The sequence below is a fragment of the Nocardia spumae genome (assembly GCF_020733635.1).
GTDB lineage: Bacteria > Actinomycetota > Actinomycetes > Mycobacteriales > Mycobacteriaceae > Nocardia > Nocardia spumae.
This window is the reverse complement of record NZ_JAJFZL010000001.1, coordinates 864450-1095135: the sequence shown is the minus strand read 5'-3', so window position 1 is coordinate 1095135 and position 230686 is coordinate 864450. Positions and strand designations below refer to the sequence as shown.

Genomic DNA, 230686 nt, shown 5'->3' with positions numbered 1-230686 from the left:
ACTCGATCTCACCGAGTTCGATACGGAAGCCGCGGACCTTCACCTGATCGTCGGCGCGACCCAGGTACTCGAGCTCCCCGAAGCGGTTCCAACGCGCCACGTCGCCGGTGCGGTAGAGGCGAGTTCCGGCCTCTCCCAGCGGATTCGCGACGAACCGCGCGCAGGTGAGGTCGGGCCGCCCGAGGTAGCCGCGCGACAACTGCGGTCCGGCGACGTACATTTCACCGGCGACGCCTACCGGAACCGGGTGCAGCCGGTCGTCGAGCACATAGACGCTCAGCCCGGAGATCGCCCGGCCGAGGACCGAACCCGTTGCGGTGGAGATGGTTTCGGTGTCCAGCACCCGATGCGAGACGTGCACGGTGGTCTCGGTGATGCCGTACATGTTGACCAGCCGCGGGGAGCCCACGGTGTCCGGCCCGTGGCCGTCGCCGTGGCGCGCCACCCAATCGGACAGCCGCCGCAGTTCCAGCGCCTCACCACCGAACACCACGTAGCGCAGCGCCAGCGGCGCCACCACGTTCGGCCGCGCCTGCGATACCGCGGGCGCGGCATTGCGATCGGCCTCGGCCAGCTGGTAGAAGGCCGACGGCGTCTGGTTGAGCACCGTCACGCGCTCGTCGCGCAACAGCTCCAGGAACTGCTCGGGCGAGCGCGAGGTGTAGTAGTCCACGACCACGAGGCGGCCGCCGTACAGCAGCGGGCCCCACAGCTCCCAGACGGAGAAGTCGAAGGCGAACGAGTGGAACAACGTCCACACGTCGTCGGCGTCGAAACCGAACTCGCGATCGGTATTGGCGAACAGCCGCACCACATTCCGATGTTCGACCGCCACGCCCTTGGGCCGGCCGGTGGAGCCGGAGGTGTAGATGACGTAGGCGACGGTGTCGGCGGTCAGCGGTGCGATTCGGTCCTCGTCGGTGACCGGGGTCTCCCCCGCGTCGACCATATCGGGGACGTCGATGCCGTAGTCGTCCATCAGGATCGTCGGCAGGGTGGCGATGATCTCGGCCGGTCCCTCCTGATCCACCTCGACGCTGCTGTCGACGATGAGCGCCGCGGGCCGGGAGTCGCCGAGGACGTAGGCGATGCGATCGGCCGGGTAGGTCGGATCGATCGGCACGTAGCCGGCGCCGGATTTGACGACCGCCAGCAGTGCGACCACGAGATCGGCCGAACGCGGCAGCATCACCGCCACCAGACGGTCCGGTCCCACCCCTTCGTCGATCAGGCGGCGCGCGAGCTGATTGGCCCGCTGATCCAGCGACGCGTAGGTCAGCCGGTCGTCGCCCGAGGTCACCGCGATCCGCTCCGGGTGGGCCGCCGCGACCGCGTCGAACAGATCCGACAGGGTCGTGGACTCGTCCGCGAACCGGCCGGTGGTGTTGTCGCGACCGGAGGACACCCAGCGATCGGCGACATCGATGCGTTCGGCCTCGCCGAGCAGGTCGATATCGCCCACAACGGCCGCCGGGTCCTCGACCACGGTGTGCAGAATGCGCACGAATCGGTCGGAGAACGCGGTGATCGTCTCCGGGTCGAACAGTTCGGTGGCGTAGCTCCACAGCAGGTTCAGGCCACCGGTGACGCCCTCACCGCCGGTGAGGCCGCCCGCGGCGACCGCGCCGACGGTCAGCTGCAGGTCGAATTTCGCTGTGCCCGCGTCGAATTCCACGACGTCGAGGTTCAGTCCGGGCAGTGCGACGGTGGTCGCGTCCGCCTGGCCGGTGGCCTCGAAGGTCAGCGCGACCTGGAACAGCGGATGGTGTGCCTGCGAGCGCGCCGGGCTGAGCACGTCGACGAGCCGTTCGAACGGCACATCGGCGTGGGCGAAAGCGGCAAGATCGGTCCGGCGGACCTCGTCGAGTACCTCGGTGAAGTTCGCGTCCGAGCGCACCGGCGTACGCAGCACCAGGGTGTTGACGAACATGCCGACCAGATCGTCGAGCGCCGCCTCACCGCGGCCCGCGATCGGCGTGCCGATGGCGATGTCGTCGGTGCCCGACAACCGCGCCGCCCAGGTGGCCAGCACGGCGTGCATCAGCATGAACAGTGTGACGCCGCGGACGCGGGCCAGCTCCGCCAGCGCGGCGTGCAGTTCGGCGTCGATCGAGAAGCTGTGCGTGGCACCGGCGTTGGTGGCGATTTCGGGCCGGGGCCGATCGGCGGGCAGTTCGAGCTGATCGGGCAGATCGCGCAGCTGCCGGCGCCAGTAGTCGATCTGGCGCGCGGCCGGGGACTGCGGATCGTCCTCGTCGCCGAGGACCTCGTGCTGCCACAGCGCGTAGTCGGCGTACTGCACCGGCAGCGGCGACCAGACCGGCGCCTCGCCGCGCGTCCGCTCGGAGTAGGCCGAGACGATATCGCGCAGCAGCGGCCGCAACGAGAAGCCGTCGGAACTGATGTGGTGCATGACCAGCACCACGATGTGGGACTCGCGGTCGAGTTCGAGCAGCGTGGCCCGGAACGGGATCTCGGTGGTGACGTCGAAGAACACGCCGACGAGTTCGGCGATACGCGCGGCCACGTCGGCGGTGGCCACCGGTTCCGGAGTCAGGTCGAGCGCGACCTGCGACACCGGCAGCACCTGCTGGTAGCCGACACCGGCGACGGCCGGATACACGGTGCGCAGCACCTCGTGCCGCGCCAGCACATCGGCCACCGCGGCGGCGAGTGCCCGGGCGTCGAGTGCACCGGTCAGCCGGATCGCGACCGGGATGTTGTTCACCGCGGTGCGATTGTCGAAGCGGTTGAGGAACCACATGCGCTGCTGCGCCGGCGACAACGGCACCAGCGCCGGGCGGGGCCGCGGCGCCAGCGGGGTCCGCCCGCCCTGTCCCGCATGGGTTTCCACGCGCGCGGCCAGTGCGGCGACGGTGGTCGCCTCGAACAGCGTCCGCACCGCGACCTCGGTGTCCAGGGCCGCGCCGAGGCGGGCGGCGACCTGGGTGGCGATCAGCGAGTTGCCGCCCAGTTCGAAGAAGTCGTCGTCGAGACCGACCCGCTCGAGCCCCAGCACCTCGGCGAGGGTGTCGGCGACGGTCTGCTCCACCGAGGTGGTCGGCGCGCGGAACACCTTCGCCTCGAAGGTCGGCGCGGGCAGGGCGCGACGATCGAGTTTGCCCGAGGCGTTGAGCGGCAGTTCGTCCAGTACGACGCAGGCGTTCGGCACCATGTAGGCCGGAAGTTGCTGCGCCAGCGCCGCTTTCACCGCGTCGATATCGATGGTCGTGGCGGCCGGGACCAGATAGGCCACCAGCTGATCGCCGAGCCGATCGTCGGAACGCACCACCACGACGGCCTGGGCCACCGCGTCCACCGACGTCAGGGCGGCCTCGATCTCACCGAGTTCGATGCGCTGACCGCGCAGTTTCACCTGGAAGTCGGTGCGGCCCAGGTAGACCAGCTCACCGCCGGCACCGGTACCGCCGTTGGCGGCGGCCGGACTCCAGTACACGAGGTCGCCGGTGCGGTACATCCGCTCACCGGAACCGAACGGATTGGCGACGAAGCGGTCCGAGGTCAGATCCACCCGGCCGACATAGCCGTGCGCCAGCTGTGCGCCCGCCAGATACAGCTCACCCGAGACACCGGCCGGAACCGGCCGCAGCCGCGAATCCAGCACGTAGACCTGGGTGTTGAACACCGGGGCGCCGATCGGCACCGTCGTGGTGTCGGTGTCGACCACCTCGTGATAGGTGACGTCGACCGCCGCCTCGGTGGGACCGTAGAGGTTGTGCAGCCGAGCTCCGGTCAGCGCGCGCAACTGCTGCGCGGTCTGCGCCGGCAGCGCCTCACCGGAGGCGAAGACATTGCGCAACGTGCTGTCGGCGCCGGCGTCGGCGCCCAGTGCGGTCAGGTAGACCGCCAGCATCGACGGCACGAAGTGCGCCACGGTGACGCCCTCGGCCGCGATCAGTTCCGCCAGATACGCGGGATCGCGATGGCCGTCCGGCTTGGCCACGACCAGCCGCGCGCCGATCTGCAAGGGCCAGAAGAACTCCCACACCGACACGTCGAAGGTCGCCGGCGTCTTCTGCAACACCACATCGAAGGCGGCCAGCCCGTACTGCGCGTGCATCCACACCAGGCGGTTGACGATCGCGGAGTGCGGTACGGCCACACCCTTCGGGCGGCCGGTCGAGCCCGACGTGAAGATCACGTAGGCGGTGTTCGACGGCAGCAGCGGCGCCACCCGATCGTCGTCGGTGATCGGATCGCCCGAGTACTGCGACAGATCCAGCTCGTCGACGGCCGTGACCACCGTGGCGGCGGGCAGTTCGGCGAAGGCGTCCGCGATCCCGTCACCGGTCGAGGTGAGGATCATTGCCGGGCGCGCGGTCTCGACGATGTAGGCGATGCGCTCGGCCGGGTGATCCGGATCCAGAGGCAGATAGGCGCCACCGGCCGCGCTCACGGCGTAGATCCCGGCGACCAGATCGATGGAACGCCGCATCCCCAGCGCCACCACCGATTCCGGCCCGACGCCGGCGGCGATGAGCCGGCGCGCCAGCCGGCGCACCCGATCGGCGAATTCGGCGTAGGACAGACTTGTCCCCTCGAAGGTGATCGCGGTCGCCTCGGGCGTCCGCGCCACCTGCGCTTCGAACAGCGAGATCAGCGTTTGCGCGGCATCCTCGGAGCTGCGCGGCAACGCCGCATCGATCTCGAACGCGGTCTCGTTCCAATGCCGCACGAGCAGTGCGCGTTCGGCCGGATCCAGCAGTTCGATCTCACCGATCACGATGGCCGGATCGGCGGCGACCGCCTCGAGGACGCGCACCAGCCGCGCCGCGAAGGTCTTGGCGAACGTGGCGTCGAAAAGATCGGTGGCGTAGACCAGTTCGGCATCCATGCCGACCGCGTCGGCGCCCGGCTCGGTGCTGTCGGTCAACGTCAGCTGCAGATCGAACTTGGCGGTCGGCGGATCGATCCGCAGCTCCGACACCGTGAGACCGGGCAGCTCCAGCGCGCTCGGACCGGTGTTCTGGAAGGTCAGCATCACCTGGAACAGCGGGTGCCGTCCCTGCGAGCGAACCGGATTGAGCACCTCGACCAGGCGCTCGAACGGCACACCCGCGTGGGCGAACGCCGCCAGATCCTGCTCGCGCACCGACGCCAGCAGGTCGGTGAACGAGGCCGCCGCGTCGACCTCGGCCCGCAACACCAGGGTGTTGACGACCATGCCGACCAGATCGTCGAGCGCCTGTTCACCTCGTCCCGCGACCGGAATACCGATCGCGATGTCGTCGGTGCCGCTCAGCCGCGACAGCAGGGTGGCGAACGCGCCGTGGACCACCATGAACAGCGTGGTCTGCTGGGCGCGGGCCAGACCGCTCAGCGCCTCGACCAGATGGGCGGGCACCTGGAAGCGGTGGGTGCCCGCCGCGTAGGACGCGACCGCCGGGCGGGGCCGGTTGGACACACGCAGCTCGTCGGGCAGGCCGGCGAGGGTCGTGCGCCAGTAATCGAGTTGGGTGGAGATCAGCGACCGCGGATCCTCCTCGGATCCGAGGACATCGCGTTGCCACAGTGCGTAATCCACGTACTGGATCGCCAGCGGCGGCCAGTCCGGCACGGTGCCGGCGGTCCGCGCCAGGTACGCGGTCATCAGATCGCGTACCAGCGGCCGCATGGAGAAACCGTCCGCCGCGATGTGGTGCGCGACGACGACGAGAATGTGGTCCTCGGCGCCGCGGCTGTAGATCCGCATCCGCAGCGGCGGTTCGGTGGTGACGTCGAAACCGCGCTCGGCGAATTCGGCGACGGAGGCGACGAGTTCACCACCGTCGCGCTCGTCCTGGAGATCGATCACCTCGATCTCGGGCACGGCCCGCGCCGCCGGCAGCACCTGCTGGTAGCCGACGCCGTCATGGGACGGGTAGACGGTCCGCAGCGATTCGTGCCGCGAGACGATATCGGCCACCGCACCGCGCAGCGCGGCGGCATCCAGCTCACCGCGCAGTTGCACGGCGATCGGAATGTTGTTCGCGGCCGAGTCGGTATCGAAGCGGTTGAGGAACCACATCCGCTGCTGGGCCAGTGACAGCGGCGGGCGTTCCGGCCGCGGGCGCGGCGACAGTGCCTGCCGGGCACCGGTACCGGTCTGCAGGCCGACCAGTGCGGCCAGTCCGGCCACCGTGGACGCCTCGAACAGCGCGCGCACGCCGACCTCGGTGCCCAATGCGGCACCGAGCCGGGCGGTGGCCTGGGTGGCGATCAGCGAGTTGCCGCCGAGGGCGAAGAAGTCGTCGTCGGCACCGACCCGCTCGACACCGAGCAGATCGGCGAAGATATTCGCGACCAGTTCCTCGATCGGCCCGGCCGGGGCCCGGAACTCCTGGGCGGCGAATTCGGGTGCCGGCAGCGCCCGGCGATCCAGCTTGCCCGCCGGAGTCAGCGGGATCTCCGCCAGCACCACGAGCGCGGTCGGCACCATGTAGGCCGGAAGCCGCTGCGCCGCATACCCCGACACCGCGTCGACGTCGACGGTCTGCCCGGGCGCCGCACGCAGGTAGGACACCAGCACGGTCGCACCGCTGTCGGCGCGATGTCCGACGGTGACCGCGAAATCGACGGACTCGTGACCGGTCAGGGTGGCGTCGATCTCGCCGAGCTCGATCCGGAAGCCGCGGATCTTCACCTGGAAGTCGTTGCGGCCCACGTACTCCACGACGGCCGCGTCGGCGGCATCGCGCCGCCAGCGCACCACGTCACCGGTCCGGTACAGGCGGGTGCCCTCCGGACCGTACGGGTCGGCGACGAACCGCTCGGCGGTCAGCCCGGCACGCGCGTGATAACCGCGGGCCAGCTGGATACCGGCGACGTAGAGCTCACCGGCCACGCCTTCGGGGACCGGCCGCAACCGGCTGTCGAGGACCAGGGCCCGCATACCGCGGACCGGCCCGCCGATGGTGACCGGATCGCCGGGCCGCAGCGCCGCACTGATGTTGGTGGCGACGGTCGCCTCGGTGGGACCGTAGGCGTTGTGGAAGCGGCGTACCACCGCGGGCCCGGAGCCGTTGGATCCGCCCGCGGTCGAACTGCGCGGCAGCACAGACCATTTCGCGACCAGATCCGCCGACAGCGCCTCACCACCGGCGATGATGACCGACATTCCGGCCAGCGCGGCGGGGTCCAGGGAGGCCAGCACCGACGGAGTGATCAGGCCGACCGTGACCCGCTCGCGCGCGATCAGCGCACCGAGTTCGTCACCGCCGTAGGTGCCCGGTGGCACCACCACGAGCCCACCGGCCGAACCGACGGCGAGCAGCAGCTCGAGGACCGACGCGTCGAACGACGGCGAGGCGAAGGCCAGCGCCCGGGTGTGCGAGTCCAGCCCGTAATGCTCCACCTGCGTGGTGCTGAAGTTGGCCAGACCGGCGTGGCTCACCACCACGCCCTTGGGCCGGCCGGTCGAACCGGAGGTGTAGATGACGTACGCGGCGTGCTGGGAGCGCAGGTCGTTGCGCCGGTCGCGGTCGCCGATCGGCTCCGCCGAGTACTGCGCGACCTCGGCCGCGAAGTCGGGATCGTCGAGCGCCAGCCAGGCGCCGGCCGCCGGGGCGGGCAACGCGTCGAGCTCGGCGCGCACCGTCACGCCCAGCAGCGCACCGGAATCGGAGACCATGTGCGCGATGCGGTCGGCCGGATAGGCCGGGTCGACCGGCAGGAACGCCGCACCCGTGCGGGCCACCGCCCACAGCGCCAGCACCGATTCGATCGATCGCGGAATCGCGACCGCCACCGTGACCTCGGGGCCGGCGCCCTGGGCGATCAAGGCGCGGGCCAGGCGGTTGGCCGCCGCGTCCAGCTCGGTATAGGTCAGCGACCGGCCGTCGAAGATCACGGCCTGACCGTCGGGATTGGCCGCCACCGCGGCCGCCATGATCTCCGGCAGCGTCGCCGGCGCCACCGCGGTCCCACCGCTGCGCTCGAGCAACTGGGCGCGCTCACGCTCGGACAGGATCTCCAGATCGCCGACCGGCGCGCTCGGCCGGTCGGTGATGGCCTCGAGCAGTCGCACGAATCGTTCGGCGATCACCGCGACCGTCGGCTCGTCGAAAAGGTCACGGGCGAAGGAGAATTCGGCGAGCATGCCGGTCTCGCTCACCGTACCGGCCTCGCGCAGGGTCAGGGCCAGATCGAATTTCGCGGTCTCCACATCGAAATCGACGGTGGTGACCCGCAATCCGGGTAGTTCGAAATTGCGCTCGGGCAGATTCTCGAACGACAGCGCGACCTGGAACAGCGGATGCCGTGCCTGCGAACGCGCCGGGTTGAGCACCTCCACCAGCCGCTCGAACGGCACATCCGCGTGCGCGAAGGCCTGCAGATCGGTATTGCGCGCGGTGGCCAGCAATTCGGCGAAACTGGTACCGGCGTCGACCGTCGTGCGCAGCACGAGGGTGTTGACGAACATGCCGATCAGATCGTCGAGCGCGGCCTCACCACGACCGGCGACCGGGGTGCCGATGGCGATATCGGAGGTGCCCGAGATACGGGAGAGCAGTACCGCCAGCGCGCCGTGCATGACCATGAACAGCGAGGCGTTGTGCCGGCGGCCCAATTCGGCCAGCCGCGACTGGATCTCGGGTGAGATCACGAAGCTGTGCATACCGCCGCGATAGGTGGCCACCGCGGGACGCGGCCGATCCGAGGGCAGCGTCAGCTCGTCCGGCAGATCCGCGAGTTCGGCGGACCAGTACTGAATCTGCTTGGAGATCAGCGAGTTCGGATCGTCCTCGGCGCCCAGGGTTTCACGCTGCCACAGCGCGTAGTCGGCGTATTGCACCGGCAGTTCGGCCCAGGCCGGCTGTTCCCAGCTCGTCCGCGCGGCATAGGCGACCATCACGTCGCGGGCCAGCGGCCCCATCGACCAGCCGTCGGCGGAGATGTGGTGCACCACCATGCCGAGCACGTACTCGGACTCGCTGACCTCGAACAGGCTCGCGTGCAAGGGCACTTCGTTGGTGACGTCGAATGCCATCGACGCCAGCTCGATCAGGTGCTCGATCAGATTGGCCTCGGTCACCGGGACCGGGGTCAGGTCGGGCACGATCTGCGCGGCGTCCAGCACCACCTGCACCGGCGCGCGGCCGGTCTCGGGGAAGACGGTCCGCAGCGATTCGTGCCGGTCGATCACATCGATGACCGCGACCTGCAGGGCCGCCACATCGAGCTCACCGGACAGCCGGATCGCGACCGGGATGTTGTTCACCGCCGACGTGGTGTCGTACCGGTTCAGGAACCACATGCGCTGCTGCGCGAGTGAGAGCGGCACCTCCGGCGGACGCTGGCGGGCCACCAGCGCCTTGCGCGCGCCGTCTCCGGCCCGGCTCTCGACGCGGGCCGCGAGCGCGGCCACGGTGGGCGCCTCGAACAGCATCCGCACCGGCACCCGGGTGTCGAGCGCGATACCCAGGCGCGAGGCGACCTGGGTGGCGATCAGGGAGTTGCCGCCCAGTTCGAAGAAGTCGTCGTCCACACCGACACGCGGCAGATCGAGGACGTCGCCGAAGATCTGGGCGACGATCTCCTCGATCGGGGTGGACGGTGCCCGGAAGGCGCGGATCTCGAACAGCGGCGCGGGCAGCGCCCGCCGGTCCAGCTTGCCGTTGACGGTCAGCGGGATCGCGTCCAGCACCATGAACGCCGAGGGCACCATGTACGCGGGCAGCTGCTCGCCGGCGCCGTCGCGGACGGCGTCGGGGTTGAGCTGATACCCCGGTTCCGGCACCACGTAGGCGACGATGCGCTGACCGCCGGGCTGATCCTCGCGCACGATCACCGCGGTCTGGGCCACACCCGGCTGCGCCAGGACGGCGGCCTCGATCTCGCCGAGTTCGATGCGGAAACCGCGCACTTTCACCTGGTCGTCGGCGCGACCCAGATATTCCAGCTCGCCGAAGCGGTTCCAGCGCGCGAGGTCACCCGAGCGGTACAGCCGCGAGCCGGGCTCATCGGCACCGGCCAGCGGATTCGCCACGAATCGGGCCGTGGTCAGATCGGGGCGGCCCAGGTAGCCACGCGCGAGTTGCGCACCGGCGACATACATTTCGCCGACCACGCCGACCGGCGCCGGCCGCAGCCGGTCGTCGAGCACGTAGACGCTCAGGCCGCCGATGGCGCGGCCCACCACACTGCCCGCCGCGTTCTCGATGGCCTCGGCGTCCAGGCGCCGGTAGGTCACGTGCACGGTGGTCTCGGTGATGCCGTACATGTTCACCAGCGCCGGCGACGAATCGCCGTGCCGGGCAACCCAATCGGAGAGCCGGCGCAGTTCGAGCGCCTCGCCGCCGAACACCACGTAGCGCAGCGCCAGCGACTCGGCCGAATCGGTGTTCCGCTCGACCTCGGCCAGCTGATAGAAGGCCGACGGGGTCTGGTTGAGCACCGTGACGCGCTCGCGCCGCAGCAGATCCAGGAACTGTTCCGGTGACCGCGAGGTGTAGTAGTCGACGACCACCAGCGTGCCGCCGAACACCAGCGGCCCCCACAACTCCCACACCGAGAAGTCGAAGGCGAAGGAGTGGAACATCGTCCACACGTCGTCCGGCCCGAAACCGAAGTCGGCATCGGTATTCGCCAGCAGCCGCACCACATTGCGATGGGCGACCGCCACACCCTTGGGCCGGCCGGTCGAACCCGAGGTGTAGATGACGTAGGCGACATTGTCGGGCCGCAGCGGAGCCGGCCGGTCGGCGTCGGTCACCGGCGCGTCGGCGCCGGGCTCGGCCGCGTCGACATCGGATAGTTCGGCCAGCGTCAGGACCGGCACACCGACCGGTGGCGCGACCTCGACCGCCGGGTCCACGATCACCCCGGACAGCCGGGAGTCCGACAGGATGAAGGCGATGCGGTCCGCCGGATAGGTCGGGTCGACCGGGACGTAGCCCGCACCGGACTTCACGACGGCCAGCAGCGCGACCACCATTTCCAGCGATCGCGGCGCGATCACCGCCACCAGCGATTCGGGGCCCGCTCCCCCGGCGATCAACCGGCGGGCCGCGATATTGGCCCGGCGATCGAGTTCGGCGTAGGTCAGCGTCTGCCCGTCGAAGACCGCCGCGGTGCGCCCGCCGTGTTCGGCGACGGCGGCGTCGAACAGATCCACCAGGGTCGCGGCCGGATCGGCGAACCGGCCCTCCGCGCGGTCGGGCGCCGAGGACACCCAGGTGCTCGAGACATCGGTGCGTTCGGCCGCGCCCAGCAGATCGATGTCACCGACGGCGATCGCCGGATCGGCGGCGACACTGCTCAGCACGCGCAGGAACCGCTCCGCGAAACCTTCCACGGTGACCACGTCGAACAGATCGGTGGCGAAGTCGACCGCGCCGGCGATACCACGGGCTTCGCCGCGGCCGCCGCGCTGTTCGGTGAGCGTCCACTGCAGATCGAACTTGGAGATCGGGATCTCGAGTTCTTCGGCGGTGATGGACAAGCCCGGCAATTCCAGTGCGCCGTGCGACATCTCCTGGAACGACAGCATCACCTGGAACAGCGGATGCCGCGCCTGCGAGCGCGCCGGGTTCAGCAGGTCGACCAGGCGCTCGAACGGGATATCCGCGTGCGCGAACGCCGACAGATCGTTTTCCCTGGTGCGGCTCAGGAAATCGGTGAACGACTCGGCGCCGTCGACCTCCGACCGGAGCACGAGCGTGTTGACGAACATACCGATGAGGTCGTCGAGGGCCTGCTCACCACGACCGGCCACCGGAGTGCCGACGGCGATATCGCTGGTACCCGACAGCCGCGCCAGCAGCATCGCCAGCGCGCCGTGCAACACCATGAACAGTGAAACACCCTGGGCCCGGGCCAGACTCGACAGCCGCGCGTGCAGCTCCGCGTCGATATCGAAGGCGATACGGCTGCCGCGGAAGCTCTGCACCGGCGGGCGGGGCCGATCGGTGGGCAGATCCAGCTGATCCGGCAGACCGGCCAGCGACGCACGCCAGTAATCGATTTCGCGCGCGGCGACCGAGCCCGGATCATCCTCGTCACCGAGCAACTGTCGCTGCCACAGCGTGTAATCGATGTACTGCACCGGCAGCGGCGCCCACTGCGGCGCCGCACCGGCGGTACGCGCCAGATAGGCGGCGGCCACATCGCGCGACAGCGGCCCGAAGGAGAATCCGTCGGCGGCGATGTGATGGACCACGAAGGCCACCGCGTAGTCGTCGACGCCCGCGTCGGAATCGGTGATCCGGTAGATGCGCACCCGGATGGGCAGCTCGCGCGACACGTCGAAGCCGTTGGCGGCGAATTCGGTGAGCGCACCCTGCAATTCGGACGCCGCGATGGGCGCGACCGGAATGACGAAATCGACCTCGTCGATCGGCACGACCTGCTGGTAGCCACCGTCACCGGATTCGGGGAAGACGGTGTGCAGCGACTCCTGCCGCTGCATCACATCCAGCAGCGCCTTGCGCAGCGCGTCGATGTCGACGGTGCCGTGCAGCCGCACCACGAACGGCAGGTTGTAGGTGGGCGCACTCGGATCGAACTGGTTGATGAACCACATCCGCTGCTGCGCCAGCGACAGCGGCACCGGATCCGGCCGGTGCTGCGCGACCAACGGCGGGCGAGCGGCGGACTCCCCCTCGGTGCCGGGTTCGGTGGCGGCCTCGGCCCGCGAGGCGATACCGGCCACGGTCGGCGTCTCGAACAGGGCCCGCACTCCGAGTGCGATACCGAAGGCGGCCGAGATCCGCGCGACCACCTGCGTGGCCACCAGGGAGTTACCGCCCAGATCGAAGAAGTTGTCGTCGGCGCCGACGCGCGGCTGGCTCAGCACATCGCCGAAGATGCCGGCGACGATCTCCTCGGCCTGGGTCCGCGGGGCGCGGAAGCCGGTGGCATCCGCGCTGAACACCGGATCCGGCAACGCTTTTCGATCCAGCTTGCCGGAGGTGTTGAGCGGGAAGGCGTCCAGCACCATGATCGACGCGGGCACCATGTAGCTGGGCAGGTGCTCACCGACGAATCGGGTGAGTTCCGCGGGCTCGACCGAATATCCCGGCGCGGGAACGACATACGCGGCCAGCTGCTGACCGGTCGCGGTCTCCGCGACCAGCACCACGGCCTGGCTGACGGCGGGATGAGCCAGCAGATCGGTCTCGATCTCACCGAGCTCGATGCGCTGACCGCGGAATTTCACCTGGAAGTCGGTGCGGCCGATGTATTCGAGCACGCCGCCATCGGTCCACCGCACCAGGTCACCGGTGCGATACATGCGTTCGCCGCGGTCGGAGAACGGATCGGCCACGAACCGGTCCGCGGTCAGATCGGCGCGGCCGCGATAGCCGCGGGCCAGCTGACGCCCGGCCAGATACAGCTCACCGGGCGCCCCGATCGCCGCCGGGCGCAGACGCGAATCCAGCACGTAGACATCGACATTCCATTCCGGAACACCGATCGGAACCGTGACGGTATCGGACTCGCTCACCTCCCATACGGTCACCGAGACCGCGGCCTCGGTGGGACCGTAGAGGTTGTACAGGCCCGCCTCGGGATTGACGGCACGGAACATCGCGCCCGTCTCCGGCGGCAGCGCCTCACCGATGACGAACACCGCGCGCAGCGAATCACATTGCCCGGCAGTCACATACGAGAGGAACACCGTGAGCATCGAGGGCACGAAGTCGGTGACGGTCACCGCGTGCCGTTCGATCATCTGCGCGACGTAGACCGGGTCGCGATGCCCGTCCGGAGCGGCGACGATGAGCTTCGCACCCGCCAGCAGCGGCAGGAAGTACCCCCACAGGGAGACGTCGAAGGTGGTCGCGGTCTTCTGCAGATAGACGTCGTCGGCGGTCAGGCCGTATTCCTGCAGCATCCACAGCTGCTGGTTGACGATGGCGTCGTGGGTGACCGCCACGCCCTTGGGGCGTCCGGTGGATCCCGAGGTGTAGATGACGTAGGCGGTATGCGCCGGGAGCAGGGGTGCGCGCCGGTCGGCGTCGGTCACCGGGGTCTCGGCGACATCGGCGGTGTCGAGCGTGTCGATCCGCAGCTGCCGCACCGAATCCGGCAGTTCCACCCGATCACCGGAGGTCAGGACGCAGACCGGAGCCGCGCTGTCGAGGATATAGGCGGTGCGTTCGGCCGGATGGTCGGGATCGATCGGCACGTACGCGCCACCGGCCCGCAGCACCGCGTGCATACCCACCACGAGGTCCAGCGACCGCCGCATACCCAGTGCGACCAGCGATTCCGGACCCACACCGTCGGCGATCAGAATCCGCGCCAGCCGGTTGACCCGGGCACCGAATTCCGCGTAGGTCAGTGCCTCGCCGTCGAATTCGACCGCGATGCGATCCGGGGTGCGCGCGATGGCGGCGTCCAGCAGCGCCGGCAGCGTGGTCGAGGGGACCTCGTGCGGATTCGAACTCCAGTCCTCGACGGTCCTGCTCAGTTCCGCGGCGGTGGTGATCGGCAGGGCCCACGGCCGGTCCTCGGCATCCGCGCGCAGCAGCCGATCGAAGAATTCCAGGAAGCGCGAATGATGCTGTCGCGCTTCGTCTTCGCTGTAGAGGTTGGGGTTGGTCTCGAAGTCGATGCGGCTGCGCGCACCGCCCTCGCTCTGATAGAAGTTGACGCCCAGATCTTCGATCGAACCAGTGGACAGCACGTGCACCCGGCCCGGAATCCGGTCCAGTACCAGCTCGTCCTGGAACAACATGATGTTGACCCACGGACCGAAGAACTCCTTGGTGACGACGCCGTCACCGGTTCCGGCCGCCAGACTCGACGCGGCGCTGTCGCGACGGATGTCCTCGTGGCGATAGCGCTGGTGACGCAGTGCGCCGGACACCTCGACCTGCACCGACTTCAACAGGTCGGTCACGGTGGAGTCGTGGCCGACATGCAGTCGCAGCGGCACGATATTCGAGGTGGCGCCGCCGGAACGGCGCATCACCGCGGTGGTGCGCGCGGTGACCGGCAGGCTCAGGATCACGTCCTCGACGCCGGTCCACTGCGCCAGATAGGCGGCGAAGCCGGCGATGAGCAGTGCCGCCGGCGACGAGTCGTGCCGGCGGACGGCCTCGGCGAGCAGGTCGTTGCGGCTATCGGACAGTGCCGCGCCCACCACGGTGTTCAGGGGCGCCGGGGCGGCATTGCGGCCGGTGAGGCTCGAGCCCTCCTCCAGACCGGCCACTCGCTGTGCCCAGTACTGCTTGTCGTTCTCGAAGCGAGTGCTGTCGCGATAGGCGAATTCGGACTCGACCAGTTCCACCAGACCCGATGCCTTGTTCGGCTTGGGTTCGGTGCCGGACCGATAGGCGGTGTAGAGCTCCGCGATCCGGTTCATGTTGTTCATCGCGCCGAAGCCGTCGAGCACGATGTGATGGGCGCGCGAGTACCAGAACCAGCGCTCGTCGGTCAGCTGCAACGCGGCCGAGCGGACGAGGCGATCGGCGACGATATCGAGCGGCCGGCCGTAGTCGGCACGCATCCACGCGTGGGCGGCGGCCTCCGGATCGGACTCCGAACGCAGGTCGATCAGTTCGACCTGATCGGTTCCGAGGTCGTGGTCGACGAACTGCATCGGCTCACCGTCGCGTTCGACGATGCGCACGAAGCCCGAACCCAGTTCGTGGGACGCGTCCTGGCTCGCCCGCGTCAGCAGCGCGACGTCGATCTCCCCCGGGAGGTCGACGTACTGGGCGATCGTGATCGGCACCTGGGGGTCCAGGTGCTGGGCATACCAGATTCCGAGTTGCGCCGGCGACAGCGGGAACAGTTCATTCCCGGACTTTGCCGCGGGCGTTACCTCGCCGCCAGCTTCGCCGTTGCCGCCGAAATCCAGCCGGTCCAACCCGTAACCTCACTTCCGGAACGCCACGCAGCGCTCCCCGATGGCACACCGATACCGACGCTCACCTCATCCGAGCGTGGCGCCGGTGTTCGGGGCTCACTTCGATTGCAATCAGACAACAAAAATGTTCATAGGACCTATCCGTCCGTCGGGCCGATCTTGTTACATGGGCCCGACCACACCCGCCGACCACGGATCGGCCTCATTTCGCGATTCGCTGATGAACACCGAACCAATCTACCGCCCACTACCGACAATGACCCAAGAAGCCCGATAGCGCTCCGACATCAGCGCAGCACGAAGTTGCACCGGCCACATCGGCGCGGATCAGCGGCCTGACCCGGCGCCTGTCTACATGGCCGAACGTGTTTCACATTCCCGCCCCTGGGAAGTGACGGCGTTCCCGGCTCGGGTCGTACAGATGGGATTGCGCGCAGTCGATCGCCGGGGCCAGCGCGCGACCCACCAGCACCACCGCGGCCTGCCGCAATCCCGCCGCCTCGACCTGGTCGGCGATATCGGACAGGGTCCCGCGCAGCACCAGCTGCCGCGGCTGGCTCGCGCGGTAGACCACCACCACCGGGCAGTCGGGCCCGTATTCCCCCGACAGTTCCGCGGCGAGCTCCCGGATCCGGGTGATCGCCAGATGCAACACCAGGCTGGCTCCCGTCCGCGCGAAGTTCGCCAGCGCCTCCGACTCGGGCATCGCGGTGGACCGGACCCGCGTGCGCGTGAGCACCACCGACTGGACCACTTCGGGCACCGTCAGTTCACTGCCCAGCACCGCGGCCGCCGCCGCGTAGGCCGGTACCCCCGGAGTCACATCCCAGGCGATGCCCCGGGCATCCAGCCGCCGTGTCTGCTCGGTCAACGCCGAATAGAGGGAGGGATCACCCGAACACAACCGGGCCACATCCTTGCCCTCGGCATCCGCCCGCGCGCAGTGCTCGACGATCTCGTCCAGATCCAGGCCCTGGGTGTCGATCAGCTCGGCGTCCGGCGCGCAATTGCCCAGTACCCCCGGATCCAGATAGGTCCCCGCGTAGAGGCACACCGGCGACTCCCGCAGCAGTCGCACCGCCCGCAGGGTCAGCAGATCCGCAGCGCCGGGACCCGCTCCGATGAAGTGCACGGTCATGGATGGAGTGTAGGAAGCGGGAAACGCGGCGAACCGGTCAGCCCAACCGGTCGGCGTCGAGGACCGGCGGGCCCCGGCCCGGCGGCCTGACGGCCCGTTCGACTCACCTTCGCGCACGTATCCGCGTTCTTCGGCGGGCACGAAGGCGACCGAATCCAGCGCCGAGTCGCCGTGCCCGTGCCCCGTGCCCCGTGCCCCGTGGTGCAAGGCAGTATCGGGCTCCGATGGGTGAGCCGTCGAGTGGCCCGACATCGCGTTTGCACCACATCCGTTGTGCATCAATGGTTTTCGCGAAGAAATACGCTCGGCGGATCGGTCCTCCCGCCGCGCCCCCACATCCGCCGAAAGCCGCTGGATCGGATCGGATTCGCCGGCTCCATCGGGGTCCGCCCGGCGTAGGGTTGACCCCGGGGTCCACTCAGATTTCCGAAGGTGACCACGATGACGAAATTCGTTCAGACCATCGAGTTCACGACCTCACGGCTCGATGAATTCAATTCGACTCTCGATCGGTGGCTCACCGCCACCGAAGGCACGCGCGCGGCGACCCACAGCATGGAGACCAAGGATCGCGATCGCGACAACACCTATATGCAGATCGTGGAGTTCCCCTCCTACGAACAGGCCATGGCGAATTCCGCGCTGCCCGAGACCACCGGCTTCGCCGAAACCCTGGCCGCCCTGTGTGACGGTCCGGCCGTCTTCCGCAATCTCGATCTGATGCGCGAAGACGACATGTCGTCGCGACCGGGCACCTCCCTGCTGGTCAAGAACTTCGATGCCGCCGACGAGACGCGGGAATTCGAATCGGGCAGCGGCCGCCTGCAGGTCGTGCAGGCGCCCGCGGGTGCGGTCGGCCGGGCTGTCTTCGAGCCCGGATGGCGCTGGTCGACCCACGTCAAGCCGATAGCCGGCACCGATAGTTGCCAGGCTGCCCACCTCGGATACTGCGTGTCGGGGCGGATGCGCATCCGGATGGACGACGGCACCGAGAGCGAGGTCGGCCCCGGCGACTACATGGAATGCCCGCCCGGCCACGATGCCTGGACCGTCGGCGACGAAGCCTGCGTGATGATCGACTGGGCCGCGGCGGCGGACTACGCGCGGCGCGGCTGAGACCGCCGCGGCTACCCCGTCATATCCAATCCGCCGAGGATCTTGGTGGGCCGGACGCGGACCACCAGCTCGCCCGGGACCGCGTTGCGCCGGCCGAACTCCTCGGCCCGGTCGGGGCCCATGTAGCGCGCGGCGATGGCGGTGGCGGTGCGCAGGAGTTCGGCCGGATCCTCGGAGAGGGTGGCGACGCCTTGGACCTGGAAGTAGGCGTACGGCGGCTGTTGGAGGTCGACACAGATCGAGACCCGCGGGTCGCGAGCGACGGCCTTGCCCTTGGCCGTGGTCTTACCGGTGTTGAAGACCAGATCGTCGCCGTCGACGATGAACCACACCGGATTGACGACCGGACGGCCGTCGGAGGCGACGATCGCGAGTTTGCCGGTCCGGGTGCCGGCCGAGAGGAATTCGCGCACTTCGGGATCGGTGATGGAAGGCATGTGCACACCCTAGGAGGCGATCCGCCGGATTTCCGGGACCTCGCGCGCGACGGCCGGGCTCAGATGGCGCCGCGTTCGCGGGCCCGGGCCACCGCCGAGGTCCGCGATTTCACACCCAGCTTCGAATAGATATGCACCAGATGGGATTTCACCGTCGTCTCACTGAGGAACAGGCGTTTGCCGATATCCCGGTTGGAATGGCCGTCGGCGACGAGTCGCAGCACCTCGATCTCCCGCGCACTCAGGGTGGCGTCCGGTTTACGCACGCGGGTCATCAATCGCGAGGCCACCGAGGGCGACAGCACGCTGTCACCGGCGGCCGCGCCTCGGACCGCCGCCAGCAGTTCCGCGGGTGGGGTGTCCTTCAGGATGTACCCGCAGGCCCCGGCCTCGATGGCGCCGAGGATATCCGCGTCGGTGTCGTAGTTGGTGACCACCAGGACATTCGGCGGATCGGGCAGCGCGCGCAGGGCCGAGGTCGCGTCCACCCCGGATTTGCCGGGACCGAACCGCAGATCCATCAGCACCAGGTCGACGGGGGTGGTGGCGCAGAAGGCCACCGCCTCCTCGGCGGTGGCGGCCTCACCGGCGACCGTGATGTCCTCACCGGAGTCCAGGAGCGCGCGTAGACCGGCGCGCACGATCGCGTGGTCGTCGGCGAGCAGCAATCGGATCACGACAGTTTCTCCCGCGAAAGCTGTTCGGCCGCGTCGGATTCCGGTGACCGGGTATCGAATACCGGCCCCTCGGGATTCTCACCGGCCGTATCGTGCAGCGGGAACGAGACCGTCACCGCGGTATGCCCGGGTTCGGATTCGACATCCATCATGCCGCCCTGCTGCTCCACCCGGCTGCGCATGGCATTGAGCCCGAACGTGCCGCGCCCGAACACCGCGGGATCGATACCGACGCCGTCGTCGACCACGTCCAGGTGAACCGCGTCGTCACCGTAGGTGAGCGTGATCCGCATCCGGTCCGCGCGAGCGTGCCGGACCACATTCGACACCGCGCCCTGCGCCACCCGCACCAGCGCTGCTTCGACGGGCATCGGCAGCCGCATGGGCGTGCCCTCCACCACGGTGCGGGCGCTGAGGCCGGGCGCCTCGGCGCGGCGGGCGATGCGGTCGAGCGCGTCGCTGAGCGACTGACCTTCCAGTACCGCCGGCGTGAGCTCGCCGATCAGCTGCCGGGTTTCGGCCAGATTGTCGGCCGCGGTCTCGCGGGCGAGTCGGATCCGCTGTAGCGCGGGATGATCCGGGGCGTCACGTTCGGCGGCATGGAGCAGCAATTGAATACTCGACAGCCCCTGGGCCACCGTGTCGTGGATCTCCTGCGCCAGCCGTTCCCGTTCGGCCAGCTTTCCGGCGGTGCGTTCCCGCTCGGCGAGAGTCGCTCGGGCGGCGAGCAATTCGTCGATCAACCGCTGCCGATCGGCGGCCTCCCGGAACAGCGCTCGATAGCCCAGTCCGATCGCGATCGCCACGATCGCGCCCAGTACCGGCCCGGCCACCCCCGCGACCGACCAGCCCTGGTGCAGCCCGTACCCCACCACCGAGACGGCGGTCGCGGCGATCACCGCCGCCAGCCCCCACATCCGCGGCAGCAGATGCAGGTACAGGAAGAACAGGCCGAAGACCAGGTAGACGGCCTCGGGCGCGAGCGGGATCAACGCCAGCCACAGCGCCGTCAGTCCGGCGAGCCAGAACCGCGCCGCGACCGGACGTCCGCGCAGCAGACCGCCCGCGAAATAGACGATGAGGAACAGCACCGCGAGCACGATCACCGGCACGGTATGCGGCGATCCTTCACCGGCGGGCACGATCGCCCGCACCACCACGACCACCGCGAGCGCCGTCATCAGCACGTGCAGGCCCACCTGCAGTGCGGCGAAGACGGGGGTGAGTGGAGAGCGGTGCACACCGCCAGCTTATGCGCGGGCGCCCGACCGGCATCGTTCGAAAGTTGGAACCGCGCGTCGGCCGGAGGTTCGGCACGCCCGGAACGGTGACCGCGCCGGTGCGACCGGCGTCACTACCCTTCTCGACGGCATAGTTATATGATTCTCATATCTTATGAATTAGATATCTAATACCTCGAAGGAGTCCTGATGATCGTTGTCATCGGCGCGACCGGAACGATCGGACGCGAAGTCGTCGCCCTGCTCGCGAACACCGGCGCGGCCGTCGGCGCGATCACCCGCACGCCGGCGGCCGCGCGCCTGCCCGCCGGGGTGCGGGTGATCGAGGGCGACCCCGGTGCGCCATCGATTCCCGAGACCGCCTGGAACGGCGCCGAGGCGGTACTGCTCAGTTCCCGGGCGCTGGTCACCACGGCCCCGGAGCTACTCGCGGCCGCCGCCCGGCACGGCGCGCGCCGGGTCGTGGTGGTCTCGGCGTCCTCGGTCGAATATCCGGTCGGGGAACCGCGATTCAGGGCCGGGTTCGAGCGGGTCGAGCGCGCTGCGACGGAGTCGGGTCTGGCGTGGACGCTGTTGCGCTGCACCGACTTCGCCGCGAACGCTCTGAGCTGGGCGCCGCAGATCAGGGCGGGAGACGTGGTGCGGGGCGCCTACGGCGCGGCGGCCGCCTCCCCGATCCATCAGCGAGACGTGGCCGAGGTGGCGGTCCGCGCCCTCACCGAGGACGGGCACGCGGGACGCAGCTATCTGCTGTCCGGGCCGCGATCACTCACCCAGCGCGCACGAGTGCGCCTCATCGGCGATGTCATCGGCCGCGAGCTGTCATTTCTCGAACTGCCTCCCGGCCGGGTGCGCGCCGCGATGTCGGCCCAGGGCCTACCCGAGGAGATCGTGGCGCGCGCCCTCGGATCCCTGGCCGGCTACGCGGAAACCCCCGGTCCCACCACCGACACGGTGGCCCGGCTGCTCGGCCGCCCCGCGCTCGACTTCACCACCTGGGCCGAGGACTACGCCTCCGCCTTCGAATCCTGAAAGGTCTGTCATGTCCATAGATTTCGCCGTCATGTACGCGACGCACGACGCATTCCGCCGCGATCTGGCCAGGCTCGCCACCGCTGCCGGACAGGGCGAGACCGACCGGCCGGGCGTCCGCGCCGGCTGGGAGAACTTCACCCGTCAGCTCGACGTGCACCACACGGTGGAGGACGCCGTGTTGTGGCCGCGCGTGCTCACCGCACTCACCGATCGTCCCCGCGACCGCGAGTTGATGGCGGCGATGGAGGCCGAACACGCGGCGCTGCATCCGGCCCTCGACAGCGTCGAGGAGGGATTTCGCCGGCCGACCCGCGACCTGGCGGAACGAGTCGACACGCTGGCCCGCATCCTCGGCGACCATATGGAGCACGAGGAGAGCAGTGCCCTGCCCCTCATCCAGGAGGTGCTCACCACGAAGGACTGGGGCGACTTCCGTGGTGCGATGGCACGCAAACAAGGTCCTTCGGGTGCCGCGGTCTATGTCCCGTGGGTCCTCGACGGCGCCACCCCGCGACAGCGGCACACCTTCCTCGCCGCGATGCCGCGACCGGTCTCGATGATCAACACGGCGCTGTGGGAGCGCCGCTACCGAAACCGGAACTGGTGGCGGTGAACCGGGCCGGCGACCGACCATGATCGTGGCCGCTTCCGCCCGCCCCCGGCATCCATCGAAAGGCGGAGTCCGCGACCCACCGTCGGTGGCCGGGAACGGTCCACGAGGGCGATGTCGCGGCGCGGGCGAATCGCCACAGTGGAGATATGTTCGTTGCACTGCGAGATCTGCGAGCCGCCCGCGGCCGGTTCCTGCTCATCACCCTGGTGGTCGCCATGGTGGCGCTGCTGGTGAGTTTTCTGAGCGGTCTCACCGCCGGACTCGCGCATCAGAATATTTCCGCGCTGGACAAGCTGTCCGGCTCGGCGGTGGTGTTCGCCGACACCGGCGCCGACCCGTCGTTCGATTCCTCGGCACTGACCGGCGAACAGGTCCGGGCCTGGCAACAGTCCGGAGCCACGGTCGAGCCGGTCGGCATCAGCCGGGGCCAGGCCACTCGCGACGGGGTCGCGCCCACCTCGGTGGCACTGTTCGGCGTCGACGGCCCGGCGTTCGGCGCGCAGCAGCCTGCCGCGCCAGGCACGGTGATCCTGAGCAAGGCCGCCGCCGATCGGCTCTCCGCCGCGCCCGGTGAGCGAATCGCGCTGGGTGACCGGAGCTTCACCATCACCGGGATCGGCGACGACGACTGGTATGCCCACACCCCGGTCGTCTGGACAGCACTGTCGGATTGGCAGCAACTCGCCCCGCGTGGTGGTGCGGCCACCGTTCTGGTCGCATCCGGCACCTACGACACCGAGGCGGTGAACCGGGCCGCGCACACCCGCACGACGAGCGTCGACGGCTCCCTGCAGGCGATCGGGTCCTATCAGGCCGAGAACGGTTCACTGACCCTGATGACGGTGATGTTGTTCGTGATCTCCGCCTTGGTGATCGGGGCCTTCTTCACCGTGTGGACCATTCAGCGCACACCGGATATCGCGGCGCTCAAAGCACTGGGCGCCACCACCGGATCGCTGATCCGCGACGCCCTCGGGCAGGCGCTGATCGTCCTGCTCATCGGCGTGGGCGTGGGGGTGGGCGTGACGGCGCTGGCCGGCGTATTCATCGGCGGCAGCGTGCCGTTCGTTCTCACCGGCGCGACGACGGTGGTACCCGCACTGGCACTGATCGGCCTGGGGCTGGTGGGCGCGGTGTTCGCGCTGCGCTTCCTGGCCACCACCGATCCGCTCACCGCACTGAACCAATCCCGTTGATTTCGGTTATCGCCCAGGAGTTTTCGATGTCCAGCCCACTGCTGTCCCCCGCTTCGACGCACACCCCCTCGAAGCCCGTCGCGCTCACCGTCACCGACCTCACCCTCACCTATCCCGACGGCGACGGCCGCATCACCGCACTCGACCGGGTGGAATTGGCCGTACGCGGCGGTGAGATCGCGGCCATCACCGGACCGTCCGGCTCGGGCAAATCCAGTCTGCTGGCCACGGTGTCGACCCTGGTGCGCCCCGATTCGGGCCATATCGTGCTCGACACCGGCAGCGGCAGTGTCGATCTGGCCACGGCGAGCCGCCGCGAGGCCACGACCCTGCGCCGCGAGCGGATCGGCATCGTCTTCCAGCAGCCCAATCTGATCCCCGCCCTGACCGCGATCGAACAGCTCGAGGTCATGCGACATCTGGGTGGGCATACGATCCTGTCACCCCGGCTGCGGCGCCGGACCCGCTCGCAGGCAATGGATTTGCTCGCCGCCGTCGGCCTGAGCGGTCAGGAGCACAAGAGTCCCGCGCAACTGTCGGGTGGACAGCGTCAACGCGTGAACATCGCGCGCGCTCTCATGCACGACCCGGACCTGCTGGTGGTCGACGAACCCACCAGCGCCTTGGACCAGGAACGCGGCGCGGCGATCATCGACCTGATCCTCGACGTGGTCCACGAACACAACGCGGCGACCCTGCTGGTCACCCACGACCGCTCCCACCTGCACCGGATGAACGCGGTCTACCGCATGGTCGACGGGCGACTGTCGCCGGAGGAGAACACCCGGCCGGCGGCGTGACCGCCGCGCCGATCGCGCACACGTCGCCGACGTCCGGGATCCTCCCGCGTTCCCTACTTCCGCGCCGCCGGAACCCGCACCGCCGCATACCAGCTCAGCAGGTCCGGGTTGTCGACCGCGCTGCGCTCGACGACCCGGTCGGCGTCCGCACCCTGGAACAACTTCTTGATCGGGACCTCGAGCTTCTTCCCGGTGCGGGTGTGTGGGATACCGGGGGCGACGATGATCTCGTCGGGCACATGCCGGGGTGACACTTCGCGCCGGATGGTGTCGGAGATCCGCTGTTTCACCTCGTCGGTGAGGTCGTAGCCGGGGGCCAAGGTGACGAACAACGGCATCCAGTAGCCACCATCGGGTTGTTCGGCGCCGATCACCAGCGCCTCGGCGATTTCCGGAAGCTGCTCCACCGCTTGATAGATATCGGCCGAACCCATGCGGATACCGTGGCGGTTCAGCGTGGAATCCGAGCGTCCGTGCACGACGATACTGTCGTGATCGGTGATGGTGATCCAGTCACCGTGCCGCCACACACCGGGGAACATCTCGAAATAGGCTGCGCGATAACGGGAGCCGTCGGGATCGTTCCAGAACGACACGGGCATCGAGGGCATGGGCGCGGTGATCACCAACTCCCCCACCTCGTTTCGCACCGGGCGCCCCGATTCGTCCCAGGCATCCACCGCCGCGCCGAGATAGCGCGCCGACAACTCACCCGGCCAGACCGGGACGGTGGGCGCACCGCCGATGAAGGCCGACACCACATCGGTTCCGCCGCTGATCGAGTTCACCTGCACCCGTTCACCGACGTTGTCGCGCAACCACAGTGCCGAGGAGGGCGGCAGCGAGGATCCGGTGATACCGACCGCGCGCAGTGCGGACAGATCGTGCTCGTCGCGCGGCACCGCACCGGCCTTGATGCAGGCCAGCACGTATCCGGGACTGGTGCCCAGTACGGTCGTGCGGGTGCGCGCGGCGAGATCGAACAGCGAATCCGGATGCGGATAGGTGGGGCTGCCGTCGTAACAGACGATGGTGGCCCCGACCAGCAGGCCGGCGACCTGGAAGTTCCACATCATCCAGCTGGGGCTGGTGTACCAGAAGAACACGTCGTCGCGACCGATATCCGATTGCAGCGCAGCGGCTTTGAGATGTTCGAGCAGAACGCCGCCGTGGCCGTGCACGATGCCCTTGGGCAAACCGGTGGTTCCGGAGGAGAACAGAATCCACAGCGGATGCGCGAAATCGACCTGCTCACCGCTCAATTCGGTGCCGTCGGGTGTCGTCACCGCCACCCAATCCAGCGCACCGGGCACCGCCGCACCCAGCCGGGACACCACCACGGTGGCCCGCACGGTCGGCAAACCGTCCCGCAGCGTCGCGATGTCCTCGGTCTTGGCGTGCGCCTTCCCGCCGAATCGGTAGCCGTCGGCGGTCACCAGCACGGCGGGTTCCAGCTGTCCGAGCCGGTCCAGTGCCGCCTTCGCGGAGTAGTCCTGACCACAGGCACTCCACACCGCGCCGATCGCCGCGGTGCCGAGGAAGGCGATGACGGCCTCCGGGATATTCGGCAGGTAGCCGACGACCCGGTCGCCGCGGCGCACACCGAGTTCGCGCAGGGTGGTGGCGAACGACGCGGCGCGTCCCAGCAGCTCGGCCCAGGAGATCTCGGCCAGCCCGCCGGCCTCGTCCGCGTAGACGATCGCGGGCCGATCGGTGCGGGCCTGCCCCGCGATCCGATCGACGTAGTTCAGTCGCTGCCCCGGAAACCATTGCGCACCGGGCATCTCGGCGCTCGCCAGCACGGTCTCCGGTGCGTCACCGAGGTCGAAGTACTCCCAGACCGCACCCCAGAATCCGGCCGGATCGCCGACCGACCATTCCCACAGCGCGTGGTAGTCGTCGAATTCGCGTCCGATCCGCCGACCGGCGAAGCGGGCGAAATCGGTGACCCGCGCCGCCGCCACGTCCTCCGCGCTGGGCTCCCACTGCGGTTGCGTCATTATTCTCCTACCGCCGTCAGCGATGTCTCCGGCCGGTGCAGGTGCCGGATGCGCTGGATGAACAGATATATCCGGTGACTAGCGGGTCCACGGTCGTGGGCCCGCTACCGGACCCCGCCGCGTTGCAGGATCCGCTCCGCGTGCCGGATCACCGGCCCGTCGACCATGCGTCCCTCGAAACTGAACACCCCGCGATTGTTGGGCACCTCGGCCAGCACTCGTCGAGCCCAGTCCAATTCGTCGTCGGTGGGCGTGTAGGCCGCGCGGATCACGGCGAGTTGCTTCGGGTGGATCGCCACCTTCACGTCGTAGCCGACCGCGACGGCCTCGTCGGATTCCGCCCGCAATCCGTCCAGGTCGGCGATATCCAGATACACCGAGTCGAGCGCGACCTTACCGTGCGCCTTCGCCGCCAGCAGTGCCGTCGTGCGGAGGTGACGCGCCACGTCGCGATAACCGCCGTCGGCGCGACGGCTCGAAATGCCGCCCAGACCGGCGACCAGATCTTCCGCACCGGCCATCGAGGCGATGGTATTCGGCGCGGCCATGACCGCTTCGGTGCGCAACGCGCCCAGCGGCGATTCGAACAGCGCGACGACCTCGTAATCCGACAACATCGACAGTTGTTCCGCCGATTCGCATTTCGGCAGCATGACGCGGCGATAAGACGTCGAGGCCAGCGCGGTCAGATCGGCGTCGAAGTCGTGCGTCCCGGCCGCGTTGACCCGGACCACGGTCCGCTCCGGGTCCAGCGGCGTGGCCATCAGCACCTCGCGCGCGGCCTCTTTGTCACCGGCGCCGACGCCGTCCTCCAGATCGATGATCACCACATCGGCCGCCGCGGCGGCCTTCTCGTAGCGCTCACCGCGGTCGGCCGGGCAGAACAACCAGGCCGGTCCCGGGATTTCCCAGCTCATGTCCTACTCCTGCCCGGCCGGCCGCATCCGGACCAGGGTTTTGCGCACCGCCGTCGCCACCACGTCGCCGTGTTGGTTGCGGCCGGTGTGCGCGAAGGTCGCGATACCCTCGCCAGGCCGGCTCTTCGACTCGCGTTTCGCCGTCACCAGGGTCTCGGCGTAGAGGGTGTCACCGTGGAACATCGGCTTCGGGAAGGCGACCTCCGAGAAACCCAGATTGCCCACGATGGTGCCCTGGGTCAGCTGCGCCACCGACAGGCCGACCAGAGTCGAGAGGGTGAGCATCGAATTGACCAGCCGCTGGTTGAACGGCGGCAGCGCGTCGGCGAAGGCCGCGTCCAGGTGCAGTGCCTGGGTATTCATCGTCTGCGTGGTGAACGCGACGTTGTCGGCCTCGGTGATGGTGCGGCCCGGCCGATGTTCGTACAGCACACCGGTTTCCAGTTCCTCGAACCACAATCCGCGCTGTACCACCCGGCGCACGGGCTCCATCTGCTCGCTCACAGTCCCAGCTCCCGTCCGATCAGCATCAGCTGAACCTCCGTAGTGCCCTCACCGATCTCGAGGATCTTCGAGTCCCGGTAGTGCCGGGCGACAGCGTATTCGTTCATGAAGCCGTAGCCGCCGAAGATCTGGGTGGCGTCACGGGAATTGTCCATCGCGGCCTCGCTGGCGACGAGCTTCGCGATCGCGGCCTCCTTCTTGAAGGGCTTGCCCGCCAGCATCAACGCCGCCGCGTCGTAGTAGGCGGTGCGGGCCGCGTGGGCCCGCGCCTCCATCCGCGCGATCTTGAAGGCCACCGCCTGATTGCGGCCGATGGCGCGGCCGAAGGCTTCCCGCTCGCCGGCATAGCGCACACTCTCGTCCACGCAGCCCTGCGCGGCACCGACCGACAGCGCCGCGATCGCGATCCGGCCCTCGTCGAGAATTCGCAGGAAGTTGGCATAGCCGCGGCCGCGCTCACCGAGCAGGTTCGCCTGCGGCACACGGACATCGGTGAGACTCAGCGGATGGGTGTCCGAGGCGTGCCAGCCGACCTTGTTGTAGGCGGGTTCGGCGACGAAACCCGGAGTGTCGGCGGGGACGAGGATCGTGGAGATCTCCTTCTTGCCCTCGGTCCCACCGGTCACCGCCGTCACGGTCACCAGCCGGGTGATATCGGTGCCGGAGTTGGTGATGAACTGCTTGCTGCCGTTGATGATCCACTCGTCACCGTCGAGTACCGCGGTGGTTCGGGTGCCACCGGCGTCACTGCCCGCGCCCGGTTCGGTGAGTCCGAAGCCGGCCAGCGCGCGTCCGGAGGTCAACTGCGGCAACCACTGCTGCTTCTGCTCCTCGTTGCCGAATCGGTAGACCGGCATGGCGCCCAGCGAGACACCGGCCTCGAGCGTGATCGCCACGCTCTGGTCGATCTTGCCGAGTTCCTCCAGGGCCAGGCACAGGGCGAAGTAGTCGCCACCCATGCCGCCGTACTCTTCCGGGAAGGGCAGGCCGAACAGCCCCATATCGGCCATTCCGGCTACCACCTCGTACGGGAACGTGTGGTCGGCGTCGTGTTTCGCGGCGACGGGCGCCACCACCTGGTTGGCGAAATCGCGGACGGTCAGCGCCAGGTCCCGATACTCCTGCGGCAGGGTGCCGGTGGACAGGAAATCACTCACGAAACTACCTCTTTCTGCTCGGTATCCGCCGCCTGCTCGGCATCGGCCGGGGCGGGCTCGGCGGCGATCCGCGCCAGGACCTGTTCGACTTGCACCTGATCGCCGGCCGCCACCAGCAGCTCCACGGTCCCGGTGACCGGCGCGGTCAGCGTGTGTTCCATCTTCATCGCCTCGACCACCACCACCGGGGTGCCCGCGGCCACCCGGACGCCCGGTTCCACGTGCACGGCGATCACCGAACCCGGCATGGGACTGACTATTTCGGCATCGGTGACCTGATCGTCGGCGCCGCGCACGCTGGGTTCGGCGACCTCGCGTACCGCGGCCACACCCCCGGCACCGGCGACCCAGATCGGACCGTCCTGCTCGGCGACCCGATAGCGCAGCCGGATGCCGTCCAGCGTCATGGTCAGCACCGCACCGTCCAGATCGGCGATCAGCGCTCGCGGGTCACCGTCGTCCACGGCGACGCGCGCATCACCCGGGGTGCCGGTAATCGCCACGTGCACAACGCGATCGCCGCCCTCGAGCCGGTGCACCGTGGGGGCGGCGGCGCCGATGCGCCAGCCGTCGGGTACCTCCCACGGACCGCGCGGCGCCGCCGGCCACGTGCGCGACCACCGCGATACCGCCGCCGCGACGAACTGATCGTCGGTGACCGGGGCGGGACGGAAATCTCCGGCGCGCCGGTCCAGGAGGCCGGTGTCGAGAGCTCCGCGCCGCACATCCGGATCGGCCAGCAGGAACCGCAGGAAATCGGTATTGGTGCGCACCCCCAGCACCTGGGTTTCGGCCAGCGCCTGATCGAGCCGGGCCAGCGCGGACGCGCGATCGGGACCGTAGGCGATCACCTTCGACAGCATCGGGTCGTAATCGCTGCCGATCACACTGCCCCGGTGCAGGCCCGAATCCACCCGCACCCCGGTGCCTTCCGGTTCGGCCAGTGCCAGGACCGTGCCTCCGGTCGGCAGGAAGTCGCGACCGGGATCCTCGGCGTACACCCGCGCCTCGACGGCGTGACCGGTGAGCCGGATATCGTCCTGTCCCACCGCGATCTTCTGCCCCGCGGCCACCCGGACCTGGCATTCCACCAAATCCACCCCGGTGACCAGCTCGGTCACCGGATGTTCCACCTGCAGCCGGGTGTTCATCTCCATGAAGAAGAACTCGTCCGGCCGATCGGCGGAGACGATGAATTCGACCGTGCCCGCGCCGACGTAGTCGACACTGCGCGCGGTATTGCAGGCGGCGGTGCCGATGCGGGCGCGTGTCTGCGGATCGAGCAGCGGCGAGGGCGCCTCCTCGATGACCTTCTGGTGACGGCGCTGCAGACTGCATTCGCGTTCGCCCAGATGCAGAACGTTGCCGAAGCGGTCGGCCAGGATCTGCACCTCGATATGGCGTGGCGTCGCGACGAATCGTTCCAGGAACAGGGTGTCGTCACCGAAGGCCGCGGCGGCCTCGCGGCGCGCGCTCACCAGCGCCGCCGGCAGCTCGGCCGGATCTTCGACCCGGCGCATACCCTTGCCGCCGCCGCCCGCGGACGGCTTGACCAGTACCGGATAGCCGATGTCGGTGGCAGCGGCGATCAATTCGTCATCGGTGAGGCCCGGCCGGGCGATGCCCGGAACGACCGGGACGCCGAAGTCGGCGACCGCGGTCTTGGCCGCGATCTTGTCGCCCATCACCTCGATGGCGCGCACGGGCGGGCCGAGGAAGACGATGCCCGCCCGCTCCAGCGCGGCGGCGAAGGCCGAATTCTCCGACAGGAAGCCGTAACCCGGATGTACCGCCTGCGCGCCGGTGCGCAGTGCGGCGTCCACGACCCGGTCGATATCGAGATAACTCTGCCGGGCCGGCGCCGGCCCCAGCCGCACCGCGACATCGGCCTCGGCCACGTGCCGGGCCCCGGCGTCGGCGTCGCTGTAGACCGCGACCGAGCGAATGCCCATCTCGCGCAGGGTCCGGATCACTCGCACGGCGATCTCGCCGCGGTTGGCGACCAATACGGTGTCGAAAGGCACCGGGTGGGATTTGTTCAGCACTGTGATCACATCCGGAATACGCCGTAGGAAACGGGTTCGAGCGGAGCTTGCGCGCAGACCGACAGCGCCAGCCCGAGCACGGTCCTGGTGTCGGCGGGATCGATCACGCCGTCGTCCCAGAGCCGGGCGGTGGAGTAGTAGGGATTGCCCTGGTGTTCGTACTGCTCCCGGATCGGGGCCTTGAACGCCTCCTCCTGCTCGGCGGACCACGCGTCGCCGAGTTGATCGCCGCGCACCGTCGCCAGGACCGAGGCGGCCTGCTCGCCGCCCATGACCGAGATCCGGGCGTTGGGCCACATCCACAGGAAGCGTGGCGAATACGCCCGCCCGCACATCGAATAGTTGCCCGCGCCGTAGGAACCGCCGATCACCACCGTCAGCTTCGGCACCCGCGCGCAGGCCACCGCGGTGACCATCTTCGCGCCGTGCTTGGCGATTCCGCCGGCCTCGTAGTCGCGACCGACCATGAAGCCGGTGATGTTCTGCAGGAAGACCAGCGGGATCATCCGCTTGTCGCACAATTCGATGAAATGCGCGCCCTTCTGGGCGGATTCACCGAACAGTACGCCGTTGTTGGCGACGATGCCCACCGGATGCCCGTGGATACGCGCGAATCCCGTGACCAGGGTGCGGCCGTATTCGGCCTTGAATTCGTGGAATTCGCCACCCCCGGCGGAGCCGGGAGATCCACCACCGTCGACGATCCGCTTGATGACCTCGTGCACATCGTAGGGCGTGCGCAGGTCCACCGGAACCACGTCGTAGAGCTCCGACTGCGGGGCGATCGCCTCTACCGGTGCGGAGATCTCCCACGGGCTGGGCGATTTCGGCGCGAGGGTGCCGACGATACGGCGCACGATGCGCAGCGCGTCCTCGTCACTGTCGGCCAGATGATCCGTGACACCGGAAGTGCGCGAATGCAATTCGCCGCCGCCGAGTTCCTCCGCGGTGACCACCTCCCCGGTGGCGGCCTTCACCAGCGGCGGGCCGCCGAGGAAGATCGTGCCCTGATTGCGCACGATCACCGCCTCGTCACTCATCGCGGGCACGTAGGCGCCGCCGGCCGTACAGGAGCCCAGCACCGCCGCGATCTGCGGGATGCCCTGGGCGCTCATGGTCGCCTGGTTGTAGAAGATCCGGCCGAAATGCTCGCGATCGGGGAAGACGTCATCCTGATGCGGCAGATGCGCACCACCGGAATCCACCAGGTAGATGCACGGCAGGTGATTCTGCAGCGCCACCTCCTGGGCACGTAGATGCTTCTTGACGGTCATCGGGTAGTAGGTGCCGCCCTTGACCGTCGCGTCGTTGGCGACGATCACGCATTCGCGCCCCGAGACCCGGCCGATCCCGCCGATCACCCCGGCGCCCGGGCACTCGCCGCCGTACATCCCGTCGGCCGCCAGTGGGGACAGCTCGAGGAACGGGCTCCCCGGATCGAGCAATCGATCCACCCGCTGTCGCGGCAGCAGTTTGCCGCGCGCCACATGGCGCTCGCGGGCGCGCTCGGGCCCGCCCAGCGCACTCGCCGCCAATTTCTCGCGCAGCTCGTCGAGCAGCGCCAGATGTGCCGCCCGATTTCCGGCCCGCACGTCCTGCGTAACGGTCATCACGCCATCCTGCCCATTCGGTTAGTGGCCAATAACTGGAATCCAAGATAATCTTGACTAACTGAAATGTCCAGAGACGCCGACAGGAGGGGTGATGGACGGCAGTGAGACGATCGCCCCCACGCGCCGCGAACAGCTCAAGGCGCAGCGGCGGCAGCAACTGCTCGACGCCGGCGCGCGATTGATCGCCGACCGCGGATTCCCCGGAGTCCGGCTCGACGATCTGGGCGCCGCGGCCGGGATCAGCGGTCCGGCCGTGTACCGGCACTTCCCCAACAAGGAGGCGGTGCTGGTGGAGCTGCTGGTCGGGATCAGCACCCGGCTGTTCGAGGGCGGGCGGGCGGTCGCGGAGCGGGCCGAATCACCACGGCAGGCGCTGTCGGGATTGATCGAATTCCATCTCGACTTCGCCCTGGGCGAGCCGGAGCTCATCCGGATCCAGGACCGCGACCTGGAAAGTCTGCCCGAGGCCGCCCGGCGGCAGGTGCGCCGGCTGCAGCGACAGTACGTGGAGATCTGGGTCGCGGTATTGCGCGAACTTCATCCCGATCTGGCCGAAACCACCGCCCGGGTGATGGCGCACGCCACCTTCGGCCTGATCAACTCCACCCCGCACAGCGCCTCCCCCACGCTCGCCGGACGCGCCCGGCCGATACTGCGCGAGATGGCCTGGGCCGCGCTGAGCTGAGCGGTCAGTCCCGGCGCAGTTCCTGATCGGCGGTGGCCAGGACGAAGTGCAGGCCCAGATAGACCGCCGGGAGCAGCGCCATCGTCCACGCGGTGCCGAAAAGCGGTGTGGCGATCTCGAATTGGGATTGCCAGCGCACCCTGGTCCCGGACGGATGTTCGTCGAAGGTGACGGTGCCGTCCTGATGGCGCAGTGGCGGAAGCGATTTCAGCACTCGATAACGGAACAGCCGCGGCGGATCGTAATGGGTGACCTCCTCGGTGAGCCGCAGCAGCGGGGTCACCAGCAGCCGGACCGCGCCGACGCCGTGCTCGGACACATTGCCCGGGCGCACCGGGGTCACCCGCCGGATCGAGGGAACGCGCTGATAATTGGTGGCGTCGGTGAGCCAGTCGAAGACGTCTGCGCGAGGTGCCCGGATGATCCGTTCCAGGTCCAGCGTGCGCATCGAGTTCCCTTTCGCTGCCGCGTGGTCGCGTCCGTTCCGAAGGGCGCCGGTGCCGATCGGTTTCGAGTCGCAGCGAACCCTACGGCTCGATCGCCGCCCACTGCCAGACAAGAGAGTCGAAACGATGCTATTTCGATACACGTGAGCAATCTGGACACCCGCCCAAGCGGAAAGGGGGCTGGACAGTACTCGATGCCGGTCGGTATCCCCTTGCGGCATAGTATTTTTCGACCGGTTCGCCAGACCAGCGGAAGCCGCCCGCCGGAAGATTTCCGGCCTCCGATCCGGCGGGGCCGTGGGGCCCGACGCCGGACGGGGCGGCTTCGATGGAGCGATCGAGCGGGCGGGCACCGTGCCGCACACCACAGCGCCGGACCGGCCTCGTGGAACCGGCGGTAACACCGAGCAGACGGAAATCATCCGGTGGCTACCATGGCTTTCATGAGTGCCGAGGAATGCCGCCGCACCACAGACAGGCCGGAACCGTGAGCGTAGAGCGTGGCACCGCACGCCCCGCAGAACAGGCGACAACAAATCCGCCGGAGCGGGTGATTCGCCGGCGGCCGAAGAATCGGCGCGCCCAGATCGCCGCGACCTCGGCGGCGGCCTTCGGTTCCCTCGGCTACCACGGGGTCAGCATGGAGGATATCGCCTCGCGACTCGGCATCTCCTCGGCCGCACTGTACCGGCACTATCCGAGCAAATACGCGCTGTTCCGAGAGGAATTGCTGCGTCTGGCCGCGGTGACGGTCGAATCGACCACCGTCCGGCCCGAGGATGCCGAGCTGCCGGCCGAGCAGCGGCTGGCCCACGTACTCGACGCCATGATCGCGGCGACCGTCGCCAACCGGCCGACGGTGACGCTGGTGCGCTGGGAGGGGCGTTACCTCGAGGACGACGATCGGGCGACGCTCAACGAGGGTTTCACCACCTCCATCCGAGCGTTGTCGGACCTGATGGGTGAGCTGCGACCGGAGCTCGCGCACCGGGACCGGCTGGTCCGGGGCGTGGCACTGCTCAGCATCGTCAGCAGTATCGGCGACCACCACGCCACGCTGCCGGTGAAATCCCTTACCGCAGTGCTCGAGTCGGCGGCATGGTCGGTGATCCGGGCCGATCTCCCCGAGTTCGCGCCGGCCGCCCCCGCCGACCGCGCCGCGGAGATTCCCCGGTCGTTCAAACACGAACTGCTGCTGAAGAAATCGGTGGAACTGTTCCACGAGCGCGGCTACCCCAACGTGAGCGTGGAGGACATCGCGACGGCCGCGGATCTGTCGGCCGCCTCCGCGGTCTACCGGTACTACCGCAGCAAGAGCGATCTGCTGGCCGCGGCCTTCCGGCGAGCGGCCGACCGGGTGTCGGGGGCGATCGGTCCCGCGACCGCGTCCTCGGCCACCCCCGCCGAGGCACTGTCGAAACTCATCGACCTGTACGTGGCCGGTTCGTTCGCCGAACGGGAGCTGACCTTCGTCTACTACGCCGAGTTCAGCCACGTCCCCGCCGAGGAACGCACCGTACTGCGCAATATCCAGCGGCTGATCGTCGCGGAATGGGTGAAACTGCTGGTCGCGGTGCGTAATGATCTCACCGAGGCGCAGGCGCGCATCCTGGTACAGGCGAGCTTCGGCCTGGTGGTGGATCTGGGCCGGGTCTTCGGTGACGACGAGGGCATGTGCCCGCCCGATCAGGTCGTCGCACTGATGGAGGTCGTGCTGTTCGGTACGCCGCCCAGCGCGTAGTCCGGTCAGCCGTTCATACGCGGCCAGGGATACAGGGCCAGGTGGATCAACAGGATCGCCAGCAGTCCCAGGATGATCGCGGCGACGAATCCGGCCCGGCGCTCGAGGTAGCCGATGGTCCGGAACAGGGTGGGGAACGCCACCTCCCGCGCGAAGAACATCGACAGCACACTGGGCACGATCACCCACATGACGGCGATGGTGCCGTACAGCACGTAGGCGCCGGTGAAGACGCCCGGATCCATGGCGCGGGCACCGGCGGCGAAAGCGACCGCGGCGGCCAGCGCGGCGCACGCCAGGACCAGATAACCGCCCATCCCCTCGGTCCGCACGGCATCCGGGTCCGGCGTCACCCGGCCGTTGGCGGTGGTCTGCCGTCCGGCGAGCGCGGCCGGCACCCGCGGCGGCATCGCCAGCTGCGGCAGTGAGTAGTAGCCGAGGACGACGATGACGAACACCACCACCAAGCGCACCCAGGAATGCTCGGACTCGAGGTGGCCGATCGTCGCCGAGATCGTCGGCCAGTCCGCGAAATCGAAGACCGCGGCCAATTCGGGGACGGCGATCACCGCTCCCGCCAGGCCCCACATCAGGTATCCCCAGAACTCCGCGGACCGCCCGGCGACGGCCGGCGCCCCGATTGAAACCTCCGCCATACTCCCGGTTTACCACCGTGGCGACGGTCACGTCGGCACAGCGGAGCGGGTGCCTGTCAAGCCGGGCGGAGCATCGGCGGGTGCAACACCTCCGCGGGCCCGGCACGATAGAGCTTGGCCGGCCGGCCGCCGTCGCGGGTGGTGGTGGCACCGGTAGCGACGACGAAACCCGGTGTGGTCGTGACCTTGCGATGAAAATTGCGTGGATCGATCGCGGTACCCCAGACCACCTCGTAGACCCGGCGCAACTCCGCCACCGTGAACTCACGCGCGCAGAACGCGGTGGCCAGTGGGGTGTACTCGAGTTTGGCGCGGGCGCGCTCGACACCGTCGGTGAGGATGCGGCGGTGGTCGAAGGCCAACCGACCGCGCTCGGCGAGCAGCTGCTCCACCGCCCAGATTCCCGCCGCCGTCGCTTCCGAACCCGCTTGCGGTGCGGGCAGATTCGGCACCAGGGCCAGGTACGCGGTGCTGATCACCCGCCCCCGGGGATCACGACCGGGTTCACCGTAGGTCGCCAGCTGCTCCAAATGCATACGATCCCCGCGCAGTCCGGTCTCGTCCCGCAATTCCCGTACCGCCGCCGCCGACAGACTCTCCTCCGGACGAACGAAACCTCCCGGCAACGCCCATCTGCCGCGAAAAGGCGCATACAACCGCTGAACCAACAGCCCGCACAACGTGTCGTTGGCAGTGTGCCGCGCGCCCAGGGTCAGAACCACCAAATCGACCGCAACCGCTGCGTTGAGGCGAAAACCACTGCCCATAACGGCATTGTAATCGTCAGGGTGACGATAAAAACGGGCGGTAGTTCGTGGTATCGGCACGCGCGTAACACCGCGGAGAATTCGCGCCGGCATTCCCGGTGGCAGCGCGGACAAATGGAGGTATGACCTTATCCGTCCACGACCACCGAACGCCCGCTCACGCCGCGACGTGCCGAGGCGGGGGTCGGAGGACACGTCGCGGCGCGCGGTATTCACTTGGCTTGCAGGCGCATGGCTTCGATCAGCGAATTCGGTCGCATATCGGTCCAGTGTGATTCGACGTAGTCGAGACAGAGCTGACGCAGGCAAGGACCGTGAGCGATCGTCCATCCGCTCGGGACGGCGGCGAACACCGGCCACAGCGAGTGCTCGCCTTCGGAGTTGGTCAGGACATAGAACTCGGCGTCGTCATCGTCGAATGGATTGCTCATTCGAATACCTTTCTTGCGGAACGATTTCCGGGTGCGCGCGAGCAACCGCAGCCTCCGGTGGTGCGGGCCCGCGACGGTGGGGCCCGCACCGCGATCAAGCGCCCGGTGTCACCGATATCGCCGATCCGGTGGCGAGGAGGTTGGCGAGCGCCGTGAAGATACTGCCGAGGCCGGAGCTTCCGGTATCCATGCTTCGAATGTCCTTTCTGCTGGGGGTGATTACTTCGGGGTGTAGGCGATGCTCGATCCGGAGCTGAGGAAAGTCAGCACCTGGGTGAGAATTGCGGCGTAGTCGACAGTGCCATCCATAGTTCTTCCTTCTTTCTTTCACGGTCGCGAACCATCGGCGCCCCGACCGGGCGCCCGAGGGCCGCACGGAACCTGCTCGGTTCCGGGCTCGGTCGGCGAATATCGCTGGTGATTACGATGTTTCGCCGGGTTCGGGTGTCGGACTCCGATTCCCGATATCGGTCAGTACCGCGCCGATGCGCCGCAGGGCGGCCGCGGAGGTCATACGCCAATGGGTCGCCGGTAGGCGGTGGAGCCGGATCGAACCGGTCACCGCCGCCGACCAGGTTTCCGCGGCAGGTTCACTGGATTCATCCCGCGCCGCAACGAAATACGTGAGATCGCCGCGGTAGCGCGCGGGGCGGTAGCGAGTCGCCAGCTCGACCGATCGCAGGGCCGCGTCCAGGATCGCGGTGATGCGGTCCGGACCGAGAGCGGCGAACGGTTCGGGCAGCCGGCCCACCAGGGTCGTGACGTCGGCGGCATCGAGGTCACCGAACTCCGCGGCGTCCTCGCCCAGCAGGCCACCCACCAGTTCCGGCAGTGCGACCGGCTCGGAATCGTCGACCTCGCCGAGCCGGCTGTCCATGACCGCCAGCAGCGCGACCTCGTCCCCCTCGTCCTGTAACCGCACCGCGACGGCATGCGCCAGGACACCGCCCAGCGACCAGCCCAGCAGGTGATACGGCCCGTCCGGCTGAACCGACCGGATCGCGTCCACATATCGGCGCGCCCACTGTTCGATATCGCCGGGCAGCTCCTGCTCACGCAGTGCGGGCGATTGCAGGCCGTAGAGCGGCCGGTCGACCGAGGCCGCCAGACCCGCGAACGACCACGCGATACCGCCGACCGGATGCACACAGAACAGGGGTTCGCCGACGCCCTCGCGCCGCAGCGGAAGCAGGATGTCGAAGGCGGATTCCGGATCGATTCCGGGGCCCGCGGCCAGCTCGTCGGCCAACGCGGCCGGTGTGGACGCGGTGAACAGCGCCGGCACCGGAACCCGTCGTCCGAGCGCCGTGCTCAGCCGGGTGGCCAGGGTGGCCGCCAGCAGTGAGGTGCCGCCGAGTTCGAAGAAGTTGTCGTCGAGCCCGATTCGCTCCAGCTCGAGCACCTGCGCGAAGACACGGCACACCACCGTCTCCGATTCCGTACGCGGAGCGCGGAATTCCCGAGTCCGGTGCGGCGGCGCCGGCAGGGCGCGGCGGTCGAGTTTGCCCGAGGCGCCGACCGGCAGCTCGTCCAGGACCACCACGGTGGCGGGCACCATATAGGCCGGGAGCCGCCGCGACAGGTCGGCGCGCAGCCGATCGCCATCGACCACCTGCTCGCCCGCGGCGACCACATAGGCCACCAGCCGCTGCTCCACCGCATTCGTACCGCGCACCACGGCGACCGCGTGCGCTACCTCGGGCCGGTCGGACAGCGCCGCCTCGATCTCCCCCGGCTCGATGCGCAGACCGCGCAGCTTCACCTGGAAATCCGATCGACCGCGATATTCCAGTTCCCCGTCGGCATTCCACACGACGAGATCGCCCGTGCGATACATCCGCCCACCGGTGCCGAACGGGTCGGCCACGAAGCGGTCCGCGGTCAGATCGGGCCGGCCGAGGTAGCCGCGGGCCAGCTGGGTGCCGGACAGGTAGAGCTCGCCGACCACACCCGCCGGGACCGGCCGCAATCGCGAGTCCAGCACGTAGACCCTGGTATTGCTGACCGGGCGGCCGATCGGCACCGTCACGGTGTCGGTATCGCGGACCTCGTGGTGGGTGACGTCGACCGCCGCCTCGGTGGGTCCGTAGAGGTTGTACAGCCGGGCGCCGGTGCGCGCCCGCACCTGCTGGGCCACCGTGGACGGCAATGCCTCACCGGAGGCGAAGACCCGGCGCAACGAGACACAGTCGCGCATATCGGCCTCCGCGAGGAATGCGGCGAGCATGGCGGGCACGAAATGCAGAGTGGTCACCGACTCGGCCGCCACCACCCGGGCCAGATAGTGCGGATCGCGATGGCCCTGCGGTGCGGCCAATACCAGGCGCGCGCCGACCTGCAAGGGCCAGAACAACTCCCACACCGAGACGTCGAAGGTCACAGGCGTCTTCTGCAGGACCACGTCGCCGGCGGTGAGTCCGTACTCGGCCTGCATCCACGCCAGGCGGTTGACGATGGCGCGGTGCGCGACCGCCACCCCCTTCGGACGTCCGGTGGATCCGGAGGTGAAGATCACGTACGCGATATGGTCCGGCCGCAACGGAATTCGCCGATCCGCGTCGGTCACCGGATCGTCGCGGAACTCCGTCGGATCGAGTCGATCGATCGCGATCGCACGATCGTCCACCAGCGATTCCGCGTGCGCCAGTACGCATTCCGGTTGGGCGGTATCGAGAATGTGGCGGATGCGCTCGCGCGGCTGCTCCGGGTCGATCGGCACATAGGCGGCGCCGGCCTTGATCACCGCGTAGATCGCGATCAGCAGATCGGCCGAGCGCGGCAGGGCCACCGCTACCCGCTGGTCGGGTCCGATACCGCGCGCGATGAGGTAGCGCGCCAATCGGTTGGTCCGGGCGTCGAAGTCGGCGTAGGTCAGCGTGGACGCCGCCATCGCTGCGCCGCTGCGATCCTCGGCGAGGGCCACCGCCTCGGGGTGGGCGGCCACGGCGGCCGCGAACAGCGCGGTGAGGGTGTGCGGATGGTCACCGTCGCCGGAGGGCAGCGCCAGTTCCCGCGCGGTGGCGTTGTACTCGCTCAGCAGGCGGTGTCGTTCGTCCGCGTCCAGGACGTCGATATCCCCGATCGCCGTCGTATCGTCGGCGCACACCGCGTCCACGATCCGCAGGAATCGCTCGATGAAGCGCTGCACCGAGGTCGAGTCGAACAGATCCGTGGCGTAGGTGACGGCGGCGGAGATGCCGGCGGGCGCACCCGCCTCGTCGTAGGTGTCGGTGAGATACCAGTGCAGGTCGAACTGCGTAGTCCGGGTATCGACTTCGAGTTCGGTGGCCGCGACGCCGGGCAGGCGGACCGGCGTGCGGGCCAGGTTCTGGAACGACAGGCCCACCTGGAACAGCGGATGCCGGGCGGTCGAGCGGATCGGATCGAGCAGTTCGACCAGCCGCTCGAACGGCACGTCGCTGTTGGCGTAGGCCGCCAGATCTCCCGCACGCACCTGATCGAGCAGATCGGCGAAGGAGTCCCGCGGTGCGACTCGGGCGCGCAGTACCAGGGTGTTGACGAACATGCCGATCAGATCGTCGAGCTCGGCCTCGCCGCGGCCCGCGATCGGGGCGCCGACCGCGACATCGTCGGTTCCGGACAGGCGCGCCAGCAGGATCGACAGCGCGGCCCGGACGACCATGAACAGTGAGGCGTGCCGGTCCCGGGCCAGCCGGTGCAGCCGCTCGTGCCGCCGCGCGGAGATCTCGAACGCGACGGCCCGCCCGCGATGCGACCGCACCATCGGCCGCGGCCGGTCCGTCGGCAGCTCCAACTGTTCGGGCATCCCGGCCAGTGCGGTGCGCCAGTGCCCCAGCTGGCCGGATACCAGCGACCGCGGATCGTCCTCGGCGCCGAGCAGCTCCCGCTGCCACAGCGTGTAATCGGCGTACTGCACCGGCAGCGGCGCCCACCGCGGCACCGTGCCGGCGGTGCGGGCGGCGTAGGCCACCAGCAGATCGCGGGTCAGCGGAGCCGTGGAGGCACCGTCGGCGCAGATGTGATGCATCGAGAGCACGACGATGTGCGCGGGTTCGGCCGCGTCGCTCACCCGCAACAGGGCCGCGCGCACCGGAATCTCCCCGGTCACATCGAACGGACGCGAAAGTATCCGCGCGACCGTCGATTCCACCCGCGCCTCGGTGACCGCACGGATGTCGAACTCCGGTTCGGCCGTCGGCAGGATCCGCTGGACCGGCCCCTGCTCGGATTCCGGATAGATCGTGCGCAGCACCTCGTGCCGATCGATCACATCCGACAACGCCCGCCGCAACGCGGCGGCATCCACCGCGCCGTCCAGCCGGACCACGAACGGCACGTTGTAGGCCGCCGATTCCGGATCCATCCGGTTCAGCAACCACATCCGCTGCTGCGCGAACGACAGTGGAAGCCGTCGCGGCCGTGCTCGGGTGATCAGTTCCGGGCGGCCGCCGCCGGTGTGGTCGGCGAGGGTGTCGGCGAGCGCCCGGACCGTCGGCGCGTCGAAGACGACGCGTACCGGTATCCGGGTCCCCAGCTGGGCACCCAGCCGTGCCACCACCTGGGTCGCGATCAGCGAGTTACCGCCCAGTTCGAAGAAGTCGTCGTCGGCGCCGACACGCGGCGCCCCGAGCGCCTCGGCGAGCACCGTGGCGACCAGGCGCTGCTGCGGGGTGGCCGGTTCGGTGTAGGGCCGCGCCTGGAATCGCGGTTCCGGCAACGCCTTCCGATCCAGTTTGCCGACCGGAGTCAGCGGCACCTCGTCCAGAACGACGATCGCGGCGGGCACCATATGCGACGGCAGACTCCGCGCGGCATACACGGTCAGTTCCCGCGGATCGACCGAGGAGCCCGGTACCCCACGGACATACGACACCAGGGCGGTGGCGCCCGCGGGGGTCTCCCGGCCCAGCGTCACCGCGAAGTCGATCTCGTCGTGACCGGTGAGCACCGAGTCGATCTCCCCGAGTTCGATGCGGAAGCCGCGGACCTTGACCTGGAAATCGGTGCGGCCCAGATATTCCAGCTCCCAGTCGCCGGTACCGCCGACGATCCAGCGGACCAGATCGCCGGTGCGATACATCCGGGTGCCGGGCGTGCCCCACGGGCACGCGACGAACCGTTCGGCGCTCAGGCCGGGCCGGCCGTGGTAGCCGCGGGCCAGGGCCTCGCCCACCACGTACAGCTCGCCCGCGACACCCGGTGCGACGGGCTGCATCCGGGCATCCAGCACCAGTGTGGTGGATCCGGGCACCGGGGTGCCGATGGTGATCGGCACCCCCGCGACCAGAATCGCATAGGCGGAGGAGATGGTGGCCTCGGTCGGACCGTAGCTGTTCACGAAGCGGCGGCCGGGCTGCCATTTGGCCAGCAGCTCCGGTGTCGTCGCGTCGCCGCCGGCGCCCACGACCTCCAGATCCGGCAGCCCGGCCGGATCCACGGTCGCCAGCATGGCCGGAGTGATCATGGTGTGGGTGACGCGTTCGGCGCGCAGCAGATCCGCGAGCTCCTGGCCGCCGAGCACCGACGGCGGCGCGATCACCAGGGTGGCGCCGCTGCCGAAGGTGATCAGCCACTCCTCGAGCGATTGATCGAAGCTCGGCGAGCAGACGTGCAGGAAGCGGTGTCGCGGTTCCACCCGGCACAGCCGGGTAGCGTGCGTGGCCAGGTTGGCCACCCGCCGATGGGTCACCGTGACGCCCTTGGGCAGTCCGGTCGAGCCCGAGGTGTAGATGGTGTAGGCGGCATGGCCGGGACGCAGCGGGCGCAGGCGTTCCGCGTCGGTCACCGGATCGGCCGGCCGCTCGGCGCACGCTCGCGCGACGGCGGGTGCGTCGAGGGCCAGCCATTCGGTGTCGGCCGGCAGCGTCGCGGCGAATTCCGTGGTGGTGACGCCGATCACCGCACCGGAGTCGGTCACCATGTGCCGGACCCGGTCGGGCGGATAACTCGGATCGACCGGGACGTAGGCGCCACCGGCCTTCGCCACCGCCCATACCGCGGCGATCATCTCGTAGGAGCGCGGCAGCGCGATCGCGACCGACCGCTCCGGGCCGACACCGGCGTCGATGAGCACCCGGGCCAGCCGAGACGATTGCCGATCCAGCTCCCCGTAGGTCACCTCGCGGTCGGCGATGCGGACCGCGACCCGATCGGCGCCGAAACGCAGGCCGCGGGCGAAGATCTCGGGCAGCAGGCCGTCGTCGATCACCGGCCCGCCGTCCATCGTGGTGAACCGCTCGTACTCCACGTCCGACAGCAGCGGCAGCGCGCCGACGGCCAGCTCGGGTGTGGCCACGACGGCCTCCAGCAGGCCGATGAAGCGACGGGCGAAGGTCTCGACGGTGGCGTGGTCGAACAGATCACGCGCGTACGACAGATCCGCGAGCAGACCTTCCTCGGTTTCCTGCACGGTCAGCGAGAGATCGAACTGTTCGGCGTCGAAATCGAAATCGACCGCCTCCGCCCGCAATCCGGGCAGTTCGAATCCGCGTTGCGGCAGGTTCTGGAAGGTCAGCATCACCTGGAACAGCGGGTGGCGCGCGGTGGACCGCTCCGGATTCACCAGTTCCACCAGACGTTCGAACGGCAGGTCGGCGTGGCCGAAGGCCTGTAGATCGGTTTCGCGTGCGGCGGCGAGCAATTCGGTGAAGCCGGCCCGGCCGTCGACCCGGGTGCGCAACACGAGGGTGTTCACGAACATGCCTACGACGTCGTCGAGTTCGGCCTCGCCGCGTCCGGCCACCGGGGTGCCGACGGCGATGTCGTCGGTGCCCGACATGCGCGCCACGAACAGTGCCCAGGCGGCGTGCACCACCATGAACAGGGTGGCGTTGTGGTCGCGGCCCAGTGCGGTGAGCTCGGTGCGCAGCTGCCGCGAGAGCGGGAACACCACGCGTCCGCCCCGAGCCGATTGCACGGCCGGACGCGGGCGGTCGGCGGGCAGATTCACCTCGTCCGGCAGGCCGGCCAGGCGGTCCCGCCAGTACCGGGCCTGCGTCGAGATCAGGCTCTGCTCATCGTCTTCGGAGCCCAGCACCTGTCGCTGCCACAGCGCGTAGTCGGCGTACTGCACCGGCAGCGGGGACCACCGCGGGGCGGCACCGGCACTGCGGGCGGCGTAGGCCAGCATCACATCGCGGGTGAGCGGGCGCATCGACCAGCCGTCGGCGGCGATGTGATGCACCACGAACACGAGGACGTGATCGGTCTCCGAAATGCGCAGCAGGGCAGTGCGGATCGGCGCCTCGGTGGTGACGTCGAAGCCCGCGGCGGCGAGTTCCGCGATCCGCGCGGGCACCTCGCCGGCGTCGATCGGTTGTGGCGGGAGATCCACCGCCACCTGCGAAACCGGCACGATCCGCTGCACGACGCCGTCGGTGGTCTGCGGATAGACGGTGCGCAGGACCTCATGGCGCCCGAGGACGTCGACCATCGCCTCGCGCAGTGCGCTCACCCGCAAATCGCCGTACAGCCGCACGGCGGCCGGGATGTTGTACGCGGCCGATTCCGGTTCGAACTGGTTGAGGAACCACATGCGCTGCTGTGCCAGCGACAGCGGCAGCGCCTCGGGCCGGACGCCCGCGGTGAGGGCGACCCGGTCGCCGGCGCCGATGTGGCTGTTCAGGCGCACCGCCAGCGCGGCGACGGTCGACGCCTCGAACAGCAGCCGCACCGGAATCCGGGTGTCCGATGCGGCGCCGAGCCGGGCGGCGACCTGGGTGGCGAGCAGCGAATTGCCACCGAGGGCGAAGAAGTCGTCATCGGCGCCGACCCGCGGCGCATCCAGCACCTCGGCGTAGATCCGCGCGATCGCCTGTTCCGCCGGGGTGGCCGGAGCACGGTAGGCGGCGGCCGCGAATTCCGGGCGCGGCAGGGCGGCGCGGTCGAGTTTGCCGTTCACGGTCAGCGGCAACGCGTCGAGCACGACGAACGCCTCCGGAACCATGTACGACGGAAGTGTCCGCGCCAGCGCGGTTCTCACCTCGGCGACGTCGACCTCGGCAGCGGCGGGGACGAGGTAGGCGACCAGCCGATCGGCGGTGCGCGGATCCGCGACCGCGAGCACCGCGACCTGGGCGAGGGCGGGCAGGGCACGCAGCGCCGCCTCGATCTCACCGAGTTCGATCCGGAAGCCCCGGACCTTCACCTGGAAGTCGGTGCGGCCCCGATACTCGAGTTCGCCGGCGGCGGTCCAGCACACCACATCGCCGGTGCGGTACATGCGCGTCCCGGGCGCGAACGGATCGGCCACGAACCGCTCGGCGGTCAGCTCGGACCGGCCGTGATAACCGCGCGCCAGCTGCGCACCGGCCAGATACAGCTCACCCGGTACACCCACCGGCACCGGCTGCAATCGTGAATCCAGCACGTACACCGCGCTGTTCGCCTCGGGGCGGCCGATCGGCACGACCGCGGTGTCGGCATCGCCGACCGCATGCGCCGTGATCGAGACCGCGGCCTCGGTCGGACCGTAGAGGTTGTACAGGGCGGCGGTACTGCCGCGCCGCATCCGCTGCGCCGTCGCCGCGGGCAGCGCCTCACCGATGGCGAGGACCCGCCGCAACGATTCGGGCAGGCGACCGTCCGCCACGGTGAGCAGGGCGTCCAGCATCGACGGCACCGCGTGCAGGGTGGTCACGTGTTCACGCGCCATCAGCTGGTGCAGCTGGACCGGATCGCGATGCGCGTCCGGCCCGGCGACGACCAGCCGTCCTCCGGCGACGGCGGCGGACCAGAACTCCCACACCGAGAGATCGAAGGTGGCGGCGGTCTTCAGCAGCACCGCATCATCCGCGCCGAGGCCGAATTCCGCTTTCTTCCACAGCAATTGGTTGGTCACCGCGCCGTGGCCGACGGTGACACCCTTCGGGCGTCCGGTGGATCCGGAGGTGAAGATGACGTACGCGGGATGCTGCGGACGCAACGGCGCGCGGCGGTCTCGATCGTCGACCGGCTCGGCGGACAGCCCGGCCGGGTCCACGGCGCCGAGATCGACGATCGGGAATCCCGTGCCACGCACCGACTCCGCGGCCGATCCGGCGGTCAGCACGCACAGCGGTTCGGCCGTGCGCAGGATGTAGTCGACGCGTTCGGCCGGCTGATCCGGATCCACGGGCACATACGCGCCACCGGCGACGCTCACCGCGTACATGGCGACGATCAGTTCCCGGGACCGGCGCAGTGCCAGCGCGACCCGCGTCTCCGGGCCCACGCCCAGCGAAATCAAGTGTCGCGCGAGCCGATTCACCTCGGCCGCGAGCTCGGCGTAGGTCACTCGCGTGCTGCCGTCGCCATCGATGATCAGTGCCGGCGCCGCACCGCGCACACGCACCGTGGTGTTCCACAGTTCGGGCAGGGTGGTCGCGGCGATGGTCGCGTCGCCGGTGTCGTTCCAGGTCTCCAGCATCCGGACGCGCTCGTGCGGCGCGAGCAGATCGATCGCGCCGATCGCGGTGGACGGATCCGCGCACACCGCCTCCAGCAGCCGGACCAGCCGGGCGGCGAAGCCGTCGACGGTGGCGGCGTCGAACAACGCGGTCGCGTAGGTGATCGAGGCGGCCATGCCGAGGGGAGCACCGGATTCGTCGTAGCGATCGGTCACGACCAGATGCAGATCGAACTGGGAGACCGCGGTGTCGAAATCCGCCGCGCCGACGGTCAGTCCGTCCAGGGCGAATTCCGCGGCCGCCTGGTTGTGGAAGGAGAAACCGACCTGGAACAGCGGATGCCGTGCGGTCGACCGGACCGGATTGAGTACCTCCACCAGTCGTTCGAACGGGATGTCGGCATGGGAGAAGGCGGCCAGGTCGCCATCGCGCACGGCCGTGAGCAGGTCGGCGAATCCGGTGGCCGGGTCGACCCGGGTGCGCAGCACCAGGGTGTTGACGAACATGCCGACCAGATCGTCGAGCGCCTTGTCACCGCGGCCCGCGATCGGGGTGCCGACCGCGATATCGGTGGTGGCCGACAGCCGCGCCAGCAGGGCCGCGTAGGCGGCGTGCACCACCATGAACAGGGTCGCGCCCCGGCCGCGACCGATCTCGACCAGCCGGGCGTGCAGCGCCGCGTCCACAGTGAAATCGACGCTGTCACCGGCGGTGGAGACCGTGGCGGGGCGGGGTCGATCGGTGGGCAGCGCCAGCTGATCGGGCAGCTGGGCCAAGGTCTCGGTCCAATACCCGAGCTGGCGTGCGGCGGTCGATGCGGGATCGTCCTCCGCGCCGAGCACCTCGCGTTGCCACAGCGCGAAATCGGCGTACTGGACCGGCAGCGGCGCCCAGCCGGGTGCCGAACCGGCTCGCCGGGCGGCGTAGGCGGTCATCACGTCACGGGCCAGCGGGACCAGCGAGGATCCGTCGGCGGCGATGTGATGCACGGCCACGACCAGCACATGTTCGGTGCCGGGTGTGTCGGTGAGGGCGAACAGCCGGGCCCGCAGCGGCACCGCGGTGGTCACATCGAAGGCGGTGGTGACGAATTCCGACACCGCCGCGACCACCGCGTGCCCCGGCAGCGGCACCGGATCCAGCCGTGGCACCGGAGCGTCGGCCACCGGCAGCACGACCTGCACCGGACCGGCATCCGTCTGCGGATACACGGTGCGCAGCACCTCGTGCCGGGCGACCACATCGGCGACGGCCGCCGACAGCGCGGCGCTGTCGAGATCGCCGCTCAGGCGCATGGCCAGCGGGATGGTGTAGGCGGCGGACTGCTCGTCCATCCGGTTCAGCAACCACATGCGCTGCTGGGCCGGCGACAGCGGAGCCGGACCGTCCATCGACCGCGGGGTCAGGGCCGGCCGTGCCGGCGCACCGTCGGCCGCCGCGATCGCGGCGGCCAGGGCCGCGACGGTCGGATGTTCGAAGATCGTCCGCACCGGCACCGCGCGGTCGAAGGCCGCACCCAGCCGGGCCGCCAATCGGGTTGCGGTGAGCGAGTTTCCGCCGAGGGCGAAGAAGTCGTCGTCCACTCCCACCCGACGGGATTCGGCGAGGCCGAGCACACCCGCGACGATCTCGGCGACGGTGGCCTCGACGGCCGTGCGCGGCGCCCGGAACTCGGCGATCCGGAATACCGGTTCGGGCAGGGCCTTGCGGTCCAGCTTGCCGGTCGGCGTGAGCGGAATGTGGTCGATCACCATGACCGCGGCGGGGATCATGTAGGCGGTCAGGCTCCGGGCGGCATGATCCACCAGGGCCTCGACATCGACGGTATGTCCCGGCGCGGCAACCACATACGAGACCAGCGCGGTCTCCCCCGAGGCGTCACGATGGCCGATGGTGGCGGCGAAGCCGACCGATTCGTGCGCACCGAGCACCGCGTCGATCTCCCCCAGTTCGATGCGCAGGCCGCGCACCTTCACCTGATGGTCGGAACGACCCACGTACTCGATGACGTACTCGTCGTCGCGCCGCAGCCAGCGCACCAGATCGCCGGTGCGGTAGAGCCGTTGTCCGGCTGGACCGTACGGATCGGCGACGAACCGGTGCGCCGTCAAGGCCGGGCGGGCGTGATAGCCGCGCGCCAGACCGGGCCCGCGCAGATACAGCTCACCGGTGACCCCGACCGGCACGGGACGCAACCGCTCGTCCAGCACCACCGCCGACATACCGTCGATCGGGGCGCCCATATCGAGCGGGTCGCCGGGCCGTTTCACCGCGCTCACGGTCGCGAAGACGGTGGTTTCGGTGGGCCCGTAGGTGTTGTGGAATTCGCGATCGCCGGCCCAGCGCTCCACGAGGTCGGAGGCGTAGGACTCGCCGCCGACCGTGAGCCGCCGCAGCCGCGGCAGCACCGCCGGATCGAGAGTCCGCAGCACCGACGGGGTGATGAAGGCATGTGAAATACGCTGGGCGCGTAGCAGTTCGGTCAGTTCCGCGCCGCCGTACACGCCGACCGGCGCGATCACCGCGGTGGCCGCACCCGCGAAGGCCATCAGCAGTTCCAGCATCGAGGCGTCGAAGCTCGGTGAGGAGGCGTGCAGCACCCGGGCGTCCGGATCGACGCGGTAGTGCCGACGATGCGCGGCGACGATCGCACCGACGCCGGCGTGGCTCACGACCACGCCCTTCGGCGTGCCGGTGGTGCCGGAGGTGTAGATCATCCACACCGGATGCTCCGGACGCACCGGGCGCACCAGTTCGTGTTCCGCGATCGGATCGGCGGACACGGCACGCAGCCGCGCGGCCGTTTCCGGATCGTCGAGCACCAGCCGCCGCGCCGTCGCGGGCAGGGCATCGGAGTCGTCGACGGTGGTGATACCCACGGCCGCACCGGAATCGGCGAGCATATGCGCGATCCGGTCCGCCGGATAGTCCGGATCGACCGGGAGGAAGGCGGCGCCGGACTTCGCCACCGCCCACCACGCGACGATCCACCGGAGGGAGCGGGTGATCGCGATGGCCACGAAATCCTCGGCGCCGACACCGGATTCGATCAGAACCCGGGCCAGCCGAGTGGATTCGGCATCCAGTTCGGCATAGGTCAGCTCGTGGCCGCCGTCCGACAGTGCGATCCCGGTGGGGTTGTGCCGGACCGTCTCGGTGAGGAATGTCGCCAGGGTGCCCGGCTCGGTGCGGAGACGCGGGCGGATGCCGAGCAGGGCTGTGCGTTCGGCCGGTGACAGCAGTTCGATCTCACCGATCGGCCGCTGCGGTTCGGCGACGACGGCACCGATCACCCGGCCCAGCCGGCGCAGGAGCCCGGCGGCGGTGGCGGGATCGAACAGATCGGTGGCATAGGTGAGTTCCAGCGGCAGGTGGCCGTCGGCATCGAGTACGTCCGACACCGTGAACTGCAGATCGAATTTGGCCACCGGGCGGTCGAATTCGACCGGTTCGAGGATCAACCCCGGCACCGCGTGGGTCCGGGCGCCGAGGTTCAGATAGCTCAGCGAGACCGTGAACAGCGGATTCCGGGCCGCGGTGCGAGTCACGCCGAGGGCGTCGACGACCCGGTCGAACGGCAGGGCCGCATGGGCGAGGGCGGCGAGATCCACTTCACGGGTGTGATCGAGCAGCGCGCTGAAGCTCTGCTCGGGGTGCGGCCGGGTACGCAGGGTCAGCGTGTTGACGAACATACCCACCAGATCGTCGAGCGCACTGGCCCCGCGCCCCGCGACCGGGGTGCCGACCGCGATATCGTCCGCGCCGGACAGCCGGCCCAGCAGGACTGTCAGCGCGGCGTGCCACACCATGAACGGGGTCGCGCCGTGCGCCGTGGCGATGCGCTGGACGGCCGCGGCCACGGCACCGTCGATCCGGCCGCGCTCCACCGCCCCCTGGCGTGATGCCAGCGGCGGGCGCGGACGATCGGTCGGCAGGGCGAGTTCGGTGGGCAGCTCCGCCAGAGTGCGGGTCCAGAAGTCCAGCTGCTCGGTTTCCACCGCGTCCAGTGATTCGCGCTGCCACAGTGCGTAATCCGCGTACTGCACGCTCAGGTCCGGCCAGTCCGGCGCGGTACCGGCGCGACGGGCCAGATAGGCGGCGATCAGATCGCGCACCAGCGGATTCAGCGAGTATCCGTCGGCGCTGATGTGGTGCACGACCACGACGAAGACGTGGCTGGTCTCGGATTCGCGGATCAGCAGCGCCCGCACCGGGGGTGCGACCGTCACGTCGAATCCGCGCCCGGCGAATTCGGCGATCGAGGCCGAATCGGTCAGCTCCGCGAATTCGACGCCCGCCCGCTCCGGGGTCAGCACCACCTGTGAGGGCGAACCCTCGGCATCGAGCGGATAGTGGGTCCGCAACACCTCGTGCCGGGCGACCACATCGGCGAAGGCGCCGCGCATGGTCGCGGCGTCCAGATCGCCGAGGATGCGGACCGCGACCGCGATATTGTCGGCGGCCGAATCCGGATCGAGCCGATTCAGGAACCACATACCCTGCTGGACCGGTGCCAGCGCCACGGTGTCCGGCCGCTCACCGGCGACCGGTCCGGCCAGTTCGGTGCCCGCACCGTCGCCCGCGCCGTTCATCGCCACCGCGAGGCCCGCGACGGTCGGATGTTCGAACAGGGTGCGCACCGGGATCCGGCGGCCGTGCCGCTCCCCCAGCCTCGCCAGTACCCGGGTCGCGACGAGCGAATTACCGCCCAGTGCGAAGAAGTCGTCGTCGGCGCCGGCCCGCTCGATGCCGAGAACCTGCGCGAAGACCTCGGCGACCAGTCGTTCGTCCGCGGTGGCCGGTGCGCGGAAGTCACCACCGCCGAATACCGCCGCCACTCGCGGGTCGGCCGCATCGGGCAGCGCCGCCCGGTCCAGCTTCCCGGAGGCGTTGAGCGGGAACGCGTCCAGCACCACCACCGCGGACGGCACCATATATCCGGGCAGATCCGCGGCGGCGGCTCGCCGCACCCGGGCTTCCAGGTCGGGTGCGGTCGCGGTCACGGTCACGAATCCGATCAGATGGTCACCGCCCGGCCCCGGCACCAGCCGCACCGCGGCCGCGGCGATACCCGGCACCGCGGCCAGCACCGCTTCGATCTCACCGAGTTCGATGCGCTGACCACGGAACTTCAGCTGGAAGTCGGTGCGGCCCAGATACACCAGTTCCGGTGTGGCGCCGCTGGTATCCCAGCGCGCCAGGTCACCGGTGCGGTACATGCGCGACCCGTGCTCGTCTCCCGGCGCGCCCGAGGTGAACGGGTTCGCGACGAACCGGTCGGCGGTGAGGTCGGCGCGGCCGTGGTATCCGCGAGCCAGCTGGGCGCCCGCCAGATAGAGCTCGCCCGCGACGCCGGGCGGGGTGGGCCGCAGCCGCGAATCGAGGACGTAGACCCGGCTGTTCCATTCGGGGCTACCGATCGGCAGCGCGGGACGGTCCACCACACCGGTCACATCGCGGTGGGTGATGGACACCGCCGCCTCGGTGGGTCCGTACAGGTTGTGCAGCCGCGCGGAGCTGATCACGCCGAACGCCCGCACCGTCTCGGCGGGCAGCGCCTCACCGATGACGAACACCCTGGTCAGCGATCGCACCTGGGCGGGCTGGGCCTGGGCGGCGAACACGCTGAGCATGGACGGAACGAAATCGGTGACCGTCACCCCGTTGTCCGCGATGACCTCGGCCAGATATCCCGGGTCGCGGTGACCGTCGGGGCCGGCCAGCACCAGAGTGGCGCCGATCCGCAGCGGCAGGAAGTACCCCCACAGCGAGACGTCGAAGGTGGTGGCGGTTTTCTGCAGGTAGACATCCGCCGCGGTGAACCGATATTCGGCCTGCATCCAGGTGGTCTGGTTGACGATCGCGGCGTGTGAGACCGTGACGCCCTTGGGTTTTCCGGTCGATCCGGACGTGAAGATCACATATGCCGGATGGGCCGCGTACATCGGGGTGTGGCGCTCGTTCACCGCGATCGGATCATCGGCGTACGCGTCCAGGGCGACGGTGTCGACCAGCACGACCGGACCGTCGAAGGGCACGGTCGCGCCGGTGGCCGACAGCAGCACCGCGGGCCGGGCGGTATCGAGGATGTGGGCGATGCGCTGCGCCGGGTGATCCGGATCGATCGGCACGTAGGCCCCACCGGCCTTCAGCACCGCGTACATCGCCACGACCAGCTCCGGTGAGCGCCGAATCGACAGGGCCACCAAGGATTCCGGTCCCACTCCGGCGGCGATCAGATGCCGGGCGAGGCGATTGCTGCGGCTGTCCAGCTCGCCGTAGGTCAGGACGGCCGGCTCGGAACCGTCGTCGGGAACGTAGCGCACCGCGACCAGCTGCGGGGCGACCGCGGCCTGGGCCTCGAACTCGTCGAGCAGCAGTTCCTCGCCGAAACCCCGGTGCGCCGAGGCATTCCATTCGGTGAGTACGCGCTCGCACTCCCCGGGGGCGAACAGATCGATATCGCCGACGACGCGCTCCGGATCCTCGGCCACGGCGGTGAGTACGGCGAGGAAGCGGGTGGCCAGGGCCTCGGCGGTCGACGGATCGAAAAGATCTGTCGCATAAGTGAATCCGATCTCCCGCTCGGTGACGGTGACCTGCAGGTCGAACGGATTCACGGCGGTGTCCAGGAGCACCTCCCCGACGGACAGGTCGCCGAGTTCCAGCGCTACCGGCGCCAGATTCTGGAAGAACAACGCCACTTGGAACAGCGGATGGTGGGCCTGGGAGCGCGGCGGGTCGAGGACCTCCACCAGTCGCTCGAACGGGATGTCGGCGTGGCCGAAGGCGGCCAGATCGCGTTCGCGAACCTGCCGCAGCAGCTGCGAGAACCGCTGTGCGCCGGTCACTTCGGTGCGCAGCACCAGCGTGTTGACGAACATGCCGACGAGCTCGTCGAGCACGGCCGCGCCACGTCCGGCGACCGGGGCGCCGACGGCGATATCGCCGGTGCCCGACATCCGCGCGAGCAGGACCGCGAGCGCGGCGTGCACCACCATGAACGGCGTGCACTCGTAGCGGGCGGCCAACTCCTCGAGCCGGGCGCGCAACCGCGCGTCGAAGTCCACCGTCGCGGTGGCGGCGGCATGGCCGGCGACGGCAGGGCGGGGCCGGTCGGTGGGCAGTTCGAGCCGGGTCGGCAGGCCGCGCAGCTGATCTCGCCAGAAGCGCAGCGCTGCCGCGGCCGGGGACTCCGGATCGGATTCGTCACCGAGCACCTCGCGCTGCCACAGTGCGTAATCGGCGTACTGCACCGCAAGCGCGGGGAGGGCCGGCGCCGCGCCGGTACTGCGTGCGGCATAGGCCGCGGCGAGGTCGCGGGCCAGCGGCGCCATCGAGAAGCCGTCCGCCGCGATGTGATGGACGACGAGGACGAGGATGTGCTCATCGGCCGCACCGGTGGCCAGCACGCCCACCCGCAGCGGGACCGCGGTGGTCACATCGAAGGGTGCGGCCACGAATTCGCCGACGACCGTGGCGATATCGCCGCCGTGCAGCCGCGACAGCACCGGCACGTGATCGGCGGGCTGGATCTGCTGGTAGCCGATGCCGCCGATATCCGGGTAGACGGTGCGCAGCGTCTCGTGGCGCGCCACGGTATCGGCGAGGGCCGCCGCCAGGGCGCCGAACTCGAGCGTGCCGGTCAGTCGCAGCGCGACCGGGATGTTGTGCACACTCTGGTCGGGGTCCAAGCGGTTCAGGAACCACATGCGCTGCTGGGCCGGCGAGAGCGGGACGAGGTCGGGGCGGGGGCGCGCGACCAGTGGCACGCCGGTGCCACGACCGGCGAATTCCGCTATGCGCGCGGCGAATCCGGCGACGGTCGGAGCGTCGAAGATCAGGCGCACGGGCAGGTCGGCGTCGAATTCGGTACCCAGCCGGGCCGCGACCCGGGTGGCGGTCAGCGAGTTGCCGCCGAGAGCGAAGAAGTCGTCGTCGAGCCCGGCGCGGTCGAGCCCGAGCAGTTCGGTGTAGGCCGCGGCGACGGCCTGCTCGGCGCGCGTGGTGGGGGCACGATAGGTCAGCGGGAGGAAGACCGGCTCCGGCAGGGCCTTGCGATCCAGTTTGCCGGAGGTGTTGAGCGGCAACGCGTCCAGCGTGACGATCAGGGCGGGGACCATGTACTCCGGTAGTCGCCGGGCGCATTCGGCCCGTAGCCGGTCGCTGTCGACACGGCGGCCGGACTCGGCCACCACGTAGGCCACGATCCGATCACCGGTGCCGTTGTCGTCGCGCACCACAGCCACCGCCGCGGCGATACCGTCCTGTTCACGCAGGGCGTTCTCGATCTCCCCGAGTTCGATGCGCAGACCGCGCACCTTCACCTGGAAGTCCGATCGGCCCACGTACTCCAGCTCACCCGTTGCGCGCCACCGGGCGATATCGCCGGTGCGGTACATGCGCGCGCCGGTATGGAACGGATCGGCGACGAAACGATCGGCGGTCAGATCCGGCCGGGCGAGGTATCCCTCGGCCAATTGGGCGCCGGCCAGGTAGAGCTCGCCGGTGACCCCCACCGGGACCGGACGCAAGCACGAATCGAGCACGTAGACGCGGGTATTGGCGACCGGGCGGCCGATCGGCACGGTCACCGAGTCGGCGGCGGTCACCTCGTGGAAGGTCACATCCACCGCGGCCTCGGTCGGACCGTACAGATTGTGCAGGGCGGCCCCGCACAGTTCGCGCCAGCGCGCGGCGGTGGTCACATCCAGTGCCTCGCCGGAGGTGAAGACGCGGCGCAGCGCGGTGGGCGCCGCCGCCGTCCGATCGAGCAGCGCGCTGAGGTAGACGGCGAGCATGGACGGCACGAAATGCGCCGTCGTCACCGACTCCTCCACCATCAACCGCGACAAATACCCCGGATCACGATGACCATCCGGACGCGCCACCACCAACCGCGCACCCACCTGCAACGGCCAGAACAACTCCCACACCGACACATCGAAAGTCACCGGAGTCTTCTGCAACACCACATCATCGACACCCAAGCAGTACTCCGACTGCATCCACACCAAACGATTCACAATCGCCCCGTGACTCACCGCCACACCCTTCGGACGACCCGTCGAACCCGACGTGAAAATCACATACGCCACATGCTCGGACCGCAACGGACACAACCGCTCCGCATCGACCAGCGGACCATCGGCGAAACCTGAGAGATCCAGCCCGTCCACAGCGATCACGGGCAGACCGTCCGGGAAATCGATCACCGGCACCGCCGAGGTGGTCAGCACACATTCCGGCCGCGCGATATCGAGGACGTAGCGCACCCGCTCCACCGGATGCTCCGGATCCAACGGCACATACGCCGCACCGGCGGCCAGGGCCGCGTACATGCCGACAACCAGCTCCCGGGATCGCCGCATATGCAGCGCCACCAGCGATCCCGGACCGACACCGCACGCGATCAGGTGCCGGGCCAGCCGATTCACCTCGGCGGCGAAGTCGGCGTAGGACACAGTCGTCCCCTCGAAGGTGAGGGCGGGGGCGTGCGGCGAGCGCGCGGCCTGAGCGTCGAACAGGCCGGGAAGGGTTGCGGTGCGGTCGATCTCGGTTTCGGTGGCATTCCAGATATCGAGCACCTGCAGGCGTTCCGATACCTCGAGCAGGTCGATGTCACCGAGGCGGATATCCGGATCGGTGGTCACCGCCGTCAGCAGCCGCAACAGCCGGCGGCCGAACCCGTGCACCGTGTCCTCGTCGAAAAGATCGGTGGCATAACGCAATACCGCGTGCAGGACGCGGCCGTCCGGACCGTCGATCTCCGACAGCGCCAGCGCCAGGTCGAATTGCGCGCCCGGATTGGCGAGCGGATGGTCCGACACGTCGAGCCCCGGCAGTCGCAGGGCGGTCTCGGCGCGCTGCTCGAACGACAGCAGCACCTGCACGATCGGCGCATAGGCCGCCGACCGCTCCGGATCGAGTTCCTCGACCACCCGATCGAAGGGCAGATCGGCGTGCGCGAAGGCCCGGACGTCGTGCTCGCGGACCTGGGCCAGCAGCTCCCCGAACCGGTCTCGTGCGCGCACCCGAGTGCGCAGCGCCAGTGTGTTGACGAACATGCCGACCAGGTCGTCGAGGGCCTGTGCGGAACGGCCGGCGATCGGCGTGCCGATGGCCAGATCCTCGGTACCGGAGAGCTTGGCGAGTACGGCGGCATAGGCGGCGTGCACCACCATGAACAGCGAGACTCCGGTGCGCCGGGCCAATGCCTCGAGCGCCGCGGTCAGGTCGGCCGGCACGCGGAATTCGACGGCCGCACCCGCTCCGGAGGCGACCGCCGGGCGCGGGCGATCCCCGGGCAGGTCGAGCACCGCGGGCAGATCGGCCAGTTCGTCACGCCAGAAATCGATCTGCCGGGCGAGCCGTGATTCGGGATCGTCGGCCCGGCCGAGTACCTCGTGCTGCCACAGCGCGAAGTCCGCGTACTGCACGGGCAGCGGCTGCCATGCCGGGGCGGCACCGGCGCGGCGCGCCGCGTAGGCCGTCATCAGGTCGCGGGCCAGCGGCCCGGTGGACACGCCGTCGGCGGCGATGTGGTGGGCGACCACCAGCAGAATGTGCTCGGTCGGTGCGATCCGGAACGCGTCGACGCGCAGCGGAATATCGTGGCGCAGATCGAAACCCCGAGCCGCGGCGGCGGCGAGTTCGAGGTCGGTATCGGTGGCGTCGACCGTGCGCAGGGTCAGCGCGGCGCACTCCCCGATCGCACGGATGCGCTGGTGCGGTCCCCGGGCGTCCTCCGGGAAGACCGTGCGCAATGACTCGTGGCGGGTCAGCACATCGGTCACCGCCTCCGCCAGCGCCACCTCGTCGAGTTCACCGGACAGCCGCAGCGCGAACGGAATGTTGTACCGCGCCGAGCCGGGATCGATGCGGTTCAGCAACCAGATTCGGGTCTGTGCCGGCGACAACGGGATTCGCTCCGGTCGCGGGCCCGCGACCAGCGGCGCGACGGTCGTGCCCGGCGCGGCGTCGGCGATCCGGGCCAGCAATGCGGGGGTGGGCGCACCGAAGATCTCGGCGACGTTCAGGTCACAGCCGAGGGCGGCGTTGACCCGCGCCACCACTCGCATGGCCGACAGCGAGTTACCGCCCGCGGCGAAGAAGTCGTCGTCCGCGCCGATCCGCTCGCATCCGAGCAGCTCCGCCATGACGGCGGCGACCACGGCCTCGGCGCCCTCGGCCGGGGCGCGATAGGCAGAGCTCTCCCCCGGGTCGACGGCCGGAAGCGCGGCGCGGTCCAGTTTGCCGGAGGCGTTCACCGGCAGTTCGGCCAGCACCGTCACCCCGGACGGGACCATATAGGCCGGGAGTGCACGACCGGCGGCGGTCAGGACGGCGGCCGGATCCACGGTGGCGGCGGCCGGCACCACATAGGCGTGCAGGCGGGAGTTCTCGCCCGTCCCGGCCACCACCACGGCGGCCTGCGCGACCCCCTCCCGGCCGGTCAGCGCGGCTTCGATCTCGCCGAGCTCGATCCGGAGCCCTCGGAGTTTGACCTGGAAGTCGTTGCGGCCCAGATATTCCAGTTCGCCCGCGCGGTTCCACCGCACGAGGTCGCCGGTGCGGTACATGCGCAGGCCGGGATGGTACGGATCGGCCACGAAACGATCGGCGGTCAGATCGGACCGGCCCAGATATCCCCGCGCGAGCTGGCCACCGGCCAGGTAGAGCTCGCCGGAGACGCCGATCGGCACCGGCCGCAGCAGCGAATCCAGCACGTAGACCCGGGTATTGAACACCGGGCGGCCGATCGGCACGGTCACGGAGTCGGCGGCGGTCACCTCGTGGAAGGTCACATCCACCGCGGCCTCGGTCGGACCGTACAGATTGTGCAGCGGACCGCCACCGAGTTCCCGCCACCGAGCCGCCGTCACGGCGCCCAGGGCCTCGCCGGAGGTGAACACCCGCCGCAGCGAGGAGGGGATCTCGGCGACCGCGCTGAGGTAGACGGCGAGCATGGACGGCACGAAATGCGCCGTCGTCACCGACTCCTCCACCATCAACCGCGACAAATACCCCGGATCACGATGACCATCCGGACGCGCCACCACCAACCGCGCACCCACCTGCAACGGCCAGAACAACTCCCACACCGACACATCGAAAGTCACCGGAGTCTTCTGCAACACCACATCATCGACACCCAAGCAGTACTCCGACTGCATCCACACCAAACGATTCACAATCGCCCCGTGACTCACCGCCACACCCTTCGGACGACCCGTCGAACCCGACGTGAAAATCACATACGCCACATGCTCGGACCGCAACGGACACAACCGCTCCGCATCGACCAGCGGACCATCGGCGAAACCTGAGAGATCCAGCCCGTCCACAGCGATCACGGGCAGACCGTCCGGGAAATCGATCACCGGCACCGCCGAGGTGGTCAGCACACATTCCGGCCGCGCGATATCGAGGACGTAGCGCACCCGCTCCACCGGATGCTCCGGATCCAACGGCACATACGCCGCACCGGCGGCGACCACGGCGTGAATGGCGACGACCAGCTCGAGCGATCGCGGAATCCGCACGGCCACAGTCGTATCGGGGCCCACGCCGCGGCCGATCAGATAGCGCGCGAGCCGCTGGACCCGTCGATCGAATTCCCGATACGACAGGCTGACCCCGTCGAAGGTCACCGCCGGGGCGGCCGGGCGCCGGGGCCGGCCCGCCGACAGCTCGGGCAGGGTGCGCGGCTCGACCGGGTAGGCGGTGGTATCGGCCAGCAGCCGATCCCGCTCCGCCGGCGCCATCAGTTCGATGTCGGCGACGCGGATGTCGCCGTCGGCGGTCAGCGCGGTCAGGATGCGTTCGAAGCCGTCCAGCAGCGCATCGATGGTCTCGGGGTCGAACAGATCCGCGGCATAGTGCACGTGCAGATCGATGCCGGCGAGAGTGCCGTCGTCGGTATAGCATTCGGCGGCCGTCCAGTGCTGGTCGACCGGGATCGGCGCGGCGGCGGCGTCGACGGCGGCGATCCGCAATCCCTCGAGCCGCAGTTCGGCGCGAGTCTGATTCTGCAGCGTCAGCGACACCTGGTACAGCGGCGCGTGTGCCTGGGAGCGAACCGGATTCACCGCGTCGACGAGCTGCTCGAACGGTACCGCCGCGTGATCGAACGCCGCCAGGTCCACCGCGCGGACCCGATCCAGATGCTCGGTGAGCCGGTCGCCGCCGTGTACCGGGGTGCGCAGCACCAGCGTGTTGACGAACATGCCGACCAGATCGTCGAGCGCCTGATGGCCGCGACCGGCGACCGGCGCGCCCACGACGATGTCGTCACTGCCGCCGAAGCGCGACAGCAGCACCGACAGCGCCGCGTGCAGCACCATGAACGGAGTCGTCCGGCCGGTGGCGGCCAGATCGTGAATCCGCTGCTGCAGCGCGGAACTCAGATGTGCGGTCCGCGCGGCGCCACGCTGGGAGGCGATCGCCGGGCGCGGGCGATCGGTCGGCAGTGCCGACAGCTCCGGGGCGCCGTGCAGCTGCGCACGCCAGAATTCCAGTTGCCGAGCCGATTCCGACTCCGGATCGGCGACCGATCCGAATGTGCGCCGCTGCCACAGCGCGTAGTCCGCGTAGTGCAGCGGCAACGGCTGCCAGCCGGGCGCCGTACCGGCACTGCGGGCCTGATAGGCGGTGGCGAGGTCCCGGGTCAGCGGGGCGAAGGACCAGCCGTCCGCGGCGATGTGGTGCACGACGAACAGCAGCACATGGGTCTGTTCGCGAGGATCGGCGTCGGGGGCGGGCCGTACCCGCAGCAGGCGGATCCGGACCGGCACCTCGGTCGTCACATCGAACCGGTGGTGCGTCGACTCCGCGGCCAGCGCCTCGATATCGGTGGGATCGACCTCGACGACATCGAGTGCCGGAGCCTCGGCCGCGACGACGACCTGTGTTGCCACACCGTCGGATTCGGGATAGCGAGTGCGCAGGGTCTCGTGCCGGGCGATGACATCGCCGAGCGCGGCGCGCAGCGCGACCGGATTCAGATCGCCGGTGAGCCGCAGGGCGAAGGCGATGTTGTAGCCGCCACCCCGGGTGTCCAGACGGTTCAGCATCCACATGCGCTGCTGCGCGATGGACAGTGGGACGATCTCCGGTCGCGGTGTGACAGCCGTCGGCCCGGAATCCCCGAATCCACTGTCCGACAGTGCGATCCGGGTGGCGAGCGCGCGCACTGTGGGCGCGTCGAAGACCGCGCGCACCGGGACCGCCGTCGCGGTGTTCCGACTCAGACGGGCGGCGAGCCGGGTGGCGATCAGCGAATTGCCGCCGAGGGCGAAGAAGTCGTCGTCCGCGCCCACCCGCGGGGCATCGAGCAGCGCGGCGAAGGTCCGCGCGACCAGGACTTCGGCCGGACCGACGGGGGCGCGATACCGCGCGGGTGCCAGGACCGGTTCCGGCAGCGCCTTGCGATCCACCTTGCCGACCGGGGTCAGCGGAATCTTGTCGAGGACGACCAGGGCCGCGGGCACCATGTGCGAGGGCAGCCGCCGCGCCGCGAAGTCGGTGAGGTCGACCGGATCCAGCGCGCGCCCGGGCTTCGGCAGCACGTAGGAGACCAGCATGGTGCCGCGGGTGTCGTGGTCGCGGCCCATGGTGGTCGCGAAGTCGACGTCGGGGTGCGCACCGAGCACCGCGTCGATCTCGCCCAGTTCGACGCGGAAGCCGCGGATCTTCACCTGGAAATCGGAACGCCCGACGTATTCCAGTTCCCACGTGCCGGATTCGACGGCCGGTCGCGCCGGCTCGGCCACGCGCCAGCGCACCACGTCACCGGTGCGGTACATCCGGCTACCGGGCGCACCCCAGGGGTTCGGGAGGAACCGATCGGCCGTGAGGCCGGGCCTATTGCGGTAGCCGCGCGCCAGGCCGCCGCCGGCCAGGTACAGCTCGCCCGCGACGCCGGGTGGCACCGGCCGCAGCCGGTGATCCAGTACCAGCGCCGACATGCCGTGCACCGGGGTGCCGATGGTGATCGGATGTCCCGCGCGCAGCACCGCGTAGGAGGAGATGATCGTGGTCTCGGTGGGCCCGTACCCGTTGAGGTAGCGGCGGCCGGGCTCCCATCCCGCCAGCAGTTCGTCGGTGGTCACATCGCCGCCGACCGAAAGGACTTGCAGCTGCGGCTGTTCAGCGGGATCGAGGGTGCCCAGCACCGCCGGTGTGATGATGGCGTGGGTGACCTGTTCGGCGCGCAGCAGCGCGCCAGTTCCTGTCCGCCGATGATGCGCGCGGGCACGATCACGAGCGTCGCGCCGGTGGCGAACGCGCAGATCCACTCCAGCACCGACGGATCGAAGCTGGGCGAGCAGATGTGCAGCATCCGATCGTCGGCACCCAGCCCGTACCGCTCGATCGCGTGCCGCGCCAGACCACCGAGCCCGCGATGAGTGACGGTGACGCCCTTGGGCATTCCGGTGGATCCGGAGGTGTAGATGACGTAGGCGGGATGTGACATCCGCAACGGGGAGATCCGTTCGGCATCGCCGACCGGTCCGGCCGGCAGCGCGGCGAGCTCGGCCTCGGTGGCCGGTGCGTCCAGTACCAGCCACCGCACATCGTCGGGTAGCCCGTCCGCGTAGGCGGCGACGGTGATGCCGATCCGCGCCGCCGAGTCGGTGACCATGTACCGCACCCGATCCGCCGGATAGGTGGGATCGACCGGCACGTGCGCACCACCGGCGTGTGCCACCGCCAGGACCGCCGCGACCATCTCGTAGGACCGCGGAAGTGCCAGGGCCACCAGCTGTTCGGGGCCCACCCCGAGTCCGATCAGGCGGCGGGCCAGGCGGGTGGAGTAGTCGTCGAGTTCGCCGTATCGGATCGAGCGGCCCTCGTAGCGGACCGCGATCCGGTCCCGCCCGGCGGCGCGCCCGGCGGTGAGCAACTCCGGTAGCAGCGCGGTCGCCATGACGTCGTCGGCGTGCACCCGGGTCAGGCGGGTGTACTCGTCCTCGTCGAGCAGCGACAGATCACCGACGGCGGTATCGGGCGCCGCGACCAGTTGCCGCAGCAGACCGGTGAAGCGGCGAGCGAGGCGCTCGACGGTGTCGTGATCGAAAAGATCGTGGGCATAGGAGAATTCCGCGTCGAACCCGGTCGCCGTCTCGCGCACGGTCAGGGACAGATCGAACTTCGCGGTCCCGGCATCGATGTCGACCGCACCCACGCGCAGACCGGGCAGCCGCAGATCCCCGGTGGGCAGATTCTCGAAGGCCAGCGCCACCTGGAACAGCGGATGCCGCGCCGTGGATCGCTCCGGATCGAGCAGTTCCACCAGCCGCTCGAACGGCAGGTCTGCGTGAGCGAAGGCACGCAGGTCGGCGTCCCTGGTGGTGTCGAGCAGTTGCGTGAAGCTCGCGTCGCCGGGCACCGCGGTGCGCAACACGACGGTATTGACGAACATGCCGATCAGGTCGTCGAGTTCACGCTCACCGCGGCCGGCGATCGGCGATCCGATCGCCAGATCCTCGGTGCCGCTCATCCGGGCCAGGAAGATCGCGAGCGCGGTGTGCACAGCCATGAAGGTGGTCGCGTGCCGGCGCTGGGCGAGTTCCCGCAACCCGTCGCGGATCTCGCTGTCGAGCTCGAATCGCACCCGTCCGCCCGCGTAGGAGGGACGCATCGGGCGCGGCCGGTCGGTGGGCAGATTCAGCTCGTCGGCCAGCCCGGACAGTGCCGAACGCCAGAAATCCGCCTGTGCGCTGATGACGCTGCCGGGATCGGATTCCGACCCCAGCACCGAACGCTGCCAGCTGCTGAAATCGGCGTACTGCACCGGCAGCGGAGTCCACCGCGGTGCGGCGCCGTCGCGTCGGTGACCGTAGGCGGTCATCAGATCGCGGGTCAGGGGTGCGATCGACCAGCCGTCGGCGGCGATGTGATGGGCGACGAAGACCAGGACGTGCTCGGGTTCACCGTCGCCGGGGCCGGAGTCGAGGCGCAACAGCGCGATGCGCACGGGCGGCGCGGTGGTGACGTCGAATCCCGTCGCGGTCAGCAGGGCGATCCGCGCCGGAAGTTCGCCCGGCGCGATCACCAGGGGTTCCAGATCGACCGCCACCTCGGCGGCGGAGACGACTTCCTGGGCGGGGCCGTCCTCGTATTCCGGGTAGCGGGTCCGCAGGGTTTCGTGACGTTCGATCAGGTCGCCGACCGCCGCCGCCAGCGCCTCGATATCGAGCACGCCGTGCAGTCGGACCGCGACCGGGATGTTGTGCACCGCGGAATCGGGGTCGAAACGATTGAGGAACCACATCCGCTGCTGCGCCAGCGACAGCGGAATACGCGCGGGCCGAACCTGTTTCACCAGCGCCGGGCGGGCTCGCTCGGTATCGCCATCGAGGGCGGCCGCGAATCCGGCGACGGTCGAGGCCTCGAACAGCGTCCGCACCGGGACGCGGGCCTCGATGACCCGGCCGATCCGGGCGCTCACCTGGGTGGCGTCGAGCGAGCTGCCGCCGAGGGCGAAGAAATCGTCGTCCCGGCCGATCCGCTCCACCCCGAGCACCTCGGCGAACACCTCGGCGACCCGTTCCTCCAGCGGGGTGCGCGGGGCCCGGAATTCCGCCGCCGCCGGCACCGGCAGCGGCAGGGCCGCACGATCCAATTTGCCGCTGCTGTTGAGCGGGAACTCGTCGAGTTCGACCACCGCGGTCGGAATCATGTACGCGGGCAGCACCGCGGCGAGTCCGGCGCGCACCGCCTGCGCGTCGAGTTCGGCGCCCGGCGTGCGGATCACGTATCCGGCCAGGTGGTCACCGCCGGCACCGGTGATCAGCCGCACGGCGGCCTGGCCCACACCCGGTGCGGCCAGCAGCGCGGTCTCGATCTCGGGCAGTTCGATGCGCTGGCCCCGGAACTTCACCTGGAAGTCGATGCGGCCCAGATAGTCGAGCTCACCCTCGGCCGTCCAGCGCACCAGATCGCCGGTGCGGTACATCCGCTCCCCGCCGAAGGTGAACGGATTGGCCACGAATCGGTCGGCGGTCAGATCGGGGCGGCCGTAATAGCCGCGGGCGAGCTGGTTTCCGGCCAGATACAGTTCGCCCGGCACCCCGATCGGCACCGGGTGCAGCCGGGTGTCGAGGACGAAGACCTGTGAGTTCCATTCCGGCTCGCCGATCGGCACGGTGCGCACATCCGCATCGGTGACCTCGTGGCAGGTGATCGAGACCGCGGCCTCCGTCGGACCGTACAGATTGTGCAGTGCCCCATCGCATCTATCCGCGAACAGTGCGGCGGTCTCGGCGGGCAGCGCTTCACCGACCACGAATGCCGCACGCAGCGTGGTCAATTCGCCGGCCTGGACGTGGTTGAGGAAGACGGTCAGCATCGACGGCACGAAGTCGGTGAGAGTCACTCGCTCGGCGGCGATGGTCTCCGCGAGATAGCGGGCATCGCGATGGCCGTCCGGGGTGGCCAGGATCAGCGCGGCACCCGCGCGCAGCGGGAGAAAATAGCCCCACAGCGAGACATCGAAGGTGGTCGCGGTCTTCTGCAGGTAGATATCGGTGGCCCGCACGCCGTATTCGGCATGCATCCATTCGAGCTGGTTGACGATCGCGCGGTGGCTCACCGCCACACCCTTGGGCCGTCCGGTCGAACCGGAGGTGAACAGCACGTACGCCGGATGGTCCGGATGCAGGATGCCGCGGCGTTCGCCGTCGGCGATCCGGCCCGCCGAGTAGGCCTCGAGCTCCAGTTCGTCCAGATGGTGCACCGCCGCAGGGATCGCCGCCGGTGGTTCGAAGCCGGCGGCGCGCGTGGTGAGCACCGTGTGCGGGCGGGCGGTGGCGAAGATGTGGCCGATGCGCTCGGCCGGATGCGAGGGATCGACCGGGACATAGGCGCCGCCCGCGCGCAGCACCGCGTACATGCCGACGACCAGCTCGAGCGAGCGCGGCATCGCCAGCACGACCAGGGTCTCGGGTCCCACACCGCTCTCGATCAGCAGCCGCGCCAGCCGGTTCACCCGCTCCGACAGCTCCTGATAGGTCAGCGCGGTCTCGCCGAACACCAGCGCCCGGTTGCCGGGGGTGCGCCGAACCTGCATATCGAAGCCGTCGTGCAGGAAGTCGTCGGTCACCTTGTGGCCGCTGGCATTCCAGCTGGAGGTCACATAGTCGAGTTCGCCCGCGTCCAGCAGTTCCAGATCCCCGACCGGCCGCGCCGGATCGGCGAGGGCGCCCCCGAGCAGCCGCAGGAATTTGGTGGCGAATTCCGCGACGGTCGGCTCGTCGAACAGATCTGTGGCATAGGTGAATTCGGCGCGGTAACCGTCGGCTCCGGTGGCCGGGGTGGAGATCGTCAGCTGCAGATCGAATTTGGCGAAGCCGGGATCGAAGTCCACCAGTTCGGTCGTCAGCCCCGGCAGTTCCGGCACGCCGACGCCGATGTTCTGCATGAACAGACCGACCTGGAACAGCGGATGCCGCGCGCGGGAGCGCGCCGGATTGAGCACCTCGACGAGCCGCTCGAACGGAATCTCGGCATGGGCGAAGGCATCCAGATCGCGCGCGCGGGTGGCACGGACCAGATCGCTGAAACCGCTGCCGCCGTCGACCCGGGTGCGTAACACCAGGGTGTTGACGAACATGCCGACCAGATCGTCGAGCGCGCGTTCGCCGCGACCGGCCACCGGTGTGCCGATCGCGATATCGGTGGTGCCCGACAACCGGGCGAGCAGTACCGACAGGGCCGCGTGCAACACCATGAACGGCGTCGCCCGCAGTTGTTCGGCGAGGGTGTCGATCGCGGCGCGCAGACCGGCGTCGATGTCGAAGGCGACGGTCGCCCCCCGGTACGACGACTCGGCCGGGCGCGGCCGATCGGCGGGCAGATCCAATTGCGCGGGCAGTTCGGCCAATTCGCGCTGCCAGAAGCTCAGCTGCCGGGCCGCCTCGGAATCCTGATCGGTGTCCGCGCCCAGTACTCGCTGCTGCCACAGTGTGTAATCGGCGTATTGCAGCGACAGCGGCTCCCGGTCCGGGGCGGCGCCGCGGATGCGGGCGGCATAGGCGTCGACCAGATCGCGCAGCAGCGGCCCCATCGAGACACCGTCGGCGGCGATGTGGTGGACCACGAGTACGAGGGTGTGATCCTCGGTATCGGTGCGCAGCAACCGGACCCGCACGGGGATCTCGGTGGCGACATCGAAACCGGTCGCGGCCGTGGCGCATACCTGCGCGACGAGGTCGTGCGCGGCGACCGGCTCCGGCACCAGTCGCGGTTCGGCGACCGGGCGGATCACCTGCGCGGCGCCGTCGGCGGTCTGCGGGTACACCGTGCGCAGCACCTCGTGCCGGGCCGTCACATCGGCGACCGCGGCACGCAGCGCGGGCACGTCGAGACGGCCGCGCAGCCGTAGCGCCACCGGAATGTTGTCGACCGCGGCCGCACCGGTGTCGGCGCCCGCGCTGTTGGCCAGGCGGTTGAGGAACCACATCCGGCGCTGTGCCGCGGACAGCGGCACCGTCTGCGGCCGTGCCACGGCGACCAGCGGCGGGCGCACCCTGCTGGTGCCCGCCAGGGCGGCCAGGCCGGCCGGGGTGGGGCGATCGAAGAAGTCACGAACATCGACGGTGATGTCGAGCGCGGACGCGATCCGGGCGATCGCCCGGGTGGCGAGTAGCGAGTTGCCGCCGAGGGCGAAGAAGTCGTCGTCGGCGCCCACGGCGTCGATACCGAGCAGGCCGGCGAAGATCTTCGCCACCGCCCGTTCACCCGGCGTCGCCGGCTCGCGGAATTCGTCCGCACCGCCACTGAATTCGGGTTCGGGCAACGCCTTGCGGTCCAGCTTTCCGTTGGCGTTGACCGGCATACGGTCCAGCACGACGAGCAGGGTGGGCACCATGTACTCGGGCAGCCGCGCCGCGGCGGCGCCGAGGATCGCGCCGGTGTCGAGTGCGCGGCCACCGCTGGCCACCACATAGCCGATGAGATGGTCTCCGGTGCCGTGCCGGTGCAGTACGACCGCGGCCTGGGCGACCGCGTCGTGGGCCACCAGCGCGGCCTCGACCTCGCCGAGTTCGATCCGCAATCCGCGCAGCTTCACCTGGAAGTCGCTACGGCCCAGATACTCCAGTTCGCGCGGGCCGCCGTCCACACCGCTGTTCCAGCGCACCAGATCGCCGGTGCGGTACATGCGATCACCGGGCGCGCCGTGCGGATTGGCCACGAACCGCTCACCGGTCAGCGCCGGTCGGCCGAGGTAGCCGCGGGCCAGCTGCACGCCCGACAGGTACAGCTCGCCGACCACGCCGTCCGGCAGCGGTTCCAGATTGTCGCCGAGTACGAGCAGATCGGTATCGTCGGCCGCCGCGCCGATCGGCACCGAGTCCACATCCGCCGCCGTCACCTCGTGCGCGGTGACATCGACCGCGGCCTCGGTGGGGCCGTACAGATTGTGCAGGCAGGCGCCGCTCACATCGCGCAGCGCGGCGCCCGTGGCGGCGGGCAACGCCTCACCGGAGGCGAATATCGTGCGCAGCGAATCGATCTCGGCGCTCGCCCCGGCATCGGCGACGGCGGCGGCGAAGACCGACAGCATCGACGGTACGAAATGCGCGATCGTGACCTGCTTGTCGGCGACGACCCGGATCAGATACGCCGGATCCCGATGTCCGTCCGGCGCCGCCAGCACCAGCCGGGCGCCGATCTGCAGGGGCCAGAAGAACTCCCACACCGACACGTCGAAGGTGAACGGCGTCTTCTGCAGCACCACATCGGTATCGCACATCCGATAGCACCGCTGCCGCCACCGCAGGTTGGCCACGATCGCCCGATGCGAGACCGCGACCCCCTTGGGCCGGCCGGTCGAACCGGACGTGAAGATCACGTAGGCGAGGCTGTCCGGATGGGCCGGTACGAGGTCGTCGGCCCGCGCCACCGGCGGCTCTTCGGCGGCGTCCCAGTCGAATTCGTCCAGTCGCAGGACCGGCACGTCCCCGAAGGCCGGACCGGTCGCGGTGGTGAGCACCGCCACCGGCGCCGCCACGTCGAGCACATAGGCGATGCGATCGGCCGGATGCCCGGGATCGATGGGAACGTAGGCGCCACCGGCCTTGTGGATCGCGTACATGCCGATCACCAGTTCCGGTGATCGCGGCAGGGACAGGCCGACGAGGGCATCCGGGCCGACGCCGAGCCCGACCAGGTGCCGGGCCAGCGTGGTCGCGCGCGCGTCGAGTTCGGCGTAGGTGAGCGTGCGATCCTCGAATTCGACCGCCACCGCATCCGGTGTGCGAGTCACCTGTTCGGCGAACAGCGTGGCGAGGGTGTCGGCGGGAGCCAGACCGGGAGTCAGCACGTCGGCCGCCGCGACGAGCGCATCGTCGAGCAGCTCGGAGACGGCGGCGGTCAGGGCGCCGTCGCCTGCCTCCAGCAGGTCCGGAAAACGACCCGAGACGACCACCTGTACCAGCGCATCCGGGGTCAACGCGGCGCCCATGGCGGTGGCCAGAGCGGTCAGCTCCGCACCCAGTTCGGCGTAGGTGACCACCGACTCCCCGTGACGGACGGCGATGCGCTGCGGTTCCAGATCCGCGACCACCTCGATCAGATACGGCAGATCCGCGATCTCGTACGCGCCGCGCAGGACCGGATGCTCGGTGGACCGGACGGGTGTAACCGACTCTGCATGCGTCATCAGTGGGTTCCTTCCGTGGTGATCACGCCCTGCGCGCGCACCTGCAGGGCCTCGAGCATGGTGGTGAGCCCACCGGCGCCGGCGGCGAGAACGCCGGGCAGCAGTCCGGCGAGTGCGACATTGATCAGCGCGTCCGTGCTGGCGCTCGCGCCCATGGCCCGACCGACGGTGACGAGCTTGTGGTGCAGTTCGGCGAATCCGACGCCGCGACCGCCGAATTCGACGGCGACCGTATCGGGCGCGGTCCCGGCCGCGGCGGCGATCAGATCCACCAGGTCGTCCGGCAGCCGGGACGGTGCGCCGTTGCGGGCGGGCCGCCGCTCCCGTTCGGCTTCGGTGCGAATATCGATGGCGCGCACCGTGATCGACGGATCCGCCGCCACCGTCGCCAGTACCGACCGCAGGCGCTCGGCGAACAGGGCGACCGTGCGCTCGTCGAAGATGTCGGTGGGATAGCAGAACTGCATCCGCAGCCCGGCCGGCCTGCCCTCGGTGTCGAACTCCTCGAGCGCGGTCAGCTGCAGATCGAATTTCGCCTCGGGCAGCGCCGGTTCCAGGGTCTCGACCCGCAGCCCCGGCAGCGTCACCGCGGTGGTCGGCAGATTCTGGAAGGTGAACAGCACCTGGAAGATCGGGGCGTAGGCGCTGGTCCGAGTCCGTCCCAGGGCCTCCACCACGCGCTCGAACGGCACCGCGGTCCGGCTCAGCGCGGCGAGGTCGTCCTCCCGGACGCGTTCGAGCAGTCCGGCGAAGGTGAGGCGGCTGTCGATCTCGGTGCGCAGCGCCACCGTATTGACGAACATGCCGACCAGATCGTCGAGTTCTCGTTCTCCGCGTCCGGCCACCGGCGCGCCGATGGTGATGTCGGACTGCCCGGACAGCTTGGCCAGCAGCACCGCGAAGGCGGCGTGCACCGTCGAGAACAACGTGGTCCCGTGCCGGCGCGCGACGGCCGTCAACCGGTCGACCAGCGGTGCGTCGAGCGCGAAATCGACAGTGGCGCCGCGCATCTCGCGGCGGGCCGGGCGCGGGCGATCGGTCGGCAGCGACAGCTGCTCGGGCGCGTCGGCGAGCCGGGCGCGCCAGTAGTCGAGCTGTTCGGACAGCATGCTGCCGGGGTCGGTGTCGGCGCCCAGCACCGTGCGCATCCATTCGCTGTAGTCGGCGTACTGGATCGGCAGGGCGTTCCACCGCGGTGCGGTACCGGCCAGCCGGCTGGTGTAGGCCGCGATGAGATCGCGGGTCAGCGGCCCCATCGAATAGCCGTCGGCGCTGATGTGGTGCACCACCACCACGAGAATGTGCTCGTCGGCGGCCACCCGCAGCAGCCGCACCCGAATCGGCGGAGCGGTGGTGATGTCGAATCCGGTGGCGACGACGGCGGCGATCTGCTCGTCGACCTCGCTGCGCGCCACCGTGATCGGCTCGAGATCCAGCGGCAGTTCGTCGACGCCGAGGATCTCCTGCACGGGCCCCTGCCAGGTGTCCGGATAGCGGGTGCGCAGGATCTCGTGCCGGTGCAGCAGATCCGACAGCGCGGTCCGCAGGGCCTCCGCGTCGAGGTTCCCGGTCAGGCGCAGTGCGACCGGGACGTGATAGGCCGCCGAGTCCGGGGTCAGCCGATTCAGTACCCACATGCGCTGCTGCGCCATCGACAGCGGCACCGCGCCCAGATCGGCCCGGGCCCGCAGCGGCGGATAGGCGTCGCGGTCGGCCGCGTCGATCCACCGGGCGAGCGCGGCGACCGTCGGCTCGGCGAAGATCACCGCCACCGGCACCCGCACCCCCGAGGCCGTACCCAGCCGGGCGGCCAGGCGTGCGGCCGACAGCGAGTTGCCCCCGAGTTCGAAGAAGTCGGTCTCGGCCCCGATCCGGAGATCGGCGTCGGCATGCGCGGCCCGGATACCGATGACATCGGCGAATTCCGCCGCGACCGCGCGCTCGGTCGCGGTCTGGGGTGCCCGGAATTCGCTCTCCGGCAGCACCGGCGCGGGCAAACGAGCGCGATCGACCTTGCCGTTCGCGTTCAGCGGCAAGGCATCCAGTACGACGACCACGGCCGGCACCATGTACGCGGGCAGCTCGGCACCCAGTTCGCGGCGCAGTCCGGCCGCGTCGGCATCGCCCCCGGGAACCGCGGCATAGGCGATCAGCCGGGATCCGCCCGCACTGCCGGTATGCGCCACCGCGACCGCCGCCTCGACCCCGGAGCGGCGCAGCAAAGCCGCCTCCACCTCACCGAGTTCGATCCGGAAGCCGCCGATCTTGACCTGGAAGTCGGCCCGCTCCAGATACTCGAGCGCTCCGTCCGGACGCCGGCGCACGATATCGCCGGTCCGGTACATGCGGCCGCCGTCGAACGGGTCGGCGACGAAGCGCGCCGCCGTCAGCGCCGGCTGCCGCTGATATCCCCGAGCCACCTGGTCACCGGCCACATACAGTTCGCCGGGCACACCCGGCGGCACCGGCCGCAGTCGGCGGTCGAGCACGTAGGCGCGGGTATTCCAGACCGGCGCGCCGATCGGGACCACCGCATCCGGATCACCGCCGACCCGGTGCGAGGTCACCGACACCGCGGTCTCGGTCGGGCCGTACAGATTGAACAGCGTGGCACCGCTGCGGCTTCCGATCTGCCGCGCGGTCTCCTGCGGTAGCACCTCGCCGATCGCCAGGACGGCGCGCAGTTCCCCGGGCAGTTCGGTATCCCCGGCCAGCAGCATGCCGAGCAGAGAGGGCACGGCGAACAACAGACTGACCCGATGCTGCCGCACGAGCGCGCGCAGCCGGTCCGGATCACGTTCGCTCCCGGGTTCGGTGACGACCAACGCGCCACCGCTGATCAGCGGCGACCAGAATTCCCACACCGACAGGTCGAAGGTGGCCGGCGTCCGCAGCAGCGCCCGATCGGCGGCACCGATTCCGAATTCCGCTCGCAGCCAGAGCAACTGGTTGACCACCGCGCGGTGCGACACCGCGACCCCCTTGGGCCGGCCGGTCGAACCCGACGTGAAGATCACATACGCCGTATGCGCGGGCCGCAGCGGCATCGTCCGTTCCGCGGCGGTGATCGGCGCACCCGAGTACCGCGTGTAGTCGGCGCCCGGATCGACGATCTCGATGCCCGCTCGCGATCCCGGCAGCTCGCCGCCGCCGAGCACGCAGATCGGATCCGCGGTCTCGACGATCCGCGCGATGCGATCCGCGGGATGGCCGGGATCCACCGGGACGTAGGTGCCACCGGCCTTGACCACCGCGAACATCGCGACCACCAGATCCACCGACCGGCGCAGCGCCAGCAGCACCGTGCGGTCCGGCCCGACTCCCTGTGCGATCAGATGGCGGGCCAGCCGGTTGACCCGGGCATCGAGATCGCGATAGCTGATCTCACCGCGCCCGGAACCGGTTTCGTCGACGAGGGCGACCGCCGCCGGACTCCGGTCCACCTGCGCGTCGAGCAGATCGGCCAGTGTCAGATTCGGCACGGGCCGCCGAGTGCGGTTGACGTCCTCGATCACGAACCGGGTCTCCCGCTCGCCGAGCAGGTCCAGATCGCGGATCCGGGTTTCCGGCGTGGCCGCGACGGTGTGCAGGATCCGGCCCAGTGCCGCGGTGATGCGCTCGGCGGTACCGGCGGTGAACAGATCCGTCGCGTAGCCCAGCGCCAGCTCGATGCCGGCGGGGGCGCCGGAGTCGGTGTGCTGGTCGACGGCGAACAGGTGTAGATCGAATTGTGCGGTCTCGCTGTCGGATTCGACCTCGGTGATGGTCAGCCCGGGCAGTCGCAAGGTGGCGCGATCGTGGTTCTGGAAGGACAGGCCGACCTGCACCAGCGGATGGCGCGCGGTCGAACGCCGCGGATTCAGGATCTCGACGAGCCGCTCGAACGGCACGTCGGTATGCGAGAGCGCGGCGATATCGGCGGAGCGCACCGACTCCAGTACGACCTCGAACGGCGCGTCGACATCGACCACCGTGCGCAGCACGACGGTGTTGACGAACATGCCGATGACCTCGTCCAGTGCGGCATCGCCGCGGCCGGCCACCGGGGTGCCCACCGCGATGTCACCGGTATCGCAGAGCCGGGCCAGCACGGCCGCGAAGGCCGCGTGCACCACCATGAACACCGTCGCACCGTGGGCGCGGCCCACCGCCGCCAGCCGCCGGTGGGTGTCCGCGTCCAGGGTGAATTCGACCCGGCGGCCACGCAGGCTCTGCTGAGCCGGACGCGGATGATCGGTCGGCAGATCCAGCTGATCGGGCAGTCCGGCCAGCGTGTGCCGCCAGAACGAGATCTGCTGGGCCGCCAGTGAATCCGCATCGGATTCGGCACCGAGCAGCCGGTGCTGCCACAGCGCGTAGTCGGCGTACTGCACCGGCAGTGGCGACCAGCCGGGCCGGATATCGCGGAGCCGGGCGTCGTAGGCGCGCATCAGATCGGCGACGAACGGGACGATCGAGGAGCCGTCGGCGCAGATGTGATGCAGGACCACCGCCAGGACGTGGTCGTCGGCGGCGAGTTCGAACACCCGCATCCGCACCGGAACATCGGCGGTGACGTCGAATCCGAGGCCGATCAGCTCCCGGATCCGATCCGGCAGCTCACCCTCGGTGACGGGAACCACGGCACCGTCGAACCGCACCTGTTCGGCGGGCAGGATCACCTGTGTGGGCGCACCGTCGATATCGGGATACACGGTCCGCAGGGATTCGTGGCGCCGCACCACATCGCGCAGCGCCTCGCCGAGCACGCGCGGATCCAGTTCGCCCGACATCCGCAGCACCAGTGGAATGTTGTAGGCGGCCCGGGTGTGATCGAACCGGTTGAGCAGCCACATACGCTGCTGCGCCGGGGACAGCGGCAACCGTTGCGGCCGCGCGCCGGCCGCGAGCACCGGCCGGTCCTCGCCGGACAGTGCCGCTACCGCGAGATCGCGCACACGGGGGTGTTCGAACAGCATCCGCACCGGGACGGTCACGCCGAGCGCCGCGCCGAGGCGGCCGACCGCCTTGGCCGCCGCCAGCGAGCTGCCGCCCAGGGCGAAGAAGTCGTCGTCGGCGCCGACCGCACGCTCGGCATCGATATCGCCGAGCACCTCGGCGAACACATCGGCCACGATCTGTTCGGCGGCGGTCTCCGGCTTGCGGTACACCGCCTTCTCGAACTCCGGTGCGGGCAAGGCCGCCACATCGAGTTTTCCGTTGACGGTCAACGGAATGCGCTCGACCGCGACCACGGCGGCGGGAACCATGTGCTCGGGCAGCCGCTGCGCCACGGCCCGGCGCACCCGGCGCGGATCGAGGTCGGCGGAACCGACCACGTATCCGACGATGCGGGCCTCGTCCCCGTCGGCGCGGACCACGACCGCCGCCTCCGCCACGGCCTCCACGGCCAGCAGCGCGGTCTCGATTTCGGCGAGCTCGACCCGGAAGCCACGCAGATTGACCTGCTGGTCGGCGCGCCCCAGATATTCGAGTTCACCGGCCGCGGTCCAGCGGGCGAGATCGCCCGAGCGGTAGGCCAGCGATCCGGCGGCACCGTAGGGATCGGCGACGAACCGCCCGGCGGTCAGTCCGGGCCGCCTCAGGTAGCCGCGCGCGAGTTGCCTGCCGGAGACATAGATTTCGCCCGGCACCCCCACCGGCACCGGCCGCAGCCGCGAATCCAGCAACCGTACGGTCAACCCCGGTAGCGCACCGCCGATGACACTGGCCGCGCCGGTGCGCGCGTCGATCGGGCGGAACGAGACGTGCACCGTCGTCTCGGTGATGCCGTACATATTGACCAGTCGCGGCGCGTCCGGATAGCGAGAGAACCAGTCCCGCAGCCGCGCCGGCTCGAGCGCCTCACCACCGAAGATCACGTATCGCAGCCGATGATCGGCCGGCGGTTGCGCCAACTCGGCGCTGACCAGCTGGTAGAACGCCGACGGCGTCTGGTTGAGGACGGTCACGCCCTCCGCGATCAACAGCTCCCGGAACTGCTGCGGCGAGCGGGAGGTGAAGTAGTCGACCACGACCAGGCGGCCGCCGTGCAGCAGCGCGCCCCACAGCTCCCACACCGAGAAATCGAAGGCGTAGCTGTGGAACAGTGTCCACACGTCGGAGGCGTCGAAGCCGAACAGGTCACGCGTATTGTCCAGCAGGGACAGCACATTCGCGTGCGGAATCTGCACGCCCTTGGGCCGTCCGGTGGAGCCGGAGGTGTAGATGACGTAGGCGGTGTGGTCGGGGCGCAGCGGCGCCCGGCGGTCGGCATCGGTGATCGGCGCCGGGTCCAGGTCCTCCCAGTCCAGGCAGTCGAGGTCGATCACCGGCCCGCCGAACCAGCCGCGCGCCGGGCCGCCCGAACCGGTCACCGCGCAGATCGGCCGCGAGTCCGCGACCACGTATTCGATGCGGTCGGCGGGATACCCCGGGTCGACGGGCAGATATCCGGCGCCGCTGCGGACGACCGCGAGCAGGGCCACGATCAGATCCGCGGTGCGCGGCAGCGCCACGGCCACCAGGCTTTCCGGTCCCGCACCGGCGGCGATCAACCGGCGCGCGAGCCGGTTGGCGCGATCGGACAGCTCGCCGTAGCTGACGGTCGTCTCACCCGCGCGCACCGCGATCGCCGCCCGATCGGCGCGGACCACGGCCTCGAAACGCTCGGCGATCGTGGTGATTTCGGCGTGATCGACGCCGGTCGCCGACCATTCGTGCAGGGCGCGATGCTGTTCCTCGGCACTGAGCAGCTGGATATCGCCCACGACGACGGTGTGATCGTGGCTCACCGCGGCCAGCACCTGTTCGAAGCGGCGGGCCAGATCGGCGATGGTGGCCGGGTCGAACAGATCGGTGGCGTAGGTGATGTCGACCGTCATACCGCCGAGGTGGCCGTCGCCGTCGACGGCTTCGACGACGGTGAACTGGAGATCGAATTCGGCGGCCGCGGCGTCGACCGTGGCGCCGGTGACCTGCAATCCCGGCAGTTCGATCGCCGGCAGTGCGAAGTTCTGGAAGGTCAGCGCCACTTGGAACAGCGGATGCCGATTCCCGGAGCGGGCCGGGGCCAGCATCTCCACGATCTGCTCGAACGGCACATCGGCCTGCGACAGCGCCGAAATATCCTGAGCCCGAACGGTATCGAGTACAGCGTCGAAATGGTCGCGGCTGTCGATCTCGGTGCGCAGCACGAGGGTGTTGACGAACATGCCGACCATCGGGTCGAGTGCGGGTTCGCCGCGTCCGGCGACCGGTGTCCCGATCGCGATATCGGCGGTGCCCGACATCCGCGCGAGCAGTACGGCGAGCGCGGCGTGGACGGTGCTGAACAGCGTCGTCTCGTGTTTGCGGGCCAGTTCGGCCAGCTCGCTGTGCAGATCGGAGTCGATCTGGATGCGGTGCTCGGCGCCCCGGTGCGACGGTGTCGCGGGCCGCGGCCGATCGGCGGGCAGCGCGAGCTGGTCGGGCAGTCCGGCCAGGTGCGCCCGCCAGAACTCGCGCTGCCGATGCAGCTCCGATTCGGGATCGGCGGGATCGCCGAACACCTCGGCCTGCCACAGCGTGTAGTCCCGGTACTGGGCCGGCAACGGCTGCCATTCGGGTTCGACGCCGTCCAGGCGGGCGGCGTACGCGGTCATGAGATCGCCGGCCAGCGGGCCGAGGGAGAATCCGTCGGCGCAGATGTGATGCAGTACCAGCAGCAGCACATGATGATCGGGCGCCAGCTCGAACAGTGCGGTGCGCAAACCGGTTTCGGCGGTGAGGTCGAATTCGGCGGCGCAGAGCGCGGCGACCCGGTCGTCGAGCAACTGCTCGTCCACCGGCTCCGGCGACAATGCCGGAAGATGACCGGCCGCGGGTTCGACGATCTGGATCGGGCCGTCGGCGGTGTCGGGATACCGGGTGCGCAGGGTTTCGTGCCGTGCGATCACATCGGCGAGCGCGGCGCGCAGTGCGTCGATCCGCAGTTCGCCGCGCAAACGCAGGGCCAGCGGGATCAGGTCGACCGACGCCGCGGTCCGCTCCTGCGCCCGGTACCGGTTGAGGAACCAGATCCGCCGCTGTGCCGCCGACAGCGGCACCCGCTCCGGATGCGGGCGGGCGGTGAGCGGCGCCCGGGCACCGGATCCCGCGCGCCGCTGCGCCTGTGCCGCGAGTTCGGCCACCGTGGACGCCTCGAACAGCAGCCGCACCGGCAGCTGGGTGTCGAGCGCGGCGCTGATCCGCGCGAGTACTCGCGTGGCCAGCAGCGAATTGCCGCCGAGATCGAAGAAGTCGTCGTCACGGCCCACCCGCTCGGCGCCGAGCAGATCGGCGAAGACAGCCGCGACCAGCGCCTCGGTGGAGGTGGCCGGAGCCCGGTATTCGCGGGCCCGCCAGACCGGATCGGGCAGACCGGCGCGATCGAGCTTGCCGGAGGCATTGAGCGGGAGCGCGTCCAGCACGACGTAGGCCGCGGGCAACATGTACGCCGGTAGTCGCTGTGCCAGCGCGGCTTTCACATTGTCCAGGTCGAGGTCGGCGTCCTCGGCCGCGATCGGATAGGCGACCAGTCGATCACCGGTGTGCGGATCGTTGCGCACGACCACCACCGCCTGGGCGATATCCGGCTGCGCGGTCAGCGCGGCCTCGATCTCCCCGAGTTCGATGCGCAACCCGCGCATCTTGACCTGGAAGTCGGTGCGGCCCAGATAGTCGAGTTCACCGTGAGCGGTCCAGCACACGAGATCGCCGGTGCGGTAGAGCCGTTCGCCGGAGCCGAACGGATCGGCCACGAACCGTTCGGCGGTGATGCCGGGGCGAGCGAGGTATCCCTGGGCCAGTTGCCTTCCGGCCAGGTACAACTCACCGGCGACACCGGCGGGCACCGGTCGCAGCCAGGCGTCGAGCACATAGACCCGGGTATTGAACACCGGGCGGCCGATCGGCACGGTCACGGTATCGGCGTCGGTCACCTCGTGGCTGGTCACATCGACCGCTGCCTCGGTGGGGCCGTACAGATTGTGCAGGCGGGCTCCCGTCGCGGTCCGCAGTCGCCGGGCCGTGTCCACCGGCAGCGCCTCACCGGAGGCGAACACCAGCCGCAGGGTGCCGGGCCGCGCGTAGTCCAGGAACAACGCCAGCATCGACGGCACGAAGTGCAGCACCGACACCCGCTCCGCGCGGATCAGTTCGGCCAGGTAGGCCGGATCGCGGTGGCCGTCCGGACGCGCCACCACCAACCGCGCACCCACCTGCAACGGCCAGAACAACTCCCACACCGACACATCGAAAGTCACCGGAGTCTTCTGCAACACCACATCATCGACACCCAAGCAGTACTCCGACTGCATCCACACCAAACGATTCACAATCGCCCCGTGACTCACCGCCACACCCTTCGGACGACCCGTCGAACCCGACGTGAAAATCACATACGCCACATGCTCGGACCGCAACGGACACAACCGCTCCGCATCGACCAGCGGAGCGGGCGAGTAGTCGCCGGTATCGATGAGATCCAGATCGAGCACGGCCTCCGGTCCCGCCGAACCCTCCGGATCGATATCGAGTCCGTCGGTGGAGCGGGTCAGGACGCAGACCGGCCGGACGGTGTCGAGCACCGCTCGAGTCCGGTCGACCGGATGATCCGGATCGAGCGGCACATAGGCCGCTCCGGTGGCGATCACGGCATACAGGGCGACCACCAGCTCATCGCAACGCCGCATACCGACGGCCACCGTGCGGCCCGGCCCGACGCCGATCGAAATCAGCAGTCGCGCCAGCCGATTCACCCGGGCCGACAACTGCGCATAGGTCCATTCGGCCTGCTCGTAGCGCAGGGCCACGGCATCGGGACCGCGCTGTGCCTGTCCGGCGAACAGGTCGGCCAGGGTCGTCTCCGGGACCGGGTGGGCGGTGTCGTTGCGGACCACCAGGGCCTGGGCCCGCTCCTCGTCCGACAGCAGCTCGATGGCCCCGATCGGCTGATCGGGCCGGGCGGCGACGGTGTCGAGCAACGCGGCCAGCCGACGGGCGTAGGCCGCGATCGCCGGCTCGTCGAACAGGTCCGTCGCGTACTCGAAGCAGGCCGCCGCTCCACCGTCGGCCCGCTCCTCGACGGTGAGGTGCAGATCGAATTTCGCGGTGCCGGAATCCAGTTCGATCGTCGAGGCCCGCAGTCCGGACAGCCGCGGCTCACCGGCCGCGGGACCGCGCAGATCCAGCATCACCTGGAACAGCGGATGCCGGGCCGCCGAGCGCAACGGGTTGAGGACCTCGACCAGTCGCTCGAACGGGACATCGCGATGGGCGAAGGCACGCAGGTCGCCGTCACGGACCGCGGCGAGCAGTCCCGCGAACGACAGTTCCGGCGCCACGTCCGTGCGCAGCACCAGTGTGTTGACGAACATGCCGACCAGATCGTCGAGGGCGGCCTCACCACGTCCGGCGACCGGGGTGCCGATCGCGATATCGCGCTGACCGGACAGTTTGGCCAGCAGCACCGCGAAGGCCGCGTGCAACGCCATGAAGAAGGTGCCCTCGGACCGTTCCGCCTGTGCCCGCAGCGCGGTGACCGTCTCGGCCGGCAGTGCGAACGAGTACCGGGCACCGCGTCCCGTCGCCACCGCGGGCCGGGGGCGATCGCCGGGCAGCGCCAGCACATCCGGCAGTCCGGCCAATTCGTGCTGCCAGAACCGGATCTGCTCGGCGATCGGCGAATCCGGATCGTCCTCCGCACCGAGGACTGCCCGCTGCCACAGCGCGTAATCCGCGTACTGCACGGGCAGCGGCAGCCACTGCGGTGCGGCACCGGCGGTCCGGGCGGCGTAGGCGCTCATCAGATCCCGCGTCAGCGGTGCGATCGACCAACCGTCGGCGGCGATGTGGTGGATCGACACGACCAGGATGTGCAGATCGGAGGCGCAGCGCAACACGGTCATCCGGATCGGCGCCCGCTCTCGCACCACGAAGGATTCGGCGGCCAGATCGCGCAGCAGCCGCGGCACATCTGCCTCGGTCACCACCTGCGGCGTGAGGTCGATCCCCACCTGGTCGGGGTTCAGGATCTCCTGCCGCGGCACGCCGTCGGCGGCCGGATAGCGGGTGCGCAGGGCCTCGTGCCGGGCCAGCACATCGTGGACGGCGGCCGCGAGTGCCGGGCAGTCGAGTTCACCCTGCAGCCGCAGCGCGGTGGTGAGATTGTCGACCGCCGATGCGGAGTCGAACTCGTTACGGAACCACATCCGCTGCTGGGCGTAGGACAGCGGCAGGATCTCCGGGCGCGGCCCGGCGGTCAGGGCGCGGCGGCGGCGCGGCGCCGAATCACGGAGCCGCCGGGCCAGACTCGCGACATCCGGATGTTCGAACAGCTCGCGCACGGCGACCTCGCGGTTCAGCGCATCGGCCAGCCGAGCCGCCACCTGCGTCGCGACCAGTGAATTGCCGCCGAGGGCGAAGAAGTCGTCGTCGAGCCCGATCCGCTCCACCCCGAGAATCCGGCCGAAGACCTCCGCCACGGCGGATTCCTCGGCGGTGGCCGGTGCGCGGAAAGTCTTGGCCGCCAGCACCGGATCGGGCAGGGCGGCGCGGTCGAGTTTGCCGGAGGCGGTCAGCGGCAGGGCGGCCAGCGCCACATAGGCCCCCGGCACCATGTAGGACGGCAGCCACTCCCGCAGCCGCTCCTCCACCAGGGCCCGCGGCTCACCGTCGCACACCACATAGGCCACCAGCAGGTCGCCGGTCCGATGGTGGTACACCCGCACCGCCGCGGCGTCGACCCCCGGCGTCGCCAGCAGCGCCGCCTCGATCTCACCGAGCTCGATGCGCTGACCACGCAATTTCACCTGGAAATCGCTGCGGCCCAGATATTCCAGGTCCCCGGACCGCATGCGGCGCACCAGATCGCCGGTCCGGTACATCCGCGCCCCGAACGGCCCGAAGGGATCGGCGACGAAGCGCTCGGCGGTGGCCGCGGAGCGCCCCTGGTAACCGCGGGCCACCTGGCTACCGGACAGATACAGCTCGCCCACGACGAGATCGGGCACCGGTCGCAGGTGCCGATCGAGCACCAGGACATGGCTGTCGCGCACCGGTTTACCGATGGGTGCGGGTCCCTGCCGGTCCGCCCCGACCGGCGCGTGCGTCGCGTGCACGGTGAATTCGGTCGGGCCGTACAGGTTGTGGACCGCGGCCGCGCTCACCGCGGCGAAGGCCCGAACGACCGCGCCGTTGAGTGCTTCGCCCGCGACGAAAACACAACGCAGCGACCGGATATCGGCCGGGTCCACCGCGGTGGCGAAGGTGGCCAGCTGGGACGGGACGAAGGAGGTGGCGGTCACCCCGTGCCGGGCGATGGTAGCGGCGAGATAGGCGGCGTCGCGATGACCGTCGGGTTCGGCGACCACCAACCGGGCGCCCGCGCACAACGGTGCGAACAGCTCCCACACCGAGACGTCGAAGGTGGCGGGGGTCTTGAACAGCACTACATCCCGCTCGTCGATCCCGTACTCGGCGGTGATCCAGGCGATTTGGTTGTCCATCGAACCGCGCTGCACCGCAACGCCTTTCGGCAGTCCGGTGGACCCCGAGGTGAAGATGAGATACGCGGTGTTCTCCGCCCGCACCGGGGCGATCCGGTCGGCATCGGTCAGCGGGGCGCCGGAGTACTCGGCGATCTCGGGCGCATCGATGGCGATCCGCTCGAGATCCAGTTCCGGTGCGGCGCCGTCGGTCAGCATGCAGATCGGCCGGGCGGTGTCGGTCAGCTGCCGCAGCCGGGCCGGCGGCTGGTCCGGATCGATCGGCACATAGGCACCGCCCGCGGCGAGTACCGCATAGGCCGCGATCACGAGATCCGCGGACCGGCGCATCCCCAGTACCACTGGGACTTCCGGCCCCACCCCCGCCCGCACCAGATGCCGGGCCAGGCGATTGATCCGCGCGGCGAGCTCCGCGTAGGTGAGCTGCCGGTCACCGTCGATCACGGCCACGGCGGCGGGATGTGCGCGCACCTGCCGCTCGAACAGATTCAGGACCTCGTCGGCCGGCGCCGCGGCACCACGGAATCCGGATTCGATCGCGCGCCGCGTCTCTACCTCGTCGAGCAGGGACAACTCACCCACGGGACGAGCGGGATCGGCCACCGCGCCGGTGAGCAACTGCCGCCACCAGCGGGCGTAGCCCACGACGGTGTCCCGGTCGAAAAGATCTGTGGCGTAGGTGAACTCCGCCGCGATCCCCGCCGGTGCCGGACCTTCCCCGGGACCGGCACCGGCGAAGCTTTCGGTGACCGAGAGTTGAAGGTCGAACTTGGTCACTCCCGTGTCCAATGTACTCGTCCGCACGGACAATCCGGGTAACTCGACCGCGACGTGCTGAGTGTCGGCCACCCCCAGCATCACTTGGAACAGCGGATGGCGAGCCCGCGACCGCACCGGGTTCAGGGCCTCGACCAGCTGCTCGAAGGGCAGATCCGCATGGGCGAAGGCGCCCAGATCGGCGGTCCGCACCTGGCGCAGCAGATCGGTGAACGGCATGTCGGGCGCGACGCGTGTCCGCAGCACCAGCGTGTTGACGAACATGCCTATCAGATCATCGAGTTCGCGATGGCCACGCCCGGCCACCGGGGTGCCGATGGCGATGTCGTCGCCGCCCGATACCCGCGCCAGCAGCGCGGCCAGTGCGGCGTGCAACACCATGAAGGTCGAAACACCCTGGGCACGGGCGAGTTCGGTGACCGCGTGATGCAGCTCGGGGTCGAGCTCGAACCGGTGCACCGCGCCCCGGCCACCGGCGATCGCGGGACGCGGGCGATCCGCGGGCAGGTCGAGCTGGTCGGGTATCCCGTCCAGCGTCTCCGCCCAGTAGGCGAGCTGCCGCGCCGAGGCGGACTCGGGATCGGCGGGATCACCGAGCCGATCCCGCTGCCACAGCGCGTAATCGGCATACTGGACCGCCGGCGCCGGCGCGATGGTATCGACACCCGACCGGCGGGCGGAGTAGGCGGCGGCGACATCGCGCGCCAGCACCGGCAGCGACATGCCGTCCGCGGCGATGTGGTGCAGAACGACGGCCAGAGCGTAGTCGTCGGCGGAGTCGCTGATGTCGAATATCACCGCCCGCAGCGGAATCTCACGGGCGAGGTCGAATCCCGTGGTCGCGAAACGCGCCAGCTCGTCGTCGAGCTGTTCGGCGGCAACGGGTTCCACCGCGAAGGTCTCCGGTCCGACCTGTGCCGCGGGCAGGATGCGCTGGCATGCCATGGCATCGGCGTCGGCCGGGAACACCGTCCGCAGCACCTCGTGGCGGGCCACGACATCGGCGAGGGCGCCGCGCAGAGCCGCGGTGTCGACCGCCCCCCGCATCCGGACCACGAACGGCATGTTGTAGTCGGCGCTGTCGCCGGCCAAGCGATTCAGGAACCAGATGCGCTGCTGCGCCGGTGACAGCGGCAGCAGCGGTGGGCGCGGACCGGCGATCGGTCCCACACCCTCGGACATATCGTCGGTCTCGAAGGCGCGGTCGATCAGTTCGGCCAGACCTTCGACCGTGGTGGCCTCGAACAGCTCCCGCACTCCCAGCCCGCAGCCGAGGTCGGCGTTGAGCCGTGCGGCCACCTGGGTCGCGATCAGCGAATTGCCGCCCAGCGCGAAGAAGTCGTCGTCGAGCCCGACCAGTTCGCGGCCGAGCACCTCGGCGAAGACGGCGGCGACCGCCCGTTCGGACACCGATGCCGGATCGCGATAGGTCCCGGCGCTGCGTTCGGGCGCGGGCAACGCGGCGCGGTCGAGTTTGCCGGAGGCGTTGACCGGCAACGACTCCAGCAGCACGTAGGCCGCCGGCACCATATATCCCGGCAGTTCGCGGGCGGCCGCACTGCGCACCCGCGCGACATCGACCGCACCGGAAGTGGTTTCGACCAGGTAGGCCACCAGTTGCGCGCCGGTGCCGGCATCGTCGCGGACCACGACCACGGCGCGGGCGACACCGGCCACCAGGCCCAGCACCGTCTCGATCTCGCCGAGTTCGATCCGCAGTCCGCGCAGTTTCACCTGGAAGTCGGTGCGCCCCAGATATTCCAGCTCACCGTCGGCCGTCCAGCGGACCAGATCACCGGTGCGGTACATCCGCGCACCGGGACCGGCCTCGGAGGCACTGCCCGCGAACGGATCGGCGACGAACCGTTCGGCGGTCAGCTCCGGCCTCCCGACGTAGCCCCGGGCGAGCTGAACCCCCGACAGATACAGCTCACCCGGAACGCCGACGGGCACCGGCCGCAATCGTGCGTCGAGCACGTACAGCCGGGTGTTGAATACCGGTGCGCCGATCGGCACCCCGGTGGTATCGAGCGGTCCCACCCGATGCGCGGTGACATCGACCGCGGCCTCGGTGGGACCGTACAGATTGTGCAACTCCGCCCGGGGAGCGGCGGTCAGCATGCGCTGCGCCAGCGGCCCCGGCAACTCCTCGCCGGAGGTGAAAACCCGTCGTAGCGACGACGGTTCGGTATCGGCGCCCGCCCCGGCGAGGTGGGCGGCGAGCATGGACGGAACGAAATGCACGGTGGTGACGCCGTATTCGGCGATCACCGCGCGCAGCCGGGCCGGATCGCGGTGCGCGTCCGGCGCCGCGAGCACCAGGCTCGCGCCGATCTGCAACGGCCAGAAGAACTCCCATACCGAGACGTCGAAGGTCGCCGGTGTCTTCTGCAACACCACATCGTCGACGGCAAGCCGGTAGGCACTCTGCATCCACACCAGCCGGTTGACGATGGCGGCGTGCGAGACCGCCACCCCCTTCGGCCGCCCGGTCGATCCCGAGGTGAAGATGACATAGGCCGGATGGGCCGGGCGCAGCGGCGCGATTCGCTCGGCATCGGTGACCGGATCCGACGGCAGCGCCGACAACTCCAGCTCATCGATATCGATCCAGTCATCGGGCCCGGCGCCGTGATCGCGAGTCGTGGTCAGCACGCAGACCGGTCGTGCCGTGTCGAGGACGTAGCCGATGCGCTCGGCGGGATGGTCGGGGTCCAGCGGCACATAGGCCGCTCCCGTCGCGAGCACCGCGTACATCGCGACCACCAGTTCCGGCGAACGTCGAATATGCAGTGCCACCGCGGTTTCCGGACCGGCGCCCCGCGCGATCAGATGCCGGGCGAGCCGATGCACATCGGCGGCGAACCCGCCGTAGCTGCGGATAGCCGGGCCGCGCAGGGCCACCGCCTCGGGCGTGCGCGCGACCTGCCGCTCGAACAGCGAGACCAGGGTCGCGTCCGGACCGGCCAGTTCGTCGATATCGGCCTCGGTGGCGTTCCAGATCCGCAGGCTCACCTCGTGTTCCAGATCGGTGGTCACCGCCACCGCGGACAACGGACGGTCGGGGTCCAGCGTGACCAGCCGTTCCAGGAACCGGACGAAGCGTGCGTGATGGCGGGCGATGTCGTCGGTGCCGTAGAGGTTCGGGTTCGCCTCGAAGTCGACGTGGACCCGGTCGCTGTCGCCGTAGTAGATATTGAGGCTCATATCCTCGACCGGCCCGGTCGAGAGCACGTGGTATCGCCCGACGGTGTCGCCCAGGGTCAGATCGCTGCGGAACAGCATGATGTTGGCCAGCGGCCCGAACAGCGCGCGCCGGGTGGCCAGACCTTCCATCCCGGCGTCGCGCCGGATGTCCTCGTGCCGATAACGCTGATGACGCAGCGCCCCGGCGACCTCGACCCGGGCCTGCTGCAACAGCTCCGCCCAGGTGGCGTCGCCGGTCTGCAGCCGCAGCGGCACGATATTGGACAGCATCCCCGCCGAACGCCGCATGACCGCGGTGGTCCGGGCGGTGACCGGCAGGCTCAGCACGGCCTCGTCGCGACCGGTCAGCCGGCCCAGATAGGCCGCGAAGGCCGCCAGCAGGACCACCGCCGCCGACGAGTCGTGTGCGGTGGCGAGGTCGTTCATCAAGGTGACGACCCGATCCGGGAGTCGGCGGCCGTAGACTAGATTGCCCGCGGCACGGGGCGCGCTGCGGCCGTTGAGAGTGGTAGTGCCGTCCAGATCCCGGACCCGTTCGGCCCAGTGCTGCCGGTCGGATTCGAACCGGGTGCTGTCGCGATAGCCGAGTTCCCCCTCGACCAGCGATTCGAGGCTGCCCGCCTTCGCCGGCTCGGGGTCGAGTCCGCGCAGTGCGGCGGTGTAGCGCTCGGCGACTCGCATGGTGTTGGTGAGCGCGCCGAATCCGTCGAGCACGATGTGATGGGCCCGCAGATACCAGAACCAGCGCCGGTCGCCGACCCGCAGGACGGCCCCGGCGAAGAGGCGGTCGGTCAGCAGGTCCACCGGTGCGGTGTAGTCGGCGCGCATCCACTCGTGCGCTGCGGCGACCGGGTCGCCGGCCTCGCGCAGGTCGATCGAGACGATGTCGACCGGCAGCCGCGGATCGACGACCTGATACGGCTCACCGTCCTGTTCGCCGAGTCGCACGACCGTGGATCCGAATTCCCGGGCGGCGTCGACGGAGACCTGCTGCAGAACCGCGATATCGAGGTCGCCGTGCACGTCGACGTACTGGGCGATATTGATCGGGGTCTGCGGATCGAGCAGCTGCGCGTACCAGACACCGAGCTGCGCGGGTGTCAGCGGGAACGGCGACGAACCCCCCGGGGTTTCGGTGTGTCGTTCATCCGGACCGGAACCGCTCAACTCCGAACCCACCACCAGAGCCTCCTCGATTGACGAAATACCCAGCGACCGAACGCTTTTCGAGCAGCACGAAATAAGCCCCGGACACTGCGCGAATGCGCGTGCGGCGGCGTGGCCCCGGATGGTTCGGCGAATACACCACACGCGACAGCGTGGGTGCGAGAATCGAAATAGATTGTGTCTCAGTATTTTCGGTGAACCCTGATGGTCACCGGATCATCCTCGAACTCGACGTCCTCCAACATCACGGCCCGCGAGTTCCGCGGCCTCATCTCCTGCATCTCGTCGGTTGCGCCTCGCGCACCGTGTCATGCAGCGAACACTAGGCCGAAGACTAATAAAAAGGAATGAGATCCTTCAAAAAATATCGGACTAGCGTCCAACTTCTCGACATCCGGACAGAGATGTGCCCGAAACCACACTGTGACCCAGAAGTGTGAGCCGTAACACTTTCAGACGCGGAGCCTACGAGCCGAAACGTTGCATCTGCGTTGCATCGGCGCCGATGCGGCGATCGAGCACCCGGATCTTGGCCTCGATCTGGGCGTACAGCGCGGAATCGCGATCGGCGGTCGCCCGATAGGCCACCCAGGCGGCGGCGTCGTCACGCCCCTCGGCGCCCGAGGTCCACCGGCTCAGGACCGCCGCGTCACCGGATCGCAACACAGCGGTCCGCAACCGGACCCGCAATTCATCGCGAATGTCTATCACTCCCGGTGCGGTCGAGCGCGGGAGCACGGGACCGGTGTAATGGCGGACCGCGCTGTGCACATCACCGGAATCCAGCGCCGCCCGCAGCGCCTCCACATCGGTGGACACCGGCACCCGCAATCGATAGGGCCGTGAGCCGAAGACGTCGGGACCGACCACGGAACGCAATCGCGACATGGCCGCCCGGATGGTGGCGTTGTCGAGATCGGTGTCGTCGAGCAGCAGTGCCAGATGATCGGCCGACAGCCCCTCGGAATGTTCGGCCAGCAGCAGCAGGATCTCGGCGTGCCGCTGCGACAACGCGATTCGCTCACCATCGACCGACAACTGCGGCTGCCCCAGCCCCAGCACCTCCAGCGCCAACCGGCCGGCGGGCCGCGGCGCCGAATGGCCGGGCACCGCGCGACGATGTGCGCCACGCTGTTCGGTCCGCACCGCCGACAGCACCAGATCCATCTCGGCCGCGGTGGCCGCGGCCTTCACCAGGGCCAGGATCTCCGGCCGGGCGACGCGCACCCCGCCCGCGATCATCAGCACCCCCACCAGACGCCCGTCCGGATCGTGCACGGGTGCGGCCGCTCCGGTGATCTGATGCATCCGGTGCAGGAAGTGTTCCGGCCCGTGGATCCAGGTGGCACGGCCGGTGCGGACCACCAGGCCGACGGCATTGGTGCCGATGCGGCGCTCGGACAGATCGTCGCCTTCCCGGAGGCCGACCTCGGCCGCCGCTTCCACCCGGTCCGGGTTGCCGTGTACCGACAGCACCCGGCCGAACTGATCGGCGATCACCACGATCAAACCGATTCCGGTCGCATCCTGCAGCAGTAGTTTGTCGACCAGCGGCATCACCGCGGCAATCGGATGGTTGTCGCGATAGCGCTGCAGATCGGCACCGCGCAGACCGCGGCCGTCGAGAATGTCCATGGGATCGACCCCGCCGCGCACACTGCGCAACCAGGACTCCAGAACCAGCGGACGCAGCAATCCGGGCAGCTGATTGAGCTGATCGCCCCCGACGCTGAGGTAGCCGTGGGCCTGAGCGGCGTAGGCTTCCAGCGCACCGAGCTGTGTCCCGGGCTCGACCCTGCGCCCTGGACGATTATCGCCTGTGAGATTGCTGACCATTTGCCTTTCTTTCCCGTCCCACACTGTACCGGCGGGTCGGGAACGGCATGGGTGAAGCTTCCGCTTTGTCCGGCAGGTCACACCGTGCCGGGATCACGGCGAAATGTGAGGTAGGCGGCATCCGGCGGTGGGCTGTGACGCCCGCCATCAATGCCGGGGGACCGCCGGCCGTAGCGCCGCCACATTGCGGGCGCGGATGGCGCCGGACCACAATCCGGTCCCGTAGGCGATGTCGTCGAGCCGCTTGCACAGCAGATAGCGGAAGGGATCCAGGCCGCCGGTATCGCGATGGGTGAACCAATCGGCCAGCCCGTCCGCGATCGCCAGAGCCACCGCCAGCCGCCGGATCCGGCGCGAGGCGATCATCGCCAGCACGGTCACCGGCCAGTAGTGCCGGCACAGCGCCGAGACGATGCGCCACACCCCCGCGGAGAAGCCGCGAGCCAGATGTATCGCCGCCACCCGGGTCGGGTTGTCGAGTTCGGCGAAGACGCGCCGCAGCCGGATCAGGGCGGCCACCAGGGTGGCGATACCACCCAGCATGCCGGCCCGCGAAGCGGTGGCCAGCAGCGCCGTCGCGGCGACCGTCCAGAACGGCACCGACAGCGGCGCCACCATCCCGGCGTGCCGCCGGGCCAGCGGGGCCGCGCCCGCGCCGTGAGATACCTTGCGTCCGAACCACTTACCGAACGAGGCCGGCTGGTCACAGGCCACGTGCGCGGCGGGTTCGTAGCGCAGCCGCCAGCCGGCGCGCTCGAGTCGCCAGCACAGATCGATATCGGCGGCCGACCGCATCTGCTCGTCGAAGCCCCCCTCGGCGAGCAGTGCGTGCCGCCGCACCAGCAGCGCCGCCCCGGGTGCGTAGGACACCGCGCCGCGGGAACTGACGGCGGTTTCACGGCGGCCGAAATCCAGCGAGGAGCGCGCACTCTCGTAGCGGCCCAGCACACTCGTATCCGGTTCGCGCGCCACGATGCGTGGCGCGACCAGCGCCACCTCGGGATCGCTGAAATGGCCCAGCATCACCTCCAGCCAGCCCGCGCGCGGCACCACATCGGAGTCCAGGAACGCCACGAACTCCGTTGTGGCGGCATGTAACCCGGCATTACGGGCGGCGACCACCCCCTGGCGGGAATCGTGCCGCAGCACGGTCACCCGGCAGCGTCCGCCGGTGCGCGGAATCCGGACCGGACGGTCGGAACCGTCGTCCACCACCACGACGCTGTGCCCACGCAGCGTGGACAGCAGCCGGCGCAGCCCCGCGGCGTCGTTGCAGTGCGGCACCACGACGGTCACATCCTCGGGCGCGGGCAGCAGGCGTGGACGCGGGTTGGCCACCCCGGAGTCGAGCAGCCGTCTGGCAACCACCGCGGACTTGGGGTCCGTCACTTCGAGATACCCGTCACCGATCAGGGCGGCCGCATCCGGAGCAAGTTTCAGCAACCTCGTCGGCGAGCCACCGACCAAGAGCCGTCCACCGGAGTAGGTGCGCACCCGAGGATCGATTCGCACCCCGAACCCGTTGGGCAGTCGATCATGGCGCATTCCAGGAATGCTATGCGCTAACCGCCCTCCGGACATCCCCTGTCGAAAAAAACGGGCCGAATTCGATACGAAATCGACCGCTATCCACAGCGTCCGGCGTTGCCGCTTGTCAATGACGGTGTACGGAATCTAGCTATCGCACGGCAACATTCGATCACCGGGCGACCGACCGAATCACACGACGCTCTGGCTCATCGTTGGCTAACCCTCGGTTCGAACGACGGTGCACGCACCCACCGCTCACCCCCCTGTACCGGACCAGCACGGCGAACAGGCACTCTAGACTGCGGAAGACAAGCACGTTGAACAGCAGGTGACGGGTGTCCGTCGGGCGGGCTGCGGCAGTTCTCGAGGTGGCATGGGAGTAGGACGGATGCAGACGAGCGGGGGCGGCAACACACTCTCGGAAGCCGAGATCGTCGAGGCCGCATTGCGCGTGGTGCGCGCCGACGGAGTGGAGAAGCTGTCGATGCGCCGGCTCTCCCGCGAACTCGGCGTCTCCCCGATGGCGCCCTACTACTACGTCGCCGACAAACGCGAACTGCTGGATCTGGTGGCCAGTGCGGCGCTGACCGGGGTGCGCACCCCGCCACCGGAGTTCGGCACCTGGCAGCAGCGACTACGCGAACTCATCGACCAGATCGACGAAAAGCTGCGCAAACACCCAGGACTGGGCGATGTGCTGATCGAACAGACACTAGGAAAACAGCTCGACCTGATCGCCGCTGTGATGGAGATCCTGTCCGACGCCGGCTTCGACGATCGCAATGTGCTCGCGGCGTATGCCACGATTCACACCTATCTGTTCGGCCGGGCGCGGGTCAATCCGCGAGACCGATCCGCACTGGTCGACATGCCGCTTCCCGAGCCGGTCGAGCGGGCCGTCAAGCATATGGGCGATCTGCGCGGCAAGTACTCCTACGACTTCGGCATGGAGGTGCTGATCGCCGGCCTGGAGGCCCAGCTTGTCCGGCAGCGGGACGGGCACGTATCATAAATTAGAACATGTTCTAGTTTCCATGCTCTGATGTCGCTGCACGCTCGGCCCGAGAGGACACCATGACCACCGTCGATCCCGTCGTACCGCACAGCTCACGATCGGCCGTGCTGCGGGTCGCCGCTGTCGTCAACGAGACGGCCGACGCCTGCTCGCTGGTCTTCGACGTGCCGGAGGAGCTGCGCGAACGGTTCGCCTACTCACCCGGCCAGTTCCTGACACTGCGCATTCCGAGCGATCGCACCGGTTCGGTCGCGCGCTGCTATTCCCTGGCCAGCTCGCCGCACACCGATAATCAACCCAAGGTCACCATCAAGCGCACTGTCGACGGCTACGCGTCGAACTGGGTGTGCGACAACGTCAAAGCCGGCGACGAGATCGAGGTGCTGCCGCCCTCGGGCATCTTCACGCCGAAGGATCTCGACGAGGATCTGCTGCTGTTCGCGGCCGGTAGCGGTGTCACCCCGGTGATGTCGATCCTGAAGTCCGCGCTCGCGCGCGGCAGCGGCCGGATCGTGCTGGTGTACGCCAATCGGGATGCCGAATCCGTCATCTTCGCCGAGGAACTGCGCGAACTCACCGACAAGAATTCGCAGCGGCTGGTGGTGGTGCACTGGCTGGAACCCCTGCAGGGCCTCCCCACCGCCGATGGCCTGGCCGCGCTGTGCGCGCCCTACACCGGCTACCGCGCCTTCATGTGCGGCCCCAAGGCGTTCATGGACCGGGTGCACGACGCCTTGGCGCAGCTGGAGGTGCCGCGCAACCGCACGCACGCCGAGGTGTTCAACTCGCTGTCCGGCGACCCGTTCGCCGACACCGCGCCGGCCGAGGTGAGCGAGGAGGAGTCCGCCGACGCCGCCACCGTCGAGGTCGAACTCGACGGCGAGACCCACTCCATGCAGTGGCCGCGACGCCAGACCCTGGTCGACATCATGCTCGCCAAGGGACTCGACGTTCCGTACTCCTGCCAGGAGGGCGAATGCGGCTCCTGCGCCTGCACCGTGCTGGAAGGCAAGGTGGAGATGGACAATTCGGAGATCCTCGACCCGGAGGACATCGAGGCCGGATACATCCTCGGCTGCCAGGCGCATCCGGTCACCGATCATCTGAAGATCCAGTTCTGAGTTCTCGTGTTCTATCGCCGAGCGCGATAGGCCGCTCGCACGGTGGGGTCGAGGTGCTCGGTCGCGTAGCTCAGCGCGGTGCGGCCCATGTCCTGGGCGTGCTCGTCCAGGAAACCCGTCAGCAGGGTGCGGTCGATGCGCTTGCCCACCTCGCGCAGCATCCAGCCGACCGCCTTCTGGATCAGATCGCGCCGGTCGTGCAGTAGCCGCTCGCACAGTTCGACGGTCGTGGAGGCGTCTCCGGCCTTGATGAACGCGAAGGTGGTCAGCAGCGCGACTCGGCGCTCCCACAGCGAATCCGCCTGTGCCAGTTCGTCGAGCAGATCACGCGGCCGCTCCAGCAGCCACGGCCCGAGGATGTTCTCGGCCGATACATCGACCAGATCCCAGTTGTTCACCCGGCCACCGCGCACGGCGGTCAGATACATGTCGACGAGTTCACGCTGGGCCGCCTCGTCGCGGGTCCGCGGTTTCCCGGCTTTCGTCATGGCATTGTTCGCGATCACCAGCGCGACGAAGCGGCACTCGTGCACCTCGCTCGCCAGCAATGTCTCGATCTCCGGGAGCGGCAGCGCCGCAAACCGTTTGGCAATGGCCCGCGACTTCGGCACGGTGACGCCGACGAAGACATCACCTTCGCCGTATTCACCGGGCCCGGTCTTGAAGAAGCCCCGCAACACGGCCACCCGCTCCGGATCCGCCGCCTCGTCCACGGCCCGTGCCACCTCGGCAGCGGTATATCCGGCGGTCATGAGCGCACCCCCGCACCGTCACCGATCGCGTCATCCGTCTCGACCACGCGGAGAGTATCGCGCACCGGACGCAGCCGAGCCTCGAATGCCACCCCGTCGGTTGCGCGACACCACGCCCGACTCGGTCCGAGCGGACCCCTCGGGCCCCGGCCGGGCATGCACCGAGACGCTGACCGCAGGATCGTCCCTCCGCATCGAGCGGTATGACGGCGAGCGCGCCCCGCGGGCAACGTGCGGGGTAGGGATTACGCCGTGGGTGTTTCGGTGCGACTGATTGCGCGGGGGATCGCGAGGGTGGCCAGTTTGTCGGGGTTGCGGATGCCGTAGCCGTTGATGATCTTGTCGTCGGCGATGTCGAAGACGAGGAGGGCTTCCAGTTTGTCGTCGATATAGCACGCGAGTGCTGGTTGGCTGTTGCAGTTCATTGTCTCGATGCGTACCTGCGGTCGCCGCTGCGCGTATCGGAAGACCGCCATGAGAATCGCACCCACCCGTTCGGCGCCGGCGATGACCAGGTCCGGCAGCGCGGTCACCTTGCCGCCGCTGTCGGTAGTCCAGGTGATATCCGGCGCGAGCATCGACAGTAAACCTGTCATGTCCCCGGTGGTCGCGGCTGTTATGAAGCGTTCGGTGACCGCTGCGGTTCGAGCGGTATCGACCGGGGCGTACCGCTTGCGGCGGGCTTGCACGTGGTTGCGGGCGCGACGGGCCGTCTGATGCACGGCGTCGACGGATTTGCCCGTGGCGGAAGCGATTTCGTCGTAGTCGAAGCCGAAGACCTCGCGCAGCACGAAGACCGCCCGCTCGGTGGGGGTGAGCGTTTCCAGCACCACCAGCATCCCCATCGAGACCGACTCGGTGAGCACCACATCGCTCGAGGCGTCGCCGTCGGCGAGCAGCAGCGGCTCGGGCAACCACGGGCCGACGTACTCCTCGCGGCGGCTGGCACTGGCCCGCAACACGTTCAGAGCCTGCCGGGTGACCATTTGAGCCAGATAGGATTTCGTGTCACGGACGGTGGACAGGTCCACCCGCCGCCACCGTAGATAGCTGTCCTGCAGCACATCGTCGGCTTCGGTTGCCGAGCCGAGGATTTCGTAGACTATGGTGAACAGCAGCGGTCGCAGGTGCAGGAAACGCTCGGTGTGCTCGTCGGTGGCGGTCACGGCCGCGCGCCCCCCTCCGGTGCGGCTCCGCGCAATTCCCTGCGCCTGCCCAAGCCCATGAAGGAGGGGATCGCGCCGGGCTTGCGGGCCTCCTTGCGGATGGTCCCGATCGGGCCCGCGAGTCCCACCCGCTCCTTGATCCGCCCGGCCACGCGCCCGCCGATGTACATCGGCACGGGTGTGTCGTCACGACGGCTGAACTGCATCGCACCCGCGCGGCTGCCCAAACCTACGGTGCACGCTACGAAGGCCACGTCCAGCACGCTGGGTTCGGACCCCGCGATGCGGGCCAGCACGTTGTCGGCGGCCTGGGCGCCCAAGGGCTGGGCGGCATAACAGCTCATCCGCAGCGGCCGGCCCGAGGGCGCGACCGCGTCCCCGGCGGCGACGATGCGATCGTCGTCGATACTGGTCAGCGTCTCGTCGGTCAGTAGCCTGCCCAGTTCGTCGGTGCGCAGCCCGCTCCGCGATGCCAGCTCGGGCACCCCGAATCCGGCGGTCCAGATCGTGATCGCACTGGCCAGCACATCGCCGTCGGACAATACGACCCCGCCACGCCGCACTTCGCTCACCCGCGCCTGTTCGCGCACCTCGACTCCGTTCTCGGCCAGCCACTTCGCCACCGACCGCCGGGCCGGATTCGAGAAGTTCGCTGCCAAAATACCGCCTCCCACGACCGTGACGGCGCGGCCATGCTCGACGAGTTCGGCGGCGGTCTCTATCCCGGTGAGTCCGCCGCCGACGACGACAATCGGTGCCTGCGCGGGCACCTCCCCCAGCGCGGCGCGCAGCCGCTGGGCGTGTTCGAATTCGGCGATCGGATAAGCGAACTCAGCCGCGCCAGGCACCGACTCGGGCACCACGGCCGTGCTACCGACCGCGTAGACCACATAGTCGTACCCGAGCGCGCGCCCCGAACCCAGTTCCACCCTACGGGCGACGGTATCTATGCGGACAGCACGATCCACGACCAGCCGCACACCCGCGCCGAGCAGCGTGTCGTAACCGACAGCGGCCTCATGAGTACCGGTCACGAACTGGTGCAACCGCATCCGCTCGACGAACTCCGGACGCGGGTTGACCAGCGTGATCTCGATATCGCGACGCAGCCGCAGCCGATTGGCCGCCACGGCACCGGCGTACCCGCCGCCGATAACGACAACCTTGGTCATGGCGTTGAAATCAGTCATGCCCTCGAGACACGCCGCACCTCCCGGATCTGACATGGAGTGACACACGTCACATATATGACCCGCACCGCTAGGTCGCAGACCGGGACAAGGCGCAGTGCATCGACGAGCCGGCTCGGACTCTGCGAATTCACCATCGAGACTGGCAACCAGAAGGGCCTCCTCCCAGTCGCGCAGCTGTGCCCGGCGCCAGCCAGCACTCCCGCGACCAGTGAAGGTCGGACCGTGCGGATCAGATCAGCTGAAGCTCTGTGATGCGCGCATCCAATCGATCGCTCCGAGTACACGACCGGATTCGAACGCCGCCGCACTCGCGGGCAGTTCCCCGGCCCGGCAACTGTTGTAGACGGTGACCGCGCCCGTCCCCGCAGTGGGGCGGCCCAAGGCGTCGATCCGCCGGAGTGTCTGCCCCGCAACGGCTTCCGCACTGTCGAACAGCCGGACACCGGCGGGCAGCGCGCTCACGATCGAATCCAGGACCAGCGGATAGTGGGTGCAACCGAGCACGATCGCCTCGGTGTCGTCCGGGGTCTGCGCCGCGGCGCGCGCGATGGCCTCCTCGATGGCCGGCAGATCGCCGCGGTCGATGGCGTCGGCGAGGCCGTGGCAGGCCACCCCGGTCACATCGGCCTCCCCACCGAAACGCGCGATCAGATCGGCCTGATAGCGGCTGGTGGTGGTCGCCGCGGTGGCCCATACGGCCACCGATCGGCACGCGGCCGCGGCGGGTTTGATCGCCGGCACCGTACCGATGACCGGCACCTGGGGACCGACCTCGGCACGCACATGTTCGAGTGCGGTGACACTGGCGGTATTGCATGGCAACACGATCGCCTCCGCGCCCAGCCCCAGCGACCGCCGGGCGGCCGCGAGCACGCGATCGATCACCCACTGCTCGGGTTTCGGACCCCACGGCGCGCCGTCGGGATCCAGTTGCAGCAGCAGATCGAGGTCGGGGCGCAGCTTGCGCAGCCACGCGCCGGTGGGCAGCAACCCCAGTCCCGAATCGATGAGCGCAACGATCACGGGCCAACTGTATTACAGCGGGTCCGGCCGCCCGTCCAGTCGTCGGGCCGCGCCCTAGTTGACCGTCGCCGCCCTGCTGTTGGCCGCGAGTTCGGCCCGCATCTTCATGACCTGACCGGTGCGCCCCCCACCGACCACGGCGGTCAGCACGCCATTGTCGAAGTAGTGAGCCAGAAATTTGCGGCCGTCGTCCTCGAGCACGCGGATCTCGTCGGCCCCGGCCGGAGTGCCGAGCACCTGGATCTTCACGTCGTACTGGTCGCTCCACACGTACGGCACCCGGGCCGCGACCGGGATCTCGCCACCGAGCAGCGCGGTCGCCAGCAGTTTGGCCTGCTCGCCCGCATTGGTCCAGTGTTCGACCCGCTTGTGCCGGCCGTTGTCGTGACGCCAGGCCGCGACATCGCCCACCGCCCAGACACCGTCGACCGTGGTGCGTCCGACCTCGTCGGCGAGCACGCCTCCCCCGGCCCGCGGCTCCGCCAGCGGAATACCGGAATCGGCGAGCCATTCGGTGACCGGTGCGGATCCGACGCCGATGACGACCAGATCGGCACTCACGACGCTCCCGTCGGCGAGCGTCGCGCCGGTGACGGCGCCGCCCGCGGCCTGCAGCGAGTCGAGCCCCACACCGCACCGCAGATCCACACCCTCCTCGCGGTGCAGCCGGCCGACCAGACGGCCGACGGTCTCACCGAGAGCGGCGGCCAACGGGGTGGGCTGCGGCTCCACCAGCACGACCTCCACACCGCGCGAACGGAAGCTGGCGGCCAGTTCACAGCCGATGAACCCGGCGCCGACCACCAGCGCGCGCCGCGCGCTCGCCAATCCGTCGCGCAGTGCGGCCGCATCTTCGTGCCGGCGCAGCACATGGATACCCGCGGCCTCGGGCAGACCCGGAATTCGTTTGGGGCGCAGGCCGGTTGCCACGATCAGCTGGTCGTATTCGAGGGTGGATCCGTCGGCGAACAGCAGGGTGCGGGCCGCGGTGTCGACCCCGGTGGCGGCCGCGCCGAGGCGCAGTTCGATGTTCTTCTCGGTGAAGAACTCGGCGGGCCGCAGGGTGGTGTCCTCGGTCTCACCACGGACGAACTGCTTGGACAGCGGCGGGCGATCGTAGGGCAGACGCGCCTCGTCACCGACGAGGATCAGGCCGCCCTCGTATCCGGCACGCCGCAATTCCTCGGCGGTGCGCAGTCCCGCGAGACCCGCTCCCACGATCACGATCGGGGCGGTCATCGCAGCACTCCTCGCACGATCGGGGTGATCACTGTCGCTGGCACGTATTGCTGCACCAATCCACCATATTCTAGAACACGTTCTAATCCAGGGTGACGGGCGCCATATCCGACAGTCGCGCAGGATTGTGTCGGGTCGGGTATTGATCGGGCGGTCAATCAGAGCTATACCGAATAGAGAACACAATTCCGCCCCCGAGGAGGCCCCCGATGCTCACCGAAAGCCGCACCCAGGATTTCGTGGCCGTGGTACTCGGCGCGTACACCGCCCTGTCCCCCATCTGGACCGACCACAGCTCCCGCGCCATGTGGACCCTGATCGTGCTCGGCGTGCTGATCGCCCTGACCGGTCTGGCCCAGCTCACCCGCCCGGCGATGGCCGGAACCGATTACGCGATGGGCCTGTTCGGCGTGCTGCTGTTCCTCTCGCCGTGGGTGATGAACTACAGCTCCTTCAGCGGCGCCTCGTGGACCGCGTGGATCGTCGGCGTCCTGACCGTCGTGGTCGCCGTCGCCGCACTTCCGCAAGTATCGGCACGGATGCATACTGCACACTGATGCAGATGCACAAACCCCGTCGAGCGGGGCGCCGCCGGAGCAGGGAGGTCGACGGCGACGCCCGCGCTCTGATCCTGGACGCCGCCGAAAACCTCTTCGCGGCACACGGATTCGACGCGACCGCGACGGCCGCGATCGCCGACTTCGCCGATGTTCCGAAGGGTCTGGTCTTCTACTATTTCCCCACCAAGAACTCGATCCTGTCGGCCCTGATGGCCGAGCGGGTCCCCGCACATCCGATCGAGGACATCGCCACCGTGGTCACCCCCGGCGACCCGGCGACCAGCCTGGTGAAGCTGGACGCCGCACTGAATCTGCGCGACCACCACTCGTCGGTGCTGCGCGTGATCATGTGGCGCGAGGCCGATACCCATCCGGATGTCCGGAAACAGCTGCGGCGCATGCGCGATCAACTCCTCGACGTCACCGCACGAGTGCTGCAGGCCAGCGCACCGGGCCAGGTGCAGCCCGGCACCCTGCGCGCCTGCGCGGCCGCGTGGGTATCGGCGATGCTGACCATCGCGAGCACCGACCGGCTGCACGCTCTCGACGGCCTGACCCTGGCCGGCGCCGAGGAGATCATGAACCTCTCCCGGGTCGTCGCCGCCGGAATGACCAACCTCGGCTGATCGAGGCCGCCCGACCGCGCGGTGGCCGCCGTCAACGCGGCAGTGGCCGGGATGCGGGCTGCAGCCTGAAGGTCAGCGCCTCCATCCACCGCCTGCGCTGCGTCTTCTGCACCGCGGCGATGCGCCACTGCCCATCGGCACCGCGAATCACGGTGTAGGTGGCGAGCTTTCCGAGCTTCCCGGGTTCTCCCTTCGCGGATTCGCCCCGGGTGACGACCACCGCGGTATCGCTGCCGTAGCCACGGATCTCGACGATCTCGACGGTGAGACGAGTGCCCCTGAGGACACTGTCGAACAGGACCTGATGGGCACGGCCGATCTCGGCACCGCCGTGGTAGACGGTGCCCATATAGGTGACGTCGCTGGCGTCGTCGGCGAAGCAGGCGCCGTAGGCGGCACCGTCACCCCGAGCCCACGCGTCCTGGGTGCGCTGAATGAGTGCGCGAATGGCAGCGGCGTCGTCCATGGTCACAGGCATAGCCGGAACTCCCCTCGTGTTATTATCTGCTTAGAAGATTTTTCTTCCTCAAAGCATTCTCTTCGTTGAAGAAGATATTAGGAAGTGAGGTGACCCGTGTCAACAGAACGGCGCGACGACGACCCCGGTCAGGTCTTTCGCCGGTACCTGAGCGCGGTCGTACTCCATGCCCAGGCGGGCGCGAAAGCCGTCGGACTCGGCGCCACCGACCTGTACGCGCTGAACATCCTGGAGTTGAGCGGCGCCATGACCCCCGGCGAGCTGGGCGCCCGCGCCGGCCTGACCACCGGCCCCACCACCCGGCTCATCGACCGCCTCGAACAGGCCGGGTATGTGCGCCGCACCCCGGATCCGGGCGACCGCCGCAAGGTCGTCGTCGAACCGGTGAGCCGGCCGGAGGGCCTGGATCGCGCGCTCGCCCCCGCGCGCCGGCGGATCGGCGAGATCATCCAGAGCTACGGTCCCGAACAGCGCGAACTGCTGTTCGACTATTTCGCCCGCGCGGCGCGGGCCTATCAGCAGGCCGCCGACGATATCGGCACATCACCGGATTCCCCCGCCTGATCCGGTCGCCGCGAACGGTTTCCGCGACCGGTGCCGATGCGGCCTACCGCGGCAGCAATCCGGCCACCAGGGCCCGCAACCCCTGCTCATAGGTATCGGCGGCGGTGAGTTCGGCCCAGCGATCCGCGACCGCCGCGAGACGAGGGAGCTGCTCGGCATCGAGATCGGCGAAGACCCGCTCCCGGAAGGGCGGACCGTCATCGCGATCGCGCCGGCGGCGGGCAGCGGCGCGCACCAGAATCTCGCCGGCGGTGTAGTACCAGATCGAACGGTAGGCGTGCACGGCCCGCTCGGCATCGAGACCACAATCCATCGCGGCGTCGAGGATGACCTCCGGATACCAGAGCGCGACCGGTGACAGCAGGTCATCGGCCGTCAGCACCTCGGTGATCCACGGCACCGGAGCCAGCACGTCGTGCATCGCGCGCGCCGCGACGATCAGGCGTTCGGCCGGATCCGCCGGGAGCGACGGATGTTCCGCCGCCGTCGCCACCTCTTCGAGCAGCAACAACAGCAGCGCGTCCTTGTCCGGCACGTGGTGGTAGACGGCCATCGGCGTCGCGCCGAGTTCGGTGGCCAGCCGCCGCATGGTCAGCGCCTGTACGCCGTGGGTCTCGATCAGTTCGCGTGCCGCGGCCACGATCTGGGCACGCGAGAGCCGCGGCGGACGTCCGGTTCGAGTACTCACCCCGTCATCTTCACACGCGCCCTGGACAGCGGACGCGGCGGTCGGCTACTTTCTATACATGTACAGAAAGTAAGTGGCCGGTGACCGACGAGAGGAAACACCATGCAACTCGCACCTATCGATCTGTTCGCCCGTGGCATCCGAATGCTCACCGACGGTCGCGTCTTCGACGAACAGCGCCGGATGTCCGGGGATGTCGACGGCTGGACCCTGGCGGCCTTCCGGGTGGCCTCCGACGCCGACGTACACGGCGACCTCTGGGAAATGCATCCGGACGGAGCGGAACTCGTCGCGGTACTGGCGGGTGGAATTCGACTGTGCCTGCGCGGGATCGACGCCCCCGACGATTCGGTAGCGCTGCGCGCCGGTCAGGCATTCGTGGTGCCACGCGGACGATGGCATCGACTGGAGGTCGATGAACCCGGCGAGATGATGTCGCTGACGCTGCGGCGCGGCACCCAGCTCGAACCTCGGACGGATTGAGCTGCGGCGCAACGACGGCGGGACCGCTCACACACCCCGCGGACTCGCAACCGGAGCAGGGACCGATAAGAATGGGGCGTATGACGGATCCGACCAATGCCCGTTTCGGAGAACCCCATGCTGCGCGAGAGGGTTACCGGCTGACCCGCCCGGAGGAGGACGCGCAGCAGCGGACGGAGACCACCGGCCCTGCCGCGCCGGGTAGCGAGCATTACGGTCTGCGTTGGGACGGCAGCGAATTCGGCGATACTCGCTCCGGCGGTACTCCGACGGCGCTGCCCCGGCGCGATACCGCACCCGGCCACGGCGAATCCCTGACCTTCCCCGCCGAGGCCTATCCGCCGGGCGGCGCGGACAGCGTTTTCGGGCCCGCCCCCGGCGGATCGGCCACCGATATCCCCACCTACACACCGGAATACCTCTCCGGCAGCACGGTTCAGGCACCGGCCTCCACTCCGACACCCGGATCCGGACTGCCCACCCGCGACTCGGCAGCATCCGCCGCGACCACCCCGCCGCCGCTGCCGCGCCGAGAACCCGCGCCGCACACCATGTTCGCCTCACCCTTCGACTCGGACTACGAGCACACCCAGCCCGAGTCCCCCGAACACCTGGCCGCGATGGACAACGAATCCGCTCCGACCTCCAGCTTCGCGGCAACACCAGCGGCCACGCCGAGCTCCGCCCCCGACTCCGAGGCCGAATCCCAGGATCCCGAGGACACCGTCCGCCGCATCGCCGAAAGCCTCGGCATCGATACCGATCTGCCGCACCGCACGCGCGGCGACCGCTCCGATATCGGCAGTCGGCAACCGAACAGCGAGCACACCGGCGGGCACGGCCCCGTGGAATCCGCGCCGCGTCCGGAGCAGACCGATCCCGACCGCGACGAGGCCGAGCCGCTCCGCCCGGCCGACTCCGGCACCCGCGGGTCGTCCCCCACCCAACTGCCGCTGCGCTCCCCGAACCGGTCGCACGCGGCCGCCGACGCCGACACCGAGGATCGGCCCGCCGAGCCGGAACGCGGCGGCGACCCCTCCCCGGCGAACGGCGGCGCGTCGAGCACCGCCCTGCCGAATCGGCGCCTGCCCGCCCGCGCGGCGAAAGCCGCGGCAGCACAGGCACGCGACGATGAGCCCGCGTCCGATCCGGCGCCCGCAATCGCGGGGGCACACGAGGCCGATACCGCACCGGAGACCCCGCCCGCACCCACCGCCCAACCCTCACACCGACATTCGAGCGAGCCGGAACCGTCCGACGCGGCCGACGAGACCGATCCCGAGCCGACCGCGAACGAACCCGGCGACGCATCACAGGACACCGCCTCGTTCCCGGTGATATCCGATCCGCTCGCTGCCGCCGCGACCGCGACACCCGCGCGCCCCCATGCCTCCGGGCGCAACGGCGCGACGGTGGGCCTGCGCTCGACGCCGGCCACTGCCCTGCGCGCGCCGGCAGATACCGATGTCCTGCGCCGCCCGGATACCGAATCCGGCGCGGCGGAATCGACCTCGTCATCGCGCCCCGAACCCGATACCCCGGACGCGCGGGTGAACGTCGAAGCTACTGTCGCACAGCCGCATTCGTCGGCCCACGCGGAGGCCACACCGACCGGCGAATCCGGTTCCGAATCCCGCCGGACCCGGCGCGCGGCGGCCGACCACCATGCCGGGGAGACCACCGAGGACATCGCTTCCCGCACCGGCATCGCACCCACCTCCCGGCGCGCCAGCCGTCGCCGCGCCGAAGCCACCGGTGACGCGCCGGCCATCGACGTCGGCGTGGTGATGCAACTTCTGCTGGCGAGCCACACTCTCGAAAATGTGGCCCGCAACGCCGAGGCCGGCGATGTCTCGCTCGACGACTTCATCACCGCCGCCCACCGCACGCGCGCGGCCGCGGTCGAACTGGTCACCACCTGGTTCGGCGGTGCCGCGCAGATGCGCGAATTCGCCGAAGCGCTGCTGGCCGCCACGGAGAGCTGAACCGGCCGCGGTTCGGCGCAGATACGCGAGAAGGGCCGTTCCCCTGGGGGAACGGCCCTTCTCAGTGCTGTCACTCGACGTGACGGCCGATCACAAGGTCACTTGATGACCTTGGTGACGCGGCCGGCGCCGACGGTGCGGCCACCCTCGCGGATCGCGAAGCGCAGGCCCTCTTCCATGGCGACCGGCTGGATCAGCTTGACGCTCATCTCGGTGTTGTCGCCCGGCATGACCATCTCGGTGCCCTCGGGGAGGGTCACGACGCCGGTCACGTCGGTGGTGCGGAAGTAGAACTGCGGGCGGTAGTTGTTGAAGAACGGGGTGTGGCGACCACCCTCGTCCTTCGACAGGATGTACGCCTGGCCCTCGAACTCGGTGTGCGGGGTGGTGGTGCCGGGCTTGACGACAACCTGACCACGCTCGACATCGTCGCGCTTCAGACCACGAACCAGCAGACCGACGTTGTCACCGGCCTGACCCTGGTCCAGCAGCTTCCGGAACATCTCGATACCGGTGATGGTGGTCTTCTGGGTCTTCTCGCGGATGCCGACGATCTCGACTTCCTCGTTCACGTTGATGATGCCGCGCTCGACGCGACCGGTCACCACGGTGCCACGACCGGTGATGGTGAAGACGTCCTCGATCGGCATCAGGAACGGCTTCTCGGTCTCACGGACCGGATCCGGGATGGACTCGTCGACGGCGTTCATCAGCTCGACGATCGACTCGCTCCACTTCGGGTCGCCCTCGAGCGCCTTCAGGCCGGAAACGCGGACGACCGGAGCCTCCTCGTCGAACTCCTGGGCGGCCAGCAGCTCGCGGACCTCCATCTCGACGAGCTCGAGGATCTCCTCGTCGTCGACCATGTCCGACTTGTTCAGCGCGACCAGGATGTAGGGCACGCCGACCTGACGGGCGAGCAGCACGTGCTCACGGGTCTGCGGCATCGGGCCGTCGGTGGCCGCGACAACCAGGATCGCGCCGTCCATCTGGGCGGCACCGGTGATCATGTTCTTGATGTAGTCGGCGTGACCGGGGGCGTCGACGTGCGCGTAGTGGCGCTTCTCGGTCTGGTACTCGACGTGGGAGATGTTGATCGTGATACCACGAGCCTTCTCCTCCGGAGCCTTGTCGATCTGGTCGAACGCGAAGGCCGCGTTCAGGTCCGGGTACTTCTCCGCCAGCACCTTGGTGATGGCGGCAGTCAACGTGGTCTTGCCGTGGTCGACGTGACCGATGGTGCCGATGTTGACGTGGGGCTTCGTCCGCTCGAACTTCGCCTTCGCCACTGTTGTCCTCCTGGACTAGTTAGTGCGTGCTTTTTTGCAGCAGTGCGGTTTGTATTTTCCTGGGGTCGTTCGACGACCGATACGGGGCGGATTCTCGCAAACCCGCCCCGACAGCGATTACTCGCCGGTCGCCTTGGCGATGATCTCCTTCGCCACGTTGGCCGGAACCTCCGCGTACGAATCGAACACCATGGAGTAGTTGGCCCGGCCCTGGGTCTTCGACCGCAGGTCACCGATGTAGCCGAACATCTCCGAGAGCGGAACCAGCGCCTTGACGACACGGGCACCACTGCGTTCCTCCATGGCCTGGATCTGGCCACGGCGGGAGTTCAGGTCGCCGATCACATCGCCCATGTAGTCCTCGGGCGTGATGACCTCGACGGCCATGAGCGGCTCGAGGATCACCGGACCGGCCTTACGGGCCGCTTCCTTCAGGGCCTGCGCGCCCGCGATCTTGAACGCCATTTCCGAGGAGTCGACCTCGTGGTAGGCGCCGTCGAGCAGCTTGGCCTTCAGGTTGACCAGCGGGTATCCGGCGAGGACACCGTATTGCATGGCGTCCTGGATACCGGCATCCACCGACGGGATGTACTCGCGCGGAACGCGGCCACCGGTGACCTTGTTCTCGAACTCGTAGGTCGCGCCGTCCTCGCCGGTGAAGGGCTCCAGGCCGATGATGACGCGGGCGAACTGGCCCGAACCACCGGTCTGCTTCTTGTGGGTGTACTCGTGCTTCTCGACCGGCTTGGTGATGGTCTCGCGGTAGGCCACCTGCGGCTTACCGACGTTGGCCTCCACCTTGAACTCGCGCTTCATCCGGTCGACCAGGATGTCGAGATGCAGCTCGCCCATACCGCCGATGACGGTCTGGCCGGTTTCGGCATCCAGCTTCACCGAGAAGGTCGGATCCTCTTCGGCGAGCTTCTGGATCGCGGTGCCCAGCTTCTCCTGGTCGGACTTGGTCTTGGGCTCGATCGAGACCTCGATGACCGGATCCGGGAAGGTCATGGACTCCAGCACGATCTGGTTCTGCGGATCGCACAGGGTGTCACCCGTGGTGGTGTCCTTCAGGCCGATGACCGCGTAGATGTGGCCGGCGGACGCCGAGGGAACCGGGTTCTCCTTGTTGGAGTGCATCTGGAACAGCTTGCCCAGACGCTCCTTCTTGCTCTTGGTCGAGTTGATGACCTGAGCGCCGGAGTCGACCTTGCCCGAGTAGACGCGCACGTAGGTCAGCTTGCCGAAGAACGGGTGCACGGCGATCTTGAACGCCAGCGCGGCGAACGGCTCGTCGGCACTCGGCTTGCGAGTGATGAGCTCGTCCTCCTTGCCGGGGACGTGACCCTGCACGTTCTCGACATCCAGCGGCGAGGGCAGGTAGTCCACGACGGCGTCGAGCATGGGCTGCACGCCCTTGTTCTTGAACGCCGAACCACACAGCACCGGGTACAGCTCCGAGGCGACGGTCAGCTTCCGGATGGCGCCCTTGATCTCCTCGATCGAGAGCTCCTCGCCACCGAAGAACTTCTCCAGCAGCGCCTCGTCCGACTCGGCGACGGTCTCGAGCAGCTCCTGGCGGTACTGCTCGGCCTTCTCCTTGAGATCGGCCGGGATTTCCTGGACCTCGTACTTCTCACCGAGCTTGGTCTCGCCGGTCCACACCTTGGCGTTCATCTCGACCAGGTCGACGATGCCCTCGAAGGTGTCCTCCGCGCCGATCGGCAGCTGGATGACCAGCGGCTTGGCACCGAGGCGGTCCTTGATGGTCTGCACGGTGAAGTAGAAGTCCGCACCGAGCTTGTCCATCTTGTTGACGAAGCAGATGCGCGGCACGTCGTACTTGTCGGCCTGACGCCACACCTGCTCGGACTGCGGCTCGACACCCTCTTTGCCGTCGAAGACGGCGACGGCGCCATCCAGAACACGCAGGGAGCGCTCCACCTCGACCGTGAAGTCGACGTGACCCGGAGTGTCGATGATGTTGATCTGGTTGTTGTTCCAGAAACACGTCACCGCCGCCGAGGTGATGGTGATGCCGCGTTCCTGCTCCTGCTCCATCCAGTCGGTGGTCGAAGCACCGTCGTGGGTTTCACCGATCTTGTAGTTCACACCGGTGTAGAACAGGATTCGTTCGGTTGTGGTCGTCTTGCCGGCATCGATGTGAGCCATGATGCCGATGTTGCGGACCTTGTTGAGGTCGGTGAGCACGTCCTGTGCCACGGAAATCTTCCCCGCTCTGCTCTGTTAGCGATCAGCTAGTTGGGATTTTCGGGAACGGCCCGGGATACTCCGCCGCGATGCGGCCCTGGCCATCACTATGTCAACGTCGGGTGCGGCTTACCGGTGCCCGCATGTGGCACGGGCCGCACCCGACCGTGACTCGCCTCCCGGCGCCGTTCCTTCACCGGCGGACCGGGCGACCAATCACCAGCGGTAGTGCGCGAAGGCCCGGTTGGACTCGGCCATCTTGTGGGTGTCCTCGCGACGCTTCACCGCAGCGCCCAGACCGTTGCTGGCATCCAGCAGCTCGTTCGCCAGACGCTCGATCATGGTCTTCTCGCGACGCGCGCGGGAGTAGTTGACCAGCCAGCGCAGCGCGAGGGTGTTGGCGCGGCCCGGACGGACCTCGACCGGCACCTGGTAGGTGGCGCCACCGACACGGCGGGGCTTGACCTCCAGCGCAGGCTTGACGTTGTCGAGGGCGCGCTTGAGGGTGACGACCGGATCGGTGCCGGTCTTCTCGCGCGCCTGCTCGAGGGCACCGTAGACGATGCGCTCTGCGGTCGACTTCTTGCCGTCCAGCAGGATTTTGTTGACCAGCTGACTGACCAGCGGCGATCCGTAGACCGGATCGTTGATCAGCGGACGCTTGGGTGCGGGGCCCTTGCGTGGCATATCAGCTCTTCTCCTTCTTGGCGCCGTAGCGGCTGCGGGCCTGCTTGCGGTTCTTCACACCCTGGGTGTCGAGCGAGCCACGAATGATCTTGTAGCGCACACCGGGGAGGTCCTTCACACGACCGCCGCGAACGAGCACCATGGAGTGCTCCTGCAGGTTGTGGCCCTCACCCGGGATGTAAGCCGTGACCTCGACCGCGCTGGTCAGGCGAACACGCGCGACCTTACGGAGCGCGGAGTTCGGCTTCTTCGGGGTCGTGGTGTACACGCGGGTGCACACGCCACGACGCTGCGGGCTCCCCTTCAGGGCCGCAGTCTTGGTCTTGGCGACCTTGTCGCGACGACCCTTGCGGACCAGCTGGTTGATGGTTGGCATATACCGGCTTTCCTTATTCAGTAACCAGTTGTCTGGAACTCTTCGATGTCTGTTTGTCGGCGGTGCTCCTCCGATTCCCCGGAGTTCACACCGCCGTCATAGAGCTGTCACCACTTGCCCGGATCACGTTTCCATGTGTCCCGAGGTCGGGCGTGTCGCGCGCAGTACATGCCTACTTTTTCGGGCACGCTGAAACGGTCGGCCGCTTTCGCTGGCTTACGTTCTACGCACTAACCTGCCCGCACGCTTCCGGGCACAGCGATCCACGATACCCGGCGCCACGCCGAGGGGCAAAAGAGGGTCGAGCGGACCGCCGTTCACCACCTACGATGCGTATCAACTATCTCTCGAGCCCGTCGAGTCCGTCCATCCGGGTCACCCTCATCGCTAGCGAGCGAGGTTCAGCGTCAACTCGGCCAATTTCTTCGCCCCGGCGCACGGATCCGGATGCCCGCCCGGCCGGTAGTTGATCCACCAGCCGATGATGCCGGTATCCGCGGCCGGAGCCATCACACCGCACGAATCCGGATCACCGGGCCGCTGTACCTGCAGCGCGCGGCGGCCCTGCACGTTCACATCCGATGTGGTGTACCCGAGCCGGTCGTTGTTGGCCTTCTCGTTCGGCAGCGAACCCATCTCGTACCAGTTCAACGTGGCCATACCGCTGCCGCCGGAGGTACCCGACAGATCCCACATGCACACCGCGCCGTTGAACGAGCCCTGCGCGTCCTGCGCACCGGTCGCCTTGGCGATCTCGTCCTGCTTGACGACCTCGCATTCGCGCAGCAACTTGTCGAAGTTCATGTTGACCCCGCCGCTGCTACCGGCCGGCAACGCGGTCCCGGGCACCGTGCGCCCACATCCGCCGACGGTCACTCCCACGGCGACGGCCAGCACGGCGATCGCCGCCGCCCGCCGGCGGTGACCCCGTCCACGGGCGCGCACATCGTCTCTCATCTCAGCGGTCCTCATTTCAGGCGCTGCACGGTCAGCTCGGCCAATTTGCGGTTCTTGTCGCACGGTGTCGCCGAGATCTGCCCGAAAGCCCCTGGCTCGGTGGACCATTCGAAGAAGTCGTCACCCAGCTGCACGGCCAGGTCGCAGATCCCGTAGGTCGGATCCACCGCTTGGAAACCCTTCTTTCCGCCGACCTCGATGGTCTCGGGGTTGCGTCCTTGCGCCGTCACCCATGCCCGCTCCCGGTCGATCGGACTGCCGCGATAGGACGCGAAAGTCACCGACGGCCCTCCGATTCCGCCGCTCTGCCAATTGCAGCCGACCGAGTTCTTGAAGGGCTGGGCGGCCTGTGTCAGGCCACCGAGCGCCCGTACCTCGTCGTCGGTGACGTTCCCACACTCACCTACGAACGGACCGAGGGCGGCGACCTTCGCAGGTGGGCGCGCCGAGGGGACATCATCATCGGACTTGTCGCTCGAACACGCCGACAGCGCCAGCGCCAGGGCCATCGCAGCGATGAGGGCCGAGCAGATCCGCATACCGGTGACTCTACCGATCGGGCGGTGATTCCACAGAGGTCGACCGCCTCGCTCACAGGTTTCCCCGCGTCTGTTGCTCTCTTTCGATAGCTTGAAAGAGAGCTTTGAAATTGCCCTTTCCGAAGCCCAGGGATCCGTGGCGCTCGATCAGCTCGAAGAACACCGTGGGACGGTCGGTGAGCGGTTTGCAGAAGATCTGCAGAAGATATCCGTCTTCGTCGCGGTCAACGAGAATCCCCCGGGACCGCAGCTGCCGCACCGGAACACGGACGCGTCCGATCCGCGCACGCAGTTCGCGGTCCTCGTAATAGGTGTCGGGGGTGTCGAGGAATTCGATGCCCTCGTCGCGGAGCGCGTCGACGGTGCTCAGGATGTCGCCGGTCGCCAGCGCGATGTGCTGCACTCCCGGTCCGCGATAGAACTCCAGATACTCGTCGATCTGCGAACGCTTGCGTCCGGCGGCCGGCTCGTTCAACGGGAACTTCACCCGGTGATTGCCGTTGGCCACCACTTTGCTCATCAATGCCGAATACTCCGTGGCGATATCGTCGCCCACGAATTCCGCCATATTCGTGAATCCCATGACGCGGCGGTAGAACTCGACCCAGTGGTCCATCCGGCCGAGTTCGACATTGCCGACCACGTGATCGACGGCCTGGAACAGCCGGTGCGCTGTCCGCGGGCGATAGTCCGATCGGCGCGCGATGTACCCGGGCAGGTAGGGCCCGTGATAGCGGGACCGGTCGACCAGGGTGTGCCGGGTCTCGCCGTAGGTGGCCAGGGCGGCGGTGCGGACCGTGCCGAATTCGTCGCTCTCATCGTGCGGTTCGACCAGCACCGTGGCGCCCTGCCCGCGGGCGTGGTCGATACAGCGGTCGACATCGGGAACCTCGAGGGCGATATCCACGATGCCGTCACCGTGACGATCGTGATGGGCCACCAGCGGACTCGCCGGATCGACCGCCCCACACACCACGAATCGCGCACTCCCGCTGCGCAGGACGAAGGACTTGTGGTCGCGATTACCGGTCTCCGGACCGGAGTAGGCCTCCAGCGTCATCCCGAAGGCCTGCAGGTAGTGCGCGAACTGGGTCGCGTTGCCGACCACCCACACCAGCGCATCCCATCCGAGGACCGGGAACGGATCGCCGCCGGGATCGTGCTCGACCAGACCGACCAGCCGGCGTAGCTCCACATCGCTGGGCACTGCGGGCCGGGTGTTCCTGGCGAGGGGCTCGATTGTCATGCAGACAGATAATCTCCGCGTCGTACTGCTGGGCAATATCGATGATTTTCGGTAGACACCCTGGCGTGATCGGCCACCATCGAGGCTCGAGTGCTGGACAATTTGAATAGCTGCTCTCCCGGGTACCCGCGAGGCGGCCCGAGCCCAGGAGGCAGCGATGACGCGCACGCCCGCGAAACTCGACGAACTGGATCTGGCGATCCTCTCGGCCATGCACGAGTACCAGAAGGCCGGCATCCTCGAACTCTCGCGACGGACTCGGGTCGCCCGCGCGACCGTCCAGTCACGGATCGCGCGGATGGAGGAGGCGGGCGTCATCGCCTCCTACGATCCGCAGGTCGACGTCACCGCGGCGGGCTTCGACGTGCAGGCCTTCGTCACCCTGGAGATCGCGCAGGGAGCCCTCGACGCGGTCACCACCGATCTCGAGGCGATCCCGGGCGTCCTCGAGGCCTATGCCACCACCGGAACCAGCGATGTGCTGTGCCGGATCGGCGCGGATTCGCATTCGGGTCTGCAAACCGTCCTGTTGAGCATCGACCGCAGTGCGGCGGTCGTCCGGTCGCACAGTGTGATCGTGCTGTCCACGGTGGTGGCCCGGCGCACGCTGCCGCTGCTACGCACCCTCACTCCGGCCGGAACCAGCAAGGCTCCCGCCTACCGCCATGTGGCGCGGTGACCACCTAGGGCCTGAGATCGGCGCCGGGCGTGAGTATTTCGACCCGCGAGCGCAGCTCGGGTTCCAGGAATCGCAGCAGCGCGAACGCTTCGGCCTCGACCTCGGCGGCTTCGGTCGCGGTCCAGTCCCGGCCGGGCGCGATCCGCAGCCGAGCCGTGTCCTTGCCGGTGAACACCTTGTAGATCCCGGCGAGATATCCGTCGACCAGGATCGATGAGACCTGTGCGGCCGAATGCCGCAGCGGCGGGGGTGCGCCGCCGGGGATGATCCGGCTGCGGTCCTGATGGGACAGCAGCACATTGTCGTACCAGCCGAGCAGACGTACCGGCGCGGGCCGATCCGGATCGGCCAGTTCGGCGTCGGCGGCGTCGTGGAGAGTACGGCCCCGCTCGTCGGTATAGGTACGCACCCGGTCGCCGAGGGCGGCCAGCGCCTCCTTGACGCCGCGCAACCGCGACCACGTCTGCACATCCGTCGTCGTCGCCGGGCCGAACGCGCGCAGATAGCGAATGATCAACTCCTGCACCGGATATGTGTGATCCAGAGGTGCACCCAGCCACGGTTCGATGCGCGACCACACCGGCCTGCTGTTGTTACGCCACAACCCGCGCGGCGGGGTCTGCAGCACCGGAAGCTGGTAGATCCAGGTCTGTGTCACCGCCGAGGGATCGCGATCGGGGTATTCCGCCGCGGCCCGCTTCCGGAGCTCCGCCGCCGGCATCGGCTGCTCGCCCAGCGTTCGCTCACCCCGGGCCCGCACCTCCTCGGGGTCGAGCCCGACCATCGCGCCGTAGTTGAAGCCCTTCCGGAACGGGATCTTCTCCAGTTGCTCCTGCATATGCGGCGCCATCCGCAACGCGTCCGGCGCCGTCACCAGATGAATCGTGGCCCGCATCGACGTGATCCGGACCAGCGATCGGTCCTCGAGTCCCGCCGAGACCGTCGACGGGTCGAAATCCCTTGTCCGGCTCCACAATCCGATGAACGGCGGCGGCACGTCCTGAGCCTGCAGTCCGACCAGGTGGTCGCACAGTTGCGCCACCGTCCGATCCGACCGCTCCAGCAGGTGCTGCCGGGCCAGCAGCGTGCGGTTGAGGACCCGATTCGACAGTTCCATGATGGCCACACCCTACGGTCGCCCACCGACAGCGTCGGCGCGACCGCGCGGGCCGCGCCGACGGCGCCGCAGCGCCTGTCTCAGCGCACCGTGACGACGACTTTGCCCTTGGCCGAACGATTGTCGAGCGCCGCCACCGCGTCGGCGGTCCGCTCCAGCGGGTACAGCACCGGCTCCGGCGCGGCGATCGCACCCGATTCCAGCAGCGGAGCGACCTCGGCCCACTGCTCCTGCAGGTAGCCCGGATGGGTCATCACCCATTCACCCCAGGCCGCGCCCACGACCTCGACGTTCTTGAGCAGCAGGCGGTTGACCTTCACGGTGGGGATCTCACCCGCGGTGAATCCGACCACGAGCAACCGCCCGGCCGGAGCGAGCGAGCGAATGCTGTCGGTGAACCGATCGCCACCGACCGGATCCAGCACGATGTCCACGCCGCGCCCCCCGGTCAGTTCCTTGACCGCGGCCAGCCAGCCGTCGGTGAGGACCACATCGGACGCGCCGTTGGCCCGCGCCACCTCGGCCTTCTCCTCGGTGCTGACCACCGCGATCACCCGGCCCGCGCCCAGCGCCTTCGCCATCCGCAGCGTCGAGGTGCCGATACCGCCGGCCGCGCCGTGCACCAGGACGGTCTCCCCCGCGGCCAACCGGCCCCGGTTACGCAGGCAGAAATGAACGGTCAGATCGTTGAAGACGATCCCCGCACCCGCTTCGAGGGAGATGTTGTCCGGCAGCCGGAACACCATGTCCTTCGCGGTCACCGCGGTCTCGGCGACCGCGTTGCCGAGCATGGTCAGCGCCACCACCCGATCCCCGGCCCGGACGTGGGCATCCTCGGGCGCCGAGCGCACGATTCCGGCCACCTCACCACCGACCACGAAGGGCAGTTCGGGCTTCATCTGATATAGCCCTCGCGTCATCAGCACGTCCGGGAAGGCGATTCCCGCCGCGTGCACGTCGACCACCACACCGCCGGGAAATGCCGCCGGTTCGGCGATATCGACGACCTCGATGGATTCCGGCCCCTCGAGCTTGCTCACCTGCGCTGCACGCATGAAACGACCTCTCTGTCCACGGCTGCTTTCCAACAAGTTAACCGGTCTTCGCACACCCCTGTCCACGGGTCCGCCATTTGCTAGGCTTGGCCCGCTGACTGAGCGAAGAGGGGGAGTCTCATGGCCGGTCCCAACGATCCACCCGCGAACGCGATGAAGATCGATCCCGCGGCGCTGCGGAGTTTCGCGAAAACCTTGCACGACGAGTCCGATGCCATCGGCAAACTCGATCCCGGACTGGCCGCCGCCGCGGGGGCGCTGCCCGGCACCGGCTGGGAGGCCGCCTGCATCGGCGCCAAGACCTCGGTCGAGAACTCTCTGCAGCGAATCGGTTCTCGCGTAACGCATATCGCCGACTCCGTCGAGCAGGCCGGCAAGGTCATCATCGATACCGATCAGCAGCTGCGCGACGATTTGAACACGATCGGAATCCGGGTATGACGGCACCGGGCGGGGCACCGACGATCCCGGATGTCGAAAAGTGGGATCCCGAGGCATTGCGTACCGCCGCCGCCGCGGTCGGCAAGCTGTCCGGCGACCTCGACCGAGCCGTCCTCGCGGCGGTCGACAGCACCCGGAAGCTCGGCCAGAACCAGCAGTGGGGCGGCGGTGCGGCGCAGGCGGCCGACGGGCGCATGGAGCTGGAGAAGGGACGCGCCTCGGCGGTCAGTCAGGCGGTGCTCGGCTTGCAGACAGCCGTGGGCCAGCAGGTCGAGAACCTCGAGAATGCCAAGAAGGCGGTCCTGGACGCGCGGGACGCCGCGCTGCATCCCTCCGGCCAGGAGGAGGGGACCCCGACGGACGGCTTCGAGGTCGCCGACAACGGCACGGTCACCGCGAATACCCGCAAGAAGTACTGGCAGGACCTGCAGGGCGCCAGCGATATCGACAAGCAGAACAACTCACTGCGCGAGGACGGCTTCGCCGCCCGGCATCAGCTGGCGATAACCAACGCCCTGAAACAGGCCGAGTTGGTGGCCGAAGCCGCGATCACGGCCGTCGACGGCGCCAAGGCTCCCCTCGATCTCGCCTTCGCCGGACTCGGCGACCCGGTCACCGGCGCCGGTGCGGCACCTCCGGCGCCTCCGGCACCGACGGTTCCCGCCGCCACCGCGCCCGCGGCCACCGCGCCGGCACCGCACAACTCCGGCAGCCCGGTCTCGAACCTGACCAGCTCCCATTCGGGCGGCAACAGCTCACACAGCGGTGGCGGCTACAGCAGTGCCGCCTACAGCGGTTCGAGCAGCGGTTCGACCAGCGGACCGCCACCCACGGCTCATCCCTCCGGCGATGTGAAGGATTGGATCGCCCAGGCCAAGCAGGTCCTGATCGAGATGGGCTACCCACCGGAGTCGATCGACGAGAACGCCATCGCCCTGATCATCGAGCACGAATCGGGCGGTGACCCGAACGCGATCAACAACTGGGACAGCAACGCCGCCGCGGGGCACCCGTCGAAGGGGCTGATGCAGTGCATCGACAGCACCTTCAACGCGCACGCCGCTCCCGGCCACAACGACATCTGGAATCCGGTCGACAATATCGTCGCCGCGACGCGCTACTCGATCGACCGCTACGGCTCCCTGGACAACGTGCCGGGCGTCTCCGCGGTCTCCGGTGGCAGCGGCTACGTCGGCTACTGATCGCCGAAAGGAACCGGGCGCGTTCCGCGCCCGAATCGGCAACGGGAGCGTTTCACACCGCTCGCGGAGGTGGTTATCGAAATCGCAAGTGGCGGTGCTCTTCTCGTCGGAGCACCCTCCCTCCGGACCGAAACTGGACATTTGCTACGTGTGAGTAGAGCCATCTCGGCGTAACAGTGTGACCTGCGCCCCGTAAAGTCATGTCAAAGAAGCACCGCATGAGTACGCGGCACACCGTGCAGCGCGAGGAGCACCAGTGTCACTCGATCAGCCACTCGCCCCGCTTCCCCAGGAGGGCATGGGCTTCGCTTCGGCGTGGCCCATCCGGGCTGGCGATGTAGATCCCTACAGCCGGCTGCGGCTCGATGCCGTGGCTCGATATTTGCAAGACATCGCGTGGGAAGAATTGCACAGCAGCTTCTTCCATCGCACCGACCCGGATTGGATCGTGCGCCGCACCGTGATCGACGTGGTGCGGCCGATCGTGTGGCCGGACCGAGTGGAACTACGCCGCTGGTGTTCGGCCATGTCGACCCGCTGGACCAATATGCGGGTGCGTATCACCAGCGACAACGGCGGCTTGGTCGAGACCGAGGGTTTCTGGATCAATATCAACGAGTCGACCAATATGCCGACTCGGATCAGCGATCAGGGCCTGGCCCACCTGGCCCGGACCACCGACGAGCACCGGCTGCGCTGGCGGCCGTGGCTGAACGACGCGGTGCCCGCGGAGTCCGACACCGATCTGCCGTTCCCGGTGCGAGCGACCGACATCGACCAGTTCAACCACGTCAACAACGCCGTGTACTGGCAAGCGGTCGAGCACTATCTGGTCGACTATCCGAAGCTGGTGGCCGGCCCGCATCGCGCGGTGATCGAATATCTCGCCCCCGTACTGGCCCGCCAGCACATCAGTGTGCGCAGCCGCTACGAACCCGGTGACCGTAACGGCCAGGCGGTGCTGCGGCTGTGGTTCATGGTCGACGGCGCGATCACGACGACCGTCCGGATCGGCCCGCTGCCCGGCTGAGTTCCCGGCCGTGCGGTAGCCGTCGGTTCGCGCGGACGCCCGCGGTTCCGGACCCGCTGCGCGGACGGGTCCGGAACCCCCGGCCGTCAGCCGCGCGCGGCTTTGAGCAGGTCCTCGATGGTGGTGAATTTGACCCGCGGGCGGCCGGCGGTCTTGCCGGCGGTCTTCTCGGCCGCGTCGATGGCCTTCCAGCCCTCGCGGTTGATCGCGTCGGGTTGCCGCTGCGCGAGCAGGGCCTCCAGCGCTGCCCGATCCCCCTGTGGGGCAGTCAGTTTGCCCGTGGTGAAATCCTCGAGCAACTGTTCCACGGTCTCGGTCGCGTCGACCCGGTTGGATCCGATCACGCCGCGGGGTCCGCGCTTGATCCAGCCCGAGACATACACACCGGTCACATGCGCCGCATCGGCGACGACCCGGCCGTGCTCGTTCGGGACGACACCGCTGCGCTCGTCGAACGGCAGATCCGCGATCGCCACACCGCGGTAGCCGATGGACCGCAGCACCATCGACGCCGCCAGCGTCTCCGTGCGATCGGAGGCCCGCGCCAGGACCCGGCCGTCCTCGGCGACCAGTTCGTTGTGCACGAATTCGACCGCCTCGACCTTGCCGTCACCACTGATCTCGGTCGGCGAGGCCAGATAGCGGAACACGATGCGCTTGTTGTCCGGGTTCGGGGCCTCGGCCGCGTACTCCCGCGCCAGCTCGTACTTCAGCTTCAGCGAGGGTTCGATCTCCGGATCGTCGAGCAACGCCTGACTGTGCGGATCCAGTTCCAGCTCGGCGGGGTCGATGACCACGTCGACGCCCTTCAGATGGCCCAGCGCCAGGAATTCCGCGGAGGTGTAGGCGGCCTGCAGCGGGCCGCGCCGGCCCAGCACCACGACCTCGCGAATATTGCTCGCGCGCAGCGCGTCCAGGGCGTGGTCGGCGATATCGGTCTTGGCCAGCTCGTCGGGCGGCAGGGTCAATACCCGCGCCACGTCGAGTGCGACGTTGCCGTTACCCACGATGACGACCCGCTCACCGGACAGATCGAAGGTGCGCTCGGCGTAGTCGGGGTGGCCGTTGTACCAGGCCACGAACTCGGTCGCGGAATGGCTGCCGGGCAGGTCCTCACCGGGCACGTCCAGGCGGCGGTCGGTGGAGGCGCCGACGGCATAGATCACCGCGTGATGATGGGCGAGCAGCTCATCGTGCGAAATGTGCTTACCGACCTCGACATTGAGCCGATACTGCAGCGTCTCGCGGCGGAAAGCGCTCTCGAACATGCTCGACACCGACTTGGTGCCCGGATGATCCGGGGCGACACCGGCACGGACCAGACCCCACGGGGTCGGCAGCCGGTCGAACATCTCCACCTCGACATCGGCGCGCCGCAGCAGCTCGTCGGCCGCGTAGCAGGCCGCGGGCCCGGCGCCGACGATCGCCACCCGCAGCGTGCCCAGCTCCTTGGGCGGGCGCGCCGGGGTCACCAGCGGATCGAAGTTCGACTCCAGCGGATGCCGCTGGAAATACGAGGCGTTGATATCGCGGAAGCGAGCCAGGGAAGCCGTCAGGTCGTCCTCGGAGAAGATGGCCTCCACCGGGCAGGCATCCACACAGGCACCACAGTCGATGCATGTGTCGGGGTCGATGTACAGCTGCTCGGTCGTCGCGAACTCGGGTTGCTCCGGAGTAGGACGAATGCAATCGACCGGGCACTCGGGTACGCAGCTGGCGTCGTTGCAACAACGCTGCGTGATCACGTAGGCCATATCTCGCAGATCCTCGAAAACATCATGGGGCATCCCCATCCGGGGTCCGGACGGGGCGTGTGTCACACCGGTGCCGGTGGGCAGTTGATGTGACACCACCCTTCAGTGTGCCTCGAGAGTGAGTTAGATCTCCCAGCAGGATGGTGTCCCCTGTGACACACCCGACTGCGCCCGGGCTTACGGTATTGCCCATGGCGCGGACGCTGATCCTGATGCGGCACGGTAAGTCCGCATATCCACCGGGTGTCGACGACCACGATCGGCCATTGGCGCCCCGCGGGAAGCGGGAGGCGGCGCTGGCCGGCACCTGGCTGCGCGAGACCCAGCCGGTGGTCGACGCGGTCTGCTGCTCGGACGCGGTGCGTACCCGCGAAACGCTCGCCGCCACGGGTATCACCGCACCGGTCGCGTTCGAGCACGCGATCTACGAGGCGACCCCGCACACGTTGATCGAGCTGATCCAGCTGACCGCCGCCGAAGTGCAGACGCTGCTGCTGATCGGTCATTCCCCGGGGATGCCGTGGACGGCCTGGGAGCTGGCCGCCAACCGCGCCTCACTGCCGGCGGAGGAACTCAGCCGGAAATTCCCCACCTCGGCGCTCGCGGTGCTCGAGTTCGACCGGCCGTGGCCGGACGTGGACCCCGGCACGGGTGAACTGGTCCGATTCCACGTCCCGCGCTGACACACCCGGCGCCGGCCGCGCGAAAGTTCGTGTCAGCGCAGGAATTTGCCGCGCACCATCACCACCGCGCCGATCAGGACGAGAACGAGCAGCGCGACGAACCAGTTGGTGAGAGCCCAGACGACGCCGAGCACGACGATCACCGGGATCGCCGCGACGAGGGCGATGAACGGGCTTTCCTTGACCGTTTCCAGCGCCGACCGCGCCCGGACCCGATCGATTTCTTTGGCCATGAATCAAGGGTAGGCGCTCGCGGCCGCGGCCGCCCGGACTTGTCGGTACCCGGTGAGATGCTGCGCACATGGATTGGAAAATCGAACTCGTCGCCATCCCGGTCACCGATGTCGATCGGGCCAAGGAGTTCTACACGAGCATCGGATTCGCGGCCGATCACGATGCCAGCCCCACCGAGGAGATCCGCTTCGTGCAGCTGACCCCGCCGGGATCGGGCTGTTCCATCTGCATCGGCCGGGGCATCACCGATGCCGCGCCGGGCAGCGTCGTCGGGATGCAGATGGTGGTGGCCAGCGCCGAGGACGCGTATCGGCAGCTGGTGGCCGCGGGCGTCGAGGCCACACCGGTCAAGGACGAGGGCTGGGGCCTGTTCACCTATTTCGCCGATCCGGACGGCAACAAATGGGCCGTCCAGCAGCTGCCGGAATACCACTGAGCGACGGCCGCGGCGAGCCCGTCGGCGCGAGCTCGCCGCCCGCCGCGGCTTGTATGGAGCGCACTCCAGGTCGGTACTGTCGAAGGCAGGTTCGGCAGGAAGGCGACGGGCGATGACGACAACCACGGTGACCCCCCTCGAACAGCCCGAGGACTACGAGCGCCCGAAGTACTCGATCGGCGATGCCGCCGAGCGATCCGGTCTGACCCGCGACACCCTGCGCTGGTACGAGCGGATCGGCCTGATGGACTACATCGGCCGAGATTCCAGCGGTAAGCGCCGGTTCAGCGATCGCGATCTGAACTGGCTGCATCTGATCGGCTGTCTGCGCACCACGGGGATGTCGGTGGCCGATATGGTCCACTACGCCGAATTGGTTCGAGCCGGTGACGACACCACCCCGGAACGCCTGGATATGTTCCGCAACACCCGCGAAGGGGTGCTGGCGCAGATCGAGGACCTGCACCGGACCCTCGCCGTCCTGGACCGCAAGATCGATCTGTACGAAGGCAGAGTGACTGCCATGCAACATATCTGAGCCGCCCCGCGACCGCGTGACGTCGCATACATCCCGCGCATGGTGACGCAGCGCACGGTTAGGATGCCTGCGCTATGCAAAACCCCGCCGCGGATGCCCGCATCTGGATCGACAAACAGAGCCCCGAACCGTTTCGTGCGCTGGGCGGTGTCGCGCTGGCCGCCCGCAACGCGGCGGCGGCCGCCGGACTGGACCGCTCACTGGTCGAACTGATCAATGTCCGGGTGTCACAGCTCAACGGATGTGCGTTCTGCCTGGACCTGCATTCCCGGGCGGCGCTGACGGCCGGTGTGACCGCGCAACAACTCGAGGTGCTGCCGGCCTGGCGGCGTAGCGAGCTGTTCACCCCGTCCGAGTGTGCCGCACTCGCCCTCGCGGAGACGACCACCACGCTGCCCGATGAGGACACCCTGGCACGTGAGTACGCCCTTGCGCGGCACCATCTGTCGGATGAGCAGGTCTCGGTGGTCATCTGGGTCGCGACCACCATCGGCGCGTTCAATCGCGTGTCGATCATGAGCAGGCATCCGGTGCGGGAACGGCAGGAGCACCGATGAGGCGTCCGGCGAAGCCTGTCCTCGGTGCGACCGGGTGCGGGTGCCCCGCAGGAATACAGGAGTAGAACCGATGATCGATCAGGCCGCGACCGCCGCAGTCGTCCGCAACGAAGCGCAGCACCGCTACGAGGTGTGGTACGGAGACAAACTCGCCGGGTTCGCCGAATACCGCGAGGCCGGTGACGACACCGCCTTCATTCACACCGAGGTCGATTCGGAGTTCAGCGGCAAAGGCCTGGCCGGCACCCTGGCCCGGCATGCGATCGAGGATGCGGTGGAGCGCGGGCGTGCTGTCGTGCCGCGCTGTTCGTTCATCAAGAGCTGGCTCGACAAGCATCCGGACTACGATGCTCATGTGGTGGGCAAGGGCATTACCCGGTAGCCCAACCCGCTGGCCAGTGCCGAGCACGGAGGGTGAAAGGGGCCGATGAGCGATCTCGAGGCGAATCCCACGGAGGCACTGTGCGAATCCTCGCCGGCACCCGGCCCGCGGGCGGATTTCTATCCGGCCCGGGAGGTCCCGCTGGGCGGCGTGCGCGGAGTCACGGTGATGCGGGTTCTGCCACAGCGTGATCTGCCGACCGTGGGGGCCTGGTGCTTCCTCGATCATTTCGGCTCGACCGAAACCTCACATCGACTGCCACCGGATATCGATCCGCATCCGCACATCGGATTGCAGACCGTGACCTGGCCGTTCGACGGCCGGATCCGGCATCGCGACAGTGTCGGCTCCGATGTGGAGATCGAGCCCGGACAGTTGAATCTGATGACCTCCGGGCACGGTATCGCCCACTCGGAGTACACGGTGGCGGGTGCGCCCGCCGGGCAGGGACTCCAGTTCTGGATCGCACTGCCGGACGCGCACCGCGATATCGCGCCGCATTTCGAGCAGCATCGAGACCTGCCCGTCCTGGCTCTGCCCGGCTTGCGCGCGACGGTTCTCATCGGTTCGCTCGGCGGGCTGAGTTCGCCGGCGGTCAGCTACTCCCCGATCGTCGGCGCGGATATCACCGTGGCACCGGGCGCCGACGCCACCCTGCCGCTCACCGCGGAATTCGAGCACGCGGTACTGGTGATGTCGGGGCAGGTGCGCGTCGACGATGTGCGCGCCGAACCCGGCCCGCTGCTGTATCTGGGCAGTGATCGCGCCGCCCTGCGACTGCGCAGCGAATCCGGCGCGCGAGTGGTGCTGATCGGGGGCGCACCGTTCGGCGAGGATCTGGTGATGTGGTGGAACTTCGTCGGCCGCAACCACGACGAGATCGACGCCGCCCGCACGGCGTGGGAGAACCACGATGTGCAGCGCTTCGGAGATGTCGCGGGACATACTCCGCGGCAGCGCATTCCGGCACCGCCGCTGCCGAATCTGCGGTTGCGGCCCCGGACCCGGCGCCGGTTCCCCGAGCACTGACCGACTCAGTGTGAATCGAAGATCTCACTGCCCGAGTCGGTTTCGCCGGTCATGGACTGAGTGCCGATGACGCGCAGCAGATCCAGCCGTTCCTGGGTGTCGGTACCGGGACGTGGGTAGAAGACCAGGAGATGTTGCGCCGCATTCGGCGTCACCAGCGTTTCGCAGACCAGATCGAGTAGTCCGACCACCGGATGCTCGACGCGTTTGGCGTCACTGATCCGCACCGATACCTCGTGCGCCGACCACAGCCGTTCGAATTCGGGACTGGCCGCGCGCAGTCTCTCGACCAGTTCGGTGACATCGTCGTCCCCGGACCGCCGCGCGGCCGTCGCCCTGAGGTCCGCGACGTGCCTGCGCGTCAGCCGGTCCCAGTCCGCGAGCGGGAATTTCTCCCGTCCCGCGGGGTCGGTGAACCAGCGCCACAGCAGATACCGGTCCATCCCGGTGTAATGGGTGTGATCGCCGGACATGTTGATGTGCATGCGGTTCTGCGCCAGGATCTCGCCCAGATCGGAGACGACGCAGGCGGGGGTGTCCTCGAGTTTGTCCAGCAGATAGAGCAGTCCGGGCCCCACGTGCCGGTCGCCGCCGCCGCGGTGGGGCGCCGGATGTCCGCACAGGTGGTACAGGTGGTCACGCTCGTCGTCGCTGAGCCGCAGTGCGCGCGCCAGCGAGCTCAGCACCTGCACCGAGGGGCGCGGCCCGCGCGACTGTTCCAGCCGGGTGTAGTAGTCGGTCGACATGCCGGTGAGGAGGGCGACCTCGTCACGACGCAGCCCGGGAGTCCGGCGGCGGCTGCCGGGCAGCAGACCCACATCCGCGGGCTGCAGCTGCGCGCGACGGCGTCGCAGGAAGTCGGCCAGATCATCGCGGTCCATCTCCCCACTGTGCCCGGTTCCCGGGCGGGCAACCAGGGATCGCCGATCCCCCGATAAACGGTCTCTGCCGGATCCGGGCAGCGGCGCGCACGATTCGACTATGACAACCATCGAGACGACACAATTGGGCAGCACGGGGCCGAAGGTCGGCCGCATCGCACTGGGCGCGATGGGGATGTCGGGTGCCTACGGGCAGGCCGACGAGACGGAGTCGATCGCGACCGTCCACGCGGCGCTCGACTCCGGCGCCACCCTCGTCGACACCGGCGATTTCTACGGCGCCGGACACAACGAAGCCCTGCTCCGCCGCGCACTGACCGATCGCCGGCGCGAGGACTACCAGCTCAGCGTGAAATTCGGGGCGCTGCGCGGTCCGGACGGCAGTTTCGGCGGTGTGGATACCCGGCCGGTGGCGATGCGCAACTTCCTCCACTATTCGCTGCAGCGACTGGGCGTCGACTACATCGATATCTACCGTCCGGCGCGGCTGGACCCGGATGTGCCGATCGAGGACACCGTCGGCGCCATCGCGGAGATGGTCGAGGCCGGTTACGTGCGCCACATCGGCCTGTCGGAAGTCGGCGCGCAGACCCTGCGGCGGGCGGCGGCGGTCGCGCCGATCGCCGATCTGCAAATCGAGTACGCGTTGATCACCCGTGGCATCGAGGGTGAGATCCTGCCGACGGCACGGGCACTCGGCATCGGCATCACCGCGTATGGGGTGCTGTCGCGCGGGCTGCTGAGCGATTCACTGCGTGCGAATCAGACCTTCGCGCCCGACGATTTCCGTGCCCACAGTCCACGGTTCCAGGGCGAGAACCTCACCGCCAATCTGCGGCTGGTCGCGGCGCTGGCCGATATCGCCGCACAGCACGGCGTGAGTGTGGCGCAGCTCGCCATCGCCTGGGTGCTGACCCGCGGCGCCGATATCGTGCCGCTGATCGGCGCCCGGCGCGTCGATCGCTGGTCCGAAGCTGTCGGCGCATTGGATATTCGACTGTCGGAATCGGAGCTGGCCGCGATCGAGGCCGCCGCGCCCGCGGACGAGGTCGCCGGACAGCGCTATGCGGCCGCGCAGATGACCATGCTCGACAGCGAGCGCTGACGCCACTGGACCCGCCGCGAGCGCTCCCGGCGGCGGGATCCGTGCGAGTGCTATTTCCGGCGGGGCCGGATCACCGCGGTGAAACTCGCCGCGGCGACGGACTTTCCGGTGCTGTCGGTGATATCCACGGGCATCGCCAGCTCGATCGGCCGCTGCGCGGCGATATCGGCGCGGACCTGTTCCAACTCGGCGGCGCCGATCTCCGATGTTGCGCGGAACGGGCCCGCCTCCCCCTTGGCCCGGGCCAGGTACTCGATCCGCCCGTCGCGCGCGACGATGAACGTCTCCCCCATCAGATCGACGATGCCGGAGATGGAGGCGCCCATCGCCGCCGTCTCCGCGAGGCCGAACAGGATCGCGGCGTGTACGTCGCCGTTGTGGTTGAGATGTTCCGGCTTCGAGGCCATGCTCACCACATTGCGGCCGGGCAGATACTCCACCCCTTCCACCCCCGCGAACTGGATGAATCCCAGCTTCTGAAATCCGGCCATCACCAACTCACCCATGGCAGCGTGGTCCATCGCATCTCCCGTCGCACACTGAATTGAAACGTGTTCCACTTTTTTACTCTGTACGAGCGGAGCCTGTCCACAGCGCGCGCCCCCTCCCTCGCGCACCCTGTCCGAAAAATCCGAAAAGAAGGATGTTCAGAAACGTCGGATTTTGACTAAGCTTCAAGCCACTGCGCTGAGCACGGCAGGACAACCACCCGGGTCCGCGGACCCACGATGCACGAGGAACAGTTCATGAACGCATTTATCGCCCTGATCGACTCGCAATCGTCCAACTCGGTCTCCACCACCGCTGTCTTCAGCAACATCATGAACATGTTCATCACCGGCTCGGCGGGCTCCCAGACCAATGGTGGCGGCATCTTCGGCTGAGCCGCACCACCCAAGACCATCGGCCCGTCCCGGCCCCCCATGCGAGGGGCGGGCCGATCGGGTTCGATTCGCGTCAGTCCCGCAGCTGTCCCGGAGTGGAATGGAACCGGCGACGGAATGCCTTGGTGAAACTGCTGGCCGAACCGAAACCCAGATCCGCGGCGATATCGGCGATACTGCGATGGCGGTAGGCCGGATTGCGCAGGCGTTCGCGCGCGAGCTGCAGGCGTTGTTCCCGGATGACCTCGCTCGGCGTCGTTCCGGCGTTGCTGAATGCCAATTGCAGCTGGCGCAGTGACCAGCCGAGTGCGGCCGCGACCTGCGCGCCGGTGAGATCCGGATCGGCCGCGTGGGTACGGATGTAGCGACGAGCCGTCGCCTCCACCTGCACGAGCTGACCGGGCGAACTCGCCGGTTCGCCGAGAATCTGCATACACAGCAGATCCACCAGTTGCTCTGCGACGGTGTCGAATTGGAGATCGGTGAGGGCCGCGCGCTGGGAATACAGCGTGCCCACCACCGCACCGGCCACTCCGCCCAGCCCGGTCCGCAGATCCAGCGGTCGCGGCGGTGGCACCACTCGATTGAGACGGTGCCGGATCTCCTCGCGTGAAATGGTGACGATGAGACCGTGCGAACCATCGCTCATCGAGGCCGCGAACGGCTCGTCGGTGGACACCAGACACGCGCTACCGGGATACAACGAGCCCTGGTCGTCGTCGTTGCGGAATGTGAGCGTGCCCGTCAGTGGCACGAGGAGCCGATAGTCGGAATCCGGATCGCTGCGAATGAGCTTCGGGCTCCGGATGTAGGTGACGGCGTCGGACTCCCAGCCGACCAGTTGATAGGTATCGGTACGCCGCAACGAGGTGTGCCCGCGGAAATCGGTGGAGTCCGGAAACCGGAAACCCAGGCTGCACTGATACGACCCGATCAGATGCGTCCAGTAATCGGCCCGCTCATGCGGGTCGATCGCGCTGGTCGAGGCTGATTCGGCAATGGTCATCGGGGATATCATCGCCGGTTTTCCGATTCTGCGCATCAGAACCACGCCCCTGCGTTCCAGGACATGCGGCCTGTTCACAGGGGTCGATACGGTCCCCGGATAGCTGATGTCCGGATCGGCCTGTGCGCCAACGGATGCGGCTCACGAGGATCAGGAGGAATTCCCATGCGCAGAATCGTGGTCGGCGACGACGGCACCGGACAGGGACGGGTGCTGGCCGACGACAGTGTCGACCCGCTCACCCTGGCGTTGCTGCCCGGCGCCGAGATCCATCGGATGTGGGAACTCGACGCCTTGCCCGCACTGCCCGTCGACCGGATGCCCGCCGACGGCGGCACCAGCTATTTCCCCACCGCCGGCGGAGTGCGGTTCGGTTTCATCTCGGTGCCGCCCGGACTGAGCTACGAACCCGATCCCGGGCTGTCGGAGGAGGCGATGGCCACCGTGGTGGCCGAGGCCGAGGAGAAGCTGCCCGGCATGATGGCCGCCTTCGATCCGGAGCATCCCGGGGTGCACGCCACCGAGAGCATCGACTTCGTGGTGGTGCTGCGTGGTGAGGGCCGTATGCGTCTCGGTAACGGTGTGGATGTCGCCTTGCGCCCGGGCGACAGCGTGGTGCAGCACGGCACCCCCCACGCGTGGTTCAACGACGGCACCGAGCCGTTCGTGTTCTGCTACACCCTCTGCGGCGTCGACCGAAACGCACCGGCTGCCTCCGAGCAATGAAGATCACCGGGAGTCGCTGGCGCAGTTTCGAATACACACCGGTGGTAGCGGGGCCGTGCGCCGTCCCGCTGCCGCCCGCGGCGGTCGGCGTCCCGCAACTGTTCGTCGATTGCCTGCTGCTGCGCATCGTCGTCGAACCGGGCGACTGCCCCCTCTCCGGAGACGCGATCGAGGCGCTGCGGGATCTGTGCGCCTACGCCCGGACATCCCACGTCGTGATCGGCGCCAGCCCGCGCTACGCGACGTCGGACGGACGACTCGGCCTCGGCCCGAATCCGTCCGACGTCCTGGCGCATATCGCGGACACCCTCGACGTGCTGGCCGATATCGCACAGCGGCTGGAGGAACTCGGCGAGCGGGTGCATCTCATCCCGTTCGGCTGGAATCTGGCCTGCCGGACGAATACGGCGGTGCGGCGTCCCAGGCCGCATTGCCCGCATGCGCTCGTCTCGGCGCGTCCGAGCCGGCACCGTGCCTTCCGGCCACATCACTGACATCCACCGCCGGCACCGCCCCGTCATCGCGGTCGACTTGACCTTCGAGTTGGCCGAAGCTTCATGATGGGGCGGTGCCACATTCCGGACTGACCACGATCGGAGCGTTCGCGCGGGCCAGCGGACTGACCGCGAGCGCACTGCGCTTCTACGCCGATTCCGGGCTGTTGCCACCGTCGATCGTGGACCCGGTCTCCGGCTACCGGTACTACGCCGAGGACCAGCTCGACCGCGCACTGGCCATCCGCGGACTACGCGAGATCGGTATGCCGCTGGATACGGTCGCGCGGGTACTCGAATCCGATTCCGATACCGCCGCACGGCTCGTCGACGACCACCTGGCGGGCCTCGAACAGCGAGTACAGCGGGCCCGGGAGCGAGCGGCCGATATCAAGGCGACGCTCGGGCACCGGCACGGGCGGCCGGTCGCGACCGTCAGTGGCCCGGTCTTCGCGACGGCGGTCGAGCAGATCCTCGCCGCCACCGTCCACGAACCGGACCATCCCGTGCTGAGCGGGGTGCATCTCGAGGTCTCGGCCGAAGCGCTGACCCTCACCGCCACCGATCGCTATCGGCTCTCGACCCGCACCCTGGTACCCGATCGCGCGCATCCGGCCGAGTGGGCCGCCACCGTCGACGGCGACGACCTCCGATTGGCGATACCCGAGATCCGGCGCCACCATCGGGTGCGCCTGGAAGGCAGTGCCGGCTCCCTGCTGTTCCGGGCCGGACCCGCGCACACCCGGACCTGCCGGATCCTCCCGGACCCGTTCCCCGATCACCGGCTCCTGCTGGGCTCGCTCGATACGCCGCGCACACGGGTGGTCACACCACGCGACGCGCTGGTCCGGACGCTGGCATCCCTACGGGCGCATCATGTTCTGCTGCGTGTATCGGAGGGCGAGGTCACGGTTTCGAATCCGGAATCCGGCCCCGGCGGACCGGTCGACGCCACCGTGACCGGCCCCGATATCGAGCTCGCCTTCAGCATGACCACGCTGTATCCGGCGATCGGCACCGCCATCGGCCCCGACGTGATGATCGATATCGCCGGAGCCGCACAGCCGGTCGTGATCCGCTCCGCCGACGACGGCGATCTCACCACGGTGGCGATGCCCGTCGCCGTTTCCCACACCGATCCCGAGGAACGACGATGACCACTGCCGAACCGATCACCCCCGACCCGACGATGGCCGCGATCGGTGCCGCCGTCGAACGTGGGCGGCACGGCGATATCGACCGCGCCCGAAGCGAACTCGCCGAACTGTGGACCCGGATCGGCCCCGCCGGGGATCCACTGCACCGCTGCACCCTCGCGCACTATCTGGCCGATCTCCACCCCGATCCCGCACAGGCACTGGTCTGGGATTGCCGGGCCCTCGATGCCGCCGATGCCCTCACCGACGACCGGGTGCGACGTCATCACGAGAGTCTGCGCATCGCCGGCTTCTACCCCTCCCTCCACCTGAACCTCGCCGACAACTACCGGCTGCTGGGTTCGTTCGAACCGGCGGCGGCACATATCGATGCGGCGCGACGGCATATCGGCGCACTCCCCGACGACGGCTACGGCCGGCTCGTCCGGCGGGCGATCGACGAGGTCGACGAGATGATCACGCAGCGTTCCGCTCAGCGACGAGAATCCGCGCCGGCCACCGATCGCTGATCGAATCCCGTTGTGGCGCACCATCCTCACGGTGCCGCCGGATGCTGCCACCTGTCACGCCGAGGCGATCAGCGGCACGAGTTGCTCATCGGCGGTCCACGCGCCGTGATGGCCGATCATCGCCGACTCCAGCGGTTCCCGGCCCGGACATACGAGCACGGTGTCGCCGTGGGCGACGGCGATGAGATCCCCGATGCGGCGGCGGATCTCGGGGCCGGGCGCCGTCGCCCCGAACCAGCGCTCGTCGAGCGCCTGCTCGCGACTCACCACCCGGGCATATGCGCCCAGTGCGCCGGTCCAGTCGGCCTGCACGTCCGGCAGTGCGGCCGGCCTGTCGAGGTAGATGTGGCGCACTCGGGCTTCCCCGGCGATCAGCCGCACCTCGCGGTGCAACCGCTCGTCGGCATCCAGGTCGATCACTCGTCCCGCCCGGATCATGCCGTGATCACCGGTGACCAGCAAGGTGCAGGTATCCGGAAGAGCGGTGAGCAGATCCGCGAAGCAGGCGTCGATCCGAGCCAGTACCGCCAGCCACTCCGGCGACTCGGGTCCGTACAGGTGACCGGTGGCGTCGAGATCGGGGAAGTAGGCGTAGGCGAATCGCGACGCGGTATCGGAATGCGCCGCGACCGTGAGGATTCCGTCGCGCACCTGCCCGAGATCCGACGCCGCATGCAAGACGCCCGTGGCACGCAGGGCGGCGCGGGTCAGGCCGGAATCGCGCTGGTATTCCGGGATTACGTAATGGACCTCGACGCCGTGCGCGGCGAGATCCTGCACCCGGCTGGTACCGGACTGCACCGTTTCCGGCGGATACGCCGCGCGCGCGTCCGCACCCGTCGCGGAATCGAGCCGCCAGCGCAGCGAATTGAGCAATCGCAGACCGCCCGGATCGGGCAGGGCGAAGCTGTAGCCGATGATTCCGTGTGTCGCACAGGGCGCTCCCAGCGCCAGGGACGCGATACTCACCGCGGTGGTCGCGGGAAAACCGGCGGCCAATGTGGTGCGCGCGTGTGCGGCGAGCGTCGGCGCGACCGAGCGATGGCGCGCCAGCGGTTCCGCGCCCAGACCGTCGATCAGCAGCAGCACGACATCACGCGCGGGCGCGAGCTCCAGCGAGTTGTCCACATCCATCCCGAAGGACGCTGCGACGGCGGGCAGGACATCGGCGAGTGTGTGTGGCATCGTCGTCCATCGTGCCGGATCCGCGGCTGCGCCACGACCGGCTTTCCGCGGATATCCGCGCTCAGCCGCGGATCTCCTTGAGCACGACCCGGCCGTCGCGGGTGGTGGTGATGGCGGTGTAGGCGTGGCGCAGGAAACCACGATCGGGGCGGCGTTCGAAGACCTGGACCTCGTAGCGGTCCGGAATCGTGCCCCCGGTGACGTGCACGCAGTGCTGCGTACCCACCGGAACCTGATCGATCGCGGTCTGCAGGGCCTGCGCCGAGGGGATCGCCGTCGATTCGGCGGCCGTGTATTGTCTTGCGTCCGAACCACTTCGGGATACGTACTGCGCGTATTCGTAGGCCAGCACCGCCGCCGGCCCCGAATCGCTACCGCCGGGACCGCTGTCGTTGACCGAATCGGCGGTCCGGACGCGGTAGCACCACGGATTGGTGCCCGGCACTTCCGGATTCGGCTTCGCGGCCGGGTCGGCGGCGCCCATCGGTACCTGGGGCCACCAGCGGTCGTAGGTCTCCAACGCGGCGTGTTTGGTCCAGCTCAGGCCGACGGCGAACCGGGAACGCGCGGCGTCCTGCGGGAACAGGGTGTAGAGAACCTGCGGTCCGGTCGAATCCGGCGTCGGCAGCACCACATCCACCGGATCCCGGAAGCCGGGATGGCTCGCGAGCAGATCGCCACTGTGCGCGGTCGCAGCGTCGGCGAATTCGGCCGCGGCATCGGCATTTTCCAGATCGGTGATATCCACCCGCAGGTCACGGTCCGGATCGACGCAGGTGACGGCCGGATGCGCGCTGGAATTCGCGGCGATCGAACACCGGGTGCCGAGGCCGCCGGTACCGTCCGGGCGATCGGCGACCAGGCCGGGAAAGCTGTCCGCGATCAACCGGTACTTCGCACCCCACCCGGTATCGGTGCCCGAGCTGCCGGACATCCCCCGCACCACGACTACCCCCGCACCGACCAGGGCGGCCGCCACCACCACCGCGACCGCCACCGGCAACCACGGCCTCCGTCGTTTCGGGACGGGTGCCGGTGCGGCCGTGGACGACTGCCTCTCCGGCGCCGGTTGCGCGAACACCGACGGCTGGGACTGCCCGGGCTGTGCCGGGTGCCGCGCGGATCGCGGATCCGGCGGATCCGAGACCGGCGCCCGGTAGGCGGCGTCCGAACCACCGCGCAGGGCCTTTCGCGTTTCCTCGACGAACTCGCCGCAGCTGTCGTACCGATCGGCGGGCTGTTTGGCCATGGCCCGCGCCAGCACCACGTCCAGCGCGGGCGGCAGATCGGTCCGGACGGCGGTCAACCGCGGAATCGGTTTGGTGACGTGGCCGGCGACCACCTGCCCGGGATTGGTGCCCGCATACGGCGGCCTCCCGGACAGCAGCGTGAACAGGGTGCACGCCAGCGAGTACTGGTCGCAGCGATGATCGAGCGGTTCTCCCGACAGTTGCTCCGGGGAGGCGTAGGCCAGCGTCGCCGTGAGCGTGCCGGTGACGGTGAGTTCGGTATCGGTGTCCTGTAATCGCGCGATGCCGAAATCAGTGAGAACCGCCCGTTCGGCACGTCCGGCCTCGGGCGCTTCGACCAGGATGTTCGCGGGCTTGATATCGCGGTGCAGCACCCCTTTGCTGTGGGCGTAGTCCAGCGCGGCACCGGTTTCGGCGATGATGCGCAACACCCGTTCCACCGTCAGACTCTGCCGATCCAGCCGCGACGTATCGGTGCCGTGCACATACTGCATGGAGATCCACAGATGTCCCGCGTCCGCGCCGCGGTCGTAGACGCGCACGATGCCCGGATGTTCCAGGCGGGCCACGATATCGGCTTCCTGATCGAATCGGCGGCGGCGCTCGGAGTCGGCGGAGACCTCACGGTCGAGCACTTTCAGTGCGACACGGCGCGGTAACCGGGGATGCCGGGCGAGGTAGACCGTGCCCATACCGCCCCGGCCGAGCATTCCCTCGATGAGGTAACCGGCGAACGTCTCATCGATTCCGGGTGCGGCCACGGTCCCCCTTCAGGTCGAGCATCACCGAGGCGTCAGCAGCTTACCGGAGCAGATGCCACGGTCCTCGCCGGGCGACCGGTCCTCCGATACCGTGGATATCCTGCGGCACCTGCACTGATGAAGGGGTGAGCTCACTGTGTTCGACCCGTTGGCCGATATCGACCGGGCCCTGGCCGACCGGGCCGGATGGACGTGGTTCGACGATCACCTGCGCTACACGTGCGGTGTCCTCGATCTGCTGCGGCGCGACGAATTGGCGCAGATGCCGGTCAAATCCACGCGCATTCGCATCGATCCCGGTGAGGTGTGCATTGCCGAGGGGCCCGCGCAATGGCATTTCTGGCGCTCACCCGGTGACGGCAGCTGGACTCGCAACAATATCTACGTCGCGGGCAGCGCCTCGTTCATCGCCGCTGCCCAGCTGGGCAACGCCCTGGTCAATCAGGCACGGCGGCAACGCGCAGAGGCCGCCTCCCAGCCCCGCTGGATCCCCGATCGCCCCGGCTCGGTGATGATCTCCGATCGGCGCATCCATCTCACCAATCCCGATCACGCCTTCGCGATCCGCTGGTCGGCACTGGAGACGATCGATCTGGCCGCACCGGACCGGGTGGTCTCGCGCTACGGCGATCACAGCGGCGCCCTGCGTCAATGGCAATTGCAGAGCCCGTGGGCCGTTCTCGTATTCGTCGTCGCCGCCCATCTGCATTTCCCGAATCATCCCCTGCTGCTCTCCGGAAATTGGCTGCCCACCGGATTCGAGGACAAATGCCATCTGGCCGGCAAAACCTGTCCCAAGGTCCGGGAGCGCTGAACGCGGACAGGCATACCGGTGGCACCTGCGGAGCCCGGCAGGTGGCGGGGCCTTCCCGCATCCGGATCGAGGGCGCTGGGCAATGTCGGTGCAACATGCGACGATCGCGTAGTGAGCAGTACACCCGCCCCCGACCAGCGCCTGCGCGATCTCGCGCGGCTACGCCAGGTGCGTGACCGCATCGATCGGGAGTACGCGAAGCCGCTGGATGTCGAGGCCCTGGCTCGCGATGCGCACATGTCGGCCGGACATCTGAGCCGGCAGTTCCGCCTCGCCTACGGAGAATCGCCCTACGGATATCTGATGACCCGGCGGATCGAGCGGGCGATGGCGTTGCTGCGGCGTGGCGATATGAGCGTCACCGAGGTCTGTTTCGAGGTCGGCTGCCAGTCACTGGGCACCTTCAGCACCCGTTTCACCGAACTGGTCGGCGTACCGCCGAGCGTCTACCGCCGCGAGGCCGCCGACGCGACCCTGGGCATGCCGTCGTGTGTGGCCAAACAGGTGACCAGACCGATCAGGAATCGAGAAGCGCAGGTTACCGACTAGCAATAGCGTGATCGGCATGGACATCACCATTCACAACACCTTCCTCCCGCAGGACGATCCGGACGCCGCACTGGCCTTCTACCGGGACACCCTCGGCTTCGAGGTCCGCAACGACGTCGGCTACAAGGGCATGCACTGGATCACGGTCGGCCCGGCCGGACAGCCGGACACCTCGATCGTGCTGTACCCGCCGAGCGCGACCCCTGGCCTCACCGAAGACGAGCAGCGCACGATCGCCGAGATGATGGCCAAGGGCACCTTCGCCAGTATCAACCTGGCCACGAAGGACGTGGACGGCCTCTTCGATCGGCTGCAGGCCGGTGGCGCCGAAGTCGTGCAGGAACCGACCGATCAGCCCTACGGCGTCCGTGACTGCGCCTTCCGCGACCCGTCCGGCAATCTGCTCCGCATCCAGCAAGCGTCCTGAACCTCGATCCGGCCGGCGTACCAGGCCACCCCTTCGAAATGGAGACACGATGAGCAAGGCCCCCACGCCGGACCGGCATCTCGCCGACAGCCACGATCTGATCCGCGTACACGGTGCGCGGGTCAACAATCTGCGCGATATCAGCGTCGAGATCCCCAAGCGCCGGCTGACCGTCTTCACCGGCGTATCCGGATCGGGAAAGAGTTCGCTGGTATTCGGCACCATCGCCGCGGAATCGCAGCGGATGATCAACGAGACCTACAGCGCGTTCGTCCAGGGCTTCATGCCGACCCTCGCGCGCCCGGACGTCGACTTTCTCGACGGCCTCACCACCGCGATCTCCGTCGATCAGGAGCGGATGGGCGCCAACCCCCGTTCCACCGTCGGCACCGCCACCGATGCCAACGCCATGCTGCGCATTCTGTTCAGCCGGCTCGCGCAACCGAATATCGGCTCACCGAACGCGTATTCGTTCAATGTGCCCTCGGTGACGGCCAGTGGCGCGATCACCGTCGAACGCGGCGGTAAGACCAAGGCGGAGAAGGCGACCTTCCACCGGCTCGGCGGTATGTGCCCGCGCTGTGAGGGCATGGGGTCGGTCACCGATTTCGACCTGACCGCGTTGTTCGACGACAGCCGCTCCCTCAACGAGGGCGCGCTCACCATCCCCGGTTACAGCATGGACGGCTGGTACGGCCGCATCTACCGCGGCTGCGGACTCTTCGACCCGGACAAGCCGATCCGCAAGTACAACAAGCGCGAAATGCACGACCTGCTCTACAAGGAGCCCACCAAGATCAAGGTCGAGGGCATCAACCTGACCTACGAGGGCCTGATCCCGAAGATCCAGAAGTCGATGCTGGCCAAGGACGTCGACGCGATGCAGCCGCATATCCGCACCTTCGTCGAGCGCGCGGTGACCTTCACGACCTGCCCGGAATGCGAGGGCACCCGGCTCAGCCCGGAGGCCCGTTCCTCGAAGATCGACGGTAAGAGCATCGCCGACGCGTGCGCGATGCAGATCAGCGATCTGGCCGAATGGGTACGCGGACTCGACGAGCCGTCGGTGGCGCCCCTGCTGACCGGTCTGCGGCACCTGCTCGACTCGTTCACCGAGATCGGTCTCGGCTATCTGTCCCTGGACCGCCCGGCCGGCACGCTCTCCGGTGGCGAAGCACAGCGCACCAAGATGATTCGCCACCTCGGATCGTCGCTCACCGACGTCACCTATGTCTTCGACGAGCCCACCATCGGATTGCACCCGCACGATATCGAGCGCATGAACAATCTGCTGCTGCAACTGCGCGACAAGGGCAATACCGTGCTGGTGGTCGAGCACAAGCCGGAGGCGATCGCGATCGCCGACCACATCGTCGATCTCGGTCCCGGGGCCGGCACCGAGGGCGGCACAATCTGTTTCGAAGGCGATATCGCGGGTCTGCGGGCCAGCGACACCATCACCGGACGCCATCTCGACGATCGCGCGAAGTTGAAGGACACGCCCCGAAAGTCGTCCGGCGCGTTGGAGATTCGCGGGGCGTCCACCCACAATCTGAAGGACGTGGATGTCGACCTTCCGCTCGGGGTGCTGTGTGTCGTCACCGGCGTGGCCGGTTCCGGAAAGAGTTCACTGATCCACGGTTCGGTCGCCGACCGTGACGATGTCGTGGTCGTCGACCAGGGTGCGATCCGCGGCTCTCGGCGCAGCAATCCGGCCACCTACACCGGACTGCTGGAACCGATTCGCAAGGCGTTCGCCAAGGCCAACGGGGTGAAGCCGGCGTTGTTCAGCGCCAATTCCGAGGGCGCGTGCCCCACCTGCAACGGCGCCGGCGTCATCTATACCGATCTGGCGATGATGGCCGGTGTCGCCACCACCTGCGAGGAATGCGACGGTAAGCGCTTCCAGGCGGCGGTACTCGACTACCACCTCGGTGGCCGTGATATCAGCGAGGTGCTGGAGATGTCGGTCGCGGAGGCCGAGAAGTTCTTCGGTGCGGGCGAGGCGCGAATTCCCGCGGCGCACAAGATCGTGCAGCGTCTCGACGATGTCGGACTGGGATATCTGAAACTGGGCCAGCCGTTGACCACCCTGTCCGGCGGCGAGCGGCAGCGCATCAAACTCGCCACCCATATGGGTGAGAAGGGCGGCGTCTACGTCCTGGACGAGCCGACCACCGGCCTGCACCTGGCCGATGTGGAGAACCTGCTCGGGCTGCTCGATCGGCTGGTGGACTCCGGGAAGTCGGTGATCGTCATCGAGCACCATCAGGCCGTGATGGCCCACGCCGACTGGATCATCGACCTCGGACCGGGCGCCGGACACGACGGTGGACGGATCGTCTTCGAGGGCACGCCGGGCGATCTGGTCGCCGACCGCTCGACACTCACCGGCGAACACTTGGCCGCATACGTGGGCGGATAGTCCGCAGGGGTGCGAAAACCGCCGGCGCCGAACGTGATCGCCGCGCGACGATCCTCCGCGCGCCTGCCGGTTCCGGGGATCCGGAACCGGCAGGCCGGGTGCGCCGGCGCGGGCGGCTCAATGCTGCGCCGACGCAGTCCGAGGGGTGGCAACGGTCACGCGCTTCGGGGTCTGGTTTCGGTCATCAGCGGTCTCCCGGGTCGGTGAGGGTGCGTTCGTATGCGGCGCGGTCCGCGGAGTCGTGGGTGGCGGCGACCTGGTCGGGGACCATGCGCCGGAAGGTGAGGTCGCGCAGGCGCTGCGGGAGCAGTTCGGCGAGGCGGACCAGCGGGCCGATATAGCGCGGCACGGTGACCTCGAAGCGAGGATGTTCGATAGCCCGCAACACCGCGCGCGCCACATCGGCGGGCTGCAGCAGTTTCGCGGCGCCGCTGGCGGTGCCGACGGCGAGTTCGGTCTCGACCACGCCGGGCATGATCACCGAGATCCGTACCCCGCTGCGGCGCAGTTCCTCGCGCACGCCGGTCAGATAACCCAGTACGCCGTGCTTGGTCGCCGCGTAGGTCGATTCGCCGGGCGGGGACAGTCGGGCGGCGGCCGAGGCGATGGTGACGATATGGCCGCGGCCGCGGCGGCGCATGGCCGGCGCGGCCAGGCGCACCCCGCGGATGACACCGTGCAGATTGACCTCGAGCATCCGGGCGGTCGCGGCCTCCGGTTCCTCGTCGAACGGGCCGACCCACATCACTCCGGCATTGTTGACCAGGACATCTATCGGCCCCCAGAGGGATTCGACAGCGGTGAGGAACTCGCGGAACGACCGGGTGTCGGCGACGTTGAGGGCGAACCCGCGAACGATGCCGGGAAGCTCGGAGGCGGTGGCGACGGCCGCCGGCTCGTCGCGGTCACCGATGGCGACGCGTGCTCCGGCGCCCGCCAGCACCCGCGCGATCTCCCGGCCGATCCCGCGTGCGCCGCCGGTCACGACGACCACCTGGCCGGTCATCGGTGTGGGCATGAGCATCTCCTTAATTCTGACATGATGGCATGTCAGGAACGTGCTCTAGTGTGCCATTGACAGCAACCGAGGAACAGGGGCGATGACGCGGAAGTCGGTAGCGGGTTCGGAAAGCCCGGGAACTCGCCGTACGACTCGAGCGCCGGGCCGGAAATACCTCGGGATGAGCCCGGAGGAACGCCGGGTGCAGCGCCGGAGCGCCATCCTCGATACGGCGCTGGAGATCTTCGGCACCACCGGCTACTCGGGAAGTTCGGTCAAGCAGATCTGCCGCGCGGCCCGGCTGACCGAACGCTACTTCTACGAATCCTTCGCCGACCGCGAAAGTTGCTTATCCGCACTGTATTCCGAGCTGGTAGAGGCGACACGGACGGTGACCGTAGCGGCCATGACCGATGCCGGCGCCGATGTCGACGACCAAACCAACGCGGGGCTACGGGCTTTCATCGGCTACCTGACCGACGACCCCCGCCGAGCTCGCGTGGCCCTGATCGAGGTCGTCGGCGTCTCTCCCGTCATGGAGGAACGCCGCCACGCGGTACTGCGCGAATTCGCCGATATAGTTACCGCCGCCTGGTCCGCGGCCCGCACCGAACCTCTTACCCCCAAGCAACATTCGTCCGCGGTCGCGCTGGTGGGCGGCGTGAATCATCTCCTGGTCGATTGGCTCATGAGCGGCACCCCCGCTTCCCCCGCCCACCTGACCGAAGTCTGCACCACCCTGTTCATCGCCGCCCGCCGACACCTCGAAACCTAGACGCGCCACCACCCTCGGCCCGCGGTGCAGAATCATCACATCGATGAATTCGCCCACGACGGAGGCAGCATGGCCGACGACCCCCTGACCGACTTCACCCGCGAATCGTTCACCCACCAGAACATCACCCACCCGATTCTGCGTTCCGGAGCGGGACCGGCCGTCATCGTCATGACCGAGGTTCCGGGGATCACGCCCAAGGTCGCCGCATTCGCCCGCCGGGTTCGCGACCTCGGACTCACGGTGGTGCTGCCGGATATGTTCGGCACCGCGGGACGCGACCCCAACCCCGAGGGGCACGGACTGCTCGGCGCCGTCACCTACGGCGGCGGCGCGATGATCCGGCTCTGTATCAACCGCGAGTTCAGTCTGCTGGCGGGCCCTCGCGATTCGCCGATCACCACCTGGCTGCGCGCACTCGGCGCCGCCGAACACCAACGCTGCGGCGGACCGGGCATCGGCGCCGTCGGAATGTGCCTCACCGGCGGATTCGCCCTGGCCATGGCCGTCGACGACCGCTTGATCGCACCGGTGCTGTCCCAGCCCGCCACGCCGGTGCCGGTGACCCGGAGTCGGCGCGCCGGAATTGGTATCGACTCCGCGGATCTCGCTCGGATCAGACAGCGCTGTGCCCAGGGCCTCATCATTCTCGGTCTGCGGTTCCGCGGCGATCGACTGGTGCCGGGCGAACGGTTCGAGTTCTTGCGCGAGCAATTCGGCGCGGCGTTCGTCGCGGTGGAACTGGATCCTGCCGATGCCGCCCCGAACGCGCCGACCCCACCGCATTCGGTCCTCACCGAACATCTCGTCGATGGGCCCGGCCAGCCCACCCGCCAGGCGCTCGACCTGGTCTTGGACCACCTCCGCGACCGGTTGCTCGGTACCGGGGACGGCACCGGTCGACCTTCCCCCGACGAGCCCTAGGTAACGCGGGACTCGCCGCCGAACCGAACGCAACCCCGCGACACGCATTCGGCCCCCGCTCCGAACGGAGCGGGGGCCGAATGATGGTGCCTGTGAAGGCCTACCGGTAGTCGCTGAACCCGTAGTCGTCCAGCGGCACCGCCGCACCCGTGGTGGTGCCGAAGCCCTCGGGGCTGTAGTAGGTGTCGTCGTAGGACGGCACCGCGTACGCCGCGGCCCGAGCTTCCTCGGTCGGCTGCACCTGGATGTTGCGGTAGCGGTTGATACCGGTACCGGCCGGGATCAACTTACCGATGATGACGTTCTCCTTCAGGCCGATCAGCTTGTCGGAGCGGCAGTTGATCGCCGCATCCGTCAGCACACGAGTCGTCTCCTGGAAGGAGGCCGCCGACAGCCACGAGTCGGTGGCCAGCGACGCCTTGGTGATACCCATCAGCACCGGGCGACCCGAGGCGGGCTCGCCACCCTCGGCGACGACGCGGCGGTTGGCCGCCTCGAACTCCGAGCGCTCAACCAGCGAACCGGGCAGGAACTCCGTCGCACCCGAGTCGATGATGGTGACGCGGCGCAGCATCTGGCGAACGATGACCTCGATGTGCTTGTCGTGAATGGACACACCCTGCGACCGGTACACCTCCTGGACCTCGTGGACCAGGTGGACCTGCACCTGACGCGGACCCATCACGCGCAGCACCTCGTGCGGATCGGCCGAGCCCTCGAGCAGCTGCTGACCGACCTCGACGTGGTCGTTGTCCGCGAGCAGACGCTCGGAGCCGTCCTCGTGCTTGAACACCCGCAGACGCTGACGCTTCGACAGCTTGTCGTAGAGCACCTCGTCCGAACCGTCGTCCGGAATGATGGTGATCTTGTAGAAGCGGTCGTCGTCCTCGAGCCGCACGCGACCCGAGACCTCGGCGATCGGCGCCTTGCCCTTGGGCACGCGAGCCTCGAACAACTCCTGCACGCGAGGCAGACCACCGGTGATGTCGTCACCCGCGACACCACCCTGGTGGAAGGTACGCATGGTCAGCTGGGTACCGGGCTCACCGATGGACTGGGCGGCGACGATACCGACGGCCTCACCGATGTCGACCAGCTTGCCGGTCGCCATGGAGCGGCCGTAGCAGGTCGCGCACACGCCGGTGCCGGTGGTGCAGGTCAGCACGGAGCGAACCTTGACATCGGTGATGCCGGCGTCGAGCAGCGCCTCGATGGCCGGGTCACCGAGATCGTGCCCCTTCTCCACCACCACGTTGCCGTTCGCGTCGACCGCGTCGGCGGCCAGCGTCCGGGCGTAGGTGCTGGTCTCCACGTGCGCATCGCGGATGATCGTGCCGTCGGGCTGACGTTCCGCGATCGCGACGGTGATACCGCGCTCGGTGCCACAGTCGGTCTCGCGCACGATGACGTCCTGCGACACGTCCACCAGACGACGGGTCAGGTAACCCGAGTCGGCGGTACGAAGCGCGGTGTCGGCCAGACCCTTTCGCGCACCGTGGGTGTTGATGAAGTACTCCAGAACCGTCAGGCCCTCACGGAAGGAGGACTTGATCGGCCGCGGAATGAACTCACCCTTCGGGTTGGTCACCAGACCCTTCATGCCCGCGAGGGTACGAGTCTGGGTGAAGTTACCCGTGGCGCCCGAGTCGACGATCGTGATGATCGGGTTGTCGGCCGGGTAGTGCGCACGCAGCGCCTTACCGACCTCTTCGGTCGCTTCCTGCCAGATCTTGACCAGCGCGTTGTTGCGCTCGGCGTGGTCGAGAGCACCGCGCTGGTACTTCTTCTCGATCTGGTCGGACTGCGCCTCGTAGCGCTCCATGATGTCGGCCTTCTCCGGCGGAACCAGAACGTCCGACATGGAGACGGTGACACCCGAACGCGTGGCCCAGTAGAAGCCGGCGTCCTTGAGCTTGTCGACGGTCTGCGCGACCACGATCATCGGGTAGCGCTCGGCGAGATCGTTGATGATCGTCGCCTGCCGCTTCTTCGGCATCTGCTCGTTGATGAACGCGTAGTCCGCGGGCAGCAGCTCGTTGAAGAGGACCCGGCCCAGAGTGGTCTCGGTCAGCCAGGAATCACCGGGCTGCCAGCCCTCGGGGAACAGCTCCGCCTCGACGTCCTTGGGCGGACGCTGATCGGTCAGGCGCACCTTGATCCGCGAGCGAACCGTCAGCTCACCCCGGTCGACGGCCATCTGGGCCTCGGCCGGCGAGGCGTAGACGCCGTGCTCGGGAGCATCCTTGGAGGCCGGCTGGTACTCGCCCTTGGCGCCCTCTTCCAGGCGGGTCAGGTAGTACAGACCGGTCACCATGTCCAGACGCGGCATAGCCAGCGGGCGGCCCGACGCGGGGGACAGGATGTTGTTCGACGACAGCATCAGGATGCGAGCCTCGGCCTGCGCCTCTGCCGAGAGCGGCAGGTGCACGGCCATCTGGTCACCGTCGAAGTCGGCGTTGAAGGCTTCACAGACCAGCGGGTGCAGCTGGATCGCCTTACCCTCGACCAGCAACGGCTCGAAGGCCTGGATACCCAGCCGGTGCAGGGTGGGCGCGCGGTTCAGCATGACCGGGTGCTCGGCGATGACCTCTTCGAGGACATCCCACACCTGGGCACGCTGCCGCTCGACCATCCGCTTGGCGGACTTGATGTTCTGCGCGTGGTTCAGATCGACCAGACGCTTCATCACGAACGGCTTGAACAGCTCGAGCGCCATCAGCTTGGGCAGACCGCACTGATGCAGTTTGAGCTGCGGGCCGACGACGATGACCGAACGGCCGGAGTAGTCGACGCGCTTACCGAGCAGGTTCTGACGGAAACGACCCTGCTTGCCCTTGAGCAGATCGCTCAGGGACTTCAGCGGGCGGTTACCGGGACCGGTCACCGGGCGACCGCGACGGCCGTTGTCGAACAGCGCGTCCACGGACTCCTGCAGCATCCGCTTCTCGTTGTTGACGATGATCTCGGGAGCTCCGAGGTCGATCAGTCGCTTGAGGCGGTTGTTGCGGTTGATCACGCGGCGGTACAGGTCGTTCAGGTCCGAGGTGGCGAAGCGGCCACCGTCGAGCTGAACCATCGGGCGCAGCTCCGGCGGGATCACCGGAACGGCGTCGAGGACCATGCCCATCGGGGAGTTGCCGTTGGTCTGGAACGCCGCGACGACCTTCAGTCGCTTGAGCGCGCGCAGCTTCTTCTGGCCCTTACCGGTGCGAATGGTCTCGCGCAGGTTCTCGGCCTCGGCCTCGATGTCGAAGTTCTCCATCAGCTTCTGGATGGCTTCGGCACCCATCGAGCCGGTGAAGTACTCGCCGTAGCGGTCCTGCAGCTCGCGGTAGAGGACCTCGTCCACGATCAGCTGCTTGGGAGCCAGCTTGGTGAAGGTGGTCCAGATCTCGTCGAGCCGGTCCAGCTCACGCTGGGACCGATCGCGCAGCTGGCGCATCTCGCGCTCGCCGCCGTCCTTGACCTTGCGGCGAACGTCGGACTTGGCGCCCTCGGCCTCCAGCTCGGCCAGATCGGCTTCCAGCTTCTGCGCCCGCGCCTCGAGGTCGGCGTCACGCTGGTCGGCGATGGTCTTCTTCTCGACCTCCATCTCCGCCTCGAGCGTGGACAGCTCGTTGTGGCGCAGATCGTCGTCGACGGCGGTGATGACGTAGGCGGCGAAGTAGATGATCTTCTCGAGATCCTTCGGCGCCAGGTCCAGCAGGTAGCCGAGGCGGCTCGGCACACCCTTGAAGTACCAGATGTGAGTGACCGGCGCGGCCAGCTCGATGTGGCCCATCCGCTCACGACGCACCTTGGCGCGAGTCACCTCGACGCCACAGCGCTCACAGATGATGCCCTTGAAGCGCACGCGCTTGTACTTGCCGCAGTAGCACTCCCAGTCCCGGGTGGGACCGAAGATCTTCTCGCAGAACAAGCCGTCCTTCTCCGGCTTGAGCGTGCGGTAGTTGATGGTCTCCGGCTTCTTGACCTCACCGAAAGACCAGTTGCGAATGTCTTCGGCGGTAGCCAGGCCGATCCGGAGTTCATCGAAGAAGTTGACGTCTAGCACGTAACTTCCTTTCCCCTGTTCGGGTTCAGTATCGAGCAAAGTTCGCTAGTTCTTCCGCCGGAGCGGAGTACTGCCCCGGCGCCCAATCGGGCGCCGGGACCGATCACTCACTGCGCGAGGTCGTCGACCGTCGCAGCCTCGTTGCGGGACAGGTTGATACCGAGGTTCGCCGCGGCGCGCTCGAGGTCTTCGTCGTCACCGTCGCGCATCTCGATCGCGGCGCCGTCGGAGGACAGTACTTCGACGTTGAGGCACAGTGACTGGAGTTCCTTGAGTAGAACCTTGAACGATTCCGGGATGCCGGGCTCGGGGATGTTCTCGCCCTTGACGATCGCCTCGTAGACCTTCACCCGCCCGACCACGTCGTCGGACTTGATGGTCAGCAGTTCCTGCAGGGTGTAGGCGGCGCCGTAGGCCTGCATGGCCCAGCACTCCATCTCACCGAAACGCTGACCACCGAACTGCGCCTTACCACCGAGCGGCTGCTGGGTGATCATCGAGTACGGACCCGTCGACCGCGCGTGGATCTTGTCGTCCACCAGGTGATGCAACTTCAGGATGTACATGTAACCCACGGCCACCGGATACGGGAACGGCTCACCCGAACGACCATCGAACAGCACCGACTTGCCGTTGGCGTCGACCATGGTCTCGCCGTCGCGGTTCGGCAGGGTGGAACCCAGCAGACCGGTCAGCTCGTCCTCCTGCGCACCGTCGAACACCGGGGTGGCGATGTTGGTGTCGGCTTCCTGGCCCAGCATCTCCTCGGGCAGGCTCTTGGCCCAGTCCGGGAGGTTGCCGGATTCGGCACCGTCGACCTGCCAGCCGGCCTTGGCGATCCAGCCCAGATGGGTCTCCAGGATCTGACCGATATTCATACGACGCGGCACACCATGAGTGTTCAAGATGATGTCGACCGGAGTGCCGTCGGGCATGAACGGCATATCCTCCTTGGGCAGGATCTTGCCGATAACACCCTTGTTGCCGTGCCGACCGGCGAGCTTGTCACCGTCCTGGATCTTGCGCTTCTGCGCCACATACACACGCACCAGCTCGTTCACACCCGGAGGCAGATCGTCGTCGTCCTCACGCGAGAACACCCGAATACCGATCACCTTGCCCGACTCACCGTGCGGCACCTTCAACGAGGTATCACGAACCTCACGCGCCTTCTCACCGAAGATCGCACGCAACAGCCGCTCCTCCGGAGTCAGCTCGGTCTCACCCTTCGGAGTGACCTTGCCGACCAGGATGTCACCATCACGCACCTCGGCACCGATACGCACGATGCCACGCTCATCCAGATCAGCGAGCACCTCATCGGACACATTCGGAATATCGCGAGTGATCTCCTCGGCACCCAACTTCGTATCCCGAGCATCGATCTCGTGCTCCTCGATATGAATCGAGGTCAGCACATCATCCTCCACGAGACGCTGCGACAGAATGATCGCGTCCTCGTAGTTATGACCCTCCCACGGCATGATCGCCACCAACAGGTTCTTACCCAGCGCCATCTCACCGTTCTCGGTGCAGGGGCCGTCGGCGAGGACATGCCCCTGCTCGACGCGCTGCCCCTCGTCCACGATCGGACGCTGGTTGGCGCAGGTGCCCTGGTTGGAGCGCGCGAACTTGCGCATCCGGTAGGACTTGCGAGTGCCGTCGTCGTGCATGACGGTGATGTAGTCGGCCGAAACCTCCTCCACCACACCGGCTTTCTCGTTCACCACGACATCGCCGGCGTCCACCGCGGCGCGCAGCTCCATACCGGTACCGACCAGCGGCGACTCGGAACGGATCAGCGGCACGGCCTGACGCTGCATGTTCGCGCCCATCAGGGCGCGGTTGGCGTCGTCGTGCTCGAGGAACGGGATCATCGCGGTCGCCACCGACACCATCTGGCGCGGCGACACGTCCATGTAGTCGACCTCGGACGGTGCGACGAACTCCATCTCCTCGTTGCCGCGGCGGGCGAGCACGCGATCCTCGAGGAAGGTGCCGTCGGCGCCGACGGGCGAGTTCGCCTGGGCCCGGACGTGCCGGTCCTCTTCGTCGGCGGTCAGGTACTTGACCTCATCCGTAACGCGACCCTGCTCGACCCGTCGATATGGCGTCTCGATGAAGCCGAACGGGTTGACCCGCGCGTACACCGACAGCGAACCGATCAGGCCGATGTTCGGGCCTTCCGGGGTCTCGATCGGGCACATGCGGCCGTAGTGCGACGGGTGGACGTCACGGACCTCCAGGCCGGCGCGCTCACGTGACAGACCACCCGGGCCCAGCGCCGACAGACGACGTTTGTGGGTCAGACCCGACAGCGGGTTGTTCTGGTCCATGAACTGCGACAGCTGCGAGGTTCCGAAGAACTCCCGGATCGCCGCCGTGATCGGGCGGATGTTGATCAGGGTCTGCGGGGTGATGGCCTCGACGTCCTGGGTGGTCATGCGCTCACGCACGACACGCTCCATACGCGAGAGACCGACGCGCAGCTGGTTCTGGATCAGCTCGCCGACGGTACGCAGGCGACGGTTGCCGAAGTGGTCGATATCGTCGACGTCGACGGGGACCTCGACGCCGCCGGGCACGGTCATCGAGTTGTCGCCCTGGTGCAGACGCACCAGGTACTCGATGGTGGCGACGATGTCCTCGCGGGTCAGCGTCGAACCGGTGATCGGCTCGCCGGCGTTGACGCCCAGCTTCTTGTTGACCTTGTAGCGGCCCACACGAGCCAGGTCGTAGCGCTTCTCCTTGAAGAACAGGTTCTCCAGCAGGGTCTGCGCGGACTCCTTGGTCGGCGGCTCACCCGGACGCAGCTTGCGGTAGATGTCGAGCAGCGCCTCGTCCTGGCCGGCGGTGTTGTCCTTCTCCAGGGTCGACAGCATGATCTCGGAGAAGCCGAAACGCTCGGTGATCTCCTCGGCGGTCAGTCCCAACGCCTTCAACAACACCGTCACCGGCTGACGACGCTTACGGTCGATACGCACACCCACCGTGTCACGCTTGTCGACATCGAATTCCAGCCACGCACCACGCGACGGAATCACCCGCACACTGTGCAGAGTCTTCTCGGTACCCTTGTCGATCGACTCGTCGAAATACACACCCGGCGACCGCACCAACTGCGACACCACCACACGCTCGGTGCCGTTGATGATGAACGTCCCCTTATCGGTCATCATCGGGAAATCACCCATGAAAACCGTCTGAGACTTGATCTCACCAGTGTTGTTGTTGATGAACTCCGCGGTCACGAACAACGGCGCCGCGTAGGTCATGTCCTTGTCCTTGCACTCCTCGATGGAGGCCTTGACCTCCTCGAAACGAGGATCGGAGAAGGACAGGGACATCGAACCGGAGAAGTCCTCGATGGGCGACAGCTCCTCGAGCACCTCCTCGAGCCCACCGACCGGGCCGGCGTCGCCCCGGGCGATGGCCCGCTCACGCCAATCGGGGGAACCGACCAGCCACGCGAACGATTCGGTTTGTAGATCGAGAAGATCGGGAACCTCCAAGGGCTCACGAATCTTCGCGAAAGACACCCGCTTCGGGGCTCCGGGAATACCGGCCTTGGTCTGGGTGGAGACTGCCAAGATGCGTCCTTCCAGCACCTCACGCGCGTCGCCCGGCGCCTGTACGTACAAGACACCGAAGCGACCGTCGCTTGTCTGCTACGAGTTCTGCTGGATACAACCCGGACAAAACCCGAACAGCAAACAACGGAAGTAACACCTCAACGGTGGAACTTTCGTGATGCGATCAAGGAATGGACAGGAGGCAGCCAGCGCAAAGTCCAAACCTACACCCATAAAGAAGGGGTGTCAAAGTACCATCCGAACCGAGTTCCGGATGTTCGGCGCGCCGGACCCGCCTCCGCTGGCTGCGTTCGAGTCTCCGGCGGCGCCTCGACCTGGGTACTCGACCCTGTCACAGCTGCCGCTGTTGTGAATAGCGTGACGGTTCGGACGTAACTCGTCAAGTGGCGAGACCACCCGAATAGCAACGAGATCCACTGTGGCGCTGGCGAATCACGCCGCCCACCAGCCGATTACACGCCTCTGAGCTGGGCAAATTCCCGGAAAGGGCGGGTCGAACATACTTCCGAACCCGTTTCGGGCACTCAACGGTCGGAGATCTCGCTCGCCAGCCAGTGACCGTTCACCTTCTGCATGTGCAACACGATCGGGCCGGAGGCGCTTTCCTGCGGAGCGCCGTTCTTGGTGGCGCTGACCGTCAGGTCCACGAGCAGTTCGGCCCGATCGTCAGTGAGCAAGGTCACACCAATGGGGTCAGGGGTGGCTTGTGCGGTGGACTGCGCCTGCTGGATCGCGGAAACCGTGGTGTCGGCGAACTTGTCGAAATCGCCGAGCATCTTGCCGGTCACGACCTTGTGCACAGCGTCCTTGTAGCCACCGATGGTCTTCACGTCGTAGGAGTACACCGTCTTCAGCGCGTTGTCGGCGGCCGCGGTCACCTCCTGGGTGGCCTTGGTATCGACGAACGCCTTGTTGCCGTCGTCGACACCGGGCTTCAGCGCCGCGACGACCGCGAAGGCGGTGAGTAACACGCTGACCACGACCAATGCGACAGCCAGCCCCCAGCCGGCGACCGCCGGGCGGGGCAGCCGCCTGCCGCGCAGCGGGCGCGACAGGCGCGACGGACCGGCCTGCGCGGCGGGGCGGGCGGGCGCCGCAGCGCTCGCGCGGATGGTCTTGGTACGCGGTTTGGCGGGCGCGGATCTACCGGCCGCGGCGCCGCCGGATTTCGCGCGATCGGCGGCGCCGCGGCGCCGGACCGTGCGATCCGCGGATTCGGACTGACGCTCGCCGGGACGCAGGCGCGGGGAGACCTTGTTGACGGGTGGGCGGGATGCCATCGGTAATACCTCCTACGATCCCGGCTGCGGGGCGGGGGCCTCGGACGGATTCGCGGGCGCACTCGGCGGTGCGGCCTGATCTCCGTTCGCGGGCGGTGGCGTCGCCGCTCCGGCGGGACCGGGGGTGTCCAGCGCGACCAGTTGACCGAGCGAATTGGCCTGATCGGTCTTCCAGGTATCGCCGTCCTTCTTCATATCCAGCGTCCAGGTGGCCCGGAAGGACTGGATCGGGGTGTTGGGCGCGGTCTGGGTGAGCTTCAGCACCACGATCGCCGAGGCCTTGTCCCGTTCACTGTCCAGCGAGCTGAGCGCGGCGCCGAGCACCTTGCTGTCGATCTTGGTCTTGGACTTCTCGGCGGCATCCTTGATGCGGTCGTGGTTCTCGTTGAGCTGGGTGAGCATGTCACCGGTCATCGACGAGCGCATGGTGGTGATCGAACCCTCGACATTGTCGGGATTCATCGAGGTGAGATTGATCGCCGCCTGGCGTGCCGCGTCCAGCGCGGTATCGCGCGCATCGGCGCGGGGAGCGTCGGTGAACCACATCGCCCGCACCCATCCGGTGCCGAACCATGCCGCGAGCACCAGAGCCGCGACCAACCACACCGCCGCGACCGAGGTCACCGCGGTGCGCAGCACCGACGTGCCGCCGCCGGTATCCGCGGTCGCGAGCCGGGTGGTCTCGTCCGCGGTCAGGCGCACGGTGTCGTCCGCGGCTCCTCCGGCCCCGGTGGCGGTGTCTTCCTCGGTCGCCGGCGACGAGTCAGCTACCGGCGTTTCGACACCGTCGGCCGACTCCGGCGCAGGTTGCGAGGAGGGGTTGGGCAGATCAGAACTCACAGCGACACCCTAGCGTCGTCGGTTTTCCGGCTTCGCCGGCCTGCCCCACCCTCACCGCTTCGGGGTCACTCCGATGAGAGTGGCCAACTGGATGGCGACAGGGCTCAGGTTCAGCTTGTCCGGATCGGTCTTGGGGGTGGAGTCCCACGGTTGCGGGACACTCGGGTCGGCGTACTGCGCGCGCGCACCGCCGCGGACGTCGGTCGGACTTCCGAACGGCACGTCACACTTCGCGTCCGTGTTGAACGGGAAGTCGTCGCGAGTGTCGTCGAAATTGGGGTTCTGCGCCTTCATCTGATCGAGAATGCGCTTGGTTCCCTCGTACCCGACGGTACAGGCCGGTGGATTGTTGGTCTCCAGCACCAGGCCGAAGTGACTGGTGTTGTCACCGGGCGCGGTCGCCGAACCACCGATCGACAGCAGCGGCAGCATCTGCAGCAGCGGCTTGAGCGTGTACGTCTGTGGCGAGACCGCCTGCAACAGCAGACGCAGATTCGACAGATCGGTGGTCAGCGGCCGGCCACTCTCGTCCAGCAACTTGCCGATCTGCTCACCGGCATCCGCGCCGGTACCGATCAGGCGCCGGATATCGGGATCGTTGGCGCGCAACTGCACCGCCAGCCGATCCAATCCGTCACTGAAGGTCCGAATCGCCGGAGACTGATCGGCCTGCGTGCCGAGAACGGTCTGCGCGTCCTGGATCAGCGCAACGGTCTGCGGCAGCGACTCGACACCGGTCTGGGAGAATTTGTTGAGCGAGTCGACCAGAATGCGCAGGTTGTCGCCCTGGCCGTCGAACGCCTTACCGAGTTCGGTGACGGTCGTGCTCAGCGCCTGCAGATCGGTGGTGCTCGCGAAATGATTGACACTGGAAAGCAGATCCTCGACCCGGATCGGGGTCTCTGCACCGTCGATCACCGAACCGTCGCGCAGGTACGGGCCCTTCGCGGTCTCCGGCACCAGATCCAGGTACTGCTCACCGATCGCCGATCGATTGGCGATGACCGCCTTGGCACTGGCCGGGACCTTCGGTTTTCCGGATTCCAGCTCCAGGTAGATCATGACGCCGTCGGGGGTGATGTCCAGCGAATCGACCCGCCCGACGGGAACACCGCGGTAGGTCACCTCGGCGCCCTTGGACAGGTTCGCGGTCTCCTTGGCCTTCACCCGCACCTGATACTGGCCGAAGCCCAGCATGTGGTCCAGATGAATGTATCGCGCGCCGACGAATGCGACACCGAGCACCGCGATCACCGCGAAGGCGATGAGCTGATAGCGCACCAATCTACTCATCGCGGTTTCACTCCCAACTGATCCAGAATCGAGCCGATCGGATTACCCGGTTGCCCCACGCCCGGGACGACCACCGTCGGCGGCAGCGGCACCAGCGATACCGTCGGCCAGCCCGGCCGCGGCCCGTTGCCGTTGTAGTACGGGTTGCTCGGATTCACCGGCACCGGCGGCCCGTACTTCGGCGGGATGTAGACCGGATCCGGTTTGCCCACACCGAGATTCGACATCAGCGTGCCGATCTGCAGGTCCACCGACAGCCAAGTGTTCACCGAACCGCCGAAGGCGGATTTGATCGCCTCGTCCGGGAACGGATAGGTCGGGATCAGCGGGAAGGCGGTCACCAGATCCGGCGCCGAACGCCCCAGCTCCTGCAGGGTCGGGCGCAGGGCCTGCAGATCCCGGATCAGGTTGTCCTTGGACTTGTCCAGGACGTCGACACCGGCCTGACCGACCCGGTCGAGCTGCTTCAGCAGGCCGATCAACTGCGGCCGCTGCTCATTCAGAATCTTGATACCCGCGGGCAGCTCATCGAGGATCTTGCCGATCTGATCGGTCTGCTGGCCCACCCGGCTCGACAGAGTGCCCAGGCTGTCCAATGCGTGCTGGATGTCGGCGACTTGCTGATTGAGCCCATCGATGAGCGTGTCGGCCTGATCCAGCAGCGACCGCACTCGGTTCTCACGACCGGCCAGCGCCTTGTTCAACTCCACCACGATCGGCTGCAGCTGCGCCACACCACCACCGTTGAGCAGCAACGACAGCGCGCCGAGAACTTGCTCGATCTCCACCGAGTGCCGCGTCCGGTCCACCGGAATGATCGCGCCGTCCTTCAACGGCTGCGCCGAGGCGTCCTCCTTGGGCACGGACAGTTCGATGAACTTCTCACCCAGCAGATTGGACTGCTTGACCTCGGCATGCGCGTTGGCGGGCAGTTTCACCGAGGAGTTGAGCACGGTGTGCACACTGGCGGTCCAGCCGTCGGATGCGACATCGATCGAGTCGACCCGGCCGACCGCGACGCCGTCCACCTTCACCGCCGACTGCGGAACCAGGTCGAGGACATCGTCGAAGCGCACGTCGATACGCATCGGATGGTCACCCACATCGGCGCCACCGGGCAGCGGCACGCTGTAGATGCCGTCGGACGAGCACGACCCCACCAGCAGCGCGGTCACACCGATGACCGCGACCGCACCCAGCCCGCGGGCCGTTCTGCGGGATGCGAAGGCTGTCATCGCTGGCCACCTTCCTGCTGCGACGGCGCCTGCCGATCGGACGGCGTACCCGGGACACTGCCCGGCGCCGGGGTGTTCTGGATGTTGTCTCCGCTGAGGATGCCGAACGGCAACACCAGCGACGGAGTCTTCACACCGCTCGTGATCTGGTCGGTGATCGTCTTGCACTGATCCAGAATCGGCCGCATCTGCCGGCTGATCGCATCGAATTTCGGGTCCCCGGGCCGCAATTGGCCGAGGTCGAGCATCTTGCAGATGGTGCCGAACGGATTCTGCAGTTCGTTGAAGTTGGCGCGCATATCGAGCGTGCCGGTCTCACCGTTGTGGATGTTGATCAGGTTGCTCAGCGCCAGCGGCAGCACCGGCAGCGCATTCGCCAGATCCTGCCGCTGATCGGCCAGGGTCTGGGTCAGCTTGGTCAGCCCCTCGGCGTTCTGGGCGACCAGATCGCGGTTGTTGTCGATGAATCGGGCGACATCACCCAGTGCCACCGACAGCAGATTCAGCGCCTGCCCGAGATTCTCGCGTTCACCGGCGAGGAATCCGGCCAGATCCGCCAGCTGCGTATTGAATTCGCGTACCTGCTGATCGTTGACCGCCAGCGTGTGCACGAAAATCTGCAGATTCTTGATCGTGTCGAAGATATCGCCGCGCGCGTCGGACAGATATCGCGCCGCATGCGACAACTGGGTCAGGCTGTTGGCCAGCGCGTCACCGTTGCCGGACAGATTCGCCGCGCCGGTACGGACCAGCTCGTTGACCGCCCCGTCCTTGTTGGCGCCGTTGGGCCCCAGCGCATCCGACAATTCCTGGATGCTCTTGTAGAGCCGGTCGACCTCCACCGGGGTGGCGGTCCGATCACGCGGAATCGTGGCATTGTGCGGCATCTTCGGCCCGCCCTTGTAGACGGGCGTGAGCTGGATGTAGCGATCCGACACCACCGAGGGGGTGATCTGCGCGGCCTTGGCATCGGCCGGCACATCGTAGCCACGGTCGACATGCATGGTGACCTTGACCTGATCGCCCTGCGGCGTCACCGAATCGACCTTGCCCACCGGCACACCGAGGATGCGCACCTCGGAACCTTCGTAGATACCGATCGACTTGTCGAAGTACGCGGTGATCTTGGTGGTGCTGAGATTGTCGAACATCCACCACAGCACACCCGCGATCACCACCACCGCGACCGTTCCGAGTGTGAGGAAGATCTTGGTCCCGCGGCTGGAGTCGCGAATCCAGGTCAGCGGATCACGGCGACCCGATCCCTTACCGATGCCGGCCTGCATCAGTTGCCTCCCAGGTTGCGGATCGGCGGGCGGTTACCCGGAATCTCCGGCAGGGCCGGCGGGGTCAGATTGACCAGCACCGCGTCGAACCAGCGGCCGTTACCGAGCACATTGGAATACAGCCCGTAGAACGGCGCCGCGAGTTTCAGAGTCTTGGAGATGTTCTGCTGATTGTCGTTGAGCATGTCGATCGACTTCTTCAGATTGGTCAACGCCGGACCGATCTGTTCCTCGTTGTCGTGCACCAGCGCACTCAATTCGGCGGCAACGGTTTTCGCACCGGTCAGCAGCTGCGAAATCGCCTGCTGCCGGACGTTCAGCTCGGCCAGCAACTGACCGCCGTTAGCCAGCAGCCGCTCGAATTCCTGGTTGCGGTCGGCGAGCACCTTGGTCGTCTTGTTGGTCGCGTTGAACAGATGCTTCAGCGCCTCGTCGCGCTTGGCCAATGTCTCCGACAACCGCGCCACCCCGTCGATCGAGCCGCGGATCTCCGGCGGCGTGCCGGAGAAGGCGTCCGACAGCACCCGGAAACTGGTAGCCAGCTGACCGGTGTCGGTGTCCTGGATGCTCTTGGCCGCATCGCTGAAGGCGTCCACCACGTCGTAGGGAGAAACCGTGCGCGACAACGGGATTCGCTTATCGGGATCGGCTACACGCGACCCTTTGGGGTCCAGCGCCAGATACTTCTGGCCGAGCACGGTCTTGATCTGAATGGACGCGGTGGTGGCATCGCCGATCCAGGCGTCCTTGGTGCGGAAGACGACCAGCACCCGATCGCCGTCCAGGCTCACATCGGACACATCGCCGACCTTCACACCGGCGATACGGACCTCGTTCCCCTTCTTCAGCCCGGCGGCCTCGGAGAACTCCGCGGTGTACTTGGTGCCCGCGCCGATGATCGGCAGCTTGTTCAGAAAGAACGCCGACAACGCGATCAGCAGCACCATGAACAGGCCGAGCCCACCCATGAATGCCGGACTGCGATTGCCGAACAGAGCCCGGTCTTCCATCAGCGGCCACCCTTCCCATGACAGCGGGGCGCCGGATTCGTGTAGACCGGCTGATTCACCGTCGGCAAATCGGCCGGCAGATTCAGCTGCGGCGCATCCTTGACGCCCGGACCGGCGACGATGTCGATTCCGCAGACATAGAACTGGAACCACGAACCGTAGCTGGCCGCGCGGCCGAGCTTGTCCATCTTGATCGGCAGATTCTCCAGCGCCTGGTTCACCTCGTCCGAACGATCGTTCAGAGTGCCGGTCAACTGGTTCAGGCCCGCGATCGACCCCTGCAGCGTGGGCCGGGTCGGCACCAGCAGATCCGCGGTCGCCGAGGCCAGATTGCCCAGCGACTGCACCGCCGAACCGATCGTGCCGCGCTCGGCGTTGAGCCCGCTGACCAGCGCCTCGGTATTGACGATCAGATCGTTGAGCTGTCCGTCGCGCGCGTTCACCGAATCGAGTACGGCGTTGAGGTTCTTCACGATGTCACCGATCACGGCGTCCTTGTCGGCGATCTTGTTGGTCAGACTCGCGGTGTTGCGCACCAGATCGGTGATCGTGCCGGATTCACCCTGGAAGACCTGAATGATCTCGTAGGACAGCTTGTTCACGTCCTCGGCCGACAACGTCTGGAACAGCGGCCGGAAACCGTTGAACAGCGTGGTCAGATTCAGCGCGGGCTTGGTCCGTTCCAGCGGAATGGTCGCACCCTTGGTGATCTTGTGTCCTTGCTGGCCGGTGCCCTGCTCGAGCGCGATGTAGCGCTGGCCCACCAGGTTGCGGTAGCGAATGGTCGCGGTCGTGGAGGCCGGCAGCCAATTGCGATCGGTGAGCTCGAATTTCACCTCGGCCAGACTGCGGTCGACGACCGACACCTTGGTCACCTTGCCGACACGCACACCGGCGATACGAACCTCGTCACCGGAATTCAGCGATGTCACATCGCTGAACCGCGCCTTGAATTCGGTTCCGCCGCCGGAATAGTTCGCGATGGTGAGTGCCAGCATCACGGTCGCGAGCACCGTCACGATCACGAAGATGATCAACTTGGTCAGCGGCCCGCCCAGACCACGCAACGTCGCGCTCATCGCACACTCACCTCACTTCCGCGCATCGCGGGGGCGCCGATCCGGGTCACCCAGCCGGGAACCCGATCGGGCGAAACCCCGTTCGCCGCACCGTAGATCGCACCCAGCGTGTGCTGTTCGGACGGCGAACCCATACTCGTGGCACCCGCGCCGTACACCGAGAACTGTGCCGGGGGCAGCTGACCGATGTTCTGATCACCCGGATTCCGGCTCGGCGGCTGGTAGGAGCCGTCGTTGGCCGATCCGGTCGGGTACTGACCGGAATCCACACCGAGCGGATATTCCGGGAAACATACCGGCGGACGTTCGTCGAGCCAGCGCGGTTCGTCCTGGTTGGGCAGGTAGCGACCGCGCGGATTGACGATCGAGATCGACACCCGCGAACCCGGCAGATCGGTGCCCTTGCCGAAGATATTGTCGATACGCGGCTTGAGCTGCGCGAAATTCTTCATGGCGCAGGCATAGGACGGCGAATACGTCGCCAGCAGTTCCAGCGCCCCGCGCGAATCCGCCGCGATATCGATGATGTTGTCGTGGTTCACCGTCAGGAAATCCGCGGTCTTCGCCGATGTCGGTGTCAGCACCGAATACAGCGTGTCCAGCTGCGACCGCTTCTGCACGATCGTGGCATTGAGCGTGCGCAGGTTGTCGAAGGCGTCCACCAGCTGCGGCAACGCATCGGAATAGGTGTCGGCCACCGAGGCGAACAGATGGATATCGTCCTGCAGCTGCGGCATCACACCGTTGAGGCCGCGGAAGATATCGTCCAGCCGATCGATGGTGTGGCCCAATTCCTCGCCTTGGCCTCCGAGTGCCTGCGACAGCGCACCGAGGGTGGAGGCCAGATACTGCGGCGGAATCGCCTGCAGCAGCGGCATGATCGAATCCAGCAGCTGGCTGACCTCGATCGCGTTCCCGCTGGCGTCCTGGTACAGCGTCATACCGGCCTGCAGGTGTTTCGCGCTCGGGTCCTCCGGCCACACCAGATCGACATAGCGCTCACCGAACAGCGTCTTCGGCAGCAGCCGCGCCGTCACATTGGACGGGATCTTGGAAGCCTTGTTCGGGTCGATCGCCAGGTGCAGGGTCACCTTGCCGTTGGCGGATTCGCTCGACCGGACCTCACCTACGTTGACGCCGCGAACCTTCACATCCGCGTTACGGGTCAGCGCGTTGCCGACCGTGTCGGTGATCAGATCGACCTTGACCACCTTGACCCACACCTTGTTGTAGGCCGCGATCGTGCTCCCGAGGAACAGCGCCATCACCACGAAGAACACGATGCCCAGCGTGCGGACCCGCAGTTTCTCGGTGGAACGCCAGAACTGCACACGGTTCATCCCGCCACCCGCACTGTTGTCGTAGTACCCCAGATCGCCAGGCTCAGGAAGAAGTCGAGGATGTTGACCAGCACGATCGACGCGCGGACCGCGCGGCCCACGGCGACACCCACACCCGCCGGGCCGCCGGTGGCGTTGAAGCCGTAATAGCAGTGGATCAAGATGATCACGAAGGCGAAGACCAGCACCTTGAGGAACGAATACAGCACGTCCTCAGGCGGTAGGAACAGACCGAAATAGTGGTCGTAGGAGCCTGTCGATTGGCCGTTGAACCACACGCTGATCTGTCTGGACGCGACGAATGTGCCGAGCAGACCGACGATGTAGAGCGGAATCACCGCCACGAATCCGGCGATGACGCGAGTGGTCACCAGGAACGGCACACCCGGCACCGCCATCACCTCGAGTGCGTCGATTTCCTCGGAAATCCGCATCGCACCCAATTGGGCGGTGAAACCACATCCGACCGTCGCCGACAATGCCAGCGCGGCGACCAGCGGCGCCAATTCACGCGTATTGATGTACCCGGTCAGGAAGCCGGTGAGCACCGAACTGCCCAGGGCATCCAGGGCTTTGAAGCCCTGCAGACCGACGACCACGCCGACCGAGGCCGACATCATCACCACGACACCGATGGTGCCGCCGATGACCGCCAGGGCGCCCGAGCCGAAGGTGACCTCGGCCAGCAACCGCATGACTTCCTTGCGGAAGTGCACGAGGGTACGCGGAATCCAGGCGATCGCCTTGGAGTAGAAGAGCATCTGATCGCCGGCACGATCGACCATATTCACCGGCGACTTGAGCGCAGCACCGATTCGGCGCATCCGCTTCGAAAAGATCGGCGAACGCTGTGCAACAACCATCGTCATGAACCCTTGGCCGGGACTACCTGCAGGTACACCAACGTCAGGAGCAGATTGACGAAGAAGAGCACCAGGAAGGTGATCACCACGGATTGATTCACCGCGTCACCAACACCTTTCGGTCCCCCCTTGGGATTCAAACCTTTGTACGCGGCGATAACGCCTGCGAGCAGCCCGAAGATGAGCGCCTTGAATTCGCCGATCCAGAGGTCGGGAAGTTGCGCCAGCGCCGAGAACGACGCCAGATAGGCGCCCGGAGTCCCGCCCTGCAGCAACACATTGAAGAAATATCCGCCGCAGATACCGACCACCGAGACCAGGCCGTTGAGCAGCAACGCCACCAGCATCATGCCGAGCACCCGCGGAACCACCAGACGCTGCACCGGATCGATGCCGAGCACCTCCATCGCGTCGATTTCCTCGCGAATGGTGCGGGAACCCAGATCGGCGGCCACCGCCGAACCCGCCGCACCCGCGATGATCAACGCGGTCACGACGGGCGCAGCCTGCTGAACGGTCGCCAGCACACTGGTTGCGCCGGTAAAGGATTCAGCACCGAGCTGCTTGATAAGTGAACCGGTCTGTAACGCAACAACGGCGCCGAACGGGATTGCCACCAGGGCGGCGGGCAAGATCGAGACGCTCGCGATGAACCACGACTGCTCGATGAACTCACGCCATTGGAAAGGCCGGCGCAGTGATTTACGTGCCACGGAAATGAGCAGCGCAAATATGTTGCCGGCCTGCGCAAATCCCGACTCGACCGGAGTGCGCAGCCGTGCCAGGGGTTGATTCACGGTTGCGTATGTTACCCGTTGGTTGCGTCGTGACGCACGGTGGTGTCGTACGTGCCGCCCTGATATTGCGGAGCGTTACCCGTATAGGCCGGCAGAACTTGTGTATCGCCGTTCTGATCCAGCGATTCACGGATGGCGAGCTGCGCCTGTTGCGGCAGGGTGTGCATGATTTCCAGGACTCGGCGGCGGCGACGCTCGACGGCCTGGCGCACCGGCATACCCGGCTGCGCCTTCATCTGCGGGATGATGCCCTCGACCTCTTCGGTGCCGTTGTCGTAGTGGCCGGCGTCCGCGAGAGCCTGCTCGCGGGCCATCTGGGCCTCGTCCTTCTCCTCCGACATACCGATCGGGCCGACCATGCGGCCGTTGAGGAACTGCTTGACCACCGGCTCCTCGGAGGTCAGCAGGACCTCGCGCGGGCCGAACATGACCAACTGGCGGCGGAACAGCATGCCGATGTTGTCGGGCACGGTGCGGGCCAGGTTGATGTTGTGGGTGACGATCAGAATCGTCGCGTCGATCTGCGCGTTGATATCGATGAGCAGCTGCGACAGGTAGGTGGTGCGGACCGGGTCCAGACCGGAGTCGGGCTCGTCGACGAGGATGATCTGCGGATCCAGCACCAGCGCACGGGCCAGACCGGCACGCTTACGCATACCACCGGAGATCTCGCCGGGCAGTTTGCCTTCCGCGCCGAGCAGACCGGTGAGCTCGAGCTTCTCCATGACGATCTGCTTGATCTCGGACTCGGTCTTCTTGGTGTGCTCGCGCAGCGGGAAGGCCACGTTGTCGAACAGGTTCATCGACCCGAACAGCGCGCCGTCCTGGAACAGGACGCCGAACAGCTTGCGGATCTCGTAGAGCTCCTTGTTGGAGCAGGTGGTGATATCGGTACCGTCGATATAGATCGAGCCGCGCTCAGGCCGCAACAGGCCGATCAGCGACTTCAAGAACACCGACTTACCGGTACCGGACGGGCCGAGCAGCGCACTGACTTCCCCCGGTGGCAGGGTCAGAGTGACATCCTGCCAAATTCGCTGGGATCCGAAAGATTTTGTAACGCTTTCGGTCCTGACCTCGACGCCCACGCCAACCTCCACAATTCTTCTGACGAGCGCCCATGGCCGCGTCACCGGATATTTCCGCGCGGTGTGACGCGTCACACTGGGTGGGGCCACTGTATCGCATGCCGCTGATGCAGGACACCCTACCTGACTCGTCGGTAGAAATGTCGCTAGTAATCGCCCTGTTCACGGCATGCGCGGGATTCGCTGTGAAATATGCGAAAAGGGCGGTCCCGCAACGGGACCGCCCTTTTCGGGACACGATTACCGCAATTACTTGACGGAAACCTTCGCGCCGGCCTCTTCCAGCTTGGCCTTGGCGGCCTCGGCGGCGTCCTTGGCGACCTTCTCCAGGATCGGCTTCGGGGCACCCTCGACCAGGTCCTTGGCTTCCTTCAGGCCCAGGCCGGAGACGATCTCGCGCACGACCTTGATGACCTGGATCTTCTTGTCGCCGGCACCCTCGAGGATGACGTCGAACTCGTCCTGCTCCTCAGCGGCCTCGGCCGGAGCGGCAGCGCCACCGACAGCGGCGACGGCGACCGGAGCCGCAGCGGTGACCTCGAACTTCTCCTCGAACTTCTTGACGAAGTCCGACAGCTCCAGCAGGGTCATTCCGCCGATGGTCTCGAGCAGTTCGTCCACGTTGGCCATGGTGTTTCCTTTCGGTAGTTCATCCCGTCCGTCGTACACGCCCGAGGCGGGAAGAGAGTTTCTGGTTGTTGTGCGGCGCCGCGGGGCCTTAAGCGACCGATTCGCCGCGGGGCCTTAAGCGACCGATTCGCCGCGGGGCCTTATTCGGCGGCTTCGCCGCGGGGCCTTATTCGGCGGCTTCGCCGCCTTCGGCGCGCTTCTTGTCCTCCAACGCGGCGAACAGGCGAGCGACCTGGCCGGCCGGCGCGGCGAAGAGGCCGGCCGCCTTGGTCAGGTTGCCCTTCATGGCGCCGGCCAGCTTGGCCAGCAGCACCTCGCGCGACTCCAGGTCGGCGATGCGCTCGACCTCGGAGACCGACAGCGCGGCGCCGTCCATGTAGCCGCCCTTGATGACCAGCGCCTTGTTGTCCTTGGCGAAGGTCTTGAGGGCCTTGGCGGCGTCGACCGGCTCACCCGTGATGAAGGTGATAGCGGTCGGACCGACGAACAAGTCATCCAGGCCTTCGACGCCCGCCTCGGCGGCCGCACGCTTGACCAGGGTGTTCTTGGCGACGGAGTAGGTGGCATTGCTACCCAGCGCACGACGCAGCTGCGTCAGGTTGCCGACCGACAGACCACGGTATTCCGTGATCACGGTGGCCGTAGCGCTCTTGAACTGCTCGGTGATCTCCGCGACCGCGGTGACCTTCTCGGACTTTGCCATACTTCGCCTCCTCTCTGGATGGTCGGTTCTGCGATGAACTACCGACTCCGGAGGCAGTGCCGACTGAATCGGCACCGGAATGCATCTGGCGACAAAGCAAACGCCCCGGCCGCAGAGCGATCCCGGGGCGTACAAGAAACTCGATATGAGCGCGTGGCTCACACAGTGTCCCTGACCTCGGCTCTCCCTGCGTGGGCCGCCGGCAATATCGCCGGACCTTCGACTGCCTGACGGCAGCAACCAACGGTCTTCGGTAGAACGATTGGGGGTGATCGCCGGACAGGCCGACGAACGCAGTACAGATTAGCCGATGACCAGGCTCGATCCCAAATCGACCCGATCCGCGATGGCAAACGTTAACGTTTTGAATTGTCGGCGCCGCGCTCCGGCCGTCCGCCCCGTCCACTCGGAAGAACAATCGAATGACGAGCACAATCACGAAAGCCGCTGTCGCGGTGGCCCTTTGCGCCGCTGTCGCCGATGCCACTCAGCCTCGGCGGACGGGCATCGCGCGGAACAGGGGACAGCACCCAGCCTGATCCGCGGCCTGTCCGCCGACCGCTCTCCGGCGGCAGCGGTAGCGCGGGATAGCCGTCCCGCGCTACCCCGGACAGGCCGAAGGGCCGGCGGGAAACCCTGCCGGCCCTTCGGAGAGGCTACGAGCTCTACGCCTTACGCATCCTCTTCGGTGAGGTTGCGGGTGCGGTTCGGGTCCACCGGGATGCCCGGTCCGGTGTTCGTCGAAATCGTCACCTTCTTGACGTAACGCCCCTTGGCGGTCGACGGCTTCACACGCAGGATCTCCTCCAGCGCGGCGCCGTAGTTCTCGACCAGCTTCGCGTCGTCGAACGAGGCCTTGCCGATCACGAAGTGCAGGTTGGCCTGCTTGTCGACGCGGAAGTTGATCTTGCCGCCCTTGATGTCGTTGACGGCCTTGGTCACATCGGTGGTGACCGTGCCCGTCTTCGGGTTCGGCATCAGGCCGCGCGGGCCCAGCACGCGAGCGATACGACCGACCTTGGCCATCTGGTCCGGGGTGGCGATCGCGGCGTCGAAGTCCAGCCAGCCGCCCTGGATCCGCTCGATGAGATCCTCGGCACCGACCGCATCGGCGCCGGCCGCTTCCGCCTCGGCGGCCTTCTCACCGGCCGCGAACACGATGACGCGGGCGGTCTTACCGGTGCCGTGCGGCAGGTTGACGGTGCCGCGCACCATCTGGTCGGCCTTACGCGGGTCGACACCGAGACGGACGGCGACCTCGACGGTCGCATCGGTCTTGGTGGTCGCGGTCTCCTTGGCCAGCCGAGCGGCCGACAGCGGGGAGTACAGCTGAGTGCGGTCGACCTTGGCGGCCGCCTCGAGATAAGCCTTGCTTCGTTTTGCCATGATTCTCTGTCCTGTTCGTAAGTCAGAAGTGGTTGTCGGGACTGGCCGTCCCTCCCACACACACCCCGCCGTCACCGGCGAGGGCGGGAAACCGTCACTCGGAGACGGTGATACCCATCGAGCGAGCGGTACCCGCGATGATCTTGGCCGCCTGATCGAGATCGTTGGCGTTCAGATCTTCCTGCTTGGTCTTGGCGATCTCACGGACCTGGTCCATGGTGACCGTCGCGACCTTGTTGCGGTGCGGCTCGGCGGAGCCCTTCTGCACACCGGCGGCCTTGAGCAGCAGCTTGGCGGCGGGCGGAGTCTTCAGCTTGAAGTCGAACGAGCGGTCTTCGAAGACCGTGATCTCGACCGGGATGACGTTGCCGCGCTGCGACTCGGTCGCGGCGTTGTACGCCTTGCAGAACTCCATGATGTTGACGCCGTGCTGACCCAGCGCGGGACCCACCGGCGGGGCGGGGTTCGCCTGGCCGGCCTGGATCTGGAGCTTGATGAGCCCGGCGACCTTCTTCTTCTTGGGGGGCATCTTTCTTTCCTTGGTTTAGGTTCCTTACGGACTTCCGTAAGCCTGTCCCGGGGTGCGAGACCCCGGAAGTCTCAGATCTTCGCGACCTGCGTGAAGGCCAGCTCGACCGGAGTCTCACGGCCGAAGATCGACACCAGCACCTTGAGCTTCTGCTGCTCGGCGTTGACCTCGGAAATGCTGGCCGGCAGGGTCGCGAACGGGCCGTCCATGACGGTGACCGACTCGCCGACCTCGAAGTCGACCTCGATGGCCGGCTTGGCGACGGTCTCGGTGACGGTCTCGCTGGCTGCCGCGGCACCCGCCGCGGCGGCGGCCGGCTTCTTCTGCTGCTGCTCGGCCGGGACCAGGAACTTGACCACGTCGTTGATGGTCAGTGGCGACGGGCGCGACGTGGCGCCGACGAATCCGGTGACACCCGGGGTGTTGCGGACCGCGCCCCACGACTCGTCGTTGAGATCCATCCGGACCAGGATGTAGCCGGGCAGCACCTTGCGCTGCACGTTCTTGCGCTGGCCGTTCTTGATCTCGGTGACCTGTTCGGTCGGGACCTCGACCTGGAAGATGTAGTCCTCGAGGCCCAGATTCTGCACACGGGTCTCGAGATTGGTCTTCACCTTGTTCTCGTAACCGGCGTAGGAGTGGATCACGTACCAGTCGCCCGGGGCGCGCCGCAGCGCCGCCTTCATCTCGGCGACCGGATCGGCAGGCTCTTCCGCGGCTACCGGCTCGGCGGTCGCCTCGTCGTCGGCCGCCTCGTCGTCGGCCGCCTCGTCATCGGAGGACACGGCCTCGTCGGAGGACGTCGCGGTACCGTCCGAGACGGTCGCCTCGTCGGCGGTCGTCTCCGCCGCCTCGTCGTCGACCGGGAACTCGTCGGTTGTGCCGTTCTCCGGGGTGCTCACTGGGCACTCGCTTCCTGTGTCGTCACGTACATCCACTGCGCGCCGGAAGTGAATCCGGCGGCTGGTTCCGTCCTCGCTCGGCGGGGACGGCGCAGCACTCGTGGTCACTGCGCAGGCTCCGCTGCTGGCGCCGACGGGTCAGCTAGCCGAACAGCCAGTTGACACCCTTGATGAACGCCAGGTCCAACCCGCTGATGAACGCGACCATGAAGATCACGAACACCAGGACAACGCTTGTATAGGTGACCATCTGCTTGCGGTTGGGCCAGATCACCTTGCGCAGTTCGGCGATGACTTCCCGTAGGAACTTCACCAGGCGCTTGAAGGGATTGCCCCGACCGCTTCCGGCGGTCTTCTTCGCCGACTTGGACGCCTTACGCGATGCCGAATCCGATCCGGAGCCCTCACCACGATCGATCGTGGCCAGGGAGCCGGTGTCGCTGTCCGAGGAAGATCCGGTGCGAGCACGACGCGCCGACCGCTTACCACTCGGCCGGTTCACCGCAGCGGTGTCTTCGTCATCGGCGGCATGCGCGCCGTGGCGAATGTCCCGCTCGTCGCTCACGCCTTCTCCTCGCTCCGCTCGGCTCCGGCGTGCGCGATGCGCGCTGTGCCAATGGCTCGCTCGCTACGCTCGCTCACGCTGAATCCTCTCTCGTCGCTGGCATCCAGTGCAGGGGCGACAGGACTTGAACCTGCAACCTGCGGTTTTGGAGACCGCTGCTCTGCCAATTGAGCTACGCCCCTTCGGCTGGACTCACATCCAGCACGGTGCTATTCAGTTGTGTCGATCTGGGCCACACAACACGCGCGCCACTCCGTCGGTGTGCCGGCCCCGGCGGTCACCCGCCCGGAACCAGCCCCTCAGAGCAGCGCGCAGTGGCTGGCGACCCCAGAATCCCGAGTGTACGTTACCGCCCCGGCGGATAGCCAATCGGGCCGACGGCGACCATCATGCCAGCTGCACGGTGGCAGTCGCACGCCCGAAGATCTTGCGGCCACCGGACTTCGCGACGATCGCGACGACCGCGGTGCGGTTCTCCGGGTCCACCGACTTCACCTTGCCGGTGTACTCGACCTCGGCGGGCTGATCGCTGGGGACGTACACCGGGCTGGTGAAGCGCACGTTGTACTCCTTGACCGCGGCCGGGTCGCCCAGCCATGAGGTGACGAATCCGCCGCCCAGGCCCATGGTCAGCATGCCGTGCGCCACGGCGGTGTCCAGGCCGGCGAGTTCGACGACCTCGTCGCTCCAGTGGATCGGGTTGGCGTCGCCGGACACACCGGCGTAGTTCACCAGATCGCCGCGGGTGAGCCGCACGATGCGGGGCGGCAGTTCGTCACCGACCGCGACGTCGTCGAACGAGCGGGTGTGGATGCCGACGACGACCTCGGGGGTGGTGGTGACCGGAACCGGCGGCGGGCCGGCCGGGGCCTCGGCCCGCGCGTGGTGTTCGGGCGCCTCCCCCACGCCGTGCATGAGGATGTTGCGGACCGCGTCGGCGATATTGGGATCGACGTCACCGCCGCTGCGACCGACCAGGGTCGTGTAGGTGGTGAGGACCAGTTCGTCGTTCTGCGCGGTGACGATGTTCTTGGTGACGATGATGTCGCCGCCGAACGCCTGGCGGAACGAGTGCAGGTAGACGTCACAGGTGAGCTGGTCGCCGACCCGGATCGGGCGGTGGAACTCCAGGATCTGATCGGTCTGCATGATCTGGCTGAGGTCGTATCCGGTGACCACCTGCTCGAACAGCTTGCGCTGGGCCAGGATGCCGACCAGCGAGATGAAGGTCACGGGCGCCAGCAGGCCCTGGTGGCCGTACTCCTGCGCGGCGCTCTCGTCCCAGTGGACCGGGTGGTAGTCCTGGACGGCACGCGCGTACTCGCGCACCTTCTCACGGCCGACCTCGTAGTAGTCGTCCACGCGGTAGTGGTGACCGACCATGGCGGCGGCATGGGCCGAGGGATCGAAGGTTTCACTGTCGGAGTTCGGCGCGTCCACTGTTTCTGTTCCGGTGTTGATTGTCACGGAAAGTGAGTCCCTATCTGACTCCGCTACCGGAGTCTGCGGAGCGTGAAACTACCGCATCAACAGCAAATGCCGGAGCGGGTTGGAAAACCTGCTCCGGCATCGAGTGCTGCATGGGTCGGCATTAGGCCACGGACATCCGGGGAGGTCATCGATGTACCTCCCTCGATCCGAGCGCCGACTACGCGCGCGGCAGCGTGCACGCGGAGAAATCTAGCGAGATTCGCGGTGCGCCCGGTGGGTGCCGCAGTTCGGGCAGAACTTCTTCAGTTCCAGACGATCCGGGTCGTTGCGCCGGTTCTTCTTGGTGATGTAGTTGCGGTGCTTGCACTGCTCGCAGGCCAAGGTGATCTTTGGCCGGACATCGGTGGACTTCGCGGCCACGATATGCCTTCTTTCGGGTCAACCTGACGGGGTATCAGTTTTGTAGCGATGGCCGGACTTGAACCGGCGACACAACGATTATGAGTCGTTTGCTCTACCGACTGAGCTACACCGCCATAGGGTCGGCTTGCGATGGCGCCTGGGCCCTGGAGATGCCGTCGGTCACCACCGGCAATCCGGCGAGCCCCCTAACGGAATCGAACCGTTGACCTTTTCCTTACCATGGAAACGCTCTGCCGACTGAGCTAAGGGGGCATGGCTCCATTCGCTCCGAGCTGGAATCCTCCGCACCCGGTGCGCTGAAGCCTTGAACGAGGTTACACACTGCACGGCAAACTTACCAAACCGGCAGCTCAGCGCGGAATTTTTGGCCGTCGCTTCGCCCATCGGGAGCTCAGCGTGGGGGTGCGGGCCCGCGAATCACCCGCGAACGAGAACAGGGCCCTCTCCGAGAGGAGAGGGCCCTGAACGGGTGGCGGATGAAGGATTCGAACCTCCGAAGCTTTCGCGGCTGATTTACAGTCAGCTCCCTTTGGCCACTCGGGCAATCCGCCGAATCGCGCTGTGTCAGCGCGCAGAGCAGAATACAACGATCAGGGCGCCTGGACGCAAACCGGCTGGCCAGCGGGGTGCCGTGACCGATGCGGGGTAGCCGGGGTAGAAAGTTCCCTAACCGGAGCACCGGGTGAAACGTGAGCCGTCAGACAGGAGCGCAGCGTGGCCGATTCGTCATTCGATGTCGTCAGCAAGGTCGACCGGCAGGAGGTCGACAACGCCCTCAATCAGGCGGCCAAGGAACTTCTCACCCGCTACGACTTCCGCGGGACGGGCGCGGGTATCGAATGGTCCGGCGAGGAGAAGATCGTGCTGACAGCCGAATCCGAGGAGCGGGTGAAGGCGGCGCTCGAGGTCTTCAAGGAGAAATTGATCCGTCGCGATATCTCACTGAAGGCATTCGAGGCCGGTGAGCCGGCGGCCTCCGGGAAAACCTACAAGATCACCGGAAATTTGATTCAGGGTATTTCCACCGAGAATGCGAAGAAGATCGCCAAGAAGATCCGCGACGAGGGCCCGAAGGGCGTCAAGGCGCAGATCCAGGGCGACGAACTGCGGGTCAGCAGCAAGAAGCGCGATGATCTGCAGGCCGTGATCGCACTGCTGAAGGGCGCCGATCTCGAGGTCGCCCTCCAATTCGTGAACTACCGGTGACGGTCAGTAACTCCGCGGGCCGCCGGCCATTTGTTCGAGGCGCTGAATTCGTTCGCCCATAGGGGGATGGGTGGAGAACCAGCGGGCCATTTTGTCGCCCGCCCGGAACGGATTGGCGATCATCAGATGTGATTGCGCGGTCAGCTGGGGTTCCGGCGGCAACGGGGCGGCCTGGGTGCCGCGTTCGAGTTTGCGGAGCGCGGAAGCCAGCGCCAGCGGGTCGCCGGTGAGCTCGGCGCCGTCCTGGTCGGCCTGATATTCGCGCGAGCGCGAAACCGCGAGTTTGATCAGGGTCGCGGCGATGGGGCCGAGCAGCGAGACCAGCAGCACACCGAGGATGTTCGGGCCTTCGCCGTCCCGGCTGCCGCCACCGAACATGCTCGCGAAGAAGGCCAGGTTGGCCAGGCCGGAGATGACCGCGGCGAGGGCGCCGGCCACCGAGGAGATCAGGATGTCGCGGTTGTAGACGTGCGACAGCTCGTGGCCGAGGACGGCCCGTAGTTCCCGTTCGTCGAGGATCTGCAGGATGCCGCTGGTGCAGCAGACCGCCGCGTGGCGCGGGTTGCGACCGGTGGCGAAGGCGTTGGGCGCGGAGGTCGGGCTGATGTACAGCCGTGGCATGGGCTGGCGCGCGGTGGTCGCCAGTTCCCGCACGATCTTGTACATGACCGGCGCTTCGAGTTCGGATACCGGCTGCGCGTGCATGGCCCGCAGGGCCAGCTTGTCGCTGCTGAAATAGGCGTAGGCGTTCATGCCCACGGCCAGCAGGATCGCGATGATCAGGATTGTGGGGTTGCGGAACATCGCACCTGCGAACACGATCAGTGCCGACAGACCCACCATGAGCCCGAAGGTCTTCAAACCGTTCGCGTAACCATGCATGTCGGATCAACGATCGGCGGTGGGTTCCGGTTCCGGGGCCGATACCGGCCCCGGCCGTGCGATATCGATCACATCAGGACGAACCGGACGCGAAAGCCGGTCGGCGCGGCTCAGCCCACCCGCTCGATGGTGTAGCGGACCAGGTGTTCGAGCGCGTCGTTGGCGGGCCCCTGCGGCAGGGCCGACAGCTCGGCATGGGCGATATCGGCGTAGCCCTGCAGCTTCTGCTTCGCCAGCACCATGCCGCGCGAGCGGGACAGCAGGTCCAGCGCCTCGGCGACCTCGTCGTCGGATTCCAGCGGCCGGGCCAGCAGGGCGCGCAGGCGGTCCCCCTCGGCGCCCTCGTCACGCAGCGCGTACAGCACGGGCAGGGTGTGCACACCCTCGCGCAGATCGGTCCCGGGCGTCTTACCCGACTGCTCGGAGACCGACGAGATGTCGATGATGTCGTCGGAGATCTGGAATGCCGTACCGACCGCGTCACCGAGGCGGGCCAGCCGCTCGACATCCTCGAGGCCCGCACCGGAGAAGGTGCCGCCGAATCGGCCCGACGCCGCGATCAGCGATCCGGTCTTCTCCCACACCACGCGCAGATAGTGCTCGACGGGATCCTGGGACTGCTTGGCGCCCAAAGTCTCCCGCATCTGGCCGGTGACCAGCTCGGCGAAGGTCTCGGCGATGATGCGCACCGCGTCCGGGCCGAGAGTCGACACCAGCCGCGACGCATGCGCGAACAGGTAGTCACCCGACAGGATGGCGATGCTGTTGCCCCACCGGGAGTTCACACTCGGCGCGCCGCGGCGCATCGACGCCTCGTCCATCACGTCGTCGTGGTACAGCGTGGCCAGGTGGACCAGTTCGACCACGGTGCCGGCGGTGATCAGATCGGGGTCGGTCGGGCGGGGTCCGAGCTGGCCGGTCAGGATGGTGAACAGCGGACGGAACCGCTTCCCCCCGGCGCGAGCCAGGTGCAGGGCCGCCTCCAGGAGGAAGTCCTCCCCATCCGACAGCTCGCTGACCAGTAACTTCTCCACCTCTTCGAGCCCGTTGCGCACCGTCGCCGCGAGCTCGGGATCGCCGAGATCGACCCCGGCAACCACGGTGCTCTCATCGCTCAGAGCCGATGCACTCATGTCTTCTCCCAATGCCGCGTCCGTCCCCACACCGAAGAACCTAGCTTGTCGGCTTCGAGGCTCCCATGAACACCGTCACAGAGCCCGCTGCCTCCGCCGCGCTCCGGCGGGTATCGGGCCCCCTCCGCCTCGATTCTTCACTCTTCCGCTCCTCCGCTCCGCGCCCCGGCTCCGCCGGGCCGGAATCCGGGCGGGCCGACAACCACCACCGCGTACGTCTCGGCGTCGGTTACCTCGAACCCGCCGGAGCGAAACGGAGCGGAGAGCTCTGCCAGTATTGGGACATGGGTTCAGGTGAGGCAGGCGACTCGACGGCACCGGAGCGTGAGCACAGCGCCGTCCTGCCCGAGCACGTCCAGGTGTTGGTCGTCGGCGCGGGACCGGCCGGTTCCGCCGCGGCGGCCTGGGCGGCACGGACCGGTCGCGACGTTCTGCTCACCGATGCCGCGGTCTTTCCCCGGGACAAGACCTGTGGTGACGGGCTGACACCGCGGGCCATCGCGGAACTGGAAGCGCTGGGACTCGGCGACTGGGTTCGCTCCCATACCGTCAACCGAGGGCTGCGGATGGCCGGATTCGGCCGGGAGGCGCTACTGCCCTGGCCAGGCGGCTCGTTCCCGGCCTACGGAAGCGCCGTTCCTCGAACCGAACTCGACGACACATTGCGCGAGACCGCGGTCAAGTGGGGTGCGCGCATGATCGACGGCGTGCGGGTGGTGGATGTCGATCGCGACGGGGATCGGGTCACCGGTGTGACCGTCCGAACCGACTCCGGGACACGGGAGATCCGCTGCGACACTCTGATCGTCGCCGACGGGGTGCGATCACCGGTCGGCAAACTGCTGGGCCGGGTCTGGCACCGCCGGTTCGCCTACGGGGTCGCCGCGCGCGCCTACATTCGTTCGGCCCGCAGCGACGACGAGTGGATCACCTCGCATCTGGAATTGCGTGACGCGGAGGGCGCCCTGGTTCCGGGCTACGGCTGGGTGTTCCCACTGGGCAACGGTGAGGTGAACATCGGCGTGGGTTCCCTCGCGACCGAGCGACGGCCCTCGCACATCTCATTGAAACCTCTTCTGCAGCATTATGTTTCGTTGCGGCGGGAGGAATGGCAGTTCGACGGCGAGACCCGCGCGGTGGCCTCGGCCCTGTTGCCGATGGGCGGCGCGGTCTCCGGTGTCGCCGGGCGGAACTGGGCGCTGGTCGGCGATGCCGCCGGATGTGTGAACCCGCTCAACGGCGAGGGCATCGACTACGGACTCGAAGGCGGACATCTGCTGTCCGGACTGCTCGGCGAACCGGACCTGACCACGCTGTGGCCGGATCTGCTGCGGGCCCGCTACGGGCGGACCTTCTCGGTGGCCCGCCGGATCGCGGCGCTGGCGACCCATCCACGGATGGTGCCGGCGGGCGGGCCGCCGGTGATGCGTTCGGCGCTGCTGCAGCGCACGGCGGTACGGGTGATGGGCAATCTGGTGGACGAGCAGGACAGCGATCTCACCGCGCGGGCATGGCGCGCCGCCGGACGCGCGTCGCTGCGTTTCGACGAACGGGCGCCGTTCAGCTGATGCGCGCCCACTCGGTGCCCGAGGACCTGCTCCCCCATTTGCGGCGGGCGCGTGATCTGGCCGATCGCGAGTACGCGCGGCCGCTCGATGTGGACGAACTGGCCGCCACCGCCGGGGTGTCGAAGTATCACTTCCTGCGCTGTTTCGCCGCCACCTACGGCCGGACTCCGGCGCTGTACCTGGCGGAGCGGCGCATCGAACGCGCGCAGGATCTGTTGCGCGCCACCAACATCACGGTGACCGAGGCGTGCGTGCTGGTCGGCTATACGAGCCTGGGCTCGTTCAGTCGCAAGTTCACCGAACTGGTCGGGATGTCGCCCTCGGCCTACCAGGCAAAGTTCGCCGCCGATGGGGCGCCGCGCATTCCGGGTTGTTACGTCTTCATGCACGGGCTCTCCGATCGCCGGCCACCGCGGTGATATCGCAATTTCGGAGAAGCGGCCGGCCCGCGGCGGCTCCTAGCCTGATCTCATGACGACGATCACCAACGTTTCCCTGGTCACGGTGTACGTGACCGATCAGACCGCGGCCAAGCAGTGGTACATCGAGAAATTGGGTTTCGTGGAGATGACCGACATCTCCATGGGCGACAACGGGTTCCGCTGGGTCACCGTGGCTCAGCCGGATCATCCCGAACTCGAGGTGACGCTCATGGTGCCGGGCCCGCCGCTCGACGAGGGTATGGCCGAGGCCGTCCGCCGCTCCCTCGGCAACGGCACCATGGGTGCGCTGGGGTTGCGCACCGAGGACTGCCAGAAGGCCTACGAGGAGCTCACCGCCAAGGGGGTGGAGTTCGTGCAGCCGCCGTCGGAGCGGCCGTACGGGGTGGAGGCCGTGATGCGCGACAACTCCGGTAACTGGCTGGTCCTGGTCGAACAGCGCGCGTTCGATCCGGCCGCGGCCGACTGGTCGCAGTAGCCGGCGAGGCCGGACTCGTGCACCCGGGGACCGCGTGCACGGATCCGGCACGGCTCGTCGCGGCCGGGCGATCAGGCCTCGGACTTGGCGGCGAAGTACTTCTCGACGAATGTGCGCTCGCTGTTGACCACGCGCTGCTGCAACTGCTCGGCGAGCGGTTCGATGGCCCCGCCCACCAGCGCGACCTTGACCTTGACCGTCCCGCTGACCTCGAGTTCGGAGCCGGTGGCCGTCCCGCGGAGCAGGTATTTCCCGCTCATCTCCGAGGAGATGCCCGACGAGGTCGCGGTGAAGGTGCCCGCGGCGGTGTCGCCGTCGAGCGGGCCCCAGTCGTCGGTGCGCTCGAGTACCAGATCGTTCTTGAGGACCTTGCGCACGATCGCCGGGATCTTGTCCGGCCGCGCCGTTTCGGTCATCCGCAGGCGGATGGTGCCGGGACCGCCCGGCCGGGCCAGTTCGAAGGTCGCGGTCTCGGCACCCTCGAAGCGGGCCTGCCAGAATTCGTCGCTGGTGAGCGCCCGGTGCAATTCCTCGACCGGGACGGTGTATGACACGGTGAAGCGGAAGTTTCGGGACATGGGCGCATACGCTATCTCCAGGCATGCAATAGCCTGTTGCGGTGTCGGAAACCACCGAGTCTGCTGTCCGTGAGGATCGAGCCGAACCCGGTTCGCGTCGCCTCCGGCGGACTCGGATCACCATCGTGACCATCGCCGTCGCGGTGAGCGTATTGGCGGCGCTGCTGGTGCTGGCGGCCTGGCGCGACGATATGCTCATCAGCTCCGATAAGGGCGTGACCAGCGCGGAAGTATTGTCGGCCGGTCGGCTGCGCTCCGCGGTCACCTACGTCACGCCGGACGGGGTGACCCACAATCCCAAGGTCGGCGTGCTGTACCCCACCAAACTGACCGCCGGCGAGCGGATCAATGTCGAATACAGCCGCAGTGATCCGGAACTGGTCCGGGTCGCCGGGCGCGACGCCCGGGTGGCGATCATTCCCGCGCTGTCGGTGATCGTGGTGGTGTGGGTGGTGACGCTGCCGGTGCTGTGGCTGGTCCGGCGGTTCGCGCGACGGCAGCGTCCGGCACCGACATCCGACTAGCTGTTCGCCCGAACTTCGCACATCCGTCATCCCGGTGTGGTGTCGTGGCGTGCCCCCGGTATCGCACACTGCAGAGGTGCGTGTAGCGATCGTCTCCGAATCGTTTCTGCCGAATATGAACGGTGTCGTGAACTCCGTCCTGCAGGTCCTGGCTCATCTGGACCGCAACGGGCACGATGCCCTGGTCATCGCGCCGGATACGCCGCGCGGCCGGCCACCGGCCGCCCGCTCCCACGGCCGCTTCCCGGTGATCCGGGTGCCGGCGGTGATGGTGCCGCGGATCAGCTCGCTACCGGTGGGGCTGCCACAACCGCTGCTCACCTGCGCGATCGAGGAGTTCGACGCGGACGTGGTGCATCTGGCCTCCCCGTTCCTGCTGGGCGCCGGTGGCGCGGCGGCGGCGCTGCGCCTGGATCTGCCCGCGGTCGCGGTGTACCAGACCGATGTGGCCGGGTTCGCGGCCAGTTACGGGCTGAGCGCGACGCAGCGGGCGGCATGGGCCTGGACCCGGCGTATCCACAATCGGGCGGCGCGCACTCTGGCGCCCTCCTCCGCCGCGATGGAGGATCTGGCCCGGCACGGCATCACGCGCGTGCACCGGTGGGCCCGCGGTGTGGATACGGTGCGGTTCACGCCCTCGGCCCGGGACGAGCGCCTGCACGACGAATGGGCCGACGGGAATCGGCTGGTCGTCGGATTCGTCGGCCGGCTGGCGCCGGAGAAACATGTCGAGCGGCTGGCGGCCCTCGCCCACGATCGCGGTATCCGGCTGGTCGTGGTCGGTGACGGTCCCGAACGCACCCGGCTGCACCGGCTGCTGCCGACCGCGGTCTTCACCGGCGAACTCGGTGGCGCCGAACTGGCCCGGGCCTACGCGAGCCTGGATCTGATGGTGCACCCCGGTGAGCACGAGACCTTCTGCCAGGGTGTCCAGGAGGCGCTGGCGTGCGGTGTTCCGGTGATCGGGCCCGACGCGGGCGGCCCTCGCGATCTGATCGCCCATTGCCGCAACGGTTATCTGCTGCCGGTCGATCGCTTCGCCGAACTGCTGCCGAGTGCCGTTGCCGCCCTGCGGGATCCGGTGTCGCGCGCGCGATTCGCCCGTGCCGCGCGCACATCCGTCCTGCACCGCACCTGGCCCGCGATCTGCACCGAACTGATGGGCCACTATCACGATGTCATCGGCGGGCAGCAGCTATTGCATCGCACCGCCTGAACACACCGGCCGGCTCGAAATTCGGTCGACACCGGTGCCGCCGCGCTCTAGCGTCGACGGTATGGGAAGTCCAGGCATGAACGGGACGTGCGCGTTCGGCGCGTATTTCGTGCGGCTGCGCATGACGGCCCGGACCCCCGGTGCGCACTGAGCGCCACCCCATCTCCGATTCCGGAGCTACCTCTCCGCACCGGAGCGGCCACCTGCCGCTGAATCGACAGCGCTGTATCGGGCGACTGTCCCCGGTGCGAATTCCGCGGGATGTGGTGTGCCGCGAGCACGGGTCCGGGCGAATCACCGGTTCTGATTCGACCGCTCCGTCCGGAGGACACCATGTCCCGTTCACGTACCCGAAAAACCCTGTCCCAGAATTTCCTCATCGATCCTCGCGTGGCCCGCATGCTCGTGGCCGAATCCGCCGTCACCTCCCGGGATCTGGTGCTCGAGGTCGGCCCCGGGGCCGGCATGCTCACCCGGCAGCTGCTGACGGTGAGCCGGCGCGTGCTGGCCTACGAGAAGGATCCGCACTATGCCGCCCGGTTGCGGCGGCACTACGCCGATGACGATCGAATACGCTGCTACCACCGTGATTTTCGCGAGGTGACCGCACCCGGTGAGCCGTTCTCGGTGGTCGCGAACATACCGTTCGCGATCGGCACGGATATCGTGCGGTGGTGCCTGGCGGCTCCCCGGCTGCGATCGGCCACACTGTTGACCCAATCGGAGTTCGCCCGCAAACACTCCGGTGACTACGGCCGCTGGTCGAAACTGTCGATCACGCACTGGCCCTGGACCGAGCCCTCGCTCGGGCCGTGGGTGAGCCGCACCGCCTTTCATCCGCGCCCCGCGGTGGACGCCGCCGTGCTGCGGCTGCGACGACGGCCGGAACCGCTACTGCCCCAGCGGTTTCGAACCGAGTATCAGCAGCTGGTGGAGCTCGGTTTCTCCGGAGTCGGCGGATCGCTGGCCGCGTCGCTGCGGCGGGCGCATCCGGCCGGGGCGGTCCGCGGAGCCTGTGCGGCGGCGGGGATCTCCCGTGACCTCACCGTCGGCCTGGTTCCGCCCGGGGCTTGGCTGCGAATCTTCGACCATCTGATTCCCGAGGCCGCGCACCGAGCGCGCACCGACCCGCGTCCCCCACCGCGGCGGGCCGCGCTAGGGTCACATCCGTGGCGAAGACAGAGTCGTTTCGGGCCTCACTGGACAAGCAACCCCATGAGGTCGCGTCCATGTTCGACGGGGTCGCGAAGCGGTACGACCTGACCAACACCGTGCTCACCGGCGGCCAGGACCGCTACTGGCGGTGGGCCACACGCCGGGCGCTGGCCCTGCGCCCGGGGGAACGAGTGCTGGATCTGGCGGCCGGAACCGGTGTCTCCACCGCCGAATTCGCGAAGTCCGGCGCCTGGTGCCTGGCTCTGGACTTCTCCAAGGGCATGTTGGAGGCGGGCCGGTTCCGGCGGCTCCCGATGGTCAACGGCGACGCCACGGCACTGCCGTTCGCCGACGACTCCTTCGATGCCGTCGCCATCTCCTACGGGCTGCGCAACGTATCGGACCCCGATCAGGCGCTGCGGGAGATGCTGCGGGTCACCAAGCCCGGCGGCCGCCTGGTGGTGGCGGAGTTCTCCACTCCGGTGTTCGGCCCGTTCCGCACGGTGTACATGGAATACCTGATGCGGGTGCTGCCCAAGGTCGCGCAGGGTGTGAGCAGCAACCCCGACGCCTACGTCTACCTGGCGGAGTCGATCCGGGCCTGGCCGAATCAGCGGCAATTGGCGATGCGGCTCACCGATGCCGGCTGGTCGTCGGTGAAATGGCGCAACCTGACCGGCGGCATCGTCGCCCTGCACCGCGGTTACAAACTGGGGTGAGTTAGCTCACCGCCCGGGCGGCGGCGGCGCAGGAAACCGCCTCCGACCGGGCAGGCCGCATAGTTCTCACCACACCCCATCGGCCCTGGTGAGGACTTTCGTCATCTGCCGATAACGTTGGGTAAATCCGTCGCAACGGGCACTCGCGATCATCGGAGATGTGTCGAGCGCCGCCGAGAGTTCACCGAGCACCGTGAGGACCGCGTGCTCGTACTGCGGTGTGGGCTGCGGAATCAGCGTGCGGACCGCCCGCGACGACTCCGGCGCACCGGTCATCGCCAAGGTGAGCGGGGACACATCGCATCCGGTGAACGCCGGGCGGCTGTGCACCAAGGGCGCCACCCACCTGGAGCTGATGCGGGCTCCCGGCCGTATGACCGCTCCCCTGCACCGCCCCCGGCGTGGCCAGGAGCCGGTGGCGTTGCCGGTGGAGCAGGCCGTGCGGGATGCGGCCGAGCGGCTGCGCGCGATCGCCGACGAGCACGGCCCCGACGCGATCGCGCTCTATGTCTCAGGGCAGATGTCGCTCGAGGCGCAATATCTGGCGAACAAGCTGGCCAAGGGTTATCTGCGCACGGTCCACATCGAATCCAATTCGCGATTGTGCATGGCGAGCGCGGGTACCGGCTACAAACAGTCGCTGGGTGCCGACGGGCCACCGGGATCCTACGACGATCTCGATCGCGCGGATCTGTTCTTCGTCATCGGCTCGAATATGGCCGATTGTCATCCGATTCTGTTCCTGCGCATGGCCGATCGGCTCAAGGCCGGGGCCAGACTGATCGTGGTGGACCCGCGTCGCACCGAAACCGCCGCCCGCGCAGATCTTTTCCTGCAGATCCGTCCCGGCACCGATCTGGCGCTGCTGAACGGACTGCTGCATCTGCTCGTCGAAAACGGTGATATCGACCAGGAGTTCATCGCCGCGCACACCGAGGGCTGGGCGGCGATGCCGGATTTCCTCGCCGACTATCCGCCCGCCCGCGTCGCCGAGATCACCGGACTGGCGGAGGACGATATTCGTACCGCCGCCGCCTGGATCGGCGCGGCCGGGGAATGGACGAGTCTGTGGACGATGGGCCTCAACCAGTCCACCCACGGCACCTGGAATACCAATGCCCTGTGCAATCTGCATCTGGCCACGGGCGCGATCTGCCGGCCGGGTAGCGGCCCGTTCTCGCTGACCGGCCAGCCGAATGCCATGGGCGGCCGGGAAATGGGCTACATGGGCCCGGGACTGCCCGGTCAGCGCAGCGCGCTGGTCGCCGACGATCGCCGCTTCGTCGAAACCGAATGGGGCCTGCCGGACGGATCCATTCGCGCCGAATCCGGACGGGGCACCATCGAGATGTTCCGGTCGCTGGCCGAGGGGACCATCAAGGCGTGCTGGATCATCTGCAGTAACCCGGTGGCCTCGGTCGCGAATCGTAAAACGGTCATCGCGGGCCTGGAAGCGGCGGAGCTGGTGATCACCCAGGACGTCTATCGCGATACCGCGACCAACGCCTACGCCGATCTGTTGTTACCCGCGACGCTGTGGGCCGAATCCGACGGCGTGATGGTCAATTCCGAGCGCGATGTGACGCTGCTGCGGCATTCGGTGGATCCGGTGGGCGAGGCCATGCCGGATTGGCAGTGGATCGCGCGGATCGCGACCGCCATGGGGTTCACCGGATTCGATTACGATTCCAGCGCCGAGATCTTCGACGAGATCCGTCGCTTCGCGAATCCGAAGACCGGATACGACCTGCGCGGAATGAGTTATGCCGCGCTGCGGGAAGGCCCGATGCAGTGGCCGTGCCCCGATCCGGCACAGCGGCGCAATCCGATTCGCTATCGCACCGACGAACTGGCCTTTCCCACGGCGAGCGGGCGGGCGGTGTTCTGGCCCCGGCCGCATATGGCGCCCGCGGAGATGCCCGACGACGACTATCCGTTCATCCTCAATACCGGTCGCGTCCAACATCAATGGCACACCATGACCAAAACCGGCCGGGTCGCCAAACTCAACAAACTCAACCCGGCGCCGTTTCTCGAGATTCATCCCGAGGATGCGCGACGGCTGGAGGTGCGGCCCGGGGATCAGATCGAAATCGCCTCTCGCCGGGGGCGAGCCGTCCTGCCGGCGCAGATCACCGATCGGGTGCGGCCGGGCGCGTGTTTCGCACCCTTCCACTGGAACGACGAGCAGGGGGAATACCTGACCATCAACGCCGTCACCAACGATGCCGTCGACGCGGATTCGCTACAGCCGGAGTTCAAGGCCGCCGCGGTGACCCTGCGCCGGGTCGCGCCGGTACCGCGACCCGAACCCGCCCCGGAGCCGGCGAACACTCCGGCCGAGGCCCCGCATCCGCTCGCGGCGATGCTCGGTCTCGATACCGGACCGGCACCCACGCTCAGTGAATCCGAACGGATCTATCTGGGCGGTTATCTGGCTGCCCTGCAATCACTTCCGGTGCGGGGCCAGCCGGTGCTGCCGGAGTCGGCGCCGCTGTCCGAACGCAGCCGCTGGTGGATCGACGGACTACTGGCCGGTATGTACTCCCGGGCCTCCGAGGACGCCGCGGCGGCCCCGGAGGCGGGTCCGGCGGGCCGGCCGGTCACCGTGTTGTGGGCCTCGCAGACCGGAACCGCGGAAGAGCTGGCTGCCGCGGTCGCGGCCGCCCTCGCCGAACACGGGCATACCCCCCGGCTGGTCGAGATGAACGCGTGTGAACCGGCCGAGCTGACCGGGGACATGCTGCTGATCACCAGTACCTTCGGCGACGGTGGCCCGCCCGACAACGCCGCCGATTTCTGGGACCGGCTGCGGGAGAGCGCGTCTCGCCACACCGGAGTGCGGTACGGGGTCTTCGCGCTGGGTGATTCCTCCTACGACGACTTCTGCGGCTACGGCCGCGCCCTCGATCGGCTGCTGTCCGAACGGGGTGCGACACGTCTGCTGGAGCGGGTGGACAGCGAACCCGATCACCACGAGCTGTCCGACGCGTGGACCGCGGCGGTGCTGGCCGCCCTGGGCGCCGAGGACACCGATCCGCCGAGCGGCGGCGGACCGACCCCCGCGGCAACCGCCGGAGTCGCGGTGCTCGACCGTACCGGCCTCCGTGTCGCGCCCGCGCCCGCGAAGACCACCCGATCGGCGCCGGCGCCGTTCACCCGTCAGGCTCCGGTGCTCGCCCCGCTGGTGCGCAACGAGCTGCTGTCCGGCGCGACCTCGCCGAAGGAGGTGCGGCAGTTCGGATTCGATCTGAGCGGACTGGAGGCCGGCTACGAGGTGGGCGACAGTCTGGGGGTGTGGCCGGCCAACAGTGCGACCGCGGTGCGGAACTGGCTGGGCGCCACCGGACTCGACGGCAGCCGGTCGGTCGACGTCGACGGGCGCGATGTGCCGCTGGAATCGGCGCTGCGCAGCCATTTCGATATCACCAAGATCAGCGGTGATCTGCTGACCTTCATCGCCGGCCACAATCCCAGCCAGCAGTTGGCGAAACTGCTGCGTCGCGACAATCGCAACGAGCTGGACCGGTATCTGTGGGATCGGCACGCGGTCGACGTGCTGCGCGATTTCCCGGTGCGCGCCGATCTGGTGGAATGGCTGTCGGTGCTGAAGAAGCTGCAACCGCGACAGTATTCGATCTCGTCGAGTCCGCTGGTGAGTCCGCACGAGGTGCAGCTCACCGTGGGAGTCGTGCGATACGGCGCGGCCGAGGATCCCCGGGGCGGGGTCTGTTCCACCTATCTCGCCGATCGCGACGAGTCCGGCGGTGTGCCGGTATTCCTGCAGCGCGCACCGCATTTCCGGCCGCCGCTGGATCCCGCCACCGCGATGATCATGGTCGGCCCCGGTACCGGGATCGCACCGTTTCGCGGATTCCTGCACGAACGTCGCGCGCTGGGCTGCCGCGGCCGCAACTGGCTGTTCTTCGGCGATCAGCACGCGCGGGACAATTTCTACTACCGGGCCGAACTCGAGGATATGTTCCGCTCCGGCTTCCTCACCCGCCTCGACCTCGCCTTCTCGCGCGATCAGCGTGAGCGGATCTACGTGCAGCACCGCATGATCGAGCACGGCGCCGAACTCTGGTCGTGGCTGCGCGACGGCGCCCACCTGTATGTCTGCGGTGACGCCGCGCGCATGGCCCGCGATGTGGACGACACCCTGCTCGCCATCGCCCGGATTCACGGCAAACTCGACGAGGACGCCGCACTGGCGTTCAAGAAGCAGCTCATCGCCGAGAAACGCTATGTGCGCGATGTGTATTGATCGCTATACCAGCGGCGGGTTGAGCCGCGCGAAATCGGGCAGCCGATAGTAGGGGTAGTACGGATAGGGCGGTGTCACGGCGCTGACCTTGTCCAGGCGAGCCCGCTGCGCGGCGTCGAGCTCCCACCCCACCGCGCCCAGGTTCTGCCGCAATTGCTCCTCGTTGCGGGCGCCGACAATGACGGTCGCGACCGTCGGACGCGACAGCAGCCAGTTCAGCGCGATCTGCGGCACTGATCTTCCGGTTTCCGCGGCGATCTCGTCGAGGACGTCGACCACGTCGTAGAGCAGCTCGTCGCGCACCGGCGGACCGGCCTCGGCCGTGCGGTGCAGGCGGCTGCCCTCCGGAAGTGGTTGCCCGCGCCGAATTCTGCCCGTCAATCTGCCCCAGCCCAGCGGACTCCACACCACCGCCCCGACACCCTGATCCCGGCCGAGGGGCATCAGTTCCCATTCGTAGTCGCGCCCGACCAGCGAGTAGTACACCTGATGCGCGATATAGCGGGGGTGACCTCCGTGATCGGCCGCGGCGAGCGATTTCATCAACTGCCAGCCCGCGAAGTTGGAGGCGCCGACATAGCGAATCTTCCCGGCCCGCACCAGATCTCCGAGCGCGGCCGATACCTCCTCGACCGGCGTCGCGGCATCGAAGGCGTGCAACTGGAACAGGTCGATGTAGTCGGTGCCGAGCCGGCGCAGGGCCGCTTCGACCGCGGTGATCAACCGGGCACGTCCGGAGCCGCTGTCGGCGGGTCCCGGCCCGGTGGGCAGTGACGCTTTGGTCGACAACAGGACCCGATCGCGGCGGCCTCGAATCGCCTGGCCCAGTACCTCTTCCGAGGCACCGTCGGAGTACACGTCCGCGGTGTCGAACATCGTGACGCCCGCGTCCAGCGCCACATCGACCATCCGGCGCGCCTGCTCGGCATCGGTATCGCCCCACGCGCCGAACAGTTCTCCGCGTCCACCGAAGGTGCCCGCGCCGAAGCTGAGGGCCGGTACGAGCAGCCCCGAGGCACCCAGTCGCCGATACTCCATGATCAAACCCCTAACGGAACTGAAGTTTCATTAACACCGCAGACGATACACTGAAGGAGTCACTAATGAAACTGGAGGACCATTATGAGTTCCGAAACGGTCGCGCCCGGTTCGGTGCGGCCGGGCGGCCGCACCGCCCGCGTCCGCGAATCGGTGTTGCGAGCGGCGGGTGATCTGCTCGCCGAACGCGGTTTCGCCACCCTCGATCTGGGCGAGGTGGCCGCACGGGCGGAGGTCGGCAAGACCACCGTGTACCGGCGCTGGCGCACCCCGGCCGGATTGGTGGCCGACCTGCTCACCGAAATGGCGGAAACCTCACTGCCGCACGCCGATACCGGAACCCTGCGCGGCGATCTGATCGCCAACGCCCGGCTGGTCGCCGCGACCCTCACCGATACGCGCCAGGGGCCGCTGTTCAAAGCGCTGATCGCCGCGGCGATCAGCGATCCGGAGACCGCCGCGGCGCTGCACCGGTTCTACGACGTCCGGCTCACCGAATGGGCGCCGTGCGTCACCACCGCCATCGCACGCGGTGAACTCACCCCCGAGACCGATACCCGCGCGGTCCTCTCCGCGGTCTCGGCGCCGCTGTACTACCGGTTCCTCGCCTCCGGCGACCCCATCGACGACGCGATCGCGGTGACGGCCGCCGAGGCCGCCGCGGCGAGCGCCGCGGCCGGACTGTTGACCCGGTAGCGGGGAGCCCCCCAGACCTCGGGGCCGCCGGCGACCTCAGGGACGCCAGCCGGGATCGCGCCCCGTCAATCCGAGCAGCCGAGCCCAGTCCGGCGCGTCGGCGGGCACCTCGACCACGGGTCCGAACAGGCCCGGAACGCCCTCGCGCGGCGTATCGCGGAACTGTTCGAGCAGCACCGCCACATCGGCGTCGGCCGGGCGGTAGTCCTGTCCGGTGGCGCGGGCCAGATCCCAGCTGTGCACCACCACCTCGTCGAGGGCGAATCCCGCGATCGCGGCCGCGGGTGCGGTGACGCCGCCGACCTCGGTATCGCCCTCCCAGGCCGCCGGATCACGCCAGGCCTCGGTCAGGGCCTTCAACTGGGTGCCGATCAGTTCACTCCAGCCGTCGGGCAGCGCGCCCTCCGGGGCGGGCCGCGGCGGAGCCGAGTGGCCGACCCCCTCCTTGGTGGCGCCCTGCCGGAACGCCTCGGTGAAGTCGATCGCGTGGAACAGCAGATCGCGCACGGTCATATCCGGGCACGGAGTGGCCGCGGCCAGGTCCTCCGCACCGATACCGGCGATCACCCCGGCCATCGCATCGGTCGCGGACTCCAGATCGAATCGCGGTGTCGCCATGTGTTCCTCCTCCGAACGCGGCCTGACCGGACGCAGGCATCCACCCATGCCGACGAGGCGAACCCGCGAAAATCATCGGTGCCCCACCCACCGGCCGGGGTTGCCAGCCGGAGGCGGTCGGGGCATCCTCGACAGTGCCGGATCGGCAGATCCGGCAGGGCGGACCCTCAGCCGAAGGGAGCAGCCGATGACCGATCACACCGCCGCGAACGCCTCCGAGGACGCCGTTCCGGAGGCCGATCAACTGGATCAGAATCTCGATGTGGCACCGGAGGAATCCGAGCTGGAGCCCGCTGTCCGCACCGCCGACCGCGAGGCGGCCGAGGCGGATCTGCTCGAACAGTCCATCCCCGTACCGCTCGACGACGAGTACGAGGAGCCGGGTTCCGGCTACTGATCGATACCGGCCCGCACCGCGGCGTGCAGTTCGCGCAGGCTGGAACGCTCGGTCGCGACCTCCAGCACCCGGATCCCGTGTGCGTGCCCGGTCAGTTCCGCCGCCAGCTCGGCGGGATCGACCTGCCGGTGCGGAATCCGATAGGCGGCGCACAACGCGGCCAGGTCCATCCCGTGCGGCGTGCCGAAGACGCGCTCGAAGACGCCGGCGTACTGCGGATCGCCCTGTTCGAGTAGTTCGAAGATGCCGCCACCGTCGTCGTTGGCGACCACGATGGTCAGGTCCAGCGGGCGCGGCTCACCCGGCCCGATCAGCAGGCCCGACGCGTCGTGCAGGAAGGTCAGATCACCGATCAGCGCGAACGTCCGGCCGGGATGGCTCAGCGCCGCGCCGACGGCGGTGGACACCGTGCCGTCGATACCGGCGACACCGCGATTGGACAGCACCTTGATACCGGGTCGCGGATGGGAGACCAGTGCCGCGTCGCGCACCGGATTCGAGGCGCCGAGCAGCAGTTGATCACCGTCGCGCAGCGCGTCCATCACCACCGAGGCCACATGCAGACCGGTCGGCTTGGGGTGGCGGGCCAATTCGGTGCGCACCACGCCGCAGGCCGCGGCATCCAGGTCGCGGCAGCGTTGCAGCCACTCCGGACGCGGCGCGCCCGCGGTGACCGCCCGGGTGCCGGTGCCGACCACATTGCCGGAGACATCGGGCCAGCGCGGTCCGGTGGTCAGCGCGAAGACCGTGACATCCGGATCGGCCAGCACCTTCGACACCTGGCGATGCAGCGTCGGACGGCCGGTGATGATGGCCTGCTTCGGCTTCAGCAGCGGCAACACCAGGGGATGCAGCGCCGGCCCCGGCATCGCCGCGGTGGGCTCGGCCACCGTCGGCAGCTGCGCCAGTTCGGCGCGATAGCCGGTACCGTGCCCGGAGATGACGACGGTGTCGGGTGTCAGGTCGATATCGAGCGGCACGTCCAGGGTCGCGTACTGGGTCTCGGTCCACGGCGCGTCGCCGGCACGGCCGCCCGGAATCGGTTCCCCCACCGCGGCGTCGGGCACCAGCGGCTCACGCAGCGGAATATCGAAATGCACCGGTCCGGCATTGCCCGAGCGGGTGCCGCGCGCCGCGGCCAGGACGCGGCAGACCGCCGCTCGCCACACGCTGTTCTGGCTACGGTAGTCCGCTTCCTCCTCGGCCAGTCCCAGGCTGATCGCGGCCCGCACCTGACTACCGAACAGGCCGAACTGCTCCACGGTCTGGTTGGCGCCACTGCCCAGCATCTCGTAGGGGCGATTGGCGCTGAGCACGATCAGGGGCTGGCGGGCGTAGTTGGCCTCCAGCACGGCGGGCCCGAGATTGGCGACGGCGGTACCGGAGGTCATCACCACCGGCACGGGAGCGCCGGTGGAGATCGCCATGCCGATCGCGAGGAAGCCCGCGGTGCGCTCGTCGATCCGCATGTGCAGTCGCAGCCGCCCGGCGGCATCGGCCGCCTGCAGCGCGAAGGCCAGGGGCGCGTTGCGCGAGCCCGGGCACAGCACGACATCGCGCACACCCCCGCGCACCAGCTCGTCCACTACGACCTGGGCCTGTGCTGTCGACGGATTCACACCCTCAGACTGTCAGACCTCCGGGCCGAATGGCACGTCGGCCCGCTCACACCCGGCTCCGCTACTTAGGTTTTGCTAACCTAAGACGATGGCGAAGCGCACCAAGTACGTCAAGCCCGAGAAGCGGCGGATCCGCACCGCCGAGGTGCTGGCGAGCAAACGAATCAGCCCGAACTTCGTCCGGGTCACCGTGGGCGGCGCGGAACTCGGCGATTTCACCCCGATGGGTTTCGACCAGTGGTTCCGGCTGTTCCTGCCGCGCGACGGGGAATTGCAACTGCCCTCGGCCGCGAGCAATCTCTGGTACGCCCAGTGGCTGATGATGGGGAAAGAACACCGGCCGGTGGTGCGCAACTACACCGTGCGTGAATTCCGCCCGGCCGGCCAGGGCGAATTCGGCGAAACCGCCGAGCTGGACATCGACTTCGCCATGCACGGCGAGGACACGCCGGCCTGCGACTGGGCGGTGAACGCCACCCCCGGTACAGCGGTCGGCCTGCTCGACGAGGGCGTCATGTACCGAGCACCGCAACGCAATTCGTGGGCACTGCTGGCCGGCGACGAGAGCGCATTGCCGGCGATCGCGGGCATTCTGCGGTCGGCGCCACGCGAGCTACAGGGTGCGGTCTATGTGGAGATCACCCATCCCGACGACGCCCAGGAACTGGGTGAACCGGAAGGGGTACAGGTGAATTGGCTGGTCCGCGACGAGCCGGGGGCCGAGGTCGGCAGCCTCGCGCTGGATGCCGTGCGGACCGCCGAGATCGCCGCGAGCGGGGTGCACGCGTTCCTGGCCGGCGAGCAGAAGCTGGCGTCGGGACTGCGGCGGCACCTCGTCGAACGCGGTATCGCCAAGGCGGACATCACCTTCACGGGGTACTGGCGGTTCGGAAAATCCGCACCGGGCTGACCGGCGCGGCGACCCCCGTCGTCCGATACCCGGGATCACATCCCATCCGGATATCGGACGACGAGGTCACACAAGAGCAACTCAGCCGGCGTGCCGCTGGACCAGCTCGCCGAGCCGCGGGAGCGCCTCGGTCACATGCTTTTTCGCCGACGAACGCAGCGAGGAGTACGCCTTCTTCAGCGCGGGACGCGAAGAAGCCTCGGCACGAGCGTCGGTCACCGCGAGCAGCGACTCGGCAACCTCGTCGGAGTTGGCGACCAGCAGGTCGGCGAACGAACCGTTACCCGACGCCTGGTACTGGGCCCAGTAGGGCTCCAGCTGCTCGACGAACTTCGGCGCGAACGACTCCAGCGCGTCCGAGACGATGGTCGGGCTGACCTTCTTCACCGCGGCGTAGCCGCCCTTCACGGCCAGGCCCGACGCGCCCCCCTTATCGGACACCTCCGCATCCAGGACTTCCTGGGCATCGGCCAGGAAGGCCGGGCGTTTGGCGTCATCGAGCAGGGATTCAGACAGTGCTGCAACCACTTTCAGGTTCCTCCGGATAGTTTTTCGATGAGCGAGCGCAGGCAACTATACGCACCGGACGCAGCGGACACACTGTCCTCACCTGTCACGGCTGCCAAGGCAGCAACTGCACCATGAGCCCTTCACAATCCGCGAGCAACGTTTCGGATTCATCGCGCAGGCGCGCGGAGACGAAAGTTTTGCGTCCTTCCACCCGATCGACGGTGCCCTCGACCACCAGCGGCGTCTCCAGCGGAGTCACCTTTCGGTAGTTGACGTGCAGGAATGCCGTACGGCTGATGGGACGCCCGGCGTAGTGCACCAGGGAGCCGAACAGATCGTCGAACAGCAGCGGCAGCACGCCCCCGTGCACGGCGTTGTTGCCGCCGAGGTGATACCGGCGGAATTCGCCGTGCATCCGGACGCCGGTCGGCCCGGCCTCGGTGACGAGCCAGGGCGGCATGAGCAGACTGCCCCGGCCCGGCAGCGACGGCACCCGGCCCGCGGGACCCTGCAATTCCGGTGCGCGGTAGGGCTCGAGGAGATCGATCAGCGCGCGGGCCTGATCGAGTGCCGCACCGAACACTTCGTCGGGGCAGTCGGCGGAGACGGTCAGATCCTGCAGGGTGCGCATCGCCTCGAGGAACGGCGCGAAGTTCGCACCCGGCTCGGCCTCGACGACCTTCGGGAAGCCACCGTGCTTGTCGTACCGATCGCCGTCGATCGCACTGGTGTCGATCACCGGTTCCACTCGCTCGCTCATCCTTGCACGGTAACCCCAGTTCTTACACCGTCCAACCCGACTCGTCGGTAGCGCGCCGATACCGGGCGGAAGCGGACGAACATCACATCCTCGGCGATCGGCGGCGGCGCGGGCGCGATACCGGTGACAGGCGGGGTGCATGATGGCTCGGGTGACGTTCAATCCGAAACTCTGGGAGCCCGTCGCGGGTTTCGAGGACCTGACCGACATCACCTACCACCGGCACATCGAGCAAGGCACGGTACGTGTGGCGTTCGATCGCCCGGAGGTGCGCAACGCCTTCCGGCCGCATACGGTCGACGAGCTCTACCGCGCGCTCGAGCACGCGCGCACGAGCCCCGATGTGGGCGCGGTGCTGCTCACCGGAAACGGCCCCAGCCCCAAGGACGGCGGGTGGGCGTTCTGTTCGGGCGGCGACCAGCGCATCCGCGGGCGCAGCGGCTATCAGTACGCCGACGGGGAGACCGCCGAATCGGTCGACCGGGCCCGGGCCGGGCGGCTGCACATTCTCGAGGTGCAGCGGCTGATCCGGTTCATGCCCAAGGTGGTCATCGCACTGGTGAACGGCTGGGCCGCGGGCGGCGGACACAGTCTGCACGTGGTCTGCGATCTGACCCTGGCCAGCCGCGAGCACGCCCGATTCAAGCAGACCGACGCCGATGTCGGCAGCTTCGACGGCGGCTACGGCAGCGCCTACCTGGCGAAGATGGTGGGCCAGAAGTTCGCCCGGGAGATCTTCTTCCTCGGCCGCACCTACACCGCCGAGCAGATGCACCACATGGGCGCGGTGAACGCGGTCGTCGACCACGACCGGCTCGAGGACGAGGCCCTGGAATGGACCGCGGACATCCTCGGCAAATCCCCGCAGGCACAGCGCATGCTCAAGTACGCGTTCAACCTCACCGACGACGGCCTGGTCGGCCAGCAGTTGTTCGCCGGGGAGGCCACCCGCCTGGCCTATATGACCGACGAGGCCATCGAGGGACGCGACTCGTTCCTGGAGAAGCGCGCACCCGACTGGTCCCCCTACCCGTACTACTTCTGATTCGCCGCGTAGGCGGGGCGCCCCGCCTACGCTCACACTGTGGACATCCTCAGCAGCCGGATCATTCTGCGCCCGGTGAATTACGAACGCACACTGGCGTTCTACCGGGATGCGCTGGAGTTGGCGATCGCCCGGGAGTACCCCGGCGGAACGGTGTTCTTCGCCGGGCAATCGCTGCTCGAAGTGGCGGCGCACGGGCGCGCCGCGGATGCGCCGAGCGGATTCGCGGGCGCTGTGTGGTTGCAGGTGCGCGATGCCGGGATCGCGGCCACCGAGCTGGCTCTGCGCGGCGTGCCGATCGATCGCGCGCCCGTGCGCGAGCCGTGGGGACTGATCGAGATGTGGCTGAAGGATCCCGACGGGGTGCCTGTCGTCCTGGTGGAAGTGCCCGCCGAACATCCGCTGCGGCGTGACAGCCGCAGGCCGGCGGACTGATCGCCCGATCCACGCGAACCGCCCGAAGCCGCCTTACCATCCCGCTCGGTCGGACATGTCGGCAGCCTGGCAACGGCATTAACGGATCGATAACGCACACTGGATGCGTGACCGCCGAACTATTCGTTCTGCTCATCGTCGTCGTCACGGCTCTCGTTTTCGACTTCACCAACGGCTTCCACGACACCGCCAACGCCATGGCGACGTCGATCGCGACCGGAGCACTACGCCCACGCACCGCCGTCCTGCTCTCGGGCGGACTCAATCTGATCGGCGCGTTCCTCAGTGTGGAGGTCGCCGCCACCGTCGCCGACGGAATCGTGCGACTCGACGAGGTCGGTGGCGCGGATCTTCTCACCATCGTCTTCGCCGGGCTCGTCGGCGGCATTCTGTGGAATCTGCTGACCTGGCTGTTCGGTCTGCCGTCGAGTTCGTCGCACGCCCTGTTCGGCGGTTTGATCGGCGCCACCATCGCGGCACTCGGCTGGAGCGGGGTGATCTGGTCGGCCGGCAACAAGGGCGTGCTCACCAAGATCATCGTGCCGGCGGTGCTCGCCCCCATCGTCGCGGCGCTGGTCGCCTCGGTCGGGACCTGGCTGGTGTACCGGATCACCCGCAGCAGCGATCCGAACGTGGTCGACCGGGGATTCAAGTGGGGGCAGGTCGGTTCCGCCTCACTGGTGTCGCTGGCGCACGGCACCAACGACGCGCAGAAGACCATGGGCATCATCTTCCTGGCACTCATCGCCTACGGATCGGCCCAGCCCTCCGACGAACTGCCGCTGTGGGTGATCGTGGCCTGCGCGGTCGCCATCGCCGCGGGCACCTCACTGGGCGGTTGGCGCATCATCCGCACCCTCGGCAAGGGGCTGGTCGACATCACCCCGCCGCAGGGCCTGGCCGCCGAATCCACCAGTGCCGCGATCATTCTCACCTCGGCGCATTTCGGACTGCCGCTGTCGACCACGCAGACGGTCACCGGCGCGATCCTGGGCACCGGTATCGGCCGGCCCGGCGCCGAGGTCCGCTGGTCGGTACTCGGCCGCATGGTGGTGGCGTGGGTGTTCACCCTGCCGCTGGCCGGTCTGGTCGGCGCGATCTGCTGGGCGCTGGCACACGGTATCGGCGGCCTGCCCGGCGTGCTGGTGGTCTTCGCGATCCTGATCGTGATGGCCGGGCTGATCTATCTGCGCTCGCGCCGAACCCCCGTGCACGCGGCGAATGTCAACGAGCAGTGGACGAATCTGCCGGGGGTGGAGCGCGCCGACTCCACCGCATCCGACACCACCCCGGCCGCTCGGCCCGACGCCACCGCCCCCGCGCACCCCGGCGACCCGGGTACTGGGAGCGAGTCCCCCCGCGGCGAGGAGCCACCGTCGCCGATCGCTGAGCCCGGCCCCGAGGGGAACGATTCCGGCACTCCTCACGTCCATGCCGACGGGCAGTCCGGTCCCGCTGTGCCGACCATTCGCGACGACTCCGCGGCATCGCGTCGCACGGCGAGGAAGCTCTGATGCAGACCCTGATCGACGATCTGACCGAACTGTGGCGCGTCACCGCCGCGGCACTGCTCTTCGGCGCGGGACTGCCGGCGATCTTCGCACTGGGCGTGCGCCTGCACTCCCTCGCCGCGGATGCGCCACAGCCCGCGTCCACGCGCCGACGTGCGGCCGCGGCCTGCGCGGGGTTGTGTTATGCGGTGGTACTGCTGACCGTCATCGCCGGAGTGTTGTTCGTTGCCAAGGATTTCCTGGCCGCGCGACTCGGCATTCATCTGTTCGGTTGAGACCGAGCTGCCCGGGCGGCAGCGCCTCGACCGTCGAAAGGACATCGTGACTACCGAATCCGCATCACCACAGCAACCGGAGCCCGCCGAGACCGCGCCCTCGGTGCTGCAGAAGGTCCTGGGCTGGCTGCGCGCGGGATATCCGCAGGGTGTGCCCCAGTCGGACTATGTCGCACTGCTCGCGGTCCTGCACCGCCGGCTCACCGACTACGAGGTACATCTGGTCGTCGAGGAGCTGGTCCGCGAACGCGCCGGTGACGACGAGATCGCCCGGCACGAGATCGAGGCGGCCATCGCCCGAGTTGCCAAGGAGCTGCCGGGCGAGGACGATATCGCACGAGTGGCATCTCACCTGGCAGCTGGTGGCTGGCCACTGGCGACACCGACGTCGGACTGACCTTCTCCCCTATTCCAGTGAAGGAAGTGCGGACCCGTTCACGGGTCATCGACCTCGACATGACACCATCGCGAACGTGAGCACCACCCTGCGGACCCTCCCCATGCCTACCGGAGCCGCGGTGGGCGAGGTCCTGCCGCATCTGCGGGCGGCCTTGGAGGGCAACGGTCCGGCGTGGCTGCCGATCCCCACCGGCGATCGCCGTGAATCCCATCGCCTGTCCAGCGCGCTGCGCCCGGGTGAGGAAATCGATGACGAGGTGGCCCTGGTGGTCACGACCTCCGGCACCACCGGCGTGCCCAAGGGCGCGATGCTGAGTTCGGCCGCCCTGCGGGCCAGCGGCGACGCCACTCACGACCGCCTGGGCGGTCCCGGACAGTGGCTGCTGGCCCTGCCGACCCATCACATCGCCGGTGTGCAGGTGCTGCTGCGCAGTATTCAGGCCGGCACCGATCCGGTCGTCCTCGATGTCTCCGGCGGATTCCTGCCCGGCGGACTGGCGACCGCGGTGGCCGGGATGACGGGTCCGCGCCGCTACACCTCGCTGGTACCGACCCAGCTCATCAAGGCACTCGACGATCCGGTCGGCGTGCAGGCACTGGCCGCGCTGGACGCGGTTCTCGTGGGCGGCGCGGCCACTCCCAAGCCGGTCCTCGACCGAGCCCGCGCGGCCGGGATCAACGTGGTCCGCACCTACGGGATGAGCGAGACCTGCGGCGGCTGCGTCTACGAGGGCGTACCGCTGGCGGGTGCGAAGGTGCGAATCGAGGACGGCCGGGTGCTGCTGGGCGGCACCATGCTGGCCAAGGGCTATCGCGGTATCCCCGACCATCCCGCCTTCGCCGAGCCCGGCTGGTTCCGCACCGACGACGCCGGCACCTTCGACGACGGCGTGCTGACCATCAGCGGACGGCTGGACGAGGCGATCATGACCGGCGGCCTCCTGGTGATTCCGCAGGTGGTCGAGGCCGTACTGGCCACCCATCCGGCGATCAACGAGGCCGTGGTGCTGGGGTTGCCGGATCCCCGGCTGGGCCAGCGGGTCGCCGTGGCGGTGGTGCCCAACCCGGGAACCACCCCGACCCTCGACGAACTGCGCGCCCATGTGGTGGCCGAACTGGATCCGATCGCCGCACCGCGCGAACTCGCGGTCGTCGACGAGATCCCGATGCGCGGGCCGGGTAAACCGAACCGCGCGCTGTTGCGCGACCACCTCCTCGAGCAGGCGGCTCAGGAGCGGACCGGCTCCTAGACTTCCCCAAGAATCCGCAGGTCGCGGTAGACGCAAGGCGGTCGACAGCGCTCTTGCGTGGGCACGCAACAGCGGCGCAAGCCGGGTGCAAGACCGGCCTCGCACAGTAGTGCCATGACTTCTAACGCACCTGCTGACGCACTCGCCATCGAGGCGGACGGGCTGGTCAAGGTCTTCGGGGAGCACCGCGCCGTCGACGGCGTGAGCCTGGCGGTGCCGCAGGGCGCCGTCTACGGCGTGCTCGGCCCGAACGGGGCCGGCAAGACCACCACCATCCGCATGCTCGCCACCCTGCTGCGGCCCGACGGCGGCCGGGCCCGCATCTTCGGCCACGATGTCGTGTCCGAGCCGACCGCGGTCCGCTCGCTGATCGGCGTCACCGGGCAGTACGCCTCGGTCGACGAGAAACTCAGCGCCACCGAGAATCTCATGATCTTCTCCCGGCTGCTCGGGCTGGGCCGCGCCGAGGCCAAGCGCAAATCCGCCGAACTGCTCGAGGAATTCGGGCTCACCGAGGCCGCGAACAAGGCGCTGGAGAACTTCTCCGGCGGTATGCGGCGCCGGCTCGATCTGGCGGCCAGCCTGATCGCCACCCCGCCGCTGCTGTTCCTCGACGAGCCCACCACCGGTCTGGACCCGCGCACTCGCGCCCAGATGTGGGAGACCATCCGCCGGCTGGTCCGTGAGGGCGCCACCGTGCTGCTGACCACGCAGTATCTGGACGAGGCCGACCAGCTGGCCGATCGGATCGCGGTCATCGACCGCGGCAAGGTGATCGCCGACGGCACCTCCGACGAGCTCAAGGCCTCGGTCGGCCAGTCCGCCTTGCAGATCACCGTCGCCGATACCACGCGGATCGAACTGGCCCGCACCGTGATCGGCGAATTCCTCTCCCGCGCCGAGGGCAAGCTGGTCGACGCCAGCATCACCCCGGAGGCCGGACGGGTCACCGCACCGCTGAGCGATCCGAGCGTCACCGCCGACCTGCTGATCCGCCTGCGCGACAACGATATCCGGGTCGACGAGATCACCGTCAGCAAGCCGAGCCTCGACGAGGTGTTCTTCGCCATCACCGGCCACGGCGCCGACACCGACGCCGCCGACACCGCATCCCCCGCGGCCTGACCTCTCGCCACCCACCCACACCCGAAGGACTCATCGTGACCACCACACTTCCCGCACCCGCCGCCACCGGCCGGCACGCGGCCCGAGCCGCGATACCGGTTGTCAGCAACCACATCTCGTTGCGTCAGGCGATCGCCAATTCGCTGACCATGGCCTACCGCGGCATCCTCAAGATCAAGCACAATCCGGAACAGCTGTTCGACGTGACGATTCAGCCGATCCTGTTCACCGCGCTGTTCGCCTACATCTTCGGCGGCGCGATCGGTGGCAGTGTGCATGCCTATCTACCGGTGCTGATTCCGGGCATCCTGGTCCAGACGGTCGTGCTCACCTCCGTCGTCACCGGCACCCAGCTGCGTGAGGATATGGACAAGGGCGTTTTCGACCGCTTCAAATCCCTTCCCATCGCGAGGGTTTCGGCCCTGGCGGGCGCACTCGTCGCCGATATGGTGCGCTACGGTCTGGCCACGACGCTGACCATCGTCGTCGGCCTGATCATCGGCTACCGGCCCGCCGGCGGTGTGCTCGGTGTCGTCGCCGCCGGTCTGGTCGTCGTGTTCTGCTCGTTCGCGGTCAGCTGGATCTGGGCGCTGGTCGGCGTCACCGGTAAGAGCGCCGCGTCGGTGCAGGGCATCTCGATGATGATCATGTTCCCGCTGACCTTCATGTCGGGCGCGTTCGCACTCGTCAGCACCATGCCCGGCTGGATGCAGGCCATCAACAAGGCCAATCCCGTGTATTACATGGTGAATTCGTGCCGCGAACTGATGAACGGCAACGTCTACAGCAGCAACCTGCTCTGGTGCCTGGTCGGATCGGTGGTCGTGATCGCGATCTTCGCCCCGCTGGCCATTCGCGCCTACATGCGCCGGGCGTGAATCTCCCGAACACTGCCCGCCGGTCGCGATCGCGACCGGCGGGCAGTTGTCTGTGCCGACAGCGGCTAATCGCCGACCAGACGCTCGATCTCCGGAAGCATCGCCAGGAAGCGGGTCGCGACGGTGCGGCGGCTCATACCGGATACGGTCCGATGCCCCGACTCGATCACCTCGGACCCCACCCGCTCCCGTGCTGCCTCCAGATGGCGGCTCCACCGCATCGACGAATAGTCCTGGCGGCCTACCACTTTCTGCGAAATGGCGAGCAGTTCCGCGCCACGCCGCGGATCCTTCCCGGAGTGGATCAGATAGGACCCGAGAGCACCGGCCGCCCCGCCGACCTGCGGCACATCGATGTACTGGGTCAGCCGCTCCCGCGCCACTCGGGCCATCTGTCCGGGCAGGTGCGGCACCTCGTGGGCGGCATCGTTGAGCACATGCGCGTCCAGCACGGCACTCGCGACGATGATGTCGCCCGGCCCGGGCCCCATCGACAGGGTCGGCCAGCCGAACAGCTCCAGGCTGCGGCGGAATGCCCGCAACCCGCGCTCGATATGCCCCTCCGCCAACTCCAGTTCGGCCAGACCGGCGACGACGGCCGCCTTACGGTGGTTGGGCCGGGTCACCGGATCGTCCAAGCCCACACCGTCGTCGACGACACCGAGCGCGTATTCCAGTTCCCGGCGCGCCTGCGCCAATTGTCCGGTGCCGACCATCGATACCGCGAGGAAGCTGCGCATTTCCACGCTCTCCTCGTAGCAGCGCAGTTCCTGCATCAGTTCCGCGGCGCGGCGGTAGTAGGCCACCGCCTCCTCGTATCGTGCCGCTTGCGAGGCCATCTGCCCCAGATGCTGGCTGCACATCGCCGTGGCCCAGATATCGTTCCCCTCGACGATCGCGAGCGCCTGTGTCGCGTCACGGATCGATCCCGCGGTGAAGCTGTCGTTCTCCCGCATGTTCGCGCGCAACAGCAGGGCGAGTGCCCGAGTGACATCGTCCTCGGCCCGGGTGCCGGTCGAGAGCAACCGTACGCCCTTGGTGAGATCGACAGGTGCGCACAACAATTCACCCAGGAACCGCAGGGGCGGACGGATATCGTCGCGGGCGAGCAACCGGCGCGCCCGCATCCGGATGATCGCGATGGGCCGCAGTCCCACGTCGGCGAACGTCAGATGCATCGCGAGGAAGATATAGCTCTGCAGCTCGAGATCGGCCGCACCCGGCGGCCGCTGCCCCGTGGGCGACGGCACCGGGACCACCCGCGGCGCCCAGTTCATCAATTCCATGTGCGCGCCGCGCATCACCCACAGCACGGCGATCGGCCCGAATATCGAATAGACCGTGTGGGAATCGCCGCTGTCTATCGCATGGCGGAGGACGGCCAGCAGATTGTCCAGTTCGGCGGCCACCGAGAGCACCACGCGCACCTGCTCGGGCCCCTGGTACTCCTGCGTCGCCTCGTAGACGAATTGCCGTGCCCAGCCGCACATCCGATCCATGACCAGATCGGCCTCGCCGGCGGCGGCCAACTGTTCCTCACCGAATTCGCGCACTGTCTCCAGCATGCGATAGCGGGTGTCGATCGCGTCGTCGTCGGCCAGTACGGTCAGCAGGGACTGTCCCACCAGCCCGTCCACGGCGGCGACCGGGTCGAGCACATCCGGTCCGCCGACGACGAATTCGGCGGCGCGCAAAGTGAATCCACCGGGGAACCGGCACAGTCGCCGCAACGCCACCTGTTGTTCGGGTTCGAGCAGATTCCAGCTCCACTCGATCACCGCGTGCAGGGTGCGATGACGTTCCGGTGAGCTTCGATCGCCGGAACGCAGCAGGGCGAAGCGGTGTTCGAGCCGGGACTCGATCTCCTCCACCCGCATCGCGCGCACCCGCGCGGCGGCCAATTCGATCGCCAGCGGCAGACCGTCGAGGGTGCGGCACAGCCGCGCCACCACCTCCGGGTCCAGCCGGGCCGAGGGCCGCACCGCCCGCGCCCGGCTGACGAACAGTTCGGTCGCCGGCGAACCCTGGGCGTCGATCGCCAAGGGCGGCAGGGGATACACCGTTTCGGCGGTGATCGACAGCGGTGCCCGGCTGGTGGCCACCACGGTCAGCTGCTCACAGCTGCCCACCAGATCGGCGACCACCTCGGCGACCGCATCGATGAGGTGTTCACAGTTGTCCAGAATCAGCAGCATGGGACGCAGCGACAGCGCCTCCCGCAGCCTGCGCTTACCGTCGACGGTCTGGTTGCGGCGCAACACATTCGTCTCACGCGAATATTCGTTGACACCGAGGACCGCGCCGATCGCGGTCTCGATCTCCGCGCAGGTCCCGGCCAGCTGCTCGGCGGGCGAACCCTCGGAATCGGCGCGGATCGAGGCCAATTCGACCAGCGTCACCGGCTGCCGCTGCGACACCCGCGCTCCGAGTTCATTGGCCACCCGGGTCTTTCCGGTGCCGCCCGGCCCGAGCACGGTCGTCACCCGGAATTCCCGCACGAGTTTCTCCAGCGCCTGCAGATCGCTCTCGCGGCCGAGCAGCGGATTCGGCGCTGCCCGCAATCCGAGTGCCGTATTCGGCGGGGCCGCGGGAGATTCCGGCAGCCCGTCCGCCGACTGCGGTTCCAGCGCATGCTGCGCCGACGAAACCCGCTGCACCGCAGAGGAGGCCGGTAGGACGCGCGACTGCGCGGCGCCGGGCGCGGGCTGGTCGCCACGCAGAATCGCGGTGTTCAACGCCACCAGAGCCGGTCCTGGATCGGCACCCAGTTCCTCTCCGAGCCGGGTGCGCAACCCGGCGAAGACCTCCAGGGCCTCAGTGGCCCGGCCGTCGGAGGCGAGCAGCCGCATCAGAGTGGCGTGGGCGGGCTCGTCCAGTGGCTCGGCGGCGGCGGACCTCCGGGCCACCCGCAGTGCGCCACCGATATCCCCACCGGCCTCACGGGCGGACAGTTCCAGCGCGTCCAGACCGGACGCGCGCGCGGCCGCGAGTTCGCGGACCTCGTCGGCGACCGGACCGGGCGGCAGATCGGCGCCGGGTTCACCGCGCCACAGTCCGCGGGCTCGCAGCACCAGGTCCAGACAACCAGCCGTATCGCCCTGATCGAGCCGCTGCTGTGCTTGTCGTTCCAGGCTCCGGGCCAGACTCAGATCGACCTGTGTCTCGCCCAGCAGCAGCCGATATCCGGCCGGACCGATTTCCAGCGCACCCTCCGGTAGCGCCGAACGCAACCGGGAGACCTGCGTATGCAGCGCGTTCATGGGCGCGCGCGGAGGTTGTTCCCCCCAGATGTCGTCGATCAGCGCCTGCGCGCTGCGACTGCGGCCCGGATGCACGGCCAGCGCGGCGACCAGCAGCCGGGCTCGCGCGCCGGGTACCGCGACCAGCTCGGCCTCGCGCCGCAGCGCCACCTCCCCCAGCACTGCCACGCGGATCCCGGACAGCGTCGAATCCCGGACGCCGTCCGGTCGGGTGTGCGTTCCGGCGTCCGCGGAGCCGCTGTGATCAGAAAACATGCCTTCGCAATCGTATGTGGCCGGTCGAGTCATTTCCGGATGCGGCGGCGAGGTGAGCCGCTCCCGATACCTCGTCACCCCGAGAGCTTACTCCGATATATCGAAATAATGTTATCGACAAAGGAGCGGCGCCGCTGCCGCCTCCGGGCCAACGCTGCGCTGCCGCCCGCGGGCCACCACCATTAGGCTGCCTGACATGGCTAGTGCAGCACAATGGCTCGAAGGCGCCCGCCCGCGGACGCTGCCCAATGCGATCGCCCCGATCCTCGTCGGCACGGGCGCGGCCGCGTCGCTGGATGCCGCGGTCTGGTGGAAAGCACTACTGAGTCTGCTGGTTTCGCTGGCCCTGATCATCGGCGTGAACTACGCCAACGACTACTCCGACGGCATCCGCGGCACCGACGACGAGCGAGTGGGACCGCTGCGCCTGGTCGGTTCGGGCCTGGCGAGCCCCGCCGCCGTCCGGAACGCCGCGATCGCCTGCCTGAGCGTCGGCGCCATCTTCGGACTGGTGCTGGTGTTCACCACGGCGTGGTGGCTGTTATTGGTCGGTGCGGCCTGCCTGGCCGGCGCCTGGTTCTACACCGGCGGCAGCAAACCGTACGGCTACAGCGGTTTCGGTGAGATCGCGGTCTTCGTCTTCTTCGGTCTGGTGGCGGTGCTCGGCACCCAATTCGTCCAGGCCGAGCGGGTCGAGTGGGCCGGCTTGGTCGGCGCCATCGCGGTCGGCGCGTTCTCGAGCGCCGTGCTGGTCACCAACAACCTGCGCGATATCCCCACCGATTCGGTGACCGGGAAGACCACCCTGGCCGTGAAACTGGGCGACACCCGGACCCGCACCCTGCATCTGGTGCTCATGGTGGTGCCGTTCGTCGCCTCGCTGGCGCTGGCCGTCCGCACACCGTGGGCACTGGTCGGATTGCTGGCGATTCCGCTGGCCATCCGATCCAACGCGCCGGTGCGCGGTGGTGCGCAGGGTCCGGGACTGATCCCGTCGCTACGCGATACCGGACTCGCGATGCTGGGCTGGTCGCTACTGACCGCCCTGGCACTGAGCCTCGGCTGAGATCCGGCGCGACCGGATCAGTCGCGCCCGCCCTCGGGAACGAAGATCCCGAGCACCCAGTTCACGACTGTGACGATGATCGCGCCGCCCAGCGCCGCCCAGAATCCGTCGACCCGCAGACCGTAATCGGTGGTCTCGGTGATCTTGGCGGTCAACCACAGCATCAGGGCGTTGATCACCAGGAGGAAAAGCCCCAGCGTCACGATCACCAACGGCAGTGACAGCAGCTTCACGATCGGCTTGATCAGCGCGTTGACCAGTCCGAAGACGATCGCGACGCAGACCACGACGAGAACCTTTCCGCCGGTGCCCGAGTCGGGCGGGTCTTTGAGCTCGATCCCGCCGATCCAGGCTGCGGCGAGCCAGATCGCGAGAGCATTGATCGCCAGGCGAAGCAGAAGTGCCATGCGGCAATGCTAACGGCGGGCGTGCCTCCGGGCCCGCCCCGTCACGCGGCGCGATCGAGCAAGTCCCGGACGGAGGTCCGTAACCGGTCCGCGCCTTCGGCACCGCCGAGCAGATCGCTGGTCGTCGCGTTGGGCGAACGCAGTATTCCGAGCAGGACGTGCCCGGCTTCGATGCGGTCGTCGCCGCGGGAAACCGCCTCGCGCAGTGAGAGTTCCAGCACCTTCTTGGCATCGCGGGTGAACGGGATATGCCCGAAGGTCATACTCCCGCCCAGCCGGAACCGGCCGCGCCCCTTGTCCACCACCGGATCGGGTTCGTCGAACACGTCCTCCCCGAAGGTGGCCTGCACACTGTCGCGCACCGCCTCCAGATCGATACCGATCGACTTCAGCGCGGCGGCATCGTCGGCGCCGAGCGGTTCACTCGGACTCTGCCGGGTGAGCTTTTCCCGGACCCCCTCGACGGTTACGCCGTTGTCGTTCAGCAGCTCTCGCAGCCCGGTGTCCGGACTGCACAGGAGGCCGAGCAGCACATGCTCGACATCGATGCTGGGAGAGCGCAATTCGCGGGCCTCCTCCTGAGCGACCACGATCGCGTACCGCGGCGCCTTGGCAAATCGTTCGAACATCAGCGAATTCCGCCTCTCCGGTTGTACTTCTGGTGGACCGCCTGCCGGCTGACCTCGAGCGCATCGGCGATTGCCTGCCAGGACCAGCCATGCTTGCGGGCATTGGCCACCTGAATCGCTTCCAATCGCTCGGCCAGCCGCCGCAGTGCCAGCACCGCGCGCAGCCCGACCTGCGGGTCCGGACTGCCGGCGGCGGCCGCCAACGTTGTCGCCTCACTCATGTATGTCAATTTACGTTGACACTCGGCGCACGTCAACAAAAATTGACATATCAGGATGTTCTCCCCGAGCGAACGATGAGGACGGTGGGACTCAGCCCCGCCAGATACCGGTCGCGGTGAACTCCGCCAGAACGGCGGCCGGATCGGTCAGATCCAATCCTTGCCCCGCGACCCATTCGTCATTGAAATACGTTCCGGCGTAACGATCTCCGCCGTCACACAGCAGTGTCACCACACTGCCCTCCCGGCCGGCGGCGATCATCTCCGCGATGACCGCGAAGGCACCCCAGAGATTGGTTCCGGTGGAACCGCCCACGCGCCGCCCGAGCACCGCACTGGCATGACGGCAGGCCGCGATCGACCCGGCATCGGGCACCTCGATCATGCGATCGACCACCTGACCGATGAACGACGGCTCGACCCGCGGCCGGCCGATCCCCTCGATCCGCGAGGGCATTCCGGTCTGATAGCCCGCATCGCCGACCTCGTACCCGCCGTAGAACGCCGAATTCTCCGGATCGACCACGGCCAGCCGGGTCTCGTGGCGGCGGTAACGGATATAGCGGCCGATGGTGGCGCTGGTACCGCCGGTCCCCGCGCCGACGACGATCCACGCCGGCACCGGATGCGATTCCAGCACCATCTGCTGATAGATGGATTCGGCGATGTTGTTGTTACCCCGCCAGTCGGTGGCCCGCTCGGCGTAGGTGAACTGGTCCATATAATGGCCGTCGCATTCGGCCGCCAGGCGCGTCGCCTCGGCATAGATATCGGGCGCGCGCTCAACGAAGTGACAGCGACCGCCCTGCGCCTCGATCAGCGCGATCTTCTCCGGCGAGGTCTTGGCCGGAACCACCGACACGAAATCCAGGCCGAGCAGCTTCGCGAAATACGCCTCACTGATCGCCGTCGACCCCGACGACGCCTCGACGATCGTCGTCCCCTCGCCGACCCAGCCGTTGCAGATCGCGTAGAGAAACAGAGACCGTGCCAGTCGATGCTTCAGACTGCCGGTCGGATGAGTGGACTCATCCTTGAGATACAGCCGCACACCCCACTCGGGCGGCAGCGGATAGCGCAGCAGATGGGTATCGGCGCTGCGCTGGGCATCGGCCTCGATCAGCCGCACCGCGTTGTCGACCCACTCCCGCGAAGTACTGCGATCGCAGGACTTCACAGCGTCCCACGCCGGTCGGGCCGATGAGCCGCTGCGCGATTGTCGCTCACTTGCCCTCCTGCGTCCTGCGGGACACCCGCACCCGGTCGGGCCGATGAGCCGCTGCGCGATTGTCGCTCACCTGCCCTCCTGCGTCCTGCGGGACACCCGCACCCGGTCGGGCCGATGAGCCGCTGCGCGATTGTCGCTCACCTGCCCTCCTGGTCCCCACGCATCCTGGCGCGCAGATTCGCCTTGTCGTTGCGGCGCTTCTCGTCGACGGCGGCGATGTCCTCGTTCACCCGCACGCGCAGCTTCTTGAACAAGACCAGCGACAGCGGCATCGCGACGATCAGCGCGAACAGCAGCGACACGATCAGCGGAATATCCACATCCACCAGGTTGGCCACCAGCAGGATGATCGCGGCGATGACCGCGACCAGCGCCAATCGCGCCAGGGTGTACAGCGCCAGATTGGTCGCGAGCCGGCGCCCCGCCGAGGCCGGGGCCCGGTCGCCGGCAGCGGCGTCGGGTCGGGATGCATCACTCACATCGACCAGGGTAGGCGACGTCCGGATACCGGTTCCGACCTGCCCTGTCTCCTCCCGGGCCGGTCGCTCCCGGTTCGCTCACCCAATTACTTCCAGTCGAACGTATATCCGTTTTGTCTATTACTTCCCCTTTACCAACGTTAGATCGTTCGAGTACCTGGGGGTCCGGGTGTAACTATGTCGCTATCTGATGAGGGATCTGTCGATTACGGAAAGGTTTGCGAATGACTGCGATCACCGCGGCGAGCCGCACGTTGGGTTCCGTCAACGGCCAGGAGGCCCTCCTGACCCCGGGCCAGGTGGCGGCGCTGTTCCACGTCGATCCGAAAACAGTCACCCGCTGGGCACATGCCGGGCGACTGGGCTCGCTGCGCACCCCTGGCGGACATCGCCGTTTCCGTGAGTCCGAGGTGATGCAACTGCTGAAATCGCTGACCACCGAGGCCACGCGCCCCTGAGTACGCAGGGCCGGTGAGCGGCGATCGCGAAGCGCTTGCCGGCCCGATCGGGTACGGGTGTCCCGCGTGATACCGGCCCATTCTCGCGGTCACCGTGCCGCAGGTACGCACACGGGATTACCCTCGATGTCAGGAGGTGAGCGACGTGGCGTACCTGTTGGCACTCATCGCGGTCGTGGCTGTCGCGGTGTTGTGCTGGAAAGCATTCGGACCGGAGCATATGCCCAGGATCGGCACCGGACGAGCCCCCGATAAGAGTCGCCGGGCCATCGGCCCCGACGACGACCCCGAATTCCTGTGGCGGATCTCCCGCCAGCACCGGGACGGCGATCCCGGCACCGACCGCTGACTCACCGGTGAGCGGTCCGGACGGCGTCGTACATCACGTCGAGTGCGGCCAGCGCCGCCGCCGTGGATTCGTCGCCGGCAGGTAGCAACGGCAGGCGTACCGCCGCGCTCGGAATTCGTCCCCGCGCGGCCAGTACGCCTTTGACCACTACCGGATTGGGTTCCGCGAACAACGCCCGCGCCACATCGACCAGGGCGTTCCCGTATCGCCGCGCCACATCGATGCGGCCCTCGCGCCATGCCGCGACCAGTTCCGCATAAGCATTCGGCGCCACATTCGCGCAGGTGAGAATGGCTCCCCGCGCGCCCAGCGCCAGTTGCGGCGCGGCATAGAGATCATCACCGCACAGCACCGCCGTCCGGTCCGCGACCGCGGCGAGCAGGCCGATGGTGGCCTCGTCGACAGCGCCCACCGCATGTTTGAATCCCGCCACGTTCGGAATGTCCGCGAGCTGGCACAGCGTCCGCGCCGCCAGCGGCCGCCCGGTGCGCTGCGGGACGTTGTAGATGATCAGCGGAACCGGGCTGGCCGCGGCCAGCCGCCGGAAATGCTCGATCACCCCCGCTTCCGAGGGCCTGGTGTAGTACGGGACCACCGTCAGCGCTCCCGCGATCCGTGGATCCAAGGCGACCAGCTCCCGTTCGGAATCCGCGGTCGCGTTGGTTCCCGTGCCGACGATCAGCGGAGCCCCGCGCTCCAGGCACACCTGCGTACACACGGTGACGACCTCCCGGCGCTCGGCCACGGTGAGAGTCGCGGGCTCGGCCGTGGTGCCGAGCGCCACGATGCCGGTCGCACCCGCATCGAGGACCTCGTTCGCAAGCTTCGCCAACACGTCGTAGGCGGGCCGGCCGTCCTCGGTGAACGGTGTGATCAGTGGAACGAAGAGGCCGCTGAAATTCATACCCCTCAGCCTGGCCGAAGCGATTCTTCAGGTCTATTACATATATCTTCACTCGAGCATAAGCTGATGTGATGCTCGATGTGCGGCGTTTACGACTCCTGCGAGAGCTGGCTCATCGGGGCACGATCGCGGCCGTCGCCGAGGCGATGTCCTACACCCCGTCGGCGGTATCGCAGCAGCTGAGCGCGCTCGAACGCGAGGCCGGTGTCCCCCTGCTCGAACGCACCGGCCGCCGCGTCGAACTCACCACCGCGGCACGGCGTCTCGTCGAGCACACCGAGGCCGTCCTGTCGATTCTCGAGCAGGCCGAGGCCGAATTGGCCACGGCCACCACACGTCTCACCGGCGCCCTCTACATCGGCGCCTTCCCCACCGCCGTCCAGCGCATCCTGCCCGCCGCGCTGGTCACCCTGAGTCGCGCGCATCCGCTGTTGGAACTGCATGTCACGGAACTGGATCCGGCGGAGGTGCCCGCCGCGCTGCGCGCCGGAACCCTCGATATCGCGCTGATCCAGGAATACGACTACGTGCCACTGCCGAGCGAACCCGGCCTGGACACCGAACCGTTCCTGGAGGAGCCGGTATATCTGGCGGCCCGCGCGGCCGAACCCCTGATCGCGCATCGGGATTCGGCCTGGATCGCCGGCACTCCCGGAACGCTGTGCCACACGATGACCGTGCGGGCTTGCGAGGCAGCCGGTTTCATTCCCCGCATCCGCCACAACTCGGACGACTTCGGCACCGTCCTCGCACTGGTCGATGCCGGGCAGGGCGTCGCCTTCATCCCGGAACTCGCCATCCCGCCCGAGTCCGAAATCGGCACCACCGCGGTCGAACTGACCGGTCTGTCGATCCGCCGCCGCACCCGCATCGCCTATCGCTCGGGCACTCGCGAGCATCCCGCGATCGCCGCCGCTCGCACGGCCCTGCACGCCACCCTGGGCACCATCCCGCCGGTCGACAGCCTCGGCTGAGTTTCGCGGCCCTCGACCCCGCCCGTCAGCGGGCGAGTTCGGCCTGAACCCGCTTCACCAGTTCCTCGTACTCCTCGTCCAGCGCGCCCTGCCGCTCGTCGTCCGCCTCGTGATCGATCCCGTGCTTGCGCAGGAATGCGTAATTTCCCACGTAACTCAGCTCTTCCCAGGACAGGTCCTCGTCGTCGTCGACGCCCTGCGTGTCGACGCCGGGCAGAGCCGACACCGCGGCGGGATTGCCCACCACCCGAGTGAAGGCGCCTCGCCCCGAGCCGATGATCCACATCTTGAAATCGTTGAAGACATCGTCGTGCAGGAGGCCGCCGTGGATCTGCTGCGCGAGCTCGACGAGTTCGGCGCTGTCCAATTCGTTGCAGGCGTTCGACAGCAGAATGTCGAAATGGGCGATCTGCTCGACAGGCAGCGTCGCGAGACTGTCACGCAGGTATCGGGTTCGTTCCTCGTAATCGGGCGAATGCTCCAGGCTCGTTTCGATCAGAGACCAGAACGCGTCGGTATTCATGCCTTCGCATCTTGCCAAGCCGCACGCGCGCTGTCTTCCCATCGCGGAAACGAGCCACGTCATCGCGGTGGCGGCGCCATCGGTTGCCAACGCGGTCGAATTGCCGTGCGCAACAAGGCATGTGAATGATATTCGGCATGGCGCGCGGGTGCGGCTCCGCGCACCGGCACGACCCGGTGTCGGCGATGAGTTCGACGACCGGATGTCGTCTACTTCGATATGGCCGTGAATACGCGAAAGTTCGTGCTGATCCCCGGCGCCGGCGGCGCCGCGTGGTACTGGAGCCGGGTGGTGGCCGGTCTGAGCGCCGCGGGGCACCGCGCGGTGGCGGTCGACCTGCCCGCTGACGACGACAGCGCCGGCATCGAGCGCTACCGCGACCTGGTGCTCGAGCACACCGAACCCGGTGACGTGGTGGTGGCCCAGTCCCTCGGCGGCTTCACCGCCGGTGCGGTCTGCGCGCGGTTCGTTCCCTCGGCGCTGATCTTCGTGAACGCGATGATTCCGGCGCCCGGCGAGACAGCGGGGCAGTGGTGGGGCGCTGTCGATTCCGCCGCGGCCCGCGAGGCCGCCGCCGAAGCACACGGCTACAGCCGCGAATTCGACATGGATACGTACTTCTTCCACGATGTCGCGCCGGAGATCGTGGCCGAGAGTGAACGATACGAACGTTCCCAGTCCGATCGGATCATGGCCGAGCCGTGCCCGTTCACCGCGTGGCCGCGGATCCCGATCCACGTCCTGGCCGGCGCCGACGACCGCTTCTTCCCGCCGGCACTGCAGCAACGGGTCGCCCGTGAGCGTCTCGGAGTCGACGCCGACGTGATACCCGGAGGTCACCTGGCCGCCCTGTCGAATCCGAGCGGCGTCGTGGACTATCTGCTCGGTCGTTGAGCCGGAGCCCGCGAATTCGGGCATATCAGAAAACTCGGGCGCCCAGGTCGGCCAGGGCGCGGCGGCGGGCATCGATCGCACTCGGAAGGCCGCCGAGATCGGCGTCCGATGGCTATGCTCGGTTCGACTGTGGCGCCGGCGGTTCTCGGGGCGGTCGCCGACACCGCGATTCCGCGAGTTGTCGAGGAGCACTGATGACCGTCATCCACGATTTGCCCGCCCACGTGCTGTTCGTGCATGTCATCGTGGTCCTGGTGCCGTTGACCGCGGTCCTGGAGATCGTGTGCGCCGTGTGGCCGGTCGCACGGCGCGGCCATCTGGTGTGGCTGACGCTGATTCTGGCGGTGATCGTCATGGTGCTGACACCGATCACCATTCATGCCGGGCAGTGGCTGTACGACCTGCGCGAGAATCCGGACGCGATCCTGCGCGAGCACGCCGAGCGCGGCGAGACGATGCTGTATTTCGCTATCGCTCTGCTCGTCGTCGCCGTGGCGCTGACCGCGCTGCACATCGCGGAGCGGCGCGGCACCGATCTGCACGTGATCGTCACGGTGGCTGTCGCCGTCCTCGCTGTCGCGGTCGGTATCGCATCGATCGTGCAGACCTACCGGGTCGGCGACGCCGGCTCGCAATCGGTGTGGGGCAACGAGATCGCGCACCTGCAGCATCCTCGCGGCAGCTGACGCTCCTGGGACAGGCCGGACTTGTCCGGTGGGGCTCGCCCGGCAGCACGCCACGGGTCGTGATCGCATGGGCTGATACGGGACCGGAAACGGCGGTCCGGAACGGATCCGGGCGCAGCGGCCGAGTCACGGCCGTCGCTTCGCGCGCCAACGGACTTGACCCTGACATCGTGACAAGGTTTCGAATGGTGGGCGAAGGAGGTGGTTCCCGTGATTACCACCAACCATAATGAGCCCGATGCTCATCTCGTCGCCGCCCTGGCCGCGGCCGACTCGTCGACTCGGCTGCGCGCGGCGCTGTCGGCCGGCACCCAGGGAGATGCCCGGCTCGCGGAAACACTCGTCGCCCGCTGTGCCGTCGAGCCGGACTTCTTCGTCAGAGACATGCTGACCTGGGCGCTGTGCCGGCTGCCGGCCGAGATCACGGTGCCGCGGCTGCTCGCCGAACTCGGTTCCGAGATCCCGCAGGCACGCAGCCAGGCATTGCACACCCTGTCCAAGATCGGGGACCGTACCGCCTGGCCCGCGGTGTCGGCGCTGCTGCACGACGCGCACGACGATGTCGCGTTGAGCGCGTGGCGGGCGGCCGCGGTACTCGTACCTCCCGGCGAGGAGTCCGGCCTCGCGGTCGATCTGGCGAAGGCGCTGGGGCGGGGCGATCACGCCGTGCAGCGCGGGCTGAGCCGTGCGCTGGCGTCGCTCGACGTGGCCGCGGTGCCGGTGTTGGAGGCCGCCGCCACGGCCCGCGATCCTCGGGTGCGCGCCCACGCCGAGGCGACCGAGCGCCTGCGCCTGGACCCCGACAGCGGATTTACGCTGTCGCTGGAGTTGGCCAAGCGGGTGGCGGCGACGGGTCCGGACGCCTAGAGAGGAGACGACGAGATGTTGATCGGTGAGGTCGCCCGCCGTTCCGGTGTCAGTACCCGCATGCTGCGCCATTACGACCGGCTGGGACTGGTCCAGCCCACGGACCGCACCACCGGCGGATACCGCGAGTACTCCGCCGCCGACATCCGTCGTCTCTTCCACGTCGAAAGCCTTCGGACACTGGGGCTTTCGCTGAACGACACCAAACGGGCGCTGGATGAGGCGGATTTCGCGCCGATCACGCTGGTGAGTGAGCTCATCCGGCACACCCGAGCGCGGATCGCCGCCGAGACGGAACTGCTCGACAAGCTCGAGCGAGTCGAATCGGCCGCGCCCGAGCAGTGGGAGGACGTTCTGCGCATCGTCACACTGCTGCGCGCACTCGAATCGGAATCGGGAGCGCACCGGCAGCAGGCGGTGCTGGCCCAGCACGAAGGCGCGGCACTGCCGATCCGGGCGCTGGCCGGCGCCGCGCTCGTCGAGGACGATTTGAATGTCGCGGGCGCACTGCGGTGGTCGCTGGCGCGGGCGGGCACCGCGGGATTGGCGGAGCTGGCCGCCGGTCTCGACGCGGAGGCCCCCGGTGTCCGCCGGCGCGCGACGATCGCCATCGCCGCGGTGCCCGTAGCCGAGGCGACCGCACTGCTCAGACGAGCCCTGACCGACCGCGACGCGTCGGTGCGCGACCCGGCCGCGCTGGCCCTGGGGTCCCGGCTCGATATCGACGCCGCCGCCGCGCTGCTCGAGATGGTCGTCGCGGGTCGCTCGGATATCGAGGCCGCCGAAGCTCTGGGCCTGCTGGGCGTGCTGCCCGGCACCGGCGACGAGATCGTACGGGCCATCCGGGATCGTCTCGATTCCGCGTCCGAACCACCGATACGCTCGCGGCTCACCCAGGCGTTGGCCGAAATCCCCGGCACCGCGGCACGGGAGACCCTGATCGATTTGACCGGCGACGCCGATCGGACCGTCGCCGCGACCGCTGCGGCGATCCTGCGCCTGCGCGACTGAGTCAAGCCTGCGCGTGTACCAGGGTGTGCAGATCCTCCACCGGCCAATGACCTTGTACACCAGGTCTTTCCGAGAGATATCGGACGATGGCGTCCGAACTCCACCCGTGCGATTCGCGCAGTCCGGCGGACAGCATGTGCAGATAGCGCGCCGACGGCTTGGTCAGTTCGGCGGTGTGCGGTTCCGAGGGGGAACTGAAGGTCAGCACCGGATAGCCGTCCAGATCGTCCACATGCCACAGGGTTTCGTAGCGCCCGTCTCCCAGGCTCAGGACACCGTGGCGCACCACCTCGGCCGGATCGAATTCCGCGACCTCGCCGGGGTCGCGATGCATCTCCTGCGCCATGAGATCGGTGAATTGCCCGACCGTCAGCAGATAGCCCCGTGCGGCGGCCCCGGCCGGCCAACCTGACGGCGGCCGGTGCGCGTAGAACGCGACACCACCCGACCACACCGGACTCTCCCCGGCGAAGTAGATGCAGCCGGACAAGGTCAGCGGCCTGCTGTCCGGTGGCGGAGTGGCATCCCGGAACCCCGGGTAGATGCGTGGTGTGCCCGGCGGATTTCCCCCGGCGCGGTAATAGGTGAAGCGCCGTTCGAACAGGTTGGACCCGTACGCGGCGTACCAGACGTACTCCGCGCTCACGACACTTCGATCCACGCCGGAACAGGTGCGCGCACCACCCGACCATACGGGAATGCGGTGGCGGGGCCCGTCGCGCCGCGGCGCGCACCGCTCATACCCGCAGTTCCTCGATGCGCCGGCGCAGATGGTCGAGCAACTTCTCCGGATCGTCGAATCCCGTCGGGTCGATGGGAGCGCCGAAGTGGATCGTCACCTCCTGGCGCCGATCGAAAGCCGGCCCGCTACCCCGGTTGCGTCGCATCGGCAGCACCAGATCGGTGCCGGTGGTGCCGACCGGAATGATCGGAACCCCACTCGCCAGGGCGAGTTTCGCCACCCCCGGCTTGTACGGTTCGCTCTCCCCCGCCGCGACCAGCCGCCCCTCGGGATAGATGATCAGCACCCCGCCGTGGCGCAGAATCTGTTCGGCCTGCGCCATCGCGGATTGCCCGGATCCGTTGTCGCGCCGCACCACCGGTATATGGCCCAGGCGGCGCACCAGCCACCCGACCACCGGCCACGTCCACAGCTCGGCCATGGCGAGGGCAATCGCCCTGCGCCGCAACGCACCCCACAGGAACACCGCATCCAGCATCGAGATGTGATTACTCGCCACGATGACGGGTCCGGACGCCGGCACCCGTTCCCGGCCGATGACCGTGACGTGGACGAAGTTCGACCACGCCAGGGTGCGCAGGATGCGCCGCACGAATTGCGTGGTGAGCCACGCGCGTTTGCCCAGCCCCTTGGGCCGCCGATCCGCTCGCTCGTTCATTCCTACCCCCCGCGATCTGTTCGGAACGGGTCCCATTCTCGCATCCGGCACCGACAAGTCGGCCGTCGAACAGGTCGCCGCACACCTGCGATGAATTCCGTGCGGGCACGCCGTCCTACTCGTAGAGCGTCGTACCCGCGAAAGGACAACCATGCCCGCACACGAAGTCGGCACCCGGGAACAGTGGCGAAGGGCGTACGAGGATCTGCGCGCCCAGGAGAAGGCATTGACCAGGCGCAACGACGAGCTCGCGCGGGACCGCCGAGCCCTGCCGTGGGTGCCGGTCACCAAGGAGTACCGCTTCGACACCAATGCCGGCGTCAAAACCCTCGCCGAACTGTTCGACGGCCGCTCGCAGCTGATCATCCGGCACTTCATGCACGGCCCCAAGACGCCACAGGGCTGCCCCGGCTGCACCTTCGAAACGGACAACCTGGTGGGCGCGGTGCCGCATCTGGCCCACCGCGATGTCACCTTCCTCCTGGCGTCCCGATCACCGCTGGAGACTCTGAACGACTACAAGCGCCGCTTCGGCTGGGATATCGAATGGGTGTCCATGGGCGACAACGGTTTCAACGACGATTTCTACGAGGTCATGCGGATCCCGACCCCCAATCGGCCGGCGGGCGACATGCTCGATGTCATGGAATTGATGGCGCTGAGCAGTTTCGCACTGGCCGACGGCGTCGTCTATCACACCTACTCGACCTACGACCGCGGCACCGACGCCCTCAACGCCACCTGGCAACTGCTCGACCGCGCACCGAACGGCCGCGGCGACACCTTCGACACGTGGCCCCGCAAACGCGACGAGTACTGACCGCCCTGCGGCCGTACCGGTGACACCCGGCCCCGGCGCGGGCCGGGTGTCACTAGGGTGACCTGGTGAGCTTCAGCGGCAACGACGACCCGGCCGGTATGAGCGCGCGCGATCGGCGACGAGCCGAACTGCGCGAATATCTGCGCAGTCGCCGCGAGCGCTTGACACCGGCGGCGGTCGGACTTCCCGAAGCCGGACGGCGACGCACGCCGGGCCTGCGCCGGGAGGAGGTCGCCGTACTCGCCGGTGTGGGCGTTTCCTGGTACACGTGGCTCGAACAGGGCCGCGACATCAAGGTGTCCGGCGGTATTCTCGACGCGGTCGCGCGGGCGCTGCTGCTCGACGAGGTCGAGCGGGCGCATCTGTATCGCCTCGCCGGGCTCAACCCGCCACAGCGCGCGGCGGCGCCGTCGGTCCCGATCTCGCCCCAGATGCAGCGGCTGCTCGACGCCTGGGCGCCGCGGCCCGGCTACATCCGGGACAGGCACTGGAATTTCACGGCCGTCAACGAGGCGGCGCGCCGGGTGTTCGGCTACGGCGATACCGACCACAACTGCCTGATCTCGTACTTCACCAATGCCCGCTACCGCGTGCTGCACCAGCATTGGGAGGAGAACGCCCCGGCCGTGGCGGCGGGCTTCCGCGCCGACTCCGCTCACTACCCCGACGATCCCGAATTCGACCGGATCGCGAGCGACCTCGCCCAGGTCAGCCCGGAATTCGCGGATCTGTGGGCCCGCCACGACGCGGCCGAGCACACCACGGCGGTCAAGGCCGTCGAACATCCGCAGGCGGGTCTGCTGGTCTTCGACGCCACCCTGTTCCCGGTTCCCGAACATCCCGGCCATCACCTGATCCTGCACAATCCGCGGCCCGGCACCGATACCGCCGAACGCCTCGAGCGGTTGCTCCAGCCTGGTGTTGCCACACCCACCATGAACTGACACTGCCTCCGCGCGCACGCGGCGAACAGGATCGTTGTCATGAGCAGCGCACAGATGACAGCCATCACCATCCCCGAGTTCGGTCCCGCGGAGGTCCTGCGTCCGGATACGGTCGACCTCCCCGAGCCGGGTCCCGGCCGGGTCGCCATCGATGTCTCCTACGCCGGTGCCAATTTCGCCGAGGTTCTCTACCGGCGGGGTGTCGTGGACGTCCCGCTGCCCTTCGTACCCGGTATCGAGGTATCGGGCCGCATCCGCGCCCTGGGCCCGGAGGTGACGGGTCTGTCGGTCGGCCAGCCCGTCACCGCCCTCACCATCGTCGACGGCGGCGGATACGCCGAGGTCGTCGTCACCGACGCGGACTTGGTCGCACCGCTCGACGGTCTGGACCTGAGCCTGGAGACCGCGGCCGCCCTGCCGTCCAACAGCACCACCGCATTCCTGGTCCTGGATCGGGTGGCGCGGATCGAGCCGGGTGAGAGTGTGCTCGTGCACGCCGCGGCCGGGGGTGTCGGCAGCCAGCTCGGCCAGGCCGCGCACCTGCTGGGCGCGGGCCGCGTCGTGGGTACGGTCGGCAGCCCCGCCAAGATCGAGGCCGCCCGGTCGTTCGGCTACGACGAGGTGATCCTGCGGGAAAATCTCTCCGACGCCGGAGAATTCGACATCGTCGTGGATATGGTCGGTGGTCCTGCTCGCCGCGCGAGCCTGGACCTGCTGACTCCCATGGGCCGGATGGTGGTGATGGGCAATGCCTCCGGCGCCGAGGATGTCGGCATGTCGGCGAACGAACTGTGGTTCACCAACAAGACCGTCTCGGGATTCAACCTGGCCGCCTTCGCCGCCGCCTACCCGGCCGACGCCGGAGCGGCCCTGCGGCGCGCGGTCGACGCCGCCGCCCGTGGCGCCCTGCGCGTGCGGGTCGAAACGCTGCCGCTGGCACAGGTGGTCGCGGCCCACCGCCGCATCGAATCCGGCTCCACGACAGGAAAATTGGTGCTCGCCCTGTGACCGCGGATCGGATCCGGCCGGCTGCCCGAATTTCCGCACCGCACACAGAATCCGGCACGAATACCCGATTTTTCGCGATACGGCTCATTCTCCACGCGGAAGTTCTCGATCATCATGAATGTCCATAACTTCCCACCACAGGGAAATCTCATTACATACCGCATGGACTGTTTACGTTATTCTCGAACGCGCCCCGGGAGGTAGAAGCCACAAGAAGTGAGATACCCCATGGCCAACGGAACATTTTCCTATCCCGACGCGGACGGAAACACACAACGAATTGTCGATCCGTCCGACTATCACGACTACAACATCACCATCGGCGTCGGCGATATCGATAACGCCACCGACTCGACGGCAAATATGTACACCCAGCACAACAGCAGCGGACGGGTGGATTCGATATACCCCGGCGGACGAAAATACTCGGATGCCGTATACCTCTGTTGCCGATTCACCAGTTGAATTCGAGCAACGATTCCATACCGGCTGAATCCGAACGAAAGCCTCGAGAAATACAGATGGATCTCCCACTCGTCCCGCGCACCGAAAAGACCCCAGCGACATCCCATCTCGGTCGGCGGACTCGCCGCAGGCCGCGCACCGACCGTAACGATCACAGAGGCGATCAACTGACCGCTGCCGACTGGAATTCCATCGCCGGATGGTTGAATCCGAGCGGGCATCACCGCGTCGGGCAGATCGGCGCGGAATAACTCGACTGCCGGATGCGGGCCCTGCCGCCGGGTCCCGCGCCGATCGACACGGCGAAACCCGGCAGTGCCTCCGGCAGCGGACAACAGCGCTCGCCGTAGGACTCTCGGCCTTACCTCGCAGGTAATCGACTCGGCGCAGCGGCGACGGCAGTATTTCCTGCGTGAGCGATACACCGAGCACCACCCGCGCCATTGTCGAGGAGTTGCTGTCCCGGATCGGTGCGGGCGCCCCGGACAGGATCGCCGAACTCTACGACCCGGCCTGCGACTGGAAACTGAATTGGCCGGAGGCCGAACACGGCCGAGCGGCGACACCATGGATCCGGCACCGGCCGACTGCCGCCGATCACTATCGCCGGATTGCCCACCATCACGTCCCCGAAGAATCCGGCACCGTGGTCGAAGGCATTCTCGTCGACGGACCGAATGCGGTGGTACTCGGCGAGATCCGCCACACCGCGCAACCGACCGGCCGTGCCTATCGAGCCCGCTTCGCTCTGCACCTCACTGTCGAGCACGGCCTGATCACCCGCCACCATGTCTACGAGGACAGCCTGGCCGTAGCGCAGGCGTTCGAGGACCGCCCCGCCGGCGCCGGACCGGTCTGATCCGATCCGCTGGCCAGTGCGGCCGCGCGAGTGCGGGTTCCTGCTCGTGGCGAGGCCGGAAGTTCGGTGGTGCGCGACGATGGACAGATGTTTGTCGTACTGCTCACCTACACCGCCGACCTGGACACCATCGACTCGCTGATCCCCGAACACGCGGCCTGGCTCGACGCCAACTACGCCGCGGGCGTTTTCGTGGCATCGGGGCCCCGGGTGCCGCGAACGGGCGGGGTGATCGTGGCGGACATCGAGACGCGGGCACAGCTCGACGCGGTCTTGACGCAGGATCCGTTCGGCGCGACCGGCGCGGCCACCTATGAGGTAATCGAGTTCGTCCCGACCAAGACAGCTCCCGCACTGTCCTACCTCGTTGCGGAAAATACCTGAACGACAACGACTCCCAGACCTCGCCCGGCCCCGGCGGGCGAACCGCCACCGGCGGCGGACCTCGACGCCGAAATTGTCGGGCCCTACATCCGCTCCATGCTCGTTCTGTGCGCGCCTCGTGCGAGGATGGGCCCCGTACCTCTTCGGAAGGAACTGTGCTGCTGTGAATATGGGAATGGTTGTGGGCGACCGCCGCTCTCGCGCTTCGGCTCGGGAGCACGCTGTCCTGCCTTCTGCATGATCAGCGGGTAGCGCGCCTGCTCCCCCTCGAAGCGTCGTCGGCCGATAGCATCCTTCGACCTTCACGGGAGCATCCCCATGTCCACCGTCAGCTGGACCGAGAACGGAACGACACGAACCGCCCGATGGCACTCGGAGAACGGCACTCCGGCACCGACTCGGATCGTCGTCGCCGACGATCGCATGTCCGCGGATACGGCCCTTCACCACGCCCGCGCGGGCGCGAATCTGCTGTGGCGAGGTGACTTCCACAACGCCCGCCACCTCATGCGCGCCATGAACCGCCGGCTCTCGAAACGACCGAGCCGAGCGGCCGACCTCGGCGGCCTCTTTCGTGCACACCGGCGGGACCGCGCGGAACGCGCGGCACTCCTCGGGCGCCTGTCGATCGAGCTGGAGCACGATCATTCGATCCGGTTACGCCGGGCACCCGATGCGCGTGCTGCCTGTGATCACGCGTACGGGAAGCCGGCGAGTGAGCCGGGCGATATCTCCGGCGGGCCGACACTGGTCTCGCTTCCCGAACTTCTCGGCGTCATCGGCGCGTACCAGTGGCACCGCGAGGGTATCGATATCGCCGCGCTCGGCGCCCGGCTCCATCCCGCCTACGGCGTCTTCTCTCCCACTCGCAACGAGTACATCGACCTCGTCGCCCAGGCTCCGTTCCCGGAGGGCGTCGATCATCCCGTCGCCTTCGACATCGGCACCGGATCCGGAGTGCTCGCCGCCGTGCTCGCCCGGCGTGGCGCGCGAGAGGTACTGGCGACCGACATCAACTCGCGCGCAGTGCGATGCGCGCGCGAGAACATGTGGCGGCTCGGCCTTGCCGACCGTGTGCGAGTCACCGCGGCGGATCTGTGGCCGGATACCCGTGCACGAGCCGATCTGATCGTCTGCAATCCGCCCTGGTTACCCGGAAACCCCACCTCGGCATTGGAACTCGGAATCTACGACCCCGCATCGCGGGTGGTCAATCGCTTCCTCGCCGATCTGGCGGATCATCTGACGCCGCACGGAGAAGGGTGGCTGATCCTGTCGGATCTCGCCGAACACCTCGGCCTGCGGACTCGCGACGAGTTGCTCGTACGCATCGCCGACGCCGGACTCACGGTCACCGGCAGACAGGAGACAGTTCCACGCCACGCCCGCATCGCCGACCGCACCGACCCCCTTCGCGCGGTCCGAGCGCGCGAGCGAATCGTGCTCTGGCAACTGGCTTCACGTCCCCCGCACATGTCGTAGGCCGAGGCGAGCCCGAGTGCGGGAGGATGCCACACCAGCCTCGCCGCGCCCATCAGATCCCCGCGCCGATCCACGAAGCGAACCCCAGCAACCCCTCCGACTGCCGACGCTGCGCCGCCGCGATCCCGTACACCGTCTCCCGCACCGAAGGATGCAACCGCGTCTGCTGCGGCGCCGCCGCACGCGCCTTGTTCAACGCCGCCAACGACCGGTCCGGCTTACCCGACATCAACCACGCCCGCGCATTGTCCTGCCAGTGGTAGCCCGCGCGCGGAGCGGCTAGGTCGGCGGGTATGCGAAGTTCGGAACCGTCGCGTGCGGCCTTGCCCGGATCGCCTGCTTCCAATTCGACCGCACAGGAATGTATCTCCACATTGCCCGGACCGAAATCGGTGGTGTACAAAGCGCTCTCACCGATCATCGGTCGGGCGATGTCCCGCGCGGCCGTGATGTGGTCGCGGGCCAGTTCCAAGCGGCGCCCCCGGGCCGCGACAATGGCAGCACGCAGGTGCGAGTATCCCCGCAGCACCCGCTCCCCCTCACTGGCGCCGGGAACAAGCGCCAGCCCTCGATCCACCAAAGACATTGCCACATCCGTCGATCCGTGCGTCATGAGCAGCCGCGACCGCTTCATCAGGCTCCGCACCGCGTAACCGGGGTCGTCCGATCGCGCGGCCACGACATCGAGTCGATCGAGCACCAGGGCCGTCAACGACGAGTACCCAAGTCGGCAGCAAGCCCCTTCGGCAGCGATATAGGCCGCGCACAGCATGTCGTAGGCCCGCGCACGCTCCGCCGTATCGCCGGCAGTCTCGGCCGCACCGTGCAATCGGCGAATCAGATTGGGCAGCAGAGCGAGAGCACGACGGGTCCGGTCGTTGCGCAATGCCGATTCGACCGCATCCAGCTCCGCGCGCAACTCGGCGCCGGTCGACGGCTCGAGAGCACGGACATACGTCCCCTCGGCAAGTACAGCACGCAGTTCGGGCAATCCCTCCAGCGGACCGTCCTCCTCTAGCGTGTCCAGATACGGCGTGCCCTGCAACCGATCCGGGTCGACACCCAGCGCCTTGGACACCGCCGCGACGAATCCGGGCGAGGCGACCTCCCGCCCCTGCTCCACCGCCTTCACCATCGACAACGAATAATTCGCACGCGCGGCCAACTGCCGCTGCCCCAAACCCGCGATCTTGCGCTCCGACGCGATCCGCCGCCCCACGTGTTCGCCCATACACCGAGCGTAGATCGATACCGCGCCGCTGTCCCCTGTCCCTCAACTGTTCCTAGACGCCCTCACCTGCGACGAATCTGGATTACACAGACAGGAGGGGTCACCATGAGGGCACATCCGACGGCCTTGGCTTGGATCGATCCGGAGCTCAGCACCGCGCCGAGCTGGGATGCGGCACAGCTGAAGCGGCTGGCCAGACAGCTGGGCTACGCACTCGTGTGGCCCGTGACGAATCGGACAGTCCCCGTGATCGACCAGATTCGCACGGCCGATGTCGATGCGGTCGTGATGCCCGCACCGGCCCATCTGGACGCCCTCACCCTCGATCGCGTTATGCACCTTGTCGATATCGAAACCGTGTGCCCGCGAATGTCTTTCGCGCGGTGGACCGCGATAGGGGCGAATGCGTGAGCCGGCACGGTCGACGGCGACTCGGGCCACGCGGTCGAAGCGCGGTATGCGGGCGATGATCGGTCTGACAATCGCTGCCGGACTGCCACTTTCGGTACTGCTGTGGGCCGTCTGCTGGCCCGACCGCAGCTCCGGCGCCGACGACGAACGCGACGACGAACGGTAGCGACGCGGGTGTGACACCCCGGAGCGGCATGTCGTTCGCCATGCGAGCCGATGTGAGCTTGTATGGAAGGTATGCGCACCCAGTACCACGAGAATCTGCGGCAGCTCGCCGATCTCCTGCACGCCATGTGCGCGCAGGGCAGCGCCGCGATCGAGGCCGCGACGGACGCGGTGGTCAGCGCGGATATCGAGCAGGCCGAGGCCGCCATCGATATCGCCGGCCGGGTGGAGACCATGCAGCTGTACGCCGAACACGAGGCGATGCGCCTGCTGGCACTGCAATCACCGGTCGCCGGTGAGCTGCGGCAGGTGGTGACCGCGATCCAGCTGATCGGAAACCTGCAGCGCATGGGCGCTCTCGCCGGTCACGTCGCGACCAGTGCGCGCCGGCGCCACCCCGACCCCGTGGTCATGGAGTCGGTGCGGCCACTGGTCGAGCGCATGGGTGGCGCCGCGGTCGCGGTCGCCACCGGCGCGGCCGACGTTCTCGCCTCCGGCGACCCCACGGCCGCGGCCTGCTTGGACACCCAGGACGACATCATGGACCGCCTGCACGAGCAGTTACTCGAGACCGTCCTGGATCCGGGCTGGGACTTCGGAATCACCGCCGCCGTGGATCTGACCCTGCTCGGCCGCTATTACGAACGCTTCGCCGACAACGCCGTCGAGGTCGGCCGCCGCACCATCTTCCTGGCCACCGGTGAAACCGCCGAAACCTGGACCGCCGACTGCTGATCCCCTGGTCAAAGGCCGCCATAGGCGGTGTCGTGGGAGCCGCCCTCGTGCACGTCATCACCACGGTCAGCGTGTCGGTCCTGCGCCGCACCGCGATCCTCGTCGGTGAGTCGGCACTGCAGTACATACGCCTCGATGCCGTCGAGGATCCTTGCGAGGCCGAATTCGAAGCCGTCGAGCGGTGGCTCGTCGGTGAGGTACGCCGGGTCTTCGAGGACCTCCGCGACCGCGTTCAGGTTTCGAGCGCGGAGCTGCTCGTCCAGGAATAGATGGATCGCGCGGATCACCCGCTGTTGACCGGGATTCGCACGGCGCAACGCTGCCGGGGTTGGAGTGTTGCGCTGTAAATTGGCGCCGTACCGCGCGTGGCTGTCGAGGAGATACGCACAGTTCAGCATCTGTTGTGTGCCCATGCCGGTCGGTTTGAGGACGGTGATGAGAGTATCCAGCCAGGCCGCGTTGCGCGGTGTCAGCGGGATGGTCGTCGGTACGTCCAGCAGCCATGGGCGCGACAAGAAGCGGCGGAAGAGCTGGCGCGACCACAGCGCAGCTCCTTCTCGCCAATCGACGTCCTGCACCGCCGGCGGGTCTCCCCAGGCGTGGTCGGCCACGAGCGTGATGAGTTCGTCTTTCGAGCTGACATAGCGGTACAACGCGTTGGTGGTCACTCCGACACGACCGGCCACCTTCGACAGCGAAGTCGCGGCGATGCCCTCGTCGTCGGCCAGCCGCATCGCGACCGTGACGATCTCCTCGACCGTGTGCGCCGGCTTGGGACCGCGCTGCCCTCCGGTGTCGAGGACACCCCAGGCCGCGGCCAGACCGGGCGGTAGCGCCTCGAGGGCGGTGTCGGCGGGCTCGCCCCGCAGTGCGGCATCGCCACCCGCTGCCGCACCTCGGGAGTTCTTGGGTGGGTTCATAACTGGAATCCTCCCAGAGGCGCAGACAAAACAGTAGACGGCATGCACAGTTACAATTACTGTGTACGCCATGAACACTTCATTGCATACACAGATTCACTTTCCGACCTCCGCTCGTCGCTGGGTCGGGGTCGCCGCGATCCTCGGCGCCGGCTTCGCGATGGCCGAACTTCCGCTCTACTTCATCGTGCCGTCGTGCGACCCCCCGAGATGCAGCGTCGACACCGGCAGCCTCATGCCGACCGGGCTGATCCTCGTCCGCACGCTGTTCAACTTTCTCGCTCTCACGCTGTTCCTGGTCTTCATGACCGGCATCCGGCCACTGATCACGCGCGCGGACGCTCGCTACGAATGGTTCGGCGCGCTCGCCGGGACGGCCGGCGTGGCCTGGACGATCGTCGATATGGTCGCCAAGGGCCTGGAGGGCAGCACCGCGATCAAGTCCCCCGTCCGGATCGACCCGACTCGAACCGTTCCCACCTATCTGCTCTACGGCACCATCAGTCATCTGATGCTGCTCGTCTTCGGTCTGGCGTTCGGGTATGCGGTTCTGCGCAGTCGCGCTCTTCCGCGCTGGATCGGCTGGTCCTCGTTCGCGATCGCAGCCCTGCATCTGGCGGGTGTGCCGTCGATGTTCTTCGGCTACAACTCGTCGCAGTTCTACGCCTCCAACGGTTGGGGCGCGGTCGCGATGTTCAACGGCTACGCCGCAATCTGGCTTGCGATCGTCGGTATCGCGATCCTGCGGGAGAAGAAGCCCTCGAGCGTCGAACGTCCTCTCACCGCTCGCGTGTGAGGCAGAAACCGATCAGTTCAAACCCGCGTAGCTGTGCAACCCGCTCACCACGATGTTGATGATGAACAGGTTGAACAGCATCGCCACGAAACCGGCGACGTTGATCCATGCCGCCTTGGTCTCACGCCAGCCGGAGGTCGCGCGGGCGTGCAGGTAGGCCGCGTAGATGACCCAGGCGATGAAGGAGACGGTTTCCTTCGGGTCCCAGCCCCAGAAGCGGCCCCAGGCGGATTCGGCCCAGATGGCGCCCAGGATGATGCCGGTGCCGAAGAGCGGGAAGGCCACCACCGTGGTGCGGTAGGCCAGCCGGTCGAGGGTGCGGGCATCGGGGAGGCGGCGGGCGAGGGCGCCCAGCGGATTGCCGGCCTCCTGCCCCTCCGGCTGGTACATGCGCAGCAGGAACAACAGGCTGGCCACACCCGAGAGCATGAAGATGCCACTGCCGACGCTGACGATGGTGACGTGGATCGGCAGCCAGTACGACTTCAGCGCCGGCACCACGGGCGCCGCGTCGGCGTAGAGCACCTGCCCGGCCAGGAACATCAGGATCAGCACCGGGACCAGCAGGAACACCCACATCGACCGATAGCGGCGATCGTGGATGAAGACCAGTCCGGTGACCATCGCCGCCGCCGTCGCCATGGTGATGAACTCGTACATGTTGCCGAGTGGGAAGCGGTGGGTCGCGAAGCCGCGCAAGACGATCGAGGCCAGATGCAGACCGACCCCCACGAAGACGACCGCGAACGCCATATTGCCGAGCCGTTCGGCCAGCGCGGGTTTCGCGGCGGGTTCGAGTTTGCCGGGCGCGGCCGGACGATCACCGGAGCCGGGCCGGTCCGTCGCGCCCGAGGCGCCGACGCCGACCAGTTCGCGCTCACGTTCCTGCGCGCTGGTGATCTTCTTCTTCGCGGAGGCGTACTGCACGATCAGCATCGCCAGTACGAGCAGATAGACGACGAAGGCCGTCTTGAAGGCGAGATTGCTGTAACCGGCGAGTGTTTCGTCGATCGGCATGTTCACTCTCCCGTGCTCTCGGTCCGGGCGACCGGGCGCTGATCCGTGGGGCCGCCCTGGCGATCGGAGCCCAGCAGCCGCATCCGCAAGCGGTCGAACTCGCCGCCCCAACCCGCCTGGTCGGTGCGTGCGAGCCCACCCATTTCTACTACAGTACGTCGTTCTTCGGAACCGCTGTCGTCCGGCCCTTCCGGATAGGCGCGCACCCAGATCCGGCGCCGCTTCACTACCAGCGAGACCAGCAGGCCCGCCATCATCGTCACCGCGCACACCAGCACCCAGTCCTGCGCGGGATCGTGCGAGACCTGCAGATTCGCGTACTGCTGAGCGCCGTCGAAGGTGACCTTGGTGCCGTCGGACAGCGTCGCCGACTCACCGGGACGCAGGTTGACCCGCTGCTGTTTGGCCAGCCGGCCCTGCTTGATCATCTCCGGATCCAGCGAGAACAGCGACTGCGCGCGGCCGGTATCCAGCCCGGTCTCACCGCGATAGATGTCGATCGCCACCGCCGGATCGTTCATGGCCGGATACGACGAGGTCAGCAGGCTGCCGTGCATCAGCGCGGTCGGTGCGAACAGGCCCTCGATCGCGATCTGGTTCTTGCGCCGCTCGTCCTCGCTGCCGTACATACCGCCGGGCGGGTCGAAGCGCATGACACCGCTGGACAGGAAGGTGGAACCGTCGTCGGGACGCCACTGGATGGTCTCGGTGCGCGTCGTGCCGTTCGGATAGGTGACGGTGAACGTCGGCGCGTAACCGTGCCCCTGCAGGTAGACCCGGTCACCGGCGACTCGCAGCGGATGGTTGACCTGGACGGTCGTATCGCGCCAGGTGTCGGTCGCCAGATCGTCACCGGTCTGGTACGAGATGTTCGCGGTGAACATTTCCGCCTGCCCGTTGGGCAGATAGTCGGCGTTGAAATCCTTGACCCGCACGCAGATCGGCGTCAGCCCGGTGCCGTCGTTCACCCGGCCGGCCTTGAAGGAGTCGAACACCGCGGGTGAGGTGGTGCAGAATCCGGGCCCGCCGTCGGCGACGACGATGACATTGCCCTCGTATCCGAACAACTTGCCCACCGCGATCGCGACCAGCAGGCCGACCAGCGCCAGATGGAAGACCAGATTGCCGAGTTCGCGCAGATAGCCCTTCTCGGCCGACAGCGTCACCTCGCCGGGACGGCCGTTGCGGACCTCGGATTCGTCGCGGACCACGACCCGCCAGCCGCGCAGCCCGCGCCGCGCCCGCTCGATCGTCTCGGCCGGCGTTTCGGTGGCCGTCGTCGACGCGTGATGCGGCAGCCGGGTCAGATTGCGCGGCACCATGACCGGCGGTGTGCGCAGTGCCTTGTAGTGATCGAAGACGCGCGGAACGATGCAGCCCACCAGCGAGATGAACAGCAACGCGTACACCGCGGTGAACCAGAAGCTGGAGAAGACGTCGAACAGCTGCAGCCGATCCATCCACGGGCCGAGTACGCCACGATCGGCGATGTACTTGTCGACCTTCTGCGCGTTGAGGCTGCGCTGCGGCAGCAACGCCCCCGGAATCGCGGCCAGCGCCAGCAGGAACAGCAGCATCAGCGCGGTGCGCATACTGGTCAGCCCGCGCCAGGCGTTGCGCAGCAACGCGAGCGCGCGACGGGGCAGCGATTGGCGCGGAGGTTTCGCGGCGGCGGAGGGGGGCGTCATCGTGGTAGTCATCGGGCAGCTCAGATCGGCAGGGTTACCTGGGAGACGAATACGTTGCGGATCCATCCGACGAACTGATCCCACATTCCGGTGACCAGGGCGATTCCGACGGCGATCAGCAGGATGCCGCCGATGATCTGGATGGTTCGCGAATTACGGCGCAGCCAGCCCACCCCGCGCAGTGCGGTGGCGGAACCGAAGGCGAGGATCACGAAAGGCAGCCCCAGTCCGAGGCAGTAGGCCACGATCAACGCGACACCGCGTGCCGCGGTCGCGCCCTCGGTGCCCGCGGAGACCGCCATCACGCCCGACAGCGTCGGGCCCAGACACGGTGTCCAGCCGAGGGCGAAGACCGCGCCCAGCAGCGGTGCGCCGACAATGCCGGTGAGCTGACGCGGATGCATCCTGGTGTCGCGCTGCAACATCGGGACCAGGCCGACGAACACCAGACCCATCAGGATCGTCACGACACCACCGATGCGCTGCAGCAGTTCACGATTGACGTTCAAGGTCTGGATGACACCGAATACGGTCACCGAGGCCAGAACGAACACGATGGTGAATCCGGCAACGAACAGTCCGGCCGCACCGGCGACCCGCATCCGTCCGGTGCGCAGGGCCACCGCCGCACCGCTGCCGCGCACCTCCCCGACGGTCACCGGCGGCGCCTCGGCCCCGACCAGACCGGCGAGATATGAGAGATATCCGGGAACCAGCGGCACCACGCACGGCGAGGCGAACGACACCAGTCCGGCGAGCAGACACGCGCCCAGGGCCAGCAGCAACGGCCCGGTGGCCGCGGTCTGCTGGAACGAATCACCCACCGAGGCGAGAGCGGGCGCGGCGAGTCCGGTCACTACCGATCCTCCGCGGCGATCTTGTCGACGACCGGTTGCAGATCCTCGGCCAGCAGCGACCGCAGGAATACCGCGGCCACGCGATGCTGCCGATCCAGAATCAGCGTGGTGGGGATGACGCTGGTGGGGAATTTCCCGCCGAGCGCCAGCAGGCTGCGCATCTCCGGGTCGTAGAGCGAGGGGTAGCCGACGTGATTGTCGGTGACGAAATCGCGCGCCTTGTCCTGTTGCGCGTCACGCACATTGATCCCCAGGAAGGCGACGCCCTTGTTCTCGGACCGCTCGTAGACTTGTTCCAGCGCGGGCGCCTCGGCCCGGCACGGACCACACCACTGACCCCACAGATTGACGACGACGACCTGATTCGGGAAGTCGTCGACGGAGAGGGGCTTGCCGGTCATCAGATTCGGCCCCGACAGATGGCCGATGGTGCCGCGGGTAGCCGGCGGATCGTAGAGGATATCGGTCTTACCGCCGGGTGAGACGAAATCGAAGGTGCCACCCTGGGCCACCGCGTCGTTACCGGACGAGCAGCCGGCCAGCGCGGCGACCACCGCCACGCAGGCCGCCAGCATCGGCAGCAGGCGCCGCAGGACCCCGTTCACGCTCCGGTCACCCGGGGATCCGATCCGCCGGACGGCTCGGAATAGACGATGTCGATCAGCGTATCGCCCTGATACACAAGGGAAGTCAGTGATGCGAGCGAGCATTGCCGCTGCCGCGGATCGTGCCAGAGGCGCTTCCCCTCGAGGAACCGCCGCAGCGTCCACACGGGCAGCTGATGGGAGACCACGACGGCTTCGTGCCCGGCCGCCTCCACTCGCGCCTTGTTGACCGCGGCGAGCATCCGATGCGCGATCTGCAGATACGGCTCACCCCACGACGGAGTGAACGGATCGCGCAGCTTCCACCAGTGCCGCGGCTTACGCAGCGCGCCGTCGCCGACCGAGACCCGCAGGCCCTCGAAGGTGTTACCGGCCTCGATCAGGTTGTCGTCGGTACGCACGATCAGGTCGTGCCGCGCGGCGATCGGCGCGGCGGTCTCCTGGGCACGCTGCAGCGGCGAAGCCACCACCAGCGAGATGTCGTGATCGGCGAGAGTCCGCGCGACGGTCGCGGCCTGCGACCGGCCGCCCACCGACAGGCTGAATCCGGGCAGCCGCCCGTAGAGGATGCCCTTCGGGTTGTGCACCTCGCCGTGACGCATCACGTGCACGATGGTCTCGGTGTCGGAGGCGACATCACCGGGCAGGACCGGCACCTTGCCGGAATCCGCGCCCGAGTCCGGAGTCGGTGCGGATTGTGTTGTCGCAGTGGCGGATTCGAGCTGATCAGAGTCGCTCACGCGCGGGATCCTTCGGGTGTGGCGGCCGCGGCCGCCGCGGCGGCGGCGGGCAGGGCGGCGGCGATGCGGTCGAATGCGTCGTCATCGAGTGCGGCGGAGACGAACCATGCCTCGAACGGGCTCGGCGGTCCGTAGACACCACGCTCCAGCAGGGCGTGGAAGAAACCCGGGAAGCGCCAGGTGGCACTGGCCTTGGCAGCGGCGTAGTCGGTGACCGGATCCTCGGCGAAGAACACGTTCACCATATTGCCCGCGAATTGGACCGTATGCGCCACCCCGGCGGCGCTCAGAGCCTCGGTGATCAGCGCGCCGAGGCGTTCGGCGTTGCGATCGAGTGCGGCGTAGACCTCCGCGTCGGCGGCCCGCAGCGTGGCCAGTCCGGCAGCCACCGCCACCGGATTCCCCGATAGCGTTCCGGCCTGGTACACCGGCCCGATCGGTGCCAGATGATTCATGACCTCGGCGCGGCCACCGAACGCGGCGGCGGGCAGTCCGCCGCTCATCACCTTGCCGAAGGTGTAGAGATCGCCCGCGACCGGATCGCGGCCGTACCAGCCCGCCGCACTCACCCGGAAGCCGGTCATCACCTCGTCCATGATCAGCAGTGCGCCGTATTCGCTGGTCAGCCGACGCAGGCCCGCATTGAATCCGGGTAGCGGCGGGACCACGCCCATATTTCCGGCGGCCGCCTCGGTGATCACGCACGCGATCTGGTCCGGATATTCGGCGAAGGCGGCGGCCACGGCGTCGAGGTCGTTGTACGGCAGCACGATCGTGTCGGCGGCCTGCGCCCCGGTCACCCCCGGCGAGGTCGGCAGGCCCAGGGTCGCGACACCGGACCCGGCATCGGCCAGCAGGGCGTCGACATGTCCGTGATAGCAGCCGGAGAACTTGATGATCTTGCTGCGGCCGGTGAAACCGCGGGCCAGCCGGACCGCGCTCATGGTGGCCTCGGTACCGGAATTCACCAGCCGCACCCGCTGCACCGGATCGACCCGGGCGGCGATCGCCTCGGCCAGCTCGATTTCCGCCTCGGTGGGCGCACCGAAGGACAGACCACCGGTGGCCGCCCGCTGCACGGCGTCGACAACGGCCGGATGGGCGTGCCCGAGGATCATCGGCCCCCAGGAACACACCAGGTCGACATAGTCGTTACCGTCGGCGTCGGTCAGGGTGTAGCCACGGGCCGAGGCGATGAATCTCGGGGTGCCGCCGACCGAATTGAAGGCCCGCACAGGCGAGTTCACACCACCGGGAATGGTCGCGGCGGCGCGTTCGAAGAGTTGGGCGGAGACCGGCACGTTCACCTGGGTCGCGCGCGGAGAAGAACTCACGACAACCAGTGTCGCAGCCCCCGCCACAGCGGTCGACGACAGGGTGTAGTGGGGTGAGCCAACCCACAGACGAATTCGGACATTGTACTCCCCTCGCCCCGAGTGAGGTTTGCCGAGAATTTCCTATGGACTGCCCCACCGGACCGGAACCACAACACGCCGCATGAATTTCCCGGCATAACTGGAGCGGTCCGGTTGCTCGTGCGTAACCTCGAACCATAACCACGCTCACAGCCGGGAGGGTTCATGCGTAAAGCAGTATTCGGGGCAGCCCTGTTGACAACCCTCGCCGGTGGGCTCGCGGCCGCCTCCCAGGCCTCCGCGGCGACGCCGGTCCTCCAGCCGGATCAGGGACGCGCCGGAGTGATTCTCGACCACAACGAGACCGGGGCCGTCGCCGACGGTCCGCTGCCGGCGCTGGTGACCATGGTGGTGCCGATGAATCGGATCGGCGCGGGACTCAAACCCGACACCCAGCTCTATCACGACGAGAACGGCAATGTGCACGCCTCACTGCGGCAGGTGGTGCAGGAGGCGGCCAGTCATCCCGACGGCAGCATCGTGGTGCTGCTGAACGCGCCCGGATCGCACGGTAGCCGCATTATGGACGTCTTCCAGCAGTGGCACTGATCTAGCGGGGCCGCACCGCGCACCGCACCACCAGATCGATGGCCGCGAGACCGGCGGCCGCGACGAGGACCGCGGCCAGCGCCAGCCACGGGCCGAGGTAGCGAGTGGATTCGAAGGCGGGCTGATCACCGATCGCCGCGAACCAGGTGGTGCGGATTCCGTGTTTCCAGGTCGGCACGGCCGCGACCGCGCACACCACGACCAGCACCAGATCGAGCAGGATCCACACTCGGCGCATCACGCCACGTCCTCCTTGCCCTCGCTAGACGCGTCCCCGGCAGGTTCGCTGTTCGCCACGGCGGCGATGTCCGATGCCTCCCCGGCATCGGCGCTGTTCTCGGCCCGGGCCTCGATCGCGGCGGTCAACTGCGCACGCAGGCCACGATGGTCGCGGGCCCACGCCTGGACCATGCCGCCGTCGCGCAGCTTCAGGCCGATCCCGGTGCGCCGGCGCGGTACCCCGGTGAGCTCGCCCAGGGCGCGGGCCGACTGCCACGGATCATCGTCCCAGGATTCCTCGTCGTGTTCCGGGAAGACCCGCGCGATGGAATCCAGCGATACGGTTTCGGTCCCCTCGCGCAGCCGGGATTCGGTGAGTTCGACACTGACGTGCCGTTTACCGGCCACGACCTGCAAGGTCACGAACCCGGCGAGCAGGACCGCGCAGAAGACGAGGCCGAACCAGTGCACCGGACCGCGCCGCAGCACCAGTTCGAGAATCAGGACCACCAGACAGAGCAGCGGACCGTAGGCCACCGAGCGCCAGCGCGCACCGGGCTCACTGAACAACACCGAATCCGGACGGACCGCGGTGGTGGGGTGGGCGTCGTTCACGCAGGACCTCCGAATGCGACGCACGTGCTCATCCGAGCGGGTGGCGGCGAAGTCAGCCGACCTTCCCCGGGAGCAGCAGGACTACGAGGGTGAGCAGTGCGAACAGCAGCAGCAAACCCATCACTACCACATCGCGTCGAATGCTCTGCCGCTGTTGAATCACCACGCGCATCGATGTCTCCGATCCACCGAAGCCATCCACGCCGGGTTCCCATCGCGGCCGTCGATCGATGTGACCATCGACCGAAAGAGCCCATCCGAAGAACAACGCACGACCAACGACTTTCAGTTCCCGAGCTATCTGTGACAACCCTCACCATACATCCCGGTCGGCGCGTGACAAATTCGCGATGCCGTCTCAGCGGCCGTTGGCACGGAAATAGGCACCGGATTCGGCTCTGCGGCAGAGGAATACGGCGCCGCAGGCCAGCACCGCCTGCAAGATCACCGCGGCTCCGATGAGCACCGCCATGGCGCCGTTCTCGGTACCGAGGCCGAACAACGATCCGATCGCGCCGAGAACGAGCACCACGGTCGCCACTTCGCCGATCGCGCGTGCCCACAGGCGCCCGAGCCCGAGTTGATACACGACGGCCACGGCGCCGGTGGCCAGGGCCAGACCGTAGGTCAGGATCAGCACCTCGAGGATCGAGACCGCGAACTCCATCTGCGACAGACTGAACTCGGTCCGCTCGTTGCGGAGCTGGTCGTAGAAGTTCTGGGCGATATCGTGCCGGTTCCCGAGGCCGTCGACCGCGCCCAGGATCAGGCGCACGATGCCGAGTCCGATGACCCCCCACCACAGTTGGCAGGCGGTGCGCACATCCTCGGGTCTGGTTTGCGTACCGGGCTCGGCCGGCAGAGTGGTCGGGTTCACGACAGCCAGTGCGCGGCCTCGGTGGCCCAGTAGGTGAGCACGATGTCCGCACCCGCCCGGCGAATGCCGACGAGGGATTCCAGGATGGCGCCGCGGCGATCGATCCAGCCCCGTTCGGCGGCGGCGGTGATCATCGCGTACTCACCGGAGATCTGATAGGCCGCCACCGGGACGGTCGAATGATCGGCGACATCGCGGAGGATGTCCAGATACGACATGGCGGGTTTGACCATCACGATATCGGCGCCCTCGGCCAGATCCAGCTCCAGCTCACGCAGCGATTCCCGACGATTGGCCGCATCCTGCTGATAGGTGCGGCGATCACCCTGCAGCGACGAACCGACGGCCTCGCGGAACGGGCCGTAGAACGCCGAGGCGTATTTGGCCGCGTAGGCCAGGATGCCGGTATCGGCGTACCCCGCGGCGTCGAGACCCGCGCGGATCGCGCCGACCTGACCGTCCATCATGCCGCTGGTACCCAGCAGATCGGCGCCGGTCTCGGCCTGGGCCAGCGCCATCTCGACGTACCGCCGCACGGTCGCGTCGTTGTCGACCGCGCCGTCGGCGGCCAGCACACCGCAGTGGCCGTGATCGGTGAACTCGTCGAGGCAGGTGTCGGCCATGACGACCGTATCGCCGCCCACTTCCTCGACGAGCGCGCGGAGTCCGCGGTTGAGGATGCCCTCCGGCGCACTCGCCTGGGTGCCCGCCGCATCCTTGTCCTCGGGGCGCGGTACCCCGAACAGCATGAGGCCACCGACCCCGGCCCCGACCGCCTCGGCGGCGGCCTTCCGCAGCGAATCCATCGAATGCTGGTGCACACCCGGCATCGAGCTGATCTCGCGCGGTTCGTCCAGCCCGTCGGCGACGAACATCGGCAGCACCAATTGTCTTGGCTGCAGGGTGGTTTCGGCAACTAGGCGACGCATCGCGGGGGTACGACGCAACCGCCGTGGGCGGTCCATTCCGGTCATAACCGCACGATACGCCCCGCGGTGGCTACCGGCGCAGCCGCCTGTGCGGGACAGCAACGTAGGTCACATCGGCGCTCACCGGCGCTCGAAAACCCTTGTGAGCCGCGGTTTTTGTCGGTGGGTTCGGGTAGAATCGAAGATGTGTTCGAGGGGAGGATTTCATGTCTCGAGTGTCCACCGCACCTGTCGTCATCGATCCCTATGTCCCGCTGGTGAAGCATCGCCTGCCCGCCGGCCGCCCGCGGTCGTGGTATGTCATGCACAATCGCCGGCTCAAGGCCATGCGGCTGGCCATCGCCCTGCTGGATTCCGGCGTCTACCGCGCCAATCTGGCCGATAACCACACCATTCGCCGCACCGCCGACGCCATCGGCATCCGTCCACCGTCCGATAAGACCTGCCGGCTGGTCCGCGACTTCATGCGGGTGCGCCGAGCCTGAGCCGCCTTCGCGGCCGCGGCGTCGAGCCGGGTGCCAGCGCGCGACAGGGCAGCATTCGCACAGATTCCCGAGGCCGAACACGCTGTCGGCCAAGGGAATTCGCACCGAGGCTACTCGCCGCGCGCTCACCATCGGCCCGCGCGCGTCGATCGTGCGCGGGCTCGGCGGGGCGCTGCCGGCCGCCGGCTCCCCGCCGCGACCGGGCGCAACCAGGTGATCGAATGGCCGGTCCCGCACCGGCGGGTACGACTAGCGGCTGCGGCGGCTCTTCTTACGCGGCGGGGGCAGCAGGCCCTCGGCGCGCAGATGTGCGGCATGTTCGGCCAGGGCATCGACCAGCGGTCCGACCTGGGCCGTCTCCGGCTGCACATCGACGCGCAGGCCGAATTCGATTGCCGTCTCGGCGGTTTTCGGGCCGATGCACGCGACGATGGTGCGCGCGTGCGGCTTTCCGGCGATACCCACCAGATTCCGGACCGTCGACGACGAGGTGAACAGCACGGCGTCGAATCCGCCGGTCTTGATCATCTCGCGGGTCTCGGCCGGCGGCGGCGAGGCACGCACAGTCCGGTATGCGGTCACATCGTCGATCTCCCAGCCACGGTCACGCAGGCCTTCGGCGAGAGTCTCGGTGGCGATATCCGCGCGCGGCAGCAGCACCCGGTTCACCGGATCGAAAACATCGTCGTAGGGCGGGAAGTCGGCCAGCAGGCCCTCCGAGGACTGTTCACCACTGGGCACCAGTTCGGGGTTGATGCCGAACGAGCGCACCCTTTCGGCGGTCGCCTCACCGACACAGGCGATCTTCACACCGGAGAAGGCCCGCGCGTCCAGACCGAATTCGCCGAACTTCTCCCACACCGCGCGCACCGCGTTCGTGGAGGTGAACACCACCCACTGGTAGCGGCCGTCGACCAGACCCTTGACCGCCCGCTCCATCTGAGCGGGGCTGCGCGGCGGTTCGACCGCGATGGTGGGTACTTCCATCGGGATGGCGCCGTGCATGACGAGCTTCTCGCTCATCTCACCGGCCTGCTCCTTGGTGCGCGGCACCAGCACGGTCCAGCCGTACAGGGCCCGCGACTCCCACCACGACATCTTGGTGCGCTTCTCGACCTCCTTGCCGACCGTGACCACGAGCGGTCCGACCAGTTCGGAGGCGGCGGAGTTCAGAGTGGCCAGCGTCGCCTCGATGGTGCGCTGCTGGCGGCTGGTGCCACGGACGGTCACCGCGACCGGGGTCTGCGGTGCGAGCCCGTTCTCGACCAGCGCACTCGCGGTCTCGGCCAGATGCCCGGAGGTGGCGTGCAGGACCAGTGGGCCGGGGGCGGCGGCGACGGAGGCCCAATCGACCTCGCCGCGGACATCGACCTCGGTATGCGAGGAGCCCAGCGCGATCCCCGCGTACGCGGGCACCGTGGTCGCCGAGGGCAGGCCGGGCAGCACCTCGAAAGTCATATGCGACCGGGTGACCGCGTTGACCTCGGCGATCACCGAATCGGTGGTCATCGGGTCACCGGAGACCAGACGTACGACATCGTGTCCGGCACGGGCCTCGTGGACCAGCGTCTTGGCGACCTCGGCGGGTTCGCCCAGCGCGGGGCGGACGTCGACCTCGGACTCACCGTCGGGCCCGGGCTCGACGGCGGTGCCGATCATGGCCAGCACACCCTTGTCGACATCCGGATCGGTGAACGCCAGTCGGGCTCGCCCCAGCACCTCGCGGGCGCGGACGGTGAGCAGCGCCGGGTCGCCCGGACCCGACCCGACGAACAGAATCCGACCGGGATGCTTCTTGGTGGCTCGGCTGCGCTCGCTCATGGTTGGTTCTCCATCGGGCTGGAATTGGTGAAGTCGGACACGGCCGGAGCACCGGCCAGCAGGTCGCGCGCCCCCAGCTCCAGGAGCTCGCGCGCCAGCTCGCGGCCAAGCTGCTCGGCATCCGCGAGCGAGCCCACCGCAGAGGCCCGGATGACATCCGAGCCGTCGATTGCCGCCGCACCCGCGCGCAACGACAATTCCTCCACCACACGGCCGCCGTCGTCGAGCGATTCGACGACTTCGGCCAGCGCACCGATCGGTGCCGTGCAACCGGCCTCGAGCTCGGCCAGCAACGCACGTTCGGCGACGACCGTGGCTCTGGTGGCCGGATCGTCGAGGGTGGACAGGATGGTGACGAGATCGCCTTCCTCGCTGCGGCATTCGACCGCGAGCGCGCCCTGGGCGGGGGCAGGCAGTACCTGTACCGGCTCCAGGGTTTCGGTGATCGTGCCGAGGCGATCGGTGCGGGACAGCCCGGCCCGCGCGATCACGATGGCATCGAGTTCGCCGTCGGCGACCTTACGAAGTCTGGTGTCGATATTTCCGCGCAACGGCAGAATCTCGAGTCCGAGCCCGAGGGCTCGCAATTGAGCGGCACGCCGTGGGGCGGAGGTGCCGATCCGGGATCCGGCGGGCAGTTCGCCCAGCACCATTCCGTCGCGCGCCACCAGCGCGTCACGCGGGTCCTCCCGCGGCGGTATCGCGGCGATGGTGAAGCGCGGGTCCGGCGCGGTGGGCAGGTCCTTGTAGGAGTGCACCGCGATGTCCACGGACCCGGCC

The 230686-nt window shown here is 68.0% G+C and carries 173 protein-coding genes, 4 tRNA genes and 2 pseudogenes (2 of these 179 only partly in view); 76 read left to right on the top strand and 103 right to left on the bottom strand.

Features of this window, described 5'->3' with window-relative positions; translation table 11 throughout:
* Positions 1–15820 carry the 5' portion of a non-ribosomal peptide synthase/polyketide synthase gene (locus LKD76_RS04635; RefSeq protein WP_227979693.1) on the bottom strand. The gene continues 34664 nt to the left of window position 1, outside the view, so 15820 of the gene's 50484 nt are visible here — the first part of the coding sequence; its start codon is at positions 15818–15820; its stop codon lies beyond the left edge, outside the window.
* 370 nt (positions 15821–16190) lie between these two features.
* Positions 16191–16958: a precorrin-4 C(11)-methyltransferase gene (gene cobM / locus LKD76_RS04630; RefSeq protein WP_227979692.1), complete on the bottom strand. Its 768-nt coding sequence runs from the start codon at positions 16956–16958 to the stop codon at positions 16191–16193.
* A 441-nt stretch (positions 16959–17399) separates the two neighbouring features.
* On the opposite strand from cobM, the gene LKD76_RS04625 reads away from it, so the two are divergent.
* Entirely contained in the window at positions 17400–18074 is a 675-nt protein-coding gene (locus LKD76_RS04625; protein ID WP_227979691.1) for a cupin domain-containing protein, read from the top strand.
* Between the two features lie 11 nt (positions 18075–18085).
* Here the strand turns inward: LKD76_RS04625 and LKD76_RS04620 are convergent, their stop codons facing one another.
* The 3 genes from LKD76_RS04620 to LKD76_RS04610 are packed head-to-tail and all read right to left on the bottom strand — an operon-like array spanning position 18086 to position 20429.
* Positions 18086–18511 (bottom strand): PPOX class F420-dependent oxidoreductase, encoded by a 426-nt coding sequence (locus tag LKD76_RS04620; RefSeq protein ID WP_227979690.1) that lies wholly within the window; start codon positions 18509–18511, stop codon positions 18086–18088.
* A 59-nt stretch (positions 18512–18570) separates the two neighbouring features.
* The gene (locus tag LKD76_RS04615) at positions 18571–19188 is read right to left on the bottom strand and encodes a response regulator (protein WP_227979689.1); all 618 of its coding nucleotides are present in this window, start codon (positions 19186–19188) and stop codon (positions 18571–18573) included.
* Positions 19185–20429, bottom strand: a complete 1245-nt coding sequence (locus tag LKD76_RS04610; protein WP_227979685.1) for a sensor histidine kinase — start codon at positions 20427–20429, stop codon at positions 19185–19187. The genes LKD76_RS04615 and LKD76_RS04610 overlap by 4 nt, the downstream gene beginning before the upstream one ends.
* 189 nt (positions 20430–20618) lie before the next feature.
* On the opposite strand from LKD76_RS04610, the gene LKD76_RS04605 reads away from it, so the two are divergent.
* The 4 genes from LKD76_RS04605 (at position 20619) to LKD76_RS04590 (ending at position 24073) form a co-directional block, all read left to right on the top strand.
* Positions 20619–21461 carry an NAD(P)H-binding protein gene (locus LKD76_RS04605; protein ID WP_227979684.1) on the top strand — a complete coding sequence of 281 codons (843 nt, stop codon included), beginning with the start codon at positions 20619–20621 and terminating at the stop codon, positions 21459–21461.
* Between the two features lie 10 nt (positions 21462–21471).
* Positions 21472–22077 carry a hemerythrin domain-containing protein gene (locus LKD76_RS04600; RefSeq protein WP_227979683.1) on the top strand — a complete coding sequence of 202 codons (606 nt, stop codon included), beginning with the start codon at positions 21472–21474 and terminating at the stop codon, positions 22075–22077.
* A gap of 146 nt (positions 22078–22223) precedes the next feature.
* Positions 22224–23273, top strand: coding sequence for an ABC transporter permease (locus LKD76_RS04595; RefSeq protein WP_227979681.1), 1050 nt, complete (start codon positions 22224–22226; stop codon positions 23271–23273).
* A 26-nt stretch (positions 23274–23299) separates the two neighbouring features.
* Positions 23300–24073, top strand: coding sequence for an ABC transporter ATP-binding protein (locus LKD76_RS04590; RefSeq protein WP_227979680.1), 774 nt, complete (start codon positions 23300–23302; stop codon positions 24071–24073).
* Between the two features lie 53 nt (positions 24074–24126).
* On the opposite strand, the gene LKD76_RS04585 is transcribed toward LKD76_RS04590, so the two are convergent.
* The 6 genes from LKD76_RS04585 to LKD76_RS04560 all read right to left on the bottom strand — a co-directional run bounded on the left by LKD76_RS04585 (position 24127) and on the right by LKD76_RS04560 (position 32306).
* Entirely contained in the window at positions 24127–26073 is a 1947-nt protein-coding gene (locus LKD76_RS04585; RefSeq protein ID WP_227979679.1) for an acetoacetate--CoA ligase, read from the bottom strand.
* Between the two features lie 104 nt (positions 26074–26177).
* Positions 26178–26990, bottom strand: a complete 813-nt coding sequence (locus LKD76_RS04580; RefSeq protein ID WP_227979677.1) for an HpcH/HpaI aldolase/citrate lyase family protein — start codon at positions 26988–26990, stop codon at positions 26178–26180.
* A gap of 3 nt (positions 26991–26993) precedes the next feature.
* Positions 26994–27482, bottom strand: a complete 489-nt coding sequence (locus tag LKD76_RS04575) for a MaoC family dehydratase (protein WP_227985094.1) — start codon at positions 27480–27482, stop codon at positions 26994–26996.
* Between the two features lie 8 nt (positions 27483–27490).
* A complete protein-coding gene (locus LKD76_RS04570; protein ID WP_227979675.1) occupies positions 27491–28651 on the bottom strand; it encodes an acyl-CoA dehydrogenase family protein in 1161 nt (386 codons plus the stop codon).
* Positions 28648–30696 carry an acetyl-CoA carboxylase biotin carboxylase subunit gene (locus tag LKD76_RS04565; RefSeq protein ID WP_227979674.1) on the bottom strand — a complete coding sequence of 683 codons (2049 nt, stop codon included), beginning with the start codon at positions 30694–30696 and terminating at the stop codon, positions 28648–28650. Before LKD76_RS04565 ends, LKD76_RS04570 begins: the two co-directional genes overlap by 4 nt.
* 5 nt (positions 30697–30701) lie before the next feature.
* Positions 30702–32306: a carboxyl transferase domain-containing protein gene (locus LKD76_RS04560; RefSeq protein WP_227979672.1), complete on the bottom strand. Its 1605-nt coding sequence runs from the start codon at positions 32304–32306 to the stop codon at positions 30702–30704.
* 94 nt (positions 32307–32400) lie between these two features.
* On the opposite strand from LKD76_RS04560, the gene LKD76_RS04555 reads away from it, so the two are divergent.
* On the top strand, positions 32401–32994 hold the full coding sequence (locus LKD76_RS04555; RefSeq protein ID WP_227979671.1) for an SACE_7040 family transcriptional regulator: 594 nt from the start codon (positions 32401–32403) through the stop codon (positions 32992–32994).
* A gap of 4 nt (positions 32995–32998) precedes the next feature.
* On the opposite strand, the gene LKD76_RS04550 is transcribed toward LKD76_RS04555, so the two are convergent.
* Positions 32999–33442, bottom strand: coding sequence for an SRPBCC family protein (locus LKD76_RS04550; RefSeq protein WP_227979669.1), 444 nt, complete (start codon positions 33440–33442; stop codon positions 32999–33001).
* A 485-nt stretch (positions 33443–33927) separates the two neighbouring features.
* Between LKD76_RS04550 and LKD76_RS04545 the strand changes: the two genes are divergently transcribed.
* Positions 33928–35181 (top strand): TetR/AcrR family transcriptional regulator, encoded by a 1254-nt coding sequence (locus tag LKD76_RS04545; RefSeq protein ID WP_227979667.1) that lies wholly within the window; start codon positions 33928–33930, stop codon positions 35179–35181.
* Between the two features lie 5 nt (positions 35182–35186).
* On the opposite strand, the gene LKD76_RS04540 is transcribed toward LKD76_RS04545, so the two are convergent.
* From LKD76_RS04540 to mftF, 9 genes and pseudogenes are all read right to left on the bottom strand, one after another.
* The gene (locus tag LKD76_RS04540; protein WP_227979665.1) at positions 35187–35837 is read right to left on the bottom strand and encodes a hypothetical protein; all 651 of its coding nucleotides are present in this window, start codon (positions 35835–35837) and stop codon (positions 35187–35189) included.
* Positions 35838–35893: 56 nt separating this feature from the next.
* Positions 35894–36604: an NUDIX hydrolase gene (locus LKD76_RS04535; protein WP_227979664.1), complete on the bottom strand. Its 711-nt coding sequence runs from the start codon at positions 36602–36604 to the stop codon at positions 35894–35896.
* Positions 36605–36816: 212 nt separating this feature from the next.
* Positions 36817–37035: an MbtH family protein gene (locus LKD76_RS04530; RefSeq protein ID WP_227979662.1), complete on the bottom strand. Its 219-nt coding sequence runs from the start codon at positions 37033–37035 to the stop codon at positions 36817–36819.
* A gap of 421 nt (positions 37036–37456) precedes the next feature.
* Positions 37457–61702: a non-ribosomal peptide synthase/polyketide synthase gene (locus tag LKD76_RS04520; protein WP_372465744.1), complete on the bottom strand. Its 24246-nt coding sequence runs from the start codon at positions 61700–61702 to the stop codon at positions 37457–37459.
* A 2-nt stretch (positions 61703–61704) separates the two neighbouring features.
* Positions 61705–63900: pseudogene (locus LKD76_RS32415) on the bottom strand (condensation domain-containing protein); the annotation flags it as partial.
* 174 nt (positions 63901–64074) lie between these two features.
* A pseudogene (locus LKD76_RS31740) lies at positions 64075–68874 on the bottom strand (amino acid adenylation domain-containing protein); the annotation flags it as partial.
* Between the two features lie 197 nt (positions 68875–69071).
* The gene (locus LKD76_RS04515) at positions 69072–86744 is read right to left on the bottom strand and encodes a non-ribosomal peptide synthase/polyketide synthase (protein WP_227979661.1); all 17673 of its coding nucleotides are present in this window, start codon (positions 86742–86744) and stop codon (positions 69072–69074) included.
* A 450-nt stretch (positions 86745–87194) separates the two neighbouring features.
* Complete coding sequence (locus tag LKD76_RS04510) at positions 87195–88565, bottom strand: GAF domain-containing protein (protein WP_227979659.1); 1371 nt, start codon at positions 88563–88565, stop codon at positions 87195–87197.
* Between the two features lie 147 nt (positions 88566–88712).
* Entirely contained in the window at positions 88713–90110 is a 1398-nt protein-coding gene (mftF, locus tag LKD76_RS04505; protein WP_227979657.1) for a mycofactocin biosynthesis glycosyltransferase MftF, read from the bottom strand.
* 373 nt (positions 90111–90483) lie between these two features.
* Between mftF and mftR2 the strand changes: the two genes are divergently transcribed.
* Entirely contained in the window at positions 90484–91107 is a 624-nt protein-coding gene (gene mftR2, locus LKD76_RS04500; RefSeq protein ID WP_227979655.1) for a mycofactocin system transcriptional regulator MftR2, read from the top strand.
* Between the two features lie 62 nt (positions 91108–91169).
* The gene (locus LKD76_RS04495) at positions 91170–92231 is read left to right on the top strand and encodes a ferredoxin--NADP reductase (protein WP_227979654.1); all 1062 of its coding nucleotides are present in this window, start codon (positions 91170–91172) and stop codon (positions 92229–92231) included.
* 11 nt (positions 92232–92242) lie between these two features.
* Here the strand turns inward: LKD76_RS04495 and LKD76_RS04490 are convergent, their stop codons facing one another.
* From LKD76_RS04490 to LKD76_RS04470, 5 genes are all read right to left on the bottom strand, one after another.
* A complete protein-coding gene (locus LKD76_RS04490) occupies positions 92243–92983 on the bottom strand; it encodes a DNA alkylation repair protein (protein WP_227979653.1) in 741 nt (246 codons plus the stop codon).
* Positions 92984–93228: 245 nt separating this feature from the next.
* Complete coding sequence (gene sigJ, locus LKD76_RS04485; RefSeq protein WP_227979652.1) at positions 93229–94149, bottom strand: RNA polymerase sigma factor SigJ; 921 nt, start codon at positions 94147–94149, stop codon at positions 93229–93231.
* Positions 94146–95339 carry an NAD(P)/FAD-dependent oxidoreductase gene (locus LKD76_RS04480; protein ID WP_227979651.1) on the bottom strand — a complete coding sequence of 398 codons (1194 nt, stop codon included), beginning with the start codon at positions 95337–95339 and terminating at the stop codon, positions 94146–94148. Before LKD76_RS04480 ends, sigJ begins: the two co-directional genes overlap by 4 nt.
* 237 nt (positions 95340–95576) lie before the next feature.
* On the bottom strand, positions 95577–96365 hold the full coding sequence (locus tag LKD76_RS04475) for a glutamate racemase (RefSeq protein ID WP_227979650.1): 789 nt from the start codon (positions 96363–96365) through the stop codon (positions 95577–95579).
* Between the two features lie 54 nt (positions 96366–96419).
* Positions 96420–97604 (bottom strand): NAD(P)/FAD-dependent oxidoreductase, encoded by a 1185-nt coding sequence (locus LKD76_RS04470; RefSeq protein ID WP_227979649.1) that lies wholly within the window; start codon positions 97602–97604, stop codon positions 96420–96422.
* A gap of 209 nt (positions 97605–97813) precedes the next feature.
* Between LKD76_RS04470 and LKD76_RS04465 the strand changes: the two genes are divergently transcribed.
* Positions 97814–98161 (top strand): SPW repeat domain-containing protein, encoded by a 348-nt coding sequence (locus LKD76_RS04465; RefSeq protein ID WP_227979648.1) that lies wholly within the window; start codon positions 97814–97816, stop codon positions 98159–98161.
* Positions 98161–98790 carry a TetR/AcrR family transcriptional regulator gene (locus tag LKD76_RS04460; RefSeq protein WP_372465742.1) on the top strand — a complete coding sequence of 210 codons (630 nt, stop codon included), beginning with the start codon at positions 98161–98163 and terminating at the stop codon, positions 98788–98790. The genes LKD76_RS04465 and LKD76_RS04460 overlap by 1 nt, the downstream gene beginning before the upstream one ends.
* A gap of 31 nt (positions 98791–98821) precedes the next feature.
* Here LKD76_RS04460 and LKD76_RS04455 read toward each other — a convergent pair whose 3' ends face one another.
* Positions 98822–99268 carry an SgcJ/EcaC family oxidoreductase gene (locus LKD76_RS04455; RefSeq protein WP_227979646.1) on the bottom strand — a complete coding sequence of 149 codons (447 nt, stop codon included), beginning with the start codon at positions 99266–99268 and terminating at the stop codon, positions 98822–98824.
* A 96-nt stretch (positions 99269–99364) separates the two neighbouring features.
* Here LKD76_RS04455 and LKD76_RS04450 point away from each other — a divergent pair, with 96 nt between their 5' ends.
* Positions 99365–99832 (top strand): MarR family winged helix-turn-helix transcriptional regulator, encoded by a 468-nt coding sequence (locus LKD76_RS04450; RefSeq protein WP_227979645.1) that lies wholly within the window; start codon positions 99365–99367, stop codon positions 99830–99832.
* A gap of 43 nt (positions 99833–99875) precedes the next feature.
* Here LKD76_RS04450 and LKD76_RS04445 read toward each other — a convergent pair whose 3' ends face one another.
* Positions 99876–100520 carry a TetR/AcrR family transcriptional regulator gene (locus LKD76_RS04445; RefSeq protein ID WP_227979644.1) on the bottom strand — a complete coding sequence of 215 codons (645 nt, stop codon included), beginning with the start codon at positions 100518–100520 and terminating at the stop codon, positions 99876–99878.
* A gap of 102 nt (positions 100521–100622) precedes the next feature.
* Between LKD76_RS04445 and LKD76_RS04440 the strand changes: the two genes are divergently transcribed.
* Together LKD76_RS04440 and LKD76_RS04435 are read left to right on the top strand one after the other, a co-directional pair.
* Positions 100623–101003, top strand: coding sequence for a cupin domain-containing protein (locus tag LKD76_RS04440; RefSeq protein ID WP_227979643.1), 381 nt, complete (start codon positions 100623–100625; stop codon positions 101001–101003).
* A gap of 80 nt (positions 101004–101083) precedes the next feature.
* Positions 101084–102988 carry a hypothetical protein gene (locus LKD76_RS04435; protein ID WP_227979642.1) on the top strand — a complete coding sequence of 635 codons (1905 nt, stop codon included), beginning with the start codon at positions 101084–101086 and terminating at the stop codon, positions 102986–102988.
* 98 nt (positions 102989–103086) lie between these two features.
* Here LKD76_RS04435 and tuf read toward each other — a convergent pair whose 3' ends face one another.
* From tuf to hppD, 7 genes are all read right to left on the bottom strand, one after another.
* Positions 103087–104277: an elongation factor Tu gene (tuf, locus tag LKD76_RS04430; protein ID WP_227979641.1), complete on the bottom strand. Its 1191-nt coding sequence runs from the start codon at positions 104275–104277 to the stop codon at positions 103087–103089.
* Positions 104278–104394: 117 nt separating this feature from the next.
* Positions 104395–106497 (bottom strand): elongation factor G, encoded by a 2103-nt coding sequence (gene fusA, locus LKD76_RS04425; RefSeq protein WP_227979640.1) that lies wholly within the window; start codon positions 106495–106497, stop codon positions 104395–104397.
* 204 nt (positions 106498–106701) lie between these two features.
* Entirely contained in the window at positions 106702–107172 is a 471-nt protein-coding gene (gene rpsG / locus LKD76_RS04420; RefSeq protein WP_025352956.1) for a 30S ribosomal protein S7, read from the bottom strand.
* Between the two features lies 1 nt (position 107173).
* Positions 107174–107548 (bottom strand): 30S ribosomal protein S12, encoded by a 375-nt coding sequence (gene rpsL / locus LKD76_RS04415; protein WP_014353064.1) that lies wholly within the window; start codon positions 107546–107548, stop codon positions 107174–107176.
* A gap of 387 nt (positions 107549–107935) precedes the next feature.
* Entirely contained in the window at positions 107936–108505 is a 570-nt protein-coding gene (locus LKD76_RS04410) for a DUF3558 domain-containing protein (protein WP_227979639.1), read from the bottom strand.
* An 11-nt stretch (positions 108506–108516) separates the two neighbouring features.
* A complete protein-coding gene (locus LKD76_RS04405; protein WP_227979638.1) occupies positions 108517–109044 on the bottom strand; it encodes a DUF3558 domain-containing protein in 528 nt (175 codons plus the stop codon).
* A 52-nt stretch (positions 109045–109096) separates the two neighbouring features.
* Positions 109097–110290: a 4-hydroxyphenylpyruvate dioxygenase gene (gene hppD / locus LKD76_RS04400; protein WP_227979637.1), complete on the bottom strand. Its 1194-nt coding sequence runs from the start codon at positions 110288–110290 to the stop codon at positions 109097–109099.
* A gap of 157 nt (positions 110291–110447) precedes the next feature.
* On the opposite strand from hppD, the gene LKD76_RS04395 reads away from it, so the two are divergent.
* The gene (locus LKD76_RS04395) at positions 110448–110969 is read left to right on the top strand and encodes an Lrp/AsnC family transcriptional regulator (RefSeq protein WP_227979636.1); all 522 of its coding nucleotides are present in this window, start codon (positions 110448–110450) and stop codon (positions 110967–110969) included.
* A 4-nt stretch (positions 110970–110973) separates the two neighbouring features.
* Here the strand turns inward: LKD76_RS04395 and LKD76_RS04390 are convergent, their stop codons facing one another.
* Positions 110974–112086 carry a winged helix DNA-binding domain-containing protein gene (locus tag LKD76_RS04390; RefSeq protein WP_227979635.1) on the bottom strand — a complete coding sequence of 371 codons (1113 nt, stop codon included), beginning with the start codon at positions 112084–112086 and terminating at the stop codon, positions 110974–110976.
* 80 nt (positions 112087–112166) lie between these two features.
* Positions 112167–113141, bottom strand: coding sequence for an NADPH:quinone oxidoreductase family protein (locus tag LKD76_RS04385; protein WP_227979634.1), 975 nt, complete (start codon positions 113139–113141; stop codon positions 112167–112169).
* Positions 113142–113261: 120 nt separating this feature from the next.
* Between LKD76_RS04385 and LKD76_RS04380 the strand changes: the two genes are divergently transcribed.
* The 3 genes from LKD76_RS04380 to LKD76_RS04370 all read left to right on the top strand — a co-directional run bounded on the left by LKD76_RS04380 (position 113262) and on the right by LKD76_RS04370 (position 115814).
* Complete coding sequence (locus tag LKD76_RS04380) at positions 113262–113582, top strand: ESX-1 secretion-associated protein (protein ID WP_227979633.1); 321 nt, start codon at positions 113262–113264, stop codon at positions 113580–113582.
* Positions 113579–114784, top strand: a complete 1206-nt coding sequence (locus LKD76_RS04375) for a lytic transglycosylase domain-containing protein (protein ID WP_227979632.1) — start codon at positions 113579–113581, stop codon at positions 114782–114784. The genes LKD76_RS04380 and LKD76_RS04375 overlap by 4 nt, the downstream gene beginning before the upstream one ends.
* Before the next feature lie 256 nt (positions 114785–115040).
* A complete protein-coding gene (locus LKD76_RS04370; RefSeq protein ID WP_227979631.1) occupies positions 115041–115814 on the top strand; it encodes an acyl-[acyl-carrier-protein] thioesterase in 774 nt (257 codons plus the stop codon).
* Between the two features lie 86 nt (positions 115815–115900).
* Here LKD76_RS04370 and LKD76_RS04365 read toward each other — a convergent pair whose 3' ends face one another.
* Entirely contained in the window at positions 115901–117568 is a 1668-nt protein-coding gene (locus tag LKD76_RS04365; RefSeq protein WP_227985092.1) for an FAD-dependent oxidoreductase, read from the bottom strand.
* Between the two features lie 191 nt (positions 117569–117759).
* On the opposite strand from LKD76_RS04365, the gene LKD76_RS04360 reads away from it, so the two are divergent.
* Entirely contained in the window at positions 117760–118251 is a 492-nt protein-coding gene (locus LKD76_RS04360) for a SixA phosphatase family protein (RefSeq protein WP_227979630.1), read from the top strand.
* Positions 118252–118283: 32 nt separating this feature from the next.
* On the opposite strand, the gene LKD76_RS04355 is transcribed toward LKD76_RS04360, so the two are convergent.
* Positions 118284–118484, bottom strand: a complete 201-nt coding sequence (locus tag LKD76_RS04355; RefSeq protein WP_227979629.1) for a hypothetical protein — start codon at positions 118482–118484, stop codon at positions 118284–118286.
* 68 nt (positions 118485–118552) lie between these two features.
* On the opposite strand from LKD76_RS04355, the gene LKD76_RS04350 reads away from it, so the two are divergent.
* The 5 genes from LKD76_RS04350 (at position 118553) to LKD76_RS04330 (ending at position 121427) form a co-directional block, all read left to right on the top strand.
* Positions 118553–118921 carry a VOC family protein gene (locus LKD76_RS04350; RefSeq protein WP_227979628.1) on the top strand — a complete coding sequence of 123 codons (369 nt, stop codon included), beginning with the start codon at positions 118553–118555 and terminating at the stop codon, positions 118919–118921.
* Between the two features lie 112 nt (positions 118922–119033).
* The gene (locus tag LKD76_RS04345) at positions 119034–119459 is read left to right on the top strand and encodes a MerR family transcriptional regulator (protein WP_227979627.1); all 426 of its coding nucleotides are present in this window, start codon (positions 119034–119036) and stop codon (positions 119457–119459) included.
* A 74-nt stretch (positions 119460–119533) separates the two neighbouring features.
* The gene (locus tag LKD76_RS04340) at positions 119534–120016 is read left to right on the top strand and encodes a carboxymuconolactone decarboxylase family protein (RefSeq protein WP_227979626.1); all 483 of its coding nucleotides are present in this window, start codon (positions 119534–119536) and stop codon (positions 120014–120016) included.
* A 70-nt stretch (positions 120017–120086) separates the two neighbouring features.
* A complete protein-coding gene (locus LKD76_RS04335; RefSeq protein WP_227979625.1) occupies positions 120087–120398 on the top strand; it encodes a GNAT family N-acetyltransferase in 312 nt (103 codons plus the stop codon).
* Between the two features lie 45 nt (positions 120399–120443).
* Positions 120444–121427 carry a pirin family protein gene (locus tag LKD76_RS04330; protein WP_227979624.1) on the top strand — a complete coding sequence of 328 codons (984 nt, stop codon included), beginning with the start codon at positions 120444–120446 and terminating at the stop codon, positions 121425–121427.
* Positions 121428–121432: 5 nt separating this feature from the next.
* Here the strand turns inward: LKD76_RS04330 and LKD76_RS04325 are convergent, their stop codons facing one another.
* The gene (locus LKD76_RS04325; RefSeq protein ID WP_227979623.1) at positions 121433–122308 is read right to left on the bottom strand and encodes a helix-turn-helix transcriptional regulator; all 876 of its coding nucleotides are present in this window, start codon (positions 122306–122308) and stop codon (positions 121433–121435) included.
* A 100-nt stretch (positions 122309–122408) separates the two neighbouring features.
* On the opposite strand from LKD76_RS04325, the gene LKD76_RS04320 reads away from it, so the two are divergent.
* Complete coding sequence (locus LKD76_RS04320) at positions 122409–123413, top strand: aldo/keto reductase (protein ID WP_227979622.1); 1005 nt, start codon at positions 122409–122411, stop codon at positions 123411–123413.
* A gap of 50 nt (positions 123414–123463) precedes the next feature.
* Here the strand turns inward: LKD76_RS04320 and LKD76_RS04315 are convergent, their stop codons facing one another.
* Positions 123464–123934, bottom strand: coding sequence for a PaaI family thioesterase (locus LKD76_RS04315; RefSeq protein WP_025352979.1), 471 nt, complete (start codon positions 123932–123934; stop codon positions 123464–123466).
* 225 nt (positions 123935–124159) lie between these two features.
* Between LKD76_RS04315 and LKD76_RS04310 the strand changes: the two genes are divergently transcribed.
* On the top strand, positions 124160–124297 hold the full coding sequence (locus LKD76_RS04310) for a hypothetical protein (RefSeq protein WP_227979621.1): 138 nt from the start codon (positions 124160–124162) through the stop codon (positions 124295–124297).
* 73 nt (positions 124298–124370) lie between these two features.
* Here the strand turns inward: LKD76_RS04310 and LKD76_RS04305 are convergent, their stop codons facing one another.
* On the bottom strand, positions 124371–125303 hold the full coding sequence (locus tag LKD76_RS04305) for an AraC family transcriptional regulator (protein ID WP_227979620.1): 933 nt from the start codon (positions 125301–125303) through the stop codon (positions 124371–124373).
* 165 nt (positions 125304–125468) lie between these two features.
* On the opposite strand from LKD76_RS04305, the gene LKD76_RS04300 reads away from it, so the two are divergent.
* The 4 genes from LKD76_RS04300 to LKD76_RS04285 all read left to right on the top strand — a co-directional run bounded on the left by LKD76_RS04300 (position 125469) and on the right by LKD76_RS04285 (position 128189).
* Positions 125469–126029 carry a cupin domain-containing protein gene (locus LKD76_RS04300; protein WP_227979619.1) on the top strand — a complete coding sequence of 187 codons (561 nt, stop codon included), beginning with the start codon at positions 125469–125471 and terminating at the stop codon, positions 126027–126029.
* Positions 126026–126523, top strand: coding sequence for a hypothetical protein (locus LKD76_RS04295; protein WP_227979618.1), 498 nt, complete (start codon positions 126026–126028; stop codon positions 126521–126523). The genes LKD76_RS04300 and LKD76_RS04295 overlap by 4 nt, the downstream gene beginning before the upstream one ends.
* Before the next feature lie 74 nt (positions 126524–126597).
* The gene (locus tag LKD76_RS04290) at positions 126598–127680 is read left to right on the top strand and encodes a DNA polymerase III subunit beta family protein (RefSeq protein ID WP_227979617.1); all 1083 of its coding nucleotides are present in this window, start codon (positions 126598–126600) and stop codon (positions 127678–127680) included.
* On the top strand, positions 127677–128189 hold the full coding sequence (locus tag LKD76_RS04285; RefSeq protein WP_227979616.1) for a hypothetical protein: 513 nt from the start codon (positions 127677–127679) through the stop codon (positions 128187–128189). The genes LKD76_RS04290 and LKD76_RS04285 overlap by 4 nt, the downstream gene beginning before the upstream one ends.
* 54 nt (positions 128190–128243) lie before the next feature.
* On the opposite strand, the gene LKD76_RS04280 is transcribed toward LKD76_RS04285, so the two are convergent.
* Both LKD76_RS04280 and LKD76_RS04275 read right to left on the bottom strand, forming a co-directional pair.
* Entirely contained in the window at positions 128244–129374 is a 1131-nt protein-coding gene (locus LKD76_RS04280) for an alkaline phosphatase family protein (protein WP_227979615.1), read from the bottom strand.
* A gap of 61 nt (positions 129375–129435) precedes the next feature.
* Positions 129436–131385 (bottom strand): serine/threonine-protein kinase, encoded by a 1950-nt coding sequence (locus LKD76_RS04275; RefSeq protein ID WP_227979614.1) that lies wholly within the window; start codon positions 131383–131385, stop codon positions 129436–129438.
* A 136-nt stretch (positions 131386–131521) separates the two neighbouring features.
* On the opposite strand from LKD76_RS04275, the gene LKD76_RS04270 reads away from it, so the two are divergent.
* The 4 genes from LKD76_RS04270 to LKD76_RS04255 all read left to right on the top strand — a co-directional run bounded on the left by LKD76_RS04270 (position 131522) and on the right by LKD76_RS04255 (position 135600).
* Positions 131522–132199, top strand: a complete 678-nt coding sequence (locus LKD76_RS04270; protein WP_227979613.1) for a hypothetical protein — start codon at positions 131522–131524, stop codon at positions 132197–132199.
* 111 nt (positions 132200–132310) lie between these two features.
* A complete protein-coding gene (locus LKD76_RS04265; protein WP_227979612.1) occupies positions 132311–132748 on the top strand; it encodes a helix-turn-helix transcriptional regulator in 438 nt (145 codons plus the stop codon).
* 16 nt (positions 132749–132764) lie between these two features.
* Positions 132765–133175 carry a VOC family protein gene (locus tag LKD76_RS04260; RefSeq protein ID WP_227979611.1) on the top strand — a complete coding sequence of 137 codons (411 nt, stop codon included), beginning with the start codon at positions 132765–132767 and terminating at the stop codon, positions 133173–133175.
* A gap of 49 nt (positions 133176–133224) precedes the next feature.
* Positions 133225–135600 carry an ATP-binding cassette domain-containing protein gene (locus tag LKD76_RS04255; protein WP_227979610.1) on the top strand — a complete coding sequence of 792 codons (2376 nt, stop codon included), beginning with the start codon at positions 133225–133227 and terminating at the stop codon, positions 135598–135600.
* A gap of 184 nt (positions 135601–135784) precedes the next feature.
* On the opposite strand, the gene LKD76_RS04250 is transcribed toward LKD76_RS04255, so the two are convergent.
* Positions 135785–136624, bottom strand: a complete 840-nt coding sequence (locus LKD76_RS04250; protein ID WP_227979609.1) for an SDR family oxidoreductase — start codon at positions 136622–136624, stop codon at positions 135785–135787.
* 178 nt (positions 136625–136802) lie between these two features.
* Here LKD76_RS04250 and LKD76_RS04245 point away from each other — a divergent pair, with 178 nt between their 5' ends.
* Together LKD76_RS04245 and LKD76_RS04240 are read left to right on the top strand one after the other, a co-directional pair.
* On the top strand, positions 136803–137375 hold the full coding sequence (locus tag LKD76_RS04245; protein WP_227979608.1) for a TetR/AcrR family transcriptional regulator: 573 nt from the start codon (positions 136803–136805) through the stop codon (positions 137373–137375).
* A 69-nt stretch (positions 137376–137444) separates the two neighbouring features.
* Entirely contained in the window at positions 137445–138299 is an 855-nt protein-coding gene (locus LKD76_RS04240; RefSeq protein ID WP_227979607.1) for a dienelactone hydrolase family protein, read from the top strand.
* Positions 138300–138399: 100 nt separating this feature from the next.
* On the opposite strand, the gene LKD76_RS04235 is transcribed toward LKD76_RS04240, so the two are convergent.
* From LKD76_RS04235 to LKD76_RS04115, 25 genes are all read right to left on the bottom strand, one after another.
* Complete coding sequence (locus LKD76_RS04235; protein ID WP_227979606.1) at positions 138400–142353, bottom strand: DNA-directed RNA polymerase subunit beta'; 3954 nt, start codon at positions 142351–142353, stop codon at positions 138400–138402.
* 107 nt (positions 142354–142460) lie between these two features.
* Positions 142461–145961 carry a DNA-directed RNA polymerase subunit beta gene (gene rpoB, locus LKD76_RS04230; protein WP_227985091.1) on the bottom strand — a complete coding sequence of 1167 codons (3501 nt, stop codon included), beginning with the start codon at positions 145959–145961 and terminating at the stop codon, positions 142461–142463.
* A 509-nt stretch (positions 145962–146470) separates the two neighbouring features.
* Positions 146471–147226, bottom strand: coding sequence for a hypothetical protein (locus tag LKD76_RS04225; RefSeq protein ID WP_227979605.1), 756 nt, complete (start codon positions 147224–147226; stop codon positions 146471–146473).
* A gap of 12 nt (positions 147227–147238) precedes the next feature.
* A complete protein-coding gene (locus LKD76_RS04220; RefSeq protein WP_227979604.1) occupies positions 147239–148066 on the bottom strand; it encodes a hypothetical protein in 828 nt (275 codons plus the stop codon).
* A gap of 51 nt (positions 148067–148117) precedes the next feature.
* On the bottom strand, positions 148118–149359 hold the full coding sequence (locus LKD76_RS04215; RefSeq protein ID WP_227979603.1) for an MCE family protein: 1242 nt from the start codon (positions 149357–149359) through the stop codon (positions 148118–148120).
* Positions 149356–150594, bottom strand: coding sequence for an MCE family protein (locus LKD76_RS04210; RefSeq protein ID WP_227979602.1), 1239 nt, complete (start codon positions 150592–150594; stop codon positions 149356–149358). Before LKD76_RS04210 ends, LKD76_RS04215 begins: the two co-directional genes overlap by 4 nt.
* Entirely contained in the window at positions 150591–151880 is a 1290-nt protein-coding gene (locus LKD76_RS04205) for an MCE family protein (RefSeq protein WP_227979601.1), read from the bottom strand. Before LKD76_RS04205 ends, LKD76_RS04210 begins: the two co-directional genes overlap by 4 nt.
* Positions 151880–152890 (bottom strand): MCE family protein, encoded by a 1011-nt coding sequence (locus LKD76_RS04200; RefSeq protein ID WP_227979600.1) that lies wholly within the window; start codon positions 152888–152890, stop codon positions 151880–151882. Before LKD76_RS04200 ends, LKD76_RS04205 begins: the two co-directional genes overlap by 1 nt.
* Complete coding sequence (locus LKD76_RS04195) at positions 152890–153969, bottom strand: MCE family protein (RefSeq protein ID WP_227979599.1); 1080 nt, start codon at positions 153967–153969, stop codon at positions 152890–152892. The genes LKD76_RS04200 and LKD76_RS04195 overlap by 1 nt, the downstream gene beginning before the upstream one ends.
* Positions 153966–155309, bottom strand: a complete 1344-nt coding sequence (locus LKD76_RS04190) for an MCE family protein (protein ID WP_227979598.1) — start codon at positions 155307–155309, stop codon at positions 153966–153968. The genes LKD76_RS04195 and LKD76_RS04190 overlap by 4 nt, the downstream gene beginning before the upstream one ends.
* Positions 155306–156133, bottom strand: coding sequence for an MlaE family ABC transporter permease (locus tag LKD76_RS04185; protein ID WP_227985090.1), 828 nt, complete (start codon positions 156131–156133; stop codon positions 155306–155308). The genes LKD76_RS04190 and LKD76_RS04185 overlap by 4 nt, the downstream gene beginning before the upstream one ends.
* Before the next feature lie 41 nt (positions 156134–156174).
* Complete coding sequence (locus LKD76_RS04180; protein ID WP_025353004.1) at positions 156175–156969, bottom strand: MlaE family ABC transporter permease; 795 nt, start codon at positions 156967–156969, stop codon at positions 156175–156177.
* An 11-nt stretch (positions 156970–156980) separates the two neighbouring features.
* Positions 156981–158057 (bottom strand): ABC transporter ATP-binding protein, encoded by a 1077-nt coding sequence (locus tag LKD76_RS04175; RefSeq protein WP_227979597.1) that lies wholly within the window; start codon positions 158055–158057, stop codon positions 156981–156983.
* Between the two features lie 249 nt (positions 158058–158306).
* The gene (gene rplL, locus LKD76_RS04170; protein ID WP_227979596.1) at positions 158307–158687 is read right to left on the bottom strand and encodes a 50S ribosomal protein L7/L12; all 381 of its coding nucleotides are present in this window, start codon (positions 158685–158687) and stop codon (positions 158307–158309) included.
* Positions 158688–158853: 166 nt separating this feature from the next.
* Complete coding sequence (gene rplJ, locus LKD76_RS04165; protein WP_227979595.1) at positions 158854–159390, bottom strand: 50S ribosomal protein L10; 537 nt, start codon at positions 159388–159390, stop codon at positions 158854–158856.
* Between the two features lie 672 nt (positions 159391–160062).
* Positions 160063–160776 (bottom strand): 50S ribosomal protein L1, encoded by a 714-nt coding sequence (rplA, locus tag LKD76_RS04160; RefSeq protein ID WP_227979594.1) that lies wholly within the window; start codon positions 160774–160776, stop codon positions 160063–160065.
* Positions 160777–160870: 94 nt separating this feature from the next.
* Positions 160871–161305 (bottom strand): 50S ribosomal protein L11, encoded by a 435-nt coding sequence (gene rplK / locus LKD76_RS04155; protein ID WP_227979593.1) that lies wholly within the window; start codon positions 161303–161305, stop codon positions 160871–160873.
* 71 nt (positions 161306–161376) lie between these two features.
* A complete protein-coding gene (gene nusG, locus LKD76_RS04150; protein WP_227979592.1) occupies positions 161377–162207 on the bottom strand; it encodes a transcription termination/antitermination protein NusG in 831 nt (276 codons plus the stop codon).
* A gap of 142 nt (positions 162208–162349) precedes the next feature.
* Positions 162350–162772 (bottom strand): preprotein translocase subunit SecE, encoded by a 423-nt coding sequence (secE, locus tag LKD76_RS04145; protein WP_227979591.1) that lies wholly within the window; start codon positions 162770–162772, stop codon positions 162350–162352.
* Between the two features lie 109 nt (positions 162773–162881).
* Positions 162882–162954: transfer RNA gene (locus LKD76_RS04140), tRNA-Trp, on the bottom strand.
* Between the two features lie 205 nt (positions 162955–163159).
* Positions 163160–164233 (bottom strand): fused (3R)-hydroxyacyl-ACP dehydratase subunits HadA/HadB, encoded by a 1074-nt coding sequence (locus LKD76_RS04135; protein ID WP_308188610.1) that lies wholly within the window; start codon positions 164231–164233, stop codon positions 163160–163162.
* A gap of 219 nt (positions 164234–164452) precedes the next feature.
* The gene (gene rpmG / locus LKD76_RS04130; protein ID WP_011211653.1) at positions 164453–164623 is read right to left on the bottom strand and encodes a 50S ribosomal protein L33; all 171 of its coding nucleotides are present in this window, start codon (positions 164621–164623) and stop codon (positions 164453–164455) included.
* 43 nt (positions 164624–164666) lie between these two features.
* Positions 164667–164739, bottom strand: a tRNA-Met gene (locus LKD76_RS04125).
* 66 nt (positions 164740–164805) lie between these two features.
* A tRNA-Thr gene (locus tag LKD76_RS04120) sits at positions 164806–164878 on the bottom strand.
* A gap of 218 nt (positions 164879–165096) precedes the next feature.
* Positions 165097–165177, bottom strand: a tRNA-Tyr gene (locus tag LKD76_RS04115).
* Positions 165178–165340: 163 nt separating this feature from the next.
* On the opposite strand from LKD76_RS04115, the gene LKD76_RS04110 reads away from it, so the two are divergent.
* Positions 165341–165832, top strand: coding sequence for a YajQ family cyclic di-GMP-binding protein (locus tag LKD76_RS04110; protein WP_227979590.1), 492 nt, complete (start codon positions 165341–165343; stop codon positions 165830–165832).
* Between the two features lie 3 nt (positions 165833–165835).
* Here the strand turns inward: LKD76_RS04110 and htpX are convergent, their stop codons facing one another.
* The gene (gene htpX, locus LKD76_RS04105; RefSeq protein ID WP_227979589.1) at positions 165836–166714 is read right to left on the bottom strand and encodes a zinc metalloprotease HtpX; all 879 of its coding nucleotides are present in this window, start codon (positions 166712–166714) and stop codon (positions 165836–165838) included.
* Positions 166715–166824: 110 nt separating this feature from the next.
* On the bottom strand, positions 166825–167847 hold the full coding sequence (locus tag LKD76_RS04100; RefSeq protein WP_227979588.1) for a polyprenyl synthetase family protein: 1023 nt from the start codon (positions 167845–167847) through the stop codon (positions 166825–166827).
* Positions 167848–168131: 284 nt separating this feature from the next.
* Between LKD76_RS04100 and LKD76_RS04095 the strand changes: the two genes are divergently transcribed.
* The 3 genes from LKD76_RS04095 to LKD76_RS04085 are packed head-to-tail and all read left to right on the top strand — an operon-like array spanning position 168132 to position 170333.
* Entirely contained in the window at positions 168132–169415 is a 1284-nt protein-coding gene (locus LKD76_RS04095) for a geranylgeranyl reductase family protein (protein ID WP_227979587.1), read from the top strand.
* Positions 169415–169834 (top strand): helix-turn-helix transcriptional regulator, encoded by a 420-nt coding sequence (locus LKD76_RS04090; RefSeq protein ID WP_227979586.1) that lies wholly within the window; start codon positions 169415–169417, stop codon positions 169832–169834. The genes LKD76_RS04095 and LKD76_RS04090 overlap by 1 nt, the downstream gene beginning before the upstream one ends.
* A 52-nt stretch (positions 169835–169886) precedes the next feature.
* On the top strand, positions 169887–170333 hold the full coding sequence (locus LKD76_RS04085; protein WP_227979585.1) for a VOC family protein: 447 nt from the start codon (positions 169887–169889) through the stop codon (positions 170331–170333).
* 71 nt (positions 170334–170404) lie between these two features.
* Here the strand turns inward: LKD76_RS04085 and LKD76_RS04080 are convergent, their stop codons facing one another.
* The gene (locus LKD76_RS04080) at positions 170405–170911 is read right to left on the bottom strand and encodes a DUF2505 domain-containing protein (protein ID WP_227979584.1); all 507 of its coding nucleotides are present in this window, start codon (positions 170909–170911) and stop codon (positions 170405–170407) included.
* Between the two features lie 41 nt (positions 170912–170952).
* On the opposite strand from LKD76_RS04080, the gene LKD76_RS04075 reads away from it, so the two are divergent.
* The 4 genes from LKD76_RS04075 (at position 170953) to LKD76_RS04060 (ending at position 174525) form a co-directional block, all read left to right on the top strand.
* Positions 170953–171435 carry a DUF3592 domain-containing protein gene (locus LKD76_RS04075; protein ID WP_227979583.1) on the top strand — a complete coding sequence of 161 codons (483 nt, stop codon included), beginning with the start codon at positions 170953–170955 and terminating at the stop codon, positions 171433–171435.
* A gap of 76 nt (positions 171436–171511) precedes the next feature.
* Positions 171512–172651, top strand: a complete 1140-nt coding sequence (locus LKD76_RS04070) for a glycosyltransferase family 4 protein (protein ID WP_227979582.1) — start codon at positions 171512–171514, stop codon at positions 172649–172651.
* Between the two features lie 333 nt (positions 172652–172984).
* Entirely contained in the window at positions 172985–173914 is a 930-nt protein-coding gene (gene erm / locus LKD76_RS04065) for a 23S ribosomal RNA methyltransferase Erm (RefSeq protein ID WP_227979581.1), read from the top strand.
* The gene (locus LKD76_RS04060; protein ID WP_255659634.1) at positions 173881–174525 is read left to right on the top strand and encodes a demethylmenaquinone methyltransferase; all 645 of its coding nucleotides are present in this window, start codon (positions 173881–173883) and stop codon (positions 174523–174525) included. The genes erm and LKD76_RS04060 overlap by 34 nt, the downstream gene beginning before the upstream one ends.
* Positions 174526–174591: 66 nt before the next feature.
* On the opposite strand, the gene LKD76_RS04055 is transcribed toward LKD76_RS04060, so the two are convergent.
* The gene (locus LKD76_RS04055) at positions 174592–174822 is read right to left on the bottom strand and encodes a hypothetical protein (protein WP_227985500.1); all 231 of its coding nucleotides are present in this window, start codon (positions 174820–174822) and stop codon (positions 174592–174594) included.
* On the opposite strand from LKD76_RS04055, the gene LKD76_RS04050 reads away from it, so the two are divergent.
* The gene (locus tag LKD76_RS04050; protein ID WP_227985088.1) at positions 174719–178792 is read left to right on the top strand and encodes a bifunctional nitrate reductase/sulfite reductase flavoprotein subunit alpha; all 4074 of its coding nucleotides are present in this window, start codon (positions 174719–174721) and stop codon (positions 178790–178792) included. The genes LKD76_RS04055 and LKD76_RS04050 overlap by 104 nt on opposite strands.
* Before the next feature lie 3 nt (positions 178793–178795).
* Here the strand turns inward: LKD76_RS04050 and LKD76_RS04045 are convergent, their stop codons facing one another.
* Entirely contained in the window at positions 178796–179830 is a 1035-nt protein-coding gene (locus LKD76_RS04045; protein WP_227979579.1) for an aldo/keto reductase, read from the bottom strand.
* An 84-nt stretch (positions 179831–179914) separates the two neighbouring features.
* On the opposite strand from LKD76_RS04045, the gene LKD76_RS04040 reads away from it, so the two are divergent.
* Positions 179915–180526 carry a TetR/AcrR family transcriptional regulator gene (locus LKD76_RS04040; protein WP_227979578.1) on the top strand — a complete coding sequence of 204 codons (612 nt, stop codon included), beginning with the start codon at positions 179915–179917 and terminating at the stop codon, positions 180524–180526.
* 36 nt (positions 180527–180562) lie between these two features.
* On the opposite strand, the gene LKD76_RS04035 is transcribed toward LKD76_RS04040, so the two are convergent.
* Positions 180563–181144: a TIGR03086 family metal-binding protein gene (locus tag LKD76_RS04035; protein WP_227979577.1), complete on the bottom strand. Its 582-nt coding sequence runs from the start codon at positions 181142–181144 to the stop codon at positions 180563–180565.
* A 187-nt stretch (positions 181145–181331) separates the two neighbouring features.
* Here LKD76_RS04035 and LKD76_RS04030 point away from each other — a divergent pair, with 187 nt between their 5' ends.
* A complete protein-coding gene (locus tag LKD76_RS04030) occupies positions 181332–181541 on the top strand; it encodes an Rv3202a family protein (RefSeq protein WP_227979576.1) in 210 nt (69 codons plus the stop codon).
* Here the strand turns inward: LKD76_RS04030 and menD are convergent.
* Positions 181535–183160: a 2-succinyl-5-enolpyruvyl-6-hydroxy-3-cyclohexene-1-carboxylic-acid synthase gene (gene menD / locus LKD76_RS04025; protein ID WP_227979575.1), complete on the bottom strand. Its 1626-nt coding sequence runs from the start codon at positions 183158–183160 to the stop codon at positions 181535–181537. The genes LKD76_RS04030 and menD overlap by 7 nt on opposite strands.
* Positions 183161–183248: 88 nt before the next feature.
* Between menD and LKD76_RS04020 the strand changes: the two genes are divergently transcribed.
* Positions 183249–184070: a siderophore-interacting protein gene (locus LKD76_RS04020; protein WP_227979574.1), complete on the top strand. Its 822-nt coding sequence runs from the start codon at positions 183249–183251 to the stop codon at positions 184068–184070.
* 81 nt (positions 184071–184151) lie between these two features.
* On the opposite strand, the gene LKD76_RS04015 is transcribed toward LKD76_RS04020, so the two are convergent.
* Both LKD76_RS04015 and LKD76_RS04010 read right to left on the bottom strand, forming a co-directional pair.
* Positions 184152–184598, bottom strand: a complete 447-nt coding sequence (locus LKD76_RS04015; RefSeq protein ID WP_227979573.1) for a DUF6918 family protein — start codon at positions 184596–184598, stop codon at positions 184152–184154.
* An 85-nt stretch (positions 184599–184683) separates the two neighbouring features.
* Complete coding sequence (locus LKD76_RS04010; RefSeq protein ID WP_227979572.1) at positions 184684–185340, bottom strand: PaaI family thioesterase; 657 nt, start codon at positions 185338–185340, stop codon at positions 184684–184686.
* 142 nt (positions 185341–185482) lie between these two features.
* Here LKD76_RS04010 and LKD76_RS04005 point away from each other — a divergent pair, with 142 nt between their 5' ends.
* The 8 genes from LKD76_RS04005 to LKD76_RS03970 all read left to right on the top strand — a co-directional run bounded on the left by LKD76_RS04005 (position 185483) and on the right by LKD76_RS03970 (position 192258).
* Positions 185483–186385 carry a 1,4-dihydroxy-2-naphthoyl-CoA synthase gene (locus tag LKD76_RS04005; protein WP_227985087.1) on the top strand — a complete coding sequence of 301 codons (903 nt, stop codon included), beginning with the start codon at positions 185483–185485 and terminating at the stop codon, positions 186383–186385.
* A 39-nt stretch (positions 186386–186424) separates the two neighbouring features.
* Complete coding sequence (locus tag LKD76_RS04000; RefSeq protein WP_227979571.1) at positions 186425–186820, top strand: VOC family protein; 396 nt, start codon at positions 186425–186427, stop codon at positions 186818–186820.
* A 107-nt stretch (positions 186821–186927) separates the two neighbouring features.
* Positions 186928–188334: an inorganic phosphate transporter gene (locus LKD76_RS03995; RefSeq protein WP_227979570.1), complete on the top strand. Its 1407-nt coding sequence runs from the start codon at positions 186928–186930 to the stop codon at positions 188332–188334.
* On the top strand, positions 188334–188606 hold the full coding sequence (locus LKD76_RS03990) for a hypothetical protein (RefSeq protein ID WP_227979569.1): 273 nt from the start codon (positions 188334–188336) through the stop codon (positions 188604–188606). Before LKD76_RS03995 ends, LKD76_RS03990 begins: the two co-directional genes overlap by 1 nt.
* A 46-nt stretch (positions 188607–188652) precedes the next feature.
* Positions 188653–189003 carry a DUF3349 domain-containing protein gene (locus tag LKD76_RS03985; protein ID WP_372465739.1) on the top strand — a complete coding sequence of 117 codons (351 nt, stop codon included), beginning with the start codon at positions 188653–188655 and terminating at the stop codon, positions 189001–189003.
* Positions 189004–189106: 103 nt separating this feature from the next.
* The gene (menE, locus tag LKD76_RS03980; protein WP_227985085.1) at positions 189107–190255 is read left to right on the top strand and encodes an o-succinylbenzoate--CoA ligase; all 1149 of its coding nucleotides are present in this window, start codon (positions 189107–189109) and stop codon (positions 190253–190255) included.
* Positions 190256–190369: 114 nt separating this feature from the next.
* Positions 190370–191380, top strand: coding sequence for an ATP-binding cassette domain-containing protein (locus LKD76_RS03975; protein WP_227979568.1), 1011 nt, complete (start codon positions 190370–190372; stop codon positions 191378–191380).
* 35 nt (positions 191381–191415) lie between these two features.
* Positions 191416–192258, top strand: coding sequence for an ABC transporter permease (locus tag LKD76_RS03970; protein WP_372465737.1), 843 nt, complete (start codon positions 191416–191418; stop codon positions 192256–192258).
* Positions 192259–192323: 65 nt separating this feature from the next.
* Here the strand turns inward: LKD76_RS03970 and LKD76_RS03965 are convergent, their stop codons facing one another.
* Positions 192324–195773, bottom strand: a complete 3450-nt coding sequence (locus LKD76_RS03965) for an AfsR/SARP family transcriptional regulator (protein ID WP_227979567.1) — start codon at positions 195771–195773, stop codon at positions 192324–192326.
* A gap of 196 nt (positions 195774–195969) precedes the next feature.
* On the opposite strand from LKD76_RS03965, the gene LKD76_RS03960 reads away from it, so the two are divergent.
* The gene (locus tag LKD76_RS03960) at positions 195970–196839 is read left to right on the top strand and encodes a 1,4-dihydroxy-2-naphthoate polyprenyltransferase (protein ID WP_227979566.1); all 870 of its coding nucleotides are present in this window, start codon (positions 195970–195972) and stop codon (positions 196837–196839) included.
* Positions 196840–196856: 17 nt separating this feature from the next.
* On the opposite strand, the gene LKD76_RS03955 is transcribed toward LKD76_RS03960, so the two are convergent.
* From LKD76_RS03955 to LKD76_RS03935, 5 genes are all read right to left on the bottom strand, one after another.
* A complete protein-coding gene (locus LKD76_RS03955) occupies positions 196857–197246 on the bottom strand; it encodes a phage holin family protein (protein WP_227979565.1) in 390 nt (129 codons plus the stop codon).
* 41 nt (positions 197247–197287) lie between these two features.
* Entirely contained in the window at positions 197288–197875 is a 588-nt protein-coding gene (locus LKD76_RS03950) for a Clp protease N-terminal domain-containing protein (RefSeq protein ID WP_227979564.1), read from the bottom strand.
* Positions 197875–198096: a helix-turn-helix domain-containing protein gene (locus LKD76_RS03945; RefSeq protein WP_227979563.1), complete on the bottom strand. Its 222-nt coding sequence runs from the start codon at positions 198094–198096 to the stop codon at positions 197875–197877. Before LKD76_RS03945 ends, LKD76_RS03950 begins: the two co-directional genes overlap by 1 nt.
* Positions 198097–198187: 91 nt before the next feature.
* Positions 198188–199273, bottom strand: a complete 1086-nt coding sequence (gene cds1, locus LKD76_RS03940; protein WP_227979562.1) for an L-cysteine desulfhydrase Cds1 — start codon at positions 199271–199273, stop codon at positions 198188–198190.
* Between the two features lie 188 nt (positions 199274–199461).
* Positions 199462–199803 (bottom strand): DUF4229 domain-containing protein, encoded by a 342-nt coding sequence (locus LKD76_RS03935; RefSeq protein WP_227979561.1) that lies wholly within the window; start codon positions 199801–199803, stop codon positions 199462–199464.
* A gap of 224 nt (positions 199804–200027) precedes the next feature.
* Between LKD76_RS03935 and LKD76_RS03930 the strand changes: the two genes are divergently transcribed.
* Together LKD76_RS03930 and LKD76_RS03925 are read left to right on the top strand one after the other, a co-directional pair.
* A complete protein-coding gene (locus LKD76_RS03930) occupies positions 200028–200261 on the top strand; it encodes a BldC family transcriptional regulator (RefSeq protein ID WP_051025198.1) in 234 nt (77 codons plus the stop codon).
* A 145-nt stretch (positions 200262–200406) separates the two neighbouring features.
* The gene (locus tag LKD76_RS03925; protein ID WP_227979560.1) at positions 200407–200610 is read left to right on the top strand and encodes a hypothetical protein; all 204 of its coding nucleotides are present in this window, start codon (positions 200407–200409) and stop codon (positions 200608–200610) included.
* A 1-nt stretch (position 200611) separates the two neighbouring features.
* Here the strand turns inward: LKD76_RS03925 and dapA are convergent, their stop codons facing one another.
* Positions 200612–201514 (bottom strand): 4-hydroxy-tetrahydrodipicolinate synthase, encoded by a 903-nt coding sequence (gene dapA / locus LKD76_RS03920; RefSeq protein WP_227979559.1) that lies wholly within the window; start codon positions 201512–201514, stop codon positions 200612–200614.
* Positions 201515–201585: 71 nt separating this feature from the next.
* On the opposite strand from dapA, the gene LKD76_RS03915 reads away from it, so the two are divergent.
* Entirely contained in the window at positions 201586–202488 is a 903-nt protein-coding gene (locus LKD76_RS03915) for a LysR family transcriptional regulator (protein WP_227979558.1), read from the top strand.
* 25 nt (positions 202489–202513) lie between these two features.
* On the opposite strand, the gene LKD76_RS03910 is transcribed toward LKD76_RS03915, so the two are convergent.
* On the bottom strand, positions 202514–203011 hold the full coding sequence (locus tag LKD76_RS03910) for a DUF4240 domain-containing protein (protein WP_227979557.1): 498 nt from the start codon (positions 203009–203011) through the stop codon (positions 202514–202516).
* Between the two features lie 225 nt (positions 203012–203236).
* On the opposite strand from LKD76_RS03910, the gene LKD76_RS03905 reads away from it, so the two are divergent.
* From LKD76_RS03905 to LKD76_RS03890, 4 genes are all read left to right on the top strand, one after another.
* Positions 203237–203905, top strand: coding sequence for an alpha/beta fold hydrolase (locus LKD76_RS03905; protein ID WP_227979556.1), 669 nt, complete (start codon positions 203237–203239; stop codon positions 203903–203905).
* A gap of 194 nt (positions 203906–204099) precedes the next feature.
* Entirely contained in the window at positions 204100–204591 is a 492-nt protein-coding gene (locus LKD76_RS03900) for a DUF2231 domain-containing protein (protein WP_227979555.1), read from the top strand.
* A gap of 201 nt (positions 204592–204792) precedes the next feature.
* Entirely contained in the window at positions 204793–205458 is a 666-nt protein-coding gene (locus LKD76_RS03895) for a HEAT repeat domain-containing protein (protein ID WP_227979554.1), read from the top strand.
* Positions 205459–205473: 15 nt separating this feature from the next.
* Positions 205474–206469, top strand: coding sequence for a MerR family transcriptional regulator (locus tag LKD76_RS03890; RefSeq protein ID WP_227979553.1), 996 nt, complete (start codon positions 205474–205476; stop codon positions 206467–206469).
* 1 nt (position 206470) lies between these two features.
* Here the strand turns inward: LKD76_RS03890 and LKD76_RS03885 are convergent, their stop codons facing one another.
* Both LKD76_RS03885 and LKD76_RS03880 read right to left on the bottom strand, forming a co-directional pair.
* Positions 206471–207115, bottom strand: a complete 645-nt coding sequence (locus LKD76_RS03885) for a histone deacetylase (protein ID WP_227979552.1) — start codon at positions 207113–207115, stop codon at positions 206471–206473.
* Positions 207116–207206: 91 nt separating this feature from the next.
* Complete coding sequence (locus tag LKD76_RS03880; protein ID WP_227979551.1) at positions 207207–207869, bottom strand: lysophospholipid acyltransferase family protein; 663 nt, start codon at positions 207867–207869, stop codon at positions 207207–207209.
* A 151-nt stretch (positions 207870–208020) separates the two neighbouring features.
* Between LKD76_RS03880 and LKD76_RS03875 the strand changes: the two genes are divergently transcribed.
* The 7 genes from LKD76_RS03875 to LKD76_RS03845 all read left to right on the top strand — a co-directional run bounded on the left by LKD76_RS03875 (position 208021) and on the right by LKD76_RS03845 (position 213831).
* On the top strand, positions 208021–208689 hold the full coding sequence (locus tag LKD76_RS03875; RefSeq protein WP_227979550.1) for a DUF899 domain-containing protein: 669 nt from the start codon (positions 208021–208023) through the stop codon (positions 208687–208689).
* A gap of 65 nt (positions 208690–208754) precedes the next feature.
* Entirely contained in the window at positions 208755–209633 is an 879-nt protein-coding gene (locus LKD76_RS03870; protein WP_227979549.1) for a helix-turn-helix transcriptional regulator, read from the top strand.
* 39 nt (positions 209634–209672) lie between these two features.
* Positions 209673–210641, top strand: coding sequence for a quinone oxidoreductase family protein (locus LKD76_RS03865; RefSeq protein ID WP_227979548.1), 969 nt, complete (start codon positions 209673–209675; stop codon positions 210639–210641).
* A gap of 228 nt (positions 210642–210869) precedes the next feature.
* Positions 210870–211106, top strand: a complete 237-nt coding sequence (locus LKD76_RS03860; RefSeq protein ID WP_227979547.1) for a hypothetical protein — start codon at positions 210870–210872, stop codon at positions 211104–211106.
* Between the two features lie 412 nt (positions 211107–211518).
* Entirely contained in the window at positions 211519–211965 is a 447-nt protein-coding gene (locus LKD76_RS03855) for a nuclear transport factor 2 family protein (RefSeq protein WP_227979546.1), read from the top strand.
* Positions 211966–212052: 87 nt separating this feature from the next.
* Complete coding sequence (locus LKD76_RS03850) at positions 212053–212349, top strand: YciI family protein (RefSeq protein WP_227979545.1); 297 nt, start codon at positions 212053–212055, stop codon at positions 212347–212349.
* Between the two features lie 318 nt (positions 212350–212667).
* Positions 212668–213831, top strand: coding sequence for a methyltransferase (locus LKD76_RS03845; protein ID WP_227979544.1), 1164 nt, complete (start codon positions 212668–212670; stop codon positions 213829–213831).
* Between the two features lie 52 nt (positions 213832–213883).
* Here LKD76_RS03845 and LKD76_RS03840 read toward each other — a convergent pair whose 3' ends face one another.
* Positions 213884–215062, bottom strand: coding sequence for a helix-turn-helix domain-containing protein (locus tag LKD76_RS03840; protein WP_227979543.1), 1179 nt, complete (start codon positions 215060–215062; stop codon positions 213884–213886).
* Positions 215063–215167: 105 nt separating this feature from the next.
* Between LKD76_RS03840 and LKD76_RS03835 the strand changes: the two genes are divergently transcribed.
* Both LKD76_RS03835 and LKD76_RS03830 read left to right on the top strand, forming a co-directional pair.
* Positions 215168–215473: a hypothetical protein gene (locus LKD76_RS03835; RefSeq protein WP_227979542.1), complete on the top strand. Its 306-nt coding sequence runs from the start codon at positions 215168–215170 to the stop codon at positions 215471–215473.
* Between the two features lie 237 nt (positions 215474–215710).
* The gene (locus LKD76_RS03830) at positions 215711–216373 is read left to right on the top strand and encodes a phosphate signaling complex PhoU family protein (RefSeq protein ID WP_227979541.1); all 663 of its coding nucleotides are present in this window, start codon (positions 215711–215713) and stop codon (positions 216371–216373) included.
* An 8-nt stretch (positions 216374–216381) separates the two neighbouring features.
* Here the strand turns inward: LKD76_RS03830 and LKD76_RS03825 are convergent, their stop codons facing one another.
* The gene (locus LKD76_RS03825; RefSeq protein ID WP_227979540.1) at positions 216382–217293 is read right to left on the bottom strand and encodes a TetR/AcrR family transcriptional regulator; all 912 of its coding nucleotides are present in this window, start codon (positions 217291–217293) and stop codon (positions 216382–216384) included.
* A gap of 70 nt (positions 217294–217363) precedes the next feature.
* Here LKD76_RS03825 and LKD76_RS03820 point away from each other — a divergent pair, with 70 nt between their 5' ends.
* The gene (locus tag LKD76_RS03820) at positions 217364–218089 is read left to right on the top strand and encodes a hypothetical protein (RefSeq protein WP_227979539.1); all 726 of its coding nucleotides are present in this window, start codon (positions 217364–217366) and stop codon (positions 218087–218089) included.
* 12 nt (positions 218090–218101) lie between these two features.
* Here LKD76_RS03820 and ccsB read toward each other — a convergent pair whose 3' ends face one another.
* The 6 genes from ccsB to hemL form a co-directional block, all read right to left on the bottom strand.
* Positions 218102–219106 (bottom strand): c-type cytochrome biogenesis protein CcsB, encoded by a 1005-nt coding sequence (gene ccsB, locus LKD76_RS03815; protein WP_227979538.1) that lies wholly within the window; start codon positions 219104–219106, stop codon positions 218102–218104.
* Between the two features lie 2 nt (positions 219107–219108).
* Positions 219109–220806 (bottom strand): cytochrome c biogenesis protein ResB, encoded by a 1698-nt coding sequence (gene resB, locus LKD76_RS03810; protein ID WP_372465735.1) that lies wholly within the window; start codon positions 220804–220806, stop codon positions 219109–219111.
* 8 nt (positions 220807–220814) lie between these two features.
* Positions 220815–221651, bottom strand: a complete 837-nt coding sequence (locus LKD76_RS03805) for a cytochrome c biogenesis CcdA family protein (protein WP_227979536.1) — start codon at positions 221649–221651, stop codon at positions 220815–220817.
* The gene (locus LKD76_RS03800) at positions 221651–222226 is read right to left on the bottom strand and encodes a TlpA family protein disulfide reductase (RefSeq protein ID WP_227985083.1); all 576 of its coding nucleotides are present in this window, start codon (positions 222224–222226) and stop codon (positions 221651–221653) included. Before LKD76_RS03800 ends, LKD76_RS03805 begins: the two co-directional genes overlap by 1 nt.
* A 26-nt stretch (positions 222227–222252) precedes the next feature.
* A complete protein-coding gene (locus tag LKD76_RS03795) occupies positions 222253–222858 on the bottom strand; it encodes a histidine phosphatase family protein (protein WP_227985082.1) in 606 nt (201 codons plus the stop codon).
* 134 nt (positions 222859–222992) lie between these two features.
* Entirely contained in the window at positions 222993–224330 is a 1338-nt protein-coding gene (hemL, locus tag LKD76_RS03790; protein ID WP_227979535.1) for a glutamate-1-semialdehyde 2,1-aminomutase, read from the bottom strand.
* Positions 224331–224576: 246 nt separating this feature from the next.
* Here hemL and LKD76_RS03785 point away from each other — a divergent pair, with 246 nt between their 5' ends.
* The gene (locus LKD76_RS03785; RefSeq protein ID WP_227979534.1) at positions 224577–224960 is read left to right on the top strand and encodes a hypothetical protein; all 384 of its coding nucleotides are present in this window, start codon (positions 224577–224579) and stop codon (positions 224958–224960) included.
* 1 nt (position 224961) lies between these two features.
* Here the strand turns inward: LKD76_RS03785 and LKD76_RS03780 are convergent, their stop codons facing one another.
* The 4 genes from LKD76_RS03780 to hemB all read right to left on the bottom strand — a co-directional run bounded on the left by LKD76_RS03780 (position 224962) and on the right by hemB (position 227645).
* Positions 224962–225201, bottom strand: coding sequence for a hypothetical protein (locus LKD76_RS03780; protein WP_227979533.1), 240 nt, complete (start codon positions 225199–225201; stop codon positions 224962–224964).
* Entirely contained in the window at positions 225198–225794 is a 597-nt protein-coding gene (gene mce1N / locus LKD76_RS03775) for a transport-regulating membrane protein Mce1N (protein WP_227979532.1), read from the bottom strand. Before mce1N ends, LKD76_RS03780 begins: the two co-directional genes overlap by 4 nt.
* Positions 225795–226152: 358 nt before the next feature.
* A complete protein-coding gene (locus LKD76_RS03770; RefSeq protein ID WP_227979531.1) occupies positions 226153–226671 on the bottom strand; it encodes a hypothetical protein in 519 nt (172 codons plus the stop codon).
* Positions 226668–227645, bottom strand: a complete 978-nt coding sequence (gene hemB, locus LKD76_RS03765; RefSeq protein WP_227979530.1) for a porphobilinogen synthase — start codon at positions 227643–227645, stop codon at positions 226668–226670. Before hemB ends, LKD76_RS03770 begins: the two co-directional genes overlap by 4 nt.
* 161 nt (positions 227646–227806) lie before the next feature.
* Between hemB and LKD76_RS03760 the strand changes: the two genes are divergently transcribed.
* Positions 227807–228085 (top strand): hypothetical protein, encoded by a 279-nt coding sequence (locus tag LKD76_RS03760; RefSeq protein ID WP_227979529.1) that lies wholly within the window; start codon positions 227807–227809, stop codon positions 228083–228085.
* A 249-nt stretch (positions 228086–228334) separates the two neighbouring features.
* Here LKD76_RS03760 and LKD76_RS03755 read toward each other — a convergent pair whose 3' ends face one another.
* Positions 228335–229906 carry a bifunctional uroporphyrinogen-III C-methyltransferase/uroporphyrinogen-III synthase gene (locus tag LKD76_RS03755; RefSeq protein WP_227979528.1) on the bottom strand — a complete coding sequence of 524 codons (1572 nt, stop codon included), beginning with the start codon at positions 229904–229906 and terminating at the stop codon, positions 228335–228337.
* On the bottom strand, positions 229903–230686 hold the 3' portion of the coding sequence (gene hemC, locus LKD76_RS03750; RefSeq protein WP_227985081.1) for a hydroxymethylbilane synthase. It continues 215 nt past the right edge of the window; the window shows 784 of its 999 coding nt (coding positions 216–999); the start codon falls outside the window, past its right edge; its stop codon occupies positions 229903–229905. The genes LKD76_RS03755 and hemC overlap by 4 nt, the downstream gene beginning before the upstream one ends.

Coding starts and splice junctions, on each gene's coding strand:
- cobM (WP_227979692.1), bottom strand. CDS start 16,958: ATGACCGTGCACTTCATCGGAGCGGGTCCCGGCGCTGCGGATCTGCTG.
- LKD76_RS04625 (WP_227979691.1), top strand. CDS start 17,400: ATGACGAAATTCGTTCAGACCATCGAGTTCACGACCTCACGGCTCGAT.
- LKD76_RS04620 (WP_227979690.1), bottom strand. CDS start 18,511: ATGCCTTCCATCACCGATCCCGAAGTGCGCGAATTCCTCTCGGCCGGC.
- LKD76_RS04605 (WP_227979684.1), top strand. CDS start 20,619: ATGATCGTTGTCATCGGCGCGACCGGAACGATCGGACGCGAAGTCGTC.
- LKD76_RS04600 (WP_227979683.1), top strand. CDS start 21,472: ATGTCCATAGATTTCGCCGTCATGTACGCGACGCACGACGCATTCCGC.
- LKD76_RS04595 (WP_227979681.1), top strand. CDS start 22,224: ATGTTCGTTGCACTGCGAGATCTGCGAGCCGCCCGCGGCCGGTTCCTG.
- LKD76_RS04590 (WP_227979680.1), top strand. CDS start 23,300: ATGTCCAGCCCACTGCTGTCCCCCGCTTCGACGCACACCCCCTCGAAG.
- LKD76_RS04585 (WP_227979679.1), bottom strand. CDS start 26,073: ATGACGCAACCGCAGTGGGAGCCCAGCGCGGAGGACGTGGCGGCGGCG.
- LKD76_RS04580 (WP_227979677.1), bottom strand. CDS start 26,990: ATGAGCTGGGAAATCCCGGGACCGGCCTGGTTGTTCTGCCCGGCCGAC.
- LKD76_RS04575 (WP_227985094.1), bottom strand. CDS start 27,482: ATGGAGCCCGTGCGCCGGGTGGTACAGCGCGGATTGTGGTTCGAGGAA.
- LKD76_RS04560 (WP_227979672.1), bottom strand. CDS start 32,306: ATGACCGTTACGCAGGACGTGCGGGCCGGAAATCGGGCGGCACATCTG.
- LKD76_RS04555 (WP_227979671.1), top strand. CDS start 32,401: ATGGACGGCAGTGAGACGATCGCCCCCACGCGCCGCGAACAGCTCAAG.
- LKD76_RS04550 (WP_227979669.1), bottom strand. CDS start 33,442: ATGCGCACGCTGGACCTGGAACGGATCATCCGGGCACCTCGCGCAGAC.
- LKD76_RS04540 (WP_227979665.1), bottom strand. CDS start 35,837: ATGGCGGAGGTTTCAATCGGGGCGCCGGCCGTCGCCGGGCGGTCCGCG.
- LKD76_RS04535 (WP_227979664.1), bottom strand. CDS start 36,604: ATGGGCAGTGGTTTTCGCCTCAACGCAGCGGTTGCGGTCGATTTGGTG.
- LKD76_RS04530 (WP_227979662.1), bottom strand. CDS start 37,035: ATGAGCAATCCATTCGACGATGACGACGCCGAGTTCTATGTCCTGACC.
- LKD76_RS04510 (WP_227979659.1), bottom strand. CDS start 88,565: ATGGTCAGCAATCTCACAGGCGATAATCGTCCAGGGCGCAGGGTCGAG.
- mftF (WP_227979657.1), bottom strand. CDS start 90,110: ATGCGCCATGATCGACTGCCCAACGGGTTCGGGGTGCGAATCGATCCT.
- mftR2 (WP_227979655.1), top strand. CDS start 90,484: ATGCAGACGAGCGGGGGCGGCAACACACTCTCGGAAGCCGAGATCGTC.
- LKD76_RS04495 (WP_227979654.1), top strand. CDS start 91,170: ATGACCACCGTCGATCCCGTCGTACCGCACAGCTCACGATCGGCCGTG.
- LKD76_RS04490 (WP_227979653.1), bottom strand. CDS start 92,983: ATGACCGCCGGATATACCGCTGCCGAGGTGGCACGGGCCGTGGACGAG.
- LKD76_RS04480 (WP_227979651.1), bottom strand. CDS start 95,339: ATGACTGATTTCAACGCCATGACCAAGGTTGTCGTTATCGGCGGCGGG.
- LKD76_RS04470 (WP_227979649.1), bottom strand. CDS start 97,604: ATGACCGCCCCGATCGTGATCGTGGGAGCGGGTCTCGCGGGACTGCGC.
- LKD76_RS04465 (WP_227979648.1), top strand. CDS start 97,814: ATGCTCACCGAAAGCCGCACCCAGGATTTCGTGGCCGTGGTACTCGGC.
- LKD76_RS04460 (WP_372465742.1), top strand. CDS start 98,161: ATGCAGATGCACAAACCCCGTCGAGCGGGGCGCCGCCGGAGCAGGGAG.
- LKD76_RS04455 (WP_227979646.1), bottom strand. CDS start 99,268: ATGCCTGTGACCATGGACGACGCCGCTGCCATTCGCGCACTCATTCAG.
- LKD76_RS04440 (WP_227979643.1), top strand. CDS start 100,623: ATGCAACTCGCACCTATCGATCTGTTCGCCCGTGGCATCCGAATGCTC.
- LKD76_RS04435 (WP_227979642.1), top strand. CDS start 101,084: ATGACGGATCCGACCAATGCCCGTTTCGGAGAACCCCATGCTGCGCGA.
- rpsG (WP_025352956.1), bottom strand. CDS start 107,172: ATGCCACGCAAGGGCCCCGCACCCAAGCGTCCGCTGATCAACGATCCG.
- rpsL (WP_014353064.1), bottom strand. CDS start 107,548: ATGCCAACCATCAACCAGCTGGTCCGCAAGGGTCGTCGCGACAAGGTC.
- LKD76_RS04410 (WP_227979639.1), bottom strand. CDS start 108,505: ATGAGAGACGATGTGCGCGCCCGTGGACGGGGTCACCGCCGGCGGGCG.
- LKD76_RS04405 (WP_227979638.1), bottom strand. CDS start 109,044: ATGCGGATCTGCTCGGCCCTCATCGCTGCGATGGCCCTGGCGCTGGCG.
- hppD (WP_227979637.1), bottom strand. CDS start 110,290: ATGACAATCGAGCCCCTCGCCAGGAACACCCGGCCCGCAGTGCCCAGC.
- LKD76_RS04395 (WP_227979636.1), top strand. CDS start 110,448: ATGACGCGCACGCCCGCGAAACTCGACGAACTGGATCTGGCGATCCTC.
- LKD76_RS04390 (WP_227979635.1), bottom strand. CDS start 112,086: ATGGAACTGTCGAATCGGGTCCTCAACCGCACGCTGCTGGCCCGGCAG.
- LKD76_RS04385 (WP_227979634.1), bottom strand. CDS start 113,141: ATGCGTGCAGCGCAGGTGAGCAAGCTCGAGGGGCCGGAATCCATCGAG.
- LKD76_RS04380 (WP_227979633.1), top strand. CDS start 113,262: ATGGCCGGTCCCAACGATCCACCCGCGAACGCGATGAAGATCGATCCC.
- LKD76_RS04375 (WP_227979632.1), top strand. CDS start 113,579: ATGACGGCACCGGGCGGGGCACCGACGATCCCGGATGTCGAAAAGTGG.
- LKD76_RS04365 (WP_227985092.1), bottom strand. CDS start 117,568: ATGGCCTACGTGATCACGCAGCGTTGTTGCAACGACGCCAGCTGCGTA.
- LKD76_RS04360 (WP_227979630.1), top strand. CDS start 117,760: ATGGCGCGGACGCTGATCCTGATGCGGCACGGTAAGTCCGCATATCCA.
- LKD76_RS04355 (WP_227979629.1), bottom strand. CDS start 118,484: ATGGCCAAAGAAATCGATCGGGTCCGGGCGCGGTCGGCGCTGGAAACG.
- LKD76_RS04350 (WP_227979628.1), top strand. CDS start 118,553: ATGGATTGGAAAATCGAACTCGTCGCCATCCCGGTCACCGATGTCGAT.
- LKD76_RS04345 (WP_227979627.1), top strand. CDS start 119,034: ATGACGACAACCACGGTGACCCCCCTCGAACAGCCCGAGGACTACGAG.
- LKD76_RS04340 (WP_227979626.1), top strand. CDS start 119,534: ATGCAAAACCCCGCCGCGGATGCCCGCATCTGGATCGACAAACAGAGC.
- LKD76_RS04335 (WP_227979625.1), top strand. CDS start 120,087: ATGATCGATCAGGCCGCGACCGCCGCAGTCGTCCGCAACGAAGCGCAG.
- LKD76_RS04330 (WP_227979624.1), top strand. CDS start 120,444: ATGAGCGATCTCGAGGCGAATCCCACGGAGGCACTGTGCGAATCCTCG.
- LKD76_RS04325 (WP_227979623.1), bottom strand. CDS start 122,308: ATGGACCGCGATGATCTGGCCGACTTCCTGCGACGCCGTCGCGCGCAG.
- LKD76_RS04320 (WP_227979622.1), top strand. CDS start 122,409: ATGACAACCATCGAGACGACACAATTGGGCAGCACGGGGCCGAAGGTC.
- LKD76_RS04315 (WP_025352979.1), bottom strand. CDS start 123,934: ATGGACCACGCTGCCATGGGTGAGTTGGTGATGGCCGGATTTCAGAAG.
- LKD76_RS04310 (WP_227979621.1), top strand. CDS start 124,160: ATGAACGCATTTATCGCCCTGATCGACTCGCAATCGTCCAACTCGGTC.
- LKD76_RS04305 (WP_227979620.1), bottom strand. CDS start 125,303: ATGACCATTGCCGAATCAGCCTCGACCAGCGCGATCGACCCGCATGAG.
- LKD76_RS04300 (WP_227979619.1), top strand. CDS start 125,469: ATGCGCAGAATCGTGGTCGGCGACGACGGCACCGGACAGGGACGGGTG.
- LKD76_RS04295 (WP_227979618.1), top strand. CDS start 126,026: ATGAAGATCACCGGGAGTCGCTGGCGCAGTTTCGAATACACACCGGTG.
- LKD76_RS04285 (WP_227979616.1), top strand. CDS start 127,677: ATGACCACTGCCGAACCGATCACCCCCGACCCGACGATGGCCGCGATC.
- LKD76_RS04280 (WP_227979615.1), bottom strand. CDS start 129,374: ATGCCACACACACTCGCCGATGTCCTGCCCGCCGTCGCAGCGTCCTTC.
- LKD76_RS04260 (WP_227979611.1), top strand. CDS start 132,765: ATGGACATCACCATTCACAACACCTTCCTCCCGCAGGACGATCCGGAC.
- LKD76_RS04255 (WP_227979610.1), top strand. CDS start 133,225: ATGAGCAAGGCCCCCACGCCGGACCGGCATCTCGCCGACAGCCACGAT.
- LKD76_RS04250 (WP_227979609.1), bottom strand. CDS start 136,624: ATGCTCATGCCCACACCGATGACCGGCCAGGTGGTCGTCGTGACCGGC.
- LKD76_RS04240 (WP_227979607.1), top strand. CDS start 137,445: ATGGCCGACGACCCCCTGACCGACTTCACCCGCGAATCGTTCACCCAC.
- LKD76_RS04225 (WP_227979605.1), bottom strand. CDS start 147,226: ATGGCATCCCGCCCACCCGTCAACAAGGTCTCCCCGCGCCTGCGTCCC.
- LKD76_RS04215 (WP_227979603.1), bottom strand. CDS start 149,359: ATGAGTAGATTGGTGCGCTATCAGCTCATCGCCTTCGCGGTGATCGCG.
- LKD76_RS04210 (WP_227979602.1), bottom strand. CDS start 150,594: ATGACAGCCTTCGCATCCCGCAGAACGGCCCGCGGGCTGGGTGCGGTC.
- LKD76_RS04205 (WP_227979601.1), bottom strand. CDS start 151,880: ATGCAGGCCGGCATCGGTAAGGGATCGGGTCGCCGTGATCCGCTGACC.
- LKD76_RS04200 (WP_227979600.1), bottom strand. CDS start 152,890: ATGGAAGACCGGGCTCTGTTCGGCAATCGCAGTCCGGCATTCATGGGT.
- LKD76_RS04195 (WP_227979599.1), bottom strand. CDS start 153,969: ATGAGCGCGACGTTGCGTGGTCTGGGCGGGCCGCTGACCAAGTTGATC.
- LKD76_RS04190 (WP_227979598.1), bottom strand. CDS start 155,309: ATGAACCGTGTGCAGTTCTGGCGTTCCACCGAGAAACTGCGGGTCCGC.
- LKD76_RS04185 (WP_227985090.1), bottom strand. CDS start 156,133: ATGCGCCGAATCGGTGCTGCGCTCAAGTCGCCGGTGAATATGGTCGAT.
- rplL (WP_227979596.1), bottom strand. CDS start 158,687: ATGGCCAACGTGGACGAACTGCTCGAGACCATCGGCGGAATGACCCTG.
- rplJ (WP_227979595.1), bottom strand. CDS start 159,390: ATGGCAAAGTCCGAGAAGGTCACCGCGGTCGCGGAGATCACCGAGCAG.
- rplA (WP_227979594.1), bottom strand. CDS start 160,776: ATGGCAAAACGAAGCAAGGCTTATCTCGAGGCGGCCGCCAAGGTCGAC.
- rplK (WP_227979593.1), bottom strand. CDS start 161,305: ATGCCCCCCAAGAAGAAGAAGGTCGCCGGGCTCATCAAGCTCCAGATC.
- htpX (WP_227979589.1), bottom strand. CDS start 166,714: ATGCATGGTTACGCGAACGGTTTGAAGACCTTCGGGCTCATGGTGGGT.
- LKD76_RS04100 (WP_227979588.1), bottom strand. CDS start 167,847: ATGAGTGCATCGGCTCTGAGCGATGAGAGCACCGTGGTTGCCGGGGTC.
- LKD76_RS04095 (WP_227979587.1), top strand. CDS start 168,132: ATGGGTTCAGGTGAGGCAGGCGACTCGACGGCACCGGAGCGTGAGCAC.
- LKD76_RS04090 (WP_227979586.1), top strand. CDS start 169,415: ATGCGCGCCCACTCGGTGCCCGAGGACCTGCTCCCCCATTTGCGGCGG.
- LKD76_RS04085 (WP_227979585.1), top strand. CDS start 169,887: ATGACGACGATCACCAACGTTTCCCTGGTCACGGTGTACGTGACCGAT.
- LKD76_RS04080 (WP_227979584.1), bottom strand. CDS start 170,911: ATGTCCCGAAACTTCCGCTTCACCGTGTCATACACCGTCCCGGTCGAG.
- erm (WP_227979581.1), top strand. CDS start 172,985: ATGTCCCGTTCACGTACCCGAAAAACCCTGTCCCAGAATTTCCTCATC.
- LKD76_RS04060 (WP_255659634.1), top strand. CDS start 173,881: ATGTTCGACGGGGTCGCGAAGCGGTACGACCTGACCAACACCGTGCTC.
- LKD76_RS04045 (WP_227979579.1), bottom strand. CDS start 179,830: ATGGAGTATCGGCGACTGGGTGCCTCGGGGCTGCTCGTACCGGCCCTC.
- LKD76_RS04040 (WP_227979578.1), top strand. CDS start 179,915: ATGAGTTCCGAAACGGTCGCGCCCGGTTCGGTGCGGCCGGGCGGCCGC.
- LKD76_RS04035 (WP_227979577.1), bottom strand. CDS start 181,144: ATGGCGACACCGCGATTCGATCTGGAGTCCGCGACCGATGCGATGGCC.
- LKD76_RS04030 (WP_227979576.1), top strand. CDS start 181,332: ATGACCGATCACACCGCCGCGAACGCCTCCGAGGACGCCGTTCCGGAG.
- LKD76_RS04020 (WP_227979574.1), top strand. CDS start 183,249: ATGGCGAAGCGCACCAAGTACGTCAAGCCCGAGAAGCGGCGGATCCGC.
- LKD76_RS04010 (WP_227979572.1), bottom strand. CDS start 185,340: ATGAGCGAGCGAGTGGAACCGGTGATCGACACCAGTGCGATCGACGGC.
- LKD76_RS04005 (WP_227985087.1), top strand. CDS start 185,483: ATGGCTCGGGTGACGTTCAATCCGAAACTCTGGGAGCCCGTCGCGGGT.
- LKD76_RS03990 (WP_227979569.1), top strand. CDS start 188,334: ATGCAGACCCTGATCGACGATCTGACCGAACTGTGGCGCGTCACCGCC.
- menE (WP_227985085.1), top strand. CDS start 189,107: ATGCCTACCGGAGCCGCGGTGGGCGAGGTCCTGCCGCATCTGCGGGCG.
- LKD76_RS03975 (WP_227979568.1), top strand. CDS start 190,370: ATGACTTCTAACGCACCTGCTGACGCACTCGCCATCGAGGCGGACGGG.
- LKD76_RS03965 (WP_227979567.1), bottom strand. CDS start 195,773: ATGTTTTCTGATCACAGCGGCTCCGCGGACGCCGGAACGCACACCCGA.
- LKD76_RS03960 (WP_227979566.1), top strand. CDS start 195,970: ATGGCTAGTGCAGCACAATGGCTCGAAGGCGCCCGCCCGCGGACGCTG.
- LKD76_RS03955 (WP_227979565.1), bottom strand. CDS start 197,246: ATGGCACTTCTGCTTCGCCTGGCGATCAATGCTCTCGCGATCTGGCTC.
- LKD76_RS03950 (WP_227979564.1), bottom strand. CDS start 197,875: ATGTTCGAACGATTTGCCAAGGCGCCGCGGTACGCGATCGTGGTCGCT.
- LKD76_RS03945 (WP_227979563.1), bottom strand. CDS start 198,096: ATGAGTGAGGCGACAACGTTGGCGGCCGCCGCCGGCAGTCCGGACCCG.
- LKD76_RS03930 (WP_051025198.1), top strand. CDS start 200,028: ATGACTGCGATCACCGCGGCGAGCCGCACGTTGGGTTCCGTCAACGGC.
- dapA (WP_227979559.1), bottom strand. CDS start 201,514: ATGAATTTCAGCGGCCTCTTCGTTCCACTGATCACACCGTTCACCGAG.
- LKD76_RS03915 (WP_227979558.1), top strand. CDS start 201,586: ATGCTCGATGTGCGGCGTTTACGACTCCTGCGAGAGCTGGCTCATCGG.
- LKD76_RS03910 (WP_227979557.1), bottom strand. CDS start 203,011: ATGAATACCGACGCGTTCTGGTCTCTGATCGAAACGAGCCTGGAGCAT.
- LKD76_RS03900 (WP_227979555.1), top strand. CDS start 204,100: ATGACCGTCATCCACGATTTGCCCGCCCACGTGCTGTTCGTGCATGTC.
- LKD76_RS03890 (WP_227979553.1), top strand. CDS start 205,474: ATGTTGATCGGTGAGGTCGCCCGCCGTTCCGGTGTCAGTACCCGCATG.
- LKD76_RS03880 (WP_227979551.1), bottom strand. CDS start 207,869: ATGAACGAGCGAGCGGATCGGCGGCCCAAGGGGCTGGGCAAACGCGCG.
- LKD76_RS03875 (WP_227979550.1), top strand. CDS start 208,021: ATGCCCGCACACGAAGTCGGCACCCGGGAACAGTGGCGAAGGGCGTAC.
- LKD76_RS03865 (WP_227979548.1), top strand. CDS start 209,673: ATGAGCAGCGCACAGATGACAGCCATCACCATCCCCGAGTTCGGTCCC.
- LKD76_RS03860 (WP_227979547.1), top strand. CDS start 210,870: ATGGCCAACGGAACATTTTCCTATCCCGACGCGGACGGAAACACACAA.
- LKD76_RS03850 (WP_227979545.1), top strand. CDS start 212,053: ATGTTTGTCGTACTGCTCACCTACACCGCCGACCTGGACACCATCGAC.
- LKD76_RS03845 (WP_227979544.1), top strand. CDS start 212,668: ATGTCCACCGTCAGCTGGACCGAGAACGGAACGACACGAACCGCCCGA.
- LKD76_RS03840 (WP_227979543.1), bottom strand. CDS start 215,062: ATGGGCGAACACGTGGGGCGGCGGATCGCGTCGGAGCGCAAGATCGCG.
- LKD76_RS03835 (WP_227979542.1), top strand. CDS start 215,168: ATGAGGGCACATCCGACGGCCTTGGCTTGGATCGATCCGGAGCTCAGC.
- LKD76_RS03830 (WP_227979541.1), top strand. CDS start 215,711: ATGCGCACCCAGTACCACGAGAATCTGCGGCAGCTCGCCGATCTCCTG.
- LKD76_RS03825 (WP_227979540.1), bottom strand. CDS start 217,293: ATGAACCCACCCAAGAACTCCCGAGGTGCGGCAGCGGGTGGCGATGCC.
- LKD76_RS03820 (WP_227979539.1), top strand. CDS start 217,364: ATGAACACTTCATTGCATACACAGATTCACTTTCCGACCTCCGCTCGT.
- ccsB (WP_227979538.1), bottom strand. CDS start 219,106: ATGCCGATCGACGAAACACTCGCCGGTTACAGCAATCTCGCCTTCAAG.
- resB (WP_372465735.1), bottom strand. CDS start 220,806: ATGACTACCACGATGACGCCCCCCTCCGCCGCCGCGAAACCTCCGCGC.
- LKD76_RS03800 (WP_227985083.1), bottom strand. CDS start 222,226: ATGCTGGCGGCCTGCGTGGCGGTGGTCGCCGCGCTGGCCGGCTGCTCG.
- LKD76_RS03795 (WP_227985082.1), bottom strand. CDS start 222,858: ATGCGTCACGGCGAGGTGCACAACCCGAAGGGCATCCTCTACGGGCGG.
- LKD76_RS03785 (WP_227979534.1), top strand. CDS start 224,577: ATGCGTAAAGCAGTATTCGGGGCAGCCCTGTTGACAACCCTCGCCGGT.
- hemB (WP_227979530.1), bottom strand. CDS start 227,645: ATGACCGGAATGGACCGCCCACGGCGGTTGCGTCGTACCCCCGCGATG.
- LKD76_RS03760 (WP_227979529.1), top strand. CDS start 227,807: ATGTCTCGAGTGTCCACCGCACCTGTCGTCATCGATCCCTATGTCCCG.
- LKD76_RS03755 (WP_227979528.1), bottom strand. CDS start 229,906: ATGAGCGAGCGCAGCCGAGCCACCAAGAAGCATCCCGGTCGGATTCTG.